The 164,303-nt window shown below is 62.2% G+C and carries 157 protein-coding genes, 7 tRNA genes, 3 rRNA genes, 2 pseudogenes and 1 riboswitch (1 of these 170 only partly in view); of the genes and pseudogenes, 106 read left to right on the top strand and 63 right to left on the bottom strand.

Translation table 11 applies throughout. The features are described 5' to 3' along the window. Window positions 1-223 precede the first annotated feature (223 nt). The 50 genes from birA (at window position 224) to bfr (ending at window position 36,732) form a co-directional block, all read left to right on the top strand. Window positions 224-1,183: a bifunctional biotin--[acetyl-CoA-carboxylase] ligase/biotin operon repressor BirA gene (gene birA / locus HU760_RS22130; protein WP_186678995.1), complete on the top strand. Its 960-nt coding sequence runs from the start codon at window positions 224-226 to the stop codon at window positions 1,181-1,183. Then, a complete protein-coding gene (locus tag HU760_RS22125; RefSeq protein ID WP_186678994.1) occupies window positions 1,173-1,922 on the top strand; it encodes a pantothenate kinase in 750 nt (249 codons plus the stop codon). The genes birA and HU760_RS22125 overlap by 11 nt, the downstream gene beginning before the upstream one ends. Before the next feature lie 7 nt (window positions 1,923-1,929). Further along, on the top strand, window positions 1,930-2,355 hold the full coding sequence (locus HU760_RS22120) for a hypothetical protein (RefSeq protein ID WP_186678993.1): 426 nt from the start codon (window positions 1,930-1,932) through the stop codon (window positions 2,353-2,355). A 152-nt stretch (window positions 2,356-2,507) separates the two neighbouring features. Further along, window positions 2,508-2,591 (top strand) — tRNA-Tyr (locus HU760_RS22115). Window positions 2,592-2,615: 24 nt separating this feature from the next. Beyond that, window positions 2,616-2,689 (top strand) — tRNA-Gly (locus HU760_RS22110). Between the two features lie 29 nt (window positions 2,690-2,718). Next, window positions 2,719-2,794 (top strand) — tRNA-Thr (locus tag HU760_RS22105). 78 nt (window positions 2,795-2,872) lie between these two features. Further along, window positions 2,873-4,066 (top strand): elongation factor Tu, encoded by a 1,194-nt coding sequence (gene tuf / locus HU760_RS22100; protein ID WP_026144793.1) that lies wholly within the window; start codon window positions 2,873-2,875, stop codon window positions 4,064-4,066. A 54-nt stretch (window positions 4,067-4,120) separates the two neighbouring features. Continuing rightward, window positions 4,121-4,196 (top strand) — tRNA-Trp (locus HU760_RS22095). A gap of 44 nt (window positions 4,197-4,240) precedes the next feature. Then, window positions 4,241-4,609, top strand: coding sequence for a preprotein translocase subunit SecE (gene secE, locus HU760_RS22090; protein ID WP_186678992.1), 369 nt, complete (start codon window positions 4,241-4,243; stop codon window positions 4,607-4,609). Window positions 4,610-4,618: 9 nt separating this feature from the next. Beyond that, window positions 4,619-5,152, top strand: a complete 534-nt coding sequence (gene nusG / locus HU760_RS22085; protein WP_003255501.1) for a transcription termination/antitermination protein NusG — start codon at window positions 4,619-4,621, stop codon at window positions 5,150-5,152. 119 nt (window positions 5,153-5,271) lie between these two features. Continuing rightward, window positions 5,272-5,703 (top strand): 50S ribosomal protein L11, encoded by a 432-nt coding sequence (gene rplK, locus HU760_RS22080; protein WP_003255500.1) that lies wholly within the window; start codon window positions 5,272-5,274, stop codon window positions 5,701-5,703. Continuing rightward, a complete protein-coding gene (gene rplA / locus HU760_RS22075) occupies window positions 5,703-6,398 on the top strand; it encodes a 50S ribosomal protein L1 (RefSeq protein WP_170027987.1) in 696 nt (231 codons plus the stop codon). The genes rplK and rplA overlap by 1 nt, the downstream gene beginning before the upstream one ends. A gap of 197 nt (window positions 6,399-6,595) precedes the next feature. Beyond that, window positions 6,596-7,096 carry a 50S ribosomal protein L10 gene (rplJ, locus tag HU760_RS22070; protein ID WP_003257082.1) on the top strand — a complete coding sequence of 167 codons (501 nt, stop codon included), beginning with the start codon at window positions 6,596-6,598 and terminating at the stop codon, window positions 7,094-7,096. A 78-nt stretch (window positions 7,097-7,174) separates the two neighbouring features. Further along, entirely contained in the window at window positions 7,175-7,546 is a 372-nt protein-coding gene (gene rplL / locus HU760_RS22065) for a 50S ribosomal protein L7/L12 (protein ID WP_013970630.1), read from the top strand. Window positions 7,547-7,765: 219 nt separating this feature from the next. Further along, window positions 7,766-11,839, top strand: coding sequence for a DNA-directed RNA polymerase subunit beta (gene rpoB, locus HU760_RS22060; protein WP_186678991.1), 4,074 nt, complete (start codon window positions 7,766-7,768; stop codon window positions 11,837-11,839). A gap of 64 nt (window positions 11,840-11,903) precedes the next feature. Continuing rightward, a complete protein-coding gene (gene rpoC, locus HU760_RS22055) occupies window positions 11,904-16,103 on the top strand; it encodes a DNA-directed RNA polymerase subunit beta' (RefSeq protein ID WP_170027990.1) in 4,200 nt (1,399 codons plus the stop codon). Window positions 16,104-16,314: 211 nt separating this feature from the next. After that, window positions 16,315-16,686 carry a 30S ribosomal protein S12 gene (gene rpsL, locus HU760_RS22050; protein ID WP_003257088.1) on the top strand — a complete coding sequence of 124 codons (372 nt, stop codon included), beginning with the start codon at window positions 16,315-16,317 and terminating at the stop codon, window positions 16,684-16,686. A gap of 106 nt (window positions 16,687-16,792) precedes the next feature. Beyond that, window positions 16,793-17,263, top strand: coding sequence for a 30S ribosomal protein S7 (rpsG, locus tag HU760_RS22045; protein WP_003246741.1), 471 nt, complete (start codon window positions 16,793-16,795; stop codon window positions 17,261-17,263). A 30-nt stretch (window positions 17,264-17,293) separates the two neighbouring features. Beyond that, entirely contained in the window at window positions 17,294-19,438 is a 2,145-nt protein-coding gene (gene fusA, locus HU760_RS22040) for an elongation factor G (protein ID WP_186678990.1), read from the top strand. Window positions 19,439-19,468: 30 nt separating this feature from the next. Further along, window positions 19,469-20,662 (top strand): elongation factor Tu, encoded by a 1,194-nt coding sequence (gene tuf / locus HU760_RS22035; protein WP_026144793.1) that lies wholly within the window; start codon window positions 19,469-19,471, stop codon window positions 20,660-20,662. 141 nt (window positions 20,663-20,803) lie between these two features. After that, complete coding sequence (rpsJ, locus tag HU760_RS22030; protein ID WP_003186070.1) at window positions 20,804-21,115, top strand: 30S ribosomal protein S10; 312 nt, start codon at window positions 20,804-20,806, stop codon at window positions 21,113-21,115. 80 nt (window positions 21,116-21,195) lie between these two features. Next, window positions 21,196-21,831: a 50S ribosomal protein L3 gene (gene rplC / locus HU760_RS22025; RefSeq protein WP_003257089.1), complete on the top strand. Its 636-nt coding sequence runs from the start codon at window positions 21,196-21,198 to the stop codon at window positions 21,829-21,831. A 12-nt stretch (window positions 21,832-21,843) separates the two neighbouring features. Continuing rightward, window positions 21,844-22,446, top strand: a complete 603-nt coding sequence (gene rplD, locus HU760_RS22020) for a 50S ribosomal protein L4 (protein ID WP_008089819.1) — start codon at window positions 21,844-21,846, stop codon at window positions 22,444-22,446. Next, the gene (gene rplW, locus HU760_RS22015; protein ID WP_003255484.1) at window positions 22,443-22,742 is read left to right on the top strand and encodes a 50S ribosomal protein L23; all 300 of its coding nucleotides are present in this window, start codon (window positions 22,443-22,445) and stop codon (window positions 22,740-22,742) included. The genes rplD and rplW overlap by 4 nt, the downstream gene beginning before the upstream one ends. Window positions 22,743-22,756: 14 nt before the next feature. Then, window positions 22,757-23,581: a 50S ribosomal protein L2 gene (gene rplB, locus HU760_RS22010; protein ID WP_170027992.1), complete on the top strand. Its 825-nt coding sequence runs from the start codon at window positions 22,757-22,759 to the stop codon at window positions 23,579-23,581. Window positions 23,582-23,597: 16 nt separating this feature from the next. Further along, window positions 23,598-23,873 (top strand): 30S ribosomal protein S19, encoded by a 276-nt coding sequence (gene rpsS, locus HU760_RS22005; protein WP_003255482.1) that lies wholly within the window; start codon window positions 23,598-23,600, stop codon window positions 23,871-23,873. Between the two features lie 11 nt (window positions 23,874-23,884). Further along, window positions 23,885-24,217 (top strand): 50S ribosomal protein L22, encoded by a 333-nt coding sequence (rplV, locus tag HU760_RS22000; protein WP_003103908.1) that lies wholly within the window; start codon window positions 23,885-23,887, stop codon window positions 24,215-24,217. Between the two features lie 13 nt (window positions 24,218-24,230). Further along, window positions 24,231-24,917, top strand: a complete 687-nt coding sequence (gene rpsC, locus HU760_RS21995) for a 30S ribosomal protein S3 (protein WP_003255481.1) — start codon at window positions 24,231-24,233, stop codon at window positions 24,915-24,917. A 12-nt stretch (window positions 24,918-24,929) separates the two neighbouring features. Beyond that, window positions 24,930-25,343 carry a 50S ribosomal protein L16 gene (gene rplP / locus HU760_RS21990; RefSeq protein ID WP_003255479.1) on the top strand — a complete coding sequence of 138 codons (414 nt, stop codon included), beginning with the start codon at window positions 24,930-24,932 and terminating at the stop codon, window positions 25,341-25,343. Continuing rightward, window positions 25,343-25,534, top strand: coding sequence for a 50S ribosomal protein L29 (gene rpmC / locus HU760_RS21985; RefSeq protein ID WP_002555481.1), 192 nt, complete (start codon window positions 25,343-25,345; stop codon window positions 25,532-25,534). The genes rplP and rpmC overlap by 1 nt, the downstream gene beginning before the upstream one ends. Before the next feature lie 2 nt (window positions 25,535-25,536). Then, a complete protein-coding gene (gene rpsQ / locus HU760_RS21980) occupies window positions 25,537-25,803 on the top strand; it encodes a 30S ribosomal protein S17 (protein WP_008089812.1) in 267 nt (88 codons plus the stop codon). Between the two features lie 23 nt (window positions 25,804-25,826). Next, on the top strand, window positions 25,827-26,195 hold the full coding sequence (gene rplN, locus HU760_RS21975; RefSeq protein ID WP_002555479.1) for a 50S ribosomal protein L14: 369 nt from the start codon (window positions 25,827-25,829) through the stop codon (window positions 26,193-26,195). An 11-nt stretch (window positions 26,196-26,206) separates the two neighbouring features. After that, window positions 26,207-26,521 (top strand): 50S ribosomal protein L24, encoded by a 315-nt coding sequence (gene rplX / locus HU760_RS21970; protein ID WP_013970637.1) that lies wholly within the window; start codon window positions 26,207-26,209, stop codon window positions 26,519-26,521. Window positions 26,522-26,541: 20 nt separating this feature from the next. Beyond that, window positions 26,542-27,081, top strand: coding sequence for a 50S ribosomal protein L5 (gene rplE / locus HU760_RS21965; protein ID WP_003257095.1), 540 nt, complete (start codon window positions 26,542-26,544; stop codon window positions 27,079-27,081). A 13-nt stretch (window positions 27,082-27,094) separates the two neighbouring features. Further along, a complete protein-coding gene (rpsN, locus tag HU760_RS21960; RefSeq protein ID WP_003255472.1) occupies window positions 27,095-27,400 on the top strand; it encodes a 30S ribosomal protein S14 in 306 nt (101 codons plus the stop codon). Between the two features lie 209 nt (window positions 27,401-27,609). Continuing rightward, window positions 27,610-28,002, top strand: a complete 393-nt coding sequence (gene rpsH, locus HU760_RS21955) for a 30S ribosomal protein S8 (protein ID WP_009681971.1) — start codon at window positions 27,610-27,612, stop codon at window positions 28,000-28,002. Window positions 28,003-28,014: 12 nt separating this feature from the next. After that, window positions 28,015-28,548 (top strand): 50S ribosomal protein L6, encoded by a 534-nt coding sequence (gene rplF / locus HU760_RS21950; RefSeq protein WP_186678988.1) that lies wholly within the window; start codon window positions 28,015-28,017, stop codon window positions 28,546-28,548. Between the two features lie 10 nt (window positions 28,549-28,558). Then, complete coding sequence (rplR, locus tag HU760_RS21945; protein ID WP_009397496.1) at window positions 28,559-28,909, top strand: 50S ribosomal protein L18; 351 nt, start codon at window positions 28,559-28,561, stop codon at window positions 28,907-28,909. A gap of 3 nt (window positions 28,910-28,912) precedes the next feature. Further along, window positions 28,913-29,413, top strand: a complete 501-nt coding sequence (gene rpsE / locus HU760_RS21940; RefSeq protein WP_023382626.1) for a 30S ribosomal protein S5 — start codon at window positions 28,913-28,915, stop codon at window positions 29,411-29,413. A 2-nt stretch (window positions 29,414-29,415) separates the two neighbouring features. Continuing rightward, entirely contained in the window at window positions 29,416-29,592 is a 177-nt protein-coding gene (rpmD, locus tag HU760_RS21935; RefSeq protein ID WP_028690238.1) for a 50S ribosomal protein L30, read from the top strand. 3 nt (window positions 29,593-29,595) lie between these two features. Then, window positions 29,596-30,030: a 50S ribosomal protein L15 gene (rplO, locus tag HU760_RS21930; RefSeq protein WP_023535012.1), complete on the top strand. Its 435-nt coding sequence runs from the start codon at window positions 29,596-29,598 to the stop codon at window positions 30,028-30,030. Continuing rightward, on the top strand, window positions 30,031-31,362 hold the full coding sequence (gene secY, locus HU760_RS21925; RefSeq protein ID WP_003257108.1) for a preprotein translocase subunit SecY: 1,332 nt from the start codon (window positions 30,031-30,033) through the stop codon (window positions 31,360-31,362). A 28-nt stretch (window positions 31,363-31,390) separates the two neighbouring features. Next, window positions 31,391-31,507, top strand: coding sequence for a 50S ribosomal protein L36 (rpmJ, locus tag HU760_RS21920; RefSeq protein ID WP_002555468.1), 117 nt, complete (start codon window positions 31,391-31,393; stop codon window positions 31,505-31,507). Between the two features lie 131 nt (window positions 31,508-31,638). Continuing rightward, on the top strand, window positions 31,639-31,995 hold the full coding sequence (gene rpsM / locus HU760_RS21915) for a 30S ribosomal protein S13 (protein ID WP_003257112.1): 357 nt from the start codon (window positions 31,639-31,641) through the stop codon (window positions 31,993-31,995). Between the two features lie 18 nt (window positions 31,996-32,013). Further along, window positions 32,014-32,403: a 30S ribosomal protein S11 gene (rpsK, locus tag HU760_RS21910; RefSeq protein WP_003255454.1), complete on the top strand. Its 390-nt coding sequence runs from the start codon at window positions 32,014-32,016 to the stop codon at window positions 32,401-32,403. A gap of 15 nt (window positions 32,404-32,418) precedes the next feature. After that, on the top strand, window positions 32,419-33,039 hold the full coding sequence (gene rpsD / locus HU760_RS21905; protein WP_087503320.1) for a 30S ribosomal protein S4: 621 nt from the start codon (window positions 32,419-32,421) through the stop codon (window positions 33,037-33,039). A gap of 22 nt (window positions 33,040-33,061) precedes the next feature. Further along, complete coding sequence (locus tag HU760_RS21900) at window positions 33,062-34,063, top strand: DNA-directed RNA polymerase subunit alpha (RefSeq protein WP_003255452.1); 1,002 nt, start codon at window positions 33,062-33,064, stop codon at window positions 34,061-34,063. Window positions 34,064-34,105: 42 nt separating this feature from the next. Continuing rightward, the gene (rplQ, locus tag HU760_RS21895) at window positions 34,106-34,492 is read left to right on the top strand and encodes a 50S ribosomal protein L17 (RefSeq protein ID WP_003255451.1); all 387 of its coding nucleotides are present in this window, start codon (window positions 34,106-34,108) and stop codon (window positions 34,490-34,492) included. 172 nt (window positions 34,493-34,664) lie between these two features. Next, the gene (locus tag HU760_RS21890; RefSeq protein ID WP_186678986.1) at window positions 34,665-36,104 is read left to right on the top strand and encodes a catalase; all 1,440 of its coding nucleotides are present in this window, start codon (window positions 34,665-34,667) and stop codon (window positions 36,102-36,104) included. 163 nt (window positions 36,105-36,267) lie between these two features. Beyond that, a complete protein-coding gene (gene bfr, locus HU760_RS21885; protein WP_084857331.1) occupies window positions 36,268-36,732 on the top strand; it encodes a bacterioferritin in 465 nt (154 codons plus the stop codon). A gap of 31 nt (window positions 36,733-36,763) precedes the next feature. On the opposite strand, the gene uvrA is transcribed toward bfr, so the two are convergent. Continuing rightward, the gene (gene uvrA / locus HU760_RS21880; RefSeq protein ID WP_186678984.1) at window positions 36,764-39,598 is read right to left on the bottom strand and encodes an excinuclease ABC subunit UvrA; all 2,835 of its coding nucleotides are present in this window, start codon (window positions 39,596-39,598) and stop codon (window positions 36,764-36,766) included. 129 nt (window positions 39,599-39,727) lie between these two features. Here uvrA and HU760_RS21875 point away from each other — a divergent pair, with 129 nt between their 5' ends. From HU760_RS21875 to HU760_RS21865, 3 genes are read left to right on the top strand one after another with little or no spacing between them, the layout of a single operon-like run. Next, window positions 39,728-41,122 (top strand): MFS transporter, encoded by a 1,395-nt coding sequence (locus tag HU760_RS21875; protein ID WP_186678982.1) that lies wholly within the window; start codon window positions 39,728-39,730, stop codon window positions 41,120-41,122. A 9-nt stretch (window positions 41,123-41,131) separates the two neighbouring features. Then, window positions 41,132-41,671 (top strand): single-stranded DNA-binding protein, encoded by a 540-nt coding sequence (locus HU760_RS21870; RefSeq protein WP_170027998.1) that lies wholly within the window; start codon window positions 41,132-41,134, stop codon window positions 41,669-41,671. 18 nt (window positions 41,672-41,689) lie between these two features. Then, complete coding sequence (locus HU760_RS21865; protein WP_225932881.1) at window positions 41,690-42,298, top strand: hypothetical protein; 609 nt, start codon at window positions 41,690-41,692, stop codon at window positions 42,296-42,298. A gap of 91 nt (window positions 42,299-42,389) precedes the next feature. Here the strand turns inward: HU760_RS21865 and HU760_RS21860 are convergent, their stop codons facing one another. Next, a complete protein-coding gene (locus tag HU760_RS21860) occupies window positions 42,390-43,790 on the bottom strand; it encodes an aminotransferase-like domain-containing protein (protein WP_186678981.1) in 1,401 nt (466 codons plus the stop codon). 413 nt (window positions 43,791-44,203) lie between these two features. Between HU760_RS21860 and HU760_RS21855 the strand changes: the two genes are divergently transcribed. From HU760_RS21855 to HU760_RS21810, 10 genes are all read left to right on the top strand, one after another. After that, a complete protein-coding gene (locus HU760_RS21855; RefSeq protein WP_186678980.1) occupies window positions 44,204-45,229 on the top strand; it encodes a TauD/TfdA family dioxygenase in 1,026 nt (341 codons plus the stop codon). Between the two features lie 32 nt (window positions 45,230-45,261). Next, the gene (locus tag HU760_RS21850; RefSeq protein ID WP_186678973.1) at window positions 45,262-46,047 is read left to right on the top strand and encodes a sulfite exporter TauE/SafE family protein; all 786 of its coding nucleotides are present in this window, start codon (window positions 45,262-45,264) and stop codon (window positions 46,045-46,047) included. 23 nt (window positions 46,048-46,070) lie between these two features. Beyond that, window positions 46,071-46,832 carry an SDR family NAD(P)-dependent oxidoreductase gene (locus HU760_RS21845; RefSeq protein WP_186678971.1) on the top strand — a complete coding sequence of 254 codons (762 nt, stop codon included), beginning with the start codon at window positions 46,071-46,073 and terminating at the stop codon, window positions 46,830-46,832. Window positions 46,833-47,013: 181 nt separating this feature from the next. After that, on the top strand, window positions 47,014-50,082 hold the full coding sequence (fdnG, locus tag HU760_RS21840; protein ID WP_186678969.1) for a formate dehydrogenase-N subunit alpha: 3,069 nt from the start codon (window positions 47,014-47,016) through the stop codon (window positions 50,080-50,082). Then, window positions 50,082-51,032, top strand: a complete 951-nt coding sequence (fdxH, locus tag HU760_RS21835; RefSeq protein WP_186678966.1) for a formate dehydrogenase subunit beta — start codon at window positions 50,082-50,084, stop codon at window positions 51,030-51,032. Before fdnG ends, fdxH begins: the two co-directional genes overlap by 1 nt. Then, on the top strand, window positions 51,029-51,685 hold the full coding sequence (locus HU760_RS21830; RefSeq protein WP_186678963.1) for a formate dehydrogenase subunit gamma: 657 nt from the start codon (window positions 51,029-51,031) through the stop codon (window positions 51,683-51,685). Before fdxH ends, HU760_RS21830 begins: the two co-directional genes overlap by 4 nt. A gap of 4 nt (window positions 51,686-51,689) precedes the next feature. Then, window positions 51,690-52,610 (top strand): formate dehydrogenase accessory protein FdhE, encoded by a 921-nt coding sequence (gene fdhE / locus HU760_RS21825; protein WP_186678960.1) that lies wholly within the window; start codon window positions 51,690-51,692, stop codon window positions 52,608-52,610. 160 nt (window positions 52,611-52,770) lie between these two features. After that, window positions 52,771-54,198, top strand: a complete 1,428-nt coding sequence (gene selA, locus HU760_RS21820) for an L-seryl-tRNA(Sec) selenium transferase (RefSeq protein WP_186678957.1) — start codon at window positions 52,771-52,773, stop codon at window positions 54,196-54,198. Beyond that, entirely contained in the window at window positions 54,195-56,117 is a 1,923-nt protein-coding gene (gene selB / locus HU760_RS21815; protein WP_186678955.1) for a selenocysteine-specific translation elongation factor, read from the top strand. The genes selA and selB overlap by 4 nt, the downstream gene beginning before the upstream one ends. 6 nt (window positions 56,118-56,123) lie before the next feature. Continuing rightward, window positions 56,124-56,219: transfer RNA gene (locus tag HU760_RS21810), tRNA-Sec, on the top strand. Window positions 56,220-56,250: 31 nt separating this feature from the next. Here HU760_RS21810 and HU760_RS21805 read toward each other — a convergent pair. Together HU760_RS21805 and HU760_RS21800 are read right to left on the bottom strand one after the other, a co-directional pair. Then, entirely contained in the window at window positions 56,251-57,237 is a 987-nt protein-coding gene (locus HU760_RS21805; RefSeq protein WP_186678953.1) for an asparaginase, read from the bottom strand. A gap of 72 nt (window positions 57,238-57,309) precedes the next feature. Next, window positions 57,310-58,752 carry an alanine/glycine:cation symporter family protein gene (locus HU760_RS21800; protein WP_186678951.1) on the bottom strand — a complete coding sequence of 481 codons (1,443 nt, stop codon included), beginning with the start codon at window positions 58,750-58,752 and terminating at the stop codon, window positions 57,310-57,312. 179 nt (window positions 58,753-58,931) lie between these two features. Here HU760_RS21800 and HU760_RS21795 point away from each other — a divergent pair, with 179 nt between their 5' ends. The 4 genes and pseudogenes from HU760_RS21795 to HU760_RS24530 all read left to right on the top strand — a co-directional run. Further along, a complete protein-coding gene (locus HU760_RS21795; protein WP_186678949.1) occupies window positions 58,932-59,741 on the top strand; it encodes a helix-turn-helix domain-containing protein in 810 nt (269 codons plus the stop codon). A 184-nt stretch (window positions 59,742-59,925) separates the two neighbouring features. Beyond that, entirely contained in the window at window positions 59,926-60,810 is an 885-nt protein-coding gene (locus HU760_RS21790; protein WP_170028042.1) for a sugar nucleotide-binding protein, read from the top strand. Next, the gene (locus tag HU760_RS21785) at window positions 60,803-61,735 is read left to right on the top strand and encodes an NAD-dependent epimerase/dehydratase family protein (RefSeq protein WP_186678947.1); all 933 of its coding nucleotides are present in this window, start codon (window positions 60,803-60,805) and stop codon (window positions 61,733-61,735) included. Before HU760_RS21790 ends, HU760_RS21785 begins: the two co-directional genes overlap by 8 nt. A gap of 217 nt (window positions 61,736-61,952) precedes the next feature. Beyond that, a pseudogene (locus HU760_RS24530) lies at window positions 61,953-62,126 on the top strand (MFS transporter); the annotation flags it as partial. On the opposite strand, the gene HU760_RS21780 reads toward HU760_RS24530, so the two are convergent. The 5 genes from HU760_RS21780 to HU760_RS21760 form a co-directional block, all read right to left on the bottom strand. Then, window positions 62,114-62,797, bottom strand: coding sequence for an OmpW/AlkL family protein (locus HU760_RS21780; protein ID WP_186678945.1), 684 nt, complete (start codon window positions 62,795-62,797; stop codon window positions 62,114-62,116). The pseudogene HU760_RS24530 and the gene HU760_RS21780 sit on opposite strands and share 13 nt — an antisense overlap. Before the next feature lie 109 nt (window positions 62,798-62,906). Next, window positions 62,907-63,419, bottom strand: a complete 513-nt coding sequence (locus HU760_RS21775) for a DUF3299 domain-containing protein (RefSeq protein WP_186679001.1) — start codon at window positions 63,417-63,419, stop codon at window positions 62,907-62,909. Between the two features lie 63 nt (window positions 63,420-63,482). Next, the gene (locus HU760_RS21770; protein WP_186678944.1) at window positions 63,483-64,748 is read right to left on the bottom strand and encodes an ABC transporter permease; all 1,266 of its coding nucleotides are present in this window, start codon (window positions 64,746-64,748) and stop codon (window positions 63,483-63,485) included. Continuing rightward, a complete protein-coding gene (locus tag HU760_RS21765; RefSeq protein ID WP_186678943.1) occupies window positions 64,748-65,458 on the bottom strand; it encodes an ABC transporter ATP-binding protein in 711 nt (236 codons plus the stop codon). Before HU760_RS21765 ends, HU760_RS21770 begins: the two co-directional genes overlap by 1 nt. Beyond that, the gene (locus HU760_RS21760) at window positions 65,459-66,037 is read right to left on the bottom strand and encodes a DUF2796 domain-containing protein (protein ID WP_186678942.1); all 579 of its coding nucleotides are present in this window, start codon (window positions 66,035-66,037) and stop codon (window positions 65,459-65,461) included. It lies immediately after the preceding gene. Window positions 66,038-66,166: 129 nt separating this feature from the next. On the opposite strand from HU760_RS21760, the gene HU760_RS21755 reads away from it, so the two are divergent. Then, entirely contained in the window at window positions 66,167-66,508 is a 342-nt protein-coding gene (locus HU760_RS21755) for a hypothetical protein (RefSeq protein WP_186678941.1), read from the top strand. Window positions 66,509-66,548: 40 nt separating this feature from the next. On the opposite strand, the gene trxA is transcribed toward HU760_RS21755, so the two are convergent. Genes trxA through HU760_RS21740 form a run of 3 tightly spaced genes read right to left on the bottom strand, consistent with a single transcriptional unit; the run spans window position 66,549 to window position 68,565 of the window. Continuing rightward, window positions 66,549-67,421 carry a thioredoxin gene (gene trxA, locus HU760_RS21750; RefSeq protein WP_186678939.1) on the bottom strand — a complete coding sequence of 291 codons (873 nt, stop codon included), beginning with the start codon at window positions 67,419-67,421 and terminating at the stop codon, window positions 66,549-66,551. Window positions 67,422-67,452: 31 nt separating this feature from the next. Beyond that, window positions 67,453-68,112 carry a class I SAM-dependent methyltransferase gene (locus HU760_RS21745; RefSeq protein ID WP_186678938.1) on the bottom strand — a complete coding sequence of 220 codons (660 nt, stop codon included), beginning with the start codon at window positions 68,110-68,112 and terminating at the stop codon, window positions 67,453-67,455. Further along, window positions 68,113-68,565 (bottom strand): YbaY family lipoprotein, encoded by a 453-nt coding sequence (locus HU760_RS21740; protein ID WP_186678937.1) that lies wholly within the window; start codon window positions 68,563-68,565, stop codon window positions 68,113-68,115. A 106-nt stretch (window positions 68,566-68,671) separates the two neighbouring features. Between HU760_RS21740 and nrdR the strand changes: the two genes are divergently transcribed. The 11 genes from nrdR (at window position 68,672) to HU760_RS21685 (ending at window position 76,575) form a co-directional block, all read left to right on the top strand. Beyond that, the gene (gene nrdR / locus HU760_RS21735; RefSeq protein WP_003255402.1) at window positions 68,672-69,136 is read left to right on the top strand and encodes a transcriptional regulator NrdR; all 465 of its coding nucleotides are present in this window, start codon (window positions 68,672-68,674) and stop codon (window positions 69,134-69,136) included. A gap of 2 nt (window positions 69,137-69,138) precedes the next feature. Next, entirely contained in the window at window positions 69,139-70,269 is a 1,131-nt protein-coding gene (ribD, locus tag HU760_RS21730) for a bifunctional diaminohydroxyphosphoribosylaminopyrimidine deaminase/5-amino-6-(5-phosphoribosylamino)uracil reductase RibD (protein ID WP_186678935.1), read from the top strand. A 43-nt stretch (window positions 70,270-70,312) separates the two neighbouring features. After that, window positions 70,313-70,978 carry a riboflavin synthase gene (locus HU760_RS21725; protein ID WP_003255399.1) on the top strand — a complete coding sequence of 222 codons (666 nt, stop codon included), beginning with the start codon at window positions 70,313-70,315 and terminating at the stop codon, window positions 70,976-70,978. 18 nt (window positions 70,979-70,996) lie between these two features. Next, window positions 70,997-72,088, top strand: a complete 1,092-nt coding sequence (gene ribBA / locus HU760_RS21720; protein ID WP_170028056.1) for a bifunctional 3,4-dihydroxy-2-butanone-4-phosphate synthase/GTP cyclohydrolase II — start codon at window positions 70,997-70,999, stop codon at window positions 72,086-72,088. Window positions 72,089-72,180: 92 nt separating this feature from the next. Continuing rightward, complete coding sequence (gene ribH, locus HU760_RS21715) at window positions 72,181-72,657, top strand: 6,7-dimethyl-8-ribityllumazine synthase (RefSeq protein WP_003255395.1); 477 nt, start codon at window positions 72,181-72,183, stop codon at window positions 72,655-72,657. Then, window positions 72,654-73,154 carry a transcription antitermination factor NusB gene (nusB, locus tag HU760_RS21710; RefSeq protein ID WP_170028057.1) on the top strand — a complete coding sequence of 167 codons (501 nt, stop codon included), beginning with the start codon at window positions 72,654-72,656 and terminating at the stop codon, window positions 73,152-73,154. Before ribH ends, nusB begins: the two co-directional genes overlap by 4 nt. Before the next feature lie 18 nt (window positions 73,155-73,172). After that, window positions 73,173-74,141, top strand: a complete 969-nt coding sequence (thiL, locus tag HU760_RS21705; protein ID WP_186678933.1) for a thiamine-phosphate kinase — start codon at window positions 73,173-73,175, stop codon at window positions 74,139-74,141. Further along, the gene (locus HU760_RS21700; protein WP_170028059.1) at window positions 74,138-74,641 is read left to right on the top strand and encodes a phosphatidylglycerophosphatase A family protein; all 504 of its coding nucleotides are present in this window, start codon (window positions 74,138-74,140) and stop codon (window positions 74,639-74,641) included. The genes thiL and HU760_RS21700 overlap by 4 nt, the downstream gene beginning before the upstream one ends. Window positions 74,642-74,673: 32 nt before the next feature. Then, entirely contained in the window at window positions 74,674-75,390 is a 717-nt protein-coding gene (locus HU760_RS21695; RefSeq protein ID WP_186678998.1) for a substrate-binding periplasmic protein, read from the top strand. A gap of 151 nt (window positions 75,391-75,541) precedes the next feature. After that, entirely contained in the window at window positions 75,542-76,159 is a 618-nt protein-coding gene (gene ribA, locus HU760_RS21690; protein WP_003260612.1) for a GTP cyclohydrolase II, read from the top strand. Continuing rightward, on the top strand, window positions 76,156-76,575 hold the full coding sequence (locus HU760_RS21685; RefSeq protein ID WP_186678931.1) for an MFS transporter: 420 nt from the start codon (window positions 76,156-76,158) through the stop codon (window positions 76,573-76,575). Before ribA ends, HU760_RS21685 begins: the two co-directional genes overlap by 4 nt. A gap of 109 nt (window positions 76,576-76,684) precedes the next feature. On the opposite strand, the gene dxs is transcribed toward HU760_RS21685, so the two are convergent. The 4 genes from dxs to ribB form a co-directional block, all read right to left on the bottom strand. Then, a complete protein-coding gene (dxs, locus tag HU760_RS21680; protein WP_186678929.1) occupies window positions 76,685-78,580 on the bottom strand; it encodes a 1-deoxy-D-xylulose-5-phosphate synthase in 1,896 nt (631 codons plus the stop codon). Between the two features lie 107 nt (window positions 78,581-78,687). After that, window positions 78,688-79,575, bottom strand: a complete 888-nt coding sequence (gene ispA, locus HU760_RS21675; protein WP_186678927.1) for a (2E,6E)-farnesyl diphosphate synthase — start codon at window positions 79,573-79,575, stop codon at window positions 78,688-78,690. Continuing rightward, complete coding sequence (locus HU760_RS21670) at window positions 79,572-79,814, bottom strand: exodeoxyribonuclease VII small subunit (RefSeq protein WP_060499534.1); 243 nt, start codon at window positions 79,812-79,814, stop codon at window positions 79,572-79,574. The genes ispA and HU760_RS21670 overlap by 4 nt, the downstream gene beginning before the upstream one ends. 133 nt (window positions 79,815-79,947) lie before the next feature. Then, the gene (gene ribB / locus HU760_RS21665) at window positions 79,948-80,598 is read right to left on the bottom strand and encodes a 3,4-dihydroxy-2-butanone-4-phosphate synthase (protein WP_186678925.1); all 651 of its coding nucleotides are present in this window, start codon (window positions 80,596-80,598) and stop codon (window positions 79,948-79,950) included. Between the two features lie 80 nt (window positions 80,599-80,678). Next, window positions 80,679-80,820, bottom strand: a riboswitch (FMN riboswitch). Between the two features lie 92 nt (window positions 80,821-80,912). Here ribB and HU760_RS21660 point away from each other — a divergent pair. Both HU760_RS21660 and HU760_RS21655 read left to right on the top strand, forming a co-directional pair. After that, complete coding sequence (locus HU760_RS21660; protein ID WP_186678923.1) at window positions 80,913-82,118, top strand: RtcB family protein; 1,206 nt, start codon at window positions 80,913-80,915, stop codon at window positions 82,116-82,118. 147 nt (window positions 82,119-82,265) lie between these two features. After that, entirely contained in the window at window positions 82,266-82,466 is a 201-nt protein-coding gene (locus HU760_RS21655; RefSeq protein ID WP_437179862.1) for a DUF3077 domain-containing protein, read from the top strand. 31 nt (window positions 82,467-82,497) lie between these two features. Here the strand turns inward: HU760_RS21655 and HU760_RS21650 are convergent, their stop codons facing one another. The 13 genes from HU760_RS21650 to exaC form a co-directional block, all read right to left on the bottom strand. After that, window positions 82,498-83,190, bottom strand: a complete 693-nt coding sequence (locus tag HU760_RS21650; protein ID WP_186678921.1) for a c-type cytochrome — start codon at window positions 83,188-83,190, stop codon at window positions 82,498-82,500. A gap of 9 nt (window positions 83,191-83,199) precedes the next feature. Continuing rightward, window positions 83,200-84,216 (bottom strand): copper resistance protein B, encoded by a 1,017-nt coding sequence (locus HU760_RS21645; RefSeq protein ID WP_186678918.1) that lies wholly within the window; start codon window positions 84,214-84,216, stop codon window positions 83,200-83,202. After that, window positions 84,206-84,625: a hypothetical protein gene (locus HU760_RS21640; RefSeq protein ID WP_186678915.1), complete on the bottom strand. Its 420-nt coding sequence runs from the start codon at window positions 84,623-84,625 to the stop codon at window positions 84,206-84,208. The genes HU760_RS21645 and HU760_RS21640 overlap by 11 nt, the downstream gene beginning before the upstream one ends. After that, window positions 84,622-86,400 (bottom strand): copper resistance system multicopper oxidase, encoded by a 1,779-nt coding sequence (locus HU760_RS21635; RefSeq protein WP_186678913.1) that lies wholly within the window; start codon window positions 86,398-86,400, stop codon window positions 84,622-84,624. The genes HU760_RS21640 and HU760_RS21635 overlap by 4 nt, the downstream gene beginning before the upstream one ends. Before the next feature lie 397 nt (window positions 86,401-86,797). Next, window positions 86,798-87,499 carry a LexA family transcriptional regulator gene (locus HU760_RS21630; protein ID WP_186678911.1) on the bottom strand — a complete coding sequence of 234 codons (702 nt, stop codon included), beginning with the start codon at window positions 87,497-87,499 and terminating at the stop codon, window positions 86,798-86,800. Window positions 87,500-87,710: 211 nt separating this feature from the next. Next, window positions 87,711-88,238 carry an inorganic diphosphatase gene (ppa, locus tag HU760_RS21625; protein ID WP_003255365.1) on the bottom strand — a complete coding sequence of 176 codons (528 nt, stop codon included), beginning with the start codon at window positions 88,236-88,238 and terminating at the stop codon, window positions 87,711-87,713. A 93-nt stretch (window positions 88,239-88,331) separates the two neighbouring features. Then, window positions 88,332-89,147 (bottom strand): M90 family metallopeptidase, encoded by an 816-nt coding sequence (locus tag HU760_RS21620; RefSeq protein WP_186678910.1) that lies wholly within the window; start codon window positions 89,145-89,147, stop codon window positions 88,332-88,334. Window positions 89,148-89,156: 9 nt separating this feature from the next. Continuing rightward, window positions 89,157-89,804: a DedA family protein gene (locus HU760_RS21615; protein WP_186678908.1), complete on the bottom strand. Its 648-nt coding sequence runs from the start codon at window positions 89,802-89,804 to the stop codon at window positions 89,157-89,159. A gap of 249 nt (window positions 89,805-90,053) precedes the next feature. Beyond that, a complete protein-coding gene (locus tag HU760_RS21610) occupies window positions 90,054-90,512 on the bottom strand; it encodes a GNAT family N-acetyltransferase (RefSeq protein ID WP_186678906.1) in 459 nt (152 codons plus the stop codon). Window positions 90,513-90,620: 108 nt separating this feature from the next. Continuing rightward, window positions 90,621-91,439, bottom strand: a complete 819-nt coding sequence (eutC, locus tag HU760_RS21605; RefSeq protein WP_186678904.1) for an ethanolamine ammonia-lyase subunit EutC — start codon at window positions 91,437-91,439, stop codon at window positions 90,621-90,623. 8 nt (window positions 91,440-91,447) lie between these two features. Next, complete coding sequence (locus HU760_RS21600; protein WP_186678903.1) at window positions 91,448-92,842, bottom strand: ethanolamine ammonia-lyase subunit EutB; 1,395 nt, start codon at window positions 92,840-92,842, stop codon at window positions 91,448-91,450. Window positions 92,843-92,888: 46 nt separating this feature from the next. Beyond that, window positions 92,889-94,337, bottom strand: a complete 1,449-nt coding sequence (eat, locus tag HU760_RS21595; RefSeq protein WP_186678902.1) for an ethanolamine permease — start codon at window positions 94,335-94,337, stop codon at window positions 92,889-92,891. A gap of 219 nt (window positions 94,338-94,556) precedes the next feature. Then, entirely contained in the window at window positions 94,557-96,077 is a 1,521-nt protein-coding gene (gene exaC / locus HU760_RS21590) for an acetaldehyde dehydrogenase ExaC (RefSeq protein ID WP_170028082.1), read from the bottom strand. Between the two features lie 255 nt (window positions 96,078-96,332). On the opposite strand from exaC, the gene HU760_RS21585 reads away from it, so the two are divergent. The 4 genes from HU760_RS21585 to HU760_RS21570 all read left to right on the top strand — a co-directional run bounded on the left by HU760_RS21585 (window position 96,333) and on the right by HU760_RS21570 (window position 100,647). Beyond that, window positions 96,333-98,321, top strand: a complete 1,989-nt coding sequence (locus tag HU760_RS21585) for a sigma-54-dependent Fis family transcriptional regulator (RefSeq protein WP_186678900.1) — start codon at window positions 96,333-96,335, stop codon at window positions 98,319-98,321. Between the two features lie 66 nt (window positions 98,322-98,387). After that, entirely contained in the window at window positions 98,388-99,737 is a 1,350-nt protein-coding gene (mpl, locus tag HU760_RS21580; protein WP_186678899.1) for a UDP-N-acetylmuramate:L-alanyl-gamma-D-glutamyl-meso-diaminopimelate ligase, read from the top strand. Continuing rightward, window positions 99,734-100,363, top strand: a complete 630-nt coding sequence (gene ubiX / locus HU760_RS21575) for a flavin prenyltransferase UbiX (RefSeq protein ID WP_186678898.1) — start codon at window positions 99,734-99,736, stop codon at window positions 100,361-100,363. Before mpl ends, ubiX begins: the two co-directional genes overlap by 4 nt. After that, on the top strand, window positions 100,360-100,647 hold the full coding sequence (locus HU760_RS21570; protein WP_186678897.1) for a YceK/YidQ family lipoprotein: 288 nt from the start codon (window positions 100,360-100,362) through the stop codon (window positions 100,645-100,647). The genes ubiX and HU760_RS21570 overlap by 4 nt, the downstream gene beginning before the upstream one ends. A 112-nt stretch (window positions 100,648-100,759) precedes the next feature. On the opposite strand, the gene HU760_RS21565 is transcribed toward HU760_RS21570, so the two are convergent. The 7 genes from HU760_RS21565 to HU760_RS21535 form a co-directional block, all read right to left on the bottom strand. Beyond that, complete coding sequence (locus HU760_RS21565) at window positions 100,760-101,404, bottom strand: oxidoreductase (RefSeq protein WP_186678896.1); 645 nt, start codon at window positions 101,402-101,404, stop codon at window positions 100,760-100,762. A 27-nt stretch (window positions 101,405-101,431) separates the two neighbouring features. Further along, window positions 101,432-103,165, bottom strand: a complete 1,734-nt coding sequence (locus HU760_RS21560; protein WP_186678895.1) for a C13 family peptidase — start codon at window positions 103,163-103,165, stop codon at window positions 101,432-101,434. Window positions 103,166-103,426: 261 nt separating this feature from the next. After that, window positions 103,427-104,491, bottom strand: a complete 1,065-nt coding sequence (locus tag HU760_RS21555; RefSeq protein WP_225932889.1) for a 2,3-butanediol dehydrogenase — start codon at window positions 104,489-104,491, stop codon at window positions 103,427-103,429. A gap of 54 nt (window positions 104,492-104,545) precedes the next feature. Continuing rightward, window positions 104,546-105,652 carry an acetoin dehydrogenase dihydrolipoyllysine-residue acetyltransferase subunit gene (locus HU760_RS21550; protein WP_186678890.1) on the bottom strand — a complete coding sequence of 369 codons (1,107 nt, stop codon included), beginning with the start codon at window positions 105,650-105,652 and terminating at the stop codon, window positions 104,546-104,548. Beyond that, window positions 105,649-106,671, bottom strand: coding sequence for an alpha-ketoacid dehydrogenase subunit beta (locus tag HU760_RS21545; protein ID WP_186678887.1), 1,023 nt, complete (start codon window positions 106,669-106,671; stop codon window positions 105,649-105,651). The genes HU760_RS21550 and HU760_RS21545 overlap by 4 nt, the downstream gene beginning before the upstream one ends. A gap of 33 nt (window positions 106,672-106,704) precedes the next feature. Continuing rightward, window positions 106,705-107,682, bottom strand: a complete 978-nt coding sequence (locus HU760_RS21540; protein ID WP_186678884.1) for a thiamine pyrophosphate-dependent dehydrogenase E1 component subunit alpha — start codon at window positions 107,680-107,682, stop codon at window positions 106,705-106,707. 22 nt (window positions 107,683-107,704) lie between these two features. Then, on the bottom strand, window positions 107,705-108,760 hold the full coding sequence (locus tag HU760_RS21535) for an ATP-NAD kinase family protein (protein WP_186678881.1): 1,056 nt from the start codon (window positions 108,758-108,760) through the stop codon (window positions 107,705-107,707). A gap of 282 nt (window positions 108,761-109,042) precedes the next feature. Here HU760_RS21535 and HU760_RS21530 point away from each other — a divergent pair, with 282 nt between their 5' ends. Further along, window positions 109,043-110,896, top strand: coding sequence for a sigma-54-dependent Fis family transcriptional regulator (locus HU760_RS21530; protein ID WP_186678879.1), 1,854 nt, complete (start codon window positions 109,043-109,045; stop codon window positions 110,894-110,896). A gap of 90 nt (window positions 110,897-110,986) precedes the next feature. On the opposite strand, the gene accC is transcribed toward HU760_RS21530, so the two are convergent. From accC to HU760_RS21500, 6 genes are all read right to left on the bottom strand, one after another. Beyond that, window positions 110,987-112,342 (bottom strand): acetyl-CoA carboxylase biotin carboxylase subunit, encoded by a 1,356-nt coding sequence (gene accC, locus HU760_RS21525; RefSeq protein WP_170028095.1) that lies wholly within the window; start codon window positions 112,340-112,342, stop codon window positions 110,987-110,989. Between the two features lie 17 nt (window positions 112,343-112,359). Next, entirely contained in the window at window positions 112,360-112,821 is a 462-nt protein-coding gene (gene accB / locus HU760_RS21520) for an acetyl-CoA carboxylase biotin carboxyl carrier protein (protein ID WP_186678878.1), read from the bottom strand. Between the two features lie 100 nt (window positions 112,822-112,921). Beyond that, window positions 112,922-113,377, bottom strand: coding sequence for a type II 3-dehydroquinate dehydratase (aroQ, locus tag HU760_RS21515; protein ID WP_003255330.1), 456 nt, complete (start codon window positions 113,375-113,377; stop codon window positions 112,922-112,924). Window positions 113,378-113,555: 178 nt separating this feature from the next. Next, a complete protein-coding gene (locus HU760_RS21510; RefSeq protein WP_186678876.1) occupies window positions 113,556-115,328 on the bottom strand; it encodes a protein-disulfide reductase DsbD in 1,773 nt (590 codons plus the stop codon). 219 nt (window positions 115,329-115,547) lie between these two features. Then, window positions 115,548-117,509, bottom strand: a complete 1,962-nt coding sequence (locus tag HU760_RS21505; RefSeq protein ID WP_186678874.1) for a methyl-accepting chemotaxis protein — start codon at window positions 117,507-117,509, stop codon at window positions 115,548-115,550. A gap of 182 nt (window positions 117,510-117,691) precedes the next feature. Beyond that, entirely contained in the window at window positions 117,692-119,050 is a 1,359-nt protein-coding gene (locus HU760_RS21500; protein WP_186678873.1) for a diguanylate cyclase, read from the bottom strand. Window positions 119,051-119,302: 252 nt separating this feature from the next. Between HU760_RS21500 and HU760_RS21495 the strand changes: the two genes are divergently transcribed. From HU760_RS21495 to speA, 4 genes are all read left to right on the top strand, one after another. Beyond that, window positions 119,303-120,370 (top strand): DUF2333 family protein, encoded by a 1,068-nt coding sequence (locus HU760_RS21495; protein ID WP_186678868.1) that lies wholly within the window; start codon window positions 119,303-119,305, stop codon window positions 120,368-120,370. Window positions 120,371-120,372: 2 nt separating this feature from the next. Further along, entirely contained in the window at window positions 120,373-120,909 is a 537-nt protein-coding gene (locus HU760_RS21490; protein ID WP_186678867.1) for an NUDIX hydrolase, read from the top strand. Window positions 120,910-121,194: 285 nt separating this feature from the next. After that, window positions 121,195-121,566 (top strand): translation initiation factor Sui1, encoded by a 372-nt coding sequence (locus HU760_RS21485; protein WP_186678866.1) that lies wholly within the window; start codon window positions 121,195-121,197, stop codon window positions 121,564-121,566. Window positions 121,567-121,716: 150 nt separating this feature from the next. Next, on the top strand, window positions 121,717-123,630 hold the full coding sequence (gene speA / locus HU760_RS21480) for an arginine decarboxylase (protein ID WP_186678865.1): 1,914 nt from the start codon (window positions 121,717-121,719) through the stop codon (window positions 123,628-123,630). A 173-nt stretch (window positions 123,631-123,803) separates the two neighbouring features. On the opposite strand, the gene HU760_RS21475 is transcribed toward speA, so the two are convergent. Further along, complete coding sequence (locus HU760_RS21475; protein ID WP_186678857.1) at window positions 123,804-125,159, bottom strand: MATE family efflux transporter; 1,356 nt, start codon at window positions 125,157-125,159, stop codon at window positions 123,804-123,806. Between the two features lie 170 nt (window positions 125,160-125,329). Between HU760_RS21475 and HU760_RS21470 the strand changes: the two genes are divergently transcribed. Continuing rightward, window positions 125,330-130,231: an alpha-2-macroglobulin family protein gene (locus HU760_RS21470; protein WP_186678855.1), complete on the top strand. Its 4,902-nt coding sequence runs from the start codon at window positions 125,330-125,332 to the stop codon at window positions 130,229-130,231. Window positions 130,232-130,395: 164 nt separating this feature from the next. Here HU760_RS21470 and HU760_RS21465 read toward each other — a convergent pair whose 3' ends face one another. Next, window positions 130,396-130,689 (bottom strand): hypothetical protein, encoded by a 294-nt coding sequence (locus HU760_RS21465; protein WP_186678853.1) that lies wholly within the window; start codon window positions 130,687-130,689, stop codon window positions 130,396-130,398. Between the two features lie 77 nt (window positions 130,690-130,766). On the opposite strand from HU760_RS21465, the gene pbpC reads away from it, so the two are divergent. Next, the gene (gene pbpC / locus HU760_RS21460) at window positions 130,767-133,121 is read left to right on the top strand and encodes a peptidoglycan glycosyltransferase PbpC (RefSeq protein ID WP_186678851.1); all 2,355 of its coding nucleotides are present in this window, start codon (window positions 130,767-130,769) and stop codon (window positions 133,119-133,121) included. An 8-nt stretch (window positions 133,122-133,129) separates the two neighbouring features. Here the strand turns inward: pbpC and HU760_RS21455 are convergent, their stop codons facing one another. The 8 genes from HU760_RS21455 to HU760_RS21420 form a co-directional block, all read right to left on the bottom strand. Then, window positions 133,130-133,903 carry a response regulator gene (locus HU760_RS21455; RefSeq protein ID WP_186678850.1) on the bottom strand — a complete coding sequence of 258 codons (774 nt, stop codon included), beginning with the start codon at window positions 133,901-133,903 and terminating at the stop codon, window positions 133,130-133,132. A gap of 117 nt (window positions 133,904-134,020) precedes the next feature. Beyond that, entirely contained in the window at window positions 134,021-134,491 is a 471-nt protein-coding gene (locus HU760_RS21450) for an A24 family peptidase (RefSeq protein WP_186678848.1), read from the bottom strand. A gap of 104 nt (window positions 134,492-134,595) precedes the next feature. After that, window positions 134,596-135,165: a DUF4136 domain-containing protein gene (locus tag HU760_RS21445; protein WP_186678846.1), complete on the bottom strand. Its 570-nt coding sequence runs from the start codon at window positions 135,163-135,165 to the stop codon at window positions 134,596-134,598. Window positions 135,166-135,184: 19 nt separating this feature from the next. Further along, a complete protein-coding gene (locus tag HU760_RS21440) occupies window positions 135,185-135,820 on the bottom strand; it encodes a DUF4136 domain-containing protein (protein WP_186678844.1) in 636 nt (211 codons plus the stop codon). A gap of 20 nt (window positions 135,821-135,840) precedes the next feature. Then, window positions 135,841-136,590: a methyltransferase domain-containing protein gene (locus HU760_RS21435; protein WP_186678842.1), complete on the bottom strand. Its 750-nt coding sequence runs from the start codon at window positions 136,588-136,590 to the stop codon at window positions 135,841-135,843. Further along, window positions 136,587-136,892: a MazG-like family protein gene (locus tag HU760_RS21430; protein ID WP_186678840.1), complete on the bottom strand. Its 306-nt coding sequence runs from the start codon at window positions 136,890-136,892 to the stop codon at window positions 136,587-136,589. The genes HU760_RS21435 and HU760_RS21430 overlap by 4 nt, the downstream gene beginning before the upstream one ends. 81 nt (window positions 136,893-136,973) lie before the next feature. Beyond that, window positions 136,974-137,825, bottom strand: a complete 852-nt coding sequence (locus tag HU760_RS21425) for a MaoC family dehydratase (RefSeq protein WP_186678836.1) — start codon at window positions 137,823-137,825, stop codon at window positions 136,974-136,976. Between the two features lie 2 nt (window positions 137,826-137,827). After that, complete coding sequence (locus HU760_RS21420; protein WP_186678833.1) at window positions 137,828-139,180, bottom strand: 3-oxoacyl-ACP reductase; 1,353 nt, start codon at window positions 139,178-139,180, stop codon at window positions 137,828-137,830. Between the two features lie 116 nt (window positions 139,181-139,296). Between HU760_RS21420 and HU760_RS21415 the strand changes: the two genes are divergently transcribed. Beyond that, window positions 139,297-140,574, top strand: coding sequence for an acetyl-CoA C-acetyltransferase (locus HU760_RS21415; protein ID WP_186678831.1), 1,278 nt, complete (start codon window positions 139,297-139,299; stop codon window positions 140,572-140,574). A 43-nt stretch (window positions 140,575-140,617) separates the two neighbouring features. Further along, a complete protein-coding gene (locus HU760_RS21410) occupies window positions 140,618-141,397 on the top strand; it encodes an AraC family transcriptional regulator (RefSeq protein ID WP_186678829.1) in 780 nt (259 codons plus the stop codon). A 60-nt stretch (window positions 141,398-141,457) separates the two neighbouring features. Here HU760_RS21410 and HU760_RS24790 read toward each other — a convergent pair whose 3' ends face one another. The 5 genes and pseudogenes from HU760_RS24790 to HU760_RS21390 form a co-directional block, all read right to left on the bottom strand. Beyond that, a complete protein-coding gene (locus HU760_RS24790) occupies window positions 141,458-142,186 on the bottom strand; it encodes a methyl-accepting chemotaxis protein (protein ID WP_437179865.1) in 729 nt (242 codons plus the stop codon). Between the two features lie 129 nt (window positions 142,187-142,315). Then, a pseudogene (locus HU760_RS24785) lies at window positions 142,316-143,203 on the bottom strand (cache domain-containing sensor histidine kinase); the annotation flags it as partial. A gap of 363 nt (window positions 143,204-143,566) precedes the next feature. Continuing rightward, a complete protein-coding gene (cueR, locus tag HU760_RS21400) occupies window positions 143,567-143,977 on the bottom strand; it encodes a Cu(I)-responsive transcriptional regulator (protein WP_186678824.1) in 411 nt (136 codons plus the stop codon). Beyond that, window positions 143,974-146,373: a heavy metal translocating P-type ATPase gene (locus HU760_RS21395; protein WP_186678822.1), complete on the bottom strand. Its 2,400-nt coding sequence runs from the start codon at window positions 146,371-146,373 to the stop codon at window positions 143,974-143,976. Before HU760_RS21395 ends, cueR begins: the two co-directional genes overlap by 4 nt. Before the next feature lie 53 nt (window positions 146,374-146,426). Next, window positions 146,427-146,813: a hypothetical protein gene (locus HU760_RS21390; protein WP_186678819.1), complete on the bottom strand. Its 387-nt coding sequence runs from the start codon at window positions 146,811-146,813 to the stop codon at window positions 146,427-146,429. A 143-nt stretch (window positions 146,814-146,956) separates the two neighbouring features. On the opposite strand from HU760_RS21390, the gene HU760_RS21385 reads away from it, so the two are divergent. Both HU760_RS21385 and HU760_RS21380 read left to right on the top strand, forming a co-directional pair. After that, entirely contained in the window at window positions 146,957-147,154 is a 198-nt protein-coding gene (locus HU760_RS21385; protein WP_186678816.1) for a heavy-metal-associated domain-containing protein, read from the top strand. Between the two features lie 134 nt (window positions 147,155-147,288). Next, on the top strand, window positions 147,289-148,470 hold the full coding sequence (locus HU760_RS21380) for a multidrug effflux MFS transporter (RefSeq protein WP_186678813.1): 1,182 nt from the start codon (window positions 147,289-147,291) through the stop codon (window positions 148,468-148,470). On the opposite strand, the gene HU760_RS24525 is transcribed toward HU760_RS21380, so the two are convergent. After that, a complete protein-coding gene (locus tag HU760_RS24525; protein ID WP_225932878.1) occupies window positions 148,421-148,618 on the bottom strand; it encodes a hypothetical protein in 198 nt (65 codons plus the stop codon). The genes HU760_RS21380 and HU760_RS24525 overlap by 50 nt on opposite strands. A gap of 493 nt (window positions 148,619-149,111) precedes the next feature. Between HU760_RS24525 and HU760_RS21375 the strand changes: the two genes are divergently transcribed. Beyond that, entirely contained in the window at window positions 149,112-149,825 is a 714-nt protein-coding gene (locus HU760_RS21375) for an ArsR/SmtB family transcription factor (RefSeq protein ID WP_186678811.1), read from the top strand. Between the two features lie 19 nt (window positions 149,826-149,844). Here HU760_RS21375 and HU760_RS21370 read toward each other — a convergent pair whose 3' ends face one another. The 5 genes from HU760_RS21370 to HU760_RS21350 all read right to left on the bottom strand — a co-directional run bounded on the left by HU760_RS21370 (window position 149,845) and on the right by HU760_RS21350 (window position 154,196). Beyond that, entirely contained in the window at window positions 149,845-150,792 is a 948-nt protein-coding gene (locus tag HU760_RS21370; protein WP_186678809.1) for an adenosine deaminase, read from the bottom strand. Window positions 150,793-150,878: 86 nt separating this feature from the next. After that, on the bottom strand, window positions 150,879-151,565 hold the full coding sequence (locus HU760_RS21365) for an SDR family oxidoreductase (RefSeq protein WP_186678807.1): 687 nt from the start codon (window positions 151,563-151,565) through the stop codon (window positions 150,879-150,881). 363 nt (window positions 151,566-151,928) lie between these two features. Then, on the bottom strand, window positions 151,929-152,513 hold the full coding sequence (locus HU760_RS21360; protein WP_186678805.1) for an IMPACT family protein: 585 nt from the start codon (window positions 152,511-152,513) through the stop codon (window positions 151,929-151,931). A gap of 9 nt (window positions 152,514-152,522) precedes the next feature. Further along, on the bottom strand, window positions 152,523-153,185 hold the full coding sequence (locus tag HU760_RS21355) for a TetR/AcrR family transcriptional regulator (RefSeq protein WP_170028128.1): 663 nt from the start codon (window positions 153,183-153,185) through the stop codon (window positions 152,523-152,525). Window positions 153,186-153,275: 90 nt separating this feature from the next. Continuing rightward, window positions 153,276-154,196, bottom strand: a complete 921-nt coding sequence (locus HU760_RS21350) for a LysR family transcriptional regulator (protein ID WP_186678996.1) — start codon at window positions 154,194-154,196, stop codon at window positions 153,276-153,278. A gap of 115 nt (window positions 154,197-154,311) precedes the next feature. Between HU760_RS21350 and aptA the strand changes: the two genes are divergently transcribed. The 9 genes from aptA to HU760_RS21305 form a co-directional block, all read left to right on the top strand. Continuing rightward, window positions 154,312-155,658, top strand: a complete 1,347-nt coding sequence (gene aptA, locus HU760_RS21345) for an omega-aminotransferase AptA (protein WP_186678803.1) — start codon at window positions 154,312-154,314, stop codon at window positions 155,656-155,658. Between the two features lie 74 nt (window positions 155,659-155,732). Beyond that, on the top strand, window positions 155,733-157,226 hold the full coding sequence (locus HU760_RS21340; protein ID WP_186678800.1) for a CoA-acylating methylmalonate-semialdehyde dehydrogenase: 1,494 nt from the start codon (window positions 155,733-155,735) through the stop codon (window positions 157,224-157,226). A gap of 561 nt (window positions 157,227-157,787) precedes the next feature. Continuing rightward, window positions 157,788-159,324 (top strand): 16S ribosomal RNA (locus HU760_RS21335). 77 nt (window positions 159,325-159,401) lie between these two features. Continuing rightward, window positions 159,402-159,478 (top strand) — tRNA-Ile (locus HU760_RS21330). Between the two features lie 6 nt (window positions 159,479-159,484). After that, a tRNA-Ala gene (locus HU760_RS21325) sits at window positions 159,485-159,560 on the top strand. Between the two features lie 233 nt (window positions 159,561-159,793). Next, window positions 159,794-162,685, top strand: a 23S ribosomal RNA gene (locus HU760_RS21320). A gap of 134 nt (window positions 162,686-162,819) precedes the next feature. Further along, a 5S ribosomal RNA gene (gene rrf / locus HU760_RS21315) occupies window positions 162,820-162,935 on the top strand. The 16S, 23S and 5S rRNA genes sit together here with 2 tRNA genes alongside, the layout of an rRNA operon. A 164-nt stretch (window positions 162,936-163,099) precedes the next feature. Beyond that, window positions 163,100-163,759 carry a paraquat-inducible protein A gene (locus tag HU760_RS21310; protein ID WP_186674036.1) on the top strand — a complete coding sequence of 220 codons (660 nt, stop codon included), beginning with the start codon at window positions 163,100-163,102 and terminating at the stop codon, window positions 163,757-163,759. Continuing rightward, window positions 163,746-164,303, top strand: the 5' portion of a protein-coding gene (locus HU760_RS21305) for a paraquat-inducible protein A (protein ID WP_186674035.1). 66 nt of this gene lie beyond the right edge of the window; the window shows 558 of its 624 coding nt (coding positions 1-558); the start codon lies at window positions 163,746-163,748; its stop codon lies off the right edge, out of view. Before HU760_RS21310 ends, HU760_RS21305 begins: the two co-directional genes overlap by 14 nt.

Raw genomic sequence — 164,303 nt, 5'->3', positions numbered from 1 at the left:
GCGCCGCCAAAACAATCGCGCCCCCCTTGTGGGCACGGGTTCGCTTGCGAACACCGGCAAAAGCGGAGCCTGGCGTCGCCTGCTTTGCGGCTAAAGCTGCGCCTACACAGATCGCCACAAGAAGCTACAGCAAAGCCTGCTCGCCCTTGCCGACAGGCCCTTTTCCTATGCAAGCCAACAGCCCATAGCTATCATGCCTGCCTTATTCCAAGTCGAGACTGGCATGCTGAAGTTGTTGAATCTTCTCAAGGATGGCCGGTTCCATTCCGGAGAAGCTCTGGGGGCAGCCCTCGGGGTGAGTCGCAGCGCCGTTTGGAAGCAGCTGCAGCATCTGGAGAGTGAACTGAACCTCACCATTCACAAGGTTCGTGGGCGCGGCTATCAGTTGGCCGCGCCACTGGCTTTGCTCGATGCACAGGCAATCGCCAGTTTTGCTGCGGGTGAGCAGTGGCCGGTTTTCATTCATGAGACTATCGACTCGACCAATGCCGAAGGCCTGCGCCTGGCAGGTGGAGGGCAGTCGGCTCCGTTTCTGGTTCTGGCCGAACGGCAGAGCGCCGGCCGTGGCCGGCGCGGTCGGCAATGGGTCAGCCCGTTTGCCGAAAACCTCTATTACAGCCTGGTGCTTCGTGTGGATGGCGGCATGCGCCAGCTCGAGGGCCTGAGTCTGGTGGTGGGGTTGGCGGTAATGCGTACACTGCAGGCATTTGGGGTAAAGGATGTGGGCCTCAAGTGGCCCAACGATGTCCTTGTGCGTGGGCAGAAGATTACCGGCATTCTCCTGGAGCTGGTAGGAGACCCGGCAGATGTCTGTCATGTGGTGTTGGGTATCGGTATCAATGTGAACATGCAGGCCAATGATCAGGTCGACCAGGAATGGACGTCCATGCGCCGTGAAGTAGGTGTGGCAATTGACCGTAACCGCTTGGTCGCGCTGCTCAGCCAGCAGTTGCAGCATGAGTTGGCCCGGCATCGTCGCTATGGCTTTGCCGCGTTCCAGGAAGAATGGGAACAGGCGCACCTCTGGCAGGGGCGTAACGTTTCACTGATCGCCGGTAGCACACGTATTGATGGCGTGGTTCTAGGCGTCGACGGGCAGGGCGGCTTGCGCCTTGAGGTAGACGGGGTGGAAAAGAGCTTCAGTGGTGGTGAGCTCAGTTTGAGGTTGCGTGATGATTCTTGAGCTCGATTGCGGTAACAGCTTCATCAAGTGGCGGGTAATCCATGTCACTGATGCGGCGATTGAGAGCGGCGGTATCGTCGACTCCGATCAGGCCTTGGTGGCTGAAGTGGCTGCGCTGGCTTCTGTGCGTTTAACCGGTTGCCGTATTGTCAGTGTGCGCAGTGAGGATGAAACCGATGCGCTTTGCGCATTGATTTCTCGGGCATTTGCCGTGCAGGCGCTAGTGGCTCACCCGGCCCGGGAAATGGCCGGTGTGCGCAATGGCTATGACGATTACCAGCGCCTCGGCATGGATCGTTGGTTGGCAGCGCTGGGAGCGTTCCACCTGGCCAGAGGTGCTTGTCTGGTCATTGACTTGGGGACAGCCGCAAAAGCGGATTTCGTTGCTGCGGATGGCGAGCACCTGGGTGGCTATATCTGTCCGGGTATGCCGTTGATGCGCAGCCAGTTGCGCACGCATACCAGGCGTATCCGTTATGACGATGCTTCTGCCGAGCGTGCATTGACCAGCCTGGCGCCTGGGCGCTCGACTGTCGAAGCGGTCGAACGTGGCTGCGTATTGATGCTCCAGGGTTTTGCGCGTACCCAGCTCGATCAGGCGCGTGCCTTGTGGGGAGAGGATTTCGCAGTGTTCCTTACAGGTGGCGATGCTCCGCTGGTGAGGGAGGCTGTGCCGCAGGCGCGTGTCGTGCCAGACCTGGTTTTCGTTGGCCTGGCCATGGCCTGCCCATTGGATTGAGGTGCCTATGCGTTGGTTGTTTCTGTTGTTGCTGGTGCTCAACGTCTTTTATTACGTATGGCATCAGCAGGAAGCCCCGCTGAAGGTCAAGGAAGTCGCCCCACTGTCGCTGTACAAGGGGAATCAGCAGGAAATCCGCCTGTTACGTGAAACAGGCGTATCGACACCGCCCAAGCGCCGGGATGAGTGCCTGGTAGTCGGTGGCGTGATGGGGCAGGGGGAGCTCGAGGCGCTGCGTCAGCGTCTGTTGAGTCTGGATATAGCCACGCTCCCGGTGGTTGGGCAGTTGCCTGGTGCGGATGGTCGCTGGCTCAAGGTTGCACCGGAAAGCGAGCGTTTGTTGGACCAAACGGTGCTTGCCGCTCTTTCCAATGATTTCAAAGACTTAAAACACAAAATTATTTTCTGCCAGGGTATTGCAACTGGCGAATAGCTTGATAGAATGGCGCCCGCTTCACAGGGAACACCACTCAGGTGGTAGAGCTGGAAGCGGTGTCAAAGCAGCTAAGTTTCAGATTTGATTGAAAAAATTTGAAAAAATGCTTGACACTAGGACGGCAGACAAATAGAATGCCGGCCACATCTGGAGGGATTCCCGAGCGGTCAAAGGGGACGGACTGTAAATCCGTTGCGAGAGCTTCGAAGGTTCGAATCCTTCTCCCTCCACCAGTTTTAGCGAGAGCCGCAAGCTCCGCGGGTATAGTTTAGTGGTAGAACCTCAGCCTTCCAAGCTGATGATGCGGGTTCGATTCCCGCTACCCGCTCCAAGTTTGCTGGATTTTGCACAAAGTGTTTCGCTCTTGTAGCTCAGTTGGTAGAGCACACCCTTGGTAAGGGTGAGGTCAGCGGTTCAAGTCCGCTCAAGAGCTCCATATAAACAAGGCAGATATGAAAATATCTGCCTTTGTTTTATCAGCGCAAGACTATTTCTTCTGCGGAGGATTGTATCGATGGCTAAGGAAAAGTTTGATCGTTCCCTTCCCCACGTTAACGTCGGCACTATCGGCCACGTTGACCACGGTAAGACCACTCTGACCGCAGCTCTGACTCGCGTCTGCTCCGAGGTATTCGGTTCGGCAGTCGTTGAGTTCGACAAAATCGACTCGGCTCCGGAAGAAAAAGCGCGCGGTATCACCATCAACACCGCTCACGTCGAGTACAACTCGAACATTCGTCACTACGCTCACGTTGACTGCCCAGGTCACGCTGACTACGTGAAGAACATGATCACCGGTGCTGCCCAGATGGACGGCGCGATCCTGGTTTGCTCGGCCGCCGATGGTCCGATGCCACAAACCCGTGAGCACATCCTGCTGTCCCGTCAGGTAGGCGTTCCGTACATCGTGGTCTTCCTGAACAAGGCTGACCTGGTAGACGACGCCGAGCTGCTGGAACTGGTCGAGATGGAAGTTCGCGACCTGCTGTCCACCTACGACTTCCCAGGCGACGACACCCCGATCATCATCGGTTCGGCTCGTATGGCGCTGGAAGGCAAAGACGACAACGAAATGGGCACTACCGCTGTCAAGAAGCTGGTAGAAACTCTGGATGCCTACATCCCTGAGCCAGTTCGTGCCATCGACCAGCCATTCCTGATGCCGATCGAAGACGTATTTTCGATCTCGGGTCGTGGTACCGTTGTTACTGGCCGTATCGAGCGTGGTATCGTCAAGGTTCAAGACCCGCTGGAAATCGTTGGTCTGCGTGACACCACCACCACCACCTGCACCGGTGTTGAAATGTTCCGCAAGCTGCTGGACGAAGGCCGTGCTGGCGAGAACTGCGGCGTTCTGCTGCGTGGTACCAAGCGTGACGACGTTGAGCGTGGCCAGGTTCTGGTCAAGCCAGGTTCGGTCAAGCCGCACACCAAGTTCACCGCAGAAGTCTACGTCCTGTCGAAGGAAGAAGGCGGTCGTCACACTCCGTTCTTCAAGGGCTACCGTCCTCAGTTCTACTTCCGTACCACTGACGTGACCGGTAACTGCGAACTGCCGGAAGGCGTTGAAATGGTAATGCCAGGTGACAACATTCAGATGACTGTTACCCTGATCAAGACCATCGCAATGGAAGACGGTCTGCGCTTCGCTATCCGTGAAGGCGGTCGTACCGTCGGCGCCGGCGTCGTAGCAAAAATTATTGAATAAGTAGTTGATTTACATGATCAGGCCGGTATAATGGCCGGCCTGATACAGCGTTACAGGTCAGTAGCTCAATTGGCAGAGCGACGGTCTCCAAAACCGTAGGTTGGGGGTTCGATTCCCTCCTGACCTGCCATTTCACCTCGGTGTGATGGCTTTCTTCTCACAGGATCCTCCTCGATGACTCCCAAAACTGAAGCCCAAGAATCGCGTTTTGATCTGTTCAAGTGGCTGGCTGTAGTGGCTTTGGTGGTTGTCGGTGTAGTGGGTAATCAGTATTACTCCGCATCTCCGATTCTGTATCGCGTTCTTGCACTTCTCGTCCTGGCTGCTGTCGCGGGCTTTGTAGCTCTGCAGACCGTGAAGGGCAAGTCGTTCTTTGCGCTGGCGAAGGAAGCTCGAACCGAGATTCGTAAAGTCGTGTGGCCGACCCGCCAGGAAACCACCCAGACCACGCTGATTGTCGTGGCTGTCGTGCTGGTTATGGCACTGCTGTTGTGGGGTCTTGATTCCCTGCTCGGCTGGGCGGTCTCCTTGATCGTTGGCTAAAGGTGTCCCGTGGCTAAGCGTTGGTATGTTGTGCATGCTTACTCGGGTTACGAGAAGCATGTAATGCGCTCCCTGATCGAGCGCGTCAAGCTGGCTGGCATGGAAGACGGTTTCGGCGAGATCCTGGTCCCGACCGAAGAAGTCGTCGAAATGCGCAATGGCCAGAAGCGCAAAAGCGAGCGTAAATTCTTCCCTGGCTATGTTCTGGTCCAGATGGAGATGAACGAAGGGACTTGGCACTTGGTCAAGGATACCCCTCGCGTGATGGGCTTTATCGGTGGTACTGCAGATAAGCCTGCGCCGATCACCGATAAAGAGGCCGAAGCTATCCTGCGTCGGGTTGCCGACGGTAGTGACAAGCCGAAGCCGAAGACGTTGTTCGAGCCAGGTGAAGTGGTTCGCGTCATTGATGGTCCGTTTGCAGACTTCAATGGTAGCGTCGAAGAGGTCAATTACGAGAAGAGCCGCTTGCAGGTTGCAGTGCTCATTTTCGGTCGCTCTACTCCGGTAGAGCTCGAGTTCAGCCAGGTCGAAAAGGTCTAGGCGAACGCAGCATCCCATACCCCGCAGCCCTGTGTGCTGCGGGGTTTTGTCGTCACTGGGATAAAACGCAAGTCATCCGGGGAGCCATCAGGCGTTCGTACCCGATTTTGGAGTAGCTCATGGCTAAGAAGATTCAGGCTTACATCAAGCTGCAAGTTAAGGCCGGCCAGGCCAACCCAAGCCCACCCGTTGGTCCAGCACTGGGTCAACACGGTGTGAACATCATGGAATTCTGCAAGGCCTTCAACGCCCGTACCCAGGGTCAAGAAGCCGGCCTGCCGACTCCTGTGATCATCACTGTCTACAGCGACCGTAGCTTCACCTTCGAGACCAAGAGCACCCCTGCCTCGGTTCTGCTGAAGAAAGCTGCTGGCCTGACCAGTGGTTCGGCTCGCCCGAACACCGTTAAAGTCGGTACCGTTACCCGCGCTCAGCTGGAAGACATCGCCAAAGCCAAACAGGCTGACCTGACTGCCGCTGACCTGGACGCTGCTGTACGCACCATCGCTGGCTCTGCCCGCAGCATGGGCCTGAACGTGGAGGGTGTGTAATGGCTAAGCTGACCAAACGCCAAAAGGCAATCGCCGAGAAAATCGAAGCAGGCAAAGCCTACAACTTCGAAGAAGCGGCCAATCTGCTGGCTTCGCTGCCGGCTGCCAAGTTCGTAGAATCCTACGACATCGCCGTTAACCTCGGTGTTGACCCGCGTAAATCCGACCAGGTCGTACGTAGCGCTACCGTGCTGCCGCACGGCACTGGCAAGACCGTTCGCGTTGCTGTCTTCACCCAGGGTCCAGCTGCTGAAGCCGCTCTGGCTGCCGGCGCTGACCGCGTAGGTATGGACGATCTGGCTGCCGAAATGAAAGGCGGCGACCTGAACTATGACGTCGTCATCGCATCGCCTGATGCCATGCGCGTTGTAGGTCAGCTGGGTCAGGTCCTGGGTCCTCGCGGCCTGATGCCTAACCCGAAAGTGGGTACCGTAACCCCAGACGTAGCCGGCGCCGTCAAGAACGCCAAGGCTGGTCAGGTTCGCTACCGTACCGACAAGAACGGTATCATCCACACCTCCGTTGGCAAGATCGGCTTTGAAGCTGGCAAGCTGAAGGAAAACGTTGAAGCCCTGATCGCTGATCTGAAGCGTATCAAGCCGGCTTCCTCGAAAGGTATCTACGTCAAGCGCGTTACCCTGAGCACCACCATGGGCCCAGGTCTGGTCATCGACCAGAGCTCGCTGAACGTGTAAGTACTTGGTGGCGCGACCTGTCGCGCCACCAGCAAAAATTGGGGTCCCTGCCTGGCGGGGGCTATCCAAGACCGTAGGCGGCGCAAGCCTTAAAAAACCAGCCCACGCAGATGGTGCTCCCGATTCGTTACCGAATCAGACACCAAAACGACATCCGGCTTCGGCCAGATGAAACGGTAAAAACCAGGAGTAAACCCGTGGCAATTAAACTCGAAGACAAGAAGGCCATCGTCGCTGAAGTCAACGAGGCTGCCAAAGTCGCTCTGTCCGCTGTCGTGGCTGATGCCCGTGGTGTGACTGTAGGCGCAATGACCGGACTCCGTAAAGAGGCCCGCGAAGCTGGCGTATACGTGCGTGTCGTACGTAACACCCTGCTCAAGCGCGCTGTTGAAGGCACCGAATTCTCGATCCTCAACGACGCGTTCAAAGGCCCGACCCTGATTGCTTTCTCCAACGAACACCCGGGCGCTGCTGCTCGTCTGTTCAAAGAGTTCGCCAAGGGTCAGGACAAGTTCGAGATCAAGGCAGCTGCGTTCGACGGCAAGTTCCTTGCCGCTAACCAGATCGACGTGCTGGCAACCCTGCCAACTCGCGACGAGGCTATCGCACAGCTGATGAGCGTAATCCAAGGTGCAACCAGCAAGCTGGCTCGTACCCTGGCAGCTCTGCGCGACCAGAAAGAAGCTGCTGCTGCCTAAGGCACACGCAACTCTTTCAAAATCACACGTTTAATTTGATGGCTGCGTAGGCTGTCACCCCAATACAGGATTTAAGTCATGTCTCTGACTAACGAACAAATCATCGAAGCGATCGGCCAGAAAACCGTTCTGGAAATTGTTGAACTGATCAAAGCGATGGAAGAAACCTTCGGCGTTACCGCTGCTGCCGCTGTTGCCGCTGGCCCAGCTGCTGGCGCTGCTGCCGCTGTTGAAGAACAGACCGAGTTCAACGTCGTTCTGACCGAAGCTGGCGACAAGAAAGTAAACGTGATCAAGGCCGTTCGTGAACTGACCGGTCTGGGCCTGAAAGAAGCCAAAGAGAAAGTCGACGGCGCTCCTCAGGTTATCGCTGAAGGCGTTTCGAAAGAAGCCGCTGAAGACGCGAAGAAAAAGCTGGAAGAAGCTGGCGCTAAAGTCGAGCTGAAGTAATCTCGACCTTGCGACTCCAGTCCGAGCGTTGAGCGAAGGGCTGATGGCTGGTGGCTTATGCCACCGGCCTTTTTCCGTTATTGGTGGTCGGTCAGGCCGGCCCCGATAGCAAGCTGCAAGACACCCATGTGGGTGCGCAAACCAAGGGGTTTGCACGATTTTCTGGCTGCTCCCGCCGGGAGAAGCCAAACAAGCAGGTGACCAAGCTGGGGAACGCTGATGGCTTACTCATACACTGAGAAAAAACGTATCCGCAAGGACTTTAGCAAGTTGCCGGACGTCATGGATGTGCCTTACCTCCTGGCCATCCAGCTGGATTCGTATCGCGAATTCCTGCAAGCGGGAGCATCCAAGGATCAGTTCCGCGACGTCGGCCTGCACGCGGCCTTCAAATCGGTATTTCCGATCATCAGCTACTCCGGCAATGCTGCCCTGGAGTACGTAGGCTATCGCCTGGGCGAACCCGCCTTCGATGTGAAGGAATGTGTCCTGCGTGGCGTGACCTTCGCGGTCCCACTGCGGGTCAAGGTGCGCCTGATCATTTTCGACAAGGAATCGTCGAACAAAGCGATCAAGGACATCAAAGAGCAAGAAGTCTACATGGGTGAAATCCCCCTGATGACTGAAAACGGTACCTTCGTTATCAACGGTACCGAGCGTGTGATCGTTTCCCAGCTGCACCGTTCGCCTGGTGTGTTCTTCGACCACGACCGTGGCAAGACGCACAGCTCCGGCAAGCTGCTGTACTCCGCTCGCATCATCCCTTACCGCGGTTCCTGGCTGGACTTCGAGTTCGACCCGAAGGACTGCGTGTTCGTACGTATCGACCGTCGCCGCAAGCTGCCGGCTTCGGTGCTGCTGCGTGCCCTGGGCTACAGCACTGAAGAAGTGCTGAACACCTTCTACACCACCAACGTCTTCCACATTTCCGGCGAAAAACTCAGCCTGGAACTGGTGCCGCAGCGTCTGCGTGGTGAGGTTGCCGTCATGGACATCCATGACGATACCGGCAAGGTCATTGTCGAGCAGGGCCGTCGTATTACTGCGCGCCACATCAATCAGCTCGAGAAGGCCGGCGTCAAGCAGCTCGACGTTCCAATGGAATACGTCCTGGGCCGCACCACTGCCAAGGCCATCGTGCACCCGGCCACCGGTGAAATCCTGGCCGAATGCAACACCGAGATGACCACTGAGCTGCTGATCAAGGTCGCCAAGGCACAGGTTGTCCGCATCGAGACCCTGTACACCAACGACATCGATTGCGGTCCGTTCATCTCCGACACCCTGAAGATCGACACCACCAGCAATCAGCTGGAAGCTCTGGTCGAGATCTATCGCATGATGCGTCCTGGCGAGCCGCCAACCAAGGATGCAGCCGAGACCCTGTTCAACAACCTGTTCTTCAGCGCCGAGCGTTACGATCTGTCCGCCGTTGGCCGCATGAAGTTCAACCGTCGTATCGGGCGTACCGAGATCGAAGGTTCGGGCGTGCTGAGCAAGGAAGATATCGTCGAGGTTCTGAAGACCCTGGTCGACATCCGTAACGGCAAAGGCATCGTCGACGACATCGACCACCTGGGTAACCGTCGCGTGCGTTGCGTCGGTGAAATGGCCGAGAACCAGTTCCGCGTTGGCCTGGTGCGTGTCGAGCGCGCGGTCAAGGAACGCCTGTCGATGGCGGAAAGCGAAGGCCTGATGCCGCAAGACCTGATCAACGCCAAGCCGGTTGCGGCGGCGGTGAAAGAGTTCTTCGGTTCCAGCCAGCTGTCCCAGTTCATGGACCAGAACAACCCGCTCTCCGAGATCACCCACAAGCGCCGCGTCTCCGCACTCGGCCCAGGTGGTCTGACCCGTGAGCGCGCCGGCTTCGAAGTCCGTGACGTACACCCGACCCACTACGGCCGCGTGTGCCCGATCGAGACTCCTGAAGGTCCGAACATCGGTCTGATCAACTCCCTGGCAGCCTATGCCCGCACCAACCAGTACGGCTTCCTGGAAAGCCCGTACCGCGTGGTGAAGGAAGGCGTGGTCAGCGACGACATCGTGTTCCTGTCGGCCATCGAAGAAGCAGATCACGTCATCGCCCAGGCTTCCGCCGCGATGAACGAGAAGAAGCAGCTGATCGATGAGCTGGTAGCGGTTCGTCACCTGAACGAATTCACCGTCAAGGCGCCGGAAGACGTCACCCTGATGGACGTTTCGCCGAAGCAGGTTGTTTCGGTCGCTGCGTCGCTGATTCCGTTCCTCGAGCACGACGACGCCAACCGTGCATTGATGGGTTCGAACATGCAGCGTCAGGCTGTACCGACCCTGCGCGCCGACAAGCCGCTGGTAGGTACCGGCATGGAGCGCAACGTTGCCCGTGACTCCGGTGTCTGCGTGGTTGCTCGCCGCGGTGGTGTGATCGACTCGGTCGACGCCAGCCGTATCGTTGTCCGCGTTGCCGACGACGAAGTGGAAACCGGCGAAGCAGGTGTGGATATCTACAACCTGACCAAGTACACCCGTTCGAACCAGAACACCTGCATCAACCAGCGTCCGCTGGTCAGCAAGGGTGACAAGGTTCAGCGTGGCGACATCATGGCCGACGGCCCGTCCACCGACATGGGTGAACTGGCACTGGGTCAGAACATGCGCATCGCGTTCATGGCGTGGAACGGCTTCAACTTCGAAGACTCCATCTGCCTGTCCGAGCGTGTGGTTCAGGAAGACCGCTTCACCACTATCCACATCCAGGAACTGACCTGTGTGGCGCGTGACACCAAGCTTGGCCCAGAGGAAATCACTGCGGACATCCCGAACGTGGGTGAAGCCGCACTGAACAAGCTGGACGAAGCCGGTATCGTCTACGTGGGTGCCGAAGTCGGCGCTGGCGACATCCTGGTCGGCAAGGTAACGCCAAAAGGCGAAACCCAGCTGACTCCGGAAGAAAAACTGCTGCGCGCAATCTTCGGTGAGAAGGCCAGCGACGTTAAGGACACCTCCCTGCGCGTGCCAACTGGCACCAAAGGTACCGTCATCGACGTACAGGTCTTCACCCGTGATGGCGTCGAGCGCGATAGCCGCGCCCTGGCCATCGAGAAGATGCAGCTGGACGAGATCCGCAAGGACCTCAACGAAGAGTTCCGCATCGTCGAAGGCGCAACCTTCGAGCGTCTGCGTTCTGCCCTGAACGGCCAGGTGGTCGACGGTGGTGCGGGCCTGAAGAAAGGCACCGTGATCACTGACGAAGTGCTGGACGGTCTGGAGCACGGCCAGTGGTTCAAACTGCGCATGGCCGAAGATGCACTGAACGAGCAGCTGGAAAAGGCTCAGCAGTACATCGTCGACCGTCGCCGTCTGCTGGACGACAAGTTCGAAGACAAGAAGCGCAAGCTGCAGCAGGGCGATGACCTGGCACCGGGCGTACTGAAGATCGTCAAGGTTTACCTGGCAATCCGCCGTCGCATCCAGCCAGGTGACAAGATGGCCGGTCGTCACGGTAACAAGGGTGTTGTCTCGGTGATCATGCCGGTCGAAGACATGCCGCACGATGCCAACGGTACTCCGGTCGACGTCGTACTGAACCCGCTGGGCGTACCTTCGCGTATGAACGTCGGTCAGATCCTCGAAACCCACCTGGGCCTGGCGGCCAAGGGCCTGGGCGAGAAGATCGACCGCATGATCGAAGAGCAGCGCAAGGCCGCTGAACTGCGCGTGTTCCTGACCGAGGTCTACAACGAGATCGGCGGTCGCCAGGAAAACCTGGACGAGTTCACCGACGAAGAGATCATGGCTCTGGCCAACAACCTGAAGAAGGGCGTGCCGATGGCTACCCCGGTCTTCGACGGTGCCAAGGAGCGCGAGATCAAGGCCATGCTGAAGCTGGCCGACCTGCCAGAGAGCGGCCAGATGGTGCTGTTCGACGGCCGTACCGGCAACAAGTTCGAGCGTCCTGTGACCGTTGGTTACATGTACATGCTCAAGCTGAACCACTTGGTGGACGACAAGATGCACGCGCGTTCCACTGGTTCCTATAGCCTGGTTACCCAGCAGCCGCTGGGTGGTAAGGCGCAGTTCGGTGGTCAGCGTTTCGGGGAGATGGAAGTGTGGGCGCTGGAAGCATACGGCGCGGCATACACCCTGCAAGAAATGCTCACAGTGAAGTCGGACGACGTGAACGGCCGTACCAAGATGTACAAGAACATCGTGGATGGCGATCACCGTATGGAGCCGGGCATGCCCGAGTCCTTCAACGTGTTGATCAAAGAGATCCGTTCGCTCGGTATCGATATCGATCTGGAAACCGAATAACACGTGACGCGAAGGGGAGTGGGGCAGGTAATGCCCGCTCCCTGCTCCGCCAGGAGGAAAGGCCTTGAAAGACCTACTGAATTTGCTGAAAAACCAGGGTCAAGTCGAAGAGTTCGACGCCATCCGCATCGGTCTGGCGTCGCCTGAAATGATCCGTTCGTGGTCGTTCGGTGAAGTTAAGAAGCCGGAAACCATCAACTACCGTACGTTCAAGCCTGAACGTGACGGCCTGTTCTGCGCCAAGATCTTTGGCCCAGTCAAGGACTACGAGTGCCTGTGCGGCAAGTACAAGCGCCTCAAGCACCGTGGCGTGATCTGTGAAAAGTGCGGCGTTGAAGTCGCCCTGGCCAAGGTTCGTCGTGAGCGCATGGCGCACATCGAGCTGGCCTCGCCGGTCGCCCACATCTGGTTCCTGAAGTCGCTGCCGTCCCGTATCGGCCTGCTGATGGACATGACCCTGCGTGATATCGAGCGCGTGCTCTACTTCGAGAGCTACGTGGTTATCGACCCGGGCATGACCACCCTGGAAAAGGGCCAGCTGCTGAACGACGAGCAGTACTTCGAAGCGCTGGAAGAGTTCGGTGACGACTTCGACGCCCGCATGGGTGCCGAGGCTGTCCGCGAGCTGCTGCATGCTATCGACCTGGAGCACGAGATCGGTCGCCTGCGCGAAGAGATTCCGCAGACCAACTCGGAAACCAAGATCAAGAAGCTGTCCAAGCGCCTGAAGCTGATGGAAGCGTTCCAGGGTTCGGGCAACCTGCCTGAGTGGATGGTCCTGACCGTCCTGCCAGTATTGCCGCCGGACCTGCGTCCGCTGGTACCACTGGATGGCGGCCGCTTCGCGACCTCCGACCTGAACGACCTGTATCGTCGGGTGATCAACCGTAACAACCGTCTGAAGCGCCTGCTGGATCTGTCGGCGCCGGACATCATCGTGCGCAACGAAAAGCGCATGCTGCAGGAAGCGGTCGACGCCCTGCTGGACAACGGCCGTCGCGGTCGCGCCATCACTGGCTCGAACAAGCGTCCGCTGAAGTCCCTGGCCGACATGATCAAAGGTAAGCAAGGTCGCTTCCGTCAGAACCTGCTCGGTAAGCGTGTGGACTACTCCGGCCGTTCGGTAATTACCGTAGGCCCGACCCTGCGTCTGCACCAGTGCGGTCTGCCGAAGAAGATGGCTCTCGAGCTGTTCAAGCCGTTCATTTTCGGCAAGCTGGAAATGCGTGGTCTGGCGACCACCATCAAGGCTGCCAAGAAGATGGTCGAGCGTGAGCTGCCAGAGGTGTGGGACGTGCTCGCCGAGGTGATCCGCGAACACCCCGTGCTGCTCAACCGCGCACCGACCCTGCACCGTCTGGGTATCCAGGCCTTTGAACCGGTTCTGATCGAAGGCAAGGCTATTCAGCTGCACCCGCTGGTCTGTGCCGCGTACAACGCCGACTTCGACGGTGACCAGATGGCCGTTCACGTGCCACTGACCCTGGAAGCCCAGCTCGAAGCGCGCGCGCTGATGATGTCGACCAACAACATCCTGTCGCCAGCCAACGGTGAGCCAATCATCGTTCCGTCGCAGGACGTGGTACTGGGTCTGTACTACATGACCCGTGAAGCCATCAACGCCAAGGGCGAAGGTCGCGTATTCGCCGACCTGCAGGAAGTCGACCGCGTATTCCGCGCCGGCGAGGCTGCCCTGCACGCGAAAATCAAGGTTCGTATCAACGAAACCGTGAAAGAGCGTGACGGTTCCGTGGTCAAGAACACCCGCATCGTCGACACCACCGTCGGCCGTGCGCTGCTGTTCCAGGTTGTGCCGGCAGGCCTGCCGTACGACGTGGTCAACCAGCCGATGAAGAAAAAGGCGATCTCCAAGCTGATCAACCAGTGCTACCGCGTGGTTGGTCTGAAAGAGACCGTTATCTTCGCTGACCAGCTGATGTACACCGGTTTCGCTTACTCGACCATTTCTGGCGTTTCCATCGGTGTTAACGACTTCGTTATCCCGGACGAGAAAGCCCGCATCATCGGTACCGCTACCGACGAAGTGAAGGAAATCGAGAGCCAGTACGCCTCCGGCCTGGTAACCCAGGGCGAGAAGTACAACAAGGTCATCGACTTGTGGTCGAAGGCGAACGACGAAGTGTCCAAGGCGATGATGGCCAACCTCTCGAAAGAGAAGGTCATCGACCGCGAGGGCAAGGAAGTCGAGCAAGAATCCTTCAACTCGATGTACATGATGGCTGACTCCGGTGCGCGTGGTTCCGCAGCCCAGATCCGTCAGCTGGCCGGTATGCGTGGCCTGATGGCCAAGCCGGACGGCTCGATCATCGAGACGCCGATCACGGCGAACTTCCGTGAAGGCCTGAGCGTTCTGCAGTACTTCATTTCGACCCACGGTGCTCGTAAGGGTCTGGCGGATACCGCACTGAAGACTGCGAACTCCGGTTACCTGACTCGTCGTCTGGTAGACGTTGCCCAGGATCTGGTGGTTACCGAGATCGACTGTGGCACCGACCAGGGCCTGCTGATGACTCCGCACATCGAAGGCGGCGACGTTGTAGAGCCGTTGGGCGAGCGTGTACTGGGTCGTGTCATCGCCCGTGACGTGTTCAAGCCAGGCACCGAGGACGTCATCGTTCCGGCCGGTACCCTGGTTGACGAGAAGTGGGTCGAGTTCATCGAGCTGAACAGCATCGACGAAGTGGTCGTGCGTTCGCCGATCAACTGCGAAACCCGCTACGGCATCTGCGCCAAGTGCTACGGTCGTGACCTGGCCCGTGGTCACCAGGTGAACATCGGTGAGGCTGTCGGCGTTATCGCTGCGCAGTCGATCGGTGAGCCGGGTACCCAGCTGACCATGCGTACGTTCCACATCGGTGGTGCTGCAAGCCGTACCTCGGCTGCCGACAGCGTCCAGGTGAAGAATGGCGGTATGGTCCGTCTGCACAACCTGAAGCAGGTTGAGCGTGCCGATGGCAACCTGGTTGCCGTATCGCGTTCGGGCGAGCTGGCCATTGCCGACGAATTCGGTCGTGAGCGTGAGCGTTACAAGCTGCCTTACGGTGCGGTGATTTCGGTCAAGGAAGGTGAAAAGGTCGAAGCTGGCGCCATCGTCGCCAAGTGGGACCCGCACACCCACCCGATCGTTACCGAGCTGAAAGGTACCGTGACCTTCGTGGGCATGGAAGAAGGCATCACCATCAAGCGTCAGACCGACGAACTGACCGGTTTGACCAACATTGAGGTGCTGGACGTCAAGGATCGCCCTGCCGCTGGTAAGGAAATCCGTCCGGCAATCAAGATGGTCGACGCTTCTGGCAAGGACCTGTACCTGCCAGGTACCGACGTACCTGCCCAGTACTTCCTGCCGGCCAACGCCCTTGTCGGTGTGGCTGACGGTGCGCAGATCGGTGTTGGTGACGTTATCGCGCGTATCCCGCAAGAAACGTCGAAGACCCGTGACATCACCGGTGGTCTGCCGCGCGTTGCCGACCTGTTCGAAGCGCGCCGTCCGAAAGAAGCCTCGATTCTGGCTGAAGTCAGCGGCACCATCGCCTTCGGCAAGGAAACCAAAGGCAAGCGTCGTCTGGTCATTACCCCGACCGATGGCAGCGAGCCGTACGAAGAGCTGATTCCGAAGTGGCGTCACCTGAACGTCTTCGAAGGCGAACAGGTAAACCGCGGCGAAGTTATCTCCGACGGCCCGAGCGATCCGCACGACATCCTGCGTCTGCTGGGTGTGAGCGCGCTGGCGAAGTACATCGTCAACGAAATCCAGGACGTTTACCGTCTGCAGGGCGTGAAGATCAACGACAAGCACATCGAGACCATCCTGCGTCAGATGCTGCGCAAGGTCGAGATCACCGAGTCGGGTGATTCCAGCTTCATCAAGGGCGACCAGATGGAACTGACCCAGGTGCTGGTAGAGAACGAGCGTCTCGCCGCCGAGGACAAGTTCGTCTCCAAGTTCACCCGCGTGCTGCTGGGTATCACCAAGGCCTCGCTGTCGACCGAGTCGTTCATCTCCGCGGCTTCCTTCCAGGAAACTACCCGCGTACTGACCGAAGCGGCGGTAACCGGCAAGCGCGACTACCTGCGCGGCCTGAAAGAGAACGTGGTCGTGGGTCGTCTGATCCCGGCCGGTACTGGTCTGGCCTACCACAGCGAGCGCAAGCGCCGCCGTGACGCCGACAAGCCGCTGCGTGTTAGCGCCAGTGAGGTGGAAGCCGCACTGACCGAAGCGCTGAACTCCAGCGGTAACTAAGTACAGGGCAGGGCCCCGGCGCATCTCGCAAGGCCATCGGCGACATCAATTGTTGCCGATGACCGGGCGGGGAGGGCCGGGGCCTCGTCTTGACTGGGTGCAAGATCCTCTTTAGACTTTTGTACCCTTAAATTTGGTGAGGCTCCGTCTCGCCAATTTTTGGCTTTCTTGCAAGACAATAGCGTCGCAAGACAATCAGTGGAGCTAGTAGATGGCAACTATCAACCAGCTGGTACGTCAGCCGCGTAAGCGTACCGTCGAGAAATCCGACGTACCTGCGCTGCAGAACTGCCCGCAGCGTCGTGGCGTGTGCACCCGTGTGTACACCACCACGCCGAAAAAACCTAACTCGGCACTGCGTAAAGTATGCCGTGTGCGTCTGACCAACGGTTTCGAGGTTTCCTCGTACATCGGTGGTGAAGGCCACAACCTGCAAGAGCACAGCGTCGTCCTGATCCGTGGCGGCCGTGTAAAAGACTTGCCAGGTGTTCGTTACCACACCGTTCGCGGCTCTCTGGATACTTCGGGCGTTAAAGGCCGTAACCAGGGTCGTTCGAAGTACGGTACCAAGCGTCCGAAGTAATCGGTCGTTTGCAGACATCCATTTATTTGAGTCGATAAGAGTAAGGTCGGGCAGGGGTCGAGAGACCTGGTCCCGGGCTAACCTGAAGACCGTTTGAGGGCTTATCATGCCAAGACGTCGTGTAGCAGCAAAACGTGAGATCCTTGACGATCCGAAGTACGGATCCCAGATTCTCGCCAAGTTCATGAACCACGTGATGGAAAGCGGCAAGAAGGCCGTAGCCGAGCGCATCGTTTACGGTGCCCTGGATACCGTCAAAGCACGCAAGAACAGCGACCCCCTGGAAATCTTCGAGAAAGCTCTCGACGCCATCGCTCCGCTGGTCGAAGTTAAGTCCCGCCGTGTCGGCGGTGCCACTTACCAGGTTCCGGTTGAAGTTCGTCCATCCCGTCGTAACGCTCTGGCAATGCGCTGGCTCGTAGACTACGCCCGCAAGCGCGGCGAGAAGTCGATGGCCCTGCGCCTGGCCGGCGAACTGCTGGATGCTGCTGAAGGCAAGGGTGCTGCAGTCAAGAAGCGTGAAGACGTGCACCGTATGGCCGAAGCCAACAAAGCGTTCTCGCACTACCGCTTCTAATTCAAGCATCAATCATTTTGCGAGGGCTTTATGGCTCGTACTACAGCAATTAACCGCTACCGTAACATCGGTATTTGCGCCCACGTTGACGCGGGCAAGACTACCACTACCGAGCGGATCCTGTTCTACACAGGTCTGAGCCACAAGATGGGCGAGGTGCACGACGGCGCCGCGACCACCGACTGGATGGTGCAGGAGCAGGAGCGCGGTATCACCATTACCTCCGCTGCCGTTACCACCTTCTGGAAAGGTTCCCGTGGTCAGTACGACAACTACCGCGTAAACGTCATCGATACCCCCGGCCACGTTGACTTCACCATTGAAGTAGAGCGTTCGCTGCGCGTACTCGACGGCGCGGTCGTTGTGTTCTGCGGTACCTCCGGCGTTGAGCCGCAGTCCGAAACCGTATGGCGTCAGGCCAACAAGTACGGCGTTCCACGTGTTGTCTACGTGAACAAGATGGACCGTGCCGGTGCCAACTTCCTGCGCGTTGTCGGCCAGATCAAGAACCGCCTGGGTCACACCCCGGTTCCGGTCCAGCTGGCTATCGGTGCAGAAGACGACTTCCAGGGTCAGGTCGACCTGATCAAGATGAAAGCCATCTACTGGAACGAAGACGACAAGGGCACCACCTACCGCGAGGAAGAGATTCCTGCCGAGCTGGTTGACCTGGCCAACGAATGGCGCAGCAACATGGTCGAGGCAGCTGCCGAAGCCAATGAAGAGCTGATGAACAAGTACCTTGAAGAAGGTGACCTGTCCGTCGAAGACATCAAGGCTGGTCTGCGCGCCCGTACTCTGGCGAGCGAGATCGTTCCTGCTGTCTGCGGCTCCTCGTTCAAGAACAAGGGCGTGCCCCTGGTTCTCGACGCCGTTATCGACTACCTGCCGGCTCCGACCGAGATCCCTGCAATCAAGGGTATCAATCCGGACGACGCCGACCTGGCCAAGGACGACCCGGCTGTTCGCCAGGACGAGCGTCACGCCGACGACAACGAGCCGTTCTCGGCTCTGGCGTTCAAGATCGCTACCGACCCGTTCGTAGGTACCCTGACCTTCGTTCGCGTCTACTCGGGCGTTCTGAGCTCCGGTGACTCGGTCATCAACTCGGTAAAAGGCAAGAAAGAGCGCGTTGGTCGTATGGTGCAGATGCACGCCAACCAGCGTGAAGAGATCAAGGAAGTACGCGCTGGCGACATCGCGGCCCTGATCGGCATGAAGGACGTTACCACTGGTGAAACCCTGTGCGACGCCGACAAGCCAATCATCCTTGAGCGTATGGACTTCCCTGAGCCGGTAATTTCCCTGTCGGTTGAGCCGAAGACCAAGCAAGACCAGGAAAAGATGGGTATCGCTCTGGGCAAGCTGGCCCAGGAAGACCCGTCGTTCCGCGTCAAGACCGACGAAGAAACCGGCCAGACCATCATCTCCGGTATGGGTGAGCTGCACCTGGACATCATCGTTGACCGCATGAAGCGCGAGTTCAACGTTGAGGCCAACATCGGCAAGCCGCAGGTTTCCTACCGCGAGAAGATCACCAAGTCTGGTGTCGAGATCGAAGGTAAGTTCGTTCGTCAGTCCGGTGGTCGTGGTCAGTTCGGTCACTGCTGGATCCGCTTCTCCGAGCCGGATCAGGACGAAAAAGGCAACATCACCGAAGGCCTGGTCTTCACCAACGAAGTCGTTGGCGGTGTGGTTCCCAAGGAATACATCCCGGCGATCCAGAAGGGTATCGAAGAGCAGATGAAGAACGGCGTTGTTGCCGGCTATCCTCTGATCGGTCTGAAGGCTACCGTGTTCGACGGTTCGTACCACGACGTCGACTCCAACGAGATGGCGTTCAAGATCGCGGCCTCCATGGCGACCAAGCAGCTGGCCCAGAAGGGCGGCGGTGTTGTGCTTGAGCCGATCATGAAGGTTGAGGTAGTAACCCCTGAGGACTACATGGGTGACGTGATGGGTGACCTGAACCGTCGTCGTGGTCTGATCCAGGGTATGGATGACTCGGTTTCCGGCAAGGTTATCCGTGCAGAAGTCCCGCTGGGAGAGATGTTCGGTTATGCGACCGACGTTCGTTCCATGTCTCAGGGTCGCGCAAGCTACTCCATGGAATTCTCCAAGTACTCCGAAGCTCCGTCGAACATCGTCGAAGCACTCGTTAAAAAACAAGGCTAATCCAGCCCTTTAGGCAAGAGGTTCACTGTCGTGGCTAAAGAAAAATTTGATCGTTCCCTTCCCCACGTTAACGTCGGCACCATCGGCCACGTTGACCACGGTAAGACCACTCTGACCGCAGCTCTGACTCGCGTCTGCTCCGAAGTATTCGGTTCGGCAGTCGTTGAGTTCGACAAGATCGACTCGGCTCCGGAAGAAAAAGCGCGCGGTATCACCATCAACACCGCTCACGTCGAGTACAACTCGAACATTCGTCACTACGCTCACGTTGACTGCCCAGGTCACGCTGACTACGTGAAGAACATGATCACCGGTGCTGCCCAGATGGACGGCGCGATCCTGGTTTGCTCGGCCGCCGATGGTCCGATGCCACAAACCCGTGAGCACATCCTGCTGTCCCGTCAGGTAGGCGTTCCGTACATCGTGGTCTTCCTGAACAAGGCTGACCTGGTAGACGACGCCGAGCTGCTGGAACTGGTCGAGATGGAAGTTCGCGACCTGCTGTCCACCTACGACTTCCCAGGCGACGACACCCCGATCATCATCGGTTCGGCTCGTATGGCGCTGGAAGGCAAAGACGACAACGAAATGGGCACTACCGCTGTCAAGAAGCTGGTAGAAACTCTGGATGCCTACATCCCTGAGCCAGTTCGTGCCATCGACCAGCCATTCCTGATGCCGATCGAAGACGTATTCTCGATCTCGGGTCGTGGTACCGTTGTTACTGGCCGTATCGAGCGTGGTATCGTCAAGGTTCAAGACCCGCTGGAAATCGTTGGTCTGCGTGACACCACCACCACCACCTGCACCGGTGTTGAAATGTTCCGCAAGCTGCTGGACGAAGGCCGTGCTGGCGAGAACTGCGGCGTTCTGCTGCGTGGTACCAAGCGTGACGACGTTGAGCGTGGCCAGGTTCTGGTCAAGCCAGGTTCGGTCAAGCCGCACACCAAGTTCACCGCAGAAGTCTACGTCCTGTCGAAGGAAGAAGGCGGTCGTCACACTCCGTTCTTCAAAGGCTACCGTCCTCAGTTCTACTTCCGTACCACTGACGTGACCGGTAACTGCGAACTGCCGGAAGGCGTTGAAATGGTAATGCCAGGTGACAACATTCAGATGACTGTTACCCTGATCAAGACCATCGCAATGGAAGACGGTCTGCGCTTCGCTATCCGTGAAGGCGGTCGTACCGTCGGCGCCGGCGTCGTAGCAAAAATCATCGAGTAATCACTCGACCGATTGAAAAAACCCCCGCTCAGCGGGGGTTTTTTTTATTGGGTTGACACTAAATGGGGGCGTCTATAGAATCACGCCTCCTTTTAGCGGGCGTAGTGCGCCCGTTGGGAACAGCCTGGAGTCTGAAATCCAATGCAAAATCAGCAAATCCGTATCAGGTTGAAGGCTTTCGACCATCGCCTGATCGACCAATCCACCCAGGAAATCGTGGAAACCGCGAAACGTACTGGTGCACAAGTGCGTGGTCCAATTCCACTGCCTACCCGCAAAGAGCGTTTCACCGTTCTGGTTTCCCCGCACGTCAACAAAGACGCGCGTGACCAGTACGAGATCCGCACTCATAAGCGTGTTCTGGACATCGTCCAGCCAACGGATAAAACCGTTGACGCGCTGATGAAGCTTGATCTGGCGGCAGGTGTGGAAGTACAGATCAGCCTCGGCTAAGACTTCGGTCTGGTCGTGTAACGCTCTGAAATGGGCGGCCATAGCGGGTGAAAGCCCCGTACACTCATGAGGTTTACAACATGACTATTGGTGTAATCGGTCGCAAGTGCGGTATGACCCGCATTTTCACCGAAGAAGGTGTCTCCATTCCGGTCACGGTCATCGAGATCGAGCCGAATCGCGTCACCCAGTTCAAAACTGAAGAAACCGATGGCTACCGTGCAGTGCAAGTCACTGTCGGCGAGCGTCGTGCTTCGCGTGTGACTGCCGCTCAGGCAGGCCACTTCGCCAAGGCCAACGTTGCCGCTGGTCGCGGTGTCTGGGAGTTCCGTCTTGAAGAAGGCGATTTCCAGGCTGGCGATCTGATCAAAGCTGAACTCTTCACTGCAGGCCAGCTGGTAGACGTTACTGGTCAGTCCAAAGGTAAAGGCTTCGCCGGTACCATCAAGCGCTGGAACTTCCGTGGCCAGGACAACACCCACGGTAACTCCGTGTCGCACCGTGTCCCAGGTTCCATCGGCCAGTGCCAGACTCCTGGTCGTGTGTTCAAGGGCAAGAAAATGTCCGGTCACATGGGCGCCGAGCGCGTGACTGTTCAGTCCCTGGAAGTAGTTCGCGTAGACGCTGAACGCAACCTGCTGCTGGTCAAGGGTGCCGTTCCAGGCGCTACTGGCGGCGACGTGGTTGTACGTCCAGCTGTCAAGGCTCGCGGTTAAGGGGAAACTGACATGCAACTCAATGTAAATGACGCTCAGGCGATCGAAGTTTCCGAACTGACTTTCGGTGGCGAATTCAACGAGACGCTGGTACACCAAGCAGTCGTGGCCTACATGGCCGGCGGCCGTCAGGGCACCAAGCAGCAGAAGACCCGTTCCGACGTGGCTGGTGGCGGTAAGCGCCCATGGCGTCAGAAGGGTACTGGCCGTGCTCGTGCTGGTACCACTCGTGGTCCGATCTGGCGTGGCGGTGGTGTAACCTTCGCAGCTCGCCCTCAAGATCACTCGCAGAAGCTCAACAAGAAGATGTATCGCGCAGCCCTGCGCTCCATCCTCGCTGAGCTGGTGCGTAGCGACCGTCTGGTCGTGGTTCAGGACTTCGCTGTTGAAGCACCGAAAACCAAAGATCTGCTGAACAAGCTGAACGGCATGGGTCTGAACGACGTACTGATCGTTTCCGACGCTGTTGATCAGAACCTGTACCTGGCTGCTCGCAACCTGCCGCACGTCGACGTACGTGACGTACAAGGTTCCGACCCGGTCAGTCTGATCGCATACGAGAAAGTGTTGATCACTGTCTCGGCCGTGAAGAAATTCGAGGAGCTGCTGGGATGAACCAGGAACGCGTATTTAAAGTCCTCCTTGGCCCGCACGTTTCCGAGAAGGCTACCGTTCTGGCTGAGAAAAAAGGCCAGTTCGTATTCAAGGTTGCTACCGATGCAACCAAGCTGGAAATCAAGAAAGCTGTCGAAGGCCTGTTCAACGTAAAAGTTGAAAACGTGTCGACCGTTAACGTTCTGGGTAAAACCAAGCGTACCGCACGTGGTCTGGGCAAGCGTAATGACTGGAAGAAGGCGATCGTCTCCCTTCAGCCAGGCCAAGATCTCGATTTCAGCAGCAGTGCTGAGTAAGGAAGGGGTGCATCATGGCAATCGTTAAATGCAAACCGACTTCCCCTGGCCGCCGTTTCGTGGTCAAGGTGGTCAACCAGGAGCTGCACAAAGGCGCTCCTCACGCACCGCTGATCGAGAAGAAATCGAAGTCTGGTGGTCGTAACAACAATGGCCGCATCACCACTCGTCACGTTGGTGGTGGTCATAAGCAGCATTACCGTCTGGTCGACTTCCGTCGCAACGACAAAGATGGCATCCCAGCCACTGTCGAGCGTATCGAATACGACCCGAACCGTACTGCTCACATCGCCCTGCTGTGCTACGCAGACGGTGAGCGTCGCTACATCATCGCCCCTAAAGGCGTGAGCGCTGGCGACCAGCTGATCGCAGGTGCCCTGGCCCCAATCAAGGCCGGTAACTCCCTGCAGCTGCGCAACATTCCAGTAGGTAGCACCGTTCACGGCATCGAACTGAAGCCGGGTAAAGGTGCTCAGATCGCTCGTTCCGCTGGTGCTTCGGCTCAGCTGATCGCTCGCGAAGGTGTCTACGTGACCCTGCGTCTGCGCTCTGGTGAAATGCGTAAAGTCCTGGCTGAGTGCCGTGCGACCCTGGGCGAAGTCTCGAACTCCGAGCACAGCCTGCGTTCGCTGGGTAAAGCTGGTGCCAAACGCTGGCGCGGCGTTCGCCCAACCGTTCGTGGTGTTGCCATGAACCCGGTTGACCACCCACACGGTGGTGGTGAAGGTCGTACCTCCGGTGGTCGTCATCCGGTATCGCCATGGGGCTTCCCAACCAAGGGTGCGAAGACCCGTGGTAATAAGCGTACCGACAACATGATCGTCCGTCGTCGCAAGTAACTAGAGGGATACGACAGTGCCACGTTCTCTGAAAAAAGGTCCTTTTATCGATCTTCACCTGCTGAAGAAGGTCGAAGTGGCGGTGGAGAAGAACGATCGCAAGCCAGTTAAAACCTGGTCGCGCCGTTCGATGATCCTGCCACAAATGGTCGGTCTGACCATCGCGGTACACAACGGTCGTCAACATGTCCCAGTTCTGGTGAACGAAGACATGGTCGGCCACAAACTGGGCGAGTTCGCCGGTACCCGCACCTACCGCGGGCACGTGGCTGACAAGAAAGCCAAGCGTTAAGGGGTAAGGAAATGGAAGTAGCCGCTAAGTTGTCGGGCGCTCGCATCTCCGCCCAGAAAGCCCGCTTGGTCGCCGACCAGATCCGCGGGAAGAAGGTGGGCGAAGCGCTCAACCTGTTGGCCTTCAGCAGCAAAAAAGCCGCTGAAATCATGAAGAAAGTCCTCGAGTCGGCCGTAGCCAACGCCGAACACAACGAAGGCGCAGACGTTGATGACCTGAAGGTCTCCACCGTCTTCGTCAACGAAGGGCGTTCGCTGAAGCGCATCATGCCACGTGCCAAAGGCCGTGCTGATCGCATCGTCAAGCGGTCTTGCCATATCACTGTCAAGGTTGCGGACAAGTAACGGAGTCGATCAGATGGGTCAGAAAGTACATCCCACTGGCATTCGCCTGGGAATCGTCAAGGAGCACACCTCCGTCTGGTACGCAGACGGTGCTACTTACGCAGATTACCTGTTGAAGGATCTGAAAACGCGTGAGTACCTCCAGGACAAACTAAAAAGCGCGTCCGTAAGCCGTATCGATATTCATCGTCCGGCTCAAACTGCACGCATCACCATCCACACCGCTCGTCCCGGTATCGTTATCGGTAAGAAAGGTGAAGATGTCGAGAAGCTGCGTCAGGACCTGACCAAGCAGATGGGTGTGCCTGTGCACATCAACATCGAAGAGATCCGCAAGCCGGAACTCGACGCCATGCTGGTTGCGCAGAGCGTAGCTCAGCAGCTGGAACGCCGCGTAATGTTCCGTCGCGCCATGAAGCGCGCCGTACAGAACGCCATGCGTATTGGTGCCAAGGGCATCAAGATCCAGGTGAGCGGTCGTCTCGGCGGTGCTGAGATTGCTCGTACCGAGTGGTATCGCGAAGGTCGTGTGCCTCTGCACACCCTGCGTGCCGATATCGACTACAACACCTACGAAGCTCACACCACTTACGGTGTGATCGGTGTGAAGGTTTGGATCTTCAAAGGCGAAGTGATTGGTGGTCGCCAAGAAGAACTGAAACCACAAGCACCAGCGCCTCGTAAAAAAGCTGCTAAGTAAGGGGTACGCCAAATGTTGCAACCAAAGCGTACAAAATTCCGCAAGCAGATGACTGGCCACAACCGTGGTCTGGCACTGCGCGGTAGCAAAGTCAGCTTCGGCGAGTTCGCCCTGAAAGCTGTTGCTCGCGGTCGCCTCACCGCTCGCCAGATCGAGTCCGCACGTCGTGCGCTGACCCGTCACGTTAAGCGTGGCGGTAAGATCTGGATCCGTGTGTTCCCGGACAAGCCGATCTCCAAGAAGCCTCTCGAGGTTCGTATGGGTAAAGGTAAGGGCTCCGTGGAATACTGGGTTGCCCAGATTCAGCCAGGCAAAGTCCTGTATGAAATCGAAGGTGTTTCTGAAGAGCTGGCGCGCGAAGCTTTCGCCCTGGCTGCTGCAAAGCTGCCTCTCGCCACCTCCTTTGTTAAGCGGACGGTGATGTGATGAAAGCGAATGAACTTCGTGAAAAATCGGCACAGCAACTGAATGAGCAACTGCTCGGCTTGCTGCGCGACCAGTTCAATCTGCGTATGCAGAAAGCAACTGGCCAGTTGGGGCAGTCGCACCTGCTCTCGCAAGTTAAGCGTGACATCGCTCGCGTGAAAACTGTGCTCAACCAGCAGGCAGGTAAGTGATCATGGCTGAAGCTGAAAAAACCGTCCGTACGCTGACTGGCCGTGTCGTCAGCGACAAAATGGACAAGACCATCACCGTTCTGATCGAGCGTCGCGTAAAGCACCCGATCTACGGTAAATACGTTAAGCGTTCGACTAAGCTGCACGCGCACGACGAATCCAATCAGTGCAAAATCGGCGACAAGGTTTCCATCCGTGAAACCCGTCCGCTGGCCAAGACCAAGTCCTGGGCACTGGTTGAAGTCCTCGAACGCGCTGTTGAAGTCTAAGGGCTAAGGGTCGGAGAAATTTTATGATTCAGACTCAATCCATGCTCGATGTGGCCGATAACAGCGGCGCTCGTCGCGTCATGTGCATCAAGGTACTCGGCGGTTCGCACCGCCGTTATGCCGGCATCGGTGACATCATCAAAGTAACCGTCAAGGAAGCAATTCCGCGCGGCAAGGTCAAGAAAGGCCAGGTGATGACCGCTGTTGTCGTCCGCACCCGTCACGGTGTTCGTCGCGCCGACGGTTCCATCATTCGTTTCGACGGCAACGCTGCTGTTCTGCTGAACAACAAGCAAGAGCCGATCGGCACTCGCATCTTCGGGCCAGTGACCCGTGAACTTCGTACCGAGAAGTTCATGAAGATCGTCTCGCTCGCCCCTGAAGTGCTGTAAGGAGATCCGACATGCAAAAGATTCGTCGTGACGACGAGATCATCGTGATCGCCGGCAAAGACAAGGGTAAGCGCGGTAAGGTGCTGAAGGTTCTGGCTGACAACCGTCTGGTTGTTGGTGGTGTGAACCTGGTCAAGCGTCATACCAAGCCTAACCCGATGGCGGGCGTACAGGGCGGTATCGTCGAGAAAGAAGCGCCTCTGCACGCTTCCAACGTTGCCATCTTCAACGGCGAAACCAACAAGGCTGACCGCGTTGGTTTCAAAGTAGAAGACGGTAAAAAAATTCGTGTCTTCAAGTCGACCCAAAAAGCGGTTGATGCTTGAACACTGCTAGGTAGAAGACCATGGCACGACTGAAAGAGATTTACCGGAACGAAATCGCTCCCAAGCTTAAGGAAGAACTTAAGCTGTCGAACGTGATGGAAGTTCCGCGCGTTACCAAGATCACCCTGAACATGGGTCTGGGCGAAGCGATCGGCGACAAGAAAGTCATCGAGCACGCTGTTGCCGACCTGGAAAAGATCACCGGTCAAAAGCCGGTCGTGACTTTCGCTCGTAAATCCATCGCGGGCTTCAAAGTCCGTGAGGGCTGGCCGATCGGTGTCAAGGTGACCCTGCGTCGCGACAAGATGTACGAATTCCTGGACCGCCTGCTGGCGATCTCCCTGCCTCGGGTACGCGACTTCCGCGGCCTGAATGCCAAGTCCTTCGATGGTCGTGGCAACTACAGCATGGGCGTGAAAGAGCAGATCATCTTCCCGGAAATCGACTACGACAAGATCGATGCTCTGCGCGGTTTGGACATCACCCTGACCACCACTGCTCGTTCGGACGACGAAGGCCGCGCTCTGCTGCGTGCTTTCAAGTTCCCGTTCCGCAACTGATTGGAGTAGGAAAATGGCCAAGAAGAGCATGAAAAACCGCGAGCTGAAGCGTCAGCTCACGGTAGCCAAGTTCGCTAAGAAGCGTGCTGAGCTGAAAGCGACCATCGTCAACCTGAACGCTTCTCCTGAAGAGCGTTTCGCTGCCGTTGTCGCTCTGCAGAAGCAGCCACGTGACGCTAGCGCCTCGCGCCTGCGCAACCGTTGCCGCCTGACCGGTCGTCCTCACGGTGTATACCGTAAGTTCGGCCTGGGCCGTAACATGCTGCGTCAAGCTGCAATGCGCGGTGACGTACCAGGTCTGGTCAAGGCCTCCTGGTAATCGCTGCCGGTGTGATCCCGGTGGAAGGGGAGCAATCTTCCGACCGCCGGTGACCTCGCCAACAAACAAGCCCCTATATGGGGCTTGTTTCGTTTCTGCCTTGTGTCTAGAATGACCGGCTCACCTGAGCCTGGGTTTTTTGCCCTGCCTGCTCAGGTGGTTGTGATAGCCGCAAGGCTAATAATTCTTGTATCAGGAGCATCTAGCCCATGAGTATGCAGGACCCGTTAGCGGACATGCTAACTCGCATCCGTAATGCCCAGATGGCTGAAAAGTCCGTCGTAAGCATGCCTTCCTCCACCCTGAAGGTCGCGGTTGCCAAAGTTCTGAAGGACGAAGGTTACATCGCTGGCTACCAGGTAACTGGTGAGGCCAAGCCTTCCCTGTCGATCGAACTGAAGTACTTCGAAGGCCGTCCGGTCATCGAGGAACTGAAGCGCTCCAGCCGTCCAGGCCTGCGCCAGTACAAGTCCGTCGCAGAGCTGCCGAAAGTACGTGGCGGCCTGGGCGTGTCTATCGTCTCCACCAACAAAGGTGTGATGACTGATCGCGCTGCGCGCGCTGCCGGTGTCGGCGGCGAAGTTCTGTGCACAGTGTTCTAAGGGGAGATAGGCATGTCTCGCGTCGCTAAGAACCCCGTTAAGCTGCCAGCAGGCGTCGAAGTCAAATTCGCCGGCCAGCAGCTTTCGGTGAAGGGTGCCAAAGGCACTCTCGAACTGAACGTTCACTCGTCTGTTGAAGTTACCGAAGAAGCTGGTGAGCTGCGTTTCGCTGCTCGCAACGGTGACCAGCAAGCTCGCGCCATGGCCGGTACCACCCGCGCTCTGGTGAACAACATGGTCCAGGGCGTAAGCCAAGGCTTCGAGCGCAAGCTCCAGCTGATCGGTGTTGGTTACAAGGCACAGGCCAAGGGCTCCGTCCTGAACCTGGCTCTGGGCTTCTCGCACCCAGTGGACTACGAACTGCCAGCCGGTATCACCGCTGAAACCCCAAGCCAGACCGACATCCTGATCAAGGGTATCGACAAGCAGCTGGTGGGTCAGGTGGCCGCTGAAATCCGCGACTTCCGTCCGCCAGAGCCTTACAAAGGCAAGGGTGTGCGTTACGCGGACGAAGTAGTCCGTCGTAAAGAAGCCAAGAAGAAGTAGGGCCTAGCAAATGACCGACAAAAAAGTTACTCGACTGCGTCGCGCTCGCAAAGCACGCCTCAAGATGCACGAACTCGAAGTCGTGCGCCTGTGCGTGTTCCGCTCCTCGCAGCACATCTACGCCCAGGTCATTTCGGCCGACGGCAGCAAGGTTCTGGCAAGCGCCTCGACCTTGGACAAAGAACTGCGTGATGGCGCCACTGGCAACATCGACGCGGCCACTAAGGTTGGCAAGCTGGTAGCTGAGCGTGCGAAAGCCGCCGGTGTATCTCAAGTTGCCTTTGACCGTTCCGGCTTCAAGTACCACGGCCGCGTCAAGGCGCTGGCTGATGCTGCTCGTGAAGGCGGGCTGGAGTTCTAAGTTATGGCAAATAACGATCAAAAGCGCGACGAAGGCTACATCGAGAAGCTGGTTCAAGTTAACCGCGTTGCCAAAACCGTAAAAGGCGGCCGTATCTTCACCTTCACCGCGCTGACCGTGGTAGGTGATGGCAAAGGTCGTGTTGGCTTCGGCCGTGGCAAGTCGCGCGAAGTACCTGCTGCGATCCAGAAGGCTATGGAAGCTGCTCGCCGCAACATGATCCAGGTTGACCTGAAGGGCACCACCCTGCAGTACGCCACCAAGGCTGCCCACGGCGCCTCGAAGGTTTACATGCAGCCTGCTTCGGAAGGTACCGGTATCATCGCCGGTGGCGCAATGCGTGCTGTCCTGGAAGTTGCTGGTGTTCAGAACGTTCTGGCCAAGTGCTACGGTTCGACCAACCCTGTGAACGTGGTTTACGCCACCTTCAAGGGCCTGAAAGCCATGCAATCTCCTGAATCCATTGCTGCCAAGCGCGGCAAGAGCGTTGAGGAGATCATCTGATCATGGCAACCGTAAAAGTAACGCTGATCAAGAGCACCGCCGGCCGTCTGCCTAACCACAAACTGTGCGTTAAAGGCCTGGGTCTGCGTCGCATCGGTCACACTGTAGAAGTCCAGGATACTCCCGAGAACCGCGGGATGATCAACAAGGCTTACTACATGCTGAAGGTCGAGGGTTAATCGATGAAACTCAATGATCTGAGTCCAGCGCCGGGTTCCCGTCGCGAGAAGCATCGTCCGGGTCGTGGTATCGGTAGCGGTTTGGGCAAGACTGGTGGCCGTGGTCACAAAGGTCAGACCTCCCGTTCCGGTGGCACCATCGCTCCGGGCTTCGAAGGCGGTCAACAGCCGCTGCACCGTCGTCTGCCGAAGTTCGGCTTCGTTTCCCTGAAAGCCATGGACCGCGCCGAAGTGCGTCTGTCCGAGCTGGCCAAGGTGGATGGCGACGTGATCTCCGTGCAATCCCTGAAGGATGCCAATGTGATCGGCCAGAACGTACAGCGCGTGAAAATCATGCTGTCTGGTGAAGTCACTCGCGCAGTCACCATCAAGGGTATCGCAGCCACCAAGGGTGCGCGTGCGGCTATCGAAGCAGCTGGCGGCAAGTTCGAGGAATAAATGGCTAAGCAAGGTGCTCTCTCTTCGCTCGGTAAGGGCGGGATGTCGGAACTCTGGGCTCGTCTGCGCTTTCTGTTCATGGCGATCATCGTCTATCGGATAGGTGCGCATATCCCGGTTCCTGGCATCAATCCAGACCGTCTGGCGGATCTGTTTCGGCAGAATGAGGGGACCATTCTTAGCTTGTTCAACATGTTTTCCGGTGGCGCGCTTGAGCGCATGAGCATCTTTGCACTGGGGATCATGCCGTACATTTCGGCATCGATCATCATGCAGCTGATGACGGCGGTCAGCCCGCAACTGGAGCAGTTGAAGAAGGAAGGTGAAGCTGGCCGTCGCAAGATCAGCCAGTACACCCGCTACGGCACCGTTATCCTGGCACTGGTCCAAGCCATTGGCATGTCCATTGGCCTGGCCAACCAGGGCGTGGCGTTTTCTGTAGGCCTGGGCTTCCATGTCGTCGCCGTCTCCACCTTCGTGGCAGGCGCGATGTTCATGATGTGGCTGGGCGAACAGATCACCGAGCGCGGTGTGGGCAACGGTATCTCGATGTTGATCTTCGCAGGTATCGTTGCCGGTCTTCCGAGAGCAATCGGGCAGTCTTTCGAGTCTGCACGCACAGGCGATATCAACATTTTCGCCCTGGTCGCTATCGGTTTGCTGGCAGTAGCGATTATCGGCTTCGTGGTGTTCATTGAGCGTGGTCAGCGTCGTATCGCCGTTCACTACGCCAAGCGTCAGCAAGGCCGCAAGGTCTTCGCTGCGCAGACCAGCCACCTGCCGCTGAAGGTGAACATGGCGGGGGTTATCCCGGCCATTTTCGCGAGCAGCATTTTGCTGTTCCCGGCTTCGCTGGGTGCCTGGTTCGGTCAGTCCGAAGGTATGGGCTGGCTGCAGGACATCTCGCAGTCGATCGCTCCTGGTCAGCCGTTGAACATTCTGCTGTTTAGTGCAGGGATCATTTTCTTCTGCTTCTTCTACACAGCGCTGATGTTCAATCCGAAAGACGTAGCGGAAAACCTGAAGAAGTCCGGTGCCTTTATTCCGGGTATCCGTCCTGGTGAGCAGTCGGCACGCTACATTGATGGCGTTCTGACCCGTCTGACCATGTTCGGTGCTCTTTACATGATGGCCGTCTGCCTTCTGCCCCAGTTCCTGGTGGTGGCAGCAAATGTGCCGTTCTACCTTGGCGGGACCTCGTTGCTGATTGTGGTAGTGGTTGTGATGGACTTCATGTCCCAAGTACAATCGCACCTCGTTTCGCACCAGTACGAATCCCTGATGAAGAAAGCCAACCTGAAAGGCTACGGTGGCAGCGGTCTGCTGCGCTGATACGCCCCTAAGGTTCGAGGAGTCGGTAATGAAAGTTCGTGCATCGGTGAAAAAGCTGTGCCGTAACTGCAAGATCATCCGTCGCGAAGGCGTCGTACGAGTGATCTGCAGCGCGGAACCGCGTCACAAACAGCGCCAAGGCTGAGTGTGATCTGCGCTTCAAACCCAGCAGCTAGTGTGCTGCTGGGTTGATTATTCGTTTCTACAGCGATATTATCTCGCGCCCTATTTCTTGGCTTCCGGGGCGTAGGTAGCTGTCAATTGGAGTCCCACTGAATGGCCCGTATTGCAGGCGTCAACATTCCAGATAACAAGCATGCTGTTATCTCGCTGACCTACATCTATGGTGTCGGTCGCACTACTGCACAGAAGATCTGTGCAGACGCTGGTGTAAACCCAGCCGCTAAGATCAAGGATCTGAGCGACGAGCAAATCGAAACCCTGCGTGGCGAAGTCGCGAAGTTCACCACCGAAGGTGACCTGCGTCGTGACATCAACATGAAGATCAAGCGCTTGATGGACCTGGGTTGCTACCGCGGCCTGCGTCATCGTAAAGGTCTGCCGGTTCGCGGTCAGCGCACCAAGACCAACGCACGCACCCGTAAGGGCCCGCGTAAGCCGATCCGCAAGTAATCGCCCAGGAATATAGACATGGCAAAACCTGCTGCTCGTCCTCGTAAAAAAGTCAAAAAGACAGTGGTTGATGGCATCGCCCACATCCATGCCTCTTTCAACAACACCATCGTGACCATCACCGATCGTCAGGGCAACGCTTTGTCCTGGGCGACCTCCGGTGGTTCGGGTTTCCGTGGTTCGCGCAAATCCACCCCGTTCGCAGCTCAGATCGCTGCTGAGCGTGCTGGTCAAGCTGCGCTGGAATACGGTCTGAAGAACCTCGACGTGAACGTCAAGGGTCCAGGTCCAGGTCGTGAGTCCGCCGTTCGTGCACTGAACAGCTGCGGCTACAAGATCGCCAGCATCACCGACGTGACGCCAATCCCGCACAACGGGTGCCGTCCGCCGAAGAAGCGTCGCGTGTAATCAGGAGACAGATAAATGGCACGTTACATTGGTCCAAAATGCAAACTGTCTCGCCGTGAAGGCACTGACCTGTTCCTGAAGAGCGGCGTTCGCGCTCTGGAATCGAAGTGCAACATCGAAGCAGCCCCAGGTATCCACGGCCAGCGCCGTGGCCGTCAGTCCGACTACGGTACCCAGCTGCGCGAGAAGCAAAAAGTTCGTCGTATCTATGGTGTTCTGGAGCGTCAGTTCCGCGGTTACTACCAGGCTGCAGCCTCGAAAAAAGGCGCAACCGGTGAGAACCTGCTGCAACTGCTCGAGTGCCGTCTGGATAACGTCGTCTACCGTATGGGCTTCGGTTCGACTCGCGCCGAATCCCGTCAGCTGGTTTCGCACAAAGCGATCAGCGTCAACGGTAAGACTGTGAACATTCCATCCTACCAAGTTCGTCCGGGTGACGTGGTCGCGGTTCGCGAGAAGTCGTCGAACCAGCTGCGCATTGTTCAAGCCCTTGAACTGTGCGCCCAGCGTGGCCGCGTTGAGTGGGTTGATGTGGATGCTGCTAAAAAGTCGGGCGTTTTCAAGAACGTTCCTGCTCGCAGCGACCTGTCTGCCGACATCAACGAGAACCTGATTGTCGAGCTCTACTCCAAGTAAGGGCTAGAAAATAGGTGCATCCATGCAGATTTCGGTAAATGAGTTCCTGACTCCCCGCCACATTGATGTGCAGGTAGTCAGTCCGACCCGCGCCAAGATCACGCTCGAGCCTCTCGAGCGTGGTTTCGGCCATACCCTGGGCAACGCGCTGCGCCGCATCCTGTTGTCCTCCATGCCTGGCTGTGCAGTAGTCGAGGCCGAGATCGATGGCGTACTCCACGAGTACTCCGCGATCGAAGGTGTTCAGGAAGACGTCATTGAAATCCTGTTGAACCTGAAAGGCCTGGCTATCAAACTGCACGGTCGTGACGAAGTTACGCTGACCTTGTCGAAAAAGGGTTCGGGGGTGGTTACCGCTGCCGATATTCAGCTGGATCACGATGTCGAGATCGTCAACCCCGATCACGTAATCGCGAACCTGGCGTCGAACGGCGCCCTGAACATGAAGCTCACCGTAGCTCGTGGTCGTGGTTACGAGCCGGCCGACTCCCGTCAAACCGACGAAGACGAAAGCCGTAGCATTGGCCGTCTGCAGCTGGACGCTTCGTTCAGCCCGGTGCGTCGTATCGCCTACGTGGTCGAGAACGCCCGTGTTGAACAGCGTACCAACCTGGACAAGCTGGTCATTGATCTGGAAACCAACGGCACCCTGGACCCTGAAGAGGCTATCCGCCGCGCTGCGACCATCCTGCAACAGCAGTTGGCCGCGTTCGTCGACCTCAAAGGTGACAGCGAGCCTGTCGTAGTCGAGCAGGAAGACGAGATCGATCCGATCCTGCTGCGTCCGGTTGACGACCTGGAACTGACTGTACGTTCGGCCAACTGCCTCAAGGCGGAGAACATCTACTACATCGGCGACCTGATTCAGCGTACCGAAGTAGAGCTGTTGAAGACTCCTAACCTGGGCAAGAAGTCCCTGACTGAAATCAAGGACGTGCTGGCCTCTCGTGGTCTGTCTCTCGGCATGCGCCTCGACAACTGGCCGCCTGCAAGTCTTAAGAAAGACGACAAGGCGACCGCCTGATCGTCGTAATCACCGAACGTAGTGTTTGGTAAGGAATGAATCATGCGTCATCGTAAAAGTGGACGTCACCTGAGCCGTACCAGCTCTCACCGCAAGGCTATGTTCCAGAACATGGCAGTGTCGCTGATCGAGCACGAGCTGATCAAAACCACCCTGCCGAAAGCCAAGGAACTGCGCCGCGTTGCCGAGCCGCTGATCACCCTGGCCAAGGAAGACAGCGTAGCTAACCGCCGTCTGGCCTTCGACCGTACCCGTTCGAAGTCCGCTGTCGGCAAGCTGTTCAACGACCTGGGCAAGCGTTACGCCACCCGTCAGGGCGGCTACCTGCGCATCCTGAAGTGCGGTTTCCGCGCTGGCGACAACGCTCCTATGGCGTACGTCGAGCTGGTTGATCGTCCGGTCGGCGGTGCTGTAGAAGCTGCTGAGTAAGACGTTCTGTCTGCTACAAAGAACCGGGCCTAGTGCCCGGTTTTTTGTTTCTGGATGTATTGCATATTTCTATTGATGCAAGTTGTGTAATGAATTTGTTCTTGTGGTCTTGCTCGTCAATACTCTCTCCACAGCCGATCAGCCGGCGTATGTAGACCGATAAGGAGAGCCCATGAGCAAGATTCTCACCACCGCCAGCGGTGCCCCTGTAGCCGACAACCAGAATTCCCGTTCCGCCGGCCCACGCGGCCCACTGCTGCTCGACGACTTCCACCTGATCGAGAAGCTTGCCCATTTCAACCGCGAGAACATCCCCGAGCGCCGCGTCCACGCCAAGGGCTCTGGTGCCTATGGCACCTTTACCGTTACTCGCGATATTACGGGTTACACCAGTGCCAAGCTGTTTGAGCAAGTCGGCAAGCAGACCGAGACGTTCCTGCGCTTCTCCACCGTGGGTGGCGAGCGTGGCTCGGCCGATACCGAGCGCGATCCGCGCGGCTTTGCCGTGAAGTTCTACACCGAGGAAGGCAACTGGGACATTGTGGGCAATAACACGCCGGTGTTTTTCATTCGTGACCCGCTGAAGTTCCCCGATTTCATCCACACGCAGAAGCGTCACCCGCAAACCAACCTGAAAAACGCGCAGATGATGTGGGACTTCTGGTCGCACTCCCCCGAGGCGCTGCACCAGGTCACTATCCTGTTCTCCGATCGCGGTATCCCGGACGGCTACCGCCACATGCACGGCTTCGGCAGCCATACCTATAGCCTGATCAATGCCGAGGGGCAGCGGACCTGGGTCAAGTGGCACTTCAAGACCCAGCAAGGCATCAAGAACCTCGCCCCGGCAGATGCCGCACGCCTGGCCGGTACCGATCCGGACTACGCTCAGCGCGATCTCTTCGAAGCGATCGAGCGTGGCGACTATCCGCGCTGGACCGTATGCATTCAGGTAATGAGTGAAGCCGAGGCAGCCAACCGTGACGAGAACCCCTTCGATGTGACCAAGACCTGGTCGCAGAAGGACTACCCGCTGATCGAGGTGGGTGTGCTTGAGCTCAACCGTAACCCGTTGAACTACTTCGCCGAGGTCGAGCAAGCTGCATTTGGCCCGAGCAACATGGTGCCGGGTGTCGGTCTGTCGCCAGACCGCATGCTGCAAGGTCGGGTATTCGCCTACGCTGACGCACACCGCTACCGGGTAGGCACCAACCATCAGCAGTTGCCGGTTAACGCGCCACGTTGCCCGGTTAACAGCTATCAGCGCGATGGCTCGATGGCCAGCGGCACGTACGGCAGCGCGCCCAACTATGAGCCCAACAGCTACAGCAACGCGCCGAAGCAGTCGCCACGCCATGGTGAGCCAGCCCTGGCTCTGGAAGGGGTGGCGGACCGCTACAATCACCGGGAAGACAGCGACTACTACAGCCATGCCGGCGCGCTGTTCCGCCTGATGAATGATGAGCAGAGAGCCCTTTTGATCAGCAACATCGCCGGGACCATGGCAGGTGTAAGCCAGGACGTGATCCAGCGCCAGTTGCAATACTTCTTCAAGGCTGATCCGGCTTACGGCGAAGGAGTTGCCAAGGCTTTGGGCATTGATCTCGCCTGAGTCGAAGTGATAAGAAGAACCGCCCTCATTTGGGCGGTTTTTCAATGAATATCACTACTGTTCAGGTGTTTTTTTGCTTCTTATTGCGCATTTTTCAGTGACCGCAAGTAAAAGCTGGTTCAGACTATGTGCAGTAGACGTTTTCACATGGAGAAGCAGGGCGATGCAAGGCCACCCGGACGTAATCAACTACCTCGTCACGCTGTTGAAGGGCGAACTGGCTGCACGCGACCAGTACTTCATTCACTCGCGTATGTATGAAGATTGGGGGCTGTCCAAGCTCTACGAGCGTATCAACCACGAGATGGAAGAAGAGACGCAGCACGCTGATGCCCTGATGCGTCGTATCCTCATGCTCGAAGGCACACCTGACATGCGCGCGGATGACCTGGAAGTGGGCAGTACCGTGCCGGAAATGATCGAGGCCGATCTCAAGCTCGAATACAAAGTGCGTGCCGCGCTGTGCAAAGGTATCGAACTGTGTGAGCTGCACAAGGATTACGTCAGCCGTGACATCTTGCGCGCGCAGCTGGCTGATACCGAAGAAGACCACACCTATTGGCTCGAAAAGCAGCAGGGGCTGATCAAGGCCATTGGCCTGGAGAACTACCTGCAGTCGCAGATGTAAATGCTGGGGGCGCAAAGCGCCCCCATTTCCGTCAAGCCCGATCCCGCTCCAGAAGCGGTTTCAGGTAATGCCCGGTATAGGACTGCTTCATCTCGCTCAGTTCTTCCGGCGTACCACAGGCAATGATCTGCCCACCTTTCGAACCACCCTCCGGCCCAAGGTCCACCAGCCAGTCCGCAGTCTTGATCACATCCAGGTTGTGCTCGATCACCACCACGGTATTGCCGTGGTCGCGCAGGCGATGCAGCACGTCCAGCAACTGCTGGATATCGGCAAAATGCAGGCCTGTGGTTGGCTCGTCGAGAATGTAGAGGGTCTTGCCGGTATCACGCTTGGACAACTCGCGCGACAGTTTCACCCGCTGTGCCTCGCCACCCGACAACGTGGTCGCCGACTGCCCAAGCTTGATGTAGGACAGCCCCACGTCCATCAACGTCTGTAGCTTGCGTGCCAGCGCCGGTACCGCGTCGAAGAACTCGCGGGCATCCTCGATGGTCATTTCCAGCACTTCGTGGATGTTCTTGCCCTTGTACTTGATCTCCAGCGTTTCGCGGTTGTATCGCTTGCTCTTGCACACGTCGCACGGCACGTAGATGTCCGGCAGGAAGTGCATCTCTACCTTGATCAGGCCATCGCCCTGGCAGGCCTCGCAACGGCCGCCCTTGACGTTGAACGAGAACCGCCCGGGGCCATAACCGCGCGAACGTGATTCCGGGACGCCGGAGAACAGCTCGCGGATAGGCGTGAAGATGCCGGTATAGGTCGCCGGGTTGGAGCGAGGAGTGCGGCCGATCGGGCTCTGATCGATATCCACTACCTTGTCCAGGTGCTGCAGGCCATCCACGCTGTTGTACGGCGCCGCTTCGAGGCTGCTCGCGCCATTCAGGGCGGTGGCGGCCAGTGGGAACAGCGTGTTGTTGATGAGCGTCGACTTGCCCGAGCCGGACACCCCGGTCACGCAGGTCAGCAGGCCGATCGGGATTTCCAGGTCGACGTTCTGCAGGTTGTTGCCACGCGCGCCCTTGAGCTTGAGTTGCAGCTTCTTGTTGCGCGGCGTGCGCTTGGCCGGCACGACGATCTTCTTGCGCCCGGACAGGTACTTGCCGGTCAGCGAGTCGGGGTGGGCCATGACCTCCTGCGGCGTGCCTTCGGCGACGATCTTCCCGCCATGCACGCCGGCGCCCGGGCCGATGTCCACGACGTAGTCGGCCAGGCGGATGGCGTCCTCATCGTGTTCCACCACGATCACTGTATTGCCCAGGTCGCGCAGGTGATTGAGGGTAGCCAGCAGGCGGTCGTTGTCGCGTTGGTGAAGGCCGATGGACGGTTCGTCGAGGATGTACATCACCCCCACCAGGCCGGCGCCGATCTGGCTGGCCAGGCGGATACGCTGTGCTTCACCACCGGACAGGGTATCGGCGCTACGGTCGAGAGTGAGGTAGTCGAGGCCGACGTTGACCAGGAATTGCAGGCGCTCGCAGATTTCCTTGAGGATCTTCGCGGCGATTTCGCCACGGCGACCGGTCAGGGTCAGGGCGCCGAAATAGTTGCTGGCTTCACCGATCGGCAGGTTGGTCACCGCCGGCAGGGTCTTCTCACCCACCCACACATGGCGCGCTTCGCGGCGCAGGCGAGTACCGCGGCAATCCGGGCAGGGCTGGGTGCCGAGGAACTTGGCCAGCTCTTCACGCACGGTGGCCGACTCGGTTTCGCGGTAGCGCCGCTCCAGGTTCGGCACGATGCCTTCGAACGGGTGCGAGCGCTTGACGATGTCGCCGCGGTCGTTGAGGTACTTGAAGTCGACACTCTGCTTGCCGCTGCCCTGCAGGATCACCTTCTGGTGTTCTGCCGAGAGCTCGCCGAACGGCTCTTCCAGGCTGAAGCCATAATGCGCGGCCAGCGAACCGAGCATCTGGAAGTAGTACACGTTGCGCCGGTCCCAGCCGCGGATCGCACCTTCGGCAAGGGTGAGCTCGGCATTGACCAGGCGCTTGGTATCGAAGAACTGCTTGACCCCCAGGCCATCGCAAGTCGGGCAGGCACCGGCAGGGTTGTTGAAGGAGAACAGCTTCGGCTCCAGCTCGCTGATGGCGTGGCCACAGACCGGGCAGGCGAAGCGTGCGGAGAAGATCATCTCTTCGCCCGGTTCATCGTCCATCGGCGCCACCAGGGCGATGCCGTCGGCCAGTTTCAGCGCGGTTTCGAACGACTCGGCCAGGCGCTGTTGCAGGTCGGCACGTACCTTGAAGCGGTCGACTACCACATCGATGCTGTGCTTTTTCTGCTTGTCCAGCTTGGGTAGCTCATCGAGTTCGTAGAGCTTGCCGTTGACGCGTGCGCGGACAAAGCCTTGCGCACGCAGCTCGTCGAATACTGCCAGGTGTTCGCCCTTGCGCTCGCGAACCACCGGGGCCAGCAGCATCAGCTTGCTGCCTTCCGGGCGCTCCAGCACCAGGTCGACCATCTGGCTGATCGTTTGCGCCTCCAGTGGAATATCGTGGTCCGGGCAGCGCGGGGTACCGACGCGGGCATACAACAGGCGCAGGTAGTCGTAGATTTCGGTGATGGTGCCGACCGTGGAGCGGGGGTTGTGCGAGGTCGACTTCTGCTCGATGGAGATGGCCGGCGACAGGCCTTCGATGGTGTCGACGTCGGGCTTTTCCATCATCGACAGGAACTGCCGGGCATAGGCCGAGAGCGATTCCACGTAGCGACGCTGGCCTTCGGCGTAGAGGGTGTCGAACGCCAGGGATGACTTGCCCGAACCGGACAGGCCGGTGATCACGATCAGCTTGTCCCGGGGCAGGGTCAGGTCGATGTTCTTCAGGTTGTGGGTGCGTGCCCCACGAATCAGGATCTTGTCCACTGCGGCCTCGCTCGGCGGGCATAAACAAGGAAGTATACGGCGCGCTGCCAGTACGCGGCAAAGCGTCGCGTAGATGCCGTCAAGCTGTCGGACTGATAGAATCGCCGCCGGTTCACACGAGATTAATCCATGCACGACACCCACAACGAGCGCATGAGTGGCGGCGAAACCCGCGCCGCTGGCGGCCTGGCCCTGGTCTTTGCCTTTCGTATGCTGGGCATGTTCATGGTCTTGCCGGTGCTGGCCACCTACGGCATGGACCTGGCCGGTGCCACACCTGCACTGATCGGCCTGGCCATTGGTGCCTATGGCCTCACCCAGGCCATCTTGCAGATCCCGTTCGGGATGATTTCCGACCGCATCGGCCGTCGACCGGTGATTTACCTGGGGCTGGTGATCTTTGCCCTGGGCAGTGTCCTGGCGGCTCAGGCCGACTCCATCTGGGGGGTGATCGCCGGGCGTATCCTGCAGGGCGCCGGGGCAATTTCCGCCGCGGTCATGGCGCTGCTGTCCGACCTTACCCGCGAGCAACACCGGACCAAGGCCATGGCCATGATCGGCATGAGTATCGGCCTGTCGTTTGCCGTCGCCATGGTCGTCGGCCCATTGCTGACCCGTGCCTTTGGTTTGTCAGGATTGTTCCTCACCACGGCAGGACTTGCCCTGGTGGGTATCCTGCTGATTGCCTTCGTCGTGCCCAATACCCACAGCATCCTGCAGCACCGCGAATCGGGGGTGGCCCGACAGGCCATCGGCCCGACCCTGCGCCACCCGGACCTCCTGCGGCTGGATGCGGGCATTTTCATTCTGCATGCCATCCTCATGGCCAGCTTCGTCGCGCTGCCACTGGCCTTTGTCGAGCGCGGCGGCCTGCCGAAGGAGCAACACTGGTGGGTGTACCTGACCGCGTTGTTCATCTCATTTTTTGCAATGGTCCCGTTCATCATCTACGGCGAAAAGAAGCGCAAGATGAAACGCGTGTTGGCCGGCGCCGTGAGTGTCCTGCTGCTGACGGAGATATACTTCTGGGAGTGGGCTGACGGTTTGCGCGGACTGGTGGTTGGCACCGTGGTATTCTTTACTGCATTCAACCTGCTGGAGGCATCGCTGCCTTCGCTGGTGAGCAAGGTGTCGCCTGCAGGTGGCAAGGGAACGGCAATGGGGGTTTACTCCACCAGCCAGTTCCTCGGCGCTGCCCTGGGAGGAATCCTCGGTGGCTGGTTGTTCCAGCACGGCGGGCTGAACATGGTGTTCCTCGGTTGTGCGGTGCTGTGTGCCATCTGGTTGGTCGTCGCCTTGCGCATGAACGAGCCGCCCTATGTGACCAGCCTGCGCCTGCCGCTGACGCCAGAGGCAGTCCGGGAAGCCGGCCTGACCGAGCGTCTGATGGCCGTGCCGGGTGTGACCGACGCCGTTGTGGTGGCAGATGAAGCCGCCATCTATATCAAACTGGATACGAAAATTTTGGACCGTACGACCCTCGAGCGCCTGGTGAACCCGGCCTCTTCGGCGTGCGAAGCCTAGGAGAACGTTATGGCCCGTGGGGTTAACAAAGTCATTCTGGTCGGCACCTGTGGCCAGGATCCCGAAGTCCGCTACCTGCCCAACGGTAACGCCGTGACCAACCTGAGCCTGGCTACCAGCGAGCAGTGGACCGACAAGCAGTCGGGCCAGAAGGTCGAGCGTACCGAATGGCACCGTGTGTCGCTGTTCGGCAAGGTTGCCGAAATCGCCGGCGAGTACCTGCGCAAGGGTTCGCAGTGCTACATCGAAGGCAAGCTGCAGACCCGCGAGTGGGAAAAGGACGGTATCAAGCGCTACACCACCGAGATCATCGTCGACATCAATGGCACCATGCAGCTGCTCGGCGGTCGTCCGCAGGGCCAGCAGCAGGGCGGTGACCCGTACAATCAAGCTGGCGGCAACTATGGCGGTGGCCAGCAGCAGTACAACCAGGCCCCACGCCAGCAGGCCCCGCGCCCGCAACAGGCCCCTCAGCGCCCAGCGCCGCAACAGCCAGCACCGCAACCGGCGGCTGATTTCGACAGCTTCGATGACGATATTCCGTTCTGATCAGAACAGTTAAGCGTCTTGCAGAACCAAAAACCCAGGGCAAATGCGCTGGGTTTTTTTATGGGCGCTGAAGTATTAACCCTGGGCTGTAAAGCACTTCTGAAGTTCTCGCGGAGCGCTTTTTCGCTTGCCTGGATCGCTAGTATCCACTTTTTGCTGGGGTGGATCATGCAAAGGGCTGAGGAAGAATGCCAGATAGGTCGAATAGATCTGAAGTCAGGTGCACGGAACTATAACGTCCCTGGTTTTTCCGAGATGTATGCGGCTCATCTTGAGGGGCGCGCTGGAGATCCTGTCTTTTATGGCAGACTGCTCATAGCAATTGGTTGCGCAGTCGCGGCGCTGGGCATTGCCATCGCCATATTTGGCCCTGAGGTCATCTATTACGACCTATACTCAGGCCTCACTCTGAGCCAATACATACAACTGTATCCTGGCTTCGTTGCAATTTCCGGCGGAGTGATGATGGCTTGGGGCGGGAAGCTGAGCAATGAAGGCGTTGTTTATCGGGAAGATTTTCTTCTGTCCCGTTACAAGTTCGTAATGGAAGATGAGCGAGATGTTAGCGGTCAGGTGGAAGTTCGGCATCTGGAGGGAGACAACTTCAGCGTATCCCTGAGCTTGTAGTCGGGCGATTCCATACAGGAAAGCAGTTTTGTGTTGTGAAAGGGACGCATGGCGTCCCTGAAAGTGCCACTGCCATCACTACAAGGTTTGCTCAATAGAACAACCGCGGCTCCGGCGAGTCCAGCAGGCTTGCCAGCTTGGTCAGGGCAAAGCCCAGTTCCTGCCGGCTGGGGGCCATCAAGGCGATACGCACCCCGCAGGTGGCACGGCTGCGTTCTGGCAGGAACTGGCTGCCACTGACTACCGTGACGCCGTTATTGCGCGCCAGGTTGGCGAATTCGTCGCTGGTCCATGGCTCGGGCAATTCCAGCCAGATGTGGAAGCTGTTGGGTTGGCTGCGGATCTTGTATTTGCCGAGGATCTCCCGGGCCATTTGCTGGCGCGCCGCTGCCTCGTCCTGTTGAACCCGCACCAGCTGGTCGGCCATGCCGCTGTTGATCAGGTTGCTGGCCAGTTGCGCCATCAGTGGCGACGGCATCCAGACGCTGCTGCGGACCATCGACGACAACCGCGAAAGGGTTTGCGGCGGGGCGTACAGATAACCGATGCGCAGTGCCGGCAGCACACTCTTGGACAAGCTCGTGAGATACACCGAACGCTCGGGTGCATACGCAGCCAATGGCTGGTAATCCGCTGCAGGCTCGAGGAAACCATAGATATCGTCATCGACGATGAAAAGGTCGAACTCACGGGCGATCTCGGCGATCGCCTGGCGCCGGGCATGGGGCATGATCGAGTTGGTCGGGTTCTGGTGGGTGGTGACGCACACCAGCAGCGACGGGCGGTGCTCCAGGCAGGCTGCGCGCAATGCCTCGGGAATCAGGCCGTGCTCGTCCATGGCCACGCCGCGCAGGCGACGGCCCATGCTGTGGGCCAGGGAGATGATGCCTGGGTAGCAGAACGACTCGCACAGCACCACATCGTCGCTTTTCGACAGGCTGCTGATGGCCACCAGCAGGCCGTGCTGGGCCCCTGAAGTCAGCACCACCTGTTGCCAGCGTGCCTCTGGTAGCCAGCGCTGGATCCAGCTAGCACCGGCTTGCTTGTGGGTGGCGTGGCCGCCCTCGGTGACGTAATCGAGCACCTGTGCCAGGCCGGGCGACGCGGCGAGTTCGTTGATGGCACCGCGCAGCCAGTCGGTCATATGGGCATCGTTGGGCTTGATGAGCGAAAGGTCGATCTGCCCACTTTGACGCTCGGCGGGTGCCGGCTGCGGTGCGACGCTTGGTGCAGGGGCAGCGCTTTGCACCGGCCGCTGCGGCAGCACGAAAGTGCCGCGGCCTACTTCGCCTACCACCAGACCACGTTTGGCGGCTTCGTCGTAGGCTCGACCGATGGTGCCGGGCGTGACGTTCAGGGTCTCAGCCAGATCCTTGAGTGTCGGCAGACGCTCGCCGGGCATAAGTCTGCCGCTGCCGATGTCTTGCTCCAAGGCGTCGGCGATCATTAGGTAGACCGGCTGTGCCAGGTCGCTGTAGTGAGGAACCCACATAGAAATGGCACCCAGAAAATGCGATAGCGCGGAAGCCTAGCACGAAAGCTCCAATGGGAGTAATTCTGTTTTTGTGCAGGTAAATTGCATCGATTACGCTGCTGGCAGAAGACGAGTGCCAGCCAGGCGTTTTGCATGACAGTCACAGGGCTAGACAGAAATCTTTTGAAATCAATAGCTTGATTGAATCGATTCAATCGTTCATTTGATTCTGAAAGAAATAAATTGAATCGACGTTATTTTTGAAATTACAATTATTGAGTCGATGCAATCTGCAGGCGCCATGATGGCTCGCCTGCTTTGGCATCGCACCGCTGTGAACGGCTTAACAAAACAACATCGGAAGCCGCTTCTGCCCGGCTTAGAACGACACCGAACGGCTTCGCGCCTGCTCAATGGAATACCAGTTCGAAATGGAAAGCGCACACTTGCAACAAGGGGCCGAGCCTCAGACCTCCCTCGAGATCCGCCTGCCCTGGGTCATCTCCAGTGCCTGGCAAACCCTGCTGAACAACACTCCGCTCGATTTCGAGACGAGCAAGGAACTCTATCCGCAACTCAAGGACCAGGCCGAGGACGTGCTGGGCAGCGCGCTTTGCCAACAGATCCGCAATTTCGTCGAATCACCGCACCTCACCAGCATGATCGTGCGCAACTGCCCACGAGACCGTGATATTCCGCCCACGCCCTATTCGGGGGTGCTCAGTCCGCGTAGCACACCTATCGCCTGCCTGGTCAGCCTGACCATGCAGAGCCTGATGGGCATCCACCCGGTCGTCTACGAAGGAGAGAATGACGGCCGTCTGTTTCGCCATGTCATTCCTTCGCGCAGCTCGTCCAGCCACAAGAGTTCCCATGGCTCGCGCCTGCGGTTTTCCTACCATGTGGACAACCCGGACCTGCCGCTCTCCAGCGAACCTCTCGGTGCAACATCCTGCTGCCCGGAGTACCTGTCCTTCTTCGGCATGCGCTGCGACCCGCGCATCAGCACCACCCTGGTCAACCTCGATGCGGTGATCGCCGCGCTGCCGGCATCGACGGTGCGTGAGCTTTGCCTGCCGCAGTTCGAAATTCGACGTCCGGACTCGTTTGCCAGCAACCGTCGCCATACGGCCGAGCTGCCGGTCCTGGCGCGTGGCCATGCAGGGGAATGGTTGTGCCGCTTCGACAGCGAGAACACCCACGGTCTCAACCTGCGTGCCGAGCAAGCCTTGGGCAATCTGCGCAGCGTGCTGGAAAGCCGCCGCTTCGATGAGCCGCACCTGCTGTTGCCAGGCGATTTCATGGTGTTCAAGAACCAGCGCGTGCTGCACGCCCGCGATGGCTTCGAGCCGCAGAACGACGGCGCCGACCGCTGGCTGTTGCGCGTGTTCGCAGTCAACGACCTGAGCCGCGTGCATTTCGCCCGGGCCGACCATCTCTACGAAGTTCTCTCCTGATCCCCCTTCACTGACTCGATGGAAGTATTGTTATGGAACTGTTAGGCGCTTTCTGGGCGGAACACTGGTTACTCGCCATCCTCATGCTGGGCGCGATTGCCTTCATCGCCGGCTTCGTCGACAGCATCGCCGGGGGCGGCGGGTTGTTCCTGGTGCCGGGCTTCCTGCTGGTCGGCATGCCGCCGCAAGTGGCCCTTGGCCAGGAAAAACTGGTGAGTACCCTAGGCACACTGGCTGCTATCCGCAACTTCCTGGCCAACAGCAGGATGGTCTGGCAGGTGGCCTTGGTCGGCGTGCCGTTCTCGTTGCTCGGAGCCTACCTGGGGGCGCACCTGATCGTGTCGATTTCCCAGGAGACCGTAGGCAAGATCATCCTGGCGCTTATCCCCTTCGGCATCCTCATCTTCCTCACGCCGAAGGATCGCCCGGTCGAGGAACGCGAGCTGTCGTCGCGCATGCTGTTTACCGTGGTCCCGCTGACCTGCCTGGCCATCGGTTTCTATGACGGCTTCTTCGGCCCTGGTACCGGCAGCATGTTCATCATCGCCTTCCACTATCTGCTGCGCATGGACCTGGTCTCCAGCTCGGCCAACTCCAAGACCTTCAACTTCGCGTCCAACATCGGTGCGCTGGTGGCCTTTGTCATGGCCGGCAAGGTCGTATACCTGCTGGCGCTGCCGCTGGTGGCCTGCAACATCCTGGGTAACCACCTGGGCAGTGCACTGGCCCTGCGCAAGGGTAACGAGGTGGTGCGCAAGGCGCTGGTGTTCTCGATGCTCTGCCTGTTCACCAGCCTCGGCGTGAAGTACCTGGCCTGACCCCATCCCATAGGAGACAACTGATGAAAACCGCATTTGTAACCGGCGCTTCCGCAGGCTTTGGCCGTGCCATCTGTCGCACCCTGGTCGGCAAGGGCTATCGGGTGATCGGCGGTGCCCGGCGCATGGACAAGCTGCAGTCGCTGGAAGCCGAGCTGGGGGTCAATTTCATCCCGCTGGCGCTGGACGTCACCGACCCTGCGTCGATCGCGGCCGCGATGGCGCAGATCCAGGACGCATCGCTGCACATCGACCTGCTGGTCAACAACGCCGGGCTGGCGCTGGGCGTAGATCGTGCCCAGGCCAGCAGTGCGGAAAACTGGCAGCGCATGATCGACACCAACATCACCGGCCTGGCCATGGTCACGCACAAGATCCTGCCACAGATGGTCGAAGCCGACAGTGGCATGATCATCAACATCGGCTCCATTGCCGGCACCTACCCCTACCCGGGCGGTAACGTCTATGGTGCCAGCAAGGCCTTCGTCCGGCAGTTCAGCCTCAACCTGCGCGCCGACCTGGCCGGTACTCGGGTGCGGGTGAGCAACATCGAGCCGGGGCTGTGCTCGGGCACCGATTTCTCGGTGGTGCGCCTCAATGGCGACCTGGAGGCCGTGCAGGCCCTGTACCGTGACGTACAGGCCATTCTGCCCGAAGACATTGCCGCCACGGTGGCCTGGATTGCCGAGCAGCCGGGGCATGTGAATATCAATAGCGTCGAGATCATGCCCGTGGCGCAGAGCAGCGCGGCGCTGAATGTGGTACGCAACCTGCCGCGTTGCTGATTGGCCAGTGGTGGATGGCATAGGCAAGGTCAGCAACCAAGGCTGTAGCTGACCCAGGTCATCGCAGCTTCGCGATTCTTGGCTAGTCTTACCTGTTGGCAGCCATCAATTGGCCGTCACCGTGACTACCAAGAGGCGCCGGCCAAGTTCCGTGCGTCCACCACCTGATCAGGAGTGCACGATGGACCTGAACCGTCGGCAATTCTTCAAGGTCGCCGCCGTCGGCCTTGGAGGCTCGAGCCTTGCGGCGTTGGGCATGGCCCCGACACCGGCATTCGCCGAGCAGGTGCGTCACTTCAAGCTGGCGCATACCAAAGAAACCCGCAACACCTGCCCCTACTGCTCGGTCGGCTGTGGCCTGATCATGTACAGCCAGGGTGATGCGGGCAAGAACGTCAAACAGAACATCATCCATATCGAAGGTGACGCCGACCATCCGGTCAATCGCGGCACCCTCTGCCCGAAAGGCGCCGGCCTGCTGGACTTCATCCACAGCCCGAGCCGCCTGCAGTACCCCGAGGTACGCAAGCCGGGCAGCAAGGAGTGGGTGCGGGTCAGCTGGGACGAGGCGCTCGACCGCGTCGCCGAGCTGATGAAGCAGGACCGCGATGCCAACTTCATCGAGAAGAACGCCCAGGGGCAAACGGTAAACCGCTGGCTCACCACCGGTTTTCTCGCGGCTTCCGCCGCCTCCAGCGAGGCGGGCTACCTGACCCACAAGGTCATCCGCGCAACAGGCATGCTGGGGTTCGATAACCAGGCACGTGTCTGACATGGCCCGACGGTGGCAAGTCTTGCCCCGACGTACGGCCGTGGCGCCATGACCAACCACTGGTCCGATATCGCCAACGCGAATCTGGTCCTGGTGATGGGTGGCAACGCAGCAGAAGCGCACCCGTGCGGCTTCAAGTGGGTGACCGAGGCCAAGGCGCACAACAAGGCGCGGCTGATCGTGGTCGACCCGCGGTTTACCCGTACCGCTTCGGTGGCGGACTACTACGCGCCAATCCGCACCGGCACCGACATCGCGTTCATGGGCGGGCTGATCAACTACCTGCTGAGCAACGACAAGATCCAGCACGAATACGTGCGCAACTACACCGACGTGTCGTTCATCGTCAAAGAGACCTATGGTTTCGAGGACGGGCTGTTCAGCGGCTATGACGAAGCCAAGCGCGTGTATGCCGACAAGTCCGGCTGGGGCTACGAGCTGGGTGAGGACGGTTTTGCCAAGGTCGATCCGACCTTGCAGCACCCGCGTTGCGTGTTCCAGCTGATGAAGCAGCACTACAGCCGCTACACCCCGGAACTGGCCAGCATGACCTGTGGCATGCCGCAGGACGCCATGCTGAAGATCTGGGAAGAGATCGCCACCTGCTCGGTACCGGGCAAGACCATGACGATCCTCTACGCACTCGGTTGGACGCAGCACTCGATCGGCGCGCAGATCATTCGCAGCGCGGCGATGGTCCAGTTGCTGCTGGGCAACGTCGGCATGCCGGGTGGTGGGGTCAACGCCTTGCGCGGCCACTCCAACATCCAAGGCCTGACCGACCTCGGCCTGCTGTCCAACTCGCTGCCGGGTTACCTGACCCTGCCCGGCGATGCCGAACAGGACTACGCCGCCTACATCGACAAGCGCGCCTCCAAGCCACTGCGCCCGGGCCAGCTGTCGTACTGGCAGAACTACGGCAAGTTCCACGTCAGCCTGATGAAGGCCTGGTACGGCGCCAACGCCACGGCAGAAAACAACTGGGGCTACGACTGGCTGCCCAAGCTCGACGTGCCAGCCTACGACGTGCTGCGCATGTTCGAGATGATGGGCCAGGGCAAGGTCAACGGCTACATGTGCCAGGGCTTCAACCCGATTGCCGCGCTGCCGGACAAGAACCGTGTCACCGCGGCCCTGGGCAAGCTCAAGTGGCTGGTGATCATGGACCCGCTGGCCACCGAGACTTCGGAGTTCTGGCGCAATGCCGGGCCGTTCAACGACGTCGACACGGCCAATATCCAGACCGAAGTGATCCGCCTGCCCACCACCTGCTTCGCCGAGGAAGACGGTTCGCTGGTCAACAGCAGCCGCTGGCTGCAGTGGCACTGGAAGGGCGCCGACGGCCCAGGCGAGACCCGCACCGACGTGCAGATCATGAGCGAGCTGTTCCTGCGCCTGCGCCAACGCTACCAGGCCGAGGGCGGCGCCTACCCGGACGCGCTGATGAACATCAGCTGGCCATACAAGATCCCCGCAGAGCCATCCCCGGAGGAATTGGCCAGGGAAATGAACGGCTGGGCAGTGACCGACGTCACCGACCCGACCGGCGCAGTGATCAAGGCCGGCCAGCAGCTGGCCGGTTTCGGCCAGTTGAAGGACGACGGCAGCACCGCGTCCGGCTGCTGGATCTTCGCCGGCTGCTGGACCGAGCAGGGCAACCAGATGGCTCGCCGCGACAATAGCGACCCGTACGGCATGCACCAGGTGCAGAACTGGGCCTGGGCCTGGCCAGCCAACCGCCGCATCCTCTACAACCGTGCCTCCAGCGACCCGCAAGGCAAGCCGTGGGACGCCGAGAAGAAGCGCCTGGTATGGTGGAACGGCAAGGCCTGGACCGGTACCGACGTGCCCGACTTCAAGGTCGACTCGCCGCCCGAGGCCGGCATGAACCCGTTCATCATGAACCCCGAGGGCGTGGCGCGGTTCTTCGCCATCGACAAGATGGCCGAGGGGCCGTTCCCCGAGCACTACGAGCCGTTCGAGACGCCGATCGGTATCAACCCGCTGCATCCGCAGAACAAGAAGGCCACCAGCAACCCGGCCGGGCGTATCTTCGATTCGGTGTGGGACACCCTCGGCAAGCACGAGGAGTTCCCGTACGCGGCGACCACCTACCGGCTGACCGAGCACTTCCACTTCTGGAGCAAGCATTGCCGGCTCAACGCCATCGCCCAGCCCGAGCAGTTCGTCGAGATTGGCGAGGTGCTGGCCAACGAGAAGGGCATCAAGGCCGGCGACCGGGTGCGGGTGTCGAGCAAGCGCGGGCATATCGAGGCGGTGGCGGTGGTGACCAAGCGGATTCGCCCGCTCAAGGTCAACAACCAGACCGTGCACCAGATCGGCATCCCGTTGCACTGGGGCTTCACCGGTACCACCCGGCACGGCTACCTGACCAACACCCTGGTGCCGTTCCTCGGTGACGGCAACACGCAGACGCCGGAGTCCAAGTCGTTCCTCGTCAAAGTGGAGAAACTCTGATGGCCAGCCAAGACATCATCGCCCGCTCGGCCACCACCACCGTACCGCCTTCGGTACGCCAGCAGCAGGAAGTCGCCAAGCTGATCGACACCACCAAGTGCATCGGCTGCAAGGCCTGCCAGGTGGCGTGTTCGGAGTGGAACGAACTGCGTGACGAGGTCGGCCACAACCACGGCACCTACGACAACCCCCAGGACCTCACCGCCGAGACCTGGACCCTGATGCGTTTCACCGAGCACGAGCGCGACGACGGCAACCTGGAGTGGCTGATCCGCAAGGACGGCTGCATGCATTGCGCCGAGCCAGGGTGCCTGAAGGCCTGCCCGAGCCCGGGCGCGATCATCAAGCACGCCAACGGCATCGTCGATTTCAACCAGGACCACTGCATCGGCTGCGGTTACTGCATCACTGGCTGCCCGTTCAACATCCCGCGGATCTCGCAGAAGGACCACAAGGCGTACAAGTGCACCCTGTGTTCCGACCGGGTGACCGTGGGCCTGGAACCGGCCTGTGTGAAAACCTGCCCGACCGGGGCGATCGTGTTCGGCAGCAAGGACGAGATGAAGGTGCATGCCGCCGAGCGCATCGTCGACCTGCAGTCGCGGGGCTACGACAAGGCCGGGTTGTATGACCCGGACGGCGTCGGCGGTACCCATGTGATGTATGTGCTGCACCATGCCGACACGCCGAAGCTGTACGCCGGCCTGCCGGACCAGCCGGTGATCAGCCCGCTGGTAGGGTTGTGGAAGGGCATTACCAAGCCGCTGGCGCTGTTGGCCATGGGCGCGGCGGTGCTGGCCGGGTTCTTCCACTATGTGCGGGTCGGGCCACAGCGCGTGGAGGAGGACGAGCACCCGGCACCGCCCGACGAAAGCGTGCATCAGGTGGACCCGTCGGTGCATGTCTATGACCCGACCAGGCCCGGTGGCCAGGAGGAGCAGCGACCATGAACGACAACAAACCCATCCTGCGCTACAACGCCAACGAACGCAGCAACCACTGGGTCGTCGCGATCCTGTTCGTCCTCGCCGGGCTGTCCGGGCTGGCGCTGTTCCATCCAGCGCTGTTCTGGCTCAGCCATTTGTTCGGCGGCGGGCCATGGACGCGTATCCTACACCCGTTCCTGGGCATGGCCATGTTCGTGTTCTTCCTCGGCCTGGTGCTGCGCTTCTGGCGCGCGAACTTCATCACCGCCAACGATCGCCTATGGCTGCGTCGTATCGATCGGGTCATGCTGAACAAGGAGGACGGCGTACCGCCGATCGGCAAATACAACGCCGGCCAGAAACTGCTGTTCTGGACCCTGCTGGTGTGCATGCTGATCCTGTTGCTCAGCGGCGTGGTGATCTGGCGTGCCTGGTTCAGCCAGTACTTCGACATAGGCGCCATTCGCCTGGCCACCTTGCTCCATGCCCTGGCGGCGTTCGTGCTGATCCTCAGTATCATCGTGCACATCTACGCCGGCATCTGGATCAAGGGCTCGGTCGGCGCCATGCTGCATGGCTGGGTCAGCCGCGCCTGGGCGCGCAAGCACCATGAGTTGTGGTACCGCGAAGTGACCGGCGACAAGACCCCGGGCAGTCACGGACGGAAAGAAGGATGAGCGCTTGAGCACGATACTCGAACCCGGGCAGATCGAAGCGTCGGCGGTGATGCCGCCGTTTCTGCATCTGCCCCCTGGCAACCTGTTCGAGCTGCGCGCCGCGCGCCTGGAACAGCTGGCCGAGGGCAATGCCCTTGGCGATTACCTGAAGCTGGCGGCCCGGTTGTGCCGCATTCAGCAGCAGCTTGTGGATAACCCACCCGGCGATATGCCGGTGGCCGAGCAGCGTCAGCGCCTGTGCATCAGTCATGGGTTGCCGCCGCTGGCGGCTGACAGCCTGGTGCGCGAAGGTCCGTGGCTGGCCTGGTTGCAGGCCTTGCTTGGCCACTTTGACGCGGACACCAGCGGTCCGTTGGGGGAGGCGCTGCAAGCCCTGCGCAGCAGTGGCGACGATCAACGCAAGGGCTGGGGTATCGCCTTGCTTGCCGGCCAGTACGATGCCGTGCCTGCGGCGTTGGTGCCATTTCTCGGCGCCGCGTTGCAGGCGGCCTGGGGCAGCTGGCTGCTGGCACTGCCCGCGCCCGAACTCAAGCCTGCCGGCAGCCTGGCGCAGTGCCCGGCCTGTGGTTCACCAGCAATGGCCGGGGTGGTGCGCAACCGTGGCAAGCACAATGGCCTGCGCTACCTGGCCTGTTCGCTGTGTGCCTGTGAATGGCATGTGGTGCGGGTCAAGTGCGTGTATTGCGAGTCGAGCAAGGACTTGCGCTACACCAGCCTCGACGACGATCGCCATGCCCCGGGCAAGGCGCCGTTGCGGGCCGAGTGCTGCCCCGCGTGCAAAAGCTACCTGAAGCACAACTACCTGGAAAACGACGCGGCCGCCGAGCCCCTGGCCGACGACCTGGCCAGCCTGGCGCTGGATATGCGCCTGGACGAGGAGGGCTTCCATCGGTTGGCACCGAACCTGATGCTCGCGCCCGGGTAGTGGGTGAGTGTCTACACTGTAAGACCGAGTCGCCTTCTTCGCGGGTAAACCCGCTCCCACAGGTACCGCGCAAGCCTCAAAAACTGCGCGGGCCTTGTGGGAGCGGGTTTACCCGCGAAGAGGCCAGTACAGACAACGGAATAGTCCAAGGTAGTACCGCATGTCCTCCAGCCTAGCCAGCGACACCCCACGCCTGCCCTCCATTGACACCCTTTTGCGCCACACAGCCTGCCTCCCGCTGATCGACCGCCACGGCCGCGACGCCGTGCTGGCTACCCTGCGCCAACTGCTCGACGACCTGCGTGACCCCGCCCGCGATGGCCAGCTCAGCGCCGCCGAACTCGCCGCCGAGGTCCTGCTGGGCCGCGCCGGCGAACGCCTGGCCCATCAGCAGCGCAGCCAGGTCCGCCGCGTCTTCAACCTCACCGGCACCGTGCTGCACACCAACCTTGGCCGCGCCTTGCTGCCGGAGGAAGCCGTCGAGGCCATGCAGACCGCCGCCCGTTACCCGCTCAACCTGGAATTCGACCTGGCCACCGGCAAGCGCGGCGACCGCGACGACCTGATCGAAGGCCTGATCCGCGAGCTGACCGGCGCCGAAGCCGTCACCGTGGTCAACAACAATGCCGCCGCCGTGCTGCTGGCGCTGAACAGCCTGGGCGCGCGCAAGGAGGGCATCATCTCCCGCGGCGAACTGATCGAGATCGGCGGTGCCTTCCGTATCCCCGACATCATGGCCCGCGCCGGCGTGAAGCTGCACGAGGTCGGCACCACCAACCGCACCCACGCCCGCGATTACGAGGCCGCCATCAATCCGCGCACCGGCTTGCTGATGCGTGTGCATTGCAGTAACTACAGCATTCAGGGCTTCACCACCCAGGTCGCCACCGCCGAGCTGGCGCGCATCGCCCACCAACATGACTTGCCGTTGCTTGAAGACCTGGGCAGCGGCAGCCTGCTCGACCTGACTCGCTGGGGCCTGCCTGCCGAGCCGACCGTGCGCCAGGCCCTCGCCGATGGCGCCGATATCGTCACCTTCAGTGGCGACAAGCTGCTGGGCGGGCCGCAAGCCGGGATCATCGTCGGTCGCAAGGCGCTGATCGCGAGGATCAAGAAGAACCCGCTCAAGCGTGCCCTGCGTGTCGACAAGATCACCCTCGCGGCCCTCGAAGCGGTGCTGGCGCTGTACCGCAACCCCGACCGCCTGGCCGAACGCCTGCCCAGCCTGCGCCTGCTGACCCGCAACCCGGCCGAGATCCAGGCCCAGGCCGAACGCCTGGCCCCTGAGCTGAAAGCCTGCCTCGGTGAGCCATGGCAGGTCAGCGTGGAACCGGCACTGGGCATGATCGGCAGTGGCAGCCAGCCGGTAGCGCGCCTGCCGAGTGCGGCACTGTGCCTGCGCCCGCAGGTGTCGAAAAAGCTGCGCGGGCGCAGCCTGCATGTGCTGGAGCGGGCCTTGCGTGATCTGCCGGTGCCGGTGCTCGGCCGTATCGACGACGACGCCCTGTGGCTGGACCTGCGCCAGCTGGATGACGAAGCCCAGTGGCTGGCACAGTTGCCTGCCCTGCAGTTGGGGCCGGTGCAGTGATCGTAGGAACCGCCGGCCACATCGACCATGGCAAGACCGCATTGCTGCAGGCACTGACCGGCCAGGCCGGGGACCAGCGCCAGGAAGAGCGCGCCCGTGGCATGACCATCGATCTCGGCTACCGCTATGCGGCGCTGTCCGAGGGGGCAGCGTTGACCGGCTTCATCGATGTGCCGGGCCATGAGCGCTTCATTCACAACATGCTGGCTGGTGCCCATGGCATCGACCTGGTGCTGCTGGTGGTGGCTGCCGACGATGGGGTGATGCCGCAAACCCGCGAGCACCTGGCCATCATCGAACTGCTGGGCATTCCCCAGGCCCTGGTGGCGATCAGCAAATGCGACCGGGTCGAGCCGGCGCGCCTGGCCGAAGTGCAGGCGCAGGTCGATGCATTGCTGGCGCCGGGGCCGTATGCCGGGGCGCGGCAATTTCCGCTGTCGAGCGTCACCGGCGAAGGCGTCGATGCCCTGCGCCAGGCCCTGCTGGCGGCGCAACAGCATGTGCGCCAGCGCAGCACCCGCGGTGGTTTCCGCTTGGCCGTCGACCGTGCCTTCGCCGTTACCGGTGCGGGTGTGGTGGTGACCGGCACCGCGCTGGCCGGGCGAGTCAGTGCTGGCGAGACCTTGTTGTTGGGCAAGGCTGGCAAGCCGGTGCGGGTACGCGGCCTGCATGCACAGAACCAGGCCGCACTGGTCGCCCAAGCGGGCCAGCGGGTGGCACTGAACATCGCTGCCGAACGCCTGGCGGTAGAGCATCTGCATCGTGGTGACTGGCTGGTACCCGAGTGGCTGCATGCGCCCAGCATGCGGGTCGATATCGAGCTGAACCTGTTGCCGGGCGAAACCCGCACCTTCGAACATTTCAGTGCCGTGCACGTGCACCTCGGTACCCAGGATGTCACCGCCCGGGTGGCGTTGCTCGAAGGAGAAACCCTGGTGGCGGGCCAGCGTATGTTCGCCCAACTGCTGCTCAACGCGCCGCTGCAAGCCGTGCATGGCGACCGCCTGGTGCTGCGCGACCAGCGCGCCCAGCGCACCCTGGGCGGTGGCAGGGTGCTCGACCCGTTCGCGCCAAGCCGTCAGCGCCGCAGCGAACAGCGCCTGCGGCAGCTACAGGTGCTGCGCGATGCCGAGGACCTGGAGCACGCTCTACCGGCACTGCTCGCCAGCGCCCCGGGAGGTATCGACCCGCAGCGTCTCGAACGGCAGTTCAACCGCCTGCGCGATACCTGGCAGTTGCCGGGCAATGCACGGGTGGTAGCCACCCGGCAGGGCCAATTGCTGTTTGCCAGCGACCAGTGGCAGGCGCTCAAGCGCCTGGTGCTGGGGCAGTTGGCGCTGTTCCACGAGCAGGAGCCCGACCAGTTGGGCCCGGACCGTGATCGGCTGCGCCGTTTTGCCGCGTTGCCGCTGGAACGGCCCGCTTTCGTCAGCCTGGTGGAAGAACTGCTCGATGAGGGCGCCATCGCCAGCAGCGGCCCCTGGCTGCACCTGCCGGAGCACAAGGTGCAGCTGAGCGAAGCCGACAGTGCCTTGTGGGCCCGCTTGCAGCCCAGGTTGCTGGCGGGGCAATACGATCCGCCGTGGGTCAGGACACTGGCGAGCGAGGAAAATTGTGCTGAAGCCGATGTGCGCCTGTTGCTGCGCAAGCTGGCCCGGCTGGGCCTGGTGCACCAGGTGGTGCGCGACCTGTTCTACCCCGAGGCGACGCTACGGCGCATGGCAGAGCTGCTGCTGGGGCAGGCCAGGGAAACGCCGATAGTGCAGGTTGCCGCGTTTCGCGATATGTTGGGCATCGGTCGTAAACGCAGTGTGCAGATTCTGGAGTATTTCGACCGCATTGGCCTGACCCGGAGGGTGGCCGATCAGCGTCACATTCGCGCCGACAGCGCCCTGGCCCAACAGCAGGCCAGGCACTGAGTTCAAGGAAGGCAATCGCGCCCGGTGGCGCGGCCGGGCTTCAAACCCGGTTGGGGACGGCAGCCGTTCCCGGGCAGGTTCGACTCCCGCTGCCTTCCGCCATTTTCCGTTGCCTGTCGGGGCCCTTTAGCGGCTAAACCCGCTCCCCACACAGATCCAGCGCGAACCACTGTTCGGCTGCATCCACGTCCAACCCCGCGCCCAGCAGCGCCAGCATCTTGCCTAGCGCTGCCTCGCGGGTCATGCCGCCACCGCTGACCAGCCCGGCCCCGCGCAAGCGGTTACCGGCCGCATAGGTATCGAACACCACCGAGCCCTCTGGGCACTGGCTAATCGCGGCCAGCAATACGCCCCGCTGGCGCGCCGCGCTCAGCACATCCAGCAGTGCCTGGTCGTCCGACGGCCCGGTACCACTGCCATAGCACTCCAGCAGCAAGCCTTGCACGCCACTGTCCAGCACGGCTTGCAGATGGCAGGCCTGCAAGCCCGGGAACACCGGCACTACGGCCAGGTTGACCGGTTGCCGCGGGTGCCGGTAGCCCAGCTCGGCGGGAATCGCCGCCGCCCGCTCGCCGTCGCGATGACGCGGCAGCGCGGCAAAGGCGTCGAAGGCCTCGCTGCGCAGCTTCGATGCCCGGCAACCATGCAACAACTGGCCGTGGAAGTACAACTGCACGCCATCCTGCAGGCCGTGTTCGAACTGGCGCAGCGCACCACACAGGTTATCCCAGGCATCGCTGCCAGCCGCACCTGCCGGCAGCATGGAGCCGGTCAGCAGCACCGGCACCGGCAGGCCCAGCAACAGGAACGACAAGGCAGCAGCACTGTAGGCCAGGCTGTCGGTGCCGTGCAGTACCAGTACACCGTCATGGCCAGCGTCCACGGCTGCGACGATGGCATCGCGCATCGCCAGCCAGTTGTGCTGTTGCATGTTGGCGCTGTCGAGCAGCGGGTTCATTTCCCGCAGGGCCCAATTTACCTTCGGCGCATCGGCCATCAAGGCGAAATGCTCGCGCATCCGCGCTTCGAAACCACCTGCCGGCGCCAGGCCTTCGGGGGTTTCGAGCATGCCGATGGTGCCCCCGGTATAAAGTACGAGGAGATTCTTTACTGCACGCATGGAAAGTATCCGTAGCAGTGAGCGGAAAAAGAAAAGCCGCCCGCGGATGGGGCGGCTTGGCAAGCCAGAATATCAGCGCTGGGTTTGCGCTTGGCCAACTGCTTTGTCAGTGGCGCTTTCCACCTGCGGATTGGCAGGCCAGGCGTTGCGGTCCAGGTCGAGGTCGGCGAATTTGGCCGAATCGAACACCGGCTGGTCGACACCCGCCTTGCGCTGGTCGTCGTAGTCGCGCATGACTCGCAGGCCGACCTTGAACAGCAGGGCCAGGGCCACCAGGTTGACGAACGCCAGGCAGGTCATGGTGATGTCGGCGAAAGCGAACACGGTCGACAGGTCTTGCAGCGAACCCCATACCACCAGCGCCAGCACCAGGCCGCGGAACACCATCAGCACCACGCGGTTGCGGCTGAGGAACTGCAGGCTGTTCTCGCCCAGGTAGTAGTTGTAGAGGATGCAGGTGAAGACGAACAGCGACAGCGCAACGCTGACGAACACGCGGCCCCAGTCACCGACCACGGCGGCCAGCGAGTTCTGGGTCAGGACGATGCCGTCACCTTCGAAGCCTGGGGTGTAGAAGCCCGACAGCAGGATCAGCAGGGCGGTGCAGGTGCAGATCACGAAAGTGTCGAGGAACACGCTGAAGGCCTGGACCACGCCCTGGGCACCCGGGTGTTTCACGGCAGCCACGGCGGCGACGTTCGGCGCACTGCCCAGGCCTGCTTCGTTGGCGAACACGCCACGTTTCACGCCCATGACAATGGCGCTGCCGAGCAGGCCGCCAAACGCTGGGTCGAGGCCGAAGGCGCTCTTGAAGATGGTTTCCAGCATGGCTGGCACGTGCTCGATCTGGGTGCCGATCACGTACAGGGTCACGCCGATGTAGGCCAGGGTCTTGACCGGTACCAGCAGGTCCGACACTGCGGCAATGCGCTTGATGCCGCCGATGAAGGTGATGGCCAGCAGCACGGCGAGGACGATGCCGGTGTGCTTGGGGTCGAAGGCGAAGGCGTTCTGCAGCGAGTGGGTCACGGTGTACGACTGCAGGCCGATGAAGGCGAAGCCGTAGGTGACCAGCAGCAGGATCGAGAACACGATGGCCATGCTTTTCAGCTTCAGGCCGTGCTGGATGTAGTAGGCCGGGCCGCCACGGTACAGGCCGTCGCCGTCGGCGCGCTTGTAGACCTGGGCCAGGGTGCATTCGAAGAAGCTGCTGGACATGCCTACCAGTGCGGTAACCCACATCCAGAACACCGCGCCTGGGCCACCCAGGGTCACGGCAATACCGACACCGGCGATGTTACCGGCGCCTACACGGCCGGCCAGGCTCAGCATCAGGGCCTGGAACGAGCTCAGCTGGCCTGCCTGGCCACGCAGCGATTCTTTGAACACACTGAACATGTGAGCGAAGTGGCGGAACTGGACGAACCGGGAACGGATGGTGAAGTAGCTACCCAGCCCCACGATCAGCACGATGAGCAGTTTCCCCGAGAGGAAATCGTTGAGTACTTCGAGCATTTGAAAATGACCTCGATTCTTATTGTTCGTGTGGAAAGACCAGCGGACGGCAGGCGCACCGCTATTCGTTGGCGCGCATGGTTGGCCATGACAAGAGCGGTTACAATTTCGCGGGTTGCTCCAAATTGGTGCGACTTGCTGCTACACTGGCGTCATTCGCGTCACCTGGGTTCCGTGTCATGAGCGATAATTTCGCTACCAACCTCAAATTCGCCTGTAGTCATTACCGCTCTATCTCCGAAGTTTGCCGCCAGCTCTCGATCAATCGCGCCCAGTTCAACAAGTACCTGAGTGGGCAGAGCCGTCCGACCGCTTTCAACCTCAAGCGCATCGGTGATTTTTTTGGCGTCGAGGAATACGAACTGAATTTGCCACCCGAGCAGTTCAGCCAGTTGATCAGTGCCCGCGTTCCCGCTCTGGTCGAGCCATCCGGCGACCCGATCAGCGAGCTGTTCCGCCCGTTGCACGACCATGGCGGCAATCTTTCGCGTTATTGCGGCTATTACCTGGAGTATTCCAACTGCATGTCGGTCCCGGGCACTGTCCTGGTGTCGCTGGTGCACCTGTGGGAAGAGCGTGGGCGCTTCCTGTTCGAGCGTGAGGAGCGCCAGGAGCGCTCCAGCACCATCGACCACCATGCCGAGGTGCGTTGCCGTTACCTGGGCGCGGCGTTCCAGCTGCAGGACCGGATGTTCCTGGTCGACTACGAGTCGCTGACCTTCAATGAGATGAGTCACACCATCCTCATCCCCAGTTTCAAAAGCCGCATCACTCGCCTTAACGGCCTGAAGGCGGGCGTATCCAGCGGTGACCGGCGCAACCCAGCATGCACCCGGGTGGTTTGGGAGTACCTGGGTGAGCAGATCAATCGCGCCAGCATCTTCCGCCAGGTGAAACTGTACCAGCCGGATGATCCGCGCATAGATGACGATATACGTGAGCGATTGAGCGAGCGGCCGTTGCGTAACAGTCTGTTCGAGATTGAATAGTAGTAGTGCTGTGCCGGGCTCTTCGCGGGTTGATTCACAGAGATGACACTGTATTTGCAAGAGCGGGTCTGCCCGCGAATGAACTGGTACAGGTCATCCAACAAGACCTGTGGTTGGACTTCCCGTAGCGGAAACCGCAAAATGCCCCTTTCCGTTCATCAACCTCTCCGGATCTGCTGACTCTATGCGTATGCGCCTAATGCTGTTGGGTGGTGGCAATGCCCTCGGGCAAGCGCTGATTCGCCTTGGGGCCGAGGAGGACATCGCTTTCCTGGCGCCGCGCCCGCCCGAGAACGGCTGGACCCCGGCCAGCCTTACCCAGTTGCTCGATGACCATCGCCCCGATGCGCTGGTCAATCTGGCCTACTACTTCGACTGGTTCCAGGCCGAGACGGTCAGCGAGCAACGCCTGGCCCTGCAGGAGCGGGCGGTGGAGCGTTTGGCGGAGCTGTGTCAGCATCACCAGATCACCCTGGTGCAGCCTTCCAGCTACCGGGTATTCGATGGTTCGCGGGCCACGGCCTACAGCGAAAAGGACGAACCGGTGCCGTTGGGCCTGCGCGGCCAGGCACTGTGGCGTATCGAACAGAGCGTGCGTGCGGCTTGCCCGCAACATGTGCTGCTGCGCTTTGGCTGGTTGCTCGATGAAAGCATCGACGGCGCGCTGGGCCGCTTTCTGACCCGTGCCGAACAACCGCAGGAACTGTTGCTGGCCGATGACCGGCGCGGCAACCCGACGCCGGTCGACGATGCCGCCCGGGTCATTCTTTCGGTGCTCAAGCAACTGGATTGCAATGCGCCGCTGTGGGGCACCTACCACTACGCCGGCAACGAGGCGACCACGCCGCTGGCGCTGGGTCAGGCGATCCTCGCCGAGGCCGGCCACTATCGCCAGTTGGCTGTGCAGGCACCGACGCCACAGGCGCATGCCGCGCGGCCGGATGCCAGCGAAGAGCCGCAGCACGCAGTCCTGGCCTGCAAGAAAATCCTTCATACCTTCGGCATCAAACCGCGTGCCTGGCGCGCTGGCTTGCCGCCCCTACTGGACCGGTTCTACCGCCATGGCTGACGCCCCCATCCTGATCACCGGCGGTGCCGGCTTCATTGGCTCCCACCTGTGCGATGCGTTGTTGGACAAAGGCTACGCTGTACGCATTCTCGACGACTTCTCCACTGGCCGGCGCGGCAACCTGCAGGTCGATCACCCGCGGCTGCAGCTGATTGAAGGCGATGTCGCCGATGCCGGGCTGGTCACGCAGGCGGCGGCCGGCTGCAGTGCCGTGGTGCACCTGGCGGCGGTGGCCTCGGTACAGGCCTCGGTCGAAGACCCGGTACGGACCCACCAGAGCAATTTTGTCGGCACCCTCAACGTCTGCGAAGCCATGCGCGTGCACGGCCTGCGCCGGGTATTGTTCGCCTCAAGCGCGGCGGTATATGGCAACAATGGCGAAGGCGAATCGATTGCCGAAGACACCCCCAAGGCACCGTTGACACCCTATGCCGTGGACAAGCTGGCCAGCGAGCAGTACCTGGACTTCTACCGTCGCCAGCATGGCCTGGAGCCGGTGGTGTTCCGCTTCTTCAATATCTTCGGGCCACGTCAGGACCCATCCTCGCCTTACTCCGGAGTAATCAGCATCTTCTCCGAGCGCGCGGTGCAGGGTTTGCCGATCACGGTATTCGGCGACGGCGAGCAGACGCGGGACTTCCTCTACGTGGGTGACCTGGTGCAGGTAATGATGCAGGCGCTGGAGCAGGCGCAGGTCGAGGAGGGGGCGGTGAACATCGGCCTCAACCAGGCCACCTCGCTGAACCAGTTGCTGGCGGCGCTGAAGACGGTGGTCGGTAGCTTGCCGCCAATCAGCTATGCGGCGGCGCGTTCGGGTGATATTCGCCACTCGCGGGCGGATAATCAGCGCTTGCTGGCGCGGTTCGATTTCCCCCAGGCGACGCCGATTGCCGAAGGCCTGGCACGGCTTTTGGGCAAGGGCTGAAACCTTCGCGGCGCTTTGCGCCCCTTGCCTCGCGATGGGCTGCAGAGCAGCCCCCGATAATCACTGATGCTGCACCACGTTGCGCTGGCAATCCTTGGCAGCCAGCACACGTCGACCGTGGGTTCGTGCCTGCAATGTTTCCAGCGCCAGCCCGGTAATACCCTCCACCCACTCCAAACGTGCCTCACCTGGTGCGAACAGAAACCGCTCGCCCTTTCTCGGGCAGTGGGCTGGGGCTTTGCTGGTGAGTTGGGTGTTCGCCCGTTGGGGTTGGGCTGCGGTGTGTGGCCTGGGGATGGCCATCAGCGCGGTCGCGCTGGGGTATTGGCTGTGGCTACGACGGGCGAGGGCGGCCGAAGCCGCCCTGCAGTGTTCAGGTCAGAACTTGTAGCCAAGGCCGACCATGTACACCCATGGGTCGACTTCGACGTCGACCTTGGTCTTGCTGAAGCCCAGAGCGGACGGGCCGTCGACGGTGGCCTTGGTGTCGATGTCGACGTACCAGACCGCGGCGTTGACCAGCAGGTTGTCGGTGAGCATGTAGTCCATGCCCAGCTGACCGGCGATACCGACCGAGTCCTGCAGCTTCAGGTTGCTGAAGCCCTGCTGCTTGCGGGCGCTGCTGAGGTCTTCATCGAAGAACAGGGTGTAGTTGATGCCCACGCCTGCATACGGCTGGAATTTTGAGCTTGGCTCCATCGGGTAGTACTGCAGCGACAGGGTCGGTGGCAGTTGCTTGATGTCTGCCAGCTTGCCATCCAGGCCGCCACCCAGGCCTTTGACGCCGACGGTGTGCTTGAACGGGGTGGCAGCCAGCAGCTCCAGGCCGACGTGGTCGGTGAGCATGTAGGCGAAGGTCAGGCCCAGCTGGGTGTCGCTGTCGAGGGTAGCCTTGGTGCCCGAAACCTTGTTGCCATCGAACTTGAGGTCGCCACTGCTTTCGTTGGGAGCGGTGGTAATGGCGCCGGCGCGCAGGATCATATCGCCTGCCTGATAGGCGTGGGCGGCGGGTGCGGCGAGCGCAAGGGCCACGAGTGAGGCGCCGAGCAAGTTCTTGTTCATGGAAGCTCCCAGAGGACGTGAGTAATCGAGTGGTCCAATGGTACGGATGCGTTTAAACAGAAAGTTTGACCCAGCTCAAAGAAGCGTCGTCACAAACTAGAAACAGTTCTCACTTCAGCTCATAAGCGTATATTTTCTCGGCTTCCATCTGGTAGCCGGCATCCGCCAGTTCGCTGCTGGAGGCTCTAACCTGAAGCTTTCCCTCGATCCAGTAAGGCTGGTAGAGGTCTTCGATGCGCACGCCCATTTCGCTGAAGATATGCACGATCTGGTTCGACGGTGGCGGTGGCACATGGATGCACGCACCGTAGTAGGGGACCAGCAGGAACTCGGTGGTGCGGCCCTCTTCGCTCACCTCCAGCGGCACGATATAGCCGGGCAGCTTGATCTGCTGGCCGTCAAGGCTTTTTACCACCGGCGCGTCAGGAGCCTGCTGGCGCGCCGGAGGCGCCGATTCGGCGGACAGGGCGTTGCCGAGCTGCGACATGTCGTGCAGCGGCGCGAGTTGCGGCGGGATGACCGGTGCGCCTTCGGGGATGAGGGAAGGCCAGTCCAGTTCGCGTGGTTCGGCGGCCCACAGCGGCATTGCTACTGTCAGCAGCAGGATCAGCAGCGTGTGCAGTGCGGGTCTCTTCGCGGGCGTGCCTGCGAAGAAGGCAGTGAAGTTTCGGATCATTACAGGCTCTCACAAATGTATCGACAGGCCATCGGCCAGCGACTGCCGATAGGCCCGCCACGCCGGCACGCTGCCCATCAACAGCGCTGCCCCCAGGATGATAGCCAGCAATGTCCACTCATGAGCACTGGGCAGGGCCAGCGGCAGGTACAAGCCATAGTTGGCCTGCACATAGCCTTGCGCCAGGGCGATACCGGCATACAGCAAGCCAAGCCCGGCGACGATCCCGACCGCTGCCAGCGAGAGCGCTTCCAGAACCAGTAGCCCGGCGATATGCCACGGCCTGGCGCCAACCGAGCGCAAGATCGCCATCTCCCGCCGGCGCTCGTTCAGGCTGGTGAGGATCGCCGTGAGCATGCCGATCAAACCGGTCAGCACGACGAACAGCGACACCACGAACAATGCCTGCTCGGCAGTCCCCATCAGGCTCCACAACTCCTGCAGGGCCACCCCGGGCAGGATCGCCAGCAATGGCTCGCTGCGGTATTCATTGATCTCCCGCTGCAGGCTGAAGGTGGCGATCTTGTTGTTCAGGCCGAGCATGAATGCGGTGATGGCGGCGGGTTGCAGGTCCATCGTGCGCGCCTGCTCAGCGCTGATGCGCCCGGCACCACGGGCCGGCACGCCGTTGTGCCAGTCGATGTGGATGGCCTCCATGCCGCCCAGGCCGATATGCAGGGTACGGTCGACCGGCGTGCCGGTGCGCTTGAGCACGCCAACCACCGTGAACGGTTTGTCGTCGTGCTTGACCAGGCTGACCGCGGCCACACCATGGGCCAGTACCAGCTTGTCGCCGAGCTTGTAGTGCAACGCATCAGCCACTTCGGCACCCAGCACCACCTCGAACGGGTCATCGGCAAACGCGCGGCCCTGGCTGAGCTCCAGGTGCTGGCGACGGCCGTACTGGTAATGGCTGAAGTAGTCGCCGGTGGTGCCCATTACCCGATAGCCACGGTGCGAGTCGCCCAGCGAGATGGGGATGGCCCATTTTACTCGCGGGTCCTTGGCGTAGTGCTGGTAGCTGTCCCAGCGGATGTTGTTGGTGGCGTTGCCGATGCGAAACACCGAGTACAGCAACAGGTTCACCGAACCGGAGCGGGCACCGACGATCAGGTCGGTGCCGCTGATGGTGCTGGCGAAGCTGGCACGCGCCTCGGTACGCACCCGCTCCACGGCCAGCAACAGGCACACCGACAGGGCGATGGCAAAGGCGGTGAGGAACGCGGTGAAGCGGCGGTTGGCCAGGCTGGCCAAGGCAAGGCGAAGCAAGTACATCAGGCCTCCCGGGGCGTGGCGGCACGGTTGAGTTCGGCCAGCGACAGGTGACGGTCGAACAGCGGCGCCAGGCTCTGGTCATGGCTGACGAACAGCAGGCTGGCGCCAGCGGCGCGGCATTCATCGAACAGCAGGCGGATGAAGGCTTCGCGGGTGTCGGCGTCGAGCGCCGAGGTCGGTTCGTCGGCGATCACCAGCTCGGGCTGGCCGATCAGCGCGCGGGCGGCGGCAACCCGTTGCTGCTGGCCGATCGACAGGCTGTCGGCGCGGCGGGTGAGCAACATGCGATCGCCCAGGCCCAGATGGGCCAGTAACGTGCTGGCCGCCTGGTCGACACTGCCATGGCGCTGCTCGGCGCGGACCTTGCGGCTGCGCGAGAAGCGGCAGGGCAGCTCGACGTTCTCACGTACCGAGAGGAACGGCAGCAGGTTGAACTGCTGGAAGATATAGCCAGTGTGGTCAACCCGGAAGCGGTCACGGGCGCCCTGGCCCAGTTGGCCGAGGTCCTGGCCGAGCAAATGGATGCGGCCCTTGGCTGGTACATTCACTCCGCCCAGCAGGCCGAGCAAGGTGGTTTTGCCACTGCCGCTGGGGCCTTTGAGGAACAGGGCCTCGCCAGCGTCCAGTTGGAACGCCGGTATGTCCAGCAGCGCGGGCTGGCCTGGCCAGGCGAACACCAGGTCATGCAGTTGGATCAACGGCTGGCGCATTCAGAACGCGACCGCTGCCTTGGCCGGCGTGGCTTCCGCGCCCTTCTGGCCGTTGGCGCCGATCAGTTGCACGTTGATTTTCTGCGTGGCCGGGAAGGCCTTGAACAGCGGCGCGAGGTCCAGTTGCGCCAGTTTATCCGGGCTGGCGCAGGTCAGTTGGTAGTGGGCGCCGATGTCGCTGTGTGGGTGCTCGTGGTCATGTTCGTCGCCCTCGTCGTCGGCTTTCGGTGCGTCACCGAACAGCGGGCTTTCCAGCTCTTGCTGGTCTTCCTTGCAGCCGGCGGCAGCCGCCAGGCCGAACAGTTTCAGCGGCTGTTCGAGCTGCTGACGCACTGCCGCGACCTTGGCTTTGTCGGCATCGCTGCTGGCAGCGTGTTCGAAACCGACCAGGTTCATGGCCGGGCTGTCCAGCTCCAGTTCAAGGGTATTGCCGTCGAGCACGGCGTTGAGCCTGGCCACGCCGTGCTCGTGGGCGCCAAGGGTGCCATGGGCGTGGTCATGATCATGGCCTTCGTCGTGGGCTTGGGCCACGGCCAGGGGCAGCAAGGCAAAGGGCAGGGCGAGCAGCAGGCGGCGCATGGACGACTCCGGGGCGGCTGAAAAGTGTGGTTATGTTATAACAATTTTTCTGCGCGCTGCCAGCCTGCGTGGCGCAGGTTTCATGTTCGGGTAGCATGGTTGCATTGACCTGGGTTCAAGGAATGCATCATGAGAATTCGTGGACAGATCGGTGACTGGCCGGTAGACCTGACCATCGAGCTGGAGCCGGAAGAGTGGGCGCAACTGCGTCGGCAAGAGGAGCCGGCACTGGCGCAGGCGGCTGCGGCGGCAACGGTGGCACCGTCGCGCCAGGATGATGGGCAATGGACTGCGGCGCGCGATGTGTTGCGCCTGGCGGGGCAGATGAGCGGGCCGGAGTTGCTCGACCGCCTGGAAGGGCTGGCGGGGAGTACGGCAGCGGGGAAACGGCTGCTGGTGCGCTTGCGGCATAGCAGTGAAGTGAAGGTGGAAAGTGGCGTTGATGCGCCGGTTTATCATTGGGTGGGGTGAGGTTTCAGGAAATTGGGGCCGCAAAGCGGCCCCAGCATTCTCAGAACATTGCCGCCGAGAGCTTGCGCCGGTACACGCTGACCAACGGGTGATCGCCACCCAGCAACTCGAATACCTGCAGCATCGCTTTCTGTGGCAAGCCGTTCTCATAACCACGGTTGCGCTGGAACAGCTTCAGCAACCCCTCCAGCGCCGCCTCATACTGCTGGCGCGCCAGTTGCTGCACGCTCAGCTGGTAGGCCGCCTCGTCGTCCTGCGGGTTCTGCGCCAGGCGGCTCTTCAGGTCAGCCACCTCCGGCAGGCTGGCGGCCTGGCGGAGGAAGGTCAACTGGGCCTTGGCACCGGCCAATGCGGCTTTATGCTCGTCAGTCTTGACTGCGTCCAGCACCACCTGGGCTTCACCCAGCTCACCGCGTTCGGCCAGGCAGCGGGCGTACAGGATCAACGCCTCGGCATTGCTGTTGTCCTCCCCGAGAAGTGCCTGCAGCAGCGCCTCGGCTTCGGCAAAGCGGCTTTCGGCGAACAATGCCTTGGCCTGTTCGAGCGGCGAGGCGGTAGGCGCGGCAGGCAGTTGCACGTGCGGCTCGAGCATGGCGCGGATCGCTGACTCCGGCTGGGCACCGGCAAAACCGTCCACCGGCTGGCCATCCTTGAACAGCACCACGGTCGGCAGGCTGCGGATGCCGAACTGGGCAACCACCTGTTGCTCCACGTCGCAGTTGATCTTGGCCAGCAGCAGCTCGCCCTGGTAGCCCTCGGCGATCTTTGCCAGCAACGGCATCAGTGCCTTGCAGGGCGCGCACCACTCGGCCCAGAAGTCGACCAGTACCGGCTTGTGGAAGGAGTTGTCGATCACCAGTTGCTGGAAGGTGGCATCGGTGGCGTCGAAAATGTACGGCGTGTCTTGGCTCATCGCGACTCTCGCAAACTCATGAATGGCACCACTATAAGGTGTCGCGGCTGGCGTGGTACAGGCTGACCCGGCGGAATTCGTGCGGCTCGGCCAGGTCCGGCAGGGTCAGGGCTTCGAGCACCCCCAGCTGCTGGTAGCGCGGGTGGTTGAAGTCGCGGACCCGCGAGTCGGCCACCAGCGCCTGACGGCCGCGGTCGAGGAAGGCGTCCAACAGCGGCAGGTTGGCGCGGTCATACAGTACATCGGCGACCAGGATCAGGTCGAAGCGGTCATCTTCGGCGAAGAAATCGCTGCTGTAACCCAGCTCCACGCCGTTCAGCGCGGCATTCGCCCGGCAGGCATCGAGGGCCAGCGGGTCGAGGTCGCAGGCCACCACCTCCAGCGCACCGGCGCGCGCAGCGGCAATGCCGGCGATACCGGAGCCGGCGCCAAAGTCCAGCACACGCTTGCCAGCCACCCACTGCGGGCGCTCGGCCAGGTAACGGGCCATGGCCAGGCCGCTGGCCCAGCAGAAGCTCCAGTAGGGCGGGTCTTCCAGAATGCGTCGGGTCTCTTCGCTGCTGAAGGCGCGGTCCATGTTCCGATCGTCGATCAGCCACAGCTTCAGGTCGCAGCCGGGCAGCTCGCTGATGGTCAGGCGCGCCTCGCCGATCAGGCTACCGAGCGCCTGTTGCAGGGCAAGCGGCAACACTTATGGCGCCTTCTCGAAACGCAGCGGGCCGGTGGCCTGGGTCTGGGCCTGGGTAATACGCACGGGCGGCAGGTGCAGGATCAGTTGGCCGGAGCGGCTGGCGCGTCCGCGCAACTCGACCCGGGCACCGGCGGGGAAGGCCTCGGGGTTGAAGCGCAGCTGATAGGGCAGGGCTTGGCCAGTGCCGGTCAGGTTGCTGCTGGCCAGCAGGCGCTGTGGGCGGTCACGTTCGTCGATGACCAGCAAGGCCAGTTCGACCTCGGCCCCGGCCGGGATTTCCAGCAAGGTGCCGCTCAGCTCGCGCTGGTAGGCCGGCAGCGGGCCCAGTATTTCGGCCGGCTTGGCCACCCGGGCTGGCGTAGGCGCCGCAGGGGTATCGGGCTTCGGCCTGTCGCTGCCGCAGGCGGCGAGCAAGGCGGCGGCGCACAGCACGACGAGCGCTCGGTAGTGCATGGGGTAGTCCTTCACGGGCAGATTTCCCATGGATGTTAACCCCTTTGGCTTGTCTTGCCAGTGGGATGCGCTACCATGGCCCTCCCTTTTTTTGTTGCCTGCCACCATGCACTGTCCCTTTTGCGGTGCCAACGACACCAAGGTCATCGACTCTCGCCTCGTTGCCGAGGGCGAGCAGGTGCGCCGCCGCCGCGAATGCGTGGCCTGTGGCGAGCGCTTCACCACTTTCGAAACGGCCGAGCTGGTGCTGCCCCGGCTGATCAAGCAGGACGGTACGCGCCAGCCTTTCGACGAAGAAAAACTGCGCGCTGGCATGCAACGGGCACTGGAAAAGCGCCCGGTCAGCGTCGAGCGCCTGGAGGCAGCGCTGGCCCATATCAAGAGCCGCCTGCGCGCTACCGGCGAGCGTGAAGTCAAGTCGCTGGTGGTCGGTGAAATGGTCATGGCCGAGCTGCGCAAGCTCGACGAAGTGGCCTATATCCGTTTTGCCTCGGTTTACCGGCGCTTCCAGGACCTCGACGAGTTCCGCGAAGAAATCGACCGTCTGGCACGCGAGCCGGCCAAAGAGTGACCATGCCCAGCCAGACTGCCATCCTCGATGCCCACTACATGGCCCGCGCGCTGCAGCTGGCGCGCAAGGGCCTGTATACCACCCACCCGAACCCGCGTGTCGGCTGCGTGATCGTGCGCGACGGCGAAGTGGTCGGCGAAGGCTGGCACGTGCGCGCCGGCGAGCCGCATGCCGAAGTGCATGCCTTGCGCCAGGCCGGTGAGCGTGCCCGTGGTGCCTGCGCCTATGTCACCCTGGAGCCGTGCAGCCACCATGGCCGCACGCCGCCGTGCGCCGAAGCGCTGGTCAAGGCCGGCGTGGCGCGAGTGGTGGCCGCCATGCAGGATCCTAACCCGCAGGTGGCGGGGCAAGGCCTGCGGCGCCTGGCCGAGGCCGGCATCGAAGTGGCCAGCGGGGTGCTCGAGGGCGAGGCCCGCGCGCTCAACCCGGGCTTTCTCAAGCGCATGGAGCACGGCCTGCCGTTCGTTCGCGCCAAACTGGCCATGAGCCTGGACGGCCGCACGGCCATGGCCAGCGGTGAAAGCCAATGGATCACCGGCCCGGCCGCCCGGGCTGCCGTGCAGCGCCTGCGCGCCCGCTCCAGCGTGGTACTGACCAGCGCTGCCAGTGTACTGGCCGATAATGCGCGCATGACCGTGCGCGGCGCCGAGCTGGGCCTGGACGCCGAAACCGCCGCCCTGGCGCTCAGCCGTGCGCCGCTGCGCGTGCTGGTCGATGGCCGCCTGCGCCTGCCGCTGGACGCGCCGTTCTTCCAGGCCGGCCCGGCCCTGGTGGTGTGCGCTGTCGCGGATGACCCGCGCTATGCCGCTGCCGGCCACGAACTGCTCAGCCTGCCGGGCAATAATGGCCAGGTCGACCTGCCCGCGCTGCTGCAGGCCCTGGCCGCCCGCGGCGTCAACGAAATCCTGCTGGAAGCCGGTGCCGGCCTGGTTGGTGCCTTTGCCCGGCAGGGCCTGATCGACGAGTACCAGTTGTTCGTCGCCGGCACCTTCCTCGGTTGCCATGCCCGCCCGCTGCTGGACTGGCCGATGGACAAGATGAGCGAAGCGCCGCGGCTGAAAATTACCGGAATGCGCGCAGTGGGCGATGACTGGCGGGTCACGGCCGTCCCCCTGCCGGCGCCCGGCGTATAATGCCCGGCTTGCCCCTGCGCAAACCGTTTTTGAGGAAGACCCAATGTTCACCGGCATCATCGAATCCATCGGCACCATCCGCAGCCTGACCCCCAAGGGTGGCGACGTGCGCGTTTACGTCGAAACCGGCAAGCTCGACCTGGGTGACGTCAAGCTCGGCGACAGCATCGCCGTCAATGGCGTGTGCCTGACGGCCGTCGAACTGCCCGGCGACGGCTTCTGGGCCGACGTCAGCGTCGAAACCCTCAAGCGCACCGCGTTCATCGACCTCAAGAGCGGCAGCAAGGTCAACCTGGAGAAGGCCCTGACCCCCACCACCCGCCTGGGCGGGCACCTGGTCAGCGGCCACGTCGACGGGGTTGGCGAAATCATCTCGCGCAGCGATAACGCCCGCGCCATCCAGTTCCGTGTGCGTGCACCGAAGGAACTGGCCAAGTACATCGCCCACAAGGGTTCGATCACCGTCGACGGCACCAGCCTGACGGTCAACGAGGTCAATGGCGCCGAGTTCGAGCTGACCATTGTCCCGCACACCCTGTCCGAAACCATCATGGCCGACTACCGTGCAGGGCGTCGGGTAAACCTTGAGGTCGACTTGCTGGCCCGTTACCTGGAGCGTTTGCTGCTGGGTGACAAGGCCGCCGAACCGAGCAAGGGCAGTGGCATTACCGAAAGCTTCCTGGCCGCCAACGGCTTCTTGAAATCCTGATTGAGAAGGGGGTGCCGCGTGGCGCTCAACAGCATCGAAGAACTGGTCGAAGACATCCGCCAGGGCAAAATGGTCATCCTCATGGATGACGAAGATCGTGAAAACGAAGGCGACATCATCATGGCCGCCGAGTGCTGCCAGCCTGAGCACATCAACTTCATGGCCAAGCACGCCCGCGGCCTGATCTGCATGCCGATGACCCGCGAGCGTTGCGAAACGCTGAAGCTGCCGCTGATGGCGCCGCGCAACGGCTCCGGCTTCGGCACCAAGTTCACCGTGTCGATCGAAGCCGCCGAAGGCGTCACCACCGGCATTTCCGCCGCCGACCGTGCACGTACCGTGCAGGCCGCCGCCGCCAAGGATGCCAAGGCCGAAGACATCGTCAGCCCTGGCCACATCTTCCCGCTGATGGCCCAGCCCGGCGGCACCCTGGCCCGCGCCGGCCATACCGAGGCGGCCTGCGACCTGGCGCGCATGGCCGGTTTCGAGCCGAGCGGGGTGATCTGCGAGGTGATGAACGACGACGGCACCATGTCGCGCCGCGCCGAGCTGGAAGTGTTTGCCGCCGAACATGGCCTGAAGATCGGCACCATCGCCGACCTGATCCACTACCGCATGATCCACGAGCGCACCGTGCAGCGCGTTTCCGAGCAACTGATCGAGAGCGAGCTGGGCGAATTCAACCTGGTCACCTACCGTGACGCGGTCGAAGGCGACGTGCACATGGCGCTGACCCTGGGCAAGATCTGCGCCGAAGAGCCGACCCTGGTGCGGGTGCACAACATGGACCCGCTGCGCGACCTGCTGCTGGTCAAGCAGCCGGGCCGCTGGAGCCTGCGCGCGGCCATGGCAGCCGTGGCCGAGGCCGGCAGCGGCGTGGTACTGCTGCTGGGCCACCCGCTGGACGGCGACGTGTTGCTGGCACACATCCGCGAAAGCGCCGGCGAAGCGCCGGTCAAGGCGCCGACCACCTACAGCACCGTGGGTGCCGGTTCGCAGATCCTGCGTGACCTGGGTGTGCGCAAGATGCGCCTGATGAGTTCGCCGATGAAATTCAACGCGATATCCGGATTCGATCTGGAAGTTGTAGAATACGTGCCCTCCGAGTGACTTGAGGCGGCATTTGCGCCCTCCAGCTCGAGTCCATACCCCTGTCGAGGCCGCCAGCAAGCGGCCTCGCTCTTGAAGATGAGAATATCGGAATGACCCTGAAGACCATCGAAGGTACCTTCATCGCCCCCAAAGGTCGCTATGCTTTGGTGGTTGGCCGCTTCAACAGCTTCGTTGTCGAAAGCCTGGTAAGCGGTGCCGTTGATGCCCTGGTACGCCACGGTGTCAGCGAAAGCGACATCACCATCATCCGTGCCCCGGGCGCGTTCGAAATCCCGCTGGTGGCACAGAAAGTCGCCCAGCAAGGCGCCTACGACGCGATCATCGCCCTGGGCGCAGTGATCCGTGGCGGTACCCCGCACTTCGAATACGTGGCGGGCGAATGCACCAAGGGCCTGGCCCAGGTGTCCATGGAGTTCGGTGTTCCGGTGGCCTTCGGCGTGCTGACCGTCGACTCCATCGAGCAAGCCATCGAGCGTTCCGGCACCAAGGCCGGTAACAAAGGTGCTGAAGCTGCCCTGTCCGCTCTGGAAATGGTCAGCCTGCTGGCGCAGTTGGAGGCCAAGTGATTAGCGACGAAAGCGATCGTTTCAACCCGCGCGATCCAAAACCTGCGGATGCCGGCAAGCCGTCGAAGAGCGCCAAGCGTCGCGAAGCCCGCAAGCTCGCGACCCAGGCGCTGTACCAGTGGCACATGGCGCAGCATTCGCTGAACGAGATCGAAGCGCAATTCCGGGTCGATAACGATTTTTCCGATGTTGATGGCGCTTATTTCCGCGAGATCCTGCATGGGGTCCCGGCGATCAAGAGCGAAATCGACAGCGCCCTGAAGCCCTGCCTGGACCTGCCACTGGAAGAGCTCGACCCGGTCGAGCTGGCCGTGCTGCGCCTGTCCACCTGGGAGTTCATCAAGCGCGTCGACGTACCGTACCGCGTGGTGATCAACGAGGGTGTCGAGCTGGCCAAGGTCTTCGGTGCCACCGACGGTCACAAGTTCGTCAACGGTGTGCTGGACAAGCTGGCGCCGAACCTGCGCGAAGCAGAAGTCAAGGCGAACAAGCGCTGATCCTGGCGCGGCTAGCCCATGGGTGAGTTCGAACTGATCAACCATTACTTCGCCGCCGCGCCTTGTGCGCAAGGTGGCGAGGGCGTGGCGCTGGGTATCGGCGACGACTGTGCCCTGCTGGACCTTCCCCCTGGCGAGCAACTGGCGGTGTCCACCGACACCCTGGTCGCCGGGGTGCATTTCCCCACGGTTTGCGATCCGCTTCTGCTGGGGCAACGGTCGTTGGCCGTGGCGGCCAGTGACCTGGCGGCCATGGGCGCGACTGCCATAGGCTTCACCCTTGCGTTGACCTTGCCCGACGTCGGCCCCGACTGGCTCGAGGCTTACGCCAACGGCCTGAGCCGCATGGCCCACCGTTGCCGCATGAGCTTGATCGGCGGCGACACCACCCGTGGTCCGTTGAGCATAACCGTTACCGTGTTCGGCCGAGTGCCCGTTGGCCAGGCCTTACGCCGCAGTGGCGCGCGACCAGGCGACCTGCTGTGCGTTGGCGGTGTGCTGGGCAAGGCTGCCGGTGCGTTGCCGCTGGTGCTGGGTGAGCGACAGGCGCCTGCCGAGCAGGCCAAGCCGCTGCTGCGCCATTACTGGGCGCCGATGCCGCAGTTGACCCTCGGCACGTGGCTGCGAGGCCGCGCTACGGCTGCGCTGGACATCTCCGACGGCCTGCTCGCCGATTGTGGCCATATCGCCAAGGCATCCGGTGTCGCCATCGAGGTGAACCTGGCTCAGGTACCAGTGTCTGCTGATGTGGAGGCACTACTTGGTCGCGAGGCCGCGCTGCAGGCGGCGCTTAGCGGAGGCGATGATTACGTGCTGGCCTTTACCCTGCCGCGTGAAGCACTTGCGCCCCTGACGGCTCTGGGTTTCATCGAAGTACATGTCATTGGCCGCGTGGTCGAAGGGCAGGGTGTGACCTTGCGCGACGCGCAGGGCCTGGACATCACCCCCGCGCAACGCGGCTATCAACATTTCAGGGAGACACCGTGACCGATCACCCCAACCAGGTGCCTGCGGAGTTCGTTCCGCCTTCGGTCTGGCGCAACCCGTGGCACTTCATTGCCTTCGGCTTCGGCTCCGGCACCTTGCCCAAGGCCCCGGGTACCTGGGGATCGCTGGTCGCTATCCCGTTCATCCCGCTGTGGCAGATGCTGCCCGACTGGGGCTACTGGCTGCTGCTCGGCGTGAGCATGCTGTTCGGTTTCTGGCTGTGCGGCAAGGTCGCCACTGACCTGCGTGTGCATGACCATGAAGGCATCGTCTGGGACGAAATCGTCGGCATGTGGATAACCCTCTGGCTGGTGCCGGAAGGCTGGCAATGGTTGCTGGCTGGGTTCCTGATGTTCCGCTTCTTCGACATCCTCAAGCCGTGGCCGATCCGCTGGGTCGACCGCCACGTGCACGGGGGTGTCGGGATCATGCTCGACGATATCCTGGCCGGTGTTTTCGCCTGGCTGGGCATGCAGGTGCTGGTGTGGGCGGTTGCCTGATTCAGCGGCTTTTGACGGCACTGCTGCTGGCCATGCTGCTCAGCCTTGCCCCATGGGTAGCGGCTGCCGAAGGCGTACCCAGTCAAATCCACCTGGTCAGCGAGGAGTGGCGCGACTACACCAACGCCGACGGCAGCGGGGTGGCCTGGGATGTGCTGCGCCAGGTATTCGAGCCAGCCGGGGTCAAGGTGGTGACCCAGGCCGTGCCTTATAGCCGTGCGGTCGGGCTGGTCAAACGTGGCGAGGCGGATGCCTGGGTGGGCTCGTACAAGGAAGAGAACGCTGACAACCTGTATCCGCGCTGGCACTTCGACATGGACCACATCTACGCGCTGGGCCTGGCGAGCAAGCCCGTACCTGCCCTGGATAACATCGGTCAGTACCGTCTGGCCTGGGTGCGTGGCTACGACTTCGGCAGCTACCTGCCCAATGTGCAGGATTCTCGCGAAGTGCAGCGCCGCGAAAGCATCCTGCCGATGCTCGAACATGACCGGGTGGACTTCTATATCGATGCGGCTGCCGAAATCGATAACGTGCTTGGCCAGGCTTCCCAGCCTGAGCGTTTCCGCCGCACCCACATCGCCGAACTGCCGCTGTACCTGGCCTTTGCCCGCAACGACCAGGCCAAGGCCCTGCGTGACCTGTTCGACAAGCGCATGGCCGAGCTGGTGCGCAGCGGCGAACTGAAACCGATTTTCGAACGCTGGCAGCAGCCGTATCCGTTCGGTCCGGGTAGCAGGCCGCAATAGCGCCGAAGCAGAGCGGCTCAGCATCATGGCTGCTCTCTGCCAAGCATCGAACTTTTCGATCTTACCCCACGGTATTCAGCCAGCGCACAGCCCTCGACCTGCTGATACAATCGGCCCACGAGAAATTTCCTACTTATTCCAGGAGCACAACGTGCCCGTCGTCTTTGTTGCCGCCTCTAAACTCCCGACTCCCTTCGCGACCTTCACCATGCATGGTTTCCTCGACGAAGCCACCGGGCGTGAGCATGTGGTGCTCAGCCTGGGAGACATCGCGGACGGCCAGCCGGTGCTAGGGCGCCTGCACTCCGAGTGCCTGACCGGCGATGCCCTGTTCAGCCAGCGCTGTGACTGTGGCTCGCAACTGGAAGCGGCGTTGCAGGCCATCGCCCGCGAGGGCCGCGGCGTGCTGCTGTACCTGCGCCAGGAAGGCCGTGGTATCGGCCTGCTGAACAAGATCCGCGCCTATGAACTGCAGGATGGCGGCGCCGATACCGTCGAGGCCAACGAGCGCCTGGGCTTCGCCGCCGACCAGCGCGACTACGCCATGTGCCTGCCGATGCTGGAGCATCTGGGCGTGAAGTCGCTGCGTCTGATGACCAACAACCCGCGCAAGGTCAAAGCCCTGACCGACATGAACATCGTCGTCGCCGAGCGCGTGCCGCTGCACACCGGGCACAACCCGCACAACCGCTACTACCTGGCGACCAAGGCCGGCAAGCTCGGTCACATGCTGGGTAATGAGCACCAGGGCGAGGTGCCCCAGGCGTGACGCGCGCCGAGGTCAAGCGGCGCCTGGCGCTGGCCTGGTGGCAATACCTGGCGGTGGGCCTGGTGCCGCTGCCGGTCATGGCCTGGGCGTTTGGCGGTGGTGATGCGCTGGTGCCGGTGCTGGCCATGCCGTTGTTCATTGGTGGCGCGGCGACCATGTTCCTCAGCCTGCCGCGCTTCGCAGCCTACAAGCGTGCGTTGATTGCCACATCCCGGGTGCTGGGTACTGGCGAAGAGCCTGCCGCCTGGATCGAGTTGGCGCGGGTACGGCGCCTGGCCATGCTGTATGCCTGCTTCCCCGCCTGGGTCGCCGCGCTGTCGGTGCTGGTCGGTCTGGAGGCGGTGCCGCAGATCCTGCTGGCGTTGTCCACCGTGGTGGTGCTCTACCTCTATCGCATTCCGCGCCAGCTCGGCTGACGCCTGCTGCCCGACCCTTGAGGTTGGATCATTTGTCCAACGCCAGGGGCGCAGTTCGACCTGCAGGAGCGGGCTTGCGTCGCGATGGGCCGCAAAGCGGCCCCAGGGATTACAGCCCGAGCCTGGCCATTCGAGCCTTCACCGAAGCCTCGATTCCGGCGGCATCCAGCCCGCATTCAGCCAGCATTTGCGCGGGCTTGGCATGCTCGACATAGATGTCCGGCAGCCCCAGATGCAGCAGCGGTTTCACGACCGCCTCGTTGGCCAGGAACTCGCCCACCGCTGCACCCGCACCGCCCATGATGGCGTTCTCTTCGATGGTCACCAGCAGTTCATGGCTAGCGGCCAGTTCCAGCACCAGCGCCTCGTCCAGCGGCTTGACGAAGCGCATGTCGACCACCGTGGCGTTGATTTGCTCAGCCACTTGCATGGCTTCGGCCAGCTGCACGCCAAACACCAGCAAGGCGACTTTCGCGCCCTGGCGACGCACTACGCCCTTGCCGATCTCCAGCGGTTCCAGGTCACCGCTGATCGGTGCATTGGGGCCGGTACCGCGCGGGTAGCGCACCGCCGCCGGGCCGTTGTACAGGTGGCCGGTGCTGAGCATCTTGCGCAGTTCGTTCTCGTCGCTCGGGGTCATCACCAGCATGCCGGGGATACAGCGCAGGTAGGACAGGTCATAGCTGCCTGCGTGGGTAGGGCCGTCTTCGCCGACCAGGCCGGCGCGGTCAATGGCGAACAGTACGTCGAGGTTCTGCACCGCCACATCGTGGATCAGTTGGTCATAGGCGCGCTGCAGGAAGGTGGAATAGATCGCCACCACCGGCTTGCTGCCCTCGCAAGCCATGCCGGCCGCCAGGGTCACGGCATGCTGTTCGGCAATCGCCACGTCGAAGTAGCGCTCCGGGTAGCGTTCGCTGAAAGCGACCAGGTCGGAACCTTCCTTCATCGCCGGGGTAATGCCCACCAGGCGATTGTCGGCAGCGGCCATGTCGCACAGCCACTGGCCGAACACGGCGGAATACTTGGGGCCGCTGGCTTTTTTCGGCGCTGCGGGCTTGTCCGCCGGTTCCAGCTTGGTAATGGCGTGATAGCCGATCGGGTCGAGTTCGGCCGGGGCGAAGCCCTTGCCCTTCTTGGTGACCACGTGCAGGAACTGCGGGCCCTTGAGGTCACGCATGTTGCGCAGGGTGGCGATCATGGTTGGCAGGTCATGGCCGTCGATCGGGCCGATGTAGTTCCAGCCCAGCTCTTCGAACAGCGTGCCCGGCACCAGCATGCCCTTGGCGTACTCCTCGGTACGGCGGGCGATTTCCCAGGCGCCTGGCAGGCGCGACAGCACTTTCTTGCTGCCTTCGCGCATGCTCGCGTAGGTGCGGCTGGAGAGGATCTTGGCCAGGTAGTTGGACAGACCGCCGACATTGCGCGAAATCGACATGTCGTTGTCGTTGAGGATCACCAGCATGTCGGCGTTGACTTCCTGGGCGTGGTTCAACGCCTCGAAGGCCATGCCGGCTGTCAGCGCGCCATCACCAATCACCGCAATCGATTTGCGAGCGCTGTTTTGCAGGCGAGCGGCAATGGCCATGCCCAGCGCGGCGCTGATCGAGGTGCTGGAATGGCCGACGCCGAAGGTGTCGTACTCGCTCTCGCTGCGGCGTGGGAAGGCGGCGATGCCGTCTTTCTGGCGCAGGCTGAGCATGCGCTTGCGACGCCCGGTGAGGATCTTGTGCGGGTAGGCCTGGTGGCCGACGTCCCACACCAGCCGGTCGTCCGGGGTGTCGAAGACGTAGTGCAGGGCGATGGTCAGCTCGATGACGCCCAGGCCGGCACCAAAATGCCCACCGGTCTGGCCCACGGTGTAGAGCAGTTCCTGGCGCAGTTCGTCGGCCAGGGTCTCCAGGTCGGCTTCGGCCAGCCGGCGCAGGCCGGCAGGCGTGTCAGCGCGGTCGAGCAACGGCGTGACCGGGCGTTCGCGGGGGATCTCTTGAAACGTCGTGGGCATCAGGCGAGTCGTTATAGGTGTGTAAGACGCGGCAGTTTACCCCATTGTAGGAAATACTGCCCATTCAGACGGGTGTCGCATGGGGCCGCGTAGCGGCCCCAGTCAAATCAGTTGCGGCGTTCGACGATGTAGCGCGCCAAGGCCCGCAGCGGCTCGGCTTTTTCGCCAAAACCATCCAGTGCGACCAGCGCCTGGTCGCGCAGTTCGACTGCATAGGCCTTGGCCGCTTCCAGACCCAGCAGCGCCGGGTAGGTCGGCTTGTCGCGGGCGATGTCGGCGCCCTGGCGCTTGCCTAGGGTGGCGGTGTCGCTTTCCACGTCGAGGATGTCGTCCTGCACCTGGAACGCCAGGCCGATGGCCTGGGCATAGGCCTGCAAGGCATCCAGTTGCGTCTGTGCGGCGCGGGCGCTGGCCAGGGCACCCAGGCGCACGCTGGCTTCGATCAGCGCACCGGTCTTGTGCCGGTGCATGAATTCCAGCGCCTGCTGGTCCAGCTTCAGGCCCACCGAGCCGAGGTCGATGGCCTGGCCGCCGACCATGCCTGCCGGGCCGGCGGCCTTGGCCAGCGCCTGGACCATGGCCAGGCGGGTGCTGTCGGCCTGCGGGCTCAGGTGCGGGTCGAGCAGGGCGCTGAAGGCCAGGCTCTGCAAACCGTCGCCGGCAAGGATGGCACAGGCTTCGTCAAATGCCTTGTGAGTGGTTGGCTGGCCCCGGCGCAGGTCGTCGTCGTCCATGGCCGGCAGGTCGTCATGCACCAGCGAGTAGGCGTGGATGAGTTCCACCGCACAGGCCGCGCCGTTGGCCTGTTCAGCCGGGGCCCCCAGGGCTTCGCAGGCGGCATAGACCAGCAATGGGCGCACGCGCTTGCCGCCGTTCATCACGCTGTAGCGCATGGCGGCGTAGAGGCGCTCGAGCTCCCGGGTCGGGGCGACGAACAACGGCTCGAGTGCAGCGTCGACCCGCGCCTGGCAACTGGCCTGGTAGGTGCCGATCATGCTTCCGGCTCCGCGTCGAAGGGCTGGGCGGCCAGCTCGCCATCGCGTTCCAGCAGGATCTGCACCTTCTGCTCGGCCTGGGCCAGGGCGCTCTGGCAATCACGGGTCAGGGCGATGCCTTGTTCGAAGGCGGCCAGCGATTCTTCCAGCGACAATTCGCCGTTCTCCAGGCGCTCGACCAGTGCTTGCAGGTCTGCGAGGGATTGCTCGAAATCGAGGGAGGCTTTTTTGCGGGCCATGGCGACTGTCTCGGTGGCATTCAGAACGGCGCGACACTAGCAGAGCGGGGCGGGGGGAGCAAACTTCAGGGACAAGCAGGTTGCTTGCAAGGCGCATTCACGGGCGCGCCCGCGAATGGCCCCAAGTGACCTGTCAGGCTGGCTCGGCTTCCAGCTCCAGCATCGCTTCACGGTACTGCGCCAGTTCCTCGATGGTCAGCAGCGGCAAATTGTACTGCCGCGCATACACCGCCACCTGCTCGCCGCGGGCCATGCTGCCATCAGGGTTCATCAGCTCGCACAGCACCGCCGCCGGGCGCAGGCCGGCCAGGCGCGCCAGGTCCACCGAACCTTCGGTGTGCCCACGGCGGGTCAGCACCCCGCCGTTGCGCGCACGCAACGGGAAGACATGGCCCGGGCTGACGATATGGCGCTGCTCGGCGGTAGAGCGCAGTGCCGCGCCAATGGTGGTGATGCGGTCCTGGGCGGAAACCCCGGTGGTGATCCCCTCAGCCGCCTCGATGGTGACGGTGAAGCCGGTGCCATGGCGGGCCTGGTTGTTCTGCACCATCGGTGCCAGCTGCAGCTCGTCGACGGTGGCTTCGTCCAGGCACAGGCAGACGATGCCGCTGCAATCGCGAATCATCATGGCCATGGTCTGCAGTGAAATGTTCTCGGCGGCGGCAATGATGTCCGCTTCGTCCTCGCGGTCGTCATCGTCGAGCAGCAGTACAGGGCGCCCGGCCTGGAAGGCGGCGATGGCGGCGGCAACATTGGGGAATTGCAGGTGGTGCTGGGTGGACATGAAACGCTCCTCGTGAATGATCGATGAACGTCTCGGGGCGAACAAAATGCGCGCGCAGGGGCGCCCGGATGGCCCCTGCCTGACGCCTTCTTTCATCCGGACTATGACCGTCGGCTCTGGAGTTGCACCAGATCTGCTGACCCCCGGCATGGCCGGGGCGCTCGCGGGCTCATCTTTCGATTTACCGCCGGTGGGGACTTTCACCCCGCCCTGAAGACCGGCCAAGCATACAGCACATTGCTACCCCGCTGGCAACCCACGGCTCTGCGACCTTTGGCGGTATCATGCCGGCATGGCCTTTCAGGAACAGCCCCATGGACATTCTCCAGGTTGCCGGCGGCAAGCCGGTCAAGTTATGGACCGACGGCGTGCCGGTCGAAGACGACGCCCGTCGGCAATTGCTCAATACGGCCAGGATGCCGTTCATCTTCAAGCACCTGGCGGTGATGCCGGACGTGCACCTGGGCAAAGGTTCGACCATCGGCAGCGTGATCCCCACCGTTGGCGCGATCATCCCCGCGGCGGTAGGGGTAGACATCGGCTGCGGCATGATCGCTGCGCGCACCTCGCTGCACGCCCGCGACCTGCCGGACCATCTGCACGGCCTGCGCAGCGCCATCGAGCAGGCGGTGCCGCATGGCAAGACGTTCGGCAAACGTGACCAGGGTGCCTGGGCCGATGTGCCGGCCCAGGCCGACAAGGCCTGGGGGCGGCTGGCCGAGCGCTTCAAGGCCATTACCGACAAGTACCCGCGCCTGGAGATGACCAATAACCGCCATCACCTGGGCACGCTGGGCGGTGGCAACCACTTCATCGAGGTTTGCCTGGACGAGGCCGACCGTGTCTGGTTCATGCTGCACAGCGGCTCGCGGGGTGTGGGCAATGCCATTGGCAACCTGTTCATCGAACTGGCCCAGGCCGACATGCGCCAGCACCTGGCCAACCTGCCGGACAAGGATCTGGCGTATTTCGAGGAAGGCAGCCGCCATTTCGCCGACTACGTCGAAGCTGTGGAGTGGGCGCAGGACTACGCCCGGCAGAACCGCGAGCTGATGCTGCTGGCGGTGGTCGGTGCAGCCCGCAAGGTGCTGGGCAAACCGTTCGAGGCCAGCCTGGAAGCGGTGAACTGCCACCACAATTATGTGCAGCGCGAGCAGCATTTTGGCCGCGAAGTGCTGGTGACGCGCAAGGGCGCGGTGTCGGCGCAGAAAGGGCAGCTGGGTATCATTCCTGGGTCGATGGGGGCCAGGAGCTTCATCGTGCGTGGGCTGGGTAATGAGGATTCGTTCTGTTCCTGCAGCCATGGCGCCGGCCGGGTGATGAGCCGGACCAAGGCCAAGAGCCGCTTCACCGTGGAGGACCAGCGCCGGGCCACCGCGCATGTGGAATGCCGCAAGGACAAGGAGGTGATTGACGAGATCCCGATGGCCTACAAGGACATCGATGCGGTGATGCGCGCGCAGCAGGAACTGGTGGAGGTGGTGCACACCCTGCGCCAGGTGGTGTGTGTGAAGGGCTGACGGGTATTGCCTGAACTGGCCTCTTCGCGGGCATGCCCGCTCCCACAGGTTCACCACAGGCCTCAAGGCTTGCACAGGACCTGTGGGAGCGGGCAAGCCCGCGAAAGGGCCGGCCCGGAGAGTCGAGAACTATCAGGGAATTCAACAATGACTACCGACGACACCCAGTTCACCGTCGGCAAGACCACCTTCTACCAAGGCGAAAACGGCACCCACCCACTGTTCCGCATCGAGCCCGGCATCCCTTGCAGGGACGCCCGCGAGCAGGCCTCGGAATTGATGGGCTATGTCCGCGAGCTGACCATCACCGGCCTGATGGATGATGCTGAGCTAGGCATGAAGCACTGAGATGGAAGGCCTGGCCTGGATCGAGCGACCTTCAGTTCCCATGGACATGCTCTTTACCATCACGGTGCGTATGTGTCTTCGGAACCGGGTTGCCGGGTGCCGGATGATGCGCTTCTGAACCGCCCATCGCATGGTGGCCTGCGCGCTCAGGCACGTGGTTGCCGTGCTGGCCTTCATGGTTGTGCATTTCGCTTTCGCCACCGCCATGCTGGTGGCCGCTACTGCTCGCTACCAGCGCGTTGTACTGCTGGGGGCCGAGCTTGGGCAACTGGTCGAGGAAGGCCACGATGCCCCAGATATATTCGTCAGCCATGCTTTTGCCCCAGGCCGGCATGCCGGAGGCCTTGATGCCGTGCTTGATGGTCCAGAACGCTGCGGCAGGGTCGCCGCTGATGCCGCTGGTGGCCAGGTTGGGCGGCGAGGGGTACAGCGCCTGGCTGAGCTCGGTTTTCTCCACGCCTGGCGCCAGGTGGCAGCCGATGCACATGGCATTGTAATTACCCGCACCGGTACGGATCAGGGCTTCGTCTTGCAGGTCTGGCACTTCGATGTCGTTGGCACGTACCGCAATGGAACGCTCCCGGGCCATGGCCAGAAAGGCATGCACGGCAGGGAAATGAGGGTCATCGGCGCCGACGTTGACCAGGCCGGAGTAGGCTGCACCCAGCACCGCCGCGCTGGTAACCGCGCCGGCCATAACAAGCGTTGTTATTGTTTTCTTCATGTCAGGCTCTCAAAACCACATGCGGATACCAGCGACGAAACGTGCTTCATCCACATCGCCACCCTCATCCCGGACGAAATCGGCAGTTTTGCCATAGGAGCGGTTCCAGGTGATGCCGATGTAGGGAGCGAACTGGCGGACAATCTCATAGCGCAGGCGCAGTCCGACCTCGGTATTGGCCAGGCCGGAACCTACGCCGCGCTCAGGGTCGTTCTTGCCGTAGAAGTTGGCTTCAGCGGTTGGCTGCAGGATCAGCCGGTTGGTCAGCAGGATGTCGTAGTCGCCTTCCAGGCGAGCAGCAGTCTGGCCGTTCTCGCCAATGAATGCGGTGGCTTCGGCTTCGAAATCATACAGCGCCATGCCCTGAACACCGAATGCCGCCCAGGTCTGGGGCGATTCGGGCTTGAAGTCCTGGCGCACCCCGGCAACCACATCCCACCAGGGGCTGACCGAACGGCCGTATAGCAGCTGCAATTCGGCATCTTCGGTCACGCCGTTGGTGCGTTCGCCTTCGGAGCGGATCCACAGCCGGTTGATATCACCACCTATCCAGCCGGATGCATCCCAGGCCAGCGTGCTGCCTTCGTCCGCATCCTGGTACTCCAGCTGATCCAGCAGCAGGAAGCTGTTGATCGCGCTGTCATGCATCTGATGCCCACCCAATGGCGGAAAGGCTGCCTGGCGGTCCGCATCCGTCAGCACCGGGATCGGGGTACGGCTGGTCGTCGTCGGCGCCTCTGCCGAGCTGTGGTTCATCGTCGAGTGGTCCATGGCGCCATGGTCCATGCCCTGCATGCTGCCGTGGTCCATCGTGCCGTGGTCCATGCCCTGCATGCTGCCATGGTCCATCGTGCTGTGGTCCATGTCTGGCATCGAGTCGTGCGACGAGCCGCTATCCATCGGCATGGCATCGTGCCCCATGGCCGAATGGTCCATTGCCCCGGCGGCGAAGCTGGGCGCAGTGCCCAGCATGCCCAGGGCAACGCCCAATGCCAGCAGCGATGGTCGTGCCAGGCTATTGAGCATCTTTCCCTGCCTTAGCTTTATCGCTGCCATGCGATTCCATCATCTTGCTGTGGTCCATGCCTTGCATCGTGCCATGGTCCATGCCTTGCATGGCGTCATGGTTCATGCCCTGCATGTTGCCGTGATCCATGCCTTGCATGGCGTCATGGTTCATGCCCTTCATGTTGCCGTGATCCATGCCTTGCATGGCGTCATGGTTCATGCCCTTCATGTTGCCGTGATCCATGCCTTTCATGGCGCCGTGGTCCATGCCCTGTGCGCCCTTGGCGTTTTCAGCGTTGGCCGGTTGCCTGGTAGTGTCGCCCGACCACGAGGATGGTGCGTAGACAGCAAACAGGCCTGCCACCGCGGCAGAGAGGAAAAACGCGCTTCGTTTCATCGGTTTGCTCATCTCGGATCTCCAGTTCATTCGTCCACACGGACTTCTCGGAACATGCCCATTTCCATATGGAACAGCAGGTGACAGTGATAGGCCCAACGCCCTAATGCGTCCGCAGTGACGCGATAGCTTCGTTTCGAGCCAGGCGGCATATCGATGGTGTGCTTGCGCACCATGAAGTTGCCGTTCTCATCCTCCAGGTCGCTCCACATGCCATGCAGGTGGATGGGGTGAGTCATCATGGTGTCGTTGACCAGGGTGATGCGCAGGCGCTCGCCATACTTCAGGCGCAGTGGCTCGGCATCGGAAAACTTGATGCCGTCGAAGGACCAGGCGAATTTTTCCATGTGCCCGGTGAGGTGCAGTTCAATTGTGCGGCCTGGCGCGCGGCCGTCCGGGTCAGGGAAAGTGCTGTGGAGGTCCGCATACGTCAGCACGCGGCGGCCATTGCTGCGTAGCCCAATGCCGGGATCGCTCAGCTTTGGCGTCGGCGACATCGTCTGCATGTCGACCAGCGGGTTGTTAGTCTCGGAGTCCGGGTGATGCTGCATGGCCGCGCTTGAGGCGGTCATGTTGCCATGGTCCATGCCGGCCATGCTGCTGTGGTCCATGCCAGCCATGTTTTCGTGGTCCATGCCAGCCATGCTGTCATGGTCCATACCGCCCATACCTCCCATGCCGCCATGGTCCATGCCCATATCGTTCATGGAAATGATGGGACGAGGATCCACGGCTGGCACAGGCGCCTGCAAGCCTTCGCGGACAGCCAGGGTACCCCTGGAGTACCCGGTACGGTCCATGGACTGCGCGAAAATGGTGTACGCCTGCTCGCTTTCAGGCTCGACGATGACGTCGTAGGTTTCGGCAACGGCAATGCGGAACTCGTCGACCGAAACCGGCCTGACGTGCTGCCCGTCTGCCGCGACAACCGTCATTTTCAGGCCGGGAATGCGCACATCGAAATAAGTCATGGCAGAGCCGTTGATGAAGCGCAGGCGGATTTTCTCGCCCGGCTTGAACACGCCTGTCCAGTTGCCGTCCGGGGCCTGGCCATTCATCAGGTAGGTATAGGTGTAGCCGCTCACGTCGGCGAGGTCGGTGGGGCTCATTTTCATCTCGGCCCACATCTTCCGGTCGGCTACAGCAGCAGACCAGCCCATTTCGCTGACGTCGTTGACGAAATCAGCCACCGTGCGCTTGTGGTAGTTGTAATAGTCCGACTGCTTCTTGAGCTTGGACAGCACCCGGGCAGGGTCTTCATCTGTCCAGTCGCTGAGCATCACCACATAGTCCCGGTCGTAGGTGAACGGTTCGGGCTCTTTGGCATCGATGACCAGGGCGCCATATACCCCGACCTGCTCCTGGAAACCGGAATGGCTGTGGTACCAGTAGGTACCATTCTGCTGGACCTTGAACTTGTACTCGTACATGCCGTCGGGGGCGATGCCGTGGAAGCTCAGGCCCGGCACGCCGTCCATGTTCGCCGGCAGGATGATGCCGTGCCAGTGGATGGAGGTGTCCTGCTGCAAACGGTTACGCACACGCAGGGTGACGGTGTCGCCTTCACGCCAGCGCAGAATGGGCCCGGGCACGGAGCCGTTGATGGCCATCGCCGTACGCTTCGCACCGGTAAAATTCACCGGCAGTTCACCGATGTACAGGTCAAAGTCGGTGCCCGTCAGTACATTCGGTTGGCCAGGGCTGGTCACGGCCCAGACCGGCGCGCGCCACATTCCCAACCCGCCAAGCAGTCCGGTAGCGGCCAGGCCTTTGACGAAGGAGCGTCTCGTGGTTTTGCTTTGCATGCCGTTGCGTCCAGTCAGTCGATAATTTTCGATAAAGCACCAACAGACTGCAGGCTAGCCGGCCCGCGCTGTCAACTGGCTGAGCGCTACATTACTTTTTAGTCAGCTTGCGCAGGCGCGGTGTGTGCACGCACAGCCCTGAAGGACGGGGAGGGGATTCAGGAGGGCATTAAAAAGCCGGCTTGTGGCCGGCTTCTCGGGGACGCTTCCGACTAATTTTTGGTAAGCCGCAATCGCCTTAACTGTGTGGCCATCAAGGCCTGAAAGAGATGGCAGATGCCCGTGTGGGATATCGCCGAGCCCTCTGGACCGCGGCATGCGCCGGTCGGGGCTGAATGTGCGGCGTAGCATACAAGGGCGCGCGCGGGATGCCCAGCAAAAAATGGCACAGTTTGTTTCAACCAGGCCGTTGCTGGCGAAAGTGCGACCAGTGGAAGACCCAGCCGAGGATTTCCAGCCCCTGCGCCTGGCGCTGCACGGTGGTGTAGCGTTCGACCGCGTAGCTGCGCCGGTCAAGGCTGTGCAGGTACAGCGTGCCGTGCTGGCCGAGGCTGAGATTGTTCACCCGGAGCGTGCCGTTGTGCAGCAGGGCATAGGTTTCGCCCTCAACCACCTGGGTCATGCCCAGGTCGATGGCAAGGGTGGCCTGCTGCGGCATCAGTGGGGCCATGTTGCCGGCGGGCATGGCCAGGCAGATGGCGTTTTCGGCTTGCACGCCGAGGCTTCTCAGCGCTTTCGCGGGCAGGCACAGGTGCCTGCCGGGCACGGGCGACAGCAGGCCGCTGCGCAATTCGTAGAACGGCAGCCTCAACACCCGGCCACCTCGCGCCGACAGTGGCGTGGGCGGGTTGCCGGGTGCTGGCGCCGGAGAATGGTTGCGCAGGATCGGGTTGAGGTGTTTGGGCCCTTCACCAGTGCGTAACCAGCGACGATGCACGCAGAACAGGTCGGCCAGTTCGTCCAGCCGAGCCAAGGGCACACCGCGCTTGAACCAGTTGTTGACGTGCTGAGGTGTGACGCTGCGCTGGGCGGCGAAATCGGACGGGGTAAGGCCACATTCGTGGAGGAGGGCTTTGAGGCGGTCACCGGATGTGTTCATGGCGGCGAGTGTAGCGGCGCGGTGCCAGCAAGGATATCAACCGGATGTTGACGAGATTTGTGTGAAAACAATGGTTTGTAGGGCGCTGGAGTAGGATTGCGTAGGATTTTTTACTAAGCGGCGCCGCTCCCACAGGCTGCGTCCATAGACCACAGGTCATCCTGCAGCCATAAAAAACCCCGCCGAGGCGGGGTTCTTCGTACCACCGGTATCAGCCCTTGTAGGCAGCCACCGATTTGGTGATCGCGGCACGGGCGGCGTCGGCGCCTTCCCAGCCTTCGATCTTGACCCACTTGCCCTTCTCGAGATCCTTGTAGTTGGCAAAGAAGTGCTCGATCTGCTGGATCAGCAGGGCTGGCAGGTCGGTGTATTCCTTCACGTCGACGTACAGCTGCGACAGCTTGTCGTGAGGAACAGCGATGACCTTGGCGTCGCCGCCGCCGTCGTCGGTCATGTTCAGTACGCCAACCGGACGGGCGCGGATAACCGAACCTGGGGCCACCGGGTAAGGGGTAACGACCAGTACGTCCAGTGGGTCACCGTCGTCAGCCAGGGTGTTCGGGATGAAACCGTAGTTGGCTGGGTAGAACATCGGGGTAGCCATGAAACGGTCGACGAACAGGGTGTCGCTGTCCTTGTCGATCTCGTATTTGATCGGCGCGTGGTTGGCCGGGATCTCGATGGCGACGTAGATGTCGTTCGGCAGGTCTTTGCCCGCCGGAATCTTGCTGTAGCTCATTGGGCAGTGCCCCCGTGTTTGACCAAAAAAGTGGCGGCGATTATAGGCACATTCTGCCAGGGCATGCCACGCCTGGCCTGATGTGCGGCCCCGTCAGGCGTGGCTTGCGTGGTAGTCGGGGTGTTCGGCCTGCAGCCGGCACAGGCGCGCCAGCGGGTCCTGGCGGTAGAACTGTGACAACTGGAGGTAGACCTTTGGATAAGCCTGCTGCAGCAGGTCGGGGGCACTAAAGAAGTATTCGCTGGTGACGGCGAAGAACTCAGCCGGGTTTTCCGCAGCATAAGGGTCGATGGCGGTTTCGGCGTCGGGGTCGTTGTCCAGCTGGCGGTTGAGGTCGTCATAGGCCTGTTGCATGGCGCTTGCCCATTCCTCCACAGGCATGTCGTTGTGCAACGGCGGTAGGCCGTTGGCATCGCCATTGAGCATGTCGAGCTTGTGCGCCAGTTCATGAATGACCAGGTTGTAGGCCTCCCAGCCACCACTGGCCAGCACGCCATTCCAGGCCAGGATCACCGGGCCTTGCTGCCAGGCCTCGCCGCTGTGTTCGCCATCCCATACGTGTTCCACGCCACTGGCATCGCGGTGGCGCTGGGGGCTCTTGAAGTCGTCGGGGTAGAGGATGATCTCGTGGAAGCCCTGGTACCAGTTCAGCTCGCCCAGGTGCAACAGTGGCAACTGCGCCTGGGCCGCCAGCAACAGGCGCTGCTCGTCGTCCAGTTCGACGCCGGGCAGGCAGGTGAGGTGTTTGTCCAGCAGGAACAGGATGCAGGCTTCACGCAGCCAGCGGTCTTCTGCTTCAGTGATGCCGTCCAGCATCGGCAGGCGTGCGCGCACGGCCTGCCATTGCTGGGGGGCAATGGGGTAGCGCGCCAGGGTGCGCTTGCGCCGCCAGGCGCTGAACGACCACATCGGCCAGCTTCAGTGAGCCTTGGCCGTACGGCCCAGGCGGCCACGCAGCAGGCCAAGGACCATCGGCACCAGCGACAGGAGGATGATGCCCACCACCATCAGTGACAGGTGCTGCTTGATGAATGGCACGTTGCCGAAGAAGTAACCCAGGGTCACCAGGCCACCGACCCACAGCAGCGAACCGGCAACGCTGAAGCCGAGGAAGCGCGGGTAATGCATGTGGGCAATGCCGGCAACGAAAGGCGCGAAGGTGCGCAGGATCGGCAGGAAGCGCGCCATGGTCACGGTCTTGCCGCCGTGGCGCTCATAGAAATCGTGGGTGCGCTGCAGGTAGTCGCGGCGGAAGATCTTCGAGTTGGGCTTGTTGAACAGGCGCTCGCCGACCGTGCGGCCGATCACATAGTTGGTGCTGTCGCCGAGGATGGCCGCAGCCATCAGCAGGCCGGCCAGTAGCAACGGGTCCATGCCGCCACCGGCGGCCACGGCGCCAGCGATGAACAGCAGCGAATCGCCAGGCAGGAAGGGCATGACCACCAGCCCGGTTTCGCAGAAGATCACGGTGAAGAGGATGGCGTAGATCCAGGGACCGTAATTGGTGACCAGCAGATCGAGGTAGGCATCGAGATGCAGGATAAGGTCCAGCGGGTTGAAATCCATGTACAGCACCTGTGTTCTTGTGGCGTAGGCTCGGTTACCTGGCGATGGGTAAAATTTCACACATGACAGGTGGGCCATTATACGGCGAAGTGCGGATCATGCCCGGGGAGTTTGTAGCGGGGGGTTACGGCAGGGGTAGTCCCATTCCGGCCTCTTCGCGGGCACGCCCGCTCCTACAGGTACAGCACGGCCTTGGAAAGCGGTGATATCCCTGTGGGAGCGGGCGTGCCCGCGAAAGGGCCTGCACAGTCAATCCTGGTTGATCGGCAGGATATAGCTCTTGAACTCGTTATCCTCACGAAACCCGATGGACTCGTAAGTCTTGTGCGCTACTTCGTTGTCCGCGCTGGTTGACACCCGCATGCGCACGGCGTTGGTTTCCTTGGCCATCTTCTTCGCCTCGCGCATCAGGTGGTCGGCCACCAGCATGCGCCGCGAATCCTCGGCCACATAGATGTCGTTGAGAATCCATACCCGCTTCAGCGACAGCGATGAATAGCTCGGGTATAGCTGGCAGAAGCCCAGCAGCTTGCTGTCGTCGTCATCCGGCAAGGCCAGGTAGATCACCGACTCATCCCGCTTCAGGCGCTTTTCCAGGAAGCTGCGCGAGCTGTCGGGGTAGGGAAGCTGCCCGTAGAACTCACGGTATTTGACGAACATCGGTGTGAGCAGGTCGAGGTGTTGCAGGGTTGCCTTGATGATGCGCATGTGCGGCCCTCAGAGTCCATTAGGGGAAACAGCGGATTGCCAGCAGCTTTCCAGGGCATGCTGCCCAATGCGCGGCGCAAGTGCAATCCGCCTTCGGTTACAGGTTATTTACCCTTTGCCGAGCAGAAAGTTGCCCTTCTGGCCGGCGTCATGTTCACTCTCAAGGCTATGGACTTCGGCTTCGTCCTTCAGATTCACTCCGGAAAGCTGGCGCCGGCAGGCTTCGCGCATCAGGTACAGCAGGCGGTGCGCCGCCATCCCGTAGCTCAGCCCCTCCAGGCGGATGTTGGAAATGCAGTTGCGGTACGCATCGGTCAGGCCAACCTTCGGCGCGTAGGTGAAGTACAGGCCGAGGCTGTCGGGCGAGCTGAGCCCCGGGCGTTCGCCAATCAGCATCACCGTCATGCGTGCACCCAGCAGTTCACCGACCTCGTCGGCCACGGCCACGCGGCCTTGCTGCACCAGGATCACCGGCGCGCTGGTCCAGCCGTCGACGGCGGCCTGCTCCTCGAAACGGGCCAAAAACGGCACGGTGTGGCGGTGCACGGCCAACGCCGACAGGCCGTCAGCCACGACGATGGCCAGGTCGACCCCGCCGGGATTGGCCTGGGCGTGCTGGCGTAGCGCCGCCGCCGAGTCCTCGTTCAGGCGCCGCCCCAGGTCCGGGCGTTGCAGGTATTGGTTGCGGTCGCTGGCGGCGCTGTGCAGCACCAGGCTGTCGCGCCCGCGGTCAGCCAGCTGGGCAGCCAGGCTGGCGTGATCGAACGCCAGGTGCACGGCGTCGCGCGCCTGGGCATGGGCGAACTGGAAGTCCAGCTGCGCCCCGGTTGGCAGGCTGGTGCCGGCACGGCCCAGGGCGATGCGCGCCGGGGTGAGGTTGCGCAGGGCCAGCCAGGGGTTGTCGGGGGTAGGCGTGCGATGGTCCATGGTCATCCCTATGCAAGCTGTGCCAAGGCCTGGCGGAAGGCCGGCGGCAGGTTGTCACCAAAGCGTACCCGGCCATCGGCCTGGGTGAAGATGCCGGTGCGGGCCAGCCATGCCTCGAATTCCGGCCCTGGTTTCAGGCCGAGGGTCTGGCGCGCATACAGCGCATCGTGGAACGAGGTGGTCTGGTAGTTGAGCATGATGTCGTCGGAACCGGGGATGCCCATGATGAAGTTGATCCCGGCCACACCCAGCAAGGTCAGCAGCGTGTCCATGTCGTCCTGGTCGGCTTCGGCGTGGTTGGTGTAGCAGATGTCGCAACCCATCGGCACACCCAGTAGCTTGCCGCAGAAGTGGTCCTCGAGGCCGGCGCGGATGATCTGCTTGCCGTTGTACAGGTATTCCGGGCCGATGAAGCCGACCACGGTGTTGACCAGGAATGGCTTGAAATGGCGCGCCACGGCATAGGCGCGGGTTTCACAGGTTTGCTGGTCGACGCCGTGATGGGCGTTGGCCGACAGCGCGCTGCCCTGGCCGGTTTCGAAATACATCAGGTTCTGCCCGAGTGTGCCGCGTTTCAGCGAAAGGCCCGCTTCGTAGCCTTCCTGCAGCACGTTGAGGTTGATGCCGAAGCCGGCGTTGGCCGCTTCGGTACCGGCGATGGACTGAAACACCAGGTCCAGTGGCACGCCACGGTTGATCGCCTCGATCGATGTGGTCACGTGGGTCAGTACGCAAGCCTGGGTGGGGATGTCGTAGCGCTGGATGATGGCGTCGAGCATCTCCAGCAGCGCGCAGATCGAAGCGATGCTGTCGGTGGCCGGGTTGATGCCGATCATGGCGTCACCGTTGCCGTACAGCAGGCCATCGAGAATACTGGCGGCGATACCGGCCGGCTCGTCGGTCGGGTGGTTGGGCTGCAGCCGGGTCGACAGCCGGCCGCGCAGGCCCATGGTGCCGCGGAAGCGCGTGACCACGCGGATCTTCTGGGCCACCAGCACCAGATCCTGCACACGCATGATCTTCGACACCGCCGCGGCCATTTCCGGCGTCAGCCCGGGCGCCAGGGCGCGCAAGCTGTCCTCGTTGGCTTCATCGCTCAGCAGCCAGTCGCGCAGGCCGCCCACGGTCAGGTGGCTGACGGTGGCAAATGCCTGGGCATCGTGGGTGTCGATGATCAGGCGGGTGACTTCGTCTTCTTCGTAAGGGATCAGTGCTTCATTGAGGAAATGCGTCAGCGGGATATTGGCCAGGGCCATCTGCGCGGCGACCCGTTCGCCGTCGTTGCTGGCGGCCACACCCGCCAGGTAGTCCCCCGAGCGGGCGGGGCTGGCCTTGGCCATCACTTCCTTGAGGCTGTCGAAGCGGTAGACCAGGTGGCCCACCGTGTGTACGAAACTTGCCATACAGACTCTCCAGAGCCGCGGGTCGCCCCGCGGCGGGTGGCGGCGATCAGTGCAGGGCCTCTTCGGCCTTCTGGATCGCGGCGAATTCCTCTTCCGGTGTGCCCGCTACCAGGTGGTGGCGGCTGTACAAAGCAAAGTAGGCAATTAATACCGCATAGATCACTGCGGCGCCAATCACCACCCGTGGGTCGACGAGGAAACCGGCGACCACGGCGATGCAGGCCAGCACCAGGGCTACGCCCGAGGTGACGATGCCACCGGGGGTGCGGTACGGGCGCTCCATCTTCGGCCGGCGGATACGCAGGGTAATGTGCGCGGCCATCATCAGCACATAGGACAGTGTGGCACCGAACACCGCCACCAGGATCAGCAGGTCGCCCTGGCCGGTCAGCGACAGGGCAAAGCCGATGATGCCAGGAATGACCAGGGCCATGACCGGGGCTTTGCTCTTGTTGGTTTCCGACAGTTTGCGCGGCAGGTAACCGGCGCGCGACAGGGCGAAGATCTGCCGGGAATAGGCATAGATGATCGAGAAGAAGCTGGCGATCAGCCCGGCCAGACCGACCAGGTTGACGAAGCCGCCCATCCAGGTGGAGCCGCCATAGGCCTTGGACAAGGCTTCGACCAGCGGGTTACCGGAAGCCTTCAGCGCCTCGGAGCCTGCGCCGCCCGGACCGACCACCAGGATCAGCAAGGCAAAGGCCAGCAGTACCAGCATGGCGCCGATCAGCCCGCGTGGCAGGTCGCGCTTGGGGTTCTTGGTTTCTTCGGCAGCCAGCGGCACGCCTTCGACGGCAAGGAAGAACCAGATGGCATAGGGGATGGCCGCCCACACGCCGACGTAGCCGAACGGCAGGAAGCTACTGGCCCCCACGGCGTCCGTTTGGGCGATGTCGAACAGGTTGGCTGCATCAAAATGGGGCACCATGCCCACCAGGAATACGGCCAGGGCAATGGCGGCGATGGCGGTGATGATGAACATCAGCTTCAGTGCCTCACCCACGCCAAAGATATGAATGCCGATGAACACGATGTAGAACGCCAGGTAGATCATCCAGCCACCGATACCGAACAGCGACTGGCAGTAAGCGCCGATGAACACTGCAATGGCGGCGGGGGCGATGGCGTACTCAATGAGGATCGCCGTGCCGGTCAGGAAGCCGCCCCACGGGCCGAAGGCACTGCGGGCAAAACCATAGCCGCCGCCTGCCGTGGGGATCATCGACGACAGCTCGGCCAGTGAAAAGCACATGCACAGGTACATGGTGGCCATCAACAGGGTTGCGAGGAACATGCCGCCCCAGCCGCCCTGGGCCAGGCCGAAGTTCCAGCCGGCGTAGTCGCCGGAGATGACATAGGCCACGCCCAGGCCGACCAGCAGTACCCAGCCAGCGGCGCCTTTTTTCAGTTCACGTTGCTGGAAATAGTCCGAGCCGACCTTTTCGAAGTCGACGGAAGAACCTGCCGGAGAGCCGGCGGAATGATCGCTTGGCATAGATTCACCTGTTGTTTTTCTTGGTGGCCGGAAGGGTTCCGGGCCGATGGTGATAGGTATTGCAGGAAGCGAGCCAGACCGGTTGGTTACCGCTCTGGGTTTTGTATATGCAGGCCTGGCCTCTTCGCGGGCTTGCCCGCTCCCACAGGGACTGCACAAGTTTCAAGACCGGTGCAATACCTGTGGGAGCGGGCGAGCCCGCGAAGGCCGCGACGCGGTTTAGAAGAAGCCCAACGGATTGATGTCGTAGCTCACCAGCAGGTTCTTGGTCTGCTGATAGTGGTCGAGCATCATCTTGTGCGTCTCACGCCCGACCCCCGACTTCTTGTAGCCACCGAACGCGGCATGCGCCGGGTACAGGTGGTAGCAGTTGGTCCACACCCGGCCTGCCTTGATCCCGCGGCCCACGCGGTAGGCACGGTTGATGTCGCGGGTCCACACGCCGGCGCCCAGGCCGAACTCGGTGTCGTTGGCGATCGCCAGGGCCTCGGCTTCGTCCTTGAACGTGGTGACGCTGACCACCGGCCCGAAGATTTCCTCCTGGAACACGCGCATGCGGTTGTTGCCCTTGAGCAGGGTCGGCTGGATGTAGTAACCAGTGGCCAGCGAGCCTTCCAGTTTTTCCACCTTGCCGCCGGTCAGCAGCTCGGCGCCTTCCTTCTCGGCGATCTCCAGGTACGACAGGATCTTCTCGAACTGCTGCTGCGAGGCCTGGGCACCGACCATGGTGTCGGTGTCCAGCGGGTCGCCACGCTTGATCTGCTGCACCTTCTTCATCACCGCTTCCATGAACTGCGGGTAGATCGACTCCTGGACCAGGGCGCGCGACGGGCAGGTGCACACCTCACCCTGGTTGAAGAAGGCCAGCACCATGCCTTCGGCCGCTTTCTCGATGAAGCTCGGCTCGGCCTGCATGATGTCTTCGAAGTAGATGTTCGGCGACTTGCCGCCCAGCTCCACGGTGGAAGGGATGATGTTCTCGGCGGCGCATTTCATGATGTGTGAACCCACCGGGGTCGAGCCGGTGAAGGCGATCTTGGCGATGCGCTTGCTGGTGGCCAGCGCCTCACCGGCTTCGCGGCCATAGCCCTGCACCACGTTGAGCACGCCTTTTGGCAGCAGGTCGCCGATCAGTTCCAGCAGCACGGTGATGCCCAGCGGGGTCTGCTCGGCCGGCTTGAGCACCACGCAGTTGCCGGCGGCCAGGGCCGGGGCGAGCTTCCAGGCGGCCATCAGGATCGGGAAGTTCCACGGGATGATCTGCCCGACCACGCCCAGTGGCTCGTGAATGTGGTAGGCCACGGTGCCTTCGTTGATTTCGGCGGCGCCGCCTTCCTGGGCACGGATGCAGCCTGCGAAGTAGCGGAAGTGGTCGACCGCCAGCGGGATGTCGGCATTGAGGGTTTCACGGACTGGCTTGCCGTTGTCCCAGGTTTCGGTGATGGCCAGCAGTTCGAGGTTCTGTTCGATACGGTCGGCGATCTTCAGCAGGACATTGGAGCGGTCCTGCACCGAGGTACGGCCCCAGGCGTCGGCTGCCGCATGGGCGGCATCCAGGGCTTTTTCGATGTCTTCGGCAGTGGAGCGGGGGAATTCGGCGATCGGCTGGCCGTTCACCGGCGAGGTGTTGGTGAAGTACTCACCCTTTACCGGAGGAACGAACTCACCACCGATGTAGTTGCCGTAGCGGCTCTTGAAGGAAACCTTCGCGCCTTCGGTACCGGGATGTGCGTAACGCATGGTGTGTCTCCTGGCTATTGTGCTTGTTAGGGAGTTGAAAAGCGTAGAGCAAAGGTTGGGCCAGCGTTGCCAGTGTCAGGCAAATCAATGACTTGGGCCGCTTTTCAGGGCCTGACCAAGCAGCGTTGTGCCAGCGCCGGTACGCGCCGGGGTGACACTTTGTGCCATTTGCGACACGTAACCGGGGGATGCATTGCAAAGGCCACCCGGGTGGAGGATGCTGGCGGGACGCTCCATCTGCGGAGAACTACAACAATGCAGAGCAACCATTTCAGTCGTCATGCCCAGCAAGTCCACACCGTCGCCCATGGCGGGGCCGGGGAAGGCGGTAGCGATCCTTCCATCGCCCGCTCCTGGCTGCGCTGCCTGGAGGACTACCACCTCGACCCGTCGGTGATCGAGGCGCCGGTGGTGCTTGAGCACGGGCGCCTGCTGGAAAGCCGCGAGCGCCTGCGCCAGGTGCTGCAGATTGCCGACCACGAGATGAACAGCCTGCACCAGCAGCTATCCGGAGCCGGCCATGCGGTGCTGCTGACGGATGCGCGCGGGGTCATCCTCAATTGCGTCAGCGCCCCGAGCGAGCGGCGCAGCTTCGAGCGCGCAGGCCTGTGGCTGGGCGCCGACTGGAGCGAAGCGCGCGAAGGCACCAACGGCATTGGCACGTGCCTGGTCGAGCGCCAGGCGCTGACCATTCACCAGAACGAGCACTTCCGCGGTCGCCACACCGGCCTGACCTGCTCGGCCAGCCCGGTGTTCGACCCGCATGGCGAGTTGCTGGCGGTGTTGGACGTGTCTTCGGCACGGCCTGATGTTTCCCGGCAGAGCCAGTTCCACACCATGGCCCTGGTCAACCTGTCGGCAAAGATGATCGAGAGCTGTTATTTCCTGCGTCATTTCGAGCAGCAATGGCTGCTGCGTTTTCACTTGCAGGCGGAATCGGTCGGCCTGTTCAGCGAAGGCCTGCTGGCCTTCGATGGTGACGGGCGCATCTGCGCTGCCAATCAGAGCGCGTTGAACCTGCTGGGCACGGTGCGTGGCGGCGTGCTGGGCAAACCGCTGGAGCGCTTCTTCGCCTGTAGCCACGACGAACTGTTCAGCCGTGCCACGCCCTCCGGCAGCACGGCGTGGCCGCTGCATACCCTGGACGGGCGCCAGGTGTTCGCCAGCCTGCGGGGCCAGGCCCGCGCGCCGGTGTGGTCGGTGCCAGCCGCCCAGCCGCGGCCCGTGCGGGAGGTCGAGCCGCTTATCTGCCTGTTCGACCCGGCCCTGCAGAACGACTTCCGGCGCAGTGTGCGGGTGTTCGAGCGCGACGTGCCATTGCTGCTGCGTGGCGAGACTGGTTGCGGCAAAGAGGCTTTCGCCCAGGCCGTGCACCAGGCCAGCGAGCGGCGCGGCAAACCGTTCGTCGCCATCAACTGCGCGTCGATTCCGGAGAGCCTGATCGAGAGCGAGTTGTTCGGCTATCGCGGCGGCAGTTTTACCGGGGCGCGCAAGGAAGGCATGCGTGGCAAGCTGCTGCTGGCCGACGGTGGCACCTTGCTCCTGGACGAGATTGGCGACATGCCGCTGGCCCTGCAAACCCGCCTGCTGCGGGTACTTGAGGAGCGCCAGGTGGTACCGATCGGCGGCGAACCGCAGGCGGTCGACGTGCGCATCGTCAGTGCTACTCACCGCGACCTGTTGGAGCGGGTGGAGCAGGGCAGTTTCCGCGAGGACCTGTATTACCGCCTGAACGGCCTGGAAGTGGCGTTGCCGGCGGTGCGCGAGCGCAGTGACAAGGCGCAGTTGCTGGACTTCCTGCTGCGCCAGGAAGCGCAGGGGCAGTTGATCGACATCGAGCCCAGGGCGCGGCAGGCGTTGCTCGACTTTGCCTGGCCGGGGAACGTGCGACAGATGCGCAACGTGCTGCGCACCCTCGTAGCGCTTTGCGAAGATGGCCGGATTACCTTCCCGGATCTCCCCGCCATGGTCCGCAACACACCGGCACTTGTAGGAGCGGCCTTGTGTCGCGAAAGGGCCGCAGAGCGGCCCCGGGATTTCAGCAACGCTGCGCAGACTGCAGGGGCTGCGTCGCAGCCCGATCGCGACACAAGGCCGCTGCTGCAAGATGCGGAACGGCAAGCACTCATGGAGACCCTGGAGGCAAAACACTGGCACCTCACCCGTGTCGCCGAGCACTTGGGCATCAGCCGTAATACCTTGTATCGAAAACTGCGCAAACACGGGATCACCAGGGCCGGTTGAGCGAAACATCGTGTGCGATTTTTCTCGCCCTAGGCTACCCTGCCTCGATGTTTTGCGAGGTCGACCATGCATATTCACATTCTCGGTATTTGCGGCACTTTCATGGGCTCGCTGGCGGTGCTGGCCAAGGAACTTGGCCACCGTGTCACCGGCTCTGACGCCAACGTCTATCCCCCGATGAGCACCCAGCTCGAAGCCCAGGGCATCGAGCTGACCCAGGGCTATGACCCGGCCCAACTGGACCCTGCACCGGACCTGGTGGTCATCGGCAATGCCATGTCGCGTGGCAACCCGGCGGTGGAGTACGTGCTGAACAAAGGCCTGCCGTACGTTTCCGGCCCGCAGTGGCTGGCCGACCACGTGCTGCAGGGCCGCTGGGTACTGGCTGTTGCCGGTACCCATGGCAAGACCACCACTAGCAGCATGCTGGCCTGGGTGCTGGAGCACGCCGGCATGAGCCCGGGTTTCCTGATCGGGGGGGTACCGCAGAATTTCTCGGTATCGGCGCGCCTGGGCAATACGCCGTTCTTCGTGGTCGAGGCCGATGAGTACGACAGTGCCTTCTTCGACAAGCGTTCCAAGTTCGTGCATTACCACCCGCGTACCGCGATCCTCAACAACCTGGAATTCGACCACGCGGACATCTTCCCCGACCTGGCTTCGATCGAGCGGCAGTTCCACCACCTGGTACGCACCATTCCCAGCGAAGGCCTGGTGATTCATCCAACCACCGAGCAGGCGCTGGAACGCGTGATCGGCATGGGCTGCTGGACCCCGGTGCAAACCACCGGTGAAGGTGGCCAGTGGCAGGCCCGCCTGCTCAGCCCGGACGGTTCGCGCTTCGAAGTGCTGTTCGAAGGCGAAGCGCAGGGCGTGGTGGACTGGGCGCTGACCGGCCAGCACAACGTCGCCAACGCCCTGGCGACCCTGGCAGCGGCCCGCCATGTCGGCGTGGTGCCGGCCATGGGCATCGAAGGCCTGAGCGCGTTCAAGAGCGTCAAGCGGCGCATGGAAAAGGTCGCCGAGGTGCAAGGCGTGACCATCTACGATGATTTCGCCCATCACCCGACTGCCATCGCCACCACCCTCGACGGCCTGCGCAAGCGTGTTGGCGAGGCCCCGGTCATCGCCGTGATCGAGCCGCGCTCCAATTCGATGAAGCTCGGCGCCCACCGTGATGGCTTGCCGGAAAGCGTCAACGACGCCGACCAGGTGATCTGGTACGCCCCGGCCAACCTCGGCTGGGATCTGGCCGCCACGGCTGCGCAATGCAAAGTGCCGAGCGTGGTGGCCGACAGCCTCGAGGCGATCATCGAGCGGGTCAAGGGCCAGGCGCGCCCGGGCACCCACGTGGTGATCATGAGCAACGGCGGCTTCGGTGGCCTGCACGGCAAGCTGGCCGAGGCATTGCAGTGAGCGGGCCGGAACGCATCACACTGGCCATGACGGGCGCCTCGGGCGCCCAGTATGGCCTGCGCCTGCTCGATTGCCTGGTGCGCGAGGACCGCGAGGTGCACTTCCTGATCTCCAAGGCCGCGCAGCTGGTGATGGCTACCGAGACCGACGTGGTGCTGCCGGCCAAACCCCAGGCCATGCAGGCCTTCCTGACCGAATACACAGGGGCCGCCGACGGGCAGATCCGGGTGTACGGCAAGGAAGACTGGATGTCACCGGTAGCCTCGGGCTCTGGTGCTCCGGCGGCGATGGTGGTGGTACCTTGTTCCACCGGCACCCTGTCGGCGATTGCCACCGGTGCCTGCAACAACCTGATCGAGCGTGCCGCCGACGTTACCCTCAAAGAGCGCCGCCAACTGATCCTGGTGCCGCGCGAAGCGCCGTTCTCCACCATCCACCTGGAGAACATGCTCAAGCTGTCGCAAATGGGTGCGGTGATTCTGCCGGCAGCGCCTGGCTTCTATCACCAGCCGCAGACCATCGATGATCTGGTCGACTTTGTCGTGGCGCGCATTCTCAACCTGCTTAACATTCCCCAGGACATGTTGCCGCGTTGGGGCGAGCACCACTACGGGGTGGATGATTGAAGCGCACATTGTGCGGCTTGCTGGTGCTGGGGCTGCTGAGTGGCTGCGCCACGGTGCGTACGCTGGATGCCAACAAGCCCGGGGCACCGGTGGTGTATGCCGGTACCCGGTTGGACTTGTATGTGATCAATGGCGGCTGTTGCCCGCGCGATCATTACGGGACTGATGCGCCGGCGTATCCGGGGCTGGATTTGCCTGGGAGCATGCTGCTCGACACCCTGTTGCTGCCGTTGTCATTGCTGACCGCAGCGGGTGTGGGCTTCCAGGCCACCGGCGGCCTCTAGGCGCTGTGTGAAAAGCTTCAGGCAACGCGATGGATGGTACCGGCCTTGCCGGTGATCGCGGCTGAGGCCGCTCCTACAAGCGCGGCGTCAAAACTGCGCAGCTGCAGGGTTATTACTTCTTGCCCAGCCTGCGCAATTCATCCGACTCCACAATCCGCACCCCGTCCTCTTCCTCCAGTGCCAGGCGCCACAACGCCCGGGCCAGGGTGCAGGCCTCGATGCCTCGATACTTGCCAGGTATGAACCTGGAAAACGGCGACATCAGTTTTTCCCCGAGTCGCGGCTCGATCCGCTCACCCAGCAGCAACGATGGCCGCACGATGGTCAACTGCGGCCAGTCCTGGGCCTTGAGCGCCTCTTCCATTTCGCCTTTGACCCGGTTGTAGAAGATCGACGATTTCGGGTCGGCCCCCAGCGCACTGACCACCAGCAGATGCCGTGCGCCCATTTCCCGGGCACGCTTGCTGAAGGCCACCACCATGTCCAGGTCCACCGCACGGAAGGCCGATTCGGAGCCGGCCTGCTTCAACGTGGTACCCAGGCAGCAATAGGCGATATCGACGCGCCCGGCCAGTTGCGGAAGGAACACCGCCGGGTCACCCACCGGGTTTTCCAGGTGCGGGTGCTCGGCCAATGGCCGGCGGGTAGGCGCCAGTACGCGGGTGATGGTGGGCTCGTTGAGCAGGCGGTCGAGCAGGTGTTCACCTGTCAGACCCGTGGCACCGGCAAGCAGGACATGCTGAGGCGTCAAATACATGATGTCTCTCCCTTGTTACTCACAAGCTTAGTGGCTGTCGGGCGTTTTCGCCTGTGCCCCCACATTGGCCCGTGCGCTGTTACGCAATGCTTCTTCGGCCTGTTGCCGTCGCAGGTGCTGCCAATGCTCAAGCACTGACGGTGGCGCCCACAGCTGCGGTTCGGAGGCCTCGAAACCTTCCCTTTGTTCTCTTTCGGCAACACTGGCGCGCGCCAGTTCGAACGCCTGTTTCAAGTCATCGGTCTGGTTCAGCGCCTCGGCGAACAGGGCATCGCCGAAGTAGGTGAAATCGGCTTCTTCCGAGCAGCCGAAGGACACCCGATCGGCTCGCGCAGCGGTCATGATGACGGTGCGTTGATCCTTGAGCGAGGCGATGTAGCCCCCTGAATAGCAGGCGGATATGACGATTACCTTGTCGCGGTCTTTCAGCGGTGCCAGGGCGCTGGCCAGTTCGTCGGCGGACAGGTCGGCCAACTGCAGGCGCGGCTGGTCGAGCACCAGCTGGTGGTCCTGGCTGCCGTGGCTGGTGAGGTAGATGAACACCAGGTCTTCGGGGCCGCTGCGCTCGGCCAGGGTGCGGGCGGCGCGGGTGAGGTTCTCGCGGGTGGCCATGGGGCGGCTGGCCATGTGGTCGCGGTGGTTGACCAGGGTTACCTGGCCCCACGCACCAAAGCGCACCTTGAGCATGTTGCTGACGTAGTCGGCCTCGCGAAGGAACACGCTCTGCTGACCATCGCCGGCGACCACCAGGCTGTACAGCTGGATGGGCGGCGTCGAGCGGGATACCTGAGCCAGCGCCTGGTCCAGCAGCCGGCCCTGGTTGAGCAAGGCCAGGTCCAGCGGGTCGGGGAGTAGCTTGCCGTTCTGGTCGCGCACGCGCACGCCGTTGGCCCAGGTGCCGCTCAGTACCTTGCCGCTGGGCAGAATCAGCCGGCCCTGACCATGGTAGGCGTCGTCGAGGAAGCCGCCGATGTACTTGCTGCCATCGGCCAGTTGCAGGCTGCCCTGGCCCGACAGGCGCCAGTCGCTGAAGGTGCCCTTGTAGTGGCTGCCATCGCTGCCCAGCAGTTCGCCTTCGCCGACCAGCACGCCATCCTTGAACTGGCCGATCCACACGTCGCCATCGGCGTTTTCGTAGCGGCCACGACCCTCCAGGCGATTATCCTTGAACTCGCCGATGTACTGTTCGCCGTCGACGCTGTCGTAGGTGCCGCTGCCTTGCAGCTGGCCGTTGACGAAGCGGCCGCTGAACTGGTTGCCGCTGGCATCGCTGCGTACCCCGGCGCCGTTGGGCTTGCCCTTGGCGAACTGGCCTTGGTAGCGGCTGCCGTCGGCCAGCTCCAGTTCGCCGGCGCCTTCGTAGAGGTCGTCCTTGAACTGACCGCGGTAGGTCTGGTCGGCTTGCTTGAGGGTGCCTTCGCCGTCGCGGCGGCCATGGCGGAAGGTGCCAGAATAGTGGCTGCCTGGAGTGGTCAGCTCACCCAGCCCCTGGAACAGCCCGGCAGCGAACTGGCCGCGGTACACCTCGCCGTTCTGGCCGTGCCACTCGCCCTGGCCATGCCACTGGCCATCCTTGAAGCCGCCGGCATACCAGCTGCCGTTGGGGTAGTCGATGCGGCCCTCGCCTTGCAGCAGCCCATCTACCACCTGCCCCCGGTAGCGCCCGCCGTCAGGCAAGCGTGCGTCGGGCGGCAGCAGCGATTCGCCATCGCCACAGGCGGCGAGTAGCAGGACCAGGGAGAAGGGGAGCAGTAGACGCATGGCGAGGACCGGGCAATAGGTCTGCCGAGTATGCCGCAGAATGGGATGCTGAAACAGCGAGCGCCGTGCTGGCGCAGCTCTCGAGCCTGCACTGCATTGAAAATGCTGGCACGGAACCTGGGAGCGGGGACTTTCAGCTTTGCGCAATACCTGTGGGAGCGGCTTTAGCCGCGAACACCGGCGAAGCCGGTGCCAGGCACCGCGTCGTCGGCTTCGCGGGCATGCCCGCTCCCACAGGTCCGTGTTGCCTTTGAGGTGCAATCAGCGCAGGCCCGGCGAAACGATGATCTTCACGTTCTCCTCCTTGTTGTTGACCAACTCCTCGAAGCCCAGCTCGACGATCTGCTCCAGCCCGATCCGCCCGGTCACCAGCGGGCGGATGTCCAGCCTGCCGTCGGCGATGAAGGCAATCACATCAGCGAATTCGCCGTTGTAGGCCAGCGCGCCCAGCACCTGCTTCTCGGTGGACACCAGCTCGAAGAAGTTGAATTCGCTAGGCTCTTCGAAGATGCCCACCATCACGCATTTGCCAGCCTTGCGGATGGTGTCGATAGCCAGCTTGGCAGTGTGCTTGTTGCCGATGCACTCGAAACTCACGTCTGCACCCAGCCCGGCGGTAAGCGCGCGGATCTCCGCCAGGGCGTCGCACTGGCTGGGGTCGAGCACCACGCTGGCGCCGACTTCCTTGGCCTTGGCCTTGCGCGCCGAGGACATTTCCAGGGCGATCACCTGCGCTGCACCGGCCGCCTTGGCGCACATGATGGTGCACAGGCCGATGGTACCGGCGCCGACCACCACCACCGTCTGGCCCAGCAGGCTGCCGGCCTTTTTCACCGCATGCATGCCCACCGCCAGGGGCTCGATCAGCGCCCCGGCTTCGGCCGGGAAACCTGGCGGTAGCCGGTACAGCAAGTTGGCTGGCACGTTGACCCGCTCGGCGAAGGCGCCGTTGTTCATCAGGCCGGTGAAGGCCAGGCGTTCGCAGATGTTGTACATGCCATGAGTACAGTAGTAGCAGGTACCGCAATGCTGGCAGGCGTCCGCAGCCACCGGGTCGCCGACGGCAAAGCCTTGCACGCCTTCGCCCAGCTTGGCGATCTGGCCGCAGAACTCGTGGCCGAGGATGCACTGGCCCTGGATGCCGGTCAGTGGGTGCGGTGCCTCGACCGGGATGAACACCGGGCCGGCGACGTACTCATGCAGGTCGGAGCCGCAGATGCCGCACCAGTCCACCTTGATCTGCACCCAACCGGGTGCGGGGTCGGCCGGCAGGGGAACCTGCTCGACACGGATGTCGTTGCGGCCATGCCAGACGGCTGCGCGCATGTGGGTGTGGCTCAGGTCGTTCATTGTGTTTGTCTCCAGGCTCACGGAAAGGGCTCAGTGCTTGCGCAGGAATGCGAGCAACTGCTGGTTGACCTGTTCGGCCGCCTCCATCTGCACCATGTGGCCGGCGTCAGGCAGCACCAGCACTTCGGCTTCCAGCCCTTCGGCATGGCTGGCCGGGATGATCGCGTCCTTGCCGCCCCACACCACCAGTGCCGGGTGTTGCCCCAGCACCCCGCGCAGGTCGTGGCGCTGCCGGTCACCGTCAGCGAGTGCCGCCACCAGCTGCTGCAGGGCCTGGTCCACCCCCTCCAGGCGCTTGAACTTGAGCATGTCCTCGAGCATCTGGCGGGTGACCAGCGCCGGGTCGGCGAACAGTTGCACCATCTGCGGCTTGAGGGCATTGCGGTTGGCGGCCGCGACGAAGCCTTGCAGGTACTGCCCGTTGATCGTTGCGCCCAGGCCGGCACTGGCCACCAGGCTCAGGCTGGCCACCCGCTGCGGCGCCAGGCGCGCGACGTTCAGGCTGACCGCGCCGCCCATGGAGTGGCCGACCAGGTGCGCCTTGGCGATGTCCAGGTGGTCGAGCAGGGCCAGCACGGTTTCGCTCAGCTCATCCAGGTCGCCGCGCTGCAGTGCCTTGGCCGACTCGCCATGCCCTGGCAGGTCGAGGGCGATCACCCGGCGTTCGGCAGCCAGCGCCGGGTGGTTGAACAGCCAGTTGTTGAGGTCGCCGCCAAAACCGTGCACCAGCACCAGTGGCGTGCCGCCTTCACCCAGCTCGAACCAGCGCAGTTGTCGGCCAGCCACTTCAGCCTTCTGCGGTGCCGGCCCCTGGGCCTGCTCGGCGCCACCGTCGGCGACGAACTCGGCCTGGAAGCGTTGCACCACCGCATCGATCTCGGCTTCCTCGGCTTCGCCTTCCACTACCACCGCCAGCAATGCGCCGACCGGCAGGGTTTCATCGGGCTTGGCCACCTGGCGGCGCAGCACGCCGCTGAACGGGGCTTCGACGCTGCTGCTGATCTTGTCGGTCTCGACGTCCAGCACCTCGTCACCCTTGTTGATCTCGTCGCCTTCCTGCTTGAGCCAGGTGTCTACCCGGCCTTCGGTCATCGACAGGCCCCACTTGGGCATGGTCAGGGTATGGATCTGGCTCATGCGGCACTCCTTGCGGCTTCGATCACTTTGCGCACGGCAGCCTCGATCTTCGCCGCGTCTGGGATGTACAGGTCTTCCAGGGCGTCGGAGAACGGCACAGGCGTGTGCGGTGCGGTAACCATTTCGATCGGCCCCTTGAGGGCGGCGAAGGCCTTCTGCGCGACCAGTGCACTGATGTCGGTGGCCATGGAGCAGCGTGGGTTGGCTTCGTCGATCACCACCAGACGGCCAGTCTTTTCCACGCTTTCCAGAATGCTGTCTTCGTCCAGCGGGCTGGTGGTGCGCAGGTCCAGCACTTCACAGTCGATACCCTGGCGGGCCAGGTTGTTGGCGGCCTCCAGCGCCACGTGCACCATGCGGCCATAGGTGACCAGGGTCACGTCGTCGCCATCGCGCAGGAAATTGGCCTCACCGAACGGTACGGTGTAGACCTCTTCCGGCACCTCGCCCTGCATGCTGTAGAGCAGCTTGTGCTCGCAGAAAATCACCGGGTCGTTGTCACGGATCGCCTGGATCAACAAGCCCTTGGCATCGTATGGCGAAGACGGGCACACCACCTTCAGGCCGGGGATGTGGGTCCACAGCGAGGTGAGCATCTGCGAGTGCTGGGCCGCCGCGCGCAGGCCGGCACCGTACATGGTGCGCATCACCAGCGGGGTGACTGCCTTGCCGCCGAACATGTAGCGGAACTTGGCAGCCTGGTTGAGGATCTGGTCCAGGCAGCAGCCGGCGAAGTCGACGAACATCAGTTCGCATACCGGGCGCAGGCCCTGGGTGGCGGCGCCGACGGCGGCACCGACGTAGCCGATTTCCGATAGCGGCGCGTCGAGCACGCGCCCCGGGAACTGGTGATACAGGCCCTTGGTCACGCCCAGCACGCCACCCCAGGCGTCGTCCTCGCCCGGTGCACCGGCACCACCGGCCACGTCTTCGCCAATGATGAACACGGTGTTGTCACGGCGCATTTCCTGGGCCAGGGCTTCGTTGATGGCCTGCTGGTAGCTGATCTTTCTTGCCATGGTGGTTCTCCTGTTGTTCTTGTAATCCGCAGCTCAGGGGTAGGCGACGTAGACGTTGGTGAGCAGGTCGGCGGGCTGTGGCTTGGGATCGGACTTGGCGCGGCGCACGGCATCTTCGATCAGGTCCTCGACACGGGCGTCGATGGCGTCCAGTTGGGCGGCCGTGAGCAGGCCGGCGCGGGTGGTCTTGTTGCGGAACTGCAGCAGGCAGTCGCGGGACTCGCGCAGGTTCTTCACCTCATCGGGGGCGCGGTAGGTTTGCGCATCGCCCTCGAAGTGGCCGTAGTAGCGGCTGAGCTTGACCTCGATCAGCGATGGGCCTTGCCCGGCACGGGCGCGTTCGATGGCGGCACCGGCAGCCTCGTACACGGCAAAGAAATCGAAGCCGTCGATGGTTACCCCAGGCATGCCGAAGCCGGCAGCGCGATCGGCAATATGGTCGCAGGCCACCGACCAGGTCGAGGCGGTGGCTTCGGCATAGCCATTGTTCTCGGCGACGAAGATGCACGGCAGGTTCATGATCGACGCCAGGTTCATGGCCTCGAACACTGCGCCTTCGTTGGAGGCGCCGTCGCCGAAGAAGGCCACCGACACATCGTCGCGGCCTTTGATCTTGGCTGCCAGCGCTGCCCCGGCTACCAGCGGCGCGCCGGCACCGACAATGCCGTTGGCACCGAGCATGCCTTTTTCCAGGTCGGCGATGTGCATCGAGCCGCCCTTGCCGCCGCACACGCCGGTTTTCTTGCCGTAGATCTCGGCCATCATGCCGTACACGTCCACGCCCTTGGCGATGCAGTGGCCGTGGCCGCGGTGGGTCGAGGCGATGCAATCGCTGTCGCGCAGGTGGGCCATGACCCCGGCGGCGGAAGCCTCTTCACCGGCATACAGGTGCACGAAGCCAGGGATCTCGCCGGTGGCGAACTCGACGTGCAGGCGTTCTTCGAAGGCGCGGATGGTGCGCATCACTTCATAGGCATGCAGCAGTTGTTCGGTACTGAGTTGATTGGACATCTTGTTGTTCTCCGGGGTTGTCTCAACACGGGTTTGCAGGGTGCAGCCGGTGGCCACGGGGCACGGCCAGCAGGTGATGGCGGGCGGCGTGTGCCAGCACGGCCTCGACGTCCACGCTCAATGGGCCTTGGTGGTCGAGGGTGATGGTGGGGCTGTCGTGCTCGGCGAATTCGATCTCGCGCTCGCCGTCCAAAGCCAGGGTGCCGCTGGCCAGGCTCAGGCGATGGGCGACACCGGGTGTCAGGGTGCCGCTGGCGGTGATGCCACAGCCTTGCAGCAGGCCGGGCGCCAAGGGTGCCAGCAGGGCCTGGTCGGCACCGGGGTTCAGGCGGACCCAGGCGCCGTGCGGGTCCTGGCGGGAAACCGGGCACCACAGGCCACACAGCGCCGAGAGGCCGATGGCATGCGGCTCGGCGAAACAGGCGAACACTTCGCTCAGGTCTTCGCTGCGGCTGAGCGCGCGGGCGCCGATGAAACGCTGGGGCGACACCGCAACCTCCACCAGGGCCCATTCGGCAAGCCGTTGTTCGGGCACTTTCACCAGCAGGCGCTTGTTGCGGCGCAGGCCGATGCTGGCGGGCACCCGGCCGCTGGCGAGCAGGCCACCGGCCAGGCCGGCGCTGGTGGCTTCGCGCAGCTCGGGGAACGCATTGTTGGTGCCGGTGGACAAGGTCAGCAGCGGCACGTCCCCGGCTTCGGCGGCGACCGCCTTGTGTGTGCCATCGCCGCCGAGCACGGCGATCATCGCCACGCCGCGTTCGACCATGCGCCGGCTGGCCAGGCGGGTATCGGCAACGGTCTGGGTCAGCGGCAGGTCGAGGATCTCGATGGCTGGCCAGTGCTGGTCAAGGGCGACCGGGCCCTGGCTGGCCTTGAGCACGGCCGCGGCGATGCCGGTCATGTCGCTGGGCAGCAGCACCTGGCCGATGCCGGTGGCACCGAAGGCGGCGAGCAGGCGCTGGATCGCCGATGCCTTGTCGGTGCTCGAATAAAGCCCGGCATTGGCAGTCAGGCGGCGCAGGTCGCGGCCAGAGGCAGGGTTGGCAATGATTCCGACAGTCGGGGCGGGTAGCGGCATGGCGCACCTCGTTTCTTGTTTGCCAGTGCTGGAGCAAGCGCGGTGCCAGTTTTGTTGGCGTTGGCTGGAATGGCCGGACCAGAGCGGTTGCGTTGCGCTCTGGCCGGCGCGCATGACCTCGCTGGCGAGACGCCGGGTACCAGCTGGGGAATGGCCTTGCCGAGACGCTGAGACGCAGCGTCTCAGGCCGTCCGGTAATCACTCAGTGCTTGTCGGGGCATGCCCGGAGGCGCTTAATGGCCGGACAACGATAAAAACAGCAACGAGAACCGGAGGGCCTGAATGCTTGCCGCGAACTCCCGAGCCCATGTCGATTGTGTCAGCAGGGTGCTGAAGAATGCCGATCGTCTGCCGCAGGCGCCGGTGCCACCGCTGATCCTTGATTCATGGCGCCGCTCCATGGAACTGTACCGTCTCGACCCTGGTTCCCAGCAGGGACCGCGTATTCTTTCCCAGAGCCTGCTCAACGAATGTCGCGAACGTGCCGAACTGTTTCTGCGCATCGCCAGCGATGCGGTTGCGCGCCTGCATGAGCGGGTGCGAGGGGCCGATTACTGCGTACTGCTCACCGACGCCCAGGGGCGCACCATCGACTACCGGGTCGAGTCGGCCATCCGCAACGACTGCCGCAAGGCCGGGTTGTACCTGGGCACTTGCTGGTCGGAGGGGGAGGAGGGCACCTGCGGGGTGGCTGCGGTGCTTACCAGCAAGGCGCCGGTCACGGTGCACAAGCGTGACCATTTCCGCGCTGCGTTCATCGGCCTCACCTGCACCGCGGCGCCGGTGTTCGACCCGCAGGGCGAGCTGCTGGGCGTGGTGGATGTGTCGGCCTTGCAGTCGCCGGACGACCGCCGCAGCCAGCACCTGATCCGCCAGTTGGTCGAGCAGACAGCGCGCGAGATCGAAAACGCCTTCTTCATGCACAGTGCCCAGGGCCATTGGCTGATGCGCGCCCATGGCACACCGGGCTATGTGGAAAGCCAGCCCGACTACCTGCTGGCCTGGGATGCCGACGGCCGCCTGCAGGCCATCAACAGCCTGGCGCGCCAGCGCCTGGTGGAGCGCCTGGGGCGTTTGCCCGAGCACATTGGCGAGTTGTTCGACCTCGACCAGCTGCGCCGGGTCAATGGCGCATCTGCCCAGCGCCTGCCAGGGCTGGGCGGGTTGTATGGCCGGGTCAGCGCACCGCAGCAGCGCCAGCGCGCGCAGCCCTTGCGCCAGGCCCAGGACCCCCGCATCGAGCAGCACCTGCGGCTGGCCACGCGGGTCAAGGACTGCAACCTGGCGGTGCTGGTGCAGGGCGAGACCGGGGCCGGCAAAGAGGTGTTCGCCCGCCAGTTGCACCAGCAGAGCCTGCGCTGTGACGGCCCGTTCGTCACCCTCAACTGCGCGGCCATTCCGGAAAGCCTGATCGAGAGCGAACTGTTCGGTTATGTGGCCGGGGCGTTCACCGGGGCCTCCAGCAAAGGCATGCAAGGGCTGTTGCAGCAGGCCGACGGCGGCACCTTGTTCCTCGACGAGATCGGCGACATGCCACTGAACCTGCAGACCCGCCTGTTGCGCGTGCTGGCCGAAGGCGAAGTGGCACCGCTGGGTGCTGCACGGCGTGAGCGGGTGGACATCCAGGTGATCTGCGCGACCCATCGCGACCTGGCGGCGATGGTCCAGGATGGGCGTTTTCGTGAGGACCTCTACTTCCGCCTGGCCAACGCCCGCTTCGAGCTGCCGCCGTTGCGTGAGCGCGAGGATCGGTTGGGGTTGATCCACCAGTTGCTGGCCGAGGAAGCCGCGGCCTGCGGGGTCGAGGTAGTACTGGCGGATGATGCGCTGCAGGCGCTGTTGGTATACCGCTGGCCGGGTAACCTGCGCCAGCTGCGGCAGGTGCTGCGTTATACCTGTGCAGTGAGCGAAGGCGGGCAGGTGCAACTGCAGGATTTGCCGCAAGAGGTGCGGGGCGAGGCGGTCGCTGGCGCTGACAGCGTGGTGTCCTGCCCAGCCCGGCAGCTGTTGCTGGATGCGCTGATCCGCCATCGCTGGAAGCCGGCCGATGCGGCGCGGGCGCTGGGAATCTCCCGGGCGACCTTGTACCGGCGGGTGCATGAGCACCACATCGAGATGCCGCGGATGAAGGGCTAGGGCCTGGGGCTGCCTGCCGGCGATGCGGCCCTTGCAGGCAATAAAAAACCCCGGAACAAGTCCGGGGTTCTGGTGCATCACACTACACGATCACTCCTGGTTGGCCAGTTTGTGCTCGAGGTAGTGAATGTTGACGCCGCCTTTGCAGAAACCTTCATCACGCACCAGGTCGCGGTGCAGCGGGATGTTGGTCTTGATGCCGTCGACGACGATCTCGTCCAGGGCATTGCGCATGCGCGCCATGGCTTCGTCGCGGTCCTTGCCGTAGGTGATCAGCTTGCCGATCAGCGAGTCGTAGTTCGGCGGAACCGAGTAACCGCTGTACAGGTGCGAATCGACGCGCACGCCGTTGCCACCCGGGGCATGGAAGTGCTTCACCTTGCCTGGGCTCGGGATGAACTTCTTCGGGTCTTCGGCGTTGATACGGCATTCCAGTGCGTGGCCACGAATAACCACGTCTTCCTGGCGGAACGACAGCTTGTTGCCAGCGGCGATGCTCAGCATCTCCTTGACGATGTCGATACCGGTCACCATCTCCGACACCGGGTGCTCAACCTGCACACGGGTGTTCATCTCGATGAAGTAGAAGCGGCCGTTCTCGTACAGGAACTCGAAGGTACCCGCACCACGGTAGCCGATCTCGATGCACGCATCGACACAGCGCTTGAACACTTCCTGACGGGCTTTCTCGTCGATGCCCGGGGCTGGTGCTTCTTCCAGTACCTTCTGGTGACGGCGCTGCAGCGAGCAGTCACGGTCGCCCAGGTGTACGGCGTTGCCCTGGCCGTCGGACAGTACCTGCACTTCCACGTGACGTGGGTTGGTCAGGAACTTCTCCAGGTAGACCATCGGGTTGCCGAAGGCAGCACCGGCTTCGGTACGGGTGAGCTTGGCCGAGGCGATCAGGTCCTCTTCCTTGTGCACCACGCGCATGCCGCGACCACCACCGCCACCGGCGGCCTTGATGATCACCGGGTAGCCGACGTCACGGGCAATGGCCAGGGCGACTTCTTCGTCTTCCGGCAGCGGGCCATCGGAGCCCGGTACGGTCGGTACGCCCGACTTGATCATCGCGTCCTTGGCCGAAACCTTGTCGCCCATCAGGCGAATGGTGTCGGCTTTCGGGCCGATGAAGGCGAAACCGGATTTTTCCACCTGCTCGGCGAAGTCGGCGTTTTCCGCCAGGAAGCCGTAGCCCGGGTGGATCGCGGTGGCGCCGGTGACTTCGGCGGCAGCGATGATCGCCGGGATATGCAGGTAGGAATCCTTGGACGATGCAGGGCCGATGCAGACCGACTCGTCTGCCAGGCCCAGGTGCATCAGTTCACGGTCGGCAGTGGAGTGCACGGCGACGGTCTTGATACCCAGCTCTTTGCAGGCACGCAGGATCCGCAGGGCAATTTCCCCGCGGTTGGCGATCAGGACTTTTTCGAGCTTCCCAGACATCGTTGGCTCTCCGCGATTCAAACGATGGTGAACAGCGGCTGGTCGAACTCAACCGGCTGGCCGTCTTCTACCAGGATGGCGTCGATGACACCGCCAACATCGGCTTCGATGTGGTTCATCATCTTCATGGCTTCGACGATGCACAGGGTGTCGCCCTTCTTCACGGTCTGGCCAACTTCAGCGAAGTTCGGCGAGGTTGGCGAAGGCTTGCGGTAGAAGGTACCGACCATCGGCGAGCGGATCACGGTGCCTTTCAGGGCCGGGGCGGCGGCAGCTTCGGCGGCCGGGGCAGCGGCAGCGGCAACCGGGGCAGCGGCAGGCGCAGCGGCTACCGGGGCCGGTGCGAAGTACTGCTGGGCAGCAGGGGTCTTGCTGTGGCGGCTGATACGGACCGACTCTTCGCCTTCCTTGATCTCCAGCTCGTCGATGCCAGACTCTTCCAGCAGCTCGATCAGTTTCTTGACTTTACGGATATCCATTAATCATCAACTCCCAAAGGTTCGGTCAGGGGGCGAAATTACAAAAAACGTATCTGAAACGTTTCTCTCGAACCCTGGCCCACCGAGGCCAGGGTTTTCATCATTTGGGCTGTGCGTTGGCAGCCAGTTGTTCCAGCGCGGACTCCAGGGCCAGGCGGTAACCGCTGGCGCCCAGGCCGCAGATCACCCCTACGGCAACATCGGAAAAGTAGGAGTGATGGCGGAACGGTTCGCGTTTGTGCACGTTGGACAGGTGCACTTCGATGAATGGGATGCTCACCGCAAGCAACGCGTCACGTAATGCAACGCTTGTGTGCGTGAAAGCAGCCGGATTGATCAGGATGAAGTCCACACCCTCGTTGCGTGCGGCGTGAATACGGTCGATCAGTTCGTACTCGGCGTTGCTCTGCAGGTATTGCAGATGGTGGCCTGCGGCGCGGGCACGTTGCTCCAGGTCCTGGTTGATCTGGGCCAGGGTCACGGCGCCGTAGTGGCCAGGCTCGCGGGTGCCGAGCAGGTTGAGGTTGGGGCCGTGGAGCACCAGTAGCGTTGCCATCTGCGATTCCTTGGATTTGTAGGGCAATTCGACACAGCGCGGCGAGTGTGCCGTAAAGCGACAGCGAGTGTCCAGTTCCCGGCAATAGGCAGCACGATGTCCGAGATTCGCGCGAAATATGTGACCAGATAATTAAATCCAGTCACCGATTTCCGGTTTTTTCACAGGGCGCGGGAAGTTATAGACCGACTTTGCTGCGTACGCGTGCAAGAATTTGCGCAAACTCACTGGCGTTTAGCTCGCCAATGACCCGATCAGCGGTGATTTCGCTGCCGTTCGCGGCGAAGAACAACAGGGCAGGGGGGCCGAACAACTGGTAGCGGTCGAGCAGTGCGCGTTGCTCGGCGTTGCTCGCGGTGATGTCGAAACGCAGCAACTTGAAGCCGGCCAGTTGTGCTTGTACCTGCGGCGCGGTAAGCACTTCGCGCTCGATCACCTTGCAACTGATGCACCAGTCGGCGTACCAGTCCAGCAGTACCGGTTGGCCGGCGGTCTTGGCCTGGGCCAGGGCCGCGTCCAGTGCAGCCGGGGTGGTAACGGTGTGCCAGCTATCCGCCGCTGTTGCCGGTTTGCTGCCCGCACTCACAAGGGTAGGCGGTGGCAACGGGCGCAGCGGGTCGCCCTGGCCACTGAGGGCGCCGTACCAACAGGCCACGGCATACACCAGCAAGGCCAGGCCGAGCAATTGCGTCAAGCGCTGGCGGGGGGGCTTGACCACGAACTCCAGGGCGCCCAGGAACAGCGCCACCCCGGCGGCCAGGAAACCCACCAGCAGCAAGGTCAGCGGGCCCGGCAGCACTCGGCTGAGCAGGCCGATGGCCAAGACCAGCAGCAGCACGCCGATGGCATTTTTCACCGTGTTCAGCCAGGGGCCGCTTTTCGGCAGCCAGGCTGCACCGCCGGTAGCCACCAGCAGCAGCGGTGCGCCCATGCCCAGGCCCAGGGCGAACAGCTTGAGGGCGCCGCCCAGGGCGTCGCCACTGGCGCTGATGTACAGCAACGCACCGGCCAGCGGGGCTGAAACACACGGCGAAACCAGCAGGCTGGAAAGCACGCCCAGTATCGCCGCGCCCAGCAGCGAGCCACCCCGGGTGTGGTTGGCGACATTATTCAGGCGCTGGTTGAGAGCCTGTGGCAGTTTCAGTTCGAACAGGCCGAACATGGCCAGGGCGAATACCACGAAGAACAGCGCGAAGGGCACCAGCACCCAGGCCGATTGCAGGCGTGCCTGCAGGTTCAGGCCGGCGCCGAACAGGCCCATCAGGGCGCCGAGCGCTGCAAAGCTGGCCGCCATCGGCAGCACATAGGCCAGCGATAGCGCCAGGCCGCGCAAGCCGCCGGCCTGGCCACGCAGCACCACACCGGAGAGGATTGGCAACATTGGCAGCACGCAAGGGGTGAAGGTGAGGCCGACCCCGGCAAGGAAGAACAGCAGCAGCGACTTCCAGCTCCAGCCGTGCTCGGTGCTGGCCGGTGTGCTCGCGCCGGCTTCGCCATCGATGCTCAGGCGTGCGGTTTCCGGTGGGTAGCACAGGCCTTTGTCGGCACAACCCTGGTAGCCCACCAGCAAGGTGAAGGCGCGTGGGTCGTTGCGCGGTAGTTCGATGTCGAGCACGCCGTGATATACCTCGACATCGCCGAAGAATTCATCGTGCTTGGCCTCGCCCTTGGGGATGTTCGGCGTACCCAGGGCGACGTCGGCCGGTTCCGTACGGAACTGGAAGCGGTGGCGGTACAGGTAATAGCCATCGCTGGCGACGAAGCGCAACTTGATGGTTTGCGCATCGGCCTGGATCAGATCGAGCTTGAACGCTTCGTGTACCGGCAGGAAGTCGGCGTTGTTGGACAACGACGCGGCGCCGAGGGTGGCGCTGGGGCGGTTGTCGAGCAGGCCCGTGGCGAAGGCGGGGCTGGCCAGCAGCAGGAACAGCAGGAAAAACAGGCGGCGCATGGCGGACTCGCGAGGTCGAACGTGCCGGGCATGATAGCGGAGTTGGTGCAGGTTGGGGCCATGCTGATGGCGGGGGCGACACATGGCCGCTGGCTGATTTGCTACCTGTGTCGGCCTCTTCGCGGGTAAACCCGCTCCCACCTCGACCGCATAGACCTCAAGCCATACGCTATCCCTGTGGGAGCGGGTTTACCCGCGAAGAGGCCAGTACAGGCCAACCTAGACTCTGAAGGCCCGCACCGCCCGGTTCAGCTCACCGCCCAGGCTCAGCAATTGCTCGCCTTGCTCACGCCCCTCGCCAATGCGTTGCAGGTTGTCTTTACCCAGCGCATGAATGCGTTGGCTGTGGTCGCGAATTTCACTCACTGCGCCACTTTGCTGCGCCGTGACGTCGGCAATCCGCACCGCAGTATCCGCGATGGTGCGGATGGCACTGACGATCTCGTCCAGCGCCCCATCCGCCGCCTGGGCCTGGCTGGCGGTGGCCTCGGCATGTTCGAGCTGCGCACGCATCCCGGCCACCGAGCTTCTGGCGGCCTGCTGCAGGCGGTCGATCAGCGCCTGGATCTCCCCGGTTGCCCCGGTGGTACGCTGTGCCAGCGAGCGCACCTCGTCGGCCACCACGGCGAAACCGCGGCCCATCTCTCCGGCACGTGCGGCTTCGATCGCGGCGTTCAGCGCCAGCAGGTTGGTCTGTTCGGCAATCGAGCGGATCACCGTCAGCACGCCACCAATAGTGGCCGACTCTTCCGCCAGTTGCTCGATCATGCGGGCGTTGCCCTGCACTTCATCGACCAGCGCGCGCAAGCCCGACAGGCTCTGGCCAATCACCGTCTGGCCCTGTTCCACCGCGCGGCCAGCATCGCGGCTGGCATCGGCGGCGGCGCTGGCGTCACCGGCCACCTGCTGGATGGTTGCTTCCAGTTCACCCAGGGCATCGCGAATCTGCCCGGTGTCACCTGCCTGGCGTTCGGCACCGTCATGCAGGGCGGCACTCATGCCGGCAAGGGCATGGCTGCTGCCGGCCACCTGTTCGGCGTTGTGGCGGATGGTGCCGACCAGTTCCACCAGGTACTGGCGCAGGCGGTTGAGCGAATCCTGGATGTCGTGAAGTTCGCGGTTGGTCTTGCCCAGGGAGATGGCCTTGGCGAAGTCGCCTTCGGCCCAGCGCGACAGGGCCGGGGCCAGGCCGGTCAGGGTGCGCGCCAGGCGCCGTTGCAAGGTGTCGATCAGCAGCGCGATCAGCAGGATCAGGCCAATCATCAGGCCCTGGATGATGCGCACCTCGGCGGCAATCCTGGCGTGCTGGCTGCGTACCTCGGGCTCCAGCGCCGCAATGGCCTGCTGCACCGCTTGCAGACGCTGACCGGTGCTGGCGGCGAGGGCGGCACGGCGCTCGATCTGCTCGCGGGTGCGTTGCAGTTCGCCCGGATAGCGGCTGAGCAGGTTTTGCAATTCACGCTTCAGGCCAATTGCGATGTCTTCCTGCTGGGCGCTGGCCTGAGTCTCCAGGCCCATCATGGCGGCAAAGTCGTCGGCGCCGGTTTCGGTAGCGCGGGTTACCCCAAGCAGTGGCAGGCTGCCGATGATCTGGGCCTGGGCGCGAACCTGTTGCAGCTCGCGCTCGACTTCGTCGGCCAGTTCCGGGCGACTGCTGCTGACCAGCTTGTCCCGTGCCAGCGAAAGGCGACCGAGGTGCACGGTGGCCTCCAGCAGGGGCTGCAGGTAGCGGTTGGCGTCGGCGCTGGCGCTGTCACGCGCGTAGCCGGCCAATTGTTCGAAGTTGGCCCCCAGCTCCCGCTCGGCCTGCAGCAGCAACGCCTGCGGGTCGCCCGCCAGCTTGCCGGCGGCCAGCAGTTCCTCGGCGGTGAAGGCTTGCAGGCTGTCCAGGCTGGGGCGCAGCTTGCCGGCAAGTGCGTCGGGCCATTCGGCCAGCGCCGCTTGCAGTTGCTGGTTGGCTTCCATGGCCGCAGCGTGGCGCAGGGCATCGCCGCTGGCCAGGTAGGCCTGGATATTGTCGGCTGCCTGGTGCTGGAACTGCTGGGACAGGCCCAGGTAGTGCTCCATCAATTGATAGGGGCGCTCCAGGGCCCGCTGCGACCACCATAAGGTGGCGCCCAGGGCGATACACACGGTTACCAGCAACAGGGTGTTGAAATTGGTCAGCCACTTCAGGCGCATAGCCGCGAGCTTCCTGCGGGAGGGGAGAGTCGGTGGCTGAAGTTATGGCGGTTGTGTGACGGAGTGATGACGAAAGGGGCTGGTGCCAGAGAAAAAAGTGGCACTGTGCCTGTATCTGTATTGCCTGTACTGGCCTCTTCGCGGGCTCGCCCGCGAAGAGGCCAGTACAGGCAATGCGGAACTCAGGGCTCTACACGCACCACACAATTGCGCCCGGCATGCTTGGCCCGGTACAGCGCCTCGTCTGCCGCACTGGCCATGGTCAGTGCATCCAGCCCCTCATCCAGCTGCACCACCCCGGCACTGAAGGTGCACCGTAGATCCTGCGGCTGGGCCGGGTAGAGAATCTCGGCAAAGCGTCGGCGGATTTCGTCCAGCACCCTGTGCGCTGCGTCCAGCGCGGTATTGGGCATGACGATGGCGAATTCCTCACCCCCATAGCGGCCGATGAAGTCGGTCTTGCGCAAGCGCTGCTTGAGGAACAATGCCAGGCTCTTGATCACGCGGTCGCCCATCGGGTGGCCGTGGCGATCGTTGATCTTCTTGAAGTGGTCGATGTCGAGCATGGCGAAGCTCAACGGCTGCAGCTCACGCCGGGCGCGGAAGCTGCAGTCTTCAAGCAATTGCAGGATATGCGTGTGGTTGTACAGCCCGGTCAGGCTGTCGCGCACCATGCGCGCCTTCAGGTGCCTGGCACGGGCGGCCCGGTTGCGCACCGTGGTGATCAGCTGGCGTGAGCGAAACGGCTTGGTCAGGAAATCGTCACCACCTTCACTCATGGCATCCAGCTGTTTGTCCAGGTCATCCTCGGCAGACAGGTAGATGATCGGCACGCTCACATACCGGTCGCTGTGGCGGATGACCTTGGCCAGCTCGGGGCCGGTACAGGCGGGCATGTACAGGTCGAGGATGATCAGGTCGGGCTGGAAGTCGGCCAGCTCGGCCATGGTGCGGATGGGGTCGGTCAGGCTGCGGGTGAGCATGCCGGCACTGGTCAGCACGCGCTCGGTGTGCAACGCCTGGGTGCGCGAATCGTCGATGATCAGCACGCGCAACGGGTCGTGCGGGGTGGCGTTGGTCAGCCGTTCGACCTTTTCCAGCAGGCTGGAGGCTTCCAGGGTGCCGGTGAGGAAGTCCTGCGCCCCGGCGCGCACGGCGGCCAGGCGGGTCGGGGTATCGGTTTCGTGATGGCTGAAGAACAGCAGCGGTATGTGCCGGGCTTGCCCTTGCTGGACCTGGGCCGCCAGCAGCAGGCCTTGGCCGGCGCCGTTGAAGTCGACATCCATGATGATGGCCGAGGGCGGGTATTCCACGATCGAAGCGTGAAACGCCGCAGCGCTGGCCAGCGCCTGCACCACCAGGCCAAAGAATTCCAGTTGCTGGGCCAGGCGCTGAGCACGTTCGTGGTCCTGCAGCAGGATGTACACCGGCTTGCGCATTGGCGGTAGCAGCAGCTGGCCGAGCGGGTCGTACTTGCGCAGGCCGCTACGCGACAGCTGTTGGGCGGGGCACTGCGGGCTCGGCTCGACTGCTTGGCTCATGTCCTGGCTACTTTGTAGGGGTGGGGAGGTGCAGAGGCGATGATGGCTCTATGCTAGCAGTTCTTTTCCGATGCGTGAGTGCTCTGCATCAACAAAGCGGGCAGAACGAATATTCAGTTGCCGACTGATTGGTCGCTTATGCGTAAGGCGGTGTCTGCTTTATAGTGCAGCCATGCGGGCATGCCGTGGCACCCTGATACAGGCCTGTGGTCCAAGCCCCTGAACTGTCGTGACTGAATTAAGGACAAAGCCATGCTGGACTGGAAAAACCGCGAGGCCCAAGCCGAGCCCCGTGAGCGTGTCGATGGCCGTGGCGCCGCCGCCCGTAGCTACCTTGGCGGCCTCTGGAGCCGTGCCCTGGGGACTCTCATCGGGTTGTACCTGCTGGTATGTATCGGCCTGGGCTGGTACTGGAGCCAGGAGCCGGCCCTGTTCCCGGTGCAGCAGAACGCCCAGGCTGCAGCCGAGCGCGCTGGGCAGCAGATGGTGGTGGGCTACACCACGGTCGAAACCCTCAAGACCGTGGCTGGCACCTTGTTGAACAAGCCGGGTGGCTACATTTCCAACGACCGCTTCCCGCCAGGGTTGTGGATGGACAACATGCCCAGCTGGGAGTACGGCGTACTGGTCCAGGTGCGCGATCTGTCTCGTGCCCTGCGCAAGGACTTCGCCCGCTCGCAATCGCAGTCCACCGAAGACGCCGACCTGGCCAAGGCCGAGCCGCGCTTCAACTTCGACAACAAGAGCTGGATCCTGCCATCGAGCGAATCGGAGTTCGAGGAGGGCATCAAGTCACTGAGCCGCTACCAGACCCGTCTGGCGGCCGGCGACAAGGGCGCGATCTTCTACACCCGTGCCGACAACCTGAACAACTGGCTGGGTGACGTGGCCACCCGCCTGGGCTCGCTGTCGCAGCGCCTGTCGGCCAGCGTTGGCCGGGTCAAGCTCAACACCACGCTGAAGACCGAGTCGCTGGTCGCCGGCCAGGCGCCGCAGGTGGACGAGGAACTGGTGGAAACCCCGTGGTTGCAGATCGACAACGTATTCTACGAAGCCCGTGGCCAGGCCTGGGCGCTGTCGCACCTGCTGCGCGCGATCGAAGTGGACTTCGCCGACGTGCTGGCGAAGAAGAACGCCACGGTCAGCGTGCGCCAGATCATCCGTGAGCTGGAAGCCTCGCAGGAAGCCTTGTGGAGCCCGATGGTGCTCAATGGCAGTGGCTTTGGCATGTGGGCCAACCACTCGCTGGTCATGGCCAACTACATTTCCCGAGCCAACGCCGCGGTTATCGACCTGCGTCAGCTGCTGTCGCAGGGTTGATGATGGCTATCAGCCCTGACGAGGCCGCCCACCGGGCGGCTTCCGACCGCGAACTGGTCACCTGGGTGGACGAAGCCGACCAGGTACTGGGTGCCTTGCCACGCGCCGAGTTGCGCGAGCGCGGTCTGATCGGGCGCTGCACGTTCATTCTGCTGTTCAACAGCGCCGGTGAGCTGTGCGTGCACCGGCGCACCCTGAGCAAGGCGCTGTACCCAGGGTACTGGGATGTAGCGGCAGGCGGCATGGTCACCGCCGGCGAGGCTTATGCCGATTCGGCGGCGCGGGAGTTGGCCGAGGAGTTGGGGATCGACGGTGTCGAGTTGCGCTTTCACGAGCGGTTCTACTTTGATCAACCGGATAATCGCTTGTGGTGTGCGGTGTATTCGGCGGTGTCGGATGCGCCGTTGCGGCTGCAGCCGGAGGAAGTGATCGAGGCGCGTTTCATTGGCCTGGAGCAGGTTGAGCAGGAGCGCCTGGCAAAGCCGTATTGCCCGGACTCGTTGGCGGCGTTGCAGCGCTACAAAGCCAGCCAGGGATAGGTGTTTTGGCAGTACCGGCCCTTTCGCGGGCACGCCCGCTCCCGCAGTCTGTGCAGCACTCGAGAGCGGCGTTGCAGCCGTATTCGCGGGCGTGCCGGCGAATAGTCGCAAAACTTTCGCAAAATGCCGCAATCCGGTACTTAGCAACAGCCGCATTTATCGTTAAACTGCGCGCCCTTTTCGGGCTGCCGCAGTTCTTGTGGCAGTAGCGCCGCCCCTGCCAGAGTGGGGCTTCGCGGTCGGCTCCCGTCGACCAGTTTTTGTCCTCAGCCCAGAGGAACAAAAGTGGCCAAGAAAGCTTCTTCCTTCGCCGCCCTTGGCGGTCTTGTTTACTCCACCGACGTCGGTCGACACTGTCCCGACTGTAGCCAGCCGGTGGATGCCTGTATCTGCAAGCAGCAAACCATTCCCGAAGGTGATGGCATTGCCCGTGTGCGCCGCGAAAGCAAGGGTCGCGGCGGCAAGACCGTGACCACCGTCAGCGGCGTGCCGCTGCCGCTCGAACAGCTCAAGGAGCTGGCCTCCACCCTCAAGCGCCGCTGTGGTACCGGTGGCGCACTGAAGGATGGGGTCATTGAAATCCAGGGCGACCATGTCGAGCTGTTGGTCGGCGAGCTGATCAAGCAGGGTTTCAAGGCGAAAAAGTCCGGCGGCTGATGCGGCCGCGCGATTTTTCGCCCAGTGCTTTCTAAACTCGTTGCCGTGGCCAGGGTCTACCCTGGCACGGACGAATCGTCATTTTTGGCTTTTACACTGCGCCCGCTTCCTTGCGGGGCAGTGTCTTTGACTTATCTATAGGGGACTTGAATGTCCGTACGACGCACACGCAAAGACGATGGTAGCCAATGGACCGTGGCCGACAGCCGCAGTGTTTATGGCATCCGCCATTGGGGCGCTGGCTATTTCGCCATCAATGAAGCCGGGCGCGTCGAAGTGCGCCCCAACGGCCCGAAAAGCGCACCGATCGACTTGTTCGAACAGGTCGACGAACTGCGCCAGAGTGGCCTGTCGCTGCCATTGCTGGTGCGCTTCCCCGACATTCTGCAGGACCGCGTGCGCCAGCTGACCGGTGCCTTCGATGCCAACATCGCGCGCCTGGAGTACCAGAACAAGTACACCGCGCTGTACCCGATCAAGGTCAACCAGCAGGAAGCGGTGGTGGAAAACATCATCGCCACGCAAAACGTTTCCATCGGCCTGGAAGCTGGTTCCAAGCCCGAGCTGCTGGCGGTGCTGGCGCTGGCGCCGAAGGGTGGCACCATCGTCTGCAACGGCTACAAGGACCGCGAATTCATCCGCCTGGCGCTGATGGGCCAGAAGCTCGGCCACAATGTGTTCATCGTCATCGAGAAAGAGTCGGAAGTGGCCCTGGTGATCGAGGAAGCTGCCGAGCTCAAGGTCAAGCCGCAGGTAGGCCTGCGTGTGCGCCTGTCGTCGCTGGCCTCGAGCAAGTGGGCCGACACCGGTGGCGAGAAGTCCAAGTTCGGCTTGTCGGCTGCCCAGCTGATTTCGGTGGTGCAGCGCTTCTGCGATGCCGGCCTGGACCAGGGCATCCGCCTGTTGCATTTCCACATGGGCTCGCAGATCGCCAACCTGGCCGACTACCAGCACGGTTTCAAGGAAGCCATCCGTTACTACGGCGAGCTGCGTGCACTGGGCCTGCCTGTGGACCATATCGACGTCGGCGGTGGCCTGGGCGTGGACTACGATGGTACTCACTCGCGCAATGCCAGCTCGATCAACTACGACATGGACGACTATGCCGGCGTGGTCGTCGGCATGCTCAAGGAGTTCTGCGACGCGCAGGGCCTGCCGCACCCGCACATCTTCTCCGAGAGTGGCCGCTCGCTGACCGCGCATCACGCCATGTTGGTCATCCAGGTAACGGATGTCGAGAAACACAACGACGAGGTGCCGACCATCGAAAACAAGGAAGCCCTGCCCGAGACCGTGCAGTGGCTGGCCGACCTGCTCGCCCCGACCGACATCGAGATGGTGACCGAGACCTACTGGCGCGCCACCCACTACATGGGTGACGTGGCCGCGCAGTATGCCGATGGCAAGCTCACCTTGGCCGAGAAGGCCTTGGCCGAGCAGTGCTACTTCGCCGTGTGTCGCCGCCTGCACAACTCGCTGAAGGCCCGCCAGCGTTCGCACCGCCAGGTGCTGGACGAGCTCAACGACAAGCTGGCCGACAAGTACATCTGCAACTTCTCGGTGTTCCAGAGCCTGCCGGACACCTGGGCCATCGGCCAGGTGCTGCCGATCATCCCGCTGCACCGCCTGGACGAAGAGCCGATGCGCCGTGCCGTGCTGCAGGACCTGACCTGCGACTCCGACGGCAAGATCAACCAGTATGTCGACGAGCAGAGCATCGAGACCAGCATGCCGGTGCATGCGGTGAAGGAAGGCGAGGACTACCTGCTGGGCGTGTTCCTGGTGGGTGCCTACCAGGAAATCCTCGGTGACATGCACAACCTGTTCGGTGACACCGACTCGGTGAACATCTACCAGAACGCCGATGGCAGCGTGTACCACGCCGGTATCGAGACCCACGACACCATCGAGGACATGCTGCGCTACGTGCACCTGTCGCCTGAGGAGTTAATGACTCATTATCGTGACAAGGTGGCCAGTGCCAGGATCAGCGCGCGTGAGCGGACACAGTATCTGGATGCCTTGCGTCTTGGCCTGACGCGCTCGTCTTACCTTTCCTCGTGATCGCAGGGTGTCCGCCGGGGAACCTTCAGCGTCTATGACACCGAGCGCCGCCCGCGCGGCGCTCGATTTACGCGCCCCCGCAAAACCCAAGGCATGCACCCTCACCAACCCACAAATAGCCGAACGTCTTCGCATATCTGATAGCTGCCTTGATCCATTGCTGATCTTCGGGATCATATTGTGGTCCCCTGCTCCGCCACCCACTTGCCTTGCAGATTCAATTTCCACCCAAACCACCCCAACGTCACCGCCCGCAACGCCATGAATCCGAGAAAGGCCAACCACAACCCATGGTTGACAAACCCGCTCATGCCCACCCCAAAGGGCAGCGCAATCAGCACCGACAGCAACATCGCATTACGCATCTCCCGCGCCCGGGTCGCACCAATGAACAACCCGTCCAGCAGATAACTCCACACCGCAATCAACGGCAGCAGCGCCAGATACGGCAGGTACGGATAAGCCGCCGCCCGCACGCTGTCAATATTGGTCTGCAGGTCGATGAACAGGTGCCCGCCCAGCAGGAACAAACCGGCAAAACCCAGGCTGGTGATCAACGACCAACCACAGGCCACCACCAGCGAGCGGCGCAAGGTATCCCGATCCCGCGCACCGATGGCATGCCCGCACAGCGCCTCCACGGCGTGCGCCAGGCCATCGAGGGCGTAAGCGGTGAGCAGCAGCCCGTTGAGCAGCAGGGCATTGGCCGCCACCGTGGCTTCACCCAGGCGCGCACCCTGCACGGTGATCAGCAGGAACACCAGCTGCAGCGCCAGGCTGCGCAGAAAGATGTCGCGGTTCACCGCCAGCAGCGGGCGCCAGGCCTGCCAGCGTTTGAGCGTTGACCACACGATCTGCCCCGGGTAGGCGCGCAGGGCCGGGCCGGTCAGGGCAAGGCCGAGCAACGCGGCGCTCCATTCGGCGATCACCGAGGCCCGTGCCGAGCCCAGCACGCCCCAGTTCAGGCCCAGCACGAACCACAGGTTGAGAGCGATGTTCAGCAGGTTGGTGGTCAGCAGAATTGCCAGCGGCGCCCGCGCGTTCTGTGTGCCTAGGAACCAGCCGACCAGCGCATAACTGGCCAGCGCTGCCGGCAGGCCGAGCAAGCGGGTGTGGAAGAAGTCTTCGGTAGATTGTTGCAATGCCTCGCTTGGCTGCATGGCGTGCAGCGCCAGTTGGCTGAAGGGCAGGGCGAGCAGGCCGATCAGCAGGGCAAAGGCCACCGCCAGTAGCAGGCCCTGCACCAGCACCTGGCGCAGCGCCGCGCCGTCGGCGCGCCCGGCAGCCTGGGCGGCGAAGCCGGTGGAACCCATGCGCAGGAAACCCATCAGGCCGACCATGAAGGTGAACAGCGTGGCGCCTACGGCCACGGCGCCAAGCTGGTGGGCGTGGGGCAGGTGGCCAATGACGGTGCTGTCGACCAGCGCTACCAGCGGGACGGAGACATTGGACAGGATCATCGGCGCAGCCAGCGCCCAGACCTTGTGGTGGGTGGGAAGATGGCGCCAATCGGTGGTCAGTTGCGACATTGGGGTCCTTGTTCAATCAGGGGCCGCTTCAAGGAATGGCGACAGTGTAACGGCCGGGCCAGTCATTCGCGCGGCCCGGGTCACACCTCACGTGCGACACCGGGTATTGCGGTTGCGTTTGCGCTATAGTTGCTGCCCTCACGTACACCCTGCCAAAGAGTTTCTACTCCATGTTCAACAAAGGATTGTTGCTGGCCTGTGCGCTGGCCTTGCTCAGTGCCTGTGACTCTTCGACACCGGGCAAACCTGCACCGGCCGAAAAACCGGCGGCCAGCGCACCCGCCGCTGCCCCGGCAGCGCAGCGCGAAGACCCGGCCATGCTCGCCAAGCGCTACGAGGGCCGCGAGCTGACGGTACTGGATGTTTCCGAAGTGCAGCTCGATGGCGCTGCCACCTTGTCGATCAGTTTCTCCGCGCCGCTGGATGCCAAGCAGGACTTGGCCACCAAGGTGCACCTGGTCGATACCGTCAAAGGCAAGCTCGATGGGGCCTGGGAACTCTCCGACAACCAGATGGAGCTGCGCCTGCGTCATCTCGAGCCGCAGCGCAAGCTGGTGCTGACCGTCGACAAAGGCCTGCTGGCCGTCAACGGCAAGCAACTGGAAGAGGAGTCGATCACCCGCCTGGAAACCCGCGACATGCAGCCGACCATCGGCTTCGCCAGCCGCGGTTCGCTGCTGCCGACCCGCCTGGCCGAGGGCCTGCCGGTGATCGCCCTGAATGTCGACAAGGTCGATGTCGAGTTCTTCCGGGTCAAACCGGAAATGCTCTCGACCTTCCTGGCCAACTGGGGACGCAACAGCAGCCTGTACTACTACCAGTCCAAGGAAACCCTGGACATGGCCGAGCTGGTCTACAGCGGCCGCTTCGACCTCAACCCCGCGCGTAACACCCGCGAGACCGTGCTGCTGCCGATTGCCGGCATCAAGCCGCTGCAGGAGCCAGGCGTGTACCTGGCGGTGATGCGTGCCTCCGGTACTTATGACTACTCGCAACCGGCGACGTTGTTCACGCTCAGCGACATCGGCGTATCCGCGCACCGTTACCGCGACCGCCTCGATGTATTCGCCCAGGCCCTGGAAGGCGGCAAGGCGATGAGTGGGGTCAACCTGGAAATCCACGACGACAAGGGCAAGCTGCTGGCCCAGGCCAGCACCGATAGCGATGGCCATGCCCAGCTGCCGATCACGCCCAAGGCCGACACCCTGATCGCTACCCAGGGCGTGCACACCACCCTGCTGCGCCTGAGCAGCGCAGCGCTGGATCTGGCCGAGTTCGATATCACCGGGCCCCAGGCCAACCCGCTGCAGTTCTTCATCTTCGGCCCGCGCGACCTGTACCGCCCGGGCGAAACCGTGCTGCTCAACGGCCTGCTGCGCGACCAGGACGGCAAGCCGGTCAAAGCCCAGCCAGTCAGCGTGGAAGTGCGCCGTCCCGATGAACAGGTCAGCCGCAAGTTCGTCTGGGAGGCTGACAGCAATGGCCTTTACCAGTACCAGCTGCAGCTGGCCGGCGAGGCCCCGACCGGCCGCTGGCAACTGCTGCTGGACCTCGGCGGCGGGCGCAAGCAGGTGTATGAATTCCTCGTCGAAGACTTCCTGCCCGAGCGCCTGGCGCTGGAACTCAAGGGCAGCAGCACACCGCTGTCACCTGAAGAGAATGCGCGTATCCGGGTCAATGGCCGTTACCTCTACGGCGCCCCGGCAGCTGGCAATCGCCTGAGCGGCCAGGCTTATGTGCGGCCGCTGCGCGAGGCGGTACCCGCGCTGCCCGGCTACCAGTTCGGCTCGGTCACCGAAACCGAGCTGAACCAGGACCTGGAGCTGGACGAGGTCACCCTCGACCAGGCCGGCAAGGCCGTGGTCGAAATCGAGAGCCGTTGGGCTGAAGCCCGTTCGCCGCTGCAGCTGACCGTGCAGGCCAGCCTGCAGGAATCCGGTGGCCGGCCGATCACCCGACGCCTGGAACAACCCATCTGGCCGGCCGAGCGCCTGCCGGGCCTGCGCGGCCTGTTCGACGGTGAGGAAACCGACAGCGACGCGCCGGTGGAATTCGAGTTCCTGGTGGCCGACCGCGACGGCAACAAGCTGGCCGCCGAGGACCTCAAGGTGCGGCTGATTCGCGAGCGCCGCGACTATTACTGGAACTACTCGCAGAGCGATGGCTGGAGCTACGCCTACAACGAGAAGTTCCTCACCCAGAGCGAGGAGACCATCAGCGTCAAGGCCGGCTCCACCGCCAAGCTGAGCTTCCCGGTTGAATGGGGCCCGTACCGCGTCGAGGTGGAAGACCCGCAGACCGGCCTGGTGTCCAGCGAGCGCTTCTGGGCTGGCTATCGTGCCCAGGACAACGCCGAAGGCGGCGCGGTGCGCCCGGACCAGGTCAAGTTGGCGCTGGACAAGCCATCCTATGCCGACGGTGCTACCGCCAAGGTCACCGTTACCCCACCGACGGCCGGCAGCGGCTACCTGATGATCGAATCCAGCGACGGCCCGCTGTGGTGGCAGGAGATCGACGTGCCTGCGGAGGGCAAGACCTTCGACGTGGAGCTGGACGAGAAGTGGGCCCGCCATGACCTGTACATCAGCGCCCTGGTGATCCGCCCGGGTGAGCGCAAGGCCAATGCCACGCCGAAACGCGCGGTGGGCGTGTTGCACCTGCCGCTGGACCGTGCCGAGCGCAAGCTCGCGGTGAGCCTGCAGGCCCCGGAAAAGATGCGCCCGAAACAGCCGCTGACGGTCAAGGTCAAGGCCGCCAATGCCGACGGCAGTATCCCCAAGCAGGTGCATGTGCTGTTGTCGGCGGTGGATGTGGGCATCCTCAACATCACCGATTTCAAAACCCCCGACCCGTTTGCCAGCCTGTTCGGGCGCAAGGCCTATGGTGCCGACCAGCTGGATATCTATGGCCAGCTGATCGAAGCCGGGCAGGGCCGCCTAGCCAGCCTGGCGTTCGGCGGTGACGCGGCGATGGCCAAGGGTGGCAAGCGCCCCAACACCACTGTGACCATCGTTGCCCAGCAGAGCCTGCCGGTGACCCTGGACGACAAGGGCGAGGGCCAGGCTACGGTCGATATCCCCGATTTCAACGGCGAACTGCGGCTGATGGCCCAGGCCTGGACCGACGAACACTTCGGCATGGCCGAAGGCAAGACGGTAGTCGCTGCACCACTGATTGCCGAGCTTTCGGCGCCGCGCTTCCTCGCTGGCGGCGACCGCACCAGCCTGGCGCTGGACCTGGCCAACCTGTCCGGCCGCGCCCAGCAGCTGAACGTTGAAATCAGCACCGAAGGCCAGTTGAGCCTGGCGGCCAGCGCCCAGCAGAACGTCAACCTGGCCGAGGGCCAGCGTTCGACGCTGATGATCCCGGTCCTGGCCCAGGGTGGGCTGGGCCAGGGCAAGGTGCATGTGCGGGTCACCGGGCTGCAGCTACCGAACGAGCCGAGCACAGCGTTCGAACGGGAGTGGACCCTAGGCGTGCGTCCGGCCTACCCGGCGATGCTCAAGCATTACCGTGTAGCCTTGAAGGATCAGCCGTGGACCCTGCCTGAAGCAGACCTGGCCGCCTTCGAGCCTGCCGGCCTGGAAGCTACCCTGGCCCTGTCGAGCCGGCCGCCGCTGAACCTGGGCGAGCAGATCCGTGCCCTGAAGGCCTACCCCTACGGATGCCTGGAGCAAACTACCAGTGGCCTGTACCCGTCGTTGTACGCGGATGCCGACAGCCTCAAGCGCCTGGGCATCAAGGGCGAACCAGCGGATGTGCGCAAGCGCAAGATCGAAATGGGTATCGAGCACCTGCTGGGCATGCAGCGCTACAACGGCAGCTTCGGCCTGTGGAGCTCGGATAGTGAAGAAGAGTACTGGCTGACCGCCTATGTCACCGACTTCCTGCTGCGTGCCCGTGACCAGGGCTACGGCGTGCCGGCCGAAGCACTGAAGAAGGCCAGCGAGCGCCTGCTGCGCTATGTGCAGGAGCGTAACCTGATCGAAGTCGACTACAGCGACAACGCCGAGCACACCCGCTTTGCCGTGCAGGCCTACGCCGCATTAGTGTTGGCGCGCAGCCAGCAGGCACCGTTGGGCGCCCTGCGTGGCCTGTTCGAACGCCGCGCCGACGCCCGTTCCGGCCTGCCGCTGGTGCAACTGGCGGTGGCACTGGACAAGATGGGCGACAAGCCACGTGCCAATCAAGCATTGCAAGCCGGCCTGGCCATCAGCCGCAGCAAGGGCTGGATGGCCGATTACGGCAGCTCGCTGCGTGACCAGGCGCTGATCCTGGCACTGCTGCAGGAGAACGACATGGCCAGCAGCAAGGTCGACCAGCGCCTGTTCGCCTTGTCGGACGAGCTGGCAGCCAACCGCTGGTTGTCTACCCAGGAACGCAATGCGCTGTTCCTGGCTGGCCGTGGCCTGCTCGGCAAGCCGGAGGGCCAGTGGCAGGCACGCCTGGACAGCGCTGGCGAGGTGCGAGAGTTCAACAATGCCGAGTCCGGCATGAAGCTGGAAGGCCCGCTGCTGGCCTCGCCGCTGAGTGTGCAGAACCAGGGCAGCGAGACGCTGTACCAGCAGCTGACCTTGTCGGGTTACCCACGCCAGGCACAGCCAGCGGGCGGCAACGGCATGCAGATCCGCCGTGAGTACCTGGGCATGAATGGCCAGCCGCTGGACCTGCACAGCCTGCGCAGTGGCGATCTGGTGCTGGTGCACCTGGCGCTCAAGGCGGAAAACCCGGTGCCGGATGCGCTGGTAGTGGATCTCCTACCGGCGGGCCTGGAGCTGGAAAACCAGAACCTGGCACAAAGTGCCGCCAGCCTGGACAATGCCAGCAGCGCGGTGAAGGAATGGCGCGATTCCATGCAGAACGCCAGCCTGGTGCACCAGGAGTACCGTGATGACCGGTACGTCGCCGCGCTCAAGCTTGACGGCTACGGCACCACCCACCTGCTGTACCTGGCGCGGGCGGTAACCCCGGGTACCTACCGTGTGCCAGCGCCGCAGGTCGAGTCGATGTACCGGCCGAACCTGCAGGCCGTGGGCGATGGGCAAGGGGAAATGACCGTCAGAGCCCGCTAGGGCGATGCGGTCTGTTGTAGGAGCGGCCTTGTGTCGCGAAAGGGCCGCAACGCGGCCCCATAGCCTGTGTACGCGGAACGGCAGGTAAACCGCGTCGCCAGGTTTTGCGGCCGCTGCGCGCCCGATCGCGACGCAAGGCCGCTCCTACACGATCGGTGCATCGGCTAGTGAATCACCCAGCTCATCACCCATAACCCCAACACCAGCCAGATGATCCCGAGGATGATCGAGGCACGCATGAACGCACGGATGGCCGAGTACAGCAGCATCAGCCCGATGATCAGGGCCAGGATGCTGAGCAAGGAGGTGTCCATGCCCAATGTGCGTGCCAGGCCATCGATGAAATTGCCACCGGCGTTGGCCAGCAGATTGAACAACCCGCTGAATATGTCGACGATGAAGCGGATCAACGAGCCCAGTGCCTGGCCCAGCCACTCGAAAAAACCTTCTACATGCATAGTTGCTTCCTGATGAACGAATCGGCGAGGTTACCGTTCCCAAGCCTTTGGCCATCACCCGGCCAGGTCGGTTCCCGATGCCAAGCTTAACGCGGCCGCGTAGCCGTGCACGCAGGCTGTTGCGCATTGCCATGCTTGGCATGCTGATGGTGCTCGGTCTGTTGTGGCTGGCCGACCGCCTGTGGCCGCTGCCCATGCCGGGTGACGACCTGGCCCGGGTGGTGCTGGCCGAGGACGGCACGCCGTTGTGGCGCTTTGCCGATGCCGATGGCGTGTGGCGGTACCCGGTCAGCCCCGACGAGGTTTCGCCGTTGTACCTGCAGGCGCTGCTGACCTACGAGGACCGTTGGTTCTACCGCCACCCTGGGGTTAACCCACTGGCCCTGGCCCGCGCCGCCTGGCTCAATCTGCGCGGCGGGCGGGTGGTGTCGGGCGGCAGTACGCTGTCGATGCAGGTGGCGCGTCTGCTCGACCCACATGACCGCACGCTGGCCGGCAAACTGCGCCAGTTGTGGCGTACCGCGCAGCTGGAATGGCATCTGTCGAAACGCGAAATCCTGCAGATCTACCTGGACCGTGCGCCCTTCGGTGGCACTCTGCAGGGTGTTGCCGCTGCCAGCTGGGCCTATCTGGGCAAGTCGCCCATGCACCTGACCCCGGCCGAAGCGGCGCTGCTGGCCGTGCTGCCGCAGGCACCCAGCCGCCTGCGCCCGGACCGCCACCCCGAACGTGCCCAGCGCGCCCGTGACAAGGTGCTGCAACGCCTGGCCGAATACCAGGTATGGCCGGAGCGGCAAATCCGCGAGGCAACCGAAGAGCCGCTGGTGCTGGCGCCACGCCAGGAGCCTGCCCTGGCGCCGCTGTTGGCGCGGCGCCTGAACAGCGCCGACAGCCCGCCGCTGATCCGCACCACGCTCGACGCCGCGTTGCAGCGGCGTCTCGAAGACCTGCTGCTGGGCTGGCGAGCACGGCTGCCGGAGCGGACCTCCGCCGCCATCCTGGTGGTCGAGGCGCAGACCATGGCGGTGCGCGCCTACCTCGGCTCGATCGACCTCGCCGACGAGCGCCGCTTCGGGCATGTCGACATGGTGCGCTCGCTGCGCTCCCCAGGTTCCACGCTCAAGCCGTTTCTCTACGGTATGGCATTGGACGACGGCCTGATCCATTCCGAGTCGCTGCTGCAGGACGTACCGCGGCGCTATGGCGACTACCGTCCCGGCAACTTCTCCATGGGCTTCAGCGGGCCGGTGTCGGCCAGTTCGGCTTTGGCGCTTTCGCTCAACCTGCCGGCAGTGCAGTTGCTGGAAGCCTACGGCCCGAAACGCTTTGCCGCGCAGTTGCGCATGGCCGGCATGCCGTTGACCTTGCCGCCCCTGGCCGAGCCCAATCTGTCGTTGATCCTGGGTGGTGCCGGCAGCCGCCTGGAGGACCTGGTGGGTGGCTATGCGGCGCTGGCACGGGGTGGCAACAGTGCGCGGGTGCGCCTGCAGCCGCAGGACCCGTTGCTGGAACGGCGCCTGCTGTCACCCGGGGCGGCCTGGATCATCCGGCGTATCCTCAGCGGGCAGGCACGCCCCGACCGCGACCCGCATGCCGAGCTGGTACAACGCCCGCAACTGGCCTGGAAGACCGGCACCAGCTACGGCTTTCGTGATGCCTGGTCGATCGGTGTGGGGCCACGCTACCTGATCGGTGTGTGGATCGGCCGCCCCGATGGTACGCCGGTGCCCGGGCAGTTCGGCCTGGCCTCGGCGGCGCCGCTGATGCTGCAGGTGCACGACCTGTTGAGCAACCGCGACAGCCAGCGTGGCATCAGTGTGCCGGTCGAGCGGGTACCGGCGAATGTCGGCGTGGCGGCGATCTGTTGGCCGCTGGGCCAGCCGCTGCACAAGCAGGACGCGAATTGCCGGCGTCAACGTTTCGCCTGGACGCTGGATGGCACTACGCCGCCCACCCTGCAGGCGGCTGACCAGCCGCTCGGCCTGGGCCTGCGTGAAAGCGTGTGGGTCAACGACCAGGGGCTACGCGTCGATGGCAGCTGCCCGGGCGCCAAAGCCCGCGACATCGCGTTGTGGCCGGCCCCCCTGGAGCCGTGGCTGCCTCGTGTCGAGCGGCGTGCGGCGCGCCTGCCTGCCATCGACCCGGCCTGCCCGCCGCAGGTGCCGGCCAGTGCGCCGCCGCTGTCGATCGTGGGCGTGCGCCCAGGCGACAACCTGCGTCGTCCGGCGACCAGCAGCGAGCCGTTGCAGCTGCATGTGTCGGCGCTGGGTGGCGGCGGCCGGCGCTGGTGGTTCCTCAACGGCCAACCATTGGGCGAGACCCAGGGGCAGGACAGCTTGCTGGTACGCTTCCAGCAGGTCGGTCAGGCCGAAATCAGCGCACTGGATGAAAGCGGCGAGACGGCGCGGGTGGCGTTCCAGGTCAGCGAGTAGCGGTTGCTTCAATGGCGGGTGAAGCGCTGGTGTATCGGTGAGGAACTGGGCGTCAGCGCCAATGCCAGTTGGGTGCGGTTGTGCATGTGGGTCAGGCGCAGCACCTGTGACACATACAGTTTCACGGTGTTTTCGGTAATGCCCAGTTCGCAGGCGATCTGGTAGTTGGTCTTGCCGGTGCTCACCAGCCGCGCCACTTCCAGCTGGCGCGGTGATAGCTTCTCGAATGCCGCAGGCAGCTCGCTTTCAACTTCTTCGACATCGTTGGCGCGCCGATGCACACCTTGGCCTCGGGCTTTTTCCAGGTCGCGATACAGCTCGTCCACGGATTCGGCCAACTCCTGCAAGCGTTGGTTCAGCCCGCCCAGGTCGCGGATATGGCGTTGACGCTCCAGCACCACCTGTTCCTGCCGACGTACCCCTTCCAGCAGCTCATCAAGGTCCATGGGCTTCTGGTAGTAATCGGCAAAGCCTTCACGTAATGCGCGAATAATGTCCTGCTTCTCTGCGCGCCCCGTCAGCAGAATAGCCTCGAAAATACGCTGGTCACCCAGTACCTTCAAAGCGCGGACCAGCTCGATACCATCTCGCCCAGGCATGTTCAGGTCACAGATAACCAGGCCGACGGCCTCGTCGGCCTGGTAACGGTCGATGGCTTCGTCAGCGCAATGGGCTGGCAGACAGTGATAACCCTGGGTTTGGAGAAACTCGCAGAGTTGCTCGACGATCACGGGTTGGTCATCGACCACCAGGATTTTCACTTGGCTGAATGCTTTGGACACGATCGACTCCCTGTTCTTATGCAGTCCTGCTCCCGAGCCAGACGCTGTGGCAAGTAAAAATAGTCGCGGGGAGCGGCTTTGTACAAGTTGTGTACAGGTATCGGACCAAGGGATCGTTCATTGGATCCATACAGCGGTCAAAAGAAAACCGCTGAGCACATAGGGGACGAACGCCTGCTTGTCGCCCATTTCCTCGGTGAGCGCCTGCAAACGCTTTTTCACCTTGGGGTTGAGCAAGGTCCACAGGCGCCGGCGGGTGAGCAGCCACACCAGCACAGTGACGCCGGCGCCGATGAAGGTGCCAAGCACGTAGTGCGGGCTGGTGGCCAGGGCCAGGGCGCCCATCAGCTTGACGTCATCCGCGCCGAAACGGCCGAGCATATAGCCGGGCAGGGTCAGCAACATCACGATGGCCAGTGCCCAGCCGGCATCGCTGGCATCGGCGCCGATCCAGCTGTGGCCGGTGGCGAACAGCCAGACCAGCGCGCAAGTCGCCACGCCCAGGGTCAGCAGGTTGGAGATCTGGCGTTGGCGCACGTCCTGTTCGGAGCACAAGGCAAGCCACAGCAGGAGAACAATGCTTTGCATGGGCAGGTCGCCTTTCCAAATGTTGAACACATCTACCCGGTCAGTTAGGTTTCCTCAAGTGAAGATAGACCTGCCGGAACAGGCTTGCCCGCTCTGGCAGCACATCACTTCCTGCTGCCAGGTGGATAATTGCCCAGCACCTTGGCCACGGTGTTCTGGATCGCACTGTTGCGTTCTTCCGGGCTTGGCGGGTAGTTGTTCATGATCTGTTCGGCACTGCCGCGCCACACCAGCTTGCCATCACGCCCGTCGAACAGGTCGATCTGAATGGTGGCGACCTTGTAGTCGACACTGCGGGTTTCGTTGTACATCGGGCCGCCCCAGTAGCCACCCCAGTAGCCGCCCCAGCCACCGCCGTAGTTGGTGGTGATCTGTTGCTGGCGCTGCTCGACGATCAGGTAGGTGCGCACGGTCAGATCAGGCCGTGCGCCGCCCTGGGCCGGGCGCAGGCCACGCTGGTCGAGCTGGTCGGCGACCGCCTGGCGAATGCGCTGTTCGGTCAGGTCGCTCTTGATCCGTGGGTCGTCCGGGCGGTATTGCAGGCCGGGTTCCTGCCAGGCCCAGCTGCGGTAGGCGGCAAAATCGCGGCTGGCGTCGAAATCCTGCTGGACGTTATTGTTGGCGCAGGCGGCCAGCAATAACGCGAATGACAGTAGAACGAGGCGGCGCAACATGATGGTTCTCCGTTAGGCACTAACTGGGAGGATAGCCGCTGAGCGCCTTGTATACCGATTCGCGCAAGGCACTTTCGCGTTGCCGCGGCGAGTCCCTGTCGCTGCCGCTTTCGGCGCTGGTGCTCCATACTGGCTGGCCGTCGCGGGCGTCGTACAGGTCGATGCGTACCACCATCACCTGCACTTCGTAGGTACGTACGATAGGCACATTGGCATAGGCCCCATAACCATTGCGGTAGCCGCCATAGCCGACACCGCCGTAGGGGTAGGGGCCGTAATAGGGGTCGTAGGCATCGTAGTCACGCACTTGGCGTATGCGCTTTTCCAGGCGTATGTCGGCGCTCACCAGCAGGTCGCCAGGGCCACCGCGGGCCGGGCGCAGGCCATGCTGGTCGAGTGCGCCACTGATGGCATCGGCCAGTTGCGCCGGGTCGGTATTCGCCGAACCGCTGGGCAACTGGCCGTTACGCCAGCTCCAGCTGCGGTAATGCCCGTAGTCACGCGTGGGCGCCGGGTAGGCACTGGTATCGAAGGTGGTGGCCGCCTGGGCAGGGGCTGGGGGCAACGGGCGGCTGCTGGCCACATACGGGTTGCTGCCCTGGCAACCAGCCAGGGCAAGCGGCAGTAGCGCCAGGCACAACAGACGGTACGGCATGTAGTCCTCCGACAAGTGAGTCAGCGAGGGCGGCAGACCCAGTGCAGGTAGCGGCCAAGCCCGGCGAAACTGGGGTGGCGACGGTAGGCCAGTTCCATTTCCAGCAGGTCGAGCAGCTCGGCCTTGCCCTGGAACTCCTTGGGCATGTAGTCGTGGAACACGCGCACGCCACTTTCGCTTTCCACCTGCCACATAGGCTCAAGTTGCGCCCTGAGTTGGCGTGGATCAAGGGGTTTTTGTGGCGTGAGGCTCTGCTTTTCGCCTTCCAGCCGGTTGCTGCGCAACTTGCGGAAATGGCCCTTTAGCAGGTTGCGATAGACCAGTGCGTCACGGTTGTAGAAAGCCAGCGACAGCCACCCGGAAGGGGCGGTGAGCTGATGCAGCACGGGCAGGATGCTTTCCGGTTCGGCCAGCCATTCGAGCACGGCGTGGCACAGCACCAGGTCGTAGCGTTCGGTGAGCTGGCCAAGCAGGTCTTGCCAGGGGGCCTGGATGAAGGTGGCCGCCTGGCCCGCTTCGGCAAAGCGTACCCGGGCGCCATCGAGCATCGGGGCGGCGGGCTCGGCCAGGGTCAGCTGGTGGCCGCGCTGCGCCAGCCACAAGGCCATGTGGCCCAACCCGGCGCCAATGTCGAGGATGCGCAAGGGGCGGTCGGGCAAGGCCTCGGCCAGGTCGGCCTGAAGCACGGCCAGGCGGATCGCGCCCTTTGCGCCGCCATAGATCTTCTCGGCAAAGCGGGTGGCCAGCTCATCGAAATGACGGTCGTTCATCGGGCGAAGCGCCTCTCGCTGTCGGTCAGCTTGGCCCGCACCACCTGGTCCATGTCCAGGCCAAGCTCGCTGCACAGCAGCAACAGGTAGAGCACTACGTCACCGATTTCCTGGCCGGCATGGGCCAGCTTGTCGGCGGGCAGCTGGCGCGATTGCTCTTCGCTCAGCCACTGGAAGATTTCCACCAGCTCGGCCATTTCGACGCTGGCGGCCATGGCCAGGTTCTTCGGGCTGTGGAAGCCGCGCCAGTCGTTGTTGTCGCGGATTTGGTGCAGGCGTTGGGTGAGTTCTTGCAGGTTCATCGGGGTCTCCTAATGCTGCATAGCTTCAGCGCAGGCCCGATGCAAAGCAAGCGTGTTCCGCCAAGGCAGACGGGGGCGCTCCTACAGCGGCTCCCAGTGCCCGACCATATGCAGCACACCGCTATGTCCGTCCAGCCGCAGCGTTCCCTGCGGCCCTGCCTCACTGGCACTGAGCACCACCTCCGACGGCAACCGCACCGGCTTGCGGAAACCCACCTCGAAGGCATAGCCACTGTGCGGCAGATGCCCGCGTAATGCTGCCAGGGCCATGGCCTTGCTCCACATGCCATGGGCAATGGCGGTGGGAAAGCCGAACAGCCGCGCACTGGCGGCGCTGAGGTGGATCGGGTTGTAGTCCCCGCAGACCTTGGCATAACGCCGGCCGATATCGCTGTCGGCGTACCAGCGGGTCGCCTCCGGCAACGCAGCCGGTTCGTCCTCGGCAGGCTCGTCTGCCCCGCCTTCCAGCTTGAGCCCACGCACCAGCATGCGGCTAGTCTCGCGCCAGAGCAGGCCGATGCCGTCTTCGGCTTCGGTGACCAGGTCGAAGGTGCCGCCCTTGGCGTGCGCTTGCAGGTTGTCCGTATACACCGCAAAGCGCAGCCCTTCGATGGCGCCGAGCGGGCGGAGCACTTCGATGCGGTTATGCAGGTGCACCAGGCCCAGCAGGGGGAAGGGGAAATCGTCGGCGGTCATCAACTGCAGCTGTAACGAGAACGCCATCACGTGCGGGTAAGTAGCCGGCAGGCGGCCATCGTCGGCGAAATGGCACAGTCGCCGGTAGGCTGCCAGGTTGTCCGGCTGGACGCCGATGAGGCAGCGCAGGCCGTCGCCCGGCAGGCGGTCAGCGCTGATCTTGCGCTTGCTGGCCGCGCGCAGGTAGAGGCTGGCGCGCGAAGCCGGGCTGTGCAGGTCGTGCCAGTGTCTGCTCATGTTCAGGCTCCCATCAAGGCCTGGCCGCAAACGCGCAGCACCTGGCCGTTGATTGCCCCGGAACCGGGCTGGCTGAGCCAGGCAATGGCTTCGGCTACGTCCTGCGGGCGACCGCCCTGGCCCAGCGAACTCAAGCGTCGCCCGGCTTCGCGCAGGCCCATGGGCATCACGGCGGTCATGTGGGTTTCGATGAAACCGGGGGCCACGGCATTGATGCTGCTGCCATGCTCGGCCAGGCGCGGCGCCCAGGCCTGCGCCAGGCCGATCAACCCGGCCTTGCTGGCGGCATAGTTGGCCTGCCCGCGGTTGCCGGCGATGCCACTGACCGAGGCCAGCAGGGTGATGCGCGCGTTTTCACCCAGGGCGCCATGATCATGCAGCGCCTGGGTCAGTACCTGCGGCGCCTTGAGGTTCACCGCCAGCACCGCGTCCCAGTATTCCGGGGTCATGTTGGCCAAGGTCTTGTCGCGGGTGATGCCGGCATTGTGCACCACGATGTCGATGCCCTCCGGCAGGGCTGCGAGCAAGCGGCTTGCTGCATCGCTGGCGCAGATATCCAGCGCCAGCGCCTTGCCACCCAGGCGCGCGGCCAGGGCGTCGAGGTCCTGGCTGGCCTGTGGCACATCCAGCAGCAGCACGTCGGCGCCGTCGCGCGCCAGGGTTTCGGCAATGGCAGCGCCGATGCCGCGTGCGGCGCCGGTCACCAGGGCACGGCGGCCCGCCAGTGGCCGGGTCCAGTCCTCGACCTGGCTGGCGCAGGCTTCCAGGCGCAGCACCTGGCCGGAAACGAAGGCGCTTTTCGGCGAGAGGAAGAAACGCAGTGCGCCTTCCAACTGGTGGTCTGCGCCGGGGGCGACATACAGCAGTTGGGCGGTTGCGCCATTGCGCAGCTCCTTGGCCAGCGAGCGGCTGAAGCCCTCCAGGGCCCGTTGCGCAATGCTGGCCAGCGGGTCGCCAAGGCTCTCCGGTGCGCGCCCCAGCAGCACCACGTGGGCGCACGGCGCCAGGCTGCGTAGCAACGGCTGGAAAAATTCGCGCAACTGCTTCAACCCGTCGATGTCGGACAAATGCGTGGCATCGAACACCACGGCCTTGATTTTCGGCCCCAGGCCGGCCACCCACGGCTCGGCCTGGAGATTGTCGGTATTGAAGCTGTAAAGCGTGTCGGTCAGGCGCGGGGCAAGGTTTTCGACCTGGCTTGCCAGGGGCCCGCCACCCAGCACCAGGGCACCTTCCACCGGGCGCAGGCGGCCGGCCTGCCAGCGCTCCAGCGGAGCCGGGTGTGGCAGGCCAAGGGCATCCACAAGCCGGCGGCCGAGGGTGGAGTTGGCAAAGCCGAGGTAGCGATCGCTCATGAGTGGTCTCCGGAAGGCAAGCTTGAAAGTGTGGACCAAGTTTGTCGCAAGGTCGTTCGAATGCGCTAAAAACACCTAGGCTGTACGGATCAAATTGTTTCAGGAGGAACCAACGCATGCGTTCACCTCGCCGGGTCGCGATCCTGGGCGGCAACCGAATTCCCTTCGCCCGCTCCAATGGCGCCTATGCCACGGCCAGCAACCAGGCAATGCTCACTGCCACGCTCGAGGGGCTGATCGAGCGTTACCGCCTGCATGGGTTGCGCATGGGCGAAGTGGTCGCCGGTGCGGTGCTCAAGCACTCGCGTGACATGAACCTGACCCGTGAATGCGTGCTGGGTTCACGCCTGTCGCCGCACACTCCGGCCTATGACATTCAGCAAGCCTGTGGCACCGGGCTGGAGGCCGCGCTGCTGGTGGCCAACAAGATTGCCCTGGGGCAGATCGATTGCGGCATTGCCGGTGGCGTGGACACCACCTCCGATGCACCTATTGCGGTAAACGAAGGCTTGCGCCACATCCTGCTGCAGGTCAACCGTGGCAAAAGCCTGGGCGAACGGCTCAAGCCGCTGCTCAAGCTGCGCCCCCACCATCTGAAACCCGAGTTGCCACGCAATGGCGAGCCGCGTACCGGCTTGTCGATGGGCGAGCACTGCGAACGCATGGCCCAGGCCTGCCACATCGGCCGTGCCGAACAGGACGAGCTGGCGTTGCTCAGCCACCAGCGGCTGGCTGCTGCCTACGCCGAAGGCTGGCAGGATGACCTGCTGACGCCGTTCCTGGCGCTGACCCGCGACAACAACCTGCGTCCCGACCTGGCTCTGGAGCAACTGGCCAGGCTCAAGCCGGCCTTCGACCGCAGCGGCCAGGGCACGCTGACGGCCGGTAACTCCACACCGCTCACCGACGGTGCCTCACTGGTGCTGCTTGGCAGTGAGGAGTGGGCGGCGCAGCAAGGGCTGTCGGTGCTGGCCTATCTGGTCGATGGCGAAACGGCGGCGGTGGATTTCGTCACTGGCCGTGAAGGGCTGTTGATGGCGCCGGTGTATGCGGTACCGCGGCTGCTGGCGCGTAATGGGCTGAGCTTGCAGGATTTTGACTACTACGAGATTCACGAAGCCTTTGCCGCCCAGGTGCTGTGTACGCTCAAGGCCTGGGAGGATGCCGATTACTGTCGCCAGCGGCTGGGGCTGGATGCGCCGTTGGGGGCAATCGACCGCAGCAAGCTCAACGTCAAGGGCAGTTCGTTGGCTGCCGGGCACCCGTTCGCGGCGACCGGAGGGCGGATCCTGGCCAACCTGGCGAAGCTGCTGGCCCAGGCGGGGCAGGGGCGGGGGTTGATTTCGATCTGCGCGGCGGGCGGGCAAGGGGTGACCGTCATCGTCGAGCGATGAACGAGCTGTTAGGCTTGTCTGCTCAGAACTACAAGAAACCGCCATGCCGACCATCGGACAACCCCGCGCCATCCCGGCGCTGGCCCGCCTGCCCAGGCCTTTGTATGCCCGCGCCGAAAGCCTTGGCGCCGGCTCCTGGACCACTCGCCACCAGCACGACTGGGTGCAATTTTCCTACGCCATCAGCGGTGTGCTAGGCGTCTATACCCGAGAAGGCAGCTATTTTGCCCCGCCGCAGTGGGGGGTGTGGATACCTGCCGATTCGGAGCACGAGGTCGTCACCTCGATGCAGGCCGAAATGCGCAGCCTGTATGTGCGCCGTGATGCCTGCGCGTGGGCGCCGGAGCGATGCCGGGTGCTGGAGGTGACACCGTTGGCGCGCGAACTGATCAAGCAGTTTTGCCTGTTTTCGGCAGATTACCCAGAGGGCGACAGCGCCGAGGCGCGGCTGGTGGCGGTGCTGCTCGACCAGCTACGCACGCTGCCAGAGGTCGGGTTCTCGCTGCCGTTGCCACGACATCCGGGCTTGCTGGCGCTGTGCAACGGCTTGCTCGCTGCCCCGGACCAGCCGCAAACCTTGCAGCAGTGGGCGAGGGAGCTGGGGTGTTCGGAAAAGACCCTGATGCGGCTGTTCCAGCGGGAAACGGGTTTGAGTTTTCGTAACTGGCGCCAGCGCATGCGGCTGCTGTCGTCGCTGGCCTTGCTGGAGGCGGGGAAGAATGTGACCGAAGCGGCGTTGGGCTGTGGGTATGACTCCACTTCGGCCTATATTGCGGCGTTCAAGCAGCTGTTCGGGGCGACGCCTGGTGAGTTGAAGCTGTGACTGTCGGTCGCCGGTACCGGCCTCTTCGCGGGTAACCCCGAGGCCAGTACCGGCAGTGCATCAGGTACGGAACCTGCGCACCAGCGCATCCAGCTCGTTGGACAACCCGGCCAGGCTCTCCGAGTCCACACGCGCCGCCTGGGCCAGTTCGGCAACCAGCTGCGCATCCCCGTGAATCTGGCTGATGTGCCGGTTGATGTCCTCGGCCACCTGGTGTTGTTCCTCGGCCGCCGTGGCGATCTGGGTGTTCATGTCGCGGATCACGTCCACCGACTCGCGGATCTGCCCGAAGCTGTCACGGGCCATGCCGATGCGGCTTACCGATTGCTGCGAAACTTCCAGGCTGGCATGCATCTGCGCGGCCACTTCGGCGGTGCGGCTGGCCAGGTTGCCGAGCAGGCCGTCGATCTCGGCGGTGGAGTCGGCGGTGCGCTTGGCCAGCGCCCGCACTTCGTCGGCGACCACGGCAAAGCCGCGGCCCTGCTCACCGGCGCGGGCCGCTTCGATGGCGGCGTTGAGGGCCAGCAGGTTGGTCTGTTCGGCAATCGAGCGGATGGTGCCCAGGATCGACTGGATGGCGTTGCTGTCGCGCTCCAGTTGCTGGATCGACTGCGCCGATTGCTCGATCTCCTGGCTCAGGCGGTCGACGCTGTGCACCGCTGCGTCGATCTGCTGCTGGCCTTCACGGGCCTGCTGCTGGCCGCTGTCGGCCGATTGCGCTGCCTGGCTACAGGAACGTGCCACTTCGTTGGCAGTGGCGACCATTTCGTGGAAAGCGGTAGAGACCATGTCCACGGCTTCGCGCTGGCGGCCCGCCGCTTCGGCCATGTCGCTGGATACGCGGGTCGAACTGGTCGAGGTGCTGAGGATTTTGCCGGCTGCGGCGCCGATGTGCTGGATGAGGCTGCGAATGGCACCGAGGAACTGGTTGAACCAGTTGGCCAGTTGTGCGGTTTCGTCGCGGCCGCGAATTTCCAGGTTGCGGGTCAGGTCGCCTTCGCCCTGGGCAATGTCTTCCAGGCCGCTGGTTACGCTGTTGATCGGACGCACGATCAGCTTGGCGAAGGTTGCACCGACCACAGCGAACAGCGCCGCCAGCACAACGGCCACGATGCCGATCAGCCAGGTCAGGCGGGTGGTGGTCTGCATCACTTCGCTTTGCTCGATCAGGCCGATCAAGGTCCAGCCCAGCTGTTCATCCGGGTAGATATTGGCCATGTAGCGCACGCCACCCAGCTCGACTTCAGCCAGCCCCTTGCCGTGCTTGGCCAGCTCGGCGTAGCCGTCGCCAAAACTCGCCAGTGGCTTGAAGTTGTGCTTGGCGTCACGTGGGTCGACCAGCACGTTGCCGTTGTTTTCCACCAGCAGCACGTAGCCGCTGTCGCCCAGCTTGATCTGCTGCACGATCTCGGTAAGGCCTTTGAGCGAGACGTCGACGTTGACCACGCCGCCAGGGTTGCCCAGCTGGTTGGCGACGGTGCGTACGGTGCTGACCAGCACGGCGTCGTCGGGCGCCCAGTAGTAGGCTTCGGTGCGCAGGGTCTTGCCAGGGTTGGCCATGGCCAGTTGGTACCAGGGGCGGGTGCGAGGGTCGTAATTGACGAACTTCTGCCCGGCCGGCCAGCCAACGTAACCACCGTCATTCACCCCGTAGGACAGGTAGGCATAGGCGGGGTGCGAGGTGGCCAGGCGGGTCATGAACTCCAGCACTTTGCTGGCCTGCTCGCCCAGTTCGTAGGACGGCGTCGCGCTCATGTACTTGTTCAGTTCACTGCCGGTAGCGGCAACCAGTGGCTGTGCCGCCATGTACTCGACGTTCTGGTTGATGCCCTGGAAGAAGATGTTCATCGCGTTGCTGACCTGGCGGATTTCCCGGCTGCTGCCGTCCAGGAACCCGTCGCGTGCCTCGCCTCGCAGATTGAGGACCACCAAGGTGGCCACCAGGACGATGGGCAAGCCGGCAATGACCGCGAATGCCCAGGTCAGTTTCTGTTTGATGCTCATCGATGCCCCCGGATTGTTATTGTCGCTACTCGAAGCAGGTAACAATTGCATCGGCAGCATCCGGGTTTAATGTAGGAAAAGTCCCCGTATTTATTGGATCAAGTCGTGGGCGAGTGACTAGCGGTCGTGTTTGGGCCGATAGGGCCTGTCAGAAGGACGGGCGCCTCAGTGACAGCAGCCACCCGCAGCGCCATTTGCCAGGTCCTTGAGGATCGGGCAATCCGGGCGGTCGTCCCCCTGGCAGTGCGAAACCAGTTCACCGAGGGTGTCACGCAGGCTTACCAGCTCCTCGATGCGCCGGTTCAGTTCCTCGATGTGCTGCAGGGCCAGAGCTTTGACATCGGCGCTGGCGCGCTGGCGGTCTTGCCACAAGGTCAGCAACTTGCCGACTTCTTCGAGGGAGAAGCCCAGGTCGCGGGAGCGCTTGATGAATGCCAGGCTGTGCAGGTCTTCGGCCTGGTACAGGCGGTAGCCGCTGTCGCTGCGTGTTGCGGGCTTGAGCAGGCCGATGGATTCGTAATAACGGATCATCTTGGTGCTGAGCCCGCTGCGGCGGGCGGCCTGGCCGATGTTCATGGAGCCTCCTGGGTATCGCTGCTGGGTTTCCAGGCCTTGAGCCACAACGCGTTGCTCACCACGCTGACGCTGGACAGGGCCATGGCGGCGCCCGCCAGTACCGGGTTGAGGTAACCCAGCGCGGCCAGCGGGATGCCGATGAGGTTATAGATGAACGCCCAGAACAGGTTCTGGCGGATCTTCGCGTAGGTCTTGCGGCTGATCTCCAACGCAGCCGGCACCAGGCGCGGGTCGCCGCGCATCAGGGTAATGCCGGCGGCCTGCATGGCCACATCGGTGCCGCCGCCCATGGCAATGCCGATATCGGCGGCGGCCAGTGCCGGGGCATCGTTGATACCATCGCCAACCATGGCGACTACGCCATCGCGCTTCAGTGTGGTCACGGTTGCCGCCTTGTCGGCCGGCAGCACTTCGGCATGCACGTCATCGATGCCCAGGGCATCGGCTACCACCTTGGCGCTACCCCGGTTGTCGCCGGTCAGCAGGTGGCTGCTGATGGCTTGTGCATGCAGGGCCTCGATCGCCTGCAGGGCACCAGGCTTGAGGCTGTCACCAAAGGCGAACAGGCCCAGTACACGGGGCTGCGTGCCGCGTTCGATCAGCCACGACAGGGTGCGCCCCTCGGCCTCCCAGGCTTGCGCCTGGGAGGCCAGGTCTCCGGCTGGCAGGGCGCTTTCGTCGAGCAGGCGGCGGTTGCCCAGGGCCAGCTCGCGGCCTTCGACCCAGCCGGCGATGCCGCGCCCGGTCAGCGCCTGGCTGCCGGTGACGGCGGGTACGTCCAGCCCTTGTTCGGCGCAGGCATCCAGCACCGCCTTGGCCAGCGGGTGTTCGCTGCCGCGCTGCAGGGCGCCAGCCAGGCGGTGCAGGTCGGCGCTGCTGCCCACCTGCGCCTGGCTGTGGACCACCCTAGGGCTGCCGGAGGTGAGGGTGCCGGTCTTGTCGAACACCACGCGGTTGACTGCATGAGCACGTTCCAGGGCTTCAGCGTCCTTGATCAGGATGCCGTGGCGGGCGGCGACCCCGGTGCCGGCCATGATCGCGGCGGGGGTGGCCAGGCCGAGTGCACAGGGGCAGGCGATGACCAGCACGGCAACGGCGTTGATCAGCGCGGTTTCCAGTGGCGCGCCGGCCAGCCACCAACCGCCCAGGGTAATCAGTGCCAGCACCAGCACGGCCGGGACGAATACCTGGCTGACCCGGTCGACCAGCTTCTGGATCGGGGCCTTGGCGGCCTGGGCGTCTTCGACCAGGCGGATGATGCGTGCCAGCACGGTTTCGGTGCCCAGCGCCTGGGTGCGTACCAGCAACCGGCCTTCACCATTGATGGCGCCGCCGGTGACGCTGTCGCCAGGTTGCTTGGGCACCGGCAGGCTTTCGCCACTGATGAGCGCTTCATCGGCATGGCTGCTGCCGTCCTCGACCTGGCCATCGACCGGGAAGCGCTCACCAGGCTTGACCAGCACCAGGTCGCCGAGGCGCAGCTGGGCGATGGCAACGTCTTCTTCGCGGCCATCGACTACGCGCACGGCCCGTTCCGGGCGCAGGGCTTCGAGGGCGCGGATGGCGCTGGCAGTCTGGCGTTTGGCGCGGCTTTCCAGGTACTTGCCCAGCAGTACCAGGGCAATCACCACGGCCGAGGCTTCGAAATACAAGTGTGGCGCCATGCCCGCCGAAGCCTGCGCCCATTGGTACAGGCTCAGGCCGTAACCGGCGCTGGTACCCAGGGCTACCAGCAGGTCCATGTTGCCGGCGCCGGCGCGCACGGCCTTCCAGGCCGCCACGTAGAAGCGGGCTCCGAGCACGAACTGCACAGGCGTGGCCAGCACGAACTGCACCCAGGCGGGCAACATCCAGTGCACCCCAAACGGTTGCAGCAGCATGGGCAGCACCAGCGGCAAGGCCAGTACCAGAGCCGCGCCGACGGCCAGGCGTTCGTTGCGCAGGCGATGCTGGTTGGCGCCTGGGTCGTCCCTGGCTGTTTGCGGCAGGCTGGCGCTGTAGCCGGCCTTTTGCACCGCGTCGATCAGCAGGTTGTCGTTGACCGACGAGAGCACTTCCAGGTGTGCCCGTTCGCTGGCCAGGTTGACGCTTACCTGTTCCACGCCTGGCAGCTTGGCAAGGGCTCGCTCGACACGCCCGACGCAACTGGCGCAGGTCATGCCGCCGATCTGCAGCTCGACGGTGCGGGTGGGCACGCTGTAGCCGGCTTCGCGTACCGCATCGACCAGCGCGGGCAGGCTGTTGGCTGGGGCCTGGATCCGGGCCTGTTCGGTGGCGAGGTTGACACTGACCTGTTCGGTGCCGGTGACCTTGCGCAGGGCGCGTTCGACCCGACCGGCACAGCTGGCGCAGGTCATGCCGGCGATCGGCAGGTCATAAGTGGTAGATGCGGGCATGGGCTGTCCTCCTTGTGCGTGCCGCCAGCATCAACCTTGCCACGCGGGTAAGGTCAATAGCCCAGGCCGGCTCGTTGCAACTCCAGCCCATGTTGCCCCATGGCGATGCGGTATTTGTTGATCTGGCCCGCCTGCAGGTTCAGTCGTGTGCTGCGTTGGTCCTCGATACCCGGCGCGCAGCCCGGCATCTGCCCGGGCAGTATGCGCAGGCGCACGTCCACAGGGCCTGCTGGCAGGTTGAACGAGGTGGACTGCTCCTGGAATACCCGCCCGGAGAGCTGGTCGTTGAGGTAGATGCCGATTTCGCAACTGGTGGCCACTTCCAGGCGCTCGCGGGAAATGATCAGTACGCTGTAGTCCGAGTTGCCCTCGGCGCTGGCCGGTGGCACCGCAGCCAGCGTGCTCAATAGCCCGACGGCGCCCAATACTGCCCTGAACATGAAGAATCTCCTGCTTGCCTGATCATCAAAGGCGCAGCTTGGCCGACGCGCGCGCGGATTTCCACCCCGGCAGTTGTTGGCAAGTCTTGACCTTGACCCGGTGGCAAGCTTGAGACTGGCCAAAACTGAAGGAGGTAACCCCCATGCAAGTGTTCAATGTACAAGGCATGACCTGTGGCCACTGTGTGAAAGCCGTGACCCGGGCCGTGCAGGAGCAGGACGCAGCAGCCACGGTGGAAGTCGACCTGGCGGCCAGGCAGGTACGGGTGCAGAGCGAGTTGGCGCAAGAACAGATTCTTGCGGCCATTCGCGATGAAGGTTATCAGGCCGAAGTTGCCTGAAGACTTACCTGTGGGAGCGGGCGTGCCCGTTCCCACAGGTAGCGGTAGCCATCGGAACTGTTGCAAATGTTTTCGTACTCACGGGTACACAGCAGGTAGAATCAAGCACTTGCTTAGCCTGCTATGGATTTCTGATGAACCTGCGAATGGTGCTCATCCTGGGCGCACTCAGTGCGTTCGGGCCCTTGGCGATCGACTTCTACCTGCCTGCCTTCCCGGCGATGGCGCAGGCGTTCGCCACCGATGAAAAACATGTCCAGACCACCTTGGCCGTCTACTTCCTCGGCTTGTCCATCGGCCAGCTGGCCTATGGCCCGGTGGCTGACCGCTTTGGTCGACGCAAACCGCTGATGTTCGGTGTGACCCTGTTCACCCTGGCGTCGCTGGCCTGTGCCTATGCTCCCAACCTCGAGACCCTGGTGCTGGCGCGGTTTGTCCAGGCGCTGGGTGGTTGCGCTGGCATGGTGCTGTCGCGGGCGATCGTCAGCGACAAATGCGACCCGGTGGCTTCGGCCAAGGTGTTCTCGCAACTGATGTTGGTCATGGGCCTGGCGCCGATCCTGGCGCCGATGCTGGGTGGGGTACTGGTGAACCTGGCCGGCTGGCAATTGATCTTCCTCGCCCTCAGCCTGTTCAGTGCCGGATGCCTGCTGGCAGTCAGCCTCGGACTGCCGGAAAGCCTGCCCGCGCACATGCCGCGCCAGCCACTGTCTGGCGCCTTGCGCCAATACCTGCGGCTGCTCGCTGACCGGGTATTCCTCGGCCATGCCTTGACCGGCGGGGTCGCGATTGCCGGGATGTTCGCCTACATTGCCGGCTCACCTTTCGTCTTCATCAAGCTTTACGGTGTGCCGGCCGGGCATTACGGCTGGTTGTTCGGCACCAATGCTGCCGGTTTCATCCTTATGGCGCAGGTGAATGCCCGTTTGCTGGCCAAACGTGGCCCGGCATTCCTGCTGGTGCGGGCGGTCTGGCTATACCTGGTTGCAGGCCTGGTGTTGCTGGGGGTGGCGGCGCTGCGTCCGGCGCAGTTGTGGCCACTGCTGGTGCCATTGTTCGTCTGTATCGCCAGCCTCGGCTGCATCATCCCCAACGCTTCGGCCTGTGCCATGAGCGGGCAGGGCGCGCGGGCCGGCAGTGCCTCGGCGTTGATTGGCTGCCTGCAGTTCAGTGTCGCTGCCGGCGCGGCGGCGCTGGTCGGGCTGCTGCACGACGGCAGTGCAATACCGATGGCGCTGGTGATCAGTTTGTGTGGCGCGCTGGTGGTCAGTGCCGCACTGCTGACCCGGCGTTTGCAGGCCAGGGCTCGCGCATAAGCGGGTGAGGTGCCTGCAGGCGAGTTTCCAGCGTGGCGACGAAGGCACGCGCTTCGGCTTCGCTGCGGAAACCGACCACGTGCTGGTCGAGTTGGACCTGCCAGGGGCAGGCAGGGTTTCGGCTCGACGTACTGACGACTATTTTCATCGCGGCATACCTCCAGAGGGAAACAGCCGAGCAAGTGTAGCGCCGCCCCTTCTGCATGCCAGGACCTGCAGCAGTGTCCTGACTGACGGTCGGGCCTGCATGCTCGCAGGTTTTTTATTCCCGCCCCCGGGGCGCAACACCCCTTAGGTGCGTGGAACCTTCGCTGCGGTTTGCGCTACTTGTAGAAAGCAACTGTGGGGCGCATCCGAAGTTGCGTCAGGTGTTTCTACCGCTCGACGTTCCTGCCCCCGCAGCCTGTATGACCCGGCTGTTTCAGCACGGGGCCTGGGCCGGGCTTGCAAGTTTGCCCGCGGCTCACCATGGGTAGGCCTACCCAGTTGTTTCCGGGCGGAGCTGCCGCAGCGGTGGGGCTGCCTGAGTGGCGTTTTTTGCGGCTTATACTGGCGAACCAGGCCAGTGCCAGCGAGAGGCGCTTCCCTGCCAGGGTTGGCCATCGCATCCACACAGTGAACTTGCAGGGAGTTACAGGGACATGAACGCAGCCAGCAGTATCAGCCAGATTGCCAGCCTGATGGCCGATCCCAAGCGCAGTGCCATGTTGTGGGCTTTGATCGATGGCACACCACGCTTGGCCAAGGAACTTGCGGTGATGACCGGCCTGACCTCGTCATCGGCCTGTGCTCATCTTTCCTTGTTGTCGTCTGCCGGCTTGCTCCGGCATGAAGCGCGGGGCCGCAAGCGCTATTTCTGCCTGGCGACGCCGCAGGTCGGGGCTGCAGTGGAGGCGCTGGCCAGTGTCCAGCTCGAAAGCGCCAAGGGCGCGCAGGCCAAGGCGCCGGTGCCACCCTTGCCAATGTCGGTGCGCCGGGCGCGCCGCTGTGGTGATCATCTGGGCGGGGAGCTGGCCAGCGAGCTGTATCACCGGCTGGTGGTCGCGGGCTGGCTGGAGGGCAGTGGTCGGCAACTGATGGTCAGTGATGAAGGGCGGACGCAGTTGGCGCTGGTCGGGGTTTACATCGATGCGCTGGCACCGCACCAGCAACGTGGCTGCGTGATCTGCCACTGCACCGAGCGCAACGACCAGGGGCCGCATCTGGGCGGCGTGCTGGGGCAGGCCTTGTTCAGGCTGTTCCTTCAATCTGGCTGGATGCGCGAGGCCGAGGATACACGGGCTTTGCATATCTCGGCGTTGGGCATCCAGCAGATCAATCGCATTGCCCGCGTGCCGACGTTGCAGGTCGGCTGAGCGCAACGCCGCCATTCATTCAGACCAACCGCGCATCCAGGCTGTTCTGGGCCAGGCGACGGGCCTGGGCTTCGGTCATGCCCAGGTGGGTGTACAGGGCGTGGAAGTTTTCGGTGATGTAGCCGCCGAAGTAGGCCGGGTCGTCCGAGTTGACCGTAACCTTCACGCCGCGCTCGAGCATGTCGAGGATGTTGTGCTGGCTCATGTGGTCGAACACACAGAGCTTGGTGTTCGACAACGGGCACACTGTGAGCGGGATCTGCTCGTCGATGATGCGCTGCATCAGGCGCTCGTCCTCGATAGCGCGCACGCCGTGGTCGATGCGCTTGACCTTCAACAGGTCCAGGGCCTCCCAGATGTACTCGGGTGGGCCTTCTTCACCGGCATGGGCAACGGCGACGAAGCCTTCGCTGCGAGCGCGATCGAACACGCGCTGGAACTTGCTGGGCGGGTGGCCCATTTCCGAGCTGTCCAGGCCAACGGCGATGAATGCATCGCGGAACGGCAGCGCCTGGTCGAGGGTTTTCTGCGCTTCTTCTTCGCTGAGGTGGCGCAGGAAGCTGAGGATCAGGCCACTGCTGATGCCCAGTTGCTTGCGGCCATCCTTGAGTGCCTGGTCGATGCCGTTGAGCACCACTTCGAAGGGGATGCCGCGGTCGGTGTGGGTTTGCGGGTCGAAAAACGGTTCGGTGTGGATAACGTTCTGTGCCTTGCAACGTTGCAGGTAAGCCCAGGTCAGGTCGTAGAAGTCCTGCTCGGTGCGCAGCACATCGGCACCCTGGTAATACAGGTCGAGGAATTCCTGCAGGTTGTTGAAGGCATAGGCAGCACGCAAGGTTTCCACGTCGGCCCACGGCAAGGCGATCTTGTTGCGCTCGGCCAGGGCGAACAGCAGCTCGGGCTCCAGCGAGCCTTCCAAGTGCAGGTGCAGTTCGGCCTTGGGCAGGGCGTTCAACCAGTCATACATAGTGGGTCATCTCGATCAGGTACGGTTGCCGTCATTCTACAGGGCCTGGCCGGGCAATGCGCCCGGCCAGGCTGCGCCCCGGTGAATCACCAGACCAGGGGCTCGCCTTTGTAGTTGATGAAGCGCAGGCCGCCGTGGCCGCTCTGCGCCTTGATCTGTTCGAGCATGCCGCGGGTGCTGGTCAGCACGTCGATCTCGGCGTTCTCGCCGCCCATGTCGGTTTTTACCCAGCCCGGGTGCATGGCCAGCACACACAGGTCGGGGCGTTGCTGTTCCACGACGAAGCTGTTGATCATCGAGTTGAGCGCCGCCTTGCTGGCCTTGTAAAGGCAGATTTCGCCGCCGTCGGGGATGGTTACGCTGCCCAGGATCGAACTCATGAAGGCCAGTACACCGCTACCTTCACGCACCTGGCCGACCAGGCGGCGGGCCACGCGGATCGGTGCCACGGCGTTGGTCATGAACAACTCACCAATATCCTTGTTCTGCACCGCTTCCAGGTCTTGTGGCAGGGGGCCCATGATGCCGGCATTGACGAAGACCAGATCGAATACCTGGCCTTGCAGGTGCTGTTTGAGGTTATCCAGTTGGGCCGTATCGTTCATTTCCAGCTGCTCGATGCGTACACCGGGCACTTCGGCCAGGGCTCCAGGCTGCTGCGGGTTGCGCACGGTGGCGGTAATGTTCCAGCCGTCCTCATGCAGGCGTTGCACCAGGCCAAGGCCCAGCCCGCGTGAGGCGCCAATGATGAGGGCCGATCTTGAAGAAGCCATAGGATCATTCCTTTAACGGTGCCTGAAAAGGTAATGAGCATACGTCATAGTGAGCACAGGTGCCCGCCCGATGAGTGGATAAAAATTGACCAGTGGCCCAGGGCCCTGCATGGCCGGGCGCCTGGCCTGTTGGCGCACGGGTTATCCACAAGCTGTTCCACAGTTATTGTGTGCAAGCCGAGAGGAAAGGCGGGGACTTTTGCTGTTGCATTGGGGATAACTCGCAGGCATTCAGCCGTTCGAAGCTATCCCAATGCTCTGATCAATAAATGATCAATGCTCTGCGGGCCTTGAAGCTATTGGTCTGCAAGCGAGTGCCCCAAGCTTATCCACAGGCCGACCCACAGTTGTTGTGGGCAATGTTCAGCGTGCTTCGAGCAGAATGCGCCCGCGGCTCAGGTCGGCTAGTTGCTGCTGCAACGACGCCAGGTGGGCGTCACCGAGGGCAATCAGCAAGTCAACACCATTGGCGGTGAACTGCTCGTCCAGAACCAGGCCGTCAAACTCCGCCAGGCGCAACTTCACCAGCGCCAGTTCGCTGAAACTGCAGCTGCAGGTGAATTCGCTGCGCTGCACCAGCAGCCGCTTCGGTGCCTGTTGCAGGCATTTGTTGGCACCGCCGCCGTAGGCTCTGGCCAAGCCACCGGTGCCCAACTGGATGCCGCCGTACCAGCGGATCACCAGCACCACCACCTGGTCGCAGTCCTGCGCTTCGATCGCTGCCAGGATCGGCCGCCCGGCGGTGCCGCCCGGTTCGCCATCATCACTGCTGCGGTACTGCGCGCCAAGCTTCCAGGCCCAGCAATTATGGGTAGCGGCCAGGTCGCTGTGGCGCTCGATGAAACTCATCGCTTCGGCGGCACTGCTGATTGGCCCGGCGAGGGTGATGAAGCGGCTTTTGCGGATTTCCTCGCGGTATTCGCACAGGTCGAGCAGGGTAGAAGGCATAGATGGCGGTCAGGCAGCCGGCTTGATGCCGCAGCCTTTGAGGATGATGTGGATAAGGTTGTTGCTCGCGTCTTCCATGTCCTGCTTGGTCAGGCGGCTACGGCCGGTAACCTGGCAGATCTGGGTGGCGAAGTCGGCGTAGTGCTGGGTGCTGCCCCAGAGCAGGAAGATCAGGTGCACGGGGTCGACCGGGTCCATCTTGCCGGCTTCGATCCAGGCCTGGAATACCGCGGCTCGGCCGCGGAACCATTCACGGTAGTCGGCACTGAAATATTCGGTCAGACAAGTGCCGCCGCTGATCACTTCCATGGCGAAAATCCGCGAGGCTTGCGGGTTGCGCCGGGAGAATTCCATCTTGGTGCGGATGTACTGGCTCAGGGCTTCGGCGGGGTCGTCGTCGACACTCAAGGCGTTGAAGGTGCTGTCCCACAACTCGATGATGTTGCTGAGCACGGCAATGTACAGGCCCAGCTTGTTGGTGAAGTAGTAATGCAGGTTGGCCTTGGGCAACCCCGCCTTGAGGGCGATGGTGTTCATGCTGGTGCCCTTGAAACCATGGCGGGCGAACTCGTCTTCGGCGGCCTGGATAATAGCCTGTTCGTTCTTCTGGCGAATGCGGCCCGCGGGCTTGCCCGAGGTGGCGAGGCGATGCGCAGGGACTTCTAGGGTCATGGACGATTCCGTACGGGTCAGTGGCTGCGGCTGTCGGACAAGATTACCTGCCTGCGCCGAAGTGACAAGCGTTAGCGGCAAAGACTGGCATCAGCGTGTCGCAGCCAGGCTCTCGAGAAAGCTTTCCAGCACCAGGTTTGGCCGCCGGCCTTTGCGCGTTACCCAGCTGAGGCTCAAGTCATAGAAGCGCTGCCGGGGCTTGAGTGCTCGCAGGCGGCCTTGCTGTACCCAGAAGGTGGCGTAGTGGTCTGGCAGGTAGCCGATATAGCGCCCGGTAAGGATGAGAAACGCCATGCCTTCGCGGTCCGAGGCACTGGCCGTGCAGTTCAGGGCCTGGTAATGGGCCTGGATCTCGGCCGGCAGGCGGAAGGTGGGGGCGATGGCTTCCTGGCTGTTGAGGCGGTCGTCATCTATCTGCTGGTCGTCAGCGTAAAACAGCGGGTGGCCGACGGCGCAGTACAGCAGCGAACGCTCGCTGTACAACGGCTGGTATTCCAGGCCCGAAAGCGGGCTGGTCTGCGGTACCACGCCGACATGCAGGCTACCGTCGAGCACGCCGTGTTCGACCTGGCTGGGCGCGATCATGCGGATCTGGATGCGCACATCGGGGCCTCGGTCCTTGAGTTCGGCCAGGGCATGGGTGATGCGCATGTGCGGCAAGGTGACCAGGTTGTCGGTCAGGCCAATGTTCAGCTCGCCACGCAAATGCTGATGCAGGCCGTTGACCTCGGTGCGGAAGCTTTCCAGGGCGCTGAGCAATTGCAGGGCTGAATGGTAGACCTCGCGGCCTTCCTCGGTCAGCGAGAATCCGGCGCGGCCGCGCTGGCACAAGCGCAAGCCCAGGCGTTGCTCCAGGTCGTTCATTTGCTGGCTGATGGCCGAGCGACCAATGCCCAGCACGTTCTCGGCAGCCGAGAAGCCTCCGCACTCGACAACGCTGCGGTAGATTTTCAGCAGGCGGATGTCGAAATCGCTGACTTGGGCGAGTGGATCGGGGCGTCGGCTCATCAGTTTAGTCAGGGCCTGTCTGAAGGTTAGAAATGTTGGCTTTTTCAGACTTTATCGCCGTGCCACCTTAGCTGCAACAACATCCATCGTTGCCTAATCGTCTTCCGAGGAACCGCCGATGAACATGCCCGAAACCGCCAGCGCCGGTATCGCCAGCCAGCTCAAGCTGGATGCCCACTGGATGCCCTACACCGCCAACCGCAACTTCCAGCGCGACCCGCGCCTGATCGTGGCGGCCGAAGGCAACCATCTGGTCGATGACAAGGGGCGCAAGATCTTCGATGCGCTGTCCGGTCTGTGGACCTGTGGCGCCGGGCATACCCGCAAGGAAATCACCGAGGCGGTAGCGCGCCAGGTCGGTACCCTGGATTACTCTCCGGCCTTCCAGTTCGGCCACCCGCTGTCGTTCCAGCTGGCCGAGAAAATCACCGAGCTGACTCCGGGCGACCTGAACCATGTGTTCTATACCAACTCCGGTTCCGAGTGTGCCGACACCGCCCTGAAGATGGTGCGCGCCTACTGGCGCCTGAAAGGCCAGGCAACCAAGACCAAGATCATCGGCCGCGCCCGCGGCTACCACGGCGTTAACATCGCCGGCACCAGCCTGGGGGGGGTCAACGGCAACCGCAAGCTGTTCGGCCAGTTGCTGGATGTCGACCACCTGCCTCACACCGTGCTGCCGGTGAACGCCTTCTCCAAGGGCCTGCCGGAAGAGGGCGGCATCGCCCTGGCCGACGAAATGCTCAAGCTGATCGAGCTGCACGATGCCTCCAACATCGCTGCCGTGATCGTCGAGCCACTGGCTGGTTCGGCCGGCGTACTGCCGCCGCCGAAGGGCTACTTGAAGCGTCTGCGTGAAATCTGCACCCAGCACAACATCCTGCTGATCTTCGACGAAGTGATCACCGGTTTCGGCCGCATGGGTGCAATGACCGGTGCCGAAGCCTTCGGCGTAACCCCGGACCTGATGTGCATCGCCAAGCAGGTGACCAACGGCGCCATCCCGATGGGCGCGGTTATCGCCAGCAGCGAGATCTACCAGACCTTCATGAACCAGCCGACCCCGGAATACGCCGTGGAATTCCCGCATGGCTACACCTATTCCGCCCACCCGGTAGCTTGCGCCGCCGGTATCGCGGCGCTGGACCTGCTGCAGAAAGAGAACCTGGTGCAGTCGGCTGCCGAGCTGGCGCCGCACTTCGAGAAGCTGCTGCACGGCGTGAAGGGCACGAAGAACATCGTTGATATCCGTAACTACGGCCTGGCCGGCGCGATCCAGATCGCGGCCCGTGACGGTGATGCCATCGTGCGCCCGTATGAAGCGGCAATGAAACTGTGGAAGGCGGGCTTCTATGTGCGCTTCGGTGGCGACACCCTGCAGTTCGGCCCAACCTTCAATACTACGCCGCAGCAACTGGACCGCCTGTTCGACGCAGTGGGCGAAACCCTGAACCTGATCGACTGATCTGTCCGGTTCTGATGTCCGGCGCGTGGGTACTTATCGCGCGCCTGGCTCAACCCTCTTTATCTGGAGTTTTCATGAGCATTGTTCAGCACCTGATCCACGGCGAGCTGGTTACCAAGGGTGAGCGCAGCGCCGATGTCTTCAATCCGTCCACTGGCCAGGCTGTACGCAAGGTCGAGCTGGCCAGCCGCGCGACCGTGCAGCAGGCGATCGATTCGGCCAAGGCGGCCTTCCCGGCGTGGCGCAACACGCCACCGGCCAAGCGTGCCCAGGTCATGTTCCGCTTCAAGCAACTGCTGGAGCAGAATGAAGCACGCATCGCGCAGATGATCAGCGAAGAACACGGCAAGACCCTCGAAGACGCCGCGGGGGAACTGAAGCGTGGCATCGAGAACGTCGAGTTCGCCTGCGCAGCGCCAGAAGTGCTGAAAGGCGAGTACAGCCGCAACGTCGGCCCGAACATCGACGCCTGGTCCGACTTCCAGCCGTTGGGCGTGGTTGCCGGCATCACCCCGTTCAACTTCCCGGCCATGGTGCCGCTGTGGATGTACCCACTGGCCATCGCCTGTGGCAACGCGTTCATCCTCAAGCCTTCCGAGCGTGACCCGAGCTCGACGCTGTACATCGCCCAGCTGTTGCACGAGGCCGGCCTGCCGAACGGCATCCTCAACGTGGTGCATGGTGACAAGGAAGCGGTGGATGCACTGATCGAAGCGCCGGAGGTGAAGGCTCTTAGCTTCGTCGGTTCGACCCCGATCGCCGAGTACATCTATGCCGAAGGCACCAAGCGTGGCAAGCGCGTGCAAGCCCTGGGTGGTGCCAAGAACCATGCAGTGCTGATGCCCGATGCCGACCTGGACAACGCAGTCAGTGCCCTGATGGGGGCGGCCTATGGTTCCTGCGGCGAGCGTTGCATGGCTATTTCGGTAGCGGTGTGCGTGGGTGACCAGGTGGCGGATGCGCTGATCGCCAAGCTCGAACCGCAGATCAAGGCACTGAAGATTGGTGCCGGCACCTCGTGTGGCCTGGACATGGGCCCGTTGGTGACTGCTGCAGCCCGTGACAAGGTGGTGGGCTACATTGATGAGGGTGTTGCTGCTGGTGCCAAGCTGGTGGTGGATGGTCGTGGCTACCGTGTGGCCGGTAATGAGGATGGCTACTTCGTGGGTGGCACCTTGTTCGACCAGGTGACCCCCGAGATGCGCATCTATAAGGAAGAGATCTTTGGCCCGGTGCTGTGCGTGGTGCGTGTGAACAGCCTGGAGCAGGCCATGCAGCTGATCAATGACCACGAATACGGCAATGGCACCTGCATCTTCACTCGGGATGGCGAAGCGGCGCGGTTGTTCTGCGACGAGATCGAAGTGGGCATGGTCGGCGTCAACGTGCCGTTGCCGGTGCCGGTGGCTTACCACAGCTTTGGTGGCTGGAAGCGTTCGCTGTTCGGCGACCTGCATGCCTATGGCCCGGACGGGGTGCGCTTCTATACCCGTCGCAAGGCGATTACCCAGCGCTGGCCGCAGCGGGCGAGCCACGAGGCTTCGCAGTTTGCGTTCCCTAGTTTGTAAGGGATGGTGAAGAAGCGGGGAGGCCGGTAGGCCTCCCCGCTTTTGTTTTTCAGTGATATGAAGGTTTCTTGAAATTAAAGGTTGACGCGGTTTCGGATCCCCTTATAATGCGCCCCACTTCCAGCGAGATCGGAACGAAAAACTCCTTGTTCATCAATGAGTTAAGTAGTAACGAAGAAGCTGAAAGGGCTACGATCGAATGATCGGCAGCGGTCGAGATGAAGGTTGACAGCGTTTCAAAACGCTGTATGATTCGCCTCCCGCTACGAGAGATCGCAGTGAGTCAAGTGTTTGAAGCTAAACGAGTTTCTCGCAAAAAACTTCAAAATAAACGCTTGACAGCAAATGAGGAAAGCGTAGAATGCGCGCCTCGGTTGAGACGAAACGCTCTTAACCAAACGCTCTTTAACAAATCGAATCAAGCAATTCGTGTGGGTGCTTGTGAGTACGGACTGATAGTCACAAAGATTATCAGCATCACAAGTGGCCATGCGAGAAATCACATAGTCATTTGAGATTGCTGAGCCAAGTTTAGGGTTTCTTAAAAACCCAAGCAGTATTGAACTGAAGAGTTTGATCATGGCTCAGATTGAACGCTGGCGGCAGGCCTAACACATGCAAGTCGAGCGGATGACGGGAGCTTGCTCCTTGATTCAGCGGCGGACGGGTGAGTAATGCCTAGGAATCTGCCTGGTAGTGGGGGACAACGTTTCGAAAGGAACGCTAATACCGCATACGTCCTACGGGAGAAAGTGGGGGATCTTCGGACCTCACGCTATCAGATGAGCCTAGGTCGGATTAGCTAGTTGGTGAGGTAATGGCTCACCAAGGCGACGATCCGTAACTGGTCTGAGAGGATGATCAGTCACACTGGAACTGAGACACGGTCCAGACTCCTACGGGAGGCAGCAGTGGGGAATATTGGACAATGGGCGAAAGCCTGATCCAGCCATGCCGCGTGTGTGAAGAAGGTCTTCGGATTGTAAAGCACTTTAAGTTGGGAGGAAGGGCAGTAAGCTAATACCTTGCTGTTTTGACGTTACCGACAGAATAAGCACCGGCTAACTCTGTGCCAGCAGCCGCGGTAATACAGAGGGTGCAAGCGTTAATCGGAATTACTGGGCGTAAAGCGCGCGTAGGTGGTTCGTTAAGTTGGATGTGAAAGCCCCGGGCTCAACCTGGGAACTGCATCCAAAACTGGCGAGCTAGAGTACGGTAGAGGGTGGTGGAATTTCCTGTGTAGCGGTGAAATGCGTAGATATAGGAAGGAACACCAGTGGCGAAGGCGACCACCTGGACTGATACTGACACTGAGGTGCGAAAGCGTGGGGAGCAAACAGGATTAGATACCCTGGTAGTCCACGCCGTAAACGATGTCAACTAGCCGTTGGAATCCTTGAGATTTTAGTGGCGCAGCTAACGCATTAAGTTGACCGCCTGGGGAGTACGGCCGCAAGGTTAAAACTCAAATGAATTGACGGGGGCCCGCACAAGCGGTGGAGCATGTGGTTTAATTCGAAGCAACGCGAAGAACCTTACCAGGCCTTGACATGCAGAGAACTTTCCAGAGATGGATTGGTGCCTTCGGGAACTCTGACACAGGTGCTGCATGGCTGTCGTCAGCTCGTGTCGTGAGATGTTGGGTTAAGTCCCGTAACGAGCGCAACCCTTGTCCTTAGTTACCAGCACGTCATGGTGGGCACTCTAAGGAGACTGCCGGTGACAAACCGGAGGAAGGTGGGGATGACGTCAAGTCATCATGGCCCTTACGGCCTGGGCTACACACGTGCTACAATGGTCGGTACAGAGGGTTGCCAAGCCGCGAGGTGGAGCTAATCTCACAAAACCGATCGTAGTCCGGATCGCAGTCTGCAACTCGACTGCGTGAAGTCGGAATCGCTAGTAATCGCGAATCAGAATGTCGCGGTGAATACGTTCCCGGGCCTTGTACACACCGCCCGTCACACCATGGGAGTGGGTTGCACCAGAAGTAGCTAGTCTAACCTTCGGGGGGACGGTTACCACGGTGTGATTCATGACTGGGGTGAAGTCGTAACAAGGTAGCCGTAGGGGAACCTGCGGCTGGATCACCTCCTTAATCGACGACATCAGCCTGCTGATGAGCTCCCACACGAATTGCTTGATTCATGGTTGAAGACGATCAAGACCCTATATAGGTCTGTAGCTCAGTTGGTTAGAGCGCACCCCTGATAAGGGTGAGGTCGGCAGTTCAAATCTGCCCAGACCTACCAATATGCGGGGCCATAGCTCAGCTGGGAGAGCGCCTGCCTTGCACGCAGGAGGTCAGCGGTTCGATCCCGCTTGGCTCCACCACTTGCTTTACTTGATCAAACTCAGAAATGAGCATTCGCCTCGAATGTTGATTTCTGACTTTTGTCAGATCGTTCTTTAAAAATTCGGATATGTGATAGATATAGACTGATGACCAGTTTCACTGCTGGTTAATCAGGCTAAGGTAAAATTTGTGAGTTCTGCTCGAAAGAGCAACATGCGAATTTTCGGCGAATGTCGTCTTCACAGTATAACCAGATTGCTTGGGGTTATATGGTCAAGTGAAGAAGCGCATACGGTGGATGCCTTGGCAGTCAGAGGCGATGAAAGACGTGGTAGCCTGCGATAAGCTTTGGGGAGTCGGCAAACAGACTGTGATCCAGAGATCTCTGAATGGGGGAACCCACTCAGCACAAGCTGAGTATCTTGCACTGAATACATAGGTGCAAGAGGCGAACCAGGGGAACTGAAACATCTAAGTACCCTGAGGAAAAGAAATCAACCGAGATTCCCTTAGTAGTGGCGAGCGAACGGGGACCAGCCCTTAAGTTGATTTGAGATTAGTGGAACGCTCTGGAAAGTGCGGCCATAGTGGGTGATAGCCCCGTACACGAAAATCTCTTGTCAATGAAATCGAGTAGGACGGAGCACGAGAAACTTTGTCTGAACATGGGGGGACCATCCTCCAAGGCTAAATACTACTGACTGACCGATAGTGAACCAGTACCGTGAGGGAAAGGCGAAAAGAACCCCGGAGAGGGGAGTGAAATAGAACCTGAAACCGTATGCGTACAAGCAGTGGGAGCCTACTTTGTTAGGTGACTGCGTACCTTTTGTATAATGGGTCAGCGACTTATATTCAGTGGCGAGCTTAACCGAATAGGGGAGGCGTAGCGAAAGCGAGTCTTAATAGGGCGTTTAGTCGCTGGGTATAGACCCGAAACCGGGCGATCTATCCATGGGCAGGTTGAAGGTTAGGTAACACTGACTGGAGGACCGAACCGACTACCGTTGAAAAGTTAGCGGATGACCTGTGGATCGGAGTGAAAGGCTAATCAAGCTCGGAGATAGCTGGTTCTCCTCGAAAGCTATTTAGGTAGCGCCTCATGTATCACTCCAGGGGGTAGAGCACTGTTTCGGCTAGGGGGTCATCCCGACTTACCAAACCGATGCAAACTCCGAATACCTGGAAGTGCCGAGCATGGGAGACACACGGCGGGTGCTAACGTCCGTCGTGAAAAGGGAAACAACCCAGACCGTCAGCTAAGGTCCCAAAGTCATGGTTAAGTGGGAAACGATGTGGGAAGGCTTAGACAGCTAGGAGGTTGGCTTAGAAGCAGCCACCCTTTAAAGAAAGCGTAATAGCTCACTAGTCGAGTCGGCCTGCGCGGAAGATGTAACGGGGCTCAAACCATGCACCGAAGCTACGGGTGTCATCTTCGATGACGCGGTAGAGGAGCGTTCTGTAAGCCTGTGAAGGTGAGTTGAGAAGCTTGCTGGAGGTATCAGAAGTGCGAATGCTGACATGAGTAACGACAATGCGAGTGAAAAACTCGCACGCCGAAAGACCAAGGTTTCCTGCGCAACGTTAATCGACGCAGGGTTAGTCGGTCCCTAAGGCGAGGCTGAAAAGCGTAGTCGATGGAAAACAGGTTAATATTCCTGTACTTCCAGTTATTGCGATGGAGGGACGGAGAAGGTTAGGCCAGCCTGGCGTTGGTTGTCCAGGTTTAAGGTGGTAGGCTGAAATCTTAGGCAAATCCGGGATTTCAAGGCCGAGAGCTGATGACGAGTTGCCTTCAGGCGACGAAGTGGTTGATACCATGCTTCCAAGAAAAGCTCCTAAGCTTCAGATAACTGGGAACCGTACCCCAAACCGACACAGGTGGTTAGGTAGAGAATACCAAGGCGCTTGAGAGAACTCGGGTGAAGGAACTAGGCAAAATGGCACCGTAACTTCGGGAGAAGGTGCGCCGGCGAGGGTGAAGGACTTGCTCCGTAAGCCCATGCCGGTCGAAGATACCAGGCCGCTGCGACTGTTTATTAAAAACACAGCACTCTGCAAACACGAAAGTGGACGTATAGGGTGTGACGCCTGCCCGGTGCCGGAAGGTTAATTGATGGGGTTAGCGCAAGCGAAGCTCTTGATCGAAGCCCCGGTAAACGGCGGCCGTAACTATAACGGTCCTAAGGTAGCGAAATTCCTTGTCGGGTAAGTTCCGACCTGCACGAATGGCGTAACGATGGCGGCGCTGTCTCCACCCGAGACTCAGTGAAATTGAAATCGCTGTGAAGATGCAGTGTATCCGCGGCTAGACGGAAAGACCCCGTGAACCTTTACTATAGCTTTGCACTGGACTTTGAATTTGCTTGTGTAGGATAGGTGGGAGGCTTTGAAGTGGGGACGCCAGTTCTCATGGAGCCATCCTTGAAATACCACCCTGGCAACTTTGAGGTTCTAACTCAGGTCCGTTATCCGGATCGAGGACAGTGTATGGTGGGTAGTTTGACTGGGGCGGTCTCCTCCCAAAGAGTAACGGAGGAGTACGAAGGTGCGCTCAGACCGGTCGGAAATCGGTCGTAGAGTATAAAGGCAAAAGCGCGCTTGACTGCGAGACAAACACGTCGAGCAGGTACGAAAGTAGGTCTTAGTGATCCGGTGGTTCTGTATGGAAGGGCCATCGCTCAACGGATAAAAGGTACTCCGGGGATAACAGGCTGATACCGCCCAAGAGTTCATATCGACGGCGGTGTTTGGCACCTCGATGTCGGCTCATCACATCCTGGGGCTGAAGCCGGTCCCAAGGGTATGGCTGTTCGCCATTTAAAGTGGTACGCGAGCTGGGTTTAGAACGTCGTGAGACAGTTCGGTCCCTATCTGCCGTGGACGTTTGAGATTTGAGAGGGGCTGCTCCTAGTACGAGAGGACCGGAGTGGACGAACCTCTGGTGTTCCGGTTGTCACGCCAGTGGCATTGCCGGGTAGCTATGTTCGGAAGAGATAACCGCTGAAAGCATCTAAGCGGGAAACTTGCCTCAAGATGAGATCTCACTGGAACCTTGAGTTCCCTGAAGGGCCGTCGAAGACTACGACGTTGATAGGTTGGGTGTGTAAGCGCTGTGAGGCGTTGAGCTAACCAATACTAATTGCCCGTGAGGCTTGACCATATAACACCCAAGCAATTTGCTGACGCAGATTGCGGTGGTGAAGATGATACGAACCGAAAGTTCGCAACGAACCACGAATATCACATATCCGGATTCGCTGGAGTGTCTACCAGGACCTTCTGGCAACAGAATTTCTTGACGACCATAGAGCATTGGAACCACCTGATCCCATCCCGAACTCAGCAGTGAAACGATGCATCGCCGATGGTAGTGTGGGGCTTCCCCATGTGAGAGTAGGTCATCGTCAAGATTCATTTCGCAAAACCCCTATCTGCGCATGCAGGTAGGGGTTTTGTCTTTGCGTGGCCAAAACATCACGCACCTACACCGATTGCGCAAGCTGCTGTCATGTCGCCTCCCACTATCCGGGCAAGAACACTAGAATAGCCCCACGCACCTATGCAGAAGCGCTATATGCCCAACCCTGTCGAACCCGAATCATTGGCCCGCTTGCCGTTGGACGAGCTGGTTGCCTGTCATGAATGCGACTTGCTGCTGCGCAAGCCTGTACTCCAGCATGATGAAAAGGCCCTGTGCCCGCGCTGCGGCTACGAGCTTTATGCCCACCGGCACAACGTGGTCAACCGTAGCCTGGCGTTGGTACTGACTGCCCTGCTGCTGTTCGTGCCGGCCAATTTCCTGCCAATCATGCAACTGCATCTGCTGGGCCAGACATCGGACGATACCGTGTGGAGCGGCGTGTTGGGCCTGTACAACTCGGGCATGCGCGGCGTGGCCGTGGTGGTATTCCTTTGCAGCATGGCCATACCCCTGGCAAAACTCCTGTGCCAACTGGCCGTACTGTTGAGCATCCGGCTGAACATCGGGCGTGATTACGGCCTGCTGTTCTACCGCATCTATCACCACTTGCGTGACTGGGGCATGCTCGAGGTTTATTTCATGGGGGTGCTGGTGGCCATCGTCAAGCTGGTGGACCTGGCCGAACTGACCGTGGGCCTGGGGCTGTTCTGCTTCATCAGCCTGCTGTTGATCCAGGTATGGCTCGAAGTGGTCATGTCGCCGCACCAGATCTGGAGTGCGTTATCGGGGGAGGATCTGCATGCGGGCGATTGATGCAGGCATTCTGGTCTGCAATGAATGTCACGAGCTGAACAGGCAAGAGCCGGACAGCGCTTCACAGGCCTGCACCCGCTGCGGCGCCATCGTGCATGCCCGCCGCCCGAACAGCATCGTGCGTACCTGGGCGCTGCTGATCGCAGCATCGATCCTGTACATTCCGGCCAACATGCTGCCGATCATGACCGTGAGTACTCTCGGCCAAGGCAGCCCAGACACCATCATGTCCGGCGTCATTACCCTGCTCAAGCATGGCATGGTGCCCATTGCTGCAGTGGTGTTCATCGCCAGTATCCTGGTGCCCACCTTCAAGCTGGTGGGTATTGGCCTGCTGTTGTATTCCGTTCAGCGTCGGCAGCCGCTTTCGGCGCGGCAACGGATATTGATGTACCGCTTCATCGAGTTCATCGGGCGCTGGTCCATGCTGGATATCTTCGTCATCGCCATCCTGGTGGCGGTGGTGAATTTTGGCCGGATCGCCAGTGTCGAAGCCAACCTGGGCGCTGTCGCCTTTGCAACCGTGGTGATCCTGACAATGCTT

This window comes from Pseudomonas oryzicola, assembly GCF_014269185.2.
GTDB lineage: Bacteria > Pseudomonadota > Gammaproteobacteria > Pseudomonadales > Pseudomonadaceae > Aquipseudomonas > Aquipseudomonas oryzicola.
The sequence above is the reverse complement of the archived record's forward strand: the minus strand, read 5'-3'. Positions and strand labels throughout refer to the sequence as shown.

Excerpts from the sequence above, each read along its gene's own strand:
- birA (WP_186678995.1), top strand. The coding sequence starts at position 224 with ATGCTGAAGTTGTTGAATCTTCTCAAGGATGGCCGGTTCCATTCCGGA.
- HU760_RS22125 (WP_186678994.1), top strand. The coding sequence starts at position 1,173 with ATGATTCTTGAGCTCGATTGCGGTAACAGCTTCATCAAGTGGCGGGTA.
- HU760_RS22120 (WP_186678993.1), top strand. The coding sequence starts at position 1,930 with ATGCGTTGGTTGTTTCTGTTGTTGCTGGTGCTCAACGTCTTTTATTAC.
- tuf (WP_026144793.1), top strand. The coding sequence starts at position 2,873 with ATGGCTAAGGAAAAGTTTGATCGTTCCCTTCCCCACGTTAACGTCGGC.
- secE (WP_186678992.1), top strand. The coding sequence starts at position 4,241 with ATGACTCCCAAAACTGAAGCCCAAGAATCGCGTTTTGATCTGTTCAAG.
- rplK (WP_003255500.1), top strand. The coding sequence starts at position 5,272 with ATGGCTAAGAAGATTCAGGCTTACATCAAGCTGCAAGTTAAGGCCGGC.
- rplA (WP_170027987.1), top strand. The coding sequence starts at position 5,703 with ATGGCTAAGCTGACCAAACGCCAAAAGGCAATCGCCGAGAAAATCGAA.
- rplL (WP_013970630.1), top strand. The coding sequence starts at position 7,175 with ATGTCTCTGACTAACGAACAAATCATCGAAGCGATCGGCCAGAAAACC.
- rpoB (WP_186678991.1), top strand. The coding sequence starts at position 7,766 with ATGGCTTACTCATACACTGAGAAAAAACGTATCCGCAAGGACTTTAGC.
- rpsL (WP_003257088.1), top strand. The coding sequence starts at position 16,315 with ATGGCAACTATCAACCAGCTGGTACGTCAGCCGCGTAAGCGTACCGTC.
- rpsG (WP_003246741.1), top strand. The coding sequence starts at position 16,793 with ATGCCAAGACGTCGTGTAGCAGCAAAACGTGAGATCCTTGACGATCCG.
- fusA (WP_186678990.1), top strand. The coding sequence starts at position 17,294 with ATGGCTCGTACTACAGCAATTAACCGCTACCGTAACATCGGTATTTGC.
- rpsJ (WP_003186070.1), top strand. The coding sequence starts at position 20,804 with ATGCAAAATCAGCAAATCCGTATCAGGTTGAAGGCTTTCGACCATCGC.
- rplC (WP_003257089.1), top strand. The coding sequence starts at position 21,196 with ATGACTATTGGTGTAATCGGTCGCAAGTGCGGTATGACCCGCATTTTC.
- rplD (WP_008089819.1), top strand. The coding sequence starts at position 21,844 with ATGCAACTCAATGTAAATGACGCTCAGGCGATCGAAGTTTCCGAACTG.
- rplW (WP_003255484.1), top strand. The coding sequence starts at position 22,443 with ATGAACCAGGAACGCGTATTTAAAGTCCTCCTTGGCCCGCACGTTTCC.
- rplB (WP_170027992.1), top strand. The coding sequence starts at position 22,757 with ATGGCAATCGTTAAATGCAAACCGACTTCCCCTGGCCGCCGTTTCGTG.
- rplV (WP_003103908.1), top strand. The coding sequence starts at position 23,885 with ATGGAAGTAGCCGCTAAGTTGTCGGGCGCTCGCATCTCCGCCCAGAAA.
- rpsC (WP_003255481.1), top strand. The coding sequence starts at position 24,231 with ATGGGTCAGAAAGTACATCCCACTGGCATTCGCCTGGGAATCGTCAAG.
- rplP (WP_003255479.1), top strand. The coding sequence starts at position 24,930 with ATGTTGCAACCAAAGCGTACAAAATTCCGCAAGCAGATGACTGGCCAC.
- rpmC (WP_002555481.1), top strand. The coding sequence starts at position 25,343 with ATGAAAGCGAATGAACTTCGTGAAAAATCGGCACAGCAACTGAATGAG.
- rpsQ (WP_008089812.1), top strand. The coding sequence starts at position 25,537 with ATGGCTGAAGCTGAAAAAACCGTCCGTACGCTGACTGGCCGTGTCGTC.
- rplN (WP_002555479.1), top strand. The coding sequence starts at position 25,827 with ATGATTCAGACTCAATCCATGCTCGATGTGGCCGATAACAGCGGCGCT.
- rplX (WP_013970637.1), top strand. The coding sequence starts at position 26,207 with ATGCAAAAGATTCGTCGTGACGACGAGATCATCGTGATCGCCGGCAAA.
- rplE (WP_003257095.1), top strand. The coding sequence starts at position 26,542 with ATGGCACGACTGAAAGAGATTTACCGGAACGAAATCGCTCCCAAGCTT.
- rpsN (WP_003255472.1), top strand. The coding sequence starts at position 27,095 with ATGGCCAAGAAGAGCATGAAAAACCGCGAGCTGAAGCGTCAGCTCACG.
- rpsH (WP_009681971.1), top strand. The coding sequence starts at position 27,610 with ATGAGTATGCAGGACCCGTTAGCGGACATGCTAACTCGCATCCGTAAT.
- rplF (WP_186678988.1), top strand. The coding sequence starts at position 28,015 with ATGTCTCGCGTCGCTAAGAACCCCGTTAAGCTGCCAGCAGGCGTCGAA.
- rplR (WP_009397496.1), top strand. The coding sequence starts at position 28,559 with ATGACCGACAAAAAAGTTACTCGACTGCGTCGCGCTCGCAAAGCACGC.
- rpsE (WP_023382626.1), top strand. The coding sequence starts at position 28,913 with ATGGCAAATAACGATCAAAAGCGCGACGAAGGCTACATCGAGAAGCTG.
- rpmD (WP_028690238.1), top strand. The coding sequence starts at position 29,416 with ATGGCAACCGTAAAAGTAACGCTGATCAAGAGCACCGCCGGCCGTCTG.
- rplO (WP_023535012.1), top strand. The coding sequence starts at position 29,596 with ATGAAACTCAATGATCTGAGTCCAGCGCCGGGTTCCCGTCGCGAGAAG.
- secY (WP_003257108.1), top strand. The coding sequence starts at position 30,031 with ATGGCTAAGCAAGGTGCTCTCTCTTCGCTCGGTAAGGGCGGGATGTCG.
- rpmJ (WP_002555468.1), top strand. The coding sequence starts at position 31,391 with ATGAAAGTTCGTGCATCGGTGAAAAAGCTGTGCCGTAACTGCAAGATC.
- rpsM (WP_003257112.1), top strand. The coding sequence starts at position 31,639 with ATGGCCCGTATTGCAGGCGTCAACATTCCAGATAACAAGCATGCTGTT.
- rpsK (WP_003255454.1), top strand. The coding sequence starts at position 32,014 with ATGGCAAAACCTGCTGCTCGTCCTCGTAAAAAAGTCAAAAAGACAGTG.
- rpsD (WP_087503320.1), top strand. The coding sequence starts at position 32,419 with ATGGCACGTTACATTGGTCCAAAATGCAAACTGTCTCGCCGTGAAGGC.
- HU760_RS21900 (WP_003255452.1), top strand. The coding sequence starts at position 33,062 with ATGCAGATTTCGGTAAATGAGTTCCTGACTCCCCGCCACATTGATGTG.
- rplQ (WP_003255451.1), top strand. The coding sequence starts at position 34,106 with ATGCGTCATCGTAAAAGTGGACGTCACCTGAGCCGTACCAGCTCTCAC.
- HU760_RS21890 (WP_186678986.1), top strand. The coding sequence starts at position 34,665 with ATGAGCAAGATTCTCACCACCGCCAGCGGTGCCCCTGTAGCCGACAAC.
- bfr (WP_084857331.1), top strand. The coding sequence starts at position 36,268 with ATGCAAGGCCACCCGGACGTAATCAACTACCTCGTCACGCTGTTGAAG.
- HU760_RS21875 (WP_186678982.1), top strand. The coding sequence starts at position 39,728 with ATGCACGACACCCACAACGAGCGCATGAGTGGCGGCGAAACCCGCGCC.
- HU760_RS21870 (WP_170027998.1), top strand. The coding sequence starts at position 41,132 with ATGGCCCGTGGGGTTAACAAAGTCATTCTGGTCGGCACCTGTGGCCAG.
- HU760_RS21860 (WP_186678981.1), bottom strand. The coding sequence starts at position 43,790 with ATGTGGGTTCCTCACTACAGCGACCTGGCACAGCCGGTCTACCTAATG.
- HU760_RS21855 (WP_186678980.1), top strand. The coding sequence starts at position 44,204 with ATGGAAAGCGCACACTTGCAACAAGGGGCCGAGCCTCAGACCTCCCTC.
- HU760_RS21850 (WP_186678973.1), top strand. The coding sequence starts at position 45,262 with ATGGAACTGTTAGGCGCTTTCTGGGCGGAACACTGGTTACTCGCCATC.
- HU760_RS21845 (WP_186678971.1), top strand. The coding sequence starts at position 46,071 with ATGAAAACCGCATTTGTAACCGGCGCTTCCGCAGGCTTTGGCCGTGCC.
- fdxH (WP_186678966.1), top strand. The coding sequence starts at position 50,082 with ATGGCCAGCCAAGACATCATCGCCCGCTCGGCCACCACCACCGTACCG.
- HU760_RS21830 (WP_186678963.1), top strand. The coding sequence starts at position 51,029 with ATGAACGACAACAAACCCATCCTGCGCTACAACGCCAACGAACGCAGC.
- selA (WP_186678957.1), top strand. The coding sequence starts at position 52,771 with ATGTCCTCCAGCCTAGCCAGCGACACCCCACGCCTGCCCTCCATTGAC.
- HU760_RS21805 (WP_186678953.1), bottom strand. The coding sequence starts at position 57,237 with ATGCGTGCAGTAAAGAATCTCCTCGTACTTTATACCGGGGGCACCATC.
- HU760_RS21800 (WP_186678951.1), bottom strand. The coding sequence starts at position 58,752 with ATGCTCGAAGTACTCAACGATTTCCTCTCGGGGAAACTGCTCATCGTG.
- HU760_RS21795 (WP_186678949.1), top strand. The coding sequence starts at position 58,932 with ATGAGCGATAATTTCGCTACCAACCTCAAATTCGCCTGTAGTCATTAC.
- HU760_RS21790 (WP_170028042.1), top strand. The coding sequence starts at position 59,926 with ATGCGTATGCGCCTAATGCTGTTGGGTGGTGGCAATGCCCTCGGGCAA.
- HU760_RS21785 (WP_186678947.1), top strand. The coding sequence starts at position 60,803 with ATGGCTGACGCCCCCATCCTGATCACCGGCGGTGCCGGCTTCATTGGC.
- HU760_RS21780 (WP_186678945.1), bottom strand. The coding sequence starts at position 62,797 with ATGAACAAGAACTTGCTCGGCGCCTCACTCGTGGCCCTTGCGCTCGCC.
- HU760_RS21770 (WP_186678944.1), bottom strand. The coding sequence starts at position 64,748 with ATGTACTTGCTTCGCCTTGCCTTGGCCAGCCTGGCCAACCGCCGCTTC.
- HU760_RS21765 (WP_186678943.1), bottom strand. The coding sequence starts at position 65,458 with ATGCGCCAGCCGTTGATCCAACTGCATGACCTGGTGTTCGCCTGGCCA.
- HU760_RS21760 (WP_186678942.1), bottom strand. The coding sequence starts at position 66,037 with ATGCGCCGCCTGCTGCTCGCCCTGCCCTTTGCCTTGCTGCCCCTGGCC.
- HU760_RS21755 (WP_186678941.1), top strand. The coding sequence starts at position 66,167 with ATGAGAATTCGTGGACAGATCGGTGACTGGCCGGTAGACCTGACCATC.
- trxA (WP_186678939.1), bottom strand. The coding sequence starts at position 67,421 with ATGAGCCAAGACACGCCGTACATTTTCGACGCCACCGATGCCACCTTC.
- HU760_RS21740 (WP_186678937.1), bottom strand. The coding sequence starts at position 68,565 with ATGCACTACCGAGCGCTCGTCGTGCTGTGCGCCGCCGCCTTGCTCGCC.
- nrdR (WP_003255402.1), top strand. The coding sequence starts at position 68,672 with ATGCACTGTCCCTTTTGCGGTGCCAACGACACCAAGGTCATCGACTCT.
- ribD (WP_186678935.1), top strand. The coding sequence starts at position 69,139 with ATGCCCAGCCAGACTGCCATCCTCGATGCCCACTACATGGCCCGCGCG.
- HU760_RS21725 (WP_003255399.1), top strand. The coding sequence starts at position 70,313 with ATGTTCACCGGCATCATCGAATCCATCGGCACCATCCGCAGCCTGACC.
- ribH (WP_003255395.1), top strand. The coding sequence starts at position 72,181 with ATGACCCTGAAGACCATCGAAGGTACCTTCATCGCCCCCAAAGGTCGC.
- thiL (WP_186678933.1), top strand. The coding sequence starts at position 73,173 with ATGGGTGAGTTCGAACTGATCAACCATTACTTCGCCGCCGCGCCTTGT.
- HU760_RS21695 (WP_186678998.1), top strand. The coding sequence starts at position 74,674 with ATGCTGCTCAGCCTTGCCCCATGGGTAGCGGCTGCCGAAGGCGTACCC.
- dxs (WP_186678929.1), bottom strand. The coding sequence starts at position 78,580 with ATGCCCACGACGTTTCAAGAGATCCCCCGCGAACGCCCGGTCACGCCG.
- ispA (WP_186678927.1), bottom strand. The coding sequence starts at position 79,575 with ATGATCGGCACCTACCAGGCCAGTTGCCAGGCGCGGGTCGACGCTGCA.
- HU760_RS21670 (WP_060499534.1), bottom strand. The coding sequence starts at position 79,814 with ATGGCCCGCAAAAAAGCCTCCCTCGATTTCGAGCAATCCCTCGCAGAC.
- ribB (WP_186678925.1), bottom strand. The coding sequence starts at position 80,598 with ATGTCCACCCAGCACCACCTGCAATTCCCCAATGTTGCCGCCGCCATC.
- HU760_RS21660 (WP_186678923.1), top strand. The coding sequence starts at position 80,913 with ATGGACATTCTCCAGGTTGCCGGCGGCAAGCCGGTCAAGTTATGGACC.
- HU760_RS21655 (WP_437179862.1), top strand. The coding sequence starts at position 82,266 with ATGACTACCGACGACACCCAGTTCACCGTCGGCAAGACCACCTTCTAC.
- HU760_RS21650 (WP_186678921.1), bottom strand. The coding sequence starts at position 83,190 with ATGAAGAAAACAATAACAACGCTTGTTATGGCCGGCGCGGTTACCAGC.
- HU760_RS21645 (WP_186678918.1), bottom strand. The coding sequence starts at position 84,216 with ATGCTCAATAGCCTGGCACGACCATCGCTGCTGGCATTGGGCGTTGCC.
- HU760_RS21640 (WP_186678915.1), bottom strand. The coding sequence starts at position 84,625 with ATGAACTGGAGATCCGAGATGAGCAAACCGATGAAACGAAGCGCGTTT.
- HU760_RS21635 (WP_186678913.1), bottom strand. The coding sequence starts at position 86,400 with ATGCAAAGCAAAACCACGAGACGCTCCTTCGTCAAAGGCCTGGCCGCT.
- HU760_RS21630 (WP_186678911.1), bottom strand. The coding sequence starts at position 87,499 with ATGAACACATCCGGTGACCGCCTCAAAGCCCTCCTCCACGAATGTGGC.
- ppa (WP_003255365.1), bottom strand. The coding sequence starts at position 88,238 with ATGAGCTACAGCAAGATTCCGGCGGGCAAAGACCTGCCGAACGACATC.
- HU760_RS21620 (WP_186678910.1), bottom strand. The coding sequence starts at position 89,147 with ATGTGGTCGTTCAGCGCCTGGCGGCGCAAGCGCACCCTGGCGCGCTAC.
- HU760_RS21615 (WP_186678908.1), bottom strand. The coding sequence starts at position 89,804 with ATGGATTTCAACCCGCTGGACCTTATCCTGCATCTCGATGCCTACCTC.
- HU760_RS21610 (WP_186678906.1), bottom strand. The coding sequence starts at position 90,512 with ATGCGCATCATCAAGGCAACCCTGCAACACCTCGACCTGCTCACACCG.
- eutC (WP_186678904.1), bottom strand. The coding sequence starts at position 91,439 with ATGGACCATCGCACGCCTACCCCCGACAACCCCTGGCTGGCCCTGCGC.
- HU760_RS21600 (WP_186678903.1), bottom strand. The coding sequence starts at position 92,842 with ATGGCAAGTTTCGTACACACGGTGGGCCACCTGGTCTACCGCTTCGAC.
- eat (WP_186678902.1), bottom strand. The coding sequence starts at position 94,337 with ATGCCAAGCGATCATTCCGCCGGCTCTCCGGCAGGTTCTTCCGTCGAC.
- exaC (WP_170028082.1), bottom strand. The coding sequence starts at position 96,077 with ATGCGTTACGCACATCCCGGTACCGAAGGCGCGAAGGTTTCCTTCAAG.
- HU760_RS21585 (WP_186678900.1), top strand. The coding sequence starts at position 96,333 with ATGCAGAGCAACCATTTCAGTCGTCATGCCCAGCAAGTCCACACCGTC.
- mpl (WP_186678899.1), top strand. The coding sequence starts at position 98,388 with ATGCATATTCACATTCTCGGTATTTGCGGCACTTTCATGGGCTCGCTG.
- HU760_RS21565 (WP_186678896.1), bottom strand. The coding sequence starts at position 101,404 with ATGTATTTGACGCCTCAGCATGTCCTGCTTGCCGGTGCCACGGGTCTG.
- HU760_RS21560 (WP_186678895.1), bottom strand. The coding sequence starts at position 103,165 with ATGCGTCTACTGCTCCCCTTCTCCCTGGTCCTGCTACTCGCCGCCTGT.
- HU760_RS21555 (WP_225932889.1), bottom strand. The coding sequence starts at position 104,491 with ATGCGCGCAGCCGTCTGGCATGGCCGCAACGACATCCGTGTCGAGCAG.
- HU760_RS21550 (WP_186678890.1), bottom strand. The coding sequence starts at position 105,652 with ATGAGCCAGATCCATACCCTGACCATGCCCAAGTGGGGCCTGTCGATG.
- HU760_RS21545 (WP_186678887.1), bottom strand. The coding sequence starts at position 106,671 with ATGGCAAGAAAGATCAGCTACCAGCAGGCCATCAACGAAGCCCTGGCC.
- HU760_RS21540 (WP_186678884.1), bottom strand. The coding sequence starts at position 107,682 with ATGTCCAATCAACTCAGTACCGAACAACTGCTGCATGCCTATGAAGTG.
- HU760_RS21535 (WP_186678881.1), bottom strand. The coding sequence starts at position 108,760 with ATGCCGCTACCCGCCCCGACTGTCGGAATCATTGCCAACCCTGCCTCT.
- HU760_RS21530 (WP_186678879.1), top strand. The coding sequence starts at position 109,043 with ATGCTTGCCGCGAACTCCCGAGCCCATGTCGATTGTGTCAGCAGGGTG.
- accC (WP_170028095.1), bottom strand. The coding sequence starts at position 112,342 with ATGTCTGGGAAGCTCGAAAAAGTCCTGATCGCCAACCGCGGGGAAATT.
- accB (WP_186678878.1), bottom strand. The coding sequence starts at position 112,821 with ATGGATATCCGTAAAGTCAAGAAACTGATCGAGCTGCTGGAAGAGTCT.
- aroQ (WP_003255330.1), bottom strand. The coding sequence starts at position 113,377 with ATGGCAACGCTACTGGTGCTCCACGGCCCCAACCTCAACCTGCTCGGC.
- HU760_RS21510 (WP_186678876.1), bottom strand. The coding sequence starts at position 115,328 with ATGCGCCGCCTGTTTTTCCTGCTGTTCCTGCTGCTGGCCAGCCCCGCC.
- HU760_RS21505 (WP_186678874.1), bottom strand. The coding sequence starts at position 117,509 with ATGCGCCTGAAGTGGCTGACCAATTTCAACACCCTGTTGCTGGTAACC.
- HU760_RS21500 (WP_186678873.1), bottom strand. The coding sequence starts at position 119,050 with ATGAGCCAAGCAGTCGAGCCGAGCCCGCAGTGCCCCGCCCAACAGCTG.
- HU760_RS21495 (WP_186678868.1), top strand. The coding sequence starts at position 119,303 with ATGCTGGACTGGAAAAACCGCGAGGCCCAAGCCGAGCCCCGTGAGCGT.
- HU760_RS21490 (WP_186678867.1), top strand. The coding sequence starts at position 120,373 with ATGGCTATCAGCCCTGACGAGGCCGCCCACCGGGCGGCTTCCGACCGC.
- speA (WP_186678865.1), top strand. The coding sequence starts at position 121,717 with ATGTCCGTACGACGCACACGCAAAGACGATGGTAGCCAATGGACCGTG.
- HU760_RS21475 (WP_186678857.1), bottom strand. The coding sequence starts at position 125,159 with ATGTCGCAACTGACCACCGATTGGCGCCATCTTCCCACCCACCACAAG.
- HU760_RS21470 (WP_186678855.1), top strand. The coding sequence starts at position 125,330 with ATGTTCAACAAAGGATTGTTGCTGGCCTGTGCGCTGGCCTTGCTCAGT.
- HU760_RS21465 (WP_186678853.1), bottom strand. The coding sequence starts at position 130,689 with ATGCATGTAGAAGGTTTTTTCGAGTGGCTGGGCCAGGCACTGGGCTCG.
- pbpC (WP_186678851.1), top strand. The coding sequence starts at position 130,767 with ATGCCAAGCTTAACGCGGCCGCGTAGCCGTGCACGCAGGCTGTTGCGC.
- HU760_RS21450 (WP_186678848.1), bottom strand. The coding sequence starts at position 134,491 with ATGCAAAGCATTGTTCTCCTGCTGTGGCTTGCCTTGTGCTCCGAACAG.
- HU760_RS21445 (WP_186678846.1), bottom strand. The coding sequence starts at position 135,165 with ATGTTGCGCCGCCTCGTTCTACTGTCATTCGCGTTATTGCTGGCCGCC.
- HU760_RS21440 (WP_186678844.1), bottom strand. The coding sequence starts at position 135,820 with ATGCCGTACCGTCTGTTGTGCCTGGCGCTACTGCCGCTTGCCCTGGCT.
- HU760_RS21435 (WP_186678842.1), bottom strand. The coding sequence starts at position 136,590 with ATGAACGACCGTCATTTCGATGAGCTGGCCACCCGCTTTGCCGAGAAG.
- HU760_RS21430 (WP_186678840.1), bottom strand. The coding sequence starts at position 136,892 with ATGAACCTGCAAGAACTCACCCAACGCCTGCACCAAATCCGCGACAAC.
- HU760_RS21425 (WP_186678836.1), bottom strand. The coding sequence starts at position 137,825 with ATGAGCAGACACTGGCACGACCTGCACAGCCCGGCTTCGCGCGCCAGC.
- HU760_RS21420 (WP_186678833.1), bottom strand. The coding sequence starts at position 139,180 with ATGAGCGATCGCTACCTCGGCTTTGCCAACTCCACCCTCGGCCGCCGG.
- HU760_RS21415 (WP_186678831.1), top strand. The coding sequence starts at position 139,297 with ATGCGTTCACCTCGCCGGGTCGCGATCCTGGGCGGCAACCGAATTCCC.
- HU760_RS21410 (WP_186678829.1), top strand. The coding sequence starts at position 140,618 with ATGCCGACCATCGGACAACCCCGCGCCATCCCGGCGCTGGCCCGCCTG.
- HU760_RS24790 (WP_437179865.1), bottom strand. The coding sequence starts at position 142,186 with ATGGTCTCTACCGCTTTCCACGAAATGGTCGCCACTGCCAACGAAGTG.
- cueR (WP_186678824.1), bottom strand. The coding sequence starts at position 143,977 with ATGAACATCGGCCAGGCCGCCCGCCGCAGCGGGCTCAGCACCAAGATG.
- HU760_RS21395 (WP_186678822.1), bottom strand. The coding sequence starts at position 146,373 with ATGCCCGCATCTACCACTTATGACCTGCCGATCGCCGGCATGACCTGC.
- HU760_RS21390 (WP_186678819.1), bottom strand. The coding sequence starts at position 146,813 with ATGTTCAGGGCAGTATTGGGCGCCGTCGGGCTATTGAGCACGCTGGCT.
- HU760_RS21385 (WP_186678816.1), top strand. The coding sequence starts at position 146,957 with ATGCAAGTGTTCAATGTACAAGGCATGACCTGTGGCCACTGTGTGAAA.
- HU760_RS21380 (WP_186678813.1), top strand. The coding sequence starts at position 147,289 with ATGAACCTGCGAATGGTGCTCATCCTGGGCGCACTCAGTGCGTTCGGG.
- HU760_RS24525 (WP_225932878.1), bottom strand. The coding sequence starts at position 148,618 with ATGAAAATAGTCGTCAGTACGTCGAGCCGAAACCCTGCCTGCCCCTGG.
- HU760_RS21375 (WP_186678811.1), top strand. The coding sequence starts at position 149,112 with ATGAACGCAGCCAGCAGTATCAGCCAGATTGCCAGCCTGATGGCCGAT.
- HU760_RS21370 (WP_186678809.1), bottom strand. The coding sequence starts at position 150,792 with ATGTATGACTGGTTGAACGCCCTGCCCAAGGCCGAACTGCACCTGCAC.
- HU760_RS21365 (WP_186678807.1), bottom strand. The coding sequence starts at position 151,565 with ATGGCTTCTTCAAGATCGGCCCTCATCATTGGCGCCTCACGCGGGCTG.
- HU760_RS21360 (WP_186678805.1), bottom strand. The coding sequence starts at position 152,513 with ATGCCTTCTACCCTGCTCGACCTGTGCGAATACCGCGAGGAAATCCGC.
- HU760_RS21355 (WP_170028128.1), bottom strand. The coding sequence starts at position 153,185 with ATGACCCTAGAAGTCCCTGCGCATCGCCTCGCCACCTCGGGCAAGCCC.
- aptA (WP_186678803.1), top strand. The coding sequence starts at position 154,312 with ATGAACATGCCCGAAACCGCCAGCGCCGGTATCGCCAGCCAGCTCAAG.
- HU760_RS21340 (WP_186678800.1), top strand. The coding sequence starts at position 155,733 with ATGAGCATTGTTCAGCACCTGATCCACGGCGAGCTGGTTACCAAGGGT.
- HU760_RS21310 (WP_186674036.1), top strand. The coding sequence starts at position 163,100 with ATGCCCAACCCTGTCGAACCCGAATCATTGGCCCGCTTGCCGTTGGAC.